General features: G+C 61.6%; 215 protein-coding genes, 2 other RNA genes, 2 pseudogenes and 1 riboswitch (1 of these 220 running past the window's edge). Of the genes and pseudogenes, 77 read left to right on the top strand and 142 right to left on the bottom strand.

The features are described 5' to 3' along the window. Positions 1 to 1551, top strand: the 3' portion of a protein-coding gene (locus HNQ36_RS23645) for a glycine betaine ABC transporter substrate-binding protein (RefSeq protein ID WP_184089749.1). It extends 12 nt beyond the left edge of the window; 1551 of the gene's 1563 nt are visible here — the last part of the coding sequence; the start codon falls outside the window, past its left edge; its stop codon occupies positions 1549 to 1551. Here the strand turns inward: HNQ36_RS23645 and HNQ36_RS23640 are convergent. The 8 genes from HNQ36_RS23640 to miaA all read right to left on the bottom strand — a co-directional run bounded on the left by HNQ36_RS23640 (position 1548) and on the right by miaA (position 11592). After that, positions 1548 to 3284 (bottom strand): LTA synthase family protein, encoded by a 1737-nt coding sequence (locus HNQ36_RS23640; RefSeq protein WP_184089746.1) that lies wholly within the window; start codon positions 3282 to 3284, stop codon positions 1548 to 1550. The two genes, HNQ36_RS23645 and HNQ36_RS23640, sit on opposite strands and share 4 nt — an antisense overlap. Before the next feature lie 18 nt (positions 3285 to 3302). Next, the gene (locus HNQ36_RS23635) at positions 3303 to 5024 is read right to left on the bottom strand and encodes a sulfatase-like hydrolase/transferase (RefSeq protein ID WP_184089743.1); all 1722 of its coding nucleotides are present in this window, start codon (positions 5022 to 5024) and stop codon (positions 3303 to 3305) included. 298 nt (positions 5025 to 5322) lie between these two features. Continuing rightward, a complete protein-coding gene (ilvC, locus tag HNQ36_RS23630) occupies positions 5323 to 6342 on the bottom strand; it encodes a ketol-acid reductoisomerase (protein WP_046827246.1) in 1020 nt (339 codons plus the stop codon). A gap of 141 nt (positions 6343 to 6483) precedes the next feature. Next, complete coding sequence (locus tag HNQ36_RS23625; protein WP_184089740.1) at positions 6484 to 7089, bottom strand: LysE family translocator; 606 nt, start codon at positions 7087 to 7089, stop codon at positions 6484 to 6486. A gap of 4 nt (positions 7090 to 7093) precedes the next feature. Then, entirely contained in the window at positions 7094 to 7966 is an 873-nt protein-coding gene (locus tag HNQ36_RS23620; protein ID WP_184089737.1) for an EamA family transporter, read from the bottom strand. A gap of 19 nt (positions 7967 to 7985) precedes the next feature. Further along, positions 7986 to 8528 (bottom strand): acetolactate synthase small subunit, encoded by a 543-nt coding sequence (ilvN, locus tag HNQ36_RS23615; protein ID WP_046829541.1) that lies wholly within the window; start codon positions 8526 to 8528, stop codon positions 7986 to 7988. A 17-nt stretch (positions 8529 to 8545) separates the two neighbouring features. Further along, entirely contained in the window at positions 8546 to 10324 is a 1779-nt protein-coding gene (locus tag HNQ36_RS23610; RefSeq protein ID WP_184089734.1) for an acetolactate synthase 3 large subunit, read from the bottom strand. 278 nt (positions 10325 to 10602) lie between these two features. Continuing rightward, entirely contained in the window at positions 10603 to 11592 is a 990-nt protein-coding gene (gene miaA / locus HNQ36_RS23605) for a tRNA (adenosine(37)-N6)-dimethylallyltransferase MiaA (RefSeq protein ID WP_184089731.1), read from the bottom strand. A gap of 9 nt (positions 11593 to 11601) precedes the next feature. Between miaA and serB the strand changes: the two genes are divergently transcribed. Continuing rightward, positions 11602 to 12495, top strand: a complete 894-nt coding sequence (gene serB / locus HNQ36_RS23600; RefSeq protein WP_184089728.1) for a phosphoserine phosphatase SerB — start codon at positions 11602 to 11604, stop codon at positions 12493 to 12495. 166 nt (positions 12496 to 12661) lie between these two features. Here serB and HNQ36_RS23595 read toward each other — a convergent pair whose 3' ends face one another. From HNQ36_RS23595 to HNQ36_RS23545, 11 genes and pseudogenes are all read right to left on the bottom strand, one after another. Next, a complete protein-coding gene (locus HNQ36_RS23595) occupies positions 12662 to 14182 on the bottom strand; it encodes a DegQ family serine endoprotease (protein WP_184089725.1) in 1521 nt (506 codons plus the stop codon). Positions 14183 to 14353: 171 nt separating this feature from the next. Further along, entirely contained in the window at positions 14354 to 14554 is a 201-nt protein-coding gene (locus HNQ36_RS23590) for a DUF2065 domain-containing protein (RefSeq protein WP_046827252.1), read from the bottom strand. A 42-nt stretch (positions 14555 to 14596) separates the two neighbouring features. Further along, entirely contained in the window at positions 14597 to 15496 is a 900-nt protein-coding gene (gene hflC / locus HNQ36_RS23585) for a protease modulator HflC (protein ID WP_184089722.1), read from the bottom strand. Further along, positions 15493 to 16629, bottom strand: coding sequence for an FtsH protease activity modulator HflK (gene hflK, locus HNQ36_RS23580; RefSeq protein ID WP_184089719.1), 1137 nt, complete (start codon positions 16627 to 16629; stop codon positions 15493 to 15495). Before hflK ends, hflC begins: the two co-directional genes overlap by 4 nt. Before the next feature lie 182 nt (positions 16630 to 16811). Then, positions 16812 to 17348, bottom strand: a complete 537-nt coding sequence (locus HNQ36_RS23575; RefSeq protein ID WP_184089716.1) for a dihydrofolate reductase — start codon at positions 17346 to 17348, stop codon at positions 16812 to 16814. Next, positions 17345 to 18139 (bottom strand): thymidylate synthase, encoded by a 795-nt coding sequence (locus tag HNQ36_RS23570; RefSeq protein ID WP_184089713.1) that lies wholly within the window; start codon positions 18137 to 18139, stop codon positions 17345 to 17347. The genes HNQ36_RS23575 and HNQ36_RS23570 overlap by 4 nt, the downstream gene beginning before the upstream one ends. Before the next feature lie 200 nt (positions 18140 to 18339). Beyond that, positions 18340 to 19326 carry a tripartite tricarboxylate transporter substrate binding protein BugD gene (locus tag HNQ36_RS23565; protein WP_184089709.1) on the bottom strand — a complete coding sequence of 329 codons (987 nt, stop codon included), beginning with the start codon at positions 19324 to 19326 and terminating at the stop codon, positions 18340 to 18342. Between the two features lie 144 nt (positions 19327 to 19470). Beyond that, positions 19471 to 20985 carry a tripartite tricarboxylate transporter permease gene (locus HNQ36_RS23560; RefSeq protein ID WP_184089706.1) on the bottom strand — a complete coding sequence of 505 codons (1515 nt, stop codon included), beginning with the start codon at positions 20983 to 20985 and terminating at the stop codon, positions 19471 to 19473. Between the two features lie 7 nt (positions 20986 to 20992). Beyond that, the gene (locus HNQ36_RS23555) at positions 20993 to 21487 is read right to left on the bottom strand and encodes a tripartite tricarboxylate transporter TctB family protein (protein ID WP_184089704.1); all 495 of its coding nucleotides are present in this window, start codon (positions 21485 to 21487) and stop codon (positions 20993 to 20995) included. 87 nt (positions 21488 to 21574) lie between these two features. Continuing rightward, positions 21575 to 22068 (bottom strand): annotated as a pseudogene (locus tag HNQ36_RS23550) (chromate transporter). A gap of 26 nt (positions 22069 to 22094) precedes the next feature. Continuing rightward, positions 22095 to 22695 (bottom strand): annotated as a pseudogene (locus HNQ36_RS23545) (chromate transporter). 127 nt (positions 22696 to 22822) lie between these two features. On the opposite strand from HNQ36_RS23545, the gene ssrA reads away from it, so the two are divergent. The 6 genes from ssrA (at position 22823) to HNQ36_RS23515 (ending at position 26819) form a co-directional block, all read left to right on the top strand. After that, positions 22823 to 23199, top strand: a transfer-messenger RNA (tmRNA) gene (ssrA, locus tag HNQ36_RS23540). Positions 23200 to 23392: 193 nt separating this feature from the next. Then, positions 23393 to 23905: an SspB family protein gene (locus HNQ36_RS23535; protein ID WP_184089702.1), complete on the top strand. Its 513-nt coding sequence runs from the start codon at positions 23393 to 23395 to the stop codon at positions 23903 to 23905. A gap of 153 nt (positions 23906 to 24058) precedes the next feature. Next, complete coding sequence (gene fumC, locus HNQ36_RS23530) at positions 24059 to 25462, top strand: class II fumarate hydratase (protein ID WP_184089699.1); 1404 nt, start codon at positions 24059 to 24061, stop codon at positions 25460 to 25462. Positions 25463 to 25780: 318 nt separating this feature from the next. Next, entirely contained in the window at positions 25781 to 25969 is a 189-nt protein-coding gene (locus HNQ36_RS23525; protein WP_184089696.1) for a DUF4169 family protein, read from the top strand. After that, on the top strand, positions 25966 to 26238 hold the full coding sequence (locus HNQ36_RS23520; protein ID WP_046827263.1) for a ribbon-helix-helix domain-containing protein: 273 nt from the start codon (positions 25966 to 25968) through the stop codon (positions 26236 to 26238). Before HNQ36_RS23525 ends, HNQ36_RS23520 begins: the two co-directional genes overlap by 4 nt. A 245-nt stretch (positions 26239 to 26483) precedes the next feature. Continuing rightward, positions 26484 to 26819 carry a ribbon-helix-helix domain-containing protein gene (locus HNQ36_RS23515; protein ID WP_184089693.1) on the top strand — a complete coding sequence of 112 codons (336 nt, stop codon included), beginning with the start codon at positions 26484 to 26486 and terminating at the stop codon, positions 26817 to 26819. Here the strand turns inward: HNQ36_RS23515 and HNQ36_RS23510 are convergent. Then, positions 26816 to 30481 carry an AsmA family protein gene (locus HNQ36_RS23510; RefSeq protein WP_184089690.1) on the bottom strand — a complete coding sequence of 1222 codons (3666 nt, stop codon included), beginning with the start codon at positions 30479 to 30481 and terminating at the stop codon, positions 26816 to 26818. The genes HNQ36_RS23515 and HNQ36_RS23510 overlap by 4 nt on opposite strands. Positions 30482 to 30635: 154 nt before the next feature. Between HNQ36_RS23510 and HNQ36_RS23505 the strand changes: the two genes are divergently transcribed. Further along, positions 30636 to 31496 (top strand): SAM-dependent methyltransferase, encoded by an 861-nt coding sequence (locus HNQ36_RS23505; protein WP_184089687.1) that lies wholly within the window; start codon positions 30636 to 30638, stop codon positions 31494 to 31496. A 9-nt stretch (positions 31497 to 31505) separates the two neighbouring features. Here the strand turns inward: HNQ36_RS23505 and HNQ36_RS23500 are convergent, their stop codons facing one another. Both HNQ36_RS23500 and HNQ36_RS23495 read right to left on the bottom strand, forming a co-directional pair. After that, a complete protein-coding gene (locus tag HNQ36_RS23500) occupies positions 31506 to 32330 on the bottom strand; it encodes a 2-keto-4-pentenoate hydratase (protein WP_184089684.1) in 825 nt (274 codons plus the stop codon). Next, positions 32327 to 33760: an FAD-binding oxidoreductase gene (locus HNQ36_RS23495; protein ID WP_184089681.1), complete on the bottom strand. Its 1434-nt coding sequence runs from the start codon at positions 33758 to 33760 to the stop codon at positions 32327 to 32329. The genes HNQ36_RS23500 and HNQ36_RS23495 overlap by 4 nt, the downstream gene beginning before the upstream one ends. A 73-nt stretch (positions 33761 to 33833) precedes the next feature. Between HNQ36_RS23495 and HNQ36_RS23490 the strand changes: the two genes are divergently transcribed. Continuing rightward, complete coding sequence (locus HNQ36_RS23490; protein ID WP_184089678.1) at positions 33834 to 34352, top strand: thioesterase family protein; 519 nt, start codon at positions 33834 to 33836, stop codon at positions 34350 to 34352. Between the two features lie 29 nt (positions 34353 to 34381). Here HNQ36_RS23490 and HNQ36_RS23485 read toward each other — a convergent pair whose 3' ends face one another. Further along, entirely contained in the window at positions 34382 to 34555 is a 174-nt protein-coding gene (locus HNQ36_RS23485) for a DUF1328 domain-containing protein (protein ID WP_040426347.1), read from the bottom strand. A gap of 290 nt (positions 34556 to 34845) precedes the next feature. On the opposite strand from HNQ36_RS23485, the gene HNQ36_RS23480 reads away from it, so the two are divergent. The 3 genes from HNQ36_RS23480 to HNQ36_RS23470 all read left to right on the top strand — a co-directional run bounded on the left by HNQ36_RS23480 (position 34846) and on the right by HNQ36_RS23470 (position 39163). Further along, positions 34846 to 37341, top strand: a complete 2496-nt coding sequence (locus HNQ36_RS23480) for an ATP-dependent helicase (protein ID WP_184089675.1) — start codon at positions 34846 to 34848, stop codon at positions 37339 to 37341. Between the two features lie 143 nt (positions 37342 to 37484). Next, positions 37485 to 38405 (top strand): ABC transporter ATP-binding protein, encoded by a 921-nt coding sequence (locus HNQ36_RS23475; RefSeq protein ID WP_184089672.1) that lies wholly within the window; start codon positions 37485 to 37487, stop codon positions 38403 to 38405. Then, positions 38402 to 39163 carry an ABC transporter permease gene (locus HNQ36_RS23470; RefSeq protein WP_184089669.1) on the top strand — a complete coding sequence of 254 codons (762 nt, stop codon included), beginning with the start codon at positions 38402 to 38404 and terminating at the stop codon, positions 39161 to 39163. Before HNQ36_RS23475 ends, HNQ36_RS23470 begins: the two co-directional genes overlap by 4 nt. Before the next feature lie 57 nt (positions 39164 to 39220). Here HNQ36_RS23470 and HNQ36_RS23465 read toward each other — a convergent pair whose 3' ends face one another. Next, on the bottom strand, positions 39221 to 39559 hold the full coding sequence (locus tag HNQ36_RS23465; protein WP_184089666.1) for a hypothetical protein: 339 nt from the start codon (positions 39557 to 39559) through the stop codon (positions 39221 to 39223). Between the two features lie 234 nt (positions 39560 to 39793). Then, positions 39794 to 40099, bottom strand: coding sequence for a hypothetical protein (locus tag HNQ36_RS23460; protein ID WP_184089663.1), 306 nt, complete (start codon positions 40097 to 40099; stop codon positions 39794 to 39796). Positions 40100 to 40313: 214 nt separating this feature from the next. On the opposite strand from HNQ36_RS23460, the gene HNQ36_RS23455 reads away from it, so the two are divergent. Further along, entirely contained in the window at positions 40314 to 41072 is a 759-nt protein-coding gene (locus tag HNQ36_RS23455; protein WP_184089660.1) for a L,D-transpeptidase, read from the top strand. A gap of 9 nt (positions 41073 to 41081) precedes the next feature. Here HNQ36_RS23455 and HNQ36_RS23450 read toward each other — a convergent pair whose 3' ends face one another. Further along, positions 41082 to 43358: a fused MFS/spermidine synthase gene (locus tag HNQ36_RS23450; protein ID WP_184089657.1), complete on the bottom strand. Its 2277-nt coding sequence runs from the start codon at positions 43356 to 43358 to the stop codon at positions 41082 to 41084. A 292-nt stretch (positions 43359 to 43650) separates the two neighbouring features. On the opposite strand from HNQ36_RS23450, the gene HNQ36_RS23445 reads away from it, so the two are divergent. Continuing rightward, positions 43651 to 45252, top strand: a complete 1602-nt coding sequence (locus HNQ36_RS23445; RefSeq protein ID WP_184089654.1) for a phytoene desaturase family protein — start codon at positions 43651 to 43653, stop codon at positions 45250 to 45252. A 172-nt stretch (positions 45253 to 45424) separates the two neighbouring features. After that, positions 45425 to 46360: a 50S ribosomal protein L11 methyltransferase gene (locus tag HNQ36_RS23440; protein ID WP_184089651.1), complete on the top strand. Its 936-nt coding sequence runs from the start codon at positions 45425 to 45427 to the stop codon at positions 46358 to 46360. Between the two features lie 20 nt (positions 46361 to 46380). Here HNQ36_RS23440 and HNQ36_RS23435 read toward each other — a convergent pair whose 3' ends face one another. Beyond that, positions 46381 to 46566, bottom strand: coding sequence for a hypothetical protein (locus HNQ36_RS23435; protein WP_046827277.1), 186 nt, complete (start codon positions 46564 to 46566; stop codon positions 46381 to 46383). 319 nt (positions 46567 to 46885) lie between these two features. Here HNQ36_RS23435 and HNQ36_RS23430 point away from each other — a divergent pair, with 319 nt between their 5' ends. Beyond that, the gene (locus tag HNQ36_RS23430; protein WP_184089648.1) at positions 46886 to 48721 is read left to right on the top strand and encodes an aminopeptidase P family protein; all 1836 of its coding nucleotides are present in this window, start codon (positions 46886 to 46888) and stop codon (positions 48719 to 48721) included. A 45-nt stretch (positions 48722 to 48766) separates the two neighbouring features. Beyond that, a complete protein-coding gene (locus HNQ36_RS23425) occupies positions 48767 to 50047 on the top strand; it encodes a Bcr/CflA family efflux MFS transporter (RefSeq protein ID WP_184089644.1) in 1281 nt (426 codons plus the stop codon). 16 nt (positions 50048 to 50063) lie between these two features. Here HNQ36_RS23425 and ligA read toward each other — a convergent pair whose 3' ends face one another. The 8 genes from ligA to HNQ36_RS23385 all read right to left on the bottom strand — a co-directional run bounded on the left by ligA (position 50064) and on the right by HNQ36_RS23385 (position 61438). Continuing rightward, positions 50064 to 52223: an NAD-dependent DNA ligase LigA gene (gene ligA / locus HNQ36_RS23420; protein ID WP_184089641.1), complete on the bottom strand. Its 2160-nt coding sequence runs from the start codon at positions 52221 to 52223 to the stop codon at positions 50064 to 50066. 10 nt (positions 52224 to 52233) lie between these two features. Beyond that, positions 52234 to 53907, bottom strand: coding sequence for a DNA repair protein RecN (recN, locus tag HNQ36_RS23415; RefSeq protein WP_184089638.1), 1674 nt, complete (start codon positions 53905 to 53907; stop codon positions 52234 to 52236). Between the two features lie 27 nt (positions 53908 to 53934). Beyond that, positions 53935 to 54828, bottom strand: coding sequence for an outer membrane protein assembly factor BamD (locus HNQ36_RS23410; RefSeq protein ID WP_184089633.1), 894 nt, complete (start codon positions 54826 to 54828; stop codon positions 53935 to 53937). Positions 54829 to 55079: 251 nt separating this feature from the next. Further along, the gene (lpxC, locus tag HNQ36_RS23405) at positions 55080 to 56036 is read right to left on the bottom strand and encodes a UDP-3-O-acyl-N-acetylglucosamine deacetylase (RefSeq protein WP_184089630.1); all 957 of its coding nucleotides are present in this window, start codon (positions 56034 to 56036) and stop codon (positions 55080 to 55082) included. 361 nt (positions 56037 to 56397) lie between these two features. Further along, a complete protein-coding gene (ftsZ, locus tag HNQ36_RS23400; protein ID WP_184089627.1) occupies positions 56398 to 58158 on the bottom strand; it encodes a cell division protein FtsZ in 1761 nt (586 codons plus the stop codon). A gap of 87 nt (positions 58159 to 58245) precedes the next feature. Continuing rightward, on the bottom strand, positions 58246 to 59568 hold the full coding sequence (gene ftsA / locus HNQ36_RS23395; protein ID WP_184089624.1) for a cell division protein FtsA: 1323 nt from the start codon (positions 59566 to 59568) through the stop codon (positions 58246 to 58248). Continuing rightward, positions 59565 to 60545, bottom strand: coding sequence for a cell division protein FtsQ/DivIB (locus tag HNQ36_RS23390; RefSeq protein WP_184089621.1), 981 nt, complete (start codon positions 60543 to 60545; stop codon positions 59565 to 59567). Before HNQ36_RS23390 ends, ftsA begins: the two co-directional genes overlap by 4 nt. After that, on the bottom strand, positions 60512 to 61438 hold the full coding sequence (locus HNQ36_RS23385) for a D-alanine--D-alanine ligase (protein ID WP_184089800.1): 927 nt from the start codon (positions 61436 to 61438) through the stop codon (positions 60512 to 60514). Before HNQ36_RS23385 ends, HNQ36_RS23390 begins: the two co-directional genes overlap by 34 nt. A gap of 123 nt (positions 61439 to 61561) precedes the next feature. Between HNQ36_RS23385 and HNQ36_RS23380 the strand changes: the two genes are divergently transcribed. Continuing rightward, the gene (locus HNQ36_RS23380; protein ID WP_184089617.1) at positions 61562 to 62335 is read left to right on the top strand and encodes a bestrophin-like domain; all 774 of its coding nucleotides are present in this window, start codon (positions 61562 to 61564) and stop codon (positions 62333 to 62335) included. 4 nt (positions 62336 to 62339) lie between these two features. On the opposite strand, the gene murB is transcribed toward HNQ36_RS23380, so the two are convergent. The 3 genes from murB to HNQ36_RS23365 all read right to left on the bottom strand — a co-directional run bounded on the left by murB (position 62340) and on the right by HNQ36_RS23365 (position 66015). Continuing rightward, positions 62340 to 63263: a UDP-N-acetylmuramate dehydrogenase gene (gene murB / locus HNQ36_RS23375; protein WP_184089613.1), complete on the bottom strand. Its 924-nt coding sequence runs from the start codon at positions 63261 to 63263 to the stop codon at positions 62340 to 62342. Between the two features lies 1 nt (position 63264). Then, the gene (gene murC / locus HNQ36_RS23370; protein WP_184089610.1) at positions 63265 to 64671 is read right to left on the bottom strand and encodes a UDP-N-acetylmuramate--L-alanine ligase; all 1407 of its coding nucleotides are present in this window, start codon (positions 64669 to 64671) and stop codon (positions 63265 to 63267) included. 150 nt (positions 64672 to 64821) lie between these two features. Next, positions 64822 to 66015 carry an MFS transporter gene (locus HNQ36_RS23365; protein WP_184089607.1) on the bottom strand — a complete coding sequence of 398 codons (1194 nt, stop codon included), beginning with the start codon at positions 66013 to 66015 and terminating at the stop codon, positions 64822 to 64824. 112 nt (positions 66016 to 66127) lie between these two features. On the opposite strand from HNQ36_RS23365, the gene HNQ36_RS23360 reads away from it, so the two are divergent. Beyond that, positions 66128 to 67033 carry a LysR family transcriptional regulator gene (locus HNQ36_RS23360; protein ID WP_184089604.1) on the top strand — a complete coding sequence of 302 codons (906 nt, stop codon included), beginning with the start codon at positions 66128 to 66130 and terminating at the stop codon, positions 67031 to 67033. An 11-nt stretch (positions 67034 to 67044) separates the two neighbouring features. Here the strand turns inward: HNQ36_RS23360 and murG are convergent, their stop codons facing one another. The 9 genes from murG to rsmH form a co-directional block, all read right to left on the bottom strand. Beyond that, complete coding sequence (gene murG, locus HNQ36_RS23355) at positions 67045 to 68145, bottom strand: undecaprenyldiphospho-muramoylpentapeptide beta-N-acetylglucosaminyltransferase (RefSeq protein ID WP_184089601.1); 1101 nt, start codon at positions 68143 to 68145, stop codon at positions 67045 to 67047. Between the two features lie 15 nt (positions 68146 to 68160). Then, positions 68161 to 69312 carry a putative lipid II flippase FtsW gene (ftsW, locus tag HNQ36_RS23350; protein ID WP_184089598.1) on the bottom strand — a complete coding sequence of 384 codons (1152 nt, stop codon included), beginning with the start codon at positions 69310 to 69312 and terminating at the stop codon, positions 68161 to 68163. Between the two features lie 132 nt (positions 69313 to 69444). Next, positions 69445 to 70842, bottom strand: coding sequence for a UDP-N-acetylmuramoyl-L-alanine--D-glutamate ligase (gene murD / locus HNQ36_RS23345; protein WP_184089595.1), 1398 nt, complete (start codon positions 70840 to 70842; stop codon positions 69445 to 69447). Between the two features lie 4 nt (positions 70843 to 70846). Continuing rightward, positions 70847 to 71932 carry a phospho-N-acetylmuramoyl-pentapeptide-transferase gene (gene mraY, locus HNQ36_RS23340; RefSeq protein ID WP_184089592.1) on the bottom strand — a complete coding sequence of 362 codons (1086 nt, stop codon included), beginning with the start codon at positions 71930 to 71932 and terminating at the stop codon, positions 70847 to 70849. A gap of 11 nt (positions 71933 to 71943) precedes the next feature. Next, positions 71944 to 73380 (bottom strand): UDP-N-acetylmuramoylalanyl-D-glutamyl-2,6-diaminopimelate--D-alanyl-D-alanine ligase, encoded by a 1437-nt coding sequence (locus HNQ36_RS23335; RefSeq protein ID WP_184089589.1) that lies wholly within the window; start codon positions 73378 to 73380, stop codon positions 71944 to 71946. Then, positions 73377 to 74825 carry a UDP-N-acetylmuramoyl-L-alanyl-D-glutamate--2,6-diaminopimelate ligase gene (locus tag HNQ36_RS23330; RefSeq protein ID WP_184089586.1) on the bottom strand — a complete coding sequence of 483 codons (1449 nt, stop codon included), beginning with the start codon at positions 74823 to 74825 and terminating at the stop codon, positions 73377 to 73379. The genes HNQ36_RS23335 and HNQ36_RS23330 overlap by 4 nt, the downstream gene beginning before the upstream one ends. An 82-nt stretch (positions 74826 to 74907) precedes the next feature. After that, positions 74908 to 76656: a peptidoglycan D,D-transpeptidase FtsI family protein gene (locus HNQ36_RS23325; RefSeq protein WP_184089583.1), complete on the bottom strand. Its 1749-nt coding sequence runs from the start codon at positions 76654 to 76656 to the stop codon at positions 74908 to 74910. Continuing rightward, positions 76653 to 77063, bottom strand: a complete 411-nt coding sequence (gene ftsL, locus HNQ36_RS23320) for a cell division protein FtsL (protein WP_184089580.1) — start codon at positions 77061 to 77063, stop codon at positions 76653 to 76655. Before ftsL ends, HNQ36_RS23325 begins: the two co-directional genes overlap by 4 nt. Before the next feature lies 1 nt (position 77064). Then, entirely contained in the window at positions 77065 to 78066 is a 1002-nt protein-coding gene (gene rsmH / locus HNQ36_RS23315) for a 16S rRNA (cytosine(1402)-N(4))-methyltransferase RsmH (protein WP_184089797.1), read from the bottom strand. A 545-nt stretch (positions 78067 to 78611) separates the two neighbouring features. Between rsmH and HNQ36_RS23310 the strand changes: the two genes are divergently transcribed. The 3 genes from HNQ36_RS23310 (at position 78612) to HNQ36_RS23300 (ending at position 80830) form a co-directional block, all read left to right on the top strand. After that, complete coding sequence (locus tag HNQ36_RS23310; RefSeq protein WP_046827302.1) at positions 78612 to 79388, top strand: N-acetylmuramoyl-L-alanine amidase; 777 nt, start codon at positions 78612 to 78614, stop codon at positions 79386 to 79388. A 32-nt stretch (positions 79389 to 79420) separates the two neighbouring features. Then, an RNA gene (gene rnpB / locus HNQ36_RS23305) (RNase P RNA component class A) lies at positions 79421 to 79839 on the top strand. 154 nt (positions 79840 to 79993) lie between these two features. Then, complete coding sequence (locus HNQ36_RS23300; protein ID WP_184089577.1) at positions 79994 to 80830, top strand: LysM peptidoglycan-binding domain-containing protein; 837 nt, start codon at positions 79994 to 79996, stop codon at positions 80828 to 80830. A gap of 31 nt (positions 80831 to 80861) precedes the next feature. Here HNQ36_RS23300 and HNQ36_RS23295 read toward each other — a convergent pair whose 3' ends face one another. Continuing rightward, positions 80862 to 82766, bottom strand: a complete 1905-nt coding sequence (locus HNQ36_RS23295; RefSeq protein ID WP_184089574.1) for a CHASE2 domain-containing protein — start codon at positions 82764 to 82766, stop codon at positions 80862 to 80864. Positions 82767 to 82772: 6 nt separating this feature from the next. Then, on the bottom strand, positions 82773 to 83312 hold the full coding sequence (locus HNQ36_RS23290) for a FecR domain-containing protein (RefSeq protein ID WP_184089571.1): 540 nt from the start codon (positions 83310 to 83312) through the stop codon (positions 82773 to 82775). Between the two features lie 411 nt (positions 83313 to 83723). Between HNQ36_RS23290 and HNQ36_RS23285 the strand changes: the two genes are divergently transcribed. Beyond that, the gene (locus HNQ36_RS23285) at positions 83724 to 84929 is read left to right on the top strand and encodes a GGDEF domain-containing protein (protein WP_184089568.1); all 1206 of its coding nucleotides are present in this window, start codon (positions 83724 to 83726) and stop codon (positions 84927 to 84929) included. Between the two features lie 24 nt (positions 84930 to 84953). Here HNQ36_RS23285 and HNQ36_RS23280 read toward each other — a convergent pair whose 3' ends face one another. The 5 genes from HNQ36_RS23280 to HNQ36_RS23260 all read right to left on the bottom strand — a co-directional run bounded on the left by HNQ36_RS23280 (position 84954) and on the right by HNQ36_RS23260 (position 91620). Continuing rightward, positions 84954 to 86759 carry an ABC transporter ATP-binding protein gene (locus tag HNQ36_RS23280; protein ID WP_184089566.1) on the bottom strand — a complete coding sequence of 602 codons (1806 nt, stop codon included), beginning with the start codon at positions 86757 to 86759 and terminating at the stop codon, positions 84954 to 84956. A gap of 430 nt (positions 86760 to 87189) precedes the next feature. Next, complete coding sequence (locus HNQ36_RS23275; protein ID WP_184089563.1) at positions 87190 to 87552, bottom strand: Zn-ribbon domain-containing OB-fold protein; 363 nt, start codon at positions 87550 to 87552, stop codon at positions 87190 to 87192. Further along, positions 87549 to 88685, bottom strand: coding sequence for a thiolase family protein (locus HNQ36_RS23270; RefSeq protein ID WP_184089560.1), 1137 nt, complete (start codon positions 88683 to 88685; stop codon positions 87549 to 87551). The genes HNQ36_RS23275 and HNQ36_RS23270 overlap by 4 nt, the downstream gene beginning before the upstream one ends. Before the next feature lie 58 nt (positions 88686 to 88743). Further along, positions 88744 to 90336 carry a DHA2 family efflux MFS transporter permease subunit gene (locus tag HNQ36_RS23265; protein ID WP_184089557.1) on the bottom strand — a complete coding sequence of 531 codons (1593 nt, stop codon included), beginning with the start codon at positions 90334 to 90336 and terminating at the stop codon, positions 88744 to 88746. A 42-nt stretch (positions 90337 to 90378) separates the two neighbouring features. Continuing rightward, positions 90379 to 91620 carry an HlyD family secretion protein gene (locus HNQ36_RS23260; protein ID WP_184089554.1) on the bottom strand — a complete coding sequence of 414 codons (1242 nt, stop codon included), beginning with the start codon at positions 91618 to 91620 and terminating at the stop codon, positions 90379 to 90381. A 266-nt stretch (positions 91621 to 91886) separates the two neighbouring features. Between HNQ36_RS23260 and HNQ36_RS23255 the strand changes: the two genes are divergently transcribed. Beyond that, positions 91887 to 92519, top strand: a complete 633-nt coding sequence (locus HNQ36_RS23255) for a TetR/AcrR family transcriptional regulator (protein ID WP_184089551.1) — start codon at positions 91887 to 91889, stop codon at positions 92517 to 92519. A 174-nt stretch (positions 92520 to 92693) separates the two neighbouring features. Here HNQ36_RS23255 and HNQ36_RS23250 read toward each other — a convergent pair whose 3' ends face one another. Next, positions 92694 to 93911, bottom strand: coding sequence for an extensin-like domain-containing protein (locus HNQ36_RS23250; protein WP_184089548.1), 1218 nt, complete (start codon positions 93909 to 93911; stop codon positions 92694 to 92696). Positions 93912 to 94283: 372 nt separating this feature from the next. Between HNQ36_RS23250 and HNQ36_RS23245 the strand changes: the two genes are divergently transcribed. The 4 genes from HNQ36_RS23245 to HNQ36_RS23230 all read left to right on the top strand — a co-directional run bounded on the left by HNQ36_RS23245 (position 94284) and on the right by HNQ36_RS23230 (position 99646). After that, positions 94284 to 95327: an MBL fold metallo-hydrolase gene (locus HNQ36_RS23245; protein ID WP_184089545.1), complete on the top strand. Its 1044-nt coding sequence runs from the start codon at positions 94284 to 94286 to the stop codon at positions 95325 to 95327. 196 nt (positions 95328 to 95523) lie between these two features. Then, positions 95524 to 97116 (top strand): FecR domain-containing protein, encoded by a 1593-nt coding sequence (locus HNQ36_RS23240; RefSeq protein ID WP_184089542.1) that lies wholly within the window; start codon positions 95524 to 95526, stop codon positions 97114 to 97116. Positions 97117 to 97364: 248 nt separating this feature from the next. Beyond that, positions 97365 to 98918: a DUF4403 family protein gene (locus HNQ36_RS23235; RefSeq protein ID WP_184089539.1), complete on the top strand. Its 1554-nt coding sequence runs from the start codon at positions 97365 to 97367 to the stop codon at positions 98916 to 98918. A 236-nt stretch (positions 98919 to 99154) separates the two neighbouring features. Further along, positions 99155 to 99646 (top strand): transglycosylase SLT domain-containing protein, encoded by a 492-nt coding sequence (locus HNQ36_RS23230; RefSeq protein ID WP_184089536.1) that lies wholly within the window; start codon positions 99155 to 99157, stop codon positions 99644 to 99646. A 94-nt stretch (positions 99647 to 99740) separates the two neighbouring features. Here HNQ36_RS23230 and HNQ36_RS23225 read toward each other — a convergent pair whose 3' ends face one another. From HNQ36_RS23225 to HNQ36_RS23215, 3 genes are read right to left on the bottom strand one after another with little or no spacing between them, the layout of a single operon-like run. Then, complete coding sequence (locus tag HNQ36_RS23225; RefSeq protein WP_184089533.1) at positions 99741 to 101225, bottom strand: hypothetical protein; 1485 nt, start codon at positions 101223 to 101225, stop codon at positions 99741 to 99743. Further along, positions 101222 to 102694 carry a hypothetical protein gene (locus HNQ36_RS23220; RefSeq protein ID WP_184089530.1) on the bottom strand — a complete coding sequence of 491 codons (1473 nt, stop codon included), beginning with the start codon at positions 102692 to 102694 and terminating at the stop codon, positions 101222 to 101224. The genes HNQ36_RS23225 and HNQ36_RS23220 overlap by 4 nt, the downstream gene beginning before the upstream one ends. Further along, complete coding sequence (locus HNQ36_RS23215; RefSeq protein ID WP_184089527.1) at positions 102691 to 104157, bottom strand: hypothetical protein; 1467 nt, start codon at positions 104155 to 104157, stop codon at positions 102691 to 102693. Before HNQ36_RS23215 ends, HNQ36_RS23220 begins: the two co-directional genes overlap by 4 nt. Positions 104158 to 104419: 262 nt before the next feature. Further along, positions 104420 to 104529, top strand: a riboswitch (TPP riboswitch). On the opposite strand from HNQ36_RS23215, the gene HNQ36_RS23210 reads away from it, so the two are divergent. The 5 genes from HNQ36_RS23210 (at position 104518) to thiC (ending at position 109343) form a co-directional block, all read left to right on the top strand. Further along, entirely contained in the window at positions 104518 to 105543 is a 1026-nt protein-coding gene (locus HNQ36_RS23210) for an FAD-dependent oxidoreductase (RefSeq protein WP_184089524.1), read from the top strand. Its footprint overlaps the riboswitch before it by 12 nt. Further along, a complete protein-coding gene (thiS, locus tag HNQ36_RS23205; RefSeq protein WP_019198452.1) occupies positions 105534 to 105731 on the top strand; it encodes a sulfur carrier protein ThiS in 198 nt (65 codons plus the stop codon). Before HNQ36_RS23210 ends, thiS begins: the two co-directional genes overlap by 10 nt. Positions 105732 to 105894: 163 nt before the next feature. Then, complete coding sequence (locus HNQ36_RS23200; RefSeq protein ID WP_184089521.1) at positions 105895 to 106683, top strand: thiazole synthase; 789 nt, start codon at positions 105895 to 105897, stop codon at positions 106681 to 106683. Further along, the gene (locus HNQ36_RS23195) at positions 106670 to 107278 is read left to right on the top strand and encodes a thiamine phosphate synthase (RefSeq protein ID WP_184089518.1); all 609 of its coding nucleotides are present in this window, start codon (positions 106670 to 106672) and stop codon (positions 107276 to 107278) included. The genes HNQ36_RS23200 and HNQ36_RS23195 overlap by 14 nt, the downstream gene beginning before the upstream one ends. A gap of 133 nt (positions 107279 to 107411) precedes the next feature. Beyond that, on the top strand, positions 107412 to 109343 hold the full coding sequence (gene thiC / locus HNQ36_RS23190; RefSeq protein ID WP_184089515.1) for a phosphomethylpyrimidine synthase ThiC: 1932 nt from the start codon (positions 107412 to 107414) through the stop codon (positions 109341 to 109343). A 100-nt stretch (positions 109344 to 109443) separates the two neighbouring features. Here the strand turns inward: thiC and HNQ36_RS23185 are convergent, their stop codons facing one another. Continuing rightward, positions 109444 to 109905: a hypothetical protein gene (locus tag HNQ36_RS23185; protein ID WP_184089512.1), complete on the bottom strand. Its 462-nt coding sequence runs from the start codon at positions 109903 to 109905 to the stop codon at positions 109444 to 109446. Beyond that, positions 109905 to 110582, bottom strand: coding sequence for a hypothetical protein (locus tag HNQ36_RS23180; RefSeq protein ID WP_184089509.1), 678 nt, complete (start codon positions 110580 to 110582; stop codon positions 109905 to 109907). Before HNQ36_RS23180 ends, HNQ36_RS23185 begins: the two co-directional genes overlap by 1 nt. A gap of 190 nt (positions 110583 to 110772) precedes the next feature. Here HNQ36_RS23180 and HNQ36_RS23175 point away from each other — a divergent pair, with 190 nt between their 5' ends. Together HNQ36_RS23175 and HNQ36_RS23170 are read left to right on the top strand one after the other, a co-directional pair. After that, positions 110773 to 111201, top strand: a complete 429-nt coding sequence (locus tag HNQ36_RS23175) for a YeeE/YedE family protein (RefSeq protein WP_184089506.1) — start codon at positions 110773 to 110775, stop codon at positions 111199 to 111201. 4 nt (positions 111202 to 111205) lie between these two features. Then, the gene (locus HNQ36_RS23170) at positions 111206 to 111670 is read left to right on the top strand and encodes a DUF6691 family protein (protein WP_184089503.1); all 465 of its coding nucleotides are present in this window, start codon (positions 111206 to 111208) and stop codon (positions 111668 to 111670) included. Between the two features lie 42 nt (positions 111671 to 111712). Here the strand turns inward: HNQ36_RS23170 and HNQ36_RS23165 are convergent, their stop codons facing one another. After that, the gene (locus HNQ36_RS23165; RefSeq protein WP_184089500.1) at positions 111713 to 112150 is read right to left on the bottom strand and encodes a hypothetical protein; all 438 of its coding nucleotides are present in this window, start codon (positions 112148 to 112150) and stop codon (positions 111713 to 111715) included. A gap of 294 nt (positions 112151 to 112444) precedes the next feature. Here HNQ36_RS23165 and HNQ36_RS23160 point away from each other — a divergent pair, with 294 nt between their 5' ends. Both HNQ36_RS23160 and HNQ36_RS23155 read left to right on the top strand, forming a co-directional pair. After that, positions 112445 to 113080: a nucleoside deaminase gene (locus HNQ36_RS23160; protein ID WP_246395504.1), complete on the top strand. Its 636-nt coding sequence runs from the start codon at positions 112445 to 112447 to the stop codon at positions 113078 to 113080. Positions 113081 to 113169: 89 nt separating this feature from the next. Then, entirely contained in the window at positions 113170 to 113868 is a 699-nt protein-coding gene (locus HNQ36_RS23155) for a methyltransferase domain-containing protein (RefSeq protein ID WP_184089497.1), read from the top strand. 9 nt (positions 113869 to 113877) lie between these two features. Here HNQ36_RS23155 and HNQ36_RS23150 read toward each other — a convergent pair whose 3' ends face one another. Together HNQ36_RS23150 and HNQ36_RS23145 are read right to left on the bottom strand one after the other, a co-directional pair. Continuing rightward, positions 113878 to 114315 carry a hypothetical protein gene (locus HNQ36_RS23150; RefSeq protein WP_184089494.1) on the bottom strand — a complete coding sequence of 146 codons (438 nt, stop codon included), beginning with the start codon at positions 114313 to 114315 and terminating at the stop codon, positions 113878 to 113880. 333 nt (positions 114316 to 114648) lie between these two features. Continuing rightward, entirely contained in the window at positions 114649 to 114915 is a 267-nt protein-coding gene (locus tag HNQ36_RS23145; protein WP_184089490.1) for a DUF2277 domain-containing protein, read from the bottom strand. 277 nt (positions 114916 to 115192) lie between these two features. Here HNQ36_RS23145 and HNQ36_RS23140 point away from each other — a divergent pair, with 277 nt between their 5' ends. The 4 genes from HNQ36_RS23140 to HNQ36_RS23125 all read left to right on the top strand — a co-directional run bounded on the left by HNQ36_RS23140 (position 115193) and on the right by HNQ36_RS23125 (position 117198). After that, positions 115193 to 115447 (top strand): helix-turn-helix domain-containing protein, encoded by a 255-nt coding sequence (locus HNQ36_RS23140; protein ID WP_184089487.1) that lies wholly within the window; start codon positions 115193 to 115195, stop codon positions 115445 to 115447. Positions 115448 to 115522: 75 nt separating this feature from the next. Next, a complete protein-coding gene (locus HNQ36_RS23135; RefSeq protein WP_246395503.1) occupies positions 115523 to 115750 on the top strand; it encodes a hypothetical protein in 228 nt (75 codons plus the stop codon). Between the two features lie 16 nt (positions 115751 to 115766). Further along, positions 115767 to 116705, top strand: coding sequence for a hypothetical protein (locus HNQ36_RS23130; RefSeq protein WP_184089484.1), 939 nt, complete (start codon positions 115767 to 115769; stop codon positions 116703 to 116705). A 139-nt stretch (positions 116706 to 116844) separates the two neighbouring features. Beyond that, the gene (locus HNQ36_RS23125; protein WP_184089481.1) at positions 116845 to 117198 is read left to right on the top strand and encodes a hypothetical protein; all 354 of its coding nucleotides are present in this window, start codon (positions 116845 to 116847) and stop codon (positions 117196 to 117198) included. Positions 117199 to 117356: 158 nt separating this feature from the next. Here HNQ36_RS23125 and HNQ36_RS23120 read toward each other — a convergent pair whose 3' ends face one another. From HNQ36_RS23120 to HNQ36_RS23110, 3 genes are all read right to left on the bottom strand, one after another. Next, positions 117357 to 118127, bottom strand: a complete 771-nt coding sequence (locus tag HNQ36_RS23120; RefSeq protein ID WP_184089478.1) for a DUF169 domain-containing protein — start codon at positions 118125 to 118127, stop codon at positions 117357 to 117359. A gap of 132 nt (positions 118128 to 118259) precedes the next feature. Further along, positions 118260 to 118745, bottom strand: a complete 486-nt coding sequence (bfr, locus tag HNQ36_RS23115; protein ID WP_184089475.1) for a bacterioferritin — start codon at positions 118743 to 118745, stop codon at positions 118260 to 118262. A 143-nt stretch (positions 118746 to 118888) separates the two neighbouring features. Then, positions 118889 to 119200, bottom strand: coding sequence for a (2Fe-2S)-binding protein (locus HNQ36_RS23110; protein WP_184089472.1), 312 nt, complete (start codon positions 119198 to 119200; stop codon positions 118889 to 118891). A gap of 248 nt (positions 119201 to 119448) precedes the next feature. Here HNQ36_RS23110 and HNQ36_RS23105 point away from each other — a divergent pair, with 248 nt between their 5' ends. From HNQ36_RS23105 to HNQ36_RS23085, 5 genes are all read left to right on the top strand, one after another. Further along, entirely contained in the window at positions 119449 to 120054 is a 606-nt protein-coding gene (locus HNQ36_RS23105; RefSeq protein ID WP_184089469.1) for an MSMEG_1061 family FMN-dependent PPOX-type flavoprotein, read from the top strand. 24 nt (positions 120055 to 120078) lie between these two features. Beyond that, complete coding sequence (locus HNQ36_RS23100) at positions 120079 to 120573, top strand: CinA family protein (protein WP_184089466.1); 495 nt, start codon at positions 120079 to 120081, stop codon at positions 120571 to 120573. A 277-nt stretch (positions 120574 to 120850) separates the two neighbouring features. After that, a complete protein-coding gene (locus tag HNQ36_RS23095; RefSeq protein WP_184089463.1) occupies positions 120851 to 121246 on the top strand; it encodes a hypothetical protein in 396 nt (131 codons plus the stop codon). Between the two features lie 231 nt (positions 121247 to 121477). Beyond that, entirely contained in the window at positions 121478 to 121801 is a 324-nt protein-coding gene (locus tag HNQ36_RS23090) for a hypothetical protein (RefSeq protein WP_184089460.1), read from the top strand. 272 nt (positions 121802 to 122073) lie between these two features. Beyond that, on the top strand, positions 122074 to 122364 hold the full coding sequence (locus HNQ36_RS23085; RefSeq protein ID WP_184089457.1) for a hypothetical protein: 291 nt from the start codon (positions 122074 to 122076) through the stop codon (positions 122362 to 122364). A gap of 235 nt (positions 122365 to 122599) precedes the next feature. Here the strand turns inward: HNQ36_RS23085 and HNQ36_RS23080 are convergent, their stop codons facing one another. The 7 genes from HNQ36_RS23080 to HNQ36_RS23050 form a co-directional block, all read right to left on the bottom strand. Then, positions 122600 to 123838: a lytic murein transglycosylase gene (locus HNQ36_RS23080; protein WP_184089454.1), complete on the bottom strand. Its 1239-nt coding sequence runs from the start codon at positions 123836 to 123838 to the stop codon at positions 122600 to 122602. Positions 123839 to 123903: 65 nt separating this feature from the next. Next, positions 123904 to 124512: a TIGR00645 family protein gene (locus HNQ36_RS23075; RefSeq protein WP_184089450.1), complete on the bottom strand. Its 609-nt coding sequence runs from the start codon at positions 124510 to 124512 to the stop codon at positions 123904 to 123906. A gap of 141 nt (positions 124513 to 124653) precedes the next feature. Next, positions 124654 to 125424, bottom strand: a complete 771-nt coding sequence (gene tam, locus HNQ36_RS23070) for a trans-aconitate 2-methyltransferase (protein ID WP_184089447.1) — start codon at positions 125422 to 125424, stop codon at positions 124654 to 124656. Between the two features lie 144 nt (positions 125425 to 125568). After that, complete coding sequence (locus tag HNQ36_RS23065) at positions 125569 to 126075, bottom strand: hypothetical protein (protein WP_184089444.1); 507 nt, start codon at positions 126073 to 126075, stop codon at positions 125569 to 125571. Between the two features lie 154 nt (positions 126076 to 126229). Next, on the bottom strand, positions 126230 to 126757 hold the full coding sequence (locus tag HNQ36_RS23060) for a helix-turn-helix domain-containing protein (RefSeq protein ID WP_184089441.1): 528 nt from the start codon (positions 126755 to 126757) through the stop codon (positions 126230 to 126232). A 122-nt stretch (positions 126758 to 126879) separates the two neighbouring features. Continuing rightward, complete coding sequence (locus tag HNQ36_RS23055) at positions 126880 to 127416, bottom strand: MarR family transcriptional regulator (RefSeq protein ID WP_184089438.1); 537 nt, start codon at positions 127414 to 127416, stop codon at positions 126880 to 126882. A gap of 8 nt (positions 127417 to 127424) precedes the next feature. Further along, positions 127425 to 127874, bottom strand: coding sequence for a MarR family transcriptional regulator (locus HNQ36_RS23050; RefSeq protein ID WP_184089435.1), 450 nt, complete (start codon positions 127872 to 127874; stop codon positions 127425 to 127427). Positions 127875 to 128038: 164 nt separating this feature from the next. Here HNQ36_RS23050 and HNQ36_RS23045 point away from each other — a divergent pair, with 164 nt between their 5' ends. Both HNQ36_RS23045 and brnA read left to right on the top strand, forming a co-directional pair. Then, a complete protein-coding gene (locus HNQ36_RS23045) occupies positions 128039 to 128338 on the top strand; it encodes a BrnT family toxin (protein WP_184089432.1) in 300 nt (99 codons plus the stop codon). Further along, the gene (brnA, locus tag HNQ36_RS23040) at positions 128325 to 128582 is read left to right on the top strand and encodes a type II toxin-antitoxin system BrnA family antitoxin (protein WP_184089429.1); all 258 of its coding nucleotides are present in this window, start codon (positions 128325 to 128327) and stop codon (positions 128580 to 128582) included. The genes HNQ36_RS23045 and brnA overlap by 14 nt, the downstream gene beginning before the upstream one ends. A 115-nt stretch (positions 128583 to 128697) precedes the next feature. Here brnA and ettA read toward each other — a convergent pair whose 3' ends face one another. Then, complete coding sequence (gene ettA, locus HNQ36_RS23035) at positions 128698 to 130347, bottom strand: energy-dependent translational throttle protein EttA (protein ID WP_046827347.1); 1650 nt, start codon at positions 130345 to 130347, stop codon at positions 128698 to 128700. Between the two features lie 279 nt (positions 130348 to 130626). Here ettA and HNQ36_RS23030 point away from each other — a divergent pair, with 279 nt between their 5' ends. The 3 genes from HNQ36_RS23030 to HNQ36_RS23020 all read left to right on the top strand — a co-directional run bounded on the left by HNQ36_RS23030 (position 130627) and on the right by HNQ36_RS23020 (position 133648). Continuing rightward, complete coding sequence (locus HNQ36_RS23030) at positions 130627 to 130836, top strand: hypothetical protein (RefSeq protein ID WP_184089806.1); 210 nt, start codon at positions 130627 to 130629, stop codon at positions 130834 to 130836. Between the two features lie 259 nt (positions 130837 to 131095). Next, entirely contained in the window at positions 131096 to 132439 is a 1344-nt protein-coding gene (gene gdhA / locus HNQ36_RS23025) for an NADP-specific glutamate dehydrogenase (RefSeq protein ID WP_184089426.1), read from the top strand. Between the two features lie 252 nt (positions 132440 to 132691). After that, positions 132692 to 133648, top strand: a complete 957-nt coding sequence (locus HNQ36_RS23020) for a D-2-hydroxyacid dehydrogenase family protein (protein ID WP_184089423.1) — start codon at positions 132692 to 132694, stop codon at positions 133646 to 133648. 190 nt (positions 133649 to 133838) lie between these two features. Here HNQ36_RS23020 and HNQ36_RS23015 read toward each other — a convergent pair whose 3' ends face one another. The 3 genes from HNQ36_RS23015 to HNQ36_RS23005 form a co-directional block, all read right to left on the bottom strand. Then, the gene (locus HNQ36_RS23015; RefSeq protein ID WP_184089420.1) at positions 133839 to 134627 is read right to left on the bottom strand and encodes an outer membrane protein; all 789 of its coding nucleotides are present in this window, start codon (positions 134625 to 134627) and stop codon (positions 133839 to 133841) included. Between the two features lie 303 nt (positions 134628 to 134930). Beyond that, positions 134931 to 135707: an outer membrane protein gene (locus HNQ36_RS23010; protein WP_184089417.1), complete on the bottom strand. Its 777-nt coding sequence runs from the start codon at positions 135705 to 135707 to the stop codon at positions 134931 to 134933. A gap of 240 nt (positions 135708 to 135947) precedes the next feature. Beyond that, positions 135948 to 137153, bottom strand: a complete 1206-nt coding sequence (locus HNQ36_RS23005) for a L,D-transpeptidase (protein ID WP_184089414.1) — start codon at positions 137151 to 137153, stop codon at positions 135948 to 135950. A 342-nt stretch (positions 137154 to 137495) separates the two neighbouring features. Between HNQ36_RS23005 and HNQ36_RS23000 the strand changes: the two genes are divergently transcribed. Further along, positions 137496 to 138365 (top strand): hypothetical protein, encoded by an 870-nt coding sequence (locus tag HNQ36_RS23000; RefSeq protein WP_184089411.1) that lies wholly within the window; start codon positions 137496 to 137498, stop codon positions 138363 to 138365. Positions 138366 to 138374: 9 nt separating this feature from the next. On the opposite strand, the gene sseA is transcribed toward HNQ36_RS23000, so the two are convergent. The 3 genes from sseA to HNQ36_RS22985 form a co-directional block, all read right to left on the bottom strand. Then, positions 138375 to 139229: a 3-mercaptopyruvate sulfurtransferase gene (gene sseA / locus HNQ36_RS22995; protein WP_184089408.1), complete on the bottom strand. Its 855-nt coding sequence runs from the start codon at positions 139227 to 139229 to the stop codon at positions 138375 to 138377. A 106-nt stretch (positions 139230 to 139335) separates the two neighbouring features. Next, positions 139336 to 139764, bottom strand: a complete 429-nt coding sequence (locus HNQ36_RS22990) for a rhodanese-like domain-containing protein (protein WP_184089405.1) — start codon at positions 139762 to 139764, stop codon at positions 139336 to 139338. Between the two features lie 128 nt (positions 139765 to 139892). Next, positions 139893 to 141068, bottom strand: a complete 1176-nt coding sequence (locus HNQ36_RS22985) for a vWA domain-containing protein (protein WP_184089402.1) — start codon at positions 141066 to 141068, stop codon at positions 139893 to 139895. 307 nt (positions 141069 to 141375) lie between these two features. Between HNQ36_RS22985 and HNQ36_RS22975 the strand changes: the two genes are divergently transcribed. The 3 genes from HNQ36_RS22975 to HNQ36_RS22965 all read left to right on the top strand — a co-directional run bounded on the left by HNQ36_RS22975 (position 141376) and on the right by HNQ36_RS22965 (position 144250). After that, positions 141376 to 141630: a GlsB/YeaQ/YmgE family stress response membrane protein gene (locus HNQ36_RS22975; protein WP_184089396.1), complete on the top strand. Its 255-nt coding sequence runs from the start codon at positions 141376 to 141378 to the stop codon at positions 141628 to 141630. 125 nt (positions 141631 to 141755) lie between these two features. Then, positions 141756 to 142598, top strand: coding sequence for an AAA family ATPase (locus HNQ36_RS22970; protein ID WP_046827359.1), 843 nt, complete (start codon positions 141756 to 141758; stop codon positions 142596 to 142598). A 236-nt stretch (positions 142599 to 142834) separates the two neighbouring features. Beyond that, entirely contained in the window at positions 142835 to 144250 is a 1416-nt protein-coding gene (locus HNQ36_RS22965) for an alpha/beta fold hydrolase (RefSeq protein WP_184089393.1), read from the top strand. 23 nt (positions 144251 to 144273) lie between these two features. Here HNQ36_RS22965 and HNQ36_RS26510 read toward each other — a convergent pair whose 3' ends face one another. The 6 genes from HNQ36_RS26510 to HNQ36_RS22940 all read right to left on the bottom strand — a co-directional run bounded on the left by HNQ36_RS26510 (position 144274) and on the right by HNQ36_RS22940 (position 148544). Next, positions 144274 to 144405, bottom strand: coding sequence for a hypothetical protein (locus HNQ36_RS26510; RefSeq protein WP_283814064.1), 132 nt, complete (start codon positions 144403 to 144405; stop codon positions 144274 to 144276). A 300-nt stretch (positions 144406 to 144705) separates the two neighbouring features. Next, positions 144706 to 145299, bottom strand: a complete 594-nt coding sequence (locus HNQ36_RS22960) for a GNAT family N-acetyltransferase (protein WP_184089390.1) — start codon at positions 145297 to 145299, stop codon at positions 144706 to 144708. 10 nt (positions 145300 to 145309) lie between these two features. Further along, complete coding sequence (locus HNQ36_RS22955) at positions 145310 to 146242, bottom strand: SMP-30/gluconolactonase/LRE family protein (protein ID WP_184089387.1); 933 nt, start codon at positions 146240 to 146242, stop codon at positions 145310 to 145312. A gap of 267 nt (positions 146243 to 146509) precedes the next feature. Further along, a complete protein-coding gene (lhpI, locus tag HNQ36_RS22950; RefSeq protein ID WP_184089384.1) occupies positions 146510 to 147469 on the bottom strand; it encodes a bifunctional Delta(1)-pyrroline-2-carboxylate/Delta(1)-piperideine-2-carboxylate reductase in 960 nt (319 codons plus the stop codon). Between the two features lie 124 nt (positions 147470 to 147593). Then, the gene (locus HNQ36_RS22945; protein ID WP_430641400.1) at positions 147594 to 147947 is read right to left on the bottom strand and encodes a GIY-YIG nuclease family protein; all 354 of its coding nucleotides are present in this window, start codon (positions 147945 to 147947) and stop codon (positions 147594 to 147596) included. A 246-nt stretch (positions 147948 to 148193) separates the two neighbouring features. Next, entirely contained in the window at positions 148194 to 148544 is a 351-nt protein-coding gene (locus tag HNQ36_RS22940; RefSeq protein WP_430641398.1) for a hypothetical protein, read from the bottom strand. A 324-nt stretch (positions 148545 to 148868) separates the two neighbouring features. Here HNQ36_RS22940 and HNQ36_RS22935 point away from each other — a divergent pair, with 324 nt between their 5' ends. From HNQ36_RS22935 to HNQ36_RS22925, 4 genes are all read left to right on the top strand, one after another. Further along, entirely contained in the window at positions 148869 to 149768 is a 900-nt protein-coding gene (locus HNQ36_RS22935) for a dihydrodipicolinate synthase family protein (protein WP_184089378.1), read from the top strand. A gap of 191 nt (positions 149769 to 149959) precedes the next feature. After that, positions 149960 to 150211, top strand: coding sequence for a DUF2188 domain-containing protein (locus tag HNQ36_RS22930; RefSeq protein ID WP_046829562.1), 252 nt, complete (start codon positions 149960 to 149962; stop codon positions 150209 to 150211). Positions 150212 to 150270: 59 nt separating this feature from the next. Continuing rightward, positions 150271 to 150399, top strand: a complete 129-nt coding sequence (locus HNQ36_RS26505) for a hypothetical protein (protein WP_283809700.1) — start codon at positions 150271 to 150273, stop codon at positions 150397 to 150399. 90 nt (positions 150400 to 150489) lie between these two features. Beyond that, positions 150490 to 152475 (top strand): O-linked N-acetylglucosamine transferase, SPINDLY family protein, encoded by a 1986-nt coding sequence (locus tag HNQ36_RS22925; protein WP_347339999.1) that lies wholly within the window; start codon positions 150490 to 150492, stop codon positions 152473 to 152475. A gap of 8 nt (positions 152476 to 152483) precedes the next feature. Here the strand turns inward: HNQ36_RS22925 and HNQ36_RS22920 are convergent, their stop codons facing one another. From HNQ36_RS22920 to HNQ36_RS22910, 3 genes are all read right to left on the bottom strand, one after another. Then, entirely contained in the window at positions 152484 to 152732 is a 249-nt protein-coding gene (locus tag HNQ36_RS22920; protein WP_137325186.1) for a DUF3297 family protein, read from the bottom strand. Positions 152733 to 152797: 65 nt separating this feature from the next. Beyond that, positions 152798 to 153274, bottom strand: a complete 477-nt coding sequence (locus HNQ36_RS22915; protein ID WP_184089375.1) for a glutathione peroxidase — start codon at positions 153272 to 153274, stop codon at positions 152798 to 152800. 191 nt (positions 153275 to 153465) lie between these two features. After that, complete coding sequence (locus tag HNQ36_RS22910; protein WP_184089372.1) at positions 153466 to 153723, bottom strand: hypothetical protein; 258 nt, start codon at positions 153721 to 153723, stop codon at positions 153466 to 153468. Between the two features lie 307 nt (positions 153724 to 154030). On the opposite strand from HNQ36_RS22910, the gene HNQ36_RS22905 reads away from it, so the two are divergent. Next, complete coding sequence (locus HNQ36_RS22905) at positions 154031 to 154696, top strand: hypothetical protein (protein ID WP_184089369.1); 666 nt, start codon at positions 154031 to 154033, stop codon at positions 154694 to 154696. Between the two features lie 319 nt (positions 154697 to 155015). Here the strand turns inward: HNQ36_RS22905 and HNQ36_RS22900 are convergent, their stop codons facing one another. The 11 genes from HNQ36_RS22900 to HNQ36_RS22850 all read right to left on the bottom strand — a co-directional run bounded on the left by HNQ36_RS22900 (position 155016) and on the right by HNQ36_RS22850 (position 168256). Next, complete coding sequence (locus HNQ36_RS22900) at positions 155016 to 155789, bottom strand: fumarylacetoacetate hydrolase family protein (RefSeq protein ID WP_184089365.1); 774 nt, start codon at positions 155787 to 155789, stop codon at positions 155016 to 155018. A gap of 128 nt (positions 155790 to 155917) precedes the next feature. Continuing rightward, positions 155918 to 156892, bottom strand: coding sequence for a 2-dehydropantoate 2-reductase (locus HNQ36_RS22895; protein ID WP_184089362.1), 975 nt, complete (start codon positions 156890 to 156892; stop codon positions 155918 to 155920). Between the two features lie 117 nt (positions 156893 to 157009). After that, complete coding sequence (locus HNQ36_RS22890; protein WP_184089359.1) at positions 157010 to 157456, bottom strand: CBS domain-containing protein; 447 nt, start codon at positions 157454 to 157456, stop codon at positions 157010 to 157012. Positions 157457 to 158026: 570 nt separating this feature from the next. Beyond that, positions 158027 to 158911, bottom strand: a complete 885-nt coding sequence (sucD, locus tag HNQ36_RS22885) for a succinate--CoA ligase subunit alpha (RefSeq protein WP_184089356.1) — start codon at positions 158909 to 158911, stop codon at positions 158027 to 158029. Next, positions 158911 to 160113 (bottom strand): ADP-forming succinate--CoA ligase subunit beta, encoded by a 1203-nt coding sequence (sucC, locus tag HNQ36_RS22880; protein ID WP_184089353.1) that lies wholly within the window; start codon positions 160111 to 160113, stop codon positions 158911 to 158913. The genes sucD and sucC overlap by 1 nt, the downstream gene beginning before the upstream one ends. Positions 160114 to 160359: 246 nt before the next feature. Then, positions 160360 to 161871 (bottom strand): tripartite tricarboxylate transporter permease, encoded by a 1512-nt coding sequence (locus tag HNQ36_RS22875; protein WP_184089351.1) that lies wholly within the window; start codon positions 161869 to 161871, stop codon positions 160360 to 160362. 30 nt (positions 161872 to 161901) lie between these two features. Further along, positions 161902 to 162408 carry a tripartite tricarboxylate transporter TctB family protein gene (locus HNQ36_RS22870; RefSeq protein ID WP_184089348.1) on the bottom strand — a complete coding sequence of 169 codons (507 nt, stop codon included), beginning with the start codon at positions 162406 to 162408 and terminating at the stop codon, positions 161902 to 161904. Positions 162409 to 162472: 64 nt separating this feature from the next. Continuing rightward, positions 162473 to 163474, bottom strand: a complete 1002-nt coding sequence (locus HNQ36_RS22865; protein WP_246395507.1) for a Bug family tripartite tricarboxylate transporter substrate binding protein — start codon at positions 163472 to 163474, stop codon at positions 162473 to 162475. 915 nt (positions 163475 to 164389) lie between these two features. Then, positions 164390 to 165670, bottom strand: coding sequence for a formyl-CoA transferase (frc, locus tag HNQ36_RS22860; RefSeq protein WP_184089342.1), 1281 nt, complete (start codon positions 165668 to 165670; stop codon positions 164390 to 164392). Between the two features lie 90 nt (positions 165671 to 165760). Continuing rightward, positions 165761 to 167494 (bottom strand): oxalyl-CoA decarboxylase, encoded by a 1734-nt coding sequence (gene oxc, locus HNQ36_RS22855; protein WP_184089339.1) that lies wholly within the window; start codon positions 167492 to 167494, stop codon positions 165761 to 165763. Between the two features lie 36 nt (positions 167495 to 167530). Then, positions 167531 to 168256 (bottom strand): GntR family transcriptional regulator, encoded by a 726-nt coding sequence (locus HNQ36_RS22850; RefSeq protein ID WP_046827376.1) that lies wholly within the window; start codon positions 168254 to 168256, stop codon positions 167531 to 167533. 293 nt (positions 168257 to 168549) lie between these two features. On the opposite strand from HNQ36_RS22850, the gene HNQ36_RS22845 reads away from it, so the two are divergent. The 6 genes from HNQ36_RS22845 (at position 168550) to HNQ36_RS22820 (ending at position 175831) form a co-directional block, all read left to right on the top strand. Further along, complete coding sequence (locus HNQ36_RS22845; protein WP_184089336.1) at positions 168550 to 170718, top strand: acetate--CoA ligase family protein; 2169 nt, start codon at positions 168550 to 168552, stop codon at positions 170716 to 170718. An 88-nt stretch (positions 170719 to 170806) separates the two neighbouring features. Next, on the top strand, positions 170807 to 171658 hold the full coding sequence (locus HNQ36_RS22840; RefSeq protein WP_184089333.1) for an IclR family transcriptional regulator: 852 nt from the start codon (positions 170807 to 170809) through the stop codon (positions 171656 to 171658). A gap of 176 nt (positions 171659 to 171834) precedes the next feature. Beyond that, complete coding sequence (gcl, locus tag HNQ36_RS22835; protein ID WP_184089330.1) at positions 171835 to 173634, top strand: glyoxylate carboligase; 1800 nt, start codon at positions 171835 to 171837, stop codon at positions 173632 to 173634. Between the two features lie 40 nt (positions 173635 to 173674). Beyond that, entirely contained in the window at positions 173675 to 174460 is a 786-nt protein-coding gene (gene hyi / locus HNQ36_RS22830) for a hydroxypyruvate isomerase (RefSeq protein ID WP_184089327.1), read from the top strand. 37 nt (positions 174461 to 174497) lie between these two features. Continuing rightward, entirely contained in the window at positions 174498 to 175385 is an 888-nt protein-coding gene (locus tag HNQ36_RS22825) for a 2-hydroxy-3-oxopropionate reductase (protein WP_246395502.1), read from the top strand. A gap of 146 nt (positions 175386 to 175531) precedes the next feature. Further along, positions 175532 to 175831: a putative quinol monooxygenase gene (locus tag HNQ36_RS22820; protein WP_184089321.1), complete on the top strand. Its 300-nt coding sequence runs from the start codon at positions 175532 to 175534 to the stop codon at positions 175829 to 175831. 24 nt (positions 175832 to 175855) lie between these two features. On the opposite strand, the gene HNQ36_RS22815 is transcribed toward HNQ36_RS22820, so the two are convergent. From HNQ36_RS22815 to HNQ36_RS22765, 11 genes are all read right to left on the bottom strand, one after another. Next, positions 175856 to 176629 carry an SDR family NAD(P)-dependent oxidoreductase gene (locus HNQ36_RS22815; RefSeq protein ID WP_184089318.1) on the bottom strand — a complete coding sequence of 258 codons (774 nt, stop codon included), beginning with the start codon at positions 176627 to 176629 and terminating at the stop codon, positions 175856 to 175858. Further along, positions 176626 to 177933, bottom strand: coding sequence for a histidinol dehydrogenase (gene hisD / locus HNQ36_RS22810; RefSeq protein WP_184089315.1), 1308 nt, complete (start codon positions 177931 to 177933; stop codon positions 176626 to 176628). The genes HNQ36_RS22815 and hisD overlap by 4 nt, the downstream gene beginning before the upstream one ends. A gap of 15 nt (positions 177934 to 177948) precedes the next feature. Continuing rightward, positions 177949 to 178899 carry a cyclase family protein gene (locus HNQ36_RS22805; RefSeq protein ID WP_184089312.1) on the bottom strand — a complete coding sequence of 317 codons (951 nt, stop codon included), beginning with the start codon at positions 178897 to 178899 and terminating at the stop codon, positions 177949 to 177951. Positions 178900 to 178970: 71 nt separating this feature from the next. Continuing rightward, positions 178971 to 179675 (bottom strand): ABC transporter ATP-binding protein, encoded by a 705-nt coding sequence (locus tag HNQ36_RS22800; protein WP_184089309.1) that lies wholly within the window; start codon positions 179673 to 179675, stop codon positions 178971 to 178973. Positions 179676 to 179679: 4 nt separating this feature from the next. Next, the gene (locus HNQ36_RS22795) at positions 179680 to 180447 is read right to left on the bottom strand and encodes an ABC transporter ATP-binding protein (protein WP_184089306.1); all 768 of its coding nucleotides are present in this window, start codon (positions 180445 to 180447) and stop codon (positions 179680 to 179682) included. Next, entirely contained in the window at positions 180444 to 181430 is a 987-nt protein-coding gene (locus HNQ36_RS22790) for a branched-chain amino acid ABC transporter permease (RefSeq protein ID WP_184089303.1), read from the bottom strand. Before HNQ36_RS22790 ends, HNQ36_RS22795 begins: the two co-directional genes overlap by 4 nt. A gap of 13 nt (positions 181431 to 181443) precedes the next feature. Continuing rightward, on the bottom strand, positions 181444 to 182319 hold the full coding sequence (locus HNQ36_RS22785) for a branched-chain amino acid ABC transporter permease (RefSeq protein ID WP_184089781.1): 876 nt from the start codon (positions 182317 to 182319) through the stop codon (positions 181444 to 181446). A gap of 68 nt (positions 182320 to 182387) precedes the next feature. Continuing rightward, positions 182388 to 183635, bottom strand: a complete 1248-nt coding sequence (locus HNQ36_RS22780; RefSeq protein ID WP_046827390.1) for an ABC transporter substrate-binding protein — start codon at positions 183633 to 183635, stop codon at positions 182388 to 182390. Positions 183636 to 183668: 33 nt separating this feature from the next. After that, positions 183669 to 186062: a xanthine dehydrogenase family protein molybdopterin-binding subunit gene (locus tag HNQ36_RS22775; RefSeq protein WP_184089299.1), complete on the bottom strand. Its 2394-nt coding sequence runs from the start codon at positions 186060 to 186062 to the stop codon at positions 183669 to 183671. Continuing rightward, the gene (locus HNQ36_RS22770) at positions 186059 to 186544 is read right to left on the bottom strand and encodes a 2Fe-2S iron-sulfur cluster-binding protein (RefSeq protein ID WP_184089296.1); all 486 of its coding nucleotides are present in this window, start codon (positions 186542 to 186544) and stop codon (positions 186059 to 186061) included. Before HNQ36_RS22770 ends, HNQ36_RS22775 begins: the two co-directional genes overlap by 4 nt. Beyond that, the gene (locus HNQ36_RS22765) at positions 186541 to 187422 is read right to left on the bottom strand and encodes an FAD binding domain-containing protein (RefSeq protein WP_184089293.1); all 882 of its coding nucleotides are present in this window, start codon (positions 187420 to 187422) and stop codon (positions 186541 to 186543) included. The genes HNQ36_RS22770 and HNQ36_RS22765 overlap by 4 nt, the downstream gene beginning before the upstream one ends. 54 nt (positions 187423 to 187476) lie before the next feature. Here HNQ36_RS22765 and HNQ36_RS22760 point away from each other — a divergent pair, with 54 nt between their 5' ends. Then, complete coding sequence (locus HNQ36_RS22760) at positions 187477 to 187614, top strand: hypothetical protein (protein ID WP_184089290.1); 138 nt, start codon at positions 187477 to 187479, stop codon at positions 187612 to 187614. Between the two features lie 58 nt (positions 187615 to 187672). Here HNQ36_RS22760 and HNQ36_RS22755 read toward each other — a convergent pair whose 3' ends face one another. After that, on the bottom strand, positions 187673 to 188635 hold the full coding sequence (locus HNQ36_RS22755; RefSeq protein ID WP_184089287.1) for a LysR family transcriptional regulator: 963 nt from the start codon (positions 188633 to 188635) through the stop codon (positions 187673 to 187675). Positions 188636 to 188736: 101 nt separating this feature from the next. Between HNQ36_RS22755 and HNQ36_RS22750 the strand changes: the two genes are divergently transcribed. Genes HNQ36_RS22750 through HNQ36_RS22740 form a run of 3 tightly spaced genes read left to right on the top strand, consistent with a single transcriptional unit; the run spans position 188737 to position 191748 of the window. Further along, positions 188737 to 189843 (top strand): LLM class flavin-dependent oxidoreductase, encoded by a 1107-nt coding sequence (locus tag HNQ36_RS22750; RefSeq protein ID WP_184089284.1) that lies wholly within the window; start codon positions 188737 to 188739, stop codon positions 189841 to 189843. Between the two features lie 19 nt (positions 189844 to 189862). Further along, a complete protein-coding gene (locus HNQ36_RS22745) occupies positions 189863 to 190738 on the top strand; it encodes a polysaccharide deacetylase family protein (protein WP_184089281.1) in 876 nt (291 codons plus the stop codon). 20 nt (positions 190739 to 190758) lie between these two features. Beyond that, positions 190759 to 191748, top strand: coding sequence for a Gfo/Idh/MocA family protein (locus HNQ36_RS22740; protein WP_184089278.1), 990 nt, complete (start codon positions 190759 to 190761; stop codon positions 191746 to 191748). Here the strand turns inward: HNQ36_RS22740 and HNQ36_RS22735 are convergent. From HNQ36_RS22735 to HNQ36_RS22720, 4 genes are read right to left on the bottom strand one after another with little or no spacing between them, the layout of a single operon-like run. Further along, the gene (locus tag HNQ36_RS22735) at positions 191716 to 192417 is read right to left on the bottom strand and encodes a TetR/AcrR family transcriptional regulator (RefSeq protein ID WP_184089275.1); all 702 of its coding nucleotides are present in this window, start codon (positions 192415 to 192417) and stop codon (positions 191716 to 191718) included. The genes HNQ36_RS22740 and HNQ36_RS22735 overlap by 33 nt on opposite strands. 14 nt (positions 192418 to 192431) lie before the next feature. Continuing rightward, positions 192432 to 192971: a flavin reductase family protein gene (locus tag HNQ36_RS22730; protein WP_184089272.1), complete on the bottom strand. Its 540-nt coding sequence runs from the start codon at positions 192969 to 192971 to the stop codon at positions 192432 to 192434. An 11-nt stretch (positions 192972 to 192982) separates the two neighbouring features. Further along, positions 192983 to 194203, bottom strand: a complete 1221-nt coding sequence (locus HNQ36_RS22725) for an acyl-CoA dehydrogenase family protein (protein ID WP_184089269.1) — start codon at positions 194201 to 194203, stop codon at positions 192983 to 192985. A gap of 16 nt (positions 194204 to 194219) precedes the next feature. Further along, the gene (locus tag HNQ36_RS22720; protein WP_246395506.1) at positions 194220 to 194684 is read right to left on the bottom strand and encodes a VOC family protein; all 465 of its coding nucleotides are present in this window, start codon (positions 194682 to 194684) and stop codon (positions 194220 to 194222) included. On the opposite strand from HNQ36_RS22720, the gene HNQ36_RS26285 reads away from it, so the two are divergent. Then, positions 194574 to 194879, top strand: coding sequence for a hypothetical protein (locus HNQ36_RS26285; RefSeq protein WP_246395511.1), 306 nt, complete (start codon positions 194574 to 194576; stop codon positions 194877 to 194879). The genes HNQ36_RS22720 and HNQ36_RS26285 overlap by 111 nt on opposite strands. A 33-nt stretch (positions 194880 to 194912) precedes the next feature. Here the strand turns inward: HNQ36_RS26285 and HNQ36_RS22715 are convergent, their stop codons facing one another. Beyond that, positions 194913 to 195746 (bottom strand): beta-keto acid cleavage family enzyme, encoded by an 834-nt coding sequence (locus HNQ36_RS22715; RefSeq protein ID WP_184089263.1) that lies wholly within the window; start codon positions 195744 to 195746, stop codon positions 194913 to 194915. 56 nt (positions 195747 to 195802) lie between these two features. Continuing rightward, a complete protein-coding gene (locus tag HNQ36_RS22710) occupies positions 195803 to 196705 on the bottom strand; it encodes an NAD(P)-dependent oxidoreductase (RefSeq protein WP_184089261.1) in 903 nt (300 codons plus the stop codon). Positions 196706 to 197406: 701 nt separating this feature from the next. On the opposite strand from HNQ36_RS22710, the gene HNQ36_RS22705 reads away from it, so the two are divergent. After that, the gene (locus tag HNQ36_RS22705; protein ID WP_347339998.1) at positions 197407 to 198135 is read left to right on the top strand and encodes a sensor histidine kinase; all 729 of its coding nucleotides are present in this window, start codon (positions 197407 to 197409) and stop codon (positions 198133 to 198135) included. Positions 198136 to 198345: 210 nt separating this feature from the next. On the opposite strand, the gene HNQ36_RS22700 is transcribed toward HNQ36_RS22705, so the two are convergent. From HNQ36_RS22700 to HNQ36_RS22605, 20 genes are all read right to left on the bottom strand, one after another. Beyond that, positions 198346 to 199050 (bottom strand): ATP-binding cassette domain-containing protein, encoded by a 705-nt coding sequence (locus tag HNQ36_RS22700; RefSeq protein ID WP_184089258.1) that lies wholly within the window; start codon positions 199048 to 199050, stop codon positions 198346 to 198348. After that, on the bottom strand, positions 199037 to 199840 hold the full coding sequence (locus HNQ36_RS22695; RefSeq protein ID WP_430641399.1) for an ABC transporter ATP-binding protein: 804 nt from the start codon (positions 199838 to 199840) through the stop codon (positions 199037 to 199039). The genes HNQ36_RS22700 and HNQ36_RS22695 overlap by 14 nt, the downstream gene beginning before the upstream one ends. Further along, positions 199840 to 200874 (bottom strand): branched-chain amino acid ABC transporter permease, encoded by a 1035-nt coding sequence (locus HNQ36_RS22690; RefSeq protein ID WP_184089252.1) that lies wholly within the window; start codon positions 200872 to 200874, stop codon positions 199840 to 199842. Before HNQ36_RS22690 ends, HNQ36_RS22695 begins: the two co-directional genes overlap by 1 nt. Then, on the bottom strand, positions 200871 to 201743 hold the full coding sequence (locus HNQ36_RS22685) for a branched-chain amino acid ABC transporter permease (RefSeq protein WP_184089249.1): 873 nt from the start codon (positions 201741 to 201743) through the stop codon (positions 200871 to 200873). Before HNQ36_RS22685 ends, HNQ36_RS22690 begins: the two co-directional genes overlap by 4 nt. 98 nt (positions 201744 to 201841) lie before the next feature. Next, complete coding sequence (locus HNQ36_RS22680) at positions 201842 to 202996, bottom strand: ABC transporter substrate-binding protein (protein ID WP_184089246.1); 1155 nt, start codon at positions 202994 to 202996, stop codon at positions 201842 to 201844. A 170-nt stretch (positions 202997 to 203166) separates the two neighbouring features. Continuing rightward, complete coding sequence (locus HNQ36_RS22675; protein WP_184089243.1) at positions 203167 to 204534, bottom strand: L-serine ammonia-lyase; 1368 nt, start codon at positions 204532 to 204534, stop codon at positions 203167 to 203169. A 38-nt stretch (positions 204535 to 204572) separates the two neighbouring features. Further along, positions 204573 to 205529 (bottom strand): LLM class flavin-dependent oxidoreductase, encoded by a 957-nt coding sequence (locus tag HNQ36_RS22670; RefSeq protein ID WP_184089240.1) that lies wholly within the window; start codon positions 205527 to 205529, stop codon positions 204573 to 204575. Between the two features lie 17 nt (positions 205530 to 205546). Further along, positions 205547 to 206317, bottom strand: coding sequence for a CoA-transferase subunit beta (locus HNQ36_RS22665; RefSeq protein WP_184089237.1), 771 nt, complete (start codon positions 206315 to 206317; stop codon positions 205547 to 205549). Then, positions 206310 to 207281, bottom strand: coding sequence for a CoA transferase subunit A (locus HNQ36_RS22660; RefSeq protein WP_184089234.1), 972 nt, complete (start codon positions 207279 to 207281; stop codon positions 206310 to 206312). The genes HNQ36_RS22665 and HNQ36_RS22660 overlap by 8 nt, the downstream gene beginning before the upstream one ends. Further along, positions 207278 to 208795, bottom strand: coding sequence for a pyridoxal-phosphate dependent enzyme (locus HNQ36_RS22655; protein WP_184089231.1), 1518 nt, complete (start codon positions 208793 to 208795; stop codon positions 207278 to 207280). The genes HNQ36_RS22660 and HNQ36_RS22655 overlap by 4 nt, the downstream gene beginning before the upstream one ends. Before the next feature lie 83 nt (positions 208796 to 208878). Next, positions 208879 to 211305, bottom strand: coding sequence for a 5-amino-6-(D-ribitylamino)uracil--L-tyrosine 4-hydroxyphenyl transferase CofH (cofH, locus tag HNQ36_RS22650; RefSeq protein ID WP_184089228.1), 2427 nt, complete (start codon positions 211303 to 211305; stop codon positions 208879 to 208881). Further along, positions 211305 to 212003: a 2-phospho-L-lactate guanylyltransferase gene (cofC, locus tag HNQ36_RS22645; RefSeq protein ID WP_184089225.1), complete on the bottom strand. Its 699-nt coding sequence runs from the start codon at positions 212001 to 212003 to the stop codon at positions 211305 to 211307. The genes cofH and cofC overlap by 1 nt, the downstream gene beginning before the upstream one ends. Beyond that, positions 212003 to 212986 (bottom strand): 2-phospho-L-lactate transferase, encoded by a 984-nt coding sequence (gene cofD, locus HNQ36_RS22640; protein WP_184089222.1) that lies wholly within the window; start codon positions 212984 to 212986, stop codon positions 212003 to 212005. Before cofD ends, cofC begins: the two co-directional genes overlap by 1 nt. Next, complete coding sequence (gene cofE / locus HNQ36_RS22635; RefSeq protein WP_184089218.1) at positions 212983 to 213750, bottom strand: coenzyme F420-0:L-glutamate ligase; 768 nt, start codon at positions 213748 to 213750, stop codon at positions 212983 to 212985. The genes cofD and cofE overlap by 4 nt, the downstream gene beginning before the upstream one ends. Before the next feature lie 9 nt (positions 213751 to 213759). After that, positions 213760 to 214419 carry an NADPH-dependent F420 reductase gene (gene npdG, locus HNQ36_RS22630; protein WP_184089215.1) on the bottom strand — a complete coding sequence of 220 codons (660 nt, stop codon included), beginning with the start codon at positions 214417 to 214419 and terminating at the stop codon, positions 213760 to 213762. 41 nt (positions 214420 to 214460) lie between these two features. Beyond that, complete coding sequence (locus HNQ36_RS22625) at positions 214461 to 215237, bottom strand: LamB/YcsF family protein (RefSeq protein WP_184089212.1); 777 nt, start codon at positions 215235 to 215237, stop codon at positions 214461 to 214463. A 111-nt stretch (positions 215238 to 215348) separates the two neighbouring features. Further along, complete coding sequence (locus tag HNQ36_RS22620; protein WP_184089210.1) at positions 215349 to 216548, bottom strand: xanthine dehydrogenase family Fe-S subunit; 1200 nt, start codon at positions 216546 to 216548, stop codon at positions 215349 to 215351. Beyond that, positions 216545 to 217375, bottom strand: a complete 831-nt coding sequence (locus HNQ36_RS22615; protein ID WP_184089206.1) for an FAD binding domain-containing protein — start codon at positions 217373 to 217375, stop codon at positions 216545 to 216547. The genes HNQ36_RS22620 and HNQ36_RS22615 overlap by 4 nt, the downstream gene beginning before the upstream one ends. Next, positions 217372 to 219738 (bottom strand): xanthine dehydrogenase family protein molybdopterin-binding subunit, encoded by a 2367-nt coding sequence (locus HNQ36_RS22610; RefSeq protein ID WP_184089203.1) that lies wholly within the window; start codon positions 219736 to 219738, stop codon positions 217372 to 217374. Before HNQ36_RS22610 ends, HNQ36_RS22615 begins: the two co-directional genes overlap by 4 nt. A 134-nt stretch (positions 219739 to 219872) precedes the next feature. Further along, positions 219873 to 220649 carry a GntR family transcriptional regulator gene (locus HNQ36_RS22605; RefSeq protein ID WP_347339997.1) on the bottom strand — a complete coding sequence of 259 codons (777 nt, stop codon included), beginning with the start codon at positions 220647 to 220649 and terminating at the stop codon, positions 219873 to 219875. A gap of 264 nt (positions 220650 to 220913) precedes the next feature. On the opposite strand from HNQ36_RS22605, the gene pxpB reads away from it, so the two are divergent. Continuing rightward, complete coding sequence (gene pxpB, locus HNQ36_RS22600; RefSeq protein WP_184089197.1) at positions 220914 to 221639, top strand: 5-oxoprolinase subunit PxpB; 726 nt, start codon at positions 220914 to 220916, stop codon at positions 221637 to 221639. Beyond that, the gene (locus HNQ36_RS22595) at positions 221636 to 222670 is read left to right on the top strand and encodes a 5-oxoprolinase subunit C family protein (protein ID WP_184089194.1); all 1035 of its coding nucleotides are present in this window, start codon (positions 221636 to 221638) and stop codon (positions 222668 to 222670) included. Before pxpB ends, HNQ36_RS22595 begins: the two co-directional genes overlap by 4 nt. 40 nt (positions 222671 to 222710) lie before the next feature. On the opposite strand, the gene HNQ36_RS22590 is transcribed toward HNQ36_RS22595, so the two are convergent. Continuing rightward, the gene (locus HNQ36_RS22590; RefSeq protein WP_184089191.1) at positions 222711 to 223901 is read right to left on the bottom strand and encodes a diaminopropionate ammonia-lyase; all 1191 of its coding nucleotides are present in this window, start codon (positions 223899 to 223901) and stop codon (positions 222711 to 222713) included. Between the two features lie 94 nt (positions 223902 to 223995). Here HNQ36_RS22590 and HNQ36_RS22585 point away from each other — a divergent pair, with 94 nt between their 5' ends. Further along, positions 223996 to 224481 (top strand): Lrp/AsnC family transcriptional regulator, encoded by a 486-nt coding sequence (locus HNQ36_RS22585; RefSeq protein ID WP_046827426.1) that lies wholly within the window; start codon positions 223996 to 223998, stop codon positions 224479 to 224481. Between the two features lie 183 nt (positions 224482 to 224664). Further along, positions 224665 to 224916 (top strand): hypothetical protein, encoded by a 252-nt coding sequence (locus HNQ36_RS26280; protein WP_246395501.1) that lies wholly within the window; start codon positions 224665 to 224667, stop codon positions 224914 to 224916. Positions 224917 to 225104: 188 nt separating this feature from the next. Here HNQ36_RS26280 and HNQ36_RS22575 read toward each other — a convergent pair whose 3' ends face one another. The 3 genes from HNQ36_RS22575 to HNQ36_RS22565 form a co-directional block, all read right to left on the bottom strand. Next, positions 225105 to 226109, bottom strand: a complete 1005-nt coding sequence (locus HNQ36_RS22575; protein WP_184089188.1) for a DUF2806 domain-containing protein — start codon at positions 226107 to 226109, stop codon at positions 225105 to 225107. Between the two features lie 97 nt (positions 226110 to 226206). Beyond that, on the bottom strand, positions 226207 to 226758 hold the full coding sequence (locus tag HNQ36_RS22570; protein ID WP_184089186.1) for a hypothetical protein: 552 nt from the start codon (positions 226756 to 226758) through the stop codon (positions 226207 to 226209). A gap of 2 nt (positions 226759 to 226760) precedes the next feature. Then, the coding region (locus tag HNQ36_RS22565; RefSeq protein WP_210312169.1) for a hypothetical protein at positions 226761 to 227348 on the bottom strand (588 nt) is incomplete at its 5' end.

The following is a 227348-nucleotide window of genomic DNA, read 5'->3' as shown; positions in this document are numbered from 1 at the left end:
TCCGATCCGCGCTGGAGCGATGCGCTGACACGGCTGCCGGACTATCTCGGCAGTCATGTTCGCGTCAGCCTCGCTGCTCTGGCGCTCGGCCTCCTCATCAGTTTTCCGCTGGCCCTGATCGTGCGTCGACAACCGGTGCTGCGCGACATCGTGCTAGGGATCGCCAGCATTGTGCAGACCGTGCCCGGCCTTGCATTGCTGGCACTGTTCTATCCGCTGCTGCTGGCGCTGGCAGGCCTCTCGCTGCAATGGTTTGGGCACGGGTTTTCAGCATTCGGATTTCTGCCGTCAGTACTGGCGCTCGCGCTCTACAGCATGCTGCCGGTGTTGCGGAACACCATCACCGGATTGCAGGGCATCGATCCGGCGATCCTTGAGGCAGCGGAAGGCGTCGGCATGACGCAGCGGCAAACGCTAACGATGGTCGAGCTGCCGCTGGCGCTACCGGTGATCATGGCGGGCATCCGGACCGCGGCGGTCTGGGTCATCGGCACCGCAACACTTTCAACGCCGATCGGCCAGACGAGTCTGGGCAATTACATCTTTGCTGGATTGCAAACCCAGAACTGGGTGTTTGTGCTGTTCGGTTGCGTTGCAGCTGCGGCGCTGGCGCTGGCGGTCGATCAGTTGCTGGCGCTGATCGAAGGTGGCGTGCGGATGCACAGTCGCCCGCGGATTGTTCTAGGTTGCCTCGGCCTCGGCGCGCTGATCGCCGCGACCCTGATGCCGTCAATGGCCCGCGCAAAGACAAGCATCATCGTCGGCGCCAAGACCTTCACAGAGCAGTACATCCTCTCGTCACTGATCGCACAGCGGCTGCAGGCGGCGGGGCTGGCGGCCACCCCGCGTGAGGGCCTCGGCTCCAACGTAATCTTCGAAGCGCTCGCATCCGGCGACATCGACGTCTATGTCGACTATTCCGGGACGCTCTGGGCCAATCAGCTCAAGCGCACCGAGATTAAACCGCGCAAGGAACTGCTGAGCGAGCTGACGACAACGCTCAAGGACAAGCATGGCATCTCCCTGCTCGGCGAACTTGGCTTCGATAACGCCTATGCATTGGTGATGCCGCGCAAGCGCGCCGAGGAACTCGGCATCCGCACCATCGCCGATCTCGTGCCCCGTGCGGCATCGCTGTCGATCGCGGGGGACTATGAATTCTTCTCGCGGCCGGAATGGGCCGCCCTGCGCCAGAGTTACAACCTGTCGTTTCGCCAGCAGCGGCAGATGCAACCGGACTTCATGTATGCGGCGGTGGCGTCCGGCGAGGTCGACGTGATCGCGGGCTACACCAGCGACGGGCTGATCGCGAAATACGATCTCGTCGTGCTCGGTGATCCAAAATCCGCGATCCCGCCCTATGACGCCATCGTGCTCATTTCGCCGAAGCGCACCGGAGACCAGGCGCTGCGCGACGCACTGCAGCCGCTGCTCGGGAAGATCGATATCGCCACCATGCGCGAAGCCAACCTGCGCGCGGCGAACGGCGACAGCACCAGCTCGCCAGATGCGGTAGCGCGATGGCTGTGGGGGAAGATCGGGAAGCGCTAGAGGTTCTTCACGAACCCTGCGTCGATCAGCAGGCGGTTAAAGCGCTTGGCCTCAGCGCCTTCCTTGCAGGCGTAGAACAGACCCTTGCAGCGGAGCATGATCTTCTTCTGCTCGGCGAACGTGGAATCGAGCGGAATACCCGCCGCCTCCTGAACCGCAAGCGGCAGATAGGCCGCGTCGAGTGTGTCCAGCGCCGACGACATGTCCGGTTTGTAGTTGAGCGCGTCGATCGCATAGTAGGTTTTGTAGTAGCGCAGGTCGTGCGTCATGATGCGGTTTGCCAGCATCGTCTGTGGCAGGTTCGGCTCCAGCAGCTTCTGGGAGATCGCCGGCTGATGATCGCCGAAGCGCACCAGTAGGAACGGATCATCCGGGTAGTCGGCCTTCAGCCGCGCGACGAAGCTTGCATAGTCCGCCGCCGTCATCGCCTGGCGGCGGATGTACTCGTCCACTTCAGCGGTGTTGCCCGGCGCGGTCCATCCGGCGGGCGTCAGATCCGGCCGGTAGCTCGTCGTCCAGGGGAAGTGATTGGCCGTGAGGTAGACGAGCACAAACATCGGCTGATCGGCCTTCCGCTCGCGCGCAATCAGCTGCAGCGCCTGATCGAAATAGAATCTGTCGGGCTGCATGTCCTCGCTGACGCCCATGTCGGCCATGTCGATGAACTTGTCGATCCCGGCGGATGTCTGGAAGCTCCGCGCGCTGAGGAAATCACCGTAGGTCGGATACAGCGAGAACGTCCGGTAGCCGCAGCGCTGCAAGGCCTGCGGCAACCCGCGCGAAATTTTGCCCGCAGCGATACGCGTGACATAGAACTTGAGCTTGCCGAATGACCGCGCCGACAGGCCGGTCAGAACGTTGAACTCGGTGTACCAGGTCGGCCCACCGGCGGATTCCGCGACGAACGAGCGCTGCCGTCCGTCCGCCGACTTGAAGAAATCGCGGTAATTCTTCGGCACCTTGATGCCCGGCACGGCGCTGATGTCGAAGCTCGACTCGTCCAGCACCATGACAATGTTCGGTCGCTTCGCGCCCGGCGCGCATTCCGTCTCGAGTGGCGAAGCGCGCGCGGACCCGATCATGTTCGGCGGATCGGCCTCAATCCAGCCCGTCGATGTCAGGTGCGACACCGACACGACGCCGGATCGCGCCAGATTTGAGATGTGATTGACGCCCTGGAACGGCTCCCACGGCTGCTCGGGATAGATCACCGACAGCCCCGTGATCAGCGTGACGCAGGCAGCAGCGCCAGCCGCGGACACCGCGCGGCGAATACGGAACGGATCGGCGCGCCAGATCAGCCAGATCACCGGCACGGCGATGGCCGCGAGCAGGAAGGACTGCGACTTCAGTTGCGGGAAGATCGAATGCAGAAACGAAAATGTGTCGCGATCGATAATGAGAAAGTCCAGGAACGTCAGCGTGAGCTGTGTGATCCCGTATTTGAACTGCGACAGCGTAATCAAGATCGCAACCAGCGCCAGTGACAGCGCTGCGGAAATACCCGGTCGGCGCAGCACGATCAGCGACATGAAATTCAGCAGCGCCCATGTCAGCAGCGCCAGCGTCATCGCGAACGGGCCGTATTCGACCGATGCCAGAAGATAGACGGCAGCCAGATGCATCGCGACGATCAGCGCTACGCGCAGGCTCCAGAGCCATCCCTTGCTGCCAGGCCGCTTCATCAGAAGCTGGACTCTGCCGGTCCGGATCGTTGTCGTGACGTTTGACATGATGCAGGTCCGTTAGGGCTAAAGGTTCTTGATGAACCCGGCGTCGATCAGCAGGCGATTGAAGCGCCGCGCCTCCGCACCGTCCTTGCAGGAATAGAACCGCCCCTTGCAGCGGAGCATGATCTTTTTCTGCTCCTCGAAGGACGGATCGAGCGGGATACCGGCAGCGTCCTGAACAACCAGCGGCAGATAGGCCGCGTCGATGGTTTCCATCGCAGTCGGACTGCCGACGGGTTTGAAGTTGACGGAATCGATGGCGTAATAGGTCGCGAAATAACGCGGGTCATAGACCATCAGCCGTTTCGCAATGTCATCCTCGGTCATATTCGGTTCGATGATGAGCGATGAGAATTCCGGCTGGTGATCGCCATAACGCACGATCAAAAATGGTTCAGTGGGAAACTGCTTCTTCAGCTTCGCAACGAACGCGTTGTAATCCTGCGCGCTCATGGTCTGGCGGCGCAGGTATTCATCGATCTTCGGCTCGTTGCCAAGAGTGCGCCATGCCGGCGTCTGCTCCGGCCGGAAGGTGGATACCCACGGGAAGTGATTGGCGCCGAGATAGACATACATGAAGACCGGCGTGCCCTGCTTTTCCTGCGACAGCAGCCGGACTGCGTTGTCATAGAAGAAGGCGTCGGTCTCGATACCTTTCGCGCCGAGATCGCGTGCGTCGTAGAATTTCTGGATGCCGGTGGTGGTCTGGAAACTGCGCGCGCTCATGAACGCGCCATAGGCAGGATAGAGCGATACGGTGCTGTAGCCACAGCGGCGCAACGCCAGCGGCAGCCCACGCTCGACCCGGCCCGATGCGATGCGGGTCACGAAATACGAAAACCTTCCGAATGAGCGCGACGAAAGGCCGGTCAGCACATTGTATTCCGTCAGCCAGCTCGAGCCGCCATTGCTTTCGGCGAGAAACTTTCGCACCTTGCCGTCGCCAGAAACGAAATGCTTTCCATAACCGGCAGGCACCTTGATCTGCGGCGCCGAGCGGATGTCGTAGCTCGACTCGTCGTGGATCATGATGATATGCGGGCGCCGCCCTGCCGGATGGCACGCTTCTTCCAGGGGAAGCTTCAGACGCTCGAGCGCCACCGCGTCGGATTCCATGAACCCGCCATTCGCGAAATCGGACACCGCGATCACGCCGGAGCGCGCGAACTTCGAGATATAATTGTCTGCGTAGTATCCGCGCCAGTCCTCTTGCGGCCACGCCAGCGAACAGCCCGCAAGTCCCGCGATGCAGGCGAGCGCTGTGACCGTCGCCGGTAGCCGCCGAATACGAAACGGATCGAGCCGCCACAGCGCCACCATCAGCGGGACGATCAGCAGCGCTGAAATCACCGCGGACCAGCGCAGGCTCGGGAAGATTGTGAACAGGAACGCGACGCTGTCGCGGTCGATCATCATGAGATCGACGAAGTTCACGGTCATTTGCACGATGTCGTGCTTGAGGCGCGACAGCAGTACGAGCACAACGATCATCGTCAGCGACAGCGCGCCAGACAGCGCAGGTCGCCGCAGCAGCGCAATCCACGAAAAATTCAGCGCGCCCCAGCACAACAGGAAGACCAGACGCGAGCCAAAATCCGTTTCGGTTTGCAGCAGAACGCCGAGGGCCGCGAGATGCGGCATCGCCACCGCGAGAAGCCGCCAGTACCCGACAGGCGCAAGGGCGCCCGTAACCGCGCTTGCGGGAGGCAGCGTAGGCGGCACTGAGGTCGGCGGGGGCAACATTGCCTTTGACGCGAACTACACCCGGCACTGTGCTGACGCCTTTGCTGGCGGCGGCCAGGAGGCAAACCGTGCGGCCGGTAACCGCGACGTGTCACAAAATCGTAGTGTAACCGTCATACGCCTGCAACTTGATCTTTAGCCGCAGGGGTTTACCGGGGCTGTTCAGCGCCTGTTCAGCCCCGGGACCGGTACTGGAGCTGCGATCCGGCCCGGGCGCCCCGCAACGAAAACGGGGCCGCGAAGGCGGCCCCGTTAACGAATGCTTGCTGCCCGTCCCCGTTTGCGGGGAACCGGACGATCAGTTCTTGGTCTTGTCGACCAGAGCGCCCTTCTTGATCCACGGCATCATGTCGCGGAGCTTGGCGCCGACCGCCTCGATGTCATGCTCGTTGGCACGGGCGCGGGTCGCCTTGAACGATGCCTGGTTGACCTTGTTCTCCAGCATCCAGTCGCGGGTGAACTTGCCGGACTGAATGTCGGCCAGCACGCGCTTCATCTCGGCCTTGGTCTCGGCGGTGATGATGCGAGGACCGGTGACGTATTCGCCGTACTCTGCGGTGTTGGAGATCGAGTAGTTCATGTTGGCGATACCGCCTTCATAGATCAGGTCGACGATCAGCTTCAGTTCGTGCAGACACTCGAAGTACGCCATTTCAGGCGCGTAGCCGGCTTCGACCAGCGTCTCGTAGCCGGCGCGGATCAGTTCAACCGTACCGCCGCAAAGAACGGCCTGTTCGCCGAACAGATCGGTCTCACACTCTTCCTTGAAGGTGGTCTCGATGATGCCGGCGCGGCCGCCACCGATGGCGGAGGCGTAGGACAATCCGAGATCGTGGGCATTGCCCGACGAGTCCTTGCTGATCGCGATCAGGCACGGCACGCCGCCGCCGCGCTGATACTCGGAGCGCACGGTGTGGCCCGGACCCTTCGGCGCGACCATCAGAACGTCGAGGTCGGCGCGCGGATCGATCAGGTTGAAATGCACGTTGAGGCCGTGCGCGAACAGCAGCGCCGCGCCCTGCTTCATGTTGTCGTGCAGGTGATCGCGATAGATGTCGCCCTGCAGTTCGTCGGGCGTCAGCATCATCATGACGTCGGCCCACTTCGCGGCCTCGGCGACTTCCATCACCTTGAAGCCGGCGGCTTCGGCCTTCTTGGCGGTGGCGGAACCCTTGCGCAGCGCAATGGCCACTTCCTTGACGCCGGAGTCCTTCAGGTTCAGCGCGTGGGCATGGCCCTGGCTGCCGTAGCCGACGATGACCACCTTCTTGCCCTTGATCAGGTTCAGGTCGGCGTCGCGATCGTAATAAACACGCATTTTCGTTTTCCTTCGATTGGCCAAATCACGCGATTTTCGGATGGGTCGGGCCGGTAAGGCCCGGATGAATTGCCGCCGTTGTGTAGGGCGGCTGGTGCTGCGAGACAAGCCCGCGAGCCCCATTTCTGCAGTGCAACTAAATCAAGGCTCCTTCAGAACGGGGTAGAGCGAGGCCAGCAGAAGCAAGGCCATAACGACGTTGAAAATACGGACCGCCCGGGGTGACTTCACCAGCGCTTGCAGCGAGGTGCCGAGCAGCACCCAGGTCAGCGACGAGCCCAGCCCGATCAGGAACAGCAGGATCGAGAGCGTCGCGATGTTCAGCGGGTAAGCCGCAATGGCGGCGTAGGCGGTAATCGCGCCCACCGCGATCACCCAGCCCTTGACGTTGACCCACTGGAACATCGCAGCTCCAAGGAAGGTCATCGGCTTCCCCTCCCCGGCTCCGCCGGTATCCGCCGGCCCCGACAGCGCAATCATGACCGCGAGGTAAATCAGATACGCAGCACCGGCATATTTCAGGATGGTATGCAGCACCGGATAGGCCGCGAACACAGCGCCGAGGCCGAGCCCGATCACGGCGACCAGAAACGAGAAGCCGATGGTGACGCCGGCGACGTGCGGCAGCGTCCGGCGAAATCCGTAGTTCAGGCCGGATGCCATCAGCATGATGTTGTTCGGCCCCGGGGTGAACAAGGCCGCGGCGGCGAAAGCGATAAACGCGATGGCGAGCTGCTGGGAGATCATGACATCAGGCCACTTCGACAAGGGGTGGCGGACGACGCGAGAGCAACATGACGGCAATACCGAGCACGACGACGATCATGCCGGTCAGGCGCAAGGGGCCGAAGGTCTCGCCGAATACGATACTCGATGCACCGGCGCCGAAGAAAGGCACCAGCAGCGCGAACGGCACCACCTGTGCTGCGGAATACTTCCGCAGCAGACGGCCCCAGATCCAGTAGCCCAGCGTGGTTCCGAGCAGCGCCAGCGCGAGCACGCAGGACGCCGCCAGCAGCGAGATATGCGTCAGCGCCTGCCACGTCGCGGCGGCCCCCTCGACGGTCAGCAAGATCGTCAGCAGCGGCAGCATCGCCAGAAGGCCGATCCATGCGAACAGGTCGAGCATCGACACATCCTGCGCGCGGCGGAGCATCAGATTGGAGACCGCAAAGCTGATCGGTGCGGTCATCAGCACCGCAAAGGCCCACACGCTGAAATCGTAGCCAACCGTGAAACAGATCAACAGAAGTCCGCACATCGAAATCGCGATGCCAATAACCTGAAGCCGCGTCGGCAGTTCGCGGAGGAAGATGGCCGCAAAAGCCACCGTGAACAGCGCCTGGCTCTGTACGATCACTGCGGTCAATCCGGCCGGCACGCCATGGGCCAGGCCATAGGTCTGCGCCAGAAACTGTGCGACCAGCAGCCAGCTGATCGCGATGATCAATCCCCAGGACAGTTTCGGACGCGGCAGGAACAGGCATGGCAGCGCCGTGATGCCGAAGCGCAGCGCCGTCAGCAGCGTCGCCGACATCTCGTCAACCGCGATCCGGGTCGCCACAAAGCCAACTCCCCAGATCACGGCCACGGCGATGGCCAATGCGATATCGATCGGTTTCATCGGTCAGATGTGCGCGCGGTTACGTCCCATCCGGTCCACGCGCGATGGCGGCGACACCGGTCCGCGACACCTCGACGAGACCGAGCGGAATCATCAGGTTGATGAACTGATCGATCTTGGCGGTGCCGCCGGTAATCTCGAACACGAAGCTCTCGGTGGTGGCGTCGATCACGCGGGCACGGAACGCTTCCGACAACCGCAGCGCCTCCATCCGCAGATCGCCCGTGCCCTTGACCTTCACCATCGCCAGTTCGCGCTCGATGGCGCGGCCGGTGAGCGTCATATCGACCACGCGATAGACCGGAATCATGCGGTCGAGCTGGTGCTTGATCTGCTGGATTACCATCGGCGTACCGGTCGTCACGATGGTGATCAGCGACATATGCTTGGCGTGTTCGGTTTCCGACACCGTGAGACTGTCGATGTTGTAACCGCGGCCCGAAAACAGGCCGATCACGCGCGCAAGCACGCCCGGCTCGTTCTGCACGAGCACGGACAACGTATGCGTCTCGTTGGGATCGTGACGATCCTCCATGAAGTAGGCGGATGCGGGCTGTTCCATTGTCTCTGCTTTCATCGTCACACCAGCGCCTTGCCGCCGGCGAACGCCGCGGTCGTTGCTTCCTCGTTTGCTTCGGCAGGAAGCAACATCTCGTTATGGGCCTTGCCCGATGGAATCATCGGGAAGCAGTTTTCCAGCGCGGCGACACGGCAGTCGAACAGCACCGGCTTCTTGACCTTGATCATCTCGTTGATCGCGCCGTCGAGATCGCCAGGCTTGATCACCTGAAGTCCGACGCAACCGAACGCATCCGCGAGCTTGACGAAATCCGGCAGCGCTTCCGAATAGGAATGCGACAACCGGTTTCCGTGCAGCAGCTGCTGCCACTGGCGCACCATGCCCATGTACTGGTTGTTGAGGATGAAAATCTTGATCGGCAGTTCGTACTGAACCGCGCTCGACATCTCCTGCATCGTCATCTGCACCGAGGCATCGCCCGCGATGTCGATCACGAGGCTGTCCGGGTGCGCCACCTGCACGCCCAGCGCCGCCGGCAGGCCGTAGCCCATGGTGCCGAGACCGCCGGAGGTCATCCAGCGGTGCGGCTCCTCAAAGCCGAAGAACTGCGCTGCCCACATCTGATGCTGACCGACTTCCGTCGTGATGTAGGTGTCGTGATTTCTGGTCAGCTCGAACAGCCGCTGGATCGCATACTGCGGCAGGATGATGTCGTCGTTCTTCTTGTAGGCCAGCGAGTTACGCGCGCGCCAGCGTCCGATCTCGAACCACCACGGATCAATCTTCGGCTTTTGCGCCTCGGCCTTGAACACCGTCAGGATGTCGCCCAGCACGTTGGCGACATCACCTATGATCGGCACATCGACGCGGATGTTCTTGTTGATCGACGACGGATCGATGTCGATGTGGATCTTCTTCGAGTTCGGCGAGAACGCGTCGGTGCGGCCGGTGATACGGTCATCGAACCGCGCGCCGACGCACAGCATCACGTCGCAATCGTGCATCGCCATGTTGGCTTCGTAGGTGCCGTGCATGCCCAGCATGCCGAGCCAGTTCTTGCCCGACGCCGGATACGCGCCAAGGCCCATCAGCGTTGAGGTGATCGGAAAGCCCGTGACCTCGACCAGTTCGCGCAGCAGCTTGGAGGCTTCGCGGCCGGAATTGATGACACCGCCGCCGGAATAGATCACCGGACGCCGCGCCGAAGCGAGCAGCGCGACGGCCTTGCGGATCTGCGCGGCATCGCCCTTCACGCGCGGATTGTAGGAAATATGCACGTCCGATTTGCGCGGCGGATGATAGGTGCCGGTCGCGAACTGCACGTCTTTCGGCACGTCGACCACCACCGGACCGGGACGCCCCGTGGTCGCGACGTAGAACGCCTCGTGCAGCACCTGCGGCAGATCCTCGATCCGGCGCACCAGCCAGTTGTGCTTGGTGCAGGGCCGCGTGATGCCCACGGTGTCGCATTCCTGGAACGCGTCGTTGCCGATCAGGTGCGTGGGAACCTGTCCGGTGATGCAGACAAGCGGGATCGAGTCCATCAGCGCGTCGGTCAATGGCGTCACCATGTTGGTGGCGCCAGGACCGGACGTCACCAGTGCAACGCCCGGCAGACCGGTGGAGCGCGCGTAGCCTTCGGCCGCATGGCCTGCGCCCTGCTCGTGCCGGACCAGGATGTGCTCGACGTCGCTCTGCTGGAAGATCTCGTCGTAAATCGGAAGCACTGCGCCGCCGGGATAGCCGAAGATATGCTTGACCCCGTGATCCTTGAGCGCGCGTACGATCATCGCCGCGCCGGTCATCTGGTTGGGATCGTGTGCCTTGCTGTCACTCATGGTTCGCTCCGGGGCGCTCGTCGCGCTGCTTCGTCAGTGTAGTTCTGTTTTGCGCATGACCTGATCTGAAAACCGCTTCACACTTTTCAGGGTCATGCGCGCCAATAAAAAAGGGCCCGAGAGGACCCTTCGCACACCGCCTTGTCGTGGGTAGCCGTCAGCTACCCCCAGCGGTGCGCCAGGGTACGACGATAATAAGGAGGCTGGTAACTTTATTGCGCATTATCGTCTTCGAGTTTCCAAAGGTTGCGCGGGTTATACGATCCAAATACTGAAAGTCAAGCCCGCGCTTGGTCGGTGGAGCTTAGCCGTTTCCTCGCGTTTGGCGAGAGCGAAAGTGCACGGGTAAGCCATTCGCGGGCCGCATCGGGGGCGACCCATTCAAACTCCGGCAGCTGGTGCCTGAACCAGGTGAACTGCCGCTTGGCGTAGTGGCGAGTGTCGGTCTGGCCGATCTCGATGGCCTTCTCGCATGTGAGATCCCCCGCGAGATACCGGATCATGGCCGGCACGCCGTGCGCCTTCATCGCCGGCAGGATCGGATCGAGCTTGCGCGCCGCCAGCGCCGCAACCTCGTCCAGCGCGCCGCCATCGAACATCATTGTGAAGCGATGGTCGATACGGGCGTAGAGTTCGTTACGGTCCGGCGCGAGAAAAACGGCTTTGATCCCTTCGGGCTCAAGCAGCGGCGGAAGTCCCTCATTGTGCCAGTCCGGCAGCGCGCGGCCGGTGGCTTCGATCACTTCCAGCGCCCGCGCGATGCGTGCGCTGTCGCGGGGCTTGAGCTTGTCACCCGAAACCGGATCACGCCGCGCCAGTTCCGCATGCAGCGCCTCGACGCCGTCCCGCTCCATGCGCGCCCGTACATCGTCACGTACCACCTGCGGAATCGGCGGCACCGCGGAGAGTCCGCGGGTCAGCGCCTTGAAGTACAACCCGGTGCCGCCGATGAAGATCGGCAGGCGATTGGCGGCCCTCGCCTCCGCCAGCACCGCCGTGGCATCCGCCACCCATGACCCCGCCGAGCAGTTCACCGCAGCGTCGCAGGTGCCATACAGCCGGTGCGGAACGCGTGCCTCCTCATCCGGTGTTGGCCGCGCCGTGATGATCCGCAAGTCACGATAAACCTGCATGGAATCGGTGTTGATGACGACGCCGCCGGTCACTTCTGCAAGGGCGAGCGCCAGCGCCGACTTGCCGCTGGCCGTCGGCCCTGCGATAAGCACGGCCTTGGTGCCACCCTTCCCGTCTACGTCATCTGTCAACATCGAGCCGTCATGTCTCTCGTCGTCACGCTGATCTGCAATCCCGCCGAGCCCGAACTCGACTCGACCGCAATCGATGCCGCGCGCTCCGCGCTGCCTTCGCCTGAACATGGCGACTGGCTGTTCGAGGGCGTCGCCGCCGATATCCGCTTTAGCAGCACCGACGACATTCGCACAATTTCAGACCGCTTGCGCGAGGCCATGAATGGCATCCGCGCCGATGTCGTGGTGCAGCCGCAGCTCGACCGGCGCAAGAAACTGCTGCTGGCCGACATGGATTCAACCATGATCGGCCAGGAATGTATCGACGAACTCGCCGACTTCGCCGGCCTCAAGGCGCACGTCGCAGCGATCACCGAGCGCGCCATGCGCGGTGAGATCGAGTTCGAGCCGGCGCTGCGAGAGCGCGTGGCGCTGCTGAAGGGTCTTCCAGTCACTGTGGTCGATGAAGTTCTCAAGAGCCGCATCACGCTGACGCCGGGCGCGATCGAACTGGTCCGCACCATGCGCGCGCACGGCGCCTATGCATGCCTCGTCTCGGGCGGCTTCACGCTGTTCACCAAGCGCGTCGCCGAACTGGTCGGATTTCAGGAAAACCGCGCCAACGAGCTGTTGACCGAGAACGGCAAGCTGACCGGACAAGTCGCCGAGCCGATTTTGGGCCGCGAGGCGAAGCTCGCGACGCTGGTGGACCTGCGTGAATCCTTCGACCTCGACAATCTGGACACGCTGGTGGTCGGCGACGGCGCCAACGATCTCGCCATGATCGAACAGGCCGGCGCCGGCGTTGCCTATCACGCCAAGCCAGCAGTTGCCGCCGCTGCCGGCGCACGAATCGATCACGGCGATCTCACCGCGTTGCTCTACATGCAGGGCTACAAGCGCTCAGAATTTGTGGCCGGATAATTCCGCGTCATCCCCGCGAAAGCGGGGACCCATAACCACCGGAGGTTATGTCAATCCGGAGATGAGCAGTCTGTTTTAGGAGTATGGGTCCCCGCTTTCGCGGGGACGACACTTTTGAAATGCGAGATTTCGAGGCGCGTAAGCACGTACGCCCCGGAATGCCGCCTTACTTCACCGCCAGAGCGACGAAGCGCAGTTCGCCGGAGCCGTTCGACACCAGAAGCAGCACGGACTTCTTGCCGTCCTTCTTCAACTGGTCGATGCGCTTCTTCACGTCGGCGGCATTGGTCACAGCTTCCTGCGCGACTTCGACGATCACATCGCCAGCGCTGAGGCGCTTCTCGGCCGCATCGGACCCGCTATCGACGCCAGTGACGATCACGCCCTTGACGTTGTCCTTGATCTTGTAGCGCGTCCGCAGATCCTTGCTAAGACCAGCGAGATCAAGACCGAGCGCCTTCTGCGTCACCGGCTTTTCGGTTTCAACCGGGCTGGTGGTCTTGGCTGAGGCTTCAACCGCCTTTTCGCCGTCATCGAGACGTCCGAGCGTGACCTTCCGGGTTTCTTCCTTGCCCTTGCGGATGATGACGACGTCCACCGCCTTGCCGACCGGCGAGTCGGCAACGGCGCGCGGAAGATCCTTCATTTCCTTGATGTCCTTGCCGTCGAACTTGACGACGACATCGCCGGGCTCGATGCCGGCAGGCTTGGCCGGACCCTTGTCGTCGACGCCGGCGATCAGCGCACCGCGCGCAGGCTTGATGCTGAGGCTTTCGGCGATTTCGTCCGTGACCTGCTGGATCCGGACGCCAAGCCAGCCGCGACGCACTTCCTTGAACTGGCGCAGCTGATCCACCACCGCCATCACGGTCTTCGACGGCACGGCGAAGCCGATGCCGATCGATCCGCCTGACGGCGAGATGATCGCGGTGTTCACGCCGATCACTTCGCCGTCGAGATTGAACAGCGGACCGCCGGAATTGCCGCGATTGATCGAGGCGTCAGTCTGAATGTAGTTGTCGTAGGGACCCGAATTGATGTCGCGATTGCGCGCCGAGACGATGCCGGCGGTCACCGTGCCGCCAAGGCTGAACGGATTGCCGATCGCGATCACCCACTCGCCGAGACGCAGGTTCTCGGAATTGCCGAACTTCACCGCCGTAATCTTCTTCTCCGGCGGCGTGAACTTCAGGACAGCGAGATCGCTCTTCTTGTCCTTGCCGATCACTTCAGCCTTGATCTTCGTGCCGTCGTTGAGAATGACGTTGATCTCGTCGGCGTCGGCAATCACATGGTTGTTGGTGACCACGGTGCCGTCGGCGTCGATGATGAAGCCGGAACCCAGCGAATTCACCTTGCGCGGCGAGTTGCCCTTGGAATCCGGACCGCCGCGGCGGTTCTTGAAGAATTCATCGAAGAATTCGCTGAACGGCGAATCCGGCGGAAGCTGCGGATTGGCGCCGCGCCGGTTGTTGTTACCGCGCTCGTCACCACCCTTGTCATCGTTGTTCTTGGCGTCGACGGTTTGCGACGTGGAAATGTTGACGACCGCGTCGATCACCTTCTCCGCGACGTCGGCGATGCCGTCCGGCCCGCGGGCCAGCGCCGGCGTCGCAACGAGGGCGAAACCGACAGCTGCGGCAAGCGGCAATACGCGGCGGCTCAATGCTTGAAACGCATCGGACATGGTCGAAAAGTCTCCTGAAAAGAGGCGGATCATTTGGCTCCAGATTGCGCCTGAAAGCGATGGGTGCGCAAGCACCGCCGTTGAGCGGAATTCCAGCGATCAACCGATGCGATTGCGGCGAAAAGCCGGCTTTGCGTCTCACAACGCTGTCAGCCGGCTTTTGGGATCAGCCTAATGCCGCACCAGCCAGATCAGCAGCAGGCCGACCACCGCCGAGACGAGCCCGACGGCGCGCAGGATGTTGTCGGGCGAGGATAGCGCGCTTTTCATCGCCGAACGCATCCAGTTCGGGAGCGCCGTGAACAGCAAGCCCTCCAGAACCAACATGATCCCGACCCCGACCAGAAGGTCGCCGTATCCAATTGACCTCATACGGCGACGACTCCTGCCTGATCGCGCGCTTCCAGCCGCATCTTAGCGGGCAGAACCATTGGCGGCGGCGGGCTTGCCCGTCGGGTTGGCGAAATAGCGGAAGAACTCCGAGTCCGGCCGGAGCAGGAAGCGGGTGTCGTTGTTCTTCAAACTGTTTTCATAGGCGGACATCGAGCGGTAGAACGTAAAGAAATCCGCGTCCTGGCCGTAAGCCTCAGCGAACAGCCGGTTGCGTTCGCCGTCGCCCTCGCCCCGAATTTTCTCGGATTGAGAATTGGCCTCGGCGACGATGACCGTTGCTTCACGGTCGGCCTTGGAGCGGATTTCCTGTGCCCGCTGGCCGCCCTGTGCGCGGAACTCCGCTGCCTCCCGCTGGCGCTCGGTCTGCATGCGTTGATAAACCGCCTGACTGTTCTGTTCGGGCAAATCGGCACGGCGGATTCGCACATCGACCACTGCGATGCCATAGCTCGTGGCTTCACGATCAAGCTGGTCGCGAATTCTTGCCATCAGGACATCGCGCTCATCCCGGACAACCTGGATGAAGGGCACCTCGCCAAGCACGCGCCGCAGCGACGAGTTGAGCAGCGTAGTGAGCTGAATGTTGGCCGCCTGGATCGAACCGAGGGTTTGATAGAACCGGAGCGGATCCTTGATCCGATAGCGCGCGAACGCATCGACCACGAGTCGCTTCTGGTCAGACGCGATCACTTCCTGCGAGGGGTTCTCAAGGTCGAGTATCCGCTTGTCGATGCTGATGACGGAATCGATGAACGGAACCTTGAAGTTCAGACCTGGCGTCGTAACCACGCGCACCGGCTCGCCGAGACGCACAAGCAGAACCTGCTGCGTCTCGCTCACAGTGAACAGTGAGCTGTAGCCGACAACGATGGCGACCAGCAGAACGAAAAGAGCAACGATACCTGCGATGCCGTTTTTCATCGGGTGCTCCCGCCCTGTTGTGGCGCAGCCGGCGGCGTGCGACGTCCGATTTCATTCAATGGCAGATAGGGAACCACACCCGATCCGTTCGCGCCCTGGTCGAGCACGAGCTTGTCGGCTCCGCCGAGAATCTTTTCCATCGTTTCAAGATAGATCCGCTCGCGTGTCACGTTAGGCGCCTTCTTGTAGGCTTCATAGACACTGAGAAAGCGCGAGCTTTGGCCCTTGGCTTCGGCGACGACCTGCTCGCGGTAGCCTTCGGCGACCTGGAGAATCTGCGCCGCGCGACCGCGCGCGTCGGGAACGACACGATTGGCATAGGTCTGGGCTTCGTTCTGCAAGCGCTCGAGGTCGGCGCGAGCCGCCTGCACGTCGCGGAACGAGTCGATCACCTGCGACGGCGGATCGACCTTCTGCATCTGCACCTGCTGAATCAGAATACCGGAGCCGTAGCTGTCGAGCGTCTTCTGCATCAGTTCGAGCACAGCCGCTTCGATGGTGGTCCGCGCGCCGGTCAGGATCGGCTGAATGGTGGAGCGGCCGATCAGGTCGCGCATGGCGCTTTCGGCAACCGCCTTCACGGTGCCTTCCGGATTCTGGATGTTGAACAGGAAGTTGCCCACGCCGTCAGGCTTGATACGCCACAGCACGGTGAAATCCACGTCGACGATATTCTCGTCGCCGGTCAGCATCAGGCTTTCTTCGGGAACGTCGCGAATGGTGGTGCCACCGCCGCGGCGCGAGTCATCGACCACACGCATACCGATGCTGAGGGTCGAAACACGCAGCGCCTTCGGAAGCAGCACGGTTTCGATCGGATAAGGCAGATGATAGTTCAGACCCGGCTGCACCGTGCGAACATGCTTGCCGAAACGCAGCACAACACCGAGTTCTTCGGACTGCACGCGGAAGAAGCCCGACAGCCCCCAGATCGCCAGTGCGGCGACCAGAACCAGCGCGATGCCCATGCCGCTGAAGTTTCCTCCCGGCAGCATGGTCTGGAGCCGATCCTGCCCACGGCGCAGGAGATCCTCAAGATCGGGTGGCCTCGGTCCCGGCGATTGCGGTCCGGAGCCCCAGGGACCCTTCGGACCAGAGCCCCATGGGCCTCCGCCTTGATTCTTCCACGGCATCGTTAGTCTCCTCCGCGCGAAAGCTCGCGCTCCGCAAACTCTTGGGGCCTTATAGGGGACGCGCCCTGTCCTTACAACGCAGGACACCAGCTCTGAAGAGCTATGATGCAGGGCAAATTTGTCAATGCGAACATCATGATCGCGGTTAATGGCGCGATCTGCGGCACTATGAGACACGGGCGTTAGCCGCGACGCTTATATGTCACGTAGGAGAAATCGGCCGTATCGCCGTCTGATTTGGCATGCGCCGTACGCGCAACTTGTTCCCATTCCACCGGCTCAAACGGCTGCAAAAGCGTGTCGCCTTCAGGCCTGGCGTGAACTTCGGTGATCTCCAGCCGGTCAGCCTTTTTCAACCATTGCGCAAAAATCTCGGCGCCGCCAATCACCATAATCTCAGTGACGAAACGCCGCAGCGCATCGCCCCGCGCGATGTCGTGCGCGGCATCGAGCGAGTTTGCAACAACAACCCCGGGCGCCTGAAACGATCTGTCACGCGTCACGACAATATTGGTGCGGCCCGGCAGCGGACGGCCGATCGAGGCGAATGTCTTGCGGCCCATGATGACCGGCCGGTTCAGCGTAATTGCCTTGAAGCGCTTGAGATCGGATTTGAGATGCCACGGCATGGCGTTGTCGCGGCCAATGACGCCGTTTTCCGCGACTGCGACGACGAAGACAATCTGCGGATGTGAAGCGGTCGGCACCGGCGCGGTCACACCGCGACCTCAGCCTTGATGTGCGGATGCGGGTCGTAATTCTCGAGCGTGAAGTCTTCGTAGCGGAACGAGAAGATATCCTTCACGTCGGGATTGATCTTCATGGTCGGCAACGGACGCGTGGGACGTGTGAGCTGCAGCCGCGCCTGCTCGAGATGGTTCGAATAGAGGTGCGCGTCGCCAAGCGAATGCACGAAATCGCCGGGCTTCAGTCCGGTGACCTGCGCCACCATCATCGTCAGCAGCGCATAGGACGCGATGTTGAACGGCACGCCGAGGAACACATCCGCCGAGCGCTGATAGAGCTGACACGACAGCTTTCCGTTGGCGACATAAAACTGAAACAGGCAATGGCAAGGCGGCAGCGCCATCTTGTCGACTTCGGCCGGATTCCAGGCGCTCACGATCAGGCGTCGCGAGTCCGGATTTCTGCGGATCATCTCGATCAGATTGGAAATCTGATCGATTGTGCCGCCGTCCTGAGCGGGCCAGGAACGCCACTGCGATCCGTAAACGGGGCCAAGGTTGCCGTTCTCGTCAGCCCACTCGTCCCAGATACGGACGCCATTGTCGTTGAGATATTTGATGTTGGTGTCGCCCGCCAGAAACCACAGCAGTTCGTGGACGATCGATTTCAGATGCAGCTTCTTGGTGGTCAGCATCGGAAAGCCCGACGCCAGATTGAACCGCATCTGATGGCCGAACACGGACAACGTGCCGGTGCCGGTGCGGTCGGTTTTTTCCGCGCCGTCGCTGAGAATTCGCTCGAGCAGATCGTGATACTGGTTCATGGGGCCTGTTTAGCCTGCCGCACGCCGCGATTCGATTTCGGCGAAGCAATTATACCCCGAAAAATGAGGATCGAATCGCCCACGAGCATGATCCGGAAAAGTGGGAACCGGTTTTCCGAAAGATCATGCTCCAACAGCAAAAGACAAGGGGCGGAACTCGCGTCCCGCCCCCGCCAAACTCAGGTTATGTCAGCTGAATCTCAGTTGGAGAGCGGCTTCAGCACCGCCGACCACTTGGTGATTTCACTATCGACCAGCTTCTTCAGCGACTCCGGCGTGCGCTCGGCAGGCTTTGGAATCACGCTGCCGAGGTCGAGCAGCCGCTTGCGGACGCCTTCGTCATCCAGCGCCTTCACCAGCGCGGCGTTCAGCTTGGCCACGATCGGAGCCGGAGTACCCTTCGGCGCGAAGATTGCGTTCCAGGCCTGCGCCTGGAATTCGGGCAGACCTGCCTCCGCGGTGGTGGGAACGTCCGGCAGCGAGGGGTTACGCTCCGGCGTCGCCACGGCGTAAGCCTTGATGGTGCCGCCCTTGACCTGCGGCACGGCGTTGACGATCTGGTCGCACATATAGTCGACCTGGCCGCCGACCAGCGCGTTCATGGCCGGGCCGGTGCCGTTGAACGGAACGCCGGTCGGATTGATCTTGAGCACCGAATTCAACAACTCACACGATGAATAGGATACCGAGCCGACGCCCGCGTGAGCAGCATTCAGCTTGTCGGTGTTCGCCTTCACGTAGGTGACGAACTCCTTGAGATCCTTCGGCGCGAAATCCTTGCGCGCGAGGATCAGGATCGGCGTGCCGGCGATCAGACCAACGGCCTCGAAATCCTTGGAAGGATGATAGGCGAGTTTCGGATACAGCGGCACGGACGCGGCGTGGGTGCCCATGTGGCCGGTGATGAGGGTGTAGCCATCGGGCGCGGCCTTCGAGGCGCGCGTCGATGCCGTGGTGCCGCCGGCGCCGACCACGTTTTCGATGATGATCGACTGGCCGAGCGTCTGCTGCATGTGACCGGTTACAATGCGGGCGATGACGTCGGTTGGTCCGCCGGCCGCGAACGGCACGATCATGGTGATGTTGCGCGTCGGATAGTCTTGCGCCTGAGCCGGCCCGATGGCCGCGCCGACAGCAGCAAGGGCAGCGATCCCGCAGGACGCCAGCATGCGCTTGAGCAGATTCATGACGGTTCTCCCAGATAAAAAACTCTTCAATTCCGAACGGGTTATTCCGTCCAGCAGTGTCAGCATGACCGGGTCAGCCAAGTCTATCCGACTTGCGGCGAGACCCGGGACAGCACGGCGCGGCGCAACGCCGCACCGCGTCTCCTAGTTCTCGGACTCGACGAAGACCTCGTCGCGTTTCTTGCGAAGCGATGGCAACAGCGCAAGGATCAGCAGGATTGCAGCAATTGCCATCAGAGTCGCGGACAGCGGCCGGGTCAGGAAGACCGTCCAGTCGCCGCGCGAGATCAACAACGCGCGGCGGAGGTTTTCTTCCATCAGCGGGCCAAGCACCATGCCGAGCAGCATCGGAGCCGGCTCGAAATCGTGCTTCACCAGCCAGTAGCCGACAAGACCGAAAGCGGCGGTCATGACCACGTCCATCGGCGCATTGTTGACCGAATAGATGCCGATGCAGCAGAAGATGACGATGCAGGGAAACAGCAGCCTGTAAGGCACCCGCAGCAGCCGCACCCAGATGCCGACCATCGGCAGGTTGATGATCAGCAGCATCAGGTTGCCGAGCCACATCGAGGCAATCATGCCCCAGACGAGTTCGGGCTGCTTCTGCATCACCTGCGGGCCAGGAACGATGCCGTGAATGGTCATCGCGCCGACCATCAGCGCCATCACGGCGTTGGGCGGAATGCCGAGCGTGAGCAGCGGAATGAACGAGGTCTGCGCCGCGGCGTTGTTGGCGCTTTCAGGCGCAGCCACGCCTTCTATGGCGCCGCGGCCGAAGCGCTCGGGGTGCTTCGATATCTTTTTCTCGAACGTGTAGGCGGCGAATGACGCGATCACCGCGCCGCCCCCGGGCAGGATGCCGAGGATCGATCCCAGCGTCGTGCCGCGCAGGATGGCAGGAGCGGAGTCCTTCAGATCCTTCTTGGTCGGCATCAGTCCGGAAATCTTCTGCTGCACCAGGCTGCGTTCCATCGACGAGCCAGGATCGAGATTTCGGATAATCTCGGCGAAGCCGAACAGACCCATCGCCACAGTGGCAAAGCCCAGTCCGTCGGCGAGTTCGGGAACGTTGAACGACATGCGCGATGCGCCGGTCTCGATGTCGGAACCGACCATCGAGAGCAGCACGCCGAAGGCGATCATCGCGATCGCCTTGAGCACCGAGCCCTTCGCCAGAACGACTGCGAAGATCAGGCCGAGCACCATCAACGAGAAATATTCGGCAGGGCCGAACGCCAGCGCGAGCTTGGTCAGCGGCGCCCCCAGCAACGCGATCAGGACGGTTGCAACACAGCCCGCGAAGAACGAGCCGATGGCGGCAATCGCCAGCGCCGGACCGGCGCGGCCCTGTTTGGCCATCTGGAAGCCGTCGAGCGCGGTGACCACCGAGCCCGCTTCGCCGGGAATGTTGACCAGGATCGACGTGGTCGAACCGCCGTACTGCGCACCGTAGTAGATGCCGGCCAGCATGATGAGTGCACCGACGGGCGGCAAGCCAAACGTGATTGGCAGCAGCATGGCAACGGTCGCGATGGTGCCGATGCCGGGCAGCACGCCGACCAGCGTGCCTACCAGCGCGCCAACGAGGCAGAGACCGAGATTGACGGGCGAGAACGCGACACTGAAGCCGAGCGCGAGATTTGCAAAAATATCCATGAGGCCCTCAGCGCAGAACGCGTGGGAAAAGATCGAGCGGCAGCCCGAGCGCATAGGGGAACAGGAGCGCGCAACCGATCGTCAGGAATATCCCAACGATGAGGGTCTCCTTCCACTTCGTCTCATCGCTTCCCATCGCGGCAATCATGAAGCATATGAACGACGTCACGATCAGACCGAGCGGGCGTATCGCGACAGAGAAGACCAGGATCGCCGCAGTCACGAAAACTGGACCGCGAATGCCGTAACGTTGCAGCGGCGGTCCCTCGGCAAGAAACCCGGTGAGGGCAACGCCGGCGCCGAGCGCCAGAAGAAGAAATGCAAACATGCGCGGCGCGGTGCCCGGACCGAACGAGAATCCTCGCATGCCTTGAAGATCGCTGGACGCCCACAGAGCGAACAGCGCAATCGCCATCAGGGCCAAGCCGCCGTAAAAATCCTGTGGTCCCTTGATAAGCCCGCGCACGGGTTTTTCCGCAGCGCGATCTGGCGCTTCACTCATCGTCGTCCCCCTCTGTCGTCGCGGGCTTAGCCCGGTCTGCTCTTGTTTGCAGAGGTGCCTCCGCGCCCCATTGCTTAACTATTTTCGTCAGACGACGCCAGCAAAACCGAGAATGCCGCCCACAATCAAAATCCATAGCGGGTTGAGCCGGGTCGCCAGTGCAAGTGCTGCTGCGCCGACAATAAGAACCACTGCGACCCACGTACCGCCGGTCGTTATCGTGAGAATGAAACCACTGGCGGACATCAGCCCGATGGAAATCGGAACCAGCGCCGCCTGCAGGACCTCGGGCCAGATCGACTGGTTCGAGCGGTCAGCACATTGCTGACGAAATAGGCAAGGACGGCCGATGGACCACACATGGCGAATGTCGCCACCAGCGCACCTGCGACGTGATAACCGATCAGTGTCACGATCAGCACGTTTGGTCCCGGCGACAATTGTGCAATAGCGAACATATCCGCGAACTGCGCATCCGACATCCAATGCCGAACCTCGACGGCGCCGCGATGCATTTCAGGAATCGTTGAGTTTGCTCCCCCGATGGCGAGCAGCGACATCAGACCGAAGGTCCACGCCATGGTGAGCAGCGTGCCCGTCGGCGTATTCACAATGCACCCCTTCTTCGTAGAATGAACGCCACCACAACGCTGAGTGGAATCGCAATCAGCAGGACCGGCACCAGCGGCAACCGCAGCAATCCGATCGCGACGAACACCGCGGCTAACAGCGCAAGCGCGACCGGATCTCGCCGTTTCAACAGCGGCATCATCATGCATGCGATGACCGCGAGGAACAGCCCGACGGCGGCGCAGGACACACCCGCCAGCGTCCGCTGCAGTGCAGGAATTTCGCCGTATCGCGCATAGATCGCCGCCAGCACGGTGACGATCACCACTGGAGGCCCGACCAGACCCAGAAAGGCCGCGATGCTTCCCGGGATGCCGCGGAAGCGTGCGCCGAACACCACCGACAGGTTAACGATGTTGGGACCGGGTAAGAAATGACAGAGCGCGAAGGCTTCGTTGAATTCCTCCGGCGTCATCCAGTGATGCTGATCGACGATGGCGCGCCGCCCACACCAGCACGCCGCCGAACCCCGCAAGCGACATCTTGGCGAACGCCACGAACAGTTCAACCAGCCCCGGACGCTCCGGCGCGGCGGTTTCAGGGCGCCGGGGAATCGCTGAAGCGCTGTCAGGAGGCATGACCCGATTTAGAATGGAGCCCGACAGAGACCAACCGATTTTCCAGTGCAGCACGCATGTGCTGGGCGCGAATCGGGACATTCCCCACCGAAAAGCCCGCACAGAGCCCTGCGCGAGGCGGAAAACCGACCTTTTGCCATGAGAATTTACCCCTATATCTAGGGGTGCCGGTTCGCCGGCTATGGAAATAAATGGCCGTCGTAACAAGTCACTCGGACCCGGGGGAGCACCCGGCGCCTCCACCAAAGCCAGGATTTCTGCCACCAGTTGGCGGATTTTGGTGGGGGCGAACAGGATCGACGAGGCGTAAAGGGCTCGCTTTTTCTCGGTATGGTTCCGCCGTTATCGGGCTATCCAATAGTTGCAAGCGACAACTATGCTCCGGTTGCTCAGGCTGCGTAACGCAGTTTGAAAAACCAGGTCTAAAGCCACTAGATCTAAAGCCTGGCGGATTAAGCCCCTCTAGGCGGGGTTCGGAGGCATCTGGCAACAGAAGCCTCCACTTTACTTTCACTGGACTGCATTGAATTTGTCAGTCGCATGCGTTGCGGCCCGAGAGAATATCTGCGATCTGCGCTGTGCGGATGCTGACCTGCGGGCCATGACCGGATAGCATGGATCAAACTGCGAGTCGGAACGTTCGAGTCTGGTCACTTCGCAAACTCGAATTTCGGCTGTCCACCTTTTACAGGACCACATGATGGCGACGACGACCGATCACATACGTTACGATGTCCTCGCGCGCGATGCGCTGCGCGGCGTGCTGAAGCATGTGCTCGCGGATGCCGCCGAGCATGGCCTTCCCGGCGAGCATCATTTTTACATCACGTTCGTGTCCAAGGCCGAAGGCGTGAAAATCTCCCCGCGCCTGCTATCGCAATATCCGCAGGAAATGACCGTCATCCTCCAGCATCAGTTCTGGGATCTGGTCGTCACTGATGACCGCTTCGAGGTCGGACTGTCGTTCAACGGGATTCCCGAACGTCTCGTGATTCCGTTCAGCGCGATCAAGAGCTTCTTTGACCCATCGGTGCAGTTCGGCCTGCAGTTCGAGCCGGTCGATGAACCTGCCGCAGCGGCCGAGACGCCTACGGAAACGCTGCCGGTCGCGGCTGCGCCGGAAGCTCCTCCTGCTGAAGCCAGCGACGAGCCCGTCAAGCAGGGCGAAGGCGCCGAAGTCGTGCGGCTCGATCGCTTCCGCAAGAAGTAATCCGCCGAAGGGCCTCCCCTACCTCTCATCATCATCTCGAAGCTTTCTAAGCTTCAACGCGCGTTTTCTCGCAGCGGGAGAGCGTGCCGCGGTTGCGTGCATCCGCTGTGAAGTCCTAAACTTCGGTGTCCCCACAAAGCACCGGAAATCACCATGGCCGCCTCGAAAACGACAACGCGCACCGAAACCGATACGTTCGGACCGATCGAAGTGCCGGCGGATCGCTACTGGGGCGCGCAGACCGAACGCTCGAAGCACAACTTCAAGATCGGCGTTGAACGCATGCCGACGCCGATCGTTCGCGCGCTGGCCATCGTCAAGCTGGCATCGGCGCAGACCAATCTCGAACTTGGCCTGCTCGATCAGCGCCGCGCCCGCGCCATCGTGCGCGCAGCGCGCGAAGTGATCGACGGCAAGCTCGACGATCATTTCCCGCTGGTGGTCTGGCAGACCGGCTCGGGCACGCAGTCGAACATGAACCTCAACGAGGTGATCGCCAACCGCGCCAGCGAACTGCTCGGCGGCGAGCCCGGCACCAAGAAGCCGGTGCATCCAAACGATCACGTCAACATGAGCCAGTCGTCCAACGACTCGTTTCCGACCGCGATGCATATCGCTGCCGCCGAGCGCATCGCCAACGACCTGCTGCCTGCGCTGACCATTCTGCTGAAGGCGCTGCGGCAGAAAGAGAAGGCGTTCGCGAAAATCGTCAAGATCGGCCGCACCCATACACAGGACGCGACGCCGTTGACGCTCGGCCAGGAATTCTCCGGTTACGCCGCGCAGGTCGAGAGCGGCATCGCGCGGGTGCGTGCTGTCGCGAAGGATCTCTATCCGCTGGCGCAGGGCGGCACCGCGGTCGGCACCGGCCTGAATTCCAAGCCGCGATTTGCCAAGCTGTTCGCCAAACAGGTCGCCTCGCTCACCAAGCTGCCGTTCACCAGCGCGCCGAACAAATTCGAGGCGCTGGCGTCGAACGACGCTTATGTCTTCGTGCATGGCGCGATCAATTCCGTCGCGACCGGACTGTTCAAGATCGCCAATGATATCCGCCTGCTCGGCTCAGGTCCCCGCTCCGGTCTCGGCGAATTGATCCTGCCGGAAAACGAGCCTGGCTCGTCGATCATGCCCGGCAAGGTCAATCCGACCCAGTGCGAAGCGATGACGATGGTGTGCTGCCAGATCTTCGGGAATCACACCGCGATCACCGTCGCCGGTAGCCAGGGCCATTTCGAGCTCAACGTCTACAAGCCGGTGCTGGCGCACTGCATGCTGCAATCAATCCAGTTGATGGCTGACGCTGCGCGTTCGCTTACCGAACACTGCATCGTCGGCATTCGCGCCGACGAAAAACGAATCGACGAGTTGATGCGGCGCTCGCTGATGCTTGTGACGGCGCTGGCACCGAAGATCGGTTACGACAATGCCGCGAAGGTCGCAAAAACTGCTCACGCGCGCGGCACGACATTAAAGGAAGAGGCAGTACGTCTCGGCCTGGTGTCCGCCGCCGAATTCGATCGGCTTGTGAAGCCGGAGAAAATGACTCATCCCGGCTAGAGCAAGTCGTTTGCCGCTTAGAGCAAAGCGTTTGCGCACATTAACTCGTTGTAACGTTCGGACATGAACTCGTTGTAACTTTCGGACATGTCGTCGCACCGCCTAAAGTCCTAGGCCTATTGGCTACCATCCGCGGTGCAACGCATGGTAGCTTTTCACATCTGCCGCGCTGCATCAGCGCATCGAGAACGAATAATATTTTGAAACGGACTCGCATGAGCAACTCGCTCTGACGAGTCCCCAACAGGACAAAACGAAGCCGGCGTTATCGCGTGCCGCATCACTCGTTGAGAATTGTCCTATCAATAAGGAGGGGTCATGGGCGATCTGGTCAACCTGAAGCAGGTCAAGAAACGCATCGCGCGCGAAGACGCGGCGAAGCAGTCAGAGACCAATCGCGCTCGCTTCGGCCGCACCAAGAACGAACGCAGCCGCGACGAACTCCAGGAAAAGCGCGCCAGCGACGTCCTCGATCAGCACCACCTTGATGATCGGACGCCAGCATGAAGTCGCCTGTCGTCAAACGATCGATCGTCGTCGCCGGCCACAAAACCAGCGTCAGCCTCGAGGAAGCCTTCTGGAATGGCATGAAGGAAATCGCATCGGTGAGAAGCCTCACCTTGTCCGAACTGGTGGGCGAGATCGATGGCGGCCGCCAGCAGGGCAATTTGTCCTCCGCGATTCGGCTGTTCGTGCTGGACTACTTCCGCTCCCGCGCGACACCGACGGCCGGAAACGGCAGCAGCCGGCTGCAGGCGGAAGGTCCTCATCCGTAATTTTCCGCATCGGACAGTTACGATCCTGACTCCGTCATAGGTTTTCGCACGAATACCGCCGGGTGCTGATTTCAGTTACTATGTACCCGTGTCTCGAAACGCATACCGTTTCGAGACCGGCTGCGGGGGCGGCTGTATCCTGATCCGTGCAGTCCGATCAGACATCGTGCCAATGTGTCAGCCTCATCATCGGCGAGACCGTGTCTCGCCGCGCGCGGTCGCTTGGCAAAATGGGGGACCCTTCGATGCAGAACGACACCATCGTGCAGAGTATGGACCGGACGGATGGCGGCCTCGTGCGTAGCGTGAAGGAATTCGCAGTGGTCAAGCGGTCCGTTGTCGTCGGCGGTCACAAGACCAGCGTCAGCCTCGAAGACGCCTTCTGGACCAGCCTGAAGGACATTGCGACACGCCGCGGCCTGCCGCTCTCGACCCAGATCGACGCTATCGACCGCACGCGCAAGACCGCCAACCTGTCGTCCGCGATCAGGCTGTTCGTGCTGGATCACTTTCGCACCCGCGCCGTCACGTCGATGTTTATCGGTGAACGGCAGCCATCGCCGAGCATCGTGCCCGGCTAGAACGTTCCTGCCGGCGCGGCGGGCCGCTGCTTCTGCATCCGCATAACGCCGGGCGCCGGCTTGATGTCGATCGGCGGCGGCAACGGCTGCACCACCGTGCTGCCGCTCGGCGGACTTGACGACGGACTTGGCGATGGACTTGGGGGCGGGCTCACCGCAACAGGCGCGCGTGGCGCGACGGCGGCGCCTGCCGGTGCCGCCTTCGCTCCCGAGCTCTTTCGCCGCGGATCACGAATGGGAATCCTCACTTCCGATGACGGAATGGGCTCGGCAGCCGGCAATTCCTCATCCCACAGTTCATCCGTCTCCGATTCCGGCGCAACGCCGCGCTCGAGCTGATCGAGCCGCCGGGTCTCACGATCGATCGCGCGCATTCCGAGCCACGACGACAACGCCGCGACGTCAACCGCACGCGCCATCCCATCGGGCGAGCCGTTCAGGTCGACACGAATTTCGGGACGGCCGTTGATCGGCCGGGTGGTTACGGGCGACATCACGGCACGCAGGTCGGCCTGATCTGCCAGCAGGTCATAACCTCCCGCAATCGCAACGCGCGCGCGCCTGGCGTCGAGCGTCGCCGCCTCCACCCGCAACCGTCCGTCCTTGATACTGAACGGAATCTGCGCCGACGGTACCGTCAGCGTGCCGCTGGCCAGGACAGGCTCAACGATGTCCTTCAGCTTGATATCGTCGGTCGCCTGCCCGCCGTCGCTGGCGCGTAATGCTACTTCGAAGGCCCGCGGATCGAGCCCCGCGATACGTGCCTCCGTCAGCGTCAGCGTACCGGCGCCCGAGAGCGCGCCGGTCAATCCGGCGGCGCTGCGGCCCTGCCCTGCGAGCGTCATTTGCAGCGCAACCTTGCCGCCGGGCATCGTCAGGCTGCGATAGCGAAGCGCCGCGCCATCGACGCCGGAGAGTTGGACACGAGCGTTGAAAGACGTGCCTTGATTAGGCCCTTGCGCGGTTTGCCGCGCATCGAGATCGATCGCCGCTTCGCCGCCGCCAATGCCGGCCTTGAAATTCTCAAGCGTCAGCGACTGGCCGTCGCCCTTGATAGCCCCGCTGACCGGACGCAACTCTGTGCCGCCCGGCAAGACTCCGCTCAGCGCCTGAAACGCCAGCTTGCCGCGCCAGCCGCGCAACCAACCCCGGTCGAGCGGCGACGATGCATCATGACCCGCGGCTCCAAAGGCCAGACCCGTCACAACCGCAAGATCGAGGGTGTCGAGTCCGATCTCACCATCGACGCCGGTCTCATCGCCACGCGTCAGCACCAGCCGTCCGCGCAGCCGCGATCCCCCCACCATTGTGTCGAGATCATCGAAGGTGAAGATGTTGCCCGCCACGCCGAGGCGCGAGGACAGGGCGATCGACGGCATGCTCGCCGGTTTCAGACCGAACAATGCCGCGAGATCGGCGCGGCGCACCGCAACCGTCAGCGCCGCCGTCGGTTGATCCGCCCACGGATTGCCTGTGCCCTGGATATCGCCATCGATCCCGATGCCGGTCAGCTTGGCTTTCAGTTGCAGCGGCGACCCCCAGATGCCGGTTGCCGACGACTCGAATTGCGCGGGGCCGTCACCCGCGGACACGATGCGGTCGAGGCCCACCGCCTGCACGATGCTTGCCGTGTTGTTCGCAGTCAGTTTCGTTTCGATATTGAATTCGCTTCCGCCCAGCGCGGCGAGATCAACCCCGCGCGCGATATCGATGTTCGGCGCCGCCGTCAGCGTGATCGCGCCTTTGACCTGCGGGGCATCGATGTCAAGCACCGCGCGGGCATTGGTGCGGCCGGTGCGATCCTTCGCCCTGGCAAAATCGGCTTTCAGTTGCATGCGCGCAGCACCGGGCAACGATCCCAGCGCAGTCAATCGCTCAGCGGCAATGGGTGCAAACGGCGCAATGAAGCCGCCGATTTGCGCGAGCGACGGCGCTGCGGCATCCAGTGCGAGCTTGCCGTTGCCATCGATGCGGTCGAACGATCCAGCACCGCTGATTGAACGATCGCTGTTGGCGTCACCGATCTGAATCCGGTCAAGTGCGATGGTCCTTGGTCCATAACTCAGAGTGGCGGCAACCGGACGCACCTCCTGTCCTGCGACGAGGGCACGTCCGGCATCAAGCGAGATTTGCGCCTCGTCCGGCCATACAGATTGCGGTCCGGCCAGCATGCCGGCGAGTGACGACATCGCATCGACATCGAGGCTGGCAGCCTTCAGCGCCGCTTCCAGCCGCGTCTTGCCGTCGGCGATCGTCAACAGCGCAAGGCGGCCTTCGATTTCGCCGCCGTTGACCTCGGCTTTCATGCCGTCGATTCCAATGCGATCCGCCGCAACGGTTGCACCGCCGCGCAGCCGCAGCGGCTTCTGATTGCGGTACGTGGCATCGGTGCGTCCCTGCAGCCACGCCGCCAGCACATCCGGATCAGAGGACTCGATATTGACCGGCCCGATGAAGCGGGCCGACGGTCCGGGCTCGGAGATCATGCCGCTTGCCGCAACCCGCGTCGCACCGGGCGCGCGCATCTCGAATTTTCCGATAGTCCAGGACTTGTCGTCCCCGCGCAGTTCAGCGGCGACGTTCTGAAGCGGACGCCCGCCCAGCGCGATCTGGTCCGAACTCAATTCGATCTGAGCCGGAAGTGGTAACGCTGGCAGCGACGTCACCAGCGTGCGCAGTGCAGGGAGCAGCCGCAACGGCTCCATGTTCGTGGTGCCTCTGGCCAGCAGCCGGTCGGCATCGAGCTGCCGCGCCGACAGCGCGAGACGCAGCAATGGCGACGCACCGAAACGGATATCGCCGCCGCCGGTCAGCCGTAGTGCGTTGTCGTCGGGGCCATACGCCGCTTCGACTTGTTCAAACGCCGCGGATGACGGATTGGCCTTCACCCGCGATGACAGCTTCCATGTCTGCCCGGACTCGGTGGATTTTACATCCGCCGGCCGCGCCAACGTCAACGCGCCCTCGAATTTCGGCACTGTATTGTCGAACGTCAGCGTACCGTCGAGATCGGCCAGCAGCGGACGTTCGCCCGGCTCGGCGGTGAAGTGCACGCGCGTCCCCTTGCCGTCATTGCTTTGACCCGACGAGATGCGGAACGGCGTTCGTGCTCCGAGCAGTGTGAACGAGCCCTCTCCGCGCATGCTACTGGCAAGCGCGCGCACGTCGCCGCTGAATTTGAGATCATCAATCCGCAGCGTCGCACCGCTCGACGCATCATGCAGCGCAATCCGTCCCGCGACATTCATGCGGTCGATGGCGAGCGACCCGAGATTGAACCGGCCGGCGGTGGAAGGCCACTGGAAACGGCCCTGACGGTCGAGGCCGAGATCAAGCGCGAAACCGTCCAGCGACAATTCGGTGGCGCGCCATTCGCCCCGCATCAGCGCGCCGAGGTCGAATTCAACGTCCAGCTTACCGGCGCGAATCTTGGCCGGATCGTTGTCGCTGCCCACCGCAACATCACGCAGCCGCAGCGTCGGCGTCGGCAGCAGCAACGCGTCGAGCTTGCCGGTGACCCGCACCGGCGTCCCGATGACGCGGGAGGCCTCCGCCTCGAACTGCGGGCGAAACTGGTTCCAGTCAACGAAATACGGCCCGACCAGCGCTGCGAGCAGCGCAAGGATGAGAGCAATGGCCAGTCCGAGCAGCGTGGTCTGCAAGGTCTTTCCTCTGTGGGATCGGCCGCTCTTGTGACGGCAGCAGCGTCATATCGCACAGCAGCACGATAGGCACCGCACGAATATTGAACCTGTCGGCTGCTTCGAATACTAAATTTAACGCCTCCTGTTCACAACCCTGTAACCGGTAAGCACGATGTCCGAAAAGCCAGTGCGGCCCGCGGAACGAACGGGTGCCTCGCCCGAGGCGATCAGGTCGCATTACGACATGGGCAACGATTTCTTCCGGCTCGTTCTCGATCCAGAGATGATCTACTCGTGCGCCCTGTTCGAGGGCGACGACGATCTCGCGACGGCACAGCGCCGCAAACTCGACCATCACATCCACGCAGCCGGCGCTGCGGACACCGCGCGGGTTCTGGACATCGGCTGCGGCTGGGGCGCGATGCTCCGGCGGCTGGTGGACCATGCTGGCGTCGCCCATGCGGTGGGACTGACGCTCAGCCCGTCACAGGCCCAATGGATTCGCGATAATGGGAGTCCGAAGATCGAGGTGCGCGAGCAGGACTGGCGCGACCACAAGCCGGAACGCCGCTACGATGCGATCATCTCTGTCGGTGCCTTCGAGCATTTCGTTCAGAAGGGCCTCGATCCGACGGCCAAGCTCGACGCCTACCGCGAATTCTTCGCCTATTGCGACAGCGTGCTGGCGATCAACGGAAAAGTGTCGCTGCAGACCATCGCCTATTCCGAACGGACCAAGGTTCAGGCGCTACTGGACAAAACCTTCCCTGAAAGCGATCTCCCGCTGGAATGGGAACCGATCGCCGCCGCCGAAGGCACGTTCAGCCTGATCGCTGCGCGCAACGACGCCGATCACTACTATCGGACGTTAGTGCTGTGGGAACAGAACCTGCTCGCCAACTACGACAAAGCCGTTGCGCTGGTCGGCAAGCCGAACACCGATGAGTTCCGTCGTTATCTGCGAATGTCGGCTACGGGCTTTCGCGGCGGCATGGTCAGCCTGATGCGTTACAGCTTCCGGAAGAAGTACTGATCGCCCCGATCAACTGAAGCGGACGCCGATGCTGGCGAGCGGGATGCCGGACACCGTTGTGGTCCATGTCTCGCCCGGCTTGATCGGCATGGCGCGCGTCAGCGTACCGGTGGTGACGATCTCTCCCGCCGCGAGGCCCGGGTTCAAGTCGTCCTTGGCCAGCACGCCCACGAAATGACGCAGGGCCGACAGCGGGCCACCGAGCACGTTGCGCGCATGGCCGCGATCCACGACAGCGTTATTGCAGGCGAGTTCGACATAGAAACTCGAAAGCTGGTTCAGCCATGTTTCGAAACCACCGGAAACCTGGTGCCGCTCGCCGATCAGCATTTCTCCGTGCAGGCCGAACGCCGCCACCGTATCGGACGCGGCGAATTTCCAGTCGGGATATATCGACTGCACCACCTCGTAACCGAGCGCCAGCCAATCGATGCAGGATAGCAGTTCGCGCTCATCCATCGCCGCATCGGGCGCCGCCGACAGGCCGAATACAATTTCAGGCTCGATCCGCGGATCGGTCAGTTTGGCGAGGGATGCGATTCCGCCGATATCATCCAGATTGCGAACCGTGCGGTCGTACATGTAGCCCCAGATCGGGCCATTGACGTTGTACTGCGCCCAGATCGTGCTGTTGGTAAAGCCGATCTTGCGGCCCAGCACCTTTTCGCCCCGCGCCTCGCGCATCTGCCGGACGATGGGCGTAACCCTGTAGGCCTCATCGAGACTGAAGGCCGGGTCGCGCGATGAGAACGGTGCAATCTGGCGGCCCTGACCGAGCACCGACAGAACCTCGGTGGCGATATCTTTCGCATCCATCATCGTCGTCGCGGTCATGACGGCAGGATCTTGCCGGGATTCAGAATGTTGTGCGGGTCAAGCGCTGCTTTCAACGCGCGCATGGCTGCGACGGCCTCAGGTCCAAGCTCGGCCTCAAGATATTTCTGCTTGCCCTGGCCGATGCCATGCTCGCCCGTGCAAGTGCCATCCATCGCCTGCGCCCGCTCCACCAGCCGATGCAGGAACTCTTCGGCCCGCCGCATCTCGTCGGGATCGTTGACATCGCACAGCAGCGAGCAATGGAAATTGCCGTCACCGACATGGCCCACTATGGGCGAGATCAGTCCAACCGTCGCCAGATCCTTCTCGGTCTCCACCACGCACTCCGCCAGCCGCGAGATCGGCACGCAGACGTCGGTCGCCACCGCCTGTGAGCCGGGGCGAAGTCCGCGCACCGCCCAGTAGGCATCGTGCCGCGCCTGCCACAGCCGCGTGCGGTCTTCCTGCCGCGTGGTCCACTCGAACGATCCGCCGCCGCATTCGGCTGCGATCTCTCCGAACATCCGCGACTGCTCGGCGACATCCGCCTCGGTGCCGTGGAATTCCAGCAGCAGCAGCGGCGTTTCCGGCAGTGACAGTTTTGAGTACGCGTTGCAGGCGGCGACCTGCGCTGCGTTCAGCAGTTCGATGCGCGCCAGCGGAATGCCGGTCTGGATCGCCAGGATGGTCGCGTTGCAGGCGCCCTGCACGCTGGTGAACGAGCATGACCCGGCAGCAATGGACTGCGGAATGCCGCGCAGCTTGATCGTCAGTTCGGAAATGATGCCGAGCGTGCCTTCGGCACCGACAAACAGATGGGTGAGATCGTAGCCGGCCGAGGATTTCTTGGCCCGCGTGCCAGTGGTGATGATCTCGCCGTCGGCGCGCACCACCTTCAGCGCGAGAATGTTATCGCGCATGGTTCCGTAGCGCACCGCATTGGTGCCGGACGCGCGGGTCGAGGCCATGCCGCCGATCGACGCATCGGCGCCGGGATCGATCGGGAAGAACAGACCTTGATCGCGCAGATGTTCGTTAAGCGCCTTGCGGGTTACGCCCGGCTCGATCACGCAGTCGAGATCGTCGGCATGGACTTCGAGAATGCGATTCATCTCGCGTAGGTCGATGCAGATGCCGCCCGCGGGGGCGTTGACCTGCCCTTCCAGCGAGGTGCCGGTGCCGAACGGAATCACAGGCACGCGATGTTTTGCGCAAATCCGCACCACGTCCTGAATGTCCGCCGTGGTGCGCGCCATGATCACCGCATCCGGCGGCTGCATCGGCAGCCAGGTGGTGGTATGAGCATGCTGCTCGCGCACCGCCTGCGAGGTGATGAGATTGTTGCCGAACCGCGCCGCGAGCGCTTCGATGGCGCCCGAAAGCGCGGATGGTGCCGGACGTGTCAGGGCTGCGTTGGAGAGGGCCACGGTCGCTCGTTTCGTTTCCATGCTGGTATGGCGCGAAGCGTGGCAAAGGATGTATAGCGGGTCAAGTGACAGGCTCAGCGAACCGGAATTTGGGATGACATCAAGCACGCTTTCAAAAAACAATGCGGCGCAACATCTGCCTGCGCCGTTCCTCACCACAGTCATGCAGATCGAGCCGCAGTGGATCGACTACAACGGTCATCTCAACATGGCCTATTACAATGTCCTGTTTGATCGCGGCATCGACCAGATGTGGCTCGAGCTCGGGATCGGCCCGCAATACATGAAGGAACGCAGCGGCTCGACCTTCACGGCCGAGGCGCACGTTCGCTATCTGCGCGAGGTGCATCTCGGCGATCCGGTGCAGATATCGGTCTATCTGGTTGCAGCTGACGAAAAGCGCATCCACACGTTCGAGGAACTGCGTCATGCCACCGAGGGATGGATTTCAGCCACCTCGGAGAATATGACGCTCCACGTCGATATGAACGCGCGCAAAACCGCGCCGTTTCCGCCGGATATCGCCACGCGCATTCGCGAGGTCGCCGCAGCTCATGCCGCAGTGCCGCGGCCGGATGGCATCGGCCGGCGCATCGCCATGCCGGTCAAATGACGCCATCACGGCACTGAGCGCATCAGGGCTCACGGCCCGCTGCTGCGGCGCGCCAGACCCACCACCGCGGAAATCAGGAACAGAATAAGGGCGACAAAGAACACGATCTTGGCGATTTCGATCGACGCGCCCGCAATGCCGCCGAAGCCCAGAAGGCCGGCGACCAGCGCGATAATCAGAAATGTAACCACCCAGCTCATCATGGCTCGCTCCTGCGGTTTGATTCAGGGGGAGCGCAGTGCGCTCCTGCTGCAAAACCAATCCTGCACAGGAGCGAAAGTTCCAACCGCCAGAGGTGTCCAAAACCCCGAAAATCGCCCGCCGACCGGAACAATTCCGCCGATCTCCGCAAAATCGTGCCGTTGCGCCTGTTCCTGCCTCCTAGGGATGATGCTGTCAGAAGTGCCTTGGAGTGCCTATATCTCCCCGATCCTGATATGAAGCCTCCCCTTCCCGGCCTCACGGTGTCATCGTGGCCGCAAAGACGAATCGCATGACCGAACCGAACAAGCTGCCGCCACTAGATCCTGTCCGCGACGTACCGAGCCACCAGCCTGCCGCTGGCGGCATTGCGGCGCGCGCCCGTGCCGCTGCGGCTCCCCAATATCTGACCGCGCTCAATCCCGAGCAGCGCGAGGCGGTGGAAACCCTCGACGGGCCGGTTCTGGTTCTGGCCGGCGCGGGCACCGGCAAGACGCGCGTGCTGACCTCGCGCATTGCACATATTCTCTCGACCGGCCGTGCGCGGCCTCATGAGATCCTCTCCGTCACCTTCACCAACAAGGCGGCGCGCGAGATGAAACACCGCCTCGGCCAGATGCTCGGCCAGGCGGTCGAAGGCATGCCGTGGCTCGGCACCTTCCATTCCATCGGCGGGCGGATCCTGCGCCATCACGCCGAACTGGTGCAGCTGAAATCCAATTTCACCGTGCTCGATGTTGACGACCAGATCCGTCTCCTGAAGCAGCTTCTGCAGGCCGAGAACATCGACGACAAGCGCTGGCCGGCGCGGATGCTGGCCGGACTGATCGACGGCTGGAAAAATCGCGGACTGACGCCATCGCAGGTGCCGGCCGGCGAAGCCGCCGTGTTCGGCAACGGCAAGGGCGGCAAGCTCTATGCGACCTATCAGGAGCGGCTGAAGATTCTCAACGCCGCGGACTTCGGAGATCTTCTGCTGGAAGACATCCGGCTGTTTCGCGAGCATCCCGACGTGCTGCGCCAGTATCAGCAGCGCTTCAAATACATTCTGGTCGACGAGTATCAGGACACCAACGTCGCGCAATATCTCTGGCTTCGTTTGCTGGCGCAGGCGCCGTCCAAGCAAATGGCACCCGGTCCGGGCGTTGTGCAGCAGGCCGCTGATGAAGGACTGGACGTTCCAACCCTGACAGTCGCCGCGCCGAAAAACATTTGCTGCGTCGGCGACGACGACCAGTCGATCTACGGCTGGCGTGGCGCGGAGGTCGACAACATCCTGCGCTTCGAGCACGACTTCCCCGGCGCAAAAGTCATTCGCCTCGAGCGCAACTACCGCTCGACCGGCCACATCCTGGCCGCCGCCTCACATCTCATCGCGTACAATGAAGGCCGTCTCGGCAAGACACTGCGCACCGAGGACGAGGACGGAGAGAAAGTCACCGTCACCGGCGCATGGGACTCCGAAGAAGAAGCCCGCGGCATCGGCGAGGAGATCGAGCAGCTCCAGCGCGCTGGCCAGAAGCTCAATGAGATCGCCATTCTGGTGCGTGCGTCGTTTCAGATGCGCGAGTTTGAAGACCGTTTCGTCACCCTCGGCCTGAACTATCGCGTGATCGGCGGACCACGGTTCTACGAGCGTGCGGAAATCCGCGACGCGCTGGCTTACCTTCGTGTCATCAACTCACCGGCTGACGACCTCGCCTTCGAGCGCATCGTCAACACGCCCAAGCGCGGCCTTGGCGATGCCACGGTGCAGATGCTGCATGACATCGCGCGCAAGCGGCGCATTCCGCTGACCGAAGCCGCGCTGTCCGTGATCGAGACCGACGAATTGAAACCCAAGGCGCGCGGCAGCCTGCGGGACGTGATGATGAATTTCGACCGCTGGCGCGCACAGCGCGACATCGTTCCGCACACGCAACTGGCCGAAATCGTGCTCGACGAATCCGGTTACACCGAGATGTGGCAGAAGGACCGCTCCGCCGACGCTGCGGGCCGCCTCGAAAACCTCAAGGAGCTCGTGCGCTCGATGGAGGAATTCGAAAACCTGCAGGGTTTTCTCGAACATATTTCGCTGGTGATGGACCGCGAAGGCAATGCCGACGACGATGCGGTCTCATTGATGACGCTGCATTCCGCAAAGGGGCTTGAATTCGACAACGTGTTCTTGCCCGGCTGGGAGGAAGGCCTGTTTCCGAGCCAACGCACGCTCGACGAGCAAGGCCGTGCCGGGCTTGAGGAAGAACGCCGCCTCGCCCATGTCGGCATCACGCGCGCGCGCAAACGCGCCATGCTCTATTTTGCCACCAACCGGCGCATTCATGGATCGTGGACGACCACCATTCCGTCGCGCTTCCTCGACGAGCTTCCGACGGCCAATGTCGAGATCACCGAGTCCAAGGGCGGCTCAGGATGGGGCGGTTCGGGCGGCTACGGCACATCGCGCTTCGACAACGTGGAATCGTTTGGCTCGACCTACACGACGCCGGGCTGGCAGCGTGCGCAGGCCAATCGCGCCCGCAACGGCGGTAAAGGATTCGATGAAACCGGCGCACGCTACGACTCCAGCTCACGCAGCAGCAGCTTCAGCCGCAAGGCGACGGTGATCGAGGGCGAACTGATCGCCAAATCCACCGGCGCCAATTCCGACTTCTCGCCCGGCGACCGGGTATTTCACCAGAAGTTCGGCTACGGCCGCGTCGCCAAGGTGGACGGCAACAAGCTCACCATCGCCTTTGAAAAGGCCGGGGAAAAGAAAGTGGTCGACAGCTTCGTGACGAAGGCATAGCGGGCGCGCCCGTAGCGCATGACAAATTTGAATTCGTCGCAATAGAATTTTCGATGCGCGGAGCAGCTGCCCGATAGGCATTATGTATTGCGAAGAGGCCCTCGCGCGCCTATGTCATGCTCCCGCCTCGACAGATTGCGCTCATGTCCCCCATCATCTCCGTTTCGAACCTCTCGAAGACCTATCCGTCCGGCCTGACCGCGCTGAAGAATATCAATCTCGATATTCGCCGCGGCGAGATCTTCGCGCTGCTGGGTCCGAACGGCGCCGGCAAGACCACGCTGATCAGCGTGATCTGCGGCCTCGCCGTGCAGACCGCGGGCACAGTGACGGTGGATGGGCATGACATCGTCAAGGACTACCGCGCCGCCCGCTCGATGATCGGATTGGTGCCGCAGGAACTGCACACCGACGCCTGGGAAAGCCCGTGGTCCACCGCCTCGTTCAGCCGCGGCCTGTTCGGCAAGCCGAAGAACCCCGCGCATATCGAGAAGGTCTTGAAAGATCTATCGCTGTGGGACAAGCGCAAGAGCCAGATCATCACCCTCTCCGGCGGCATGAAGCGCCGCGTGATGATCGCCAAGGCGCTGGCGCACGAACCGCAGATTCTGTTTCTCGACGAGCCGACCGCGGGCGTCGACGTCGAATTGCGCAAGGCGATGTGGGAGGTCGTGCGCGGCCTGCGCGACGCCGGCGTCACCATCATTCTGACCACGCACTACATCGAGGAAGCCGAGGAGATGGCCGACCGGGTCGGCGTCATCAACAAGGGCGAAATCGTACTGGTCGAGGAGAAGGCCAAGCTGATGCAGAAGCTCGGCAGGAAGCAGCTCAAGCTGCATCTGCAATCGAAGCTCACTGAAATCCCCGCCTCTCTCGCCGCGCACCATCTCGAACTGTCGCCGGATGGTGAGGAACTGGTTTATACCTACGACACCAAGGGCGACCGCACCGGCATCACCGCCCTGCTGAACGACCTCAATCAGGCCGGTGTCCGCTTCAACGATCTCAATACGACGCAAAGCTCGCTCGAAGAGATTTTCGTCAGTCTGGTGCACCAATGAACTTTCACGCGATCGGCGCCATCTACAAATTCGAAATGGCGCGCACATTCCGCACGTTGCTGCAGAGCGTCGTCTCGCCGGTGATTTCGACGTCCCTGTATTTCGTCGTGTTCGGCGCGGCCATCGGCTCGCGCATTACCGAGATCGACGGCATCAGCTACGGCACCTTCATCGTGCCGGGCCTCATCATGCTGTCGCTGCTGACGCAAAGCATCGCCAACGCGTCGTTCGGCATCTATTTCCCGAAATTCTCCGGCACCATTTACGAACTGCTGTCCGCGCCGGTCTCGTCGTTCGAGGCCGTGGTGGGTTACGTCGGGGCTGCGGCGACCAAGTCGATCATCCTCGGTCTCATCATCCTCGCCACCGCCGGACTGTTCGTGCCGCTGAAGATCGCGCATCCATTCCTGATGCTGACCTTCCTCGTGCTCACGTCGGTGACGTTCAGCCTGTTCGGATTCATTATCGGCATTTGGGCCGACGGCTTCGAGAAACTGCAGGTGATCCCGCTGCTGGTGATCACGCCTCTGACGTTTCTGGGCGGCAGCTTCTACTCGATCCACATGCTGCCGCCGGTCTGGCAGACCGTGACGCTGTTCAATCCGGTGGTCTATCTGGTCAGCGGCTTCCGCTGGAGCTTCTTCGAGATCGCCGACGTCAGCGTCGGCCTCAGCCTCGGCATGACGCTCGGATTTCTCGCGCTGTGCATGATCACCGTGTGGTGGATCTTCAGGACCGGCTACCGGCTGAAGACCTGACACCAAACGCAACACGCCCCGCAAGCGGGGCGCGTCGGACGCCCACGGCTCTGCCGGTCAGTTCGGACGCCAGTTTCCATTGCTGTCGTAATAGCCGCCAGGGCCGCTGCCGGGCGGCGGCGGCACCTGCGCCGGCTGCACGGCTTGGCTAACGCCATTACCGACCACGCCGAGCGTGCCGGCCACTGCACCAACACCTGCACCGAGCGCGCCGCCGACCAATCCGCCAATCGGACCTGCCGCGGTTTTCCCCTGATACGTCCCTTGCGCGGCGCCGCTGATGGCGCCGTTGATGGGATCCTGCTGCTGAGCGGCGGCAGGCATCGCCAGAAAAGCGAGCGCCGCTGCCGTACGCGCGAAGCCTGAAACGGATATGAACGAAGCTGCAATCGTCATGTGAGGAAACCTCCCTGCCCGGCCGAATCCCGGCCATGCCTCGAAGCAAATCAGCAGGCTCGACGTTGCGTCAGGTTCGGGGGAAATACAATGCACGACAGCGACACATCTGGAGCGTTTCTTATTTCAAATTGGTCCTAACGACACGGCCAATCCGCCCGCGCCCAACACCGGCGCATGAGAAATGGCGCATCCGTTTCGAGATGCGCCATTTGGAAAGCTTCCACCGTGTGATTAGCGATGGCGCTTGTTGCGATAATGGCGGTGACGGTAGCTGCGACGATTGTCGATCCCGAGCACGCCGTTCACGCCTCCAACGATGCCACCGACACCTGCACCGACCGCACCGCCTACGGCACCGCCGACCGGGCCAGCCGCACGGTTACCCTTGCGAACACCCTCGTTTGCGCCGCCTTCCATGCCTCTGATGACGCCCTGCGCATGCGCCGCGATCGGCAACGCGAGGATGGCCAAGGCCGCGGCCACGAACGTGAAGCGCCGATGCGCCGAATTGAACATGAACAAGGCTTCCGTCTTCATCCTGAAAATCTCCATGAGCAGGCGAACTTTTTGACCCGGGGGCAACGCAGTCGGTGCCGGAAAGTTGCGTCAAGTTTGGCGAAAACACGCTGCAAACAAGCGCCGTTCACGAAACTGTATGGCCGCCCGCATCAACCTTAAGACGAAGTGGCTGTTAAAAAAGCCACTTTCCATGCTTTATTGCAGGCTGAGGGGCAGAGACGAGGCGAGTGTCATGCGTGCTATTCTGATTTCGATGACCGGCTTGATGCTGCTCTCAGGTGGCGCAGCGCAGGCGGCGGTCTCCATCCTGGTCAACAAGGACACGCAGCAGATGACCGTCTCGGTCGATGGCGCACCGCGCTACACATGGCCCGTCTCCAGCGGCAACCCCTCGCACGAAACACCGAACGGCAGCTTCAAGGCCTTCCGCATGGAAGAGGATCACTACTCGAAGGAATTCGATGAAGCACCGATGCCGAACGCGATCTTCTTCACCAAGCAGGGCCACGCCATCCACGGCACCGACGCCGTCAGTCGTCTCGGCAACCCAGCATCGCATGGCTGCGTGCGGCTATCGCGCGCCAACGCATTGAAGCTGTGGGATCTCGTCAAGTCCGAAGGTCTGCTCAGCACCACGGTGACCCTGACAGGATCGTCGCGGGTTGCACTTGCGCGCAATCCAAGGAACCGCACGACCGTTGCACGTGGCGATGCGGATGCGATCGGCCAGCCAGTCCAGATTGCGCCGCAGAGCGGATACAGCGAGGACCTCAACGCCAACACGCGTTCGCGCCAGCCCTCTCAGGATCGAGCCTACCGCGATCAGGCTTATGCGCAGGACCAGGCTTACTACGGGCGCGCGGACGCTGGCCCGATGCAGCGTCGCATTTATCAGAACAGCTACGGCTATCAGAACGGATATGGCTACGGTTACGAGCCGCGCCCCAGGTATCAGTCACCGCGCGGCGGGTATTACTACTACGCCGACTAAACGCGGTGATTACTCGTCAGGCTTGCTGAGCCGCCGCCAGACCGCGCCAAGCACGTTGGAATAATCGTCGGTCCAGACCCGCTGGCCTTCGGTGGCTTCCGTCAGCAGCCACTTCTCGTCCGACGCGATCTTGCCGACGTCGGCTTCCTCTCGCGCGGAGATCACGACATTCGTCGTGAAGATGTAATCGACGTCGCGGCCGGAATCCTCGTTGAAGACCCAGCTCATCAGGTCGTTCTCTTCGGCGATGCCGACGACGACACTCGCCAGTTCGAGATGGCGGTTGGACACATGCATCACCACCGCGCCCTGGGGCGCGAGCTTGGCCTTGTAGATCGCCATCGCCTCTTCCGTCGCGAGGTGAATCGGAATCGCGTCCGATGAATAGGCATCGACGATGATCAGGTCGTAAGCGCCGTCCTGCTCCTTGGCGAAGGTGAGCCGCGCGTCGCCGATCACCGGCTTCATGTTGGGATCGCACGCGCTGACATAAGTGAAATACTTGGGATCACGCGCCGTATCGACCATGGTCTGGTCGATCTCGAAATATTTCCAGCCCTCTCCCTCCATCGCATGGCAGGCGAGCGTGCCGGTGCCAAGACCGATCACCGCCACGCGGATCGGACCGCCCTTGCGTTCGCGGATCGCAGCGATCGCACGGCCCATGCCGCCGTCCTTGTGATAGTAGCTGATCGGCTCCGGCCTCCCTTTGACCGGCGTCCCGTCGTCGTTCAGAAATTTCTCCGCGCCGTGGATCGTCGTGCCGTGCATCAGCACGTGATACTGGCCGTTCGAGGTCACCACGATCTTGTGGACGCCGAAGAAGCTTCGCACCGTCTCCACACGGCCGTCATCGGCGGGATAGACGCGGATCAAAATCAATCCAAGCACCACCAGTGCAGCCACGCTCCAGCGGTCGATCCTCCACAGCACGGCTAGCAGCATCATGACGGAGGCGAGACCGGCGACAACCCAGATCCGGTTAGTTGCAAGGAACTCGGTGACAGTTCCTGCCCGGTAAGCAAGACCGATAAGGATAAGCGCGGCAACAACGGCGACCAGCCACAATACCAGCCCGCCGCGAACGGTGGATGTTCCGGCCGGGCGGCACAGCGCGGCCAGCGCCAGCAGGATCGGATATTCCGCAATCCAAGAGAACGCGTAAGGCGCGATCAGGCCCGCGAACAATCCGCCGACCATGCCGCCGAAAGACAGCGCCACATAGAAACCGGTGAGATAGTTCGCTGCCGGACGCGTGCGCGCCAGTTCGCCGTGGCAAGCCATGGCGATGAGAAAGAAACAAAGCAGGTGCCCGCCCAGCGTCAACAGCAAATTCTGTTCCCCGCCAACGGCGAGCAAAACCATCACGCCCGCGATGGCGAGCGGTTGCAGCTTGAGCATGAACCAATGCGGCAACAGCGGCCGCGACTGGAACACCAGCACCCATGTCAGCAGGTACAGCGACAGCGGCAGCACCCACAGCAGCGGCGCCGCCGCAACGTCGGTCGAGATGTGCGCCGTCACCGCGATCAGCAGGCCGGACGGCACTGCGGCAAGGAATATCCAGCGCAGCCGCGTCGTCCATGTCGGTGCCGGCGCATCGCCCTCGCTGGCACTGATGGCCTCAACGGTCATCGGCGGTGAGCGCAACAGCAACACGCCGCACGCCGCGATCAGGACGATCAGCAGCGCATAACCGCAGGTCCAGATCAGGTTCTGGGTCCGCAGCGAGAACATCGGCTCCAGCAACACGGGATAGGACAGCAACGCGAGGAAGCTTCCGATGTTCGACGAGGCGTAGAGAAAATACGGGTCGGGTCCGTCGGGATGTCCGGTGCGGACGAACCATGCCTGCAGCATCGGATTGTTGGCGGCGAGCGCGAAGAACGGCAGCCCGATCGAAACCGCGAACAGGCCCAGCAGCCAGAACGCGTAGCCACTCGCCGGCGGTTCGCCCCACCCGCCTGCAATCGACAGCGGCAATGTGAACAGCGCGACCGTCAGCAGCACCAGATGGATCACCACGGGAGCAACGCGGCTCTTCAACGTCATCAGATAATGTGCGTAGGCGTAGCCGCCGAGCAGCAGCGACTGGAAGAACACCATTGCCACCGACCACACCGCGGGCGAGCCGCCGAGCCGCGGCAGCACCATCTTCGTGAACAGCGGCTGGACCGAGAACAGCAGCAGGGCGCTGGTGAAGATCGCGGCGGTGTAAACCACCAGAACGAGCGTGTTCCTCGCGCCGGTGGACTGGCTCGCGGTGTCGGACGGCACTGAAGTCATGGAAGCTCCGGGATAATTCCGGCAAATCACCGGACGCTCATGAAGTGGAGCATAGCCGCCAACGACGGGCAATAACATGCGCGTGACAGAAATCACTCGCGCGTGACGCTAGTGTCCCGAATCCGAAGTTCGCCTCATTTTCCAGCGCGCTCCACAGCGAACTTCGGATTCGAAAGGACACTAGCCAATTATGATTCTAGTGTGGGTTTGGTTCGCAAGTCCGCAAATGGACGTGCTGGGAAAATGTTGCGGACTTGCGAACTCCCGCGCTAGCCAAGATTATGACTGGGCCATGTCTGATTACGATGCACTCATCATTGGAGCGGGCCATAACGGCCTGACCTGCGCGGCCTATCTCGCGATGAACGGGCTGCGCGTGAAGGTGGTTGACCGCCGCAAGGTGGTCGGTGGCGCAGCGGTGACCGAGGAGTTTCATCCCGGGTTTCGCAACTCGGTTGCCGCCTACACGGTGAGCCTGCTCAACCCGAAGGTCATCGCGGATCTCGGCCTGCACCACCACGGCCTGCGGATCGTGGAACGCCGCGCGCAGAACTTCCTGCCCGCACCGGATGGCCGCTACCTGTTGACCGGTGATGGCCGGACGCATCAGTCGATCGCAAAATTCAGCGAACGCGACGCGCTGCGGATCGACGATTTCAACCACGAATTGGAAACCATCGCCGATGTGCTGCGCAAATTCGTGCTGCGTGCGCCGCCGGACCTAGTCGAAGGGTTTGGCCTTCACGCCATGCGTGAGGCGTTCAACGCGCTGACCAGCGCCAATATCCTGCGCGGGCTGACGCTGGAAAACCAGCGCACCCTGCTCGACCTGTTCACGCGGTCCGCCGGCGACATGCTCGACGACGTCTTTGAAAGCGATCTGGTCAAGGCGCTATTCGGGTTCGATGCCGTCGTCGGCAATTACGCCAGCCCCTACGCGGCAGGTTCGGCCTACGTCATGCTGCATCACGCCTTCGGCGAAGTGAACGGCCGGAAGGGGCTGTGGGGCCACGCCATCGGCGGCATGGGTGCGATCACGCAGGCGATGGCGGCATCGGCCCGTGGCCATGGCGCAGAGATCGAGACGGACGCTGGTGTGCGCGAAGTCATTGTCGAGGGTGACCGCGCCGTTGGAGTGGTCCTCGACAATGGCAAGACGGTGCGCGCGCGCTATGTCGCCTCCAGCGTCAATCCGAAGCTTCTGTATACCCGGCTGATCCCGGCGGACGCACTGCCGAAACCCTTCCTCGACCGCATCACGACATGGCGCAACGGGTCCGGCACCTTCCGGATGAACGTCGCGCTGGGCGCGTTGCCGTCATTCAAGGCGCTGCCCGGCGAAGGCGATCATCTCACTGCCGGGATCATCCTTGCGCCGAGCCTCGGCTACATGGACCGCGCCTGGCTCGATGCCCGCCAGCAGGGCTGGAGCCGCGAACCGGTGATCGAGGTCCTGATCCCCTCCACCCTCGACGGCTCGCTGGCGCCGTCGGGCAAGCATGTCGCCAGTCTGTTCTGCCAGCACGTCGCGCCGCAGCTGCCGGACGGCCGATCCTGGGACGATCACCGCGACGAAGTCGCCGACCTGATGATCGCGACCGTGGATCGCTATGCGCCCGGATTTGCCCGCAGCGTCATCGAACGGCAGGTGCTGTCGCCGCTCGATCTCGAACGCGATTTCGGACTGCTCGGCGGCGACATCTTCCATGGTGCGCTGTCGCTCAACCAGCTGTTTTCCGCGCGCCCGATGCTGGGCCATGCGGGGTATCGCGGGCCGCTCAAGGGGCTCTACCACTGCGGGTCCGGCGCGCATCCTGGCGGCGGCGTGACCGGTGCCCCGGGGCACAATGCGGCGCAGGTGATCCTCAAGGACCACCGGGGAATCTTCACCTGAACCGAAAGCAAAACTGCCGCGAACGGCTGTTGAGAAGCTGTGGATAACCCTGTGAATAAGCTGTGAATTTCCGGCCCGTTAAAGTTTCAGTAGGATGTGGAAAACCCCGGTTAACAAACTGTGAAGAACTGCCGCTAACCCGGTCAGTAACCTGTGGACAGGCTGTGGGGAAATGGGCGATGCAGTCAGCGATTTCAGCCATTTGGACCGCCCCGTGAATTCATTGCCCCCCTCGCCCGCGACCCAGGCCACCTTCGCCATCGGCGACGAGCGTACGGCCAGCCGCGTTGTGGATATCATCACCGAGAGCTATCCCAGCCACGACCTGGCGATTGCCGCCTTCGAGGCGGCCGGCGGCCGCTGGGATGTCACCATGCATTTCGCCGAGGCCCCGGACGAGGATGTCATCCGTGCGCTGGTGACCGACACGGCGGGGGAAGCAGCGGCGAAGTCCATCGTCTTCAGCAAGGTCGAAACCAAGGACTGGGTGAAGGCGAGCCTCGCGGATCTGGTCCCGGTCAGCGCCGGACGTTTCGTCGTCCACGGCAGCCACGACCGCGACCGGGTGCCGGTCAATAAACTTGGAATCGAGATCGAGGCCGCGCTGGCATTCGGCACCGGCCACCACGGCACCACCCGCGGCTGCTTGCTGCTGCTCGATCAGGTGCTGCACCAGCGCACGCCCAAACGCATCCTCGACCTCGGCTCAGGGACCGGCGTCCTCGCCATCGCCGCCGCCAAGGCGCTGCGGCGGCGCGTGCTGGCGAGCGACATCGATCCACGCTCAGTGATCGTGGCGCGCGAGAATGCGCATCTCAATGGCGTCGGAAATCTGATCCAGGCTGTCCATGCGACCGGGTTTCAGTCGCCGCATTTTGCCGCCAACGGCCCGTTCGGCCTGGTGCTGGCGAACATCCTCGCCAATCCTCTGCGGCAGCTTGCGCCCGCGCTGGCGGCGCACCTGGCTCCGCAGGGTTTTGTCATCTTGTCGGGATTGCTGCCGCATCAAGCGAGCAGCGTGGTTGCCGCCTATAGCGGCGCGGGGCTGAAGCTGCTCAAGCGAATCCAGATCGAGAACTGGAGCAGCCTCTTGATGCAACGGCGCTAGATCGCGCGCTTCTCTCGGGCTTACTCCCGTTTCATCCGATGGGGTGTGATGTCGGACCTCGCACGCCGCGCTTCACGCTGCAGCCGGCTTTCCGTCAGACGGTCGATCATCTGGACGATGACGCCGCGCGGCTCCTTGATCGTCACCGCCGGGATATTGCCCTGATGCGCCGGCGGCGAGATCTTCTCAAACATAAAAGCTGGCATGCCCTATCCCCTCGTCGTTGAGTTGAAAAACACACCCCTCCGCGTTTCCGCGAGGTCCATTCCGTTCAAGCATCGTTGCTCTCAAATGGTTCCTCAGAATAGCCTTCCAGAGCGCGATCAGCAAAAGTGGCACCCGGTTTTGCGTCCGATCGCGCTCCCTTTTAGAGTGGCGCATGACCTGATCGCCAAACCGCTCACACTTTGGCGGGTCATGCGCAGGCAGTGATTACAAAGCACGGATCGTGCCATTCCGAATTGGCGCGGCCCCATTCCGGCCCCGCCGATTGCCGCCACACCCCCCGCCTCTTAAGGTTGACCGATGTTCGAAGCCCAGTTCCAGACATTCGAAGAACCCGAAGGCGGCGTGGCGCTGACCGCGCGGCTGTCGGCCTTCCGTGAGGAATTGCTGCGCCGGCAGCTCACGGGCTTCGTGATTCCCCGCGCCGACAGTCAGCAAAACGAATATGTGCCGCCTAGCGACGAGCGGCTGGCGTGGCTGACGGGATTTACAGGTTCCGCAGGATTGGCGGTGGTTCTGACCGGGAAAGCGGCCGTGTTCGTGGACGGACGGTACACCCTGCAGGCCGCCAAGCAGGTCGATACGACCGCCTGGAGCGTCGAATCCCTGATCGAACCGCCGCCGGAAACCTGGCTGACCGCGCATCTCGCGCGGGGCGACCGCCTCGGATTTGATCCCTGGCTGCACACTTCGGCGGCAGCGGAGCGCCTCGCCAAAGCCTGCGAAAAGGCCGGCGCGGAGCTGGTCGCGGTGGACAGCAATCCGGTCGATGCGATCTGGACGGATCGCCCGACCCCGCCGCTCGGAGCGGTGAAAGTTCACTCGGCGCAATTCGCTGGCGAGAGTGAGGGCGACAAACTCGCGCGGATCCGTACGGAGATCGCCAGGCTAGCCGTCGATGCGCTGGTGCTGTCCGACTCTCACGCGGTGGCGTGGACCTTCAACATCCGCGGCGCGGATGTCGCGCATACGCCGCTGCCGTTATCCTATGCGCTGGTCCCGAAAGAAGGCCGCGCCACGATCTTCATCGATCACCGCAAGCTCTCGAACAGTGCGCGCGATCATCTCGAAAAGAATGCGAGCGTCGAAGAGCCGGAAGCGCTGATGCCGCGGCTTGCCGAACTGGCGCAGACCAAGGCGGCCATCGGCCTCGACACCGCCACCGCCGCCGATGCGCTCAGCCGGTTAATCAGCGCTGAAGGCGGCAAGCCGGTGCGCGTGTCGGATCCGGTCGCGATGCTCAAGGCGGTCAAGAACCCCGCCGAGATCGCCGGCACCCGCGCGGCGCACAAGCGCGACGGCGCGGCGCTGGCGAAGTTTCTGGCGTGGATCGATCAGGAAGCACCGTCCGGCAAGCTCACCGAGATCGACGCTGTCGAAGCGCTGGAAACCTTCCGCCGCGAGACCGGCGCGCTGAAGGACGTGTCCTTCCCCACCATTTCCGGCACTGGCCCGAACGGCGCCATCGTGCACTATCGGGTCACCCGCAAATCCAACCGCCGCATCGCACCGGGCGACCTGCTGCTGATCGATTCCGGCGCGCAATACGAAGACGGCACCACCGACGTCACACGCACCATTGCCATCGGCGAACCGACGGACGAAATGCGCGACCGCTTCACCCGTGTGCTGCGCGGACACATCGCCATCGCCCGCGCGGTGTTTCCCGACGGCGTCAGCGGCGCGCAGATCGATGCTTTCGCGCGGCAATTCCTCTGGCACGCCGGCATCGACTTCGATCACGGCACCGGCCACGGCGTCGGCAGCTATCTGTCGGTCCATGAAGGCCCTGCGCGAATTTCCAAGCTCGGCACCACGCCGCTGAAACGCGGCATGATCCTGTCCAACGAGCCCGGCTACTACAAGGCCAACGCCTTCGGCATCCGCATCGAGAATCTCGAACTGGTGGTCGAGGCGAAGATCGATGGCGCGGAAAAGCCGATGAACGCGTTTGAGACCCTGACGCTCGCGCCGATCGACCGGCGGCTGATTGACGCCGACCGGATCAGCAAGCAGGAACTGCGCTGGCTCAACGCCTATCACGCGCGGGTGCGCGACGAGATTCGCCCGCTCGTCGATGAAGCGACGAAAGTCTGGCTCGATGCGGCGACGGAGCCGATGACTCACACGAGATGACGACTGGGCTGCGCGCTGACTAATAGAAAAAAGAATCCGGATAACGTGACTGAAGAAAAAATAGAGATCGCAGCCGCGAAAGTTGCGACGCCCGCACCTTGGAAAATCCTGCTGCTGCTCGTGGCGATGAACGGCATCGCGCCGATCTCGCTCTACATTCTGGTCCCGGCTCTTCCGATCCTTGCGACGACGTTTGCTAGCGATGTCTCCGCCGTGCAGCTCAACGTCTCGCTGTTCATGGTCGGGTTGGCAATGTCACAGCTGGTGACAGGCCCATTATCCGATCGTTTCGGGCGGCGCCCCGTGCTGCTTGCGGGACTGGGCCTGATGGTGGCAGCGACCATCGTCTGCATTTTCGCGCAGACACTGCCGCAACTGATCGCCGGGCGCTTTCTGCAAGCCGTCGGCGGCGCGACGGGCATGGTGATGAGCCGCGCCGTCATCCGCGACCTCTACCCGCGCGAACGCGTCGGCGGCATGATCAGCCTCGTGATCGGCGTGATGATGATCGCGCAATTGATCAGCCCCCTGATCGGCGGCCTTCTGGAAACCAGTTTCGGCTGGCGCTCGATCTTCTACGCCATGGCGGGAGCATCGATCTTCGTCACGGTGATCATCGCGTTCGGGCTTCCGGAAACCCGCCGCCTTGCCGCGGACGGCGATAGCGTCGGTTTCATCAAGGACTCACGCAGCCTGCTCACGAGCAGGGCGTATATCGGATACGCGCTGTGCCAAGTGCTTGCCTCGTCGATCATCTTCACGTTCGCGGGCGGCGGTCCCTATCTCGTCGTCAGCCAGATGGGCCGGACCACCGCAGAATATGGCGCGTGGTTCGCAGTCACCGGATTCGCATTCCTGATCGGAAACCTGAGCAGCGCCCGCGTATCTCAACGTTACGCGCTCGACCAGTTGATCTGGTTCGGCCTCGCCATCCAGATCGGCGGCGCATTGCTGAACGTGCTCTGGGCTGCGATGGGATTCGATCAAACGCCGGTCTGGCTGTTCGGAACGCAGATGCTGGTGATGTTCGCCAACGCGTTCGTGATGTCCCATTCGGCCGCGGGCGCCATCAGTGTGAGGCCGCTGGCGGCGGGTACGGCGTCCGGGCTGATGGGCTTCGTTCAGATGGGTTTCGGCTCACTGTGCTCACAGTTCGGCGCGTATCTGGGCGGCAACTTCCGGAGCACGCTCCCGCTCACGATCTGCATCGTCGCGCTGTCGCTCGCCTGCGCGGCGACGATGATCTTTCTGACCCCCCGGCAGCGCAAGGTCCTGACTGCTGACGTGAAACGCAAGGCCGACGAAGAAGACACGGGATTGCTTTGAGGACGCCGCGCGGCGATTACGCTCCGCTGACCAGCGCCAGCCACTCGTCCTCGGTCAGCACCTTGACGCCGAGCTTGTTCGCCTCGGCGAGCTTCGAGCCCGCGCCCGGCCCCGCGACCACATAGTCGGTTTTCTTCGACACCGATCCCGACGCCTTCGCGCCGAGACGTTCGGCGGTGGCCTTGGCCTCGTCGCGGGTGAATTTTTCCAGCGAGCCGGTGAAGACCACGATCTTGCCGGCGATCGGCGAGTCGGTCTTGGCCTTTTCCGCGGGCTGGACCTCGATCTCGCCGAGCAGATCGTCCACCGCCTTGACGCTGTGCGGTTCGGCGAAGAACTCGACAAGCGCGTTGGCGACAACCGTGCCGACACCTTCGATCCCATTGAGATCCTGATAGGCCTCGGACTGCGGCCCCTCGCCCGCCGCGATCATCGCCGCGCGGAAGGCTTCCACCGTTCCGTAGTGCCGCGCCAGCAGCTTGGCGTTACCCTCGCCGACATGGCGGATGCCGAGCCCAAAAACAAGCCGATGCAGAGCGATAGTCCGCCGGGCATCGATGGCCGCGAACAGGTTGCGCACCGACGTCGCGCCAAAACCCTCGCGATCCGCGAGCTTCTTCTGCGACCGCCCATCGCGCTTCTGCAGTGTGAAGATATCGGCGGGCGACATAATCAGACTGTCGGTAAAGAACTCCTCGATCTGCTTGTCGCCGAGCCCGTCGATGTCGAACGCGTTGCGCGCGACGAAATGCTTCAGCCGTTCCTTCGCCTGCGCCGGACAGGCCAGCGAGTTGGTGCAGCGGCGGACAGAATCCGGCCTGCCGGTTTTGGGATCTTCCTCCCGCACCGCATGGCTGCCGCAGGCCGGGCATACCGTTGGAAATTGATACGGCTTCGCGGTCTTCGGGCGCTTATCGAGGACGACACTCACAATCTGTGGGATGACGTCGCCCGCGCGCTGGATCACCACCGTGTCGCCGATGCGAATATCGACGCCGTCGCGGATCGGCTGGCCGTCGTTGCCGATGCCCTTGATGTAGTCCTCGTTGTGCAGCGTCGCGTTCTGCACCACGACGCCGCCCACCGTAACGGGCGCAAGCTTCGCCACGGGCGTCAGCGCCCCGGTGCGGCCGACCTGGATCTCGATATCGTTGAGAACCGTGGTCGCCTGCTCGGCGGCGAACTTGTGCGCGATGGCCCAGCGCGGCGTGCGGGTGATGAAGCCGAGCCGCTCCTGCCAATCGAGCCGGTCGACTTTGTAGACCACGCCGTCGATGTCGTATCCGAGTGAGGCTCGCTTGGTTTCGATCTTACGATAGAACTTCAACAGCCCTTCCACGTCTTCGCACAGCGTGACCAACGGATTGGTGACGAAACCCGCCTTGCCGATCCATTCGATCATCTCGTGCTGGGTCTTCGCCGGCATCGCGCTCATTTCGCCCCAGGCATAGGCAAAGAACTTCAGCGGCCGCGAGGCCGTGATCGACGCATCTTTCTGGCGCAGGGAGCCGGCCGCGGAATTGCGCGGATTGGCGAACACGGTGTCTTCGGCTTCCGCTTGTCGCTTGTTAAGCGCAAGGAAATCCTTCTTCAGCATGTAGACTTCGCCGCGGATTTCGCAGACGGCCGGAATGTTGCGGCCTTTCAGCTTGTGCGGGATGTCCGACATGGTCCGCACGTTCGCGGTCACGTCCTCGCCGGTAAATCCATCGCCGCGCGTCGCGCCGCGCACCAGTTCACCGTCCTCGTAGCGCAGCGACAGCGAAAGCCCGTCGATCTTCGGCTCGGCGACGATCGCCGGAATCTCATCTTCACCGAGCTTGAGGAAACGCCGCACGCGATCGACGAAATCGGTGATGTCCTCGTCGCTGAACGCATTTCCCAGCGACAACATCGGAACGCTATGCGGCACCTTGGCGAAACGGCCCGACGGCGCAGCGCCCACTTTCTGCGACGGCGAGTCCCGCGTGACGAGACCCGGAAACCGCACCTCGATGGCGTCACTGCGCTGGCGCAAGGCATCGTAATCGGCGTCCGAAATGGTCGGCGCGTCGTTCTGGTAATAGCGCTCGTTATGACGCTCGATCTCAAGCGCAAGACGCACCAGTTCGACCTTGGCCTGCGTCTCGGTCAGCTTGTCGACGGCAACGGGGGCTTTTTTTGCTTTCACGGCCATGACAGCGAACTCACGCGGTCGCAGCTTTGAGCAGTCGTTCCGCCGCCGCGCGCGCCTCGGCGGTGATCTCCGCGCCGGCCAGCATCCGCGCGATTTCTTCGCGGCGGTGATCCTTGGCCAGCGTCGCCACGCTTGTGGCCACGCGCTTGCCCTTGTCGAGTGCGTCCTTGGAAATCAGCAAGTGCTGGTCCGCGCGCGCCGCCACCTGCGGCGCATGGGTCACGGCCATCACCTGAACCTTCTCGGCCAACCGCGCCAGCCGCGCGCCGATGGCGTCGGCCACAGCACCGCCCACACCGGTGTCGATTTCATCGAACACCAGCGTCGGCGCAGAGCCGCGATCCGACAGCACGACCTTCAGCGCCAGCAGGAACCGTGACAGTTCGCCGCCGGACGCGACTTTCATCAGCGGGCCTGGCTTGGTGCCTGGATTTGTCTGCACCCAGAATTCGACGCGGTCGAAGCCCTGCGGCCCCGGCGATGCGGGATCGGATTCAATCTGCGTGGAGAACTTCGCGCGGTCCAGCTTGAGCGGACCAAGCTCGGCGTTGACCGCCTTGTTGAGCTTCTCGGCCGACTTGTTGCGCGCAGCGGAAAGCTTCTGCGCGGCAGCGTCGTAAGCCTGGTCGGCAGCGGCGGCCGCCTTTTCCAGAACCTTCAGCTGGTTCGCACCCGCGTCGATCAGCGCGACGTCCGAGGCATAGCGCTGCGCCAGCGCCGCCAGTGCATCGACCGGCGTCGAGTATTTCCGCGCCGCACCTCGGAGCGCAAACAGCCGTTCCTCGATGCGCTCGAGTTCGAGCGGATCGAAGTCGGCGGCAATGAGCGCTGCATTGAGGTGCTGGTCGGCCTCTTCGAGCGCGTTGATCGCGGCGTCCATCGCCTTCACCGCAGGCTCGATCAGCGACGGCGCGCTGCCCGCGCGGCGCTCCAGCCGGCGTACGGCGGCGGCGAGTGCGGACACCGGCGACTGCGGGCCGCCGACCGCGGCCTGCGCCTCGCGCAGATCCTCCGCGACCTTCTCGCCCTGCATCATCACGGTGCGGCGTTCCGCCAGCGAGGTCTCCTCGCCTTCCTGCGGATTGAGCTTCTTCAATTCCTCGGAGGCGTGGCGCAGATAGTCGGCCTCGCGCGCGGCACGCTCCATCCCGGCGCGATGCTCATCGAGTGCGGCGCGGGCGGTGCGGCGCGCATCCCACAGGGCCTCGACCGCGCTGACGTCCTTCTCAAGCGAAGCGAATGCATCGAGTAGCCGCCGGTGCGTAGCGGTGTCCACCAGCGCGCGCTCGTCGTGCTGGCCGTGGATTTCCACCAGCGTCGTGCCGACCGCTTTCAGGGTCTGCACGCTGATCGCCTGATCGTTGAGGAATGCGCGGGTGCGCCCGTCGGCAAGCTGCACGCGGCGCAGAATCATCTCGCCGGTATCGTCGAGGCCATTCTCGCGCAGAATGGCGCTGGCGGGATGCTTCTTCGGCACATCGAACACGGCCGTGACCTGCCCCTGTTCCGCACCATGGCGAACCAGACTTGCATCGCCGCGTCCGCCGAGAGCGAGCGCGAACGCGTCCAGCAGGATGGATTTGCCCGCACCGGTTTCGCCGGTGAGGACAGCAAGGCCTTTGAGGAAATCGATATCGAGCCGCTCGATCAGGACGATGTCGCGGATCGAAAGCCGGGCCAGCATGCGGGGTTAGTCCTGAGGCGTTCGAAGTTAGCCGAGGCCGACCTTCTTGAACGCCCGGGTCATCCAGGAATCCTTGTTGGCGGTCGGCTCGAGTCCGCCGGACTTTACAAGACTGTAGGCGTCTTTGTACCAGCGACTGTCAGGAAAGTTGTGGCCAAGCACAGCGGCGGCGGTCTGGGCCTCGCCGACGATGCCGATCGCCATATAGGCCTCGGTGAGACGGGCCAGCGCTTCTTCGACGTGGCGCGTGGTCTGGTACTGCGTCACCACCACCTTGAAGCGGTTGATGGCGGCCGTGTAGTCCTTCTTGTCCATGTACCAGCGGCCGACGGTCATCTCCTTGCCGGCGAGCTGGTCGCGGGCGGCCTCGATCTTCCGCTTGGCGCTGGTGGCGTATTCCGAGGTCGGATACTTGCGGATCACTTCCTCAAGCGCGGCAATGGACTTTTCGGTGCGGCCCTGGTCGCGCGACACGTCGGGAATCTGGTCGAAATTCGAGGCCGCGATCAGATACTGCGCATAGGCGGCGTCCGGGCTGCCGGGATGCAACGCGACGTAGCGGTTGGCGGAGGAAATGCACTCGTCGTAATCGCCATTCTCGTAAGCCGCATAGGCCGACATCAGCAGCGATTTGCGCGCCCATTCGGAATATGGATGCTGGCGATCCACTTCCTCGAACTTCTTCATCGCCGACTTGCGGTCGCCCTTCTTGTTCATCAGGTACAAGCCCTCGTTGTAGAGCTTGTCCGCCGGCTCATCGACGAAGGTTTCTTCCTTGGCGAAATACTTGTCCCAGATCGCGCCGGTGCCGCAACCGCTGAGCGGCACAGTCAGGACGATCAGCCCGAACGCAAGGCGCGCCTGACGGCCGATGCGGCTCATGAGGGACGGGTCGGAAGTGTTGCGCAGTTCGAGCGTCATACGTTTAAGCCGACCTGAGTGTGAAATCCCGACACGGGTTGGGTTGCTGACACGCCTGCTGCCGTCATCGCGGCACGAACAATCCCGAGGCTCGTCCAGCGCGCCTATGTAACTGAAAAACGGACCTTAACCAACCGGATAGGCGGACAATTCGCCGGGATTAAGGCGGATTGCCGCGGTCCAACAATGCCTTGGTTTCGCGACGAATTGGTTAAACCGGGAGTTCCGGAAAGCCCGCGAGCGGCGAGCGCTCAGGATACGTCCGGCGCGAAGGCCGCGGCGACCATGCCGCCAGCGACATCGGCGTGGCCGCGTGCGCGGCGGGCTACAACCGGGCGTTCGAGCACCGGTTCGGTGGCTTCCACCACCCGCCAGGCATGGCGGTCGGCCATCAGGGCGGTGAGCACGGCATGGTTGAGCTTGTGGCCGCCCCGCACCGAACGATAGAGACCGATCAGCGGCAGACCGGCCAGCGCCAGATCGCCCACCACGTCGAGCACCTTGTGGCGGACGCATTCGTCGGCGTAGCGCAGGCCTTCGGTGTTCAGGACGCGGGTTTCGTCGAACACCACGGAATTCTCAAGCGATGCGCCGAGCGCGTAACCGGCGCTCCAGAGCTTGGTGACATCGCCCATGCAGCCGAAGGTGCGGGCGCGGGAGATGTCGCGGCGGAAGCTGTCGGCGTCGAGGTCGAACGCGTAAGCCTGACGGCCGATCGGCGAATTGGCGAAATCGATTTCGAGTTCAGCGCGGAAACCGCCGGCATACGGGCGAAGTTCGCCGAACGATTCGCCGAGTTCGACCTGCACCGGCTTCAGAACTTCAATGAAACGGCGGGCGGCGTTCTGCTGCACGATACCGGCGCGATCGATCGCATCCACGAAGGGAGCGGCGCTGCCGTCCATGATCGGCACTTCGGGTCCATCGACTTCGATGGTGGCGTTATCGACGCCCATGCCGCGCAGCGCGGCCAGAACGTGTTCCGCGGTGGAAACGAACGCACCCTGATGGTCGCCCAGGACGGTTGCAAAATCGGTGGCGATGACGGAGGCCGCGATGGCGGCAACTTCACGATCGGCGCGGGTGAAGACAAAGCCCGAATTGATGTCGGCTGGTCCGATCGTGACGCTGACCGGAGTTCCAGAATGAACGCCGATGCCCGTCACGGTGACTTGCGACCGGAGCGTTGTCTGCCGACTCGATTTCATTCCCGATTGCCCAAAGTTTTAGTCATCCCAAGTCGCTGTAACCGAACTGGTTTCGCCTGTTGAGCCGGCGGTGCGACCAAGGATCATCCCCAAAGTGCGAGAACCTTAACCCCTGCACGCGGGAGCGCTACTCACGGTTGTTTACAGATTGTTACCCCAAACTCGCCGCATTCGCGCCGCCGGTCTGGCCCATTTAGTCGGCCGCCGGCACCTTCCAGACGGTCTGAGGGCCACCGCAACTTGCAGATTTTACCAGCAAAAACAAATATTTAATTTACGAACTCCGTCAGGACGCTGGTTGTCAGCAAAATGCCCCGGCTTTTGGCCGGGGCATTGGAGCATTCAGGGATTGTAACAAACCTCAGGTGGCCTGACGTCGCAAAAAGGCGGGGATATCCAGATGGTCCTCGCCACCGTTCTGGGGCGCGACCGGAGCCGGACGGCCGTGCGAATCAAGACCCTGAGGCGCCGGACGGCGGGCGTACTCGGATACCGGGCCACCAGCACCACCGAACTCGGCGGGAACCGGTCGTTGCGGCTTGCGCTCAGGCAGCGGTGGCATCGTCGGCATCGCCGGACCGGAGGCGCGCGCTGCAATCGGCGGTTCGCTTTCCTCGTCGCGGCGGCCGAGGCCGACATTGGCCAGACGCTGCAACAGCGAGGCGCGCTTCTGCGGTGGATGCTCCTCGGCGGTTTCGCCGCGGGCCTGCCGGATCTGATTCTGGGCAGGCACCGGCAATTCCTCGAACTGCGGCATGCGCGGCGCACGAAGCGGCATGCGTTCGGCAGGCTGTGGAATGAAGGATGCCGGCGGAGCGGCTTCCTGCAGGTTCATCGGCTCCTCGTGATCCGGGAACAGCGACGGCTTCGGCGGGATCGGACGCACGCTGACGTCGCCATAGGCGGCGGGCTGCATCGGAACCGGGGTCGACGGCGACACGGCTTCGGCGATCGCCGCAAGCGCGGCGCGATCGATCTGGTCGGCGGTGGCGCGCACAGGCGCCGGCGCGGCAGTGGTCGCAGCCTGCTTCTGCTGCTGTGCCCGCTCTGCCATGCGCTGGTTGTCAGCGCGCAGACGTGCGGTCAGTTCGGCGAGGCGGCTTTCCGGCGCTCCGCCGCTGGTGACCTGCGGAGGAGTCGTCGCGCGGCTGGCGGCCACGGTATCGATGCCGGTGGCGACCACCGACACGCGGATAACGCCATCGAGACTCTCGTCGAACGTTGCGCCGACGATGATGTTGGCGTCGTTGTCGACCTCTTCACGAATACGGGTGGCGGCTTCGTCAACTTCGAACAACGTGAGGTCCTTGCCGCCGGTGATCGAGATCAGCAGGCCGCGTGCACCGCGCATCGACGAATCGTCGATCAGCGGGTTGGCGATCGCAGCTTCCGCCGCGGTCAGTGCACGCTTCTCGCCGGTGGCTTCACCGGTACCCATCATCGCCTTGCCCATTTCGCGCATCACGGCGCGGACGTCGGCGAAGTCGAGGTTGATGAGACCTTCCTTGACCATCAGGTCGGTGATGCAGGCAACGCCCGAGTAGAGCACCTGGTCGGCCATCGCGAAGGCGTCTGCGAACGTGGTCTTCTCGTTGGCGACGCGGAACAGGTTCTGGTTCGGGATGATCAGCAGCGTGTCGACCACCTTCTGGAGCTCGGCAATGCCGGCCTCCGCGGTGCGCATGCGGCGCTGGCCTTCGAAGTGGAACGGCTTGGTGACGACGCCGACGGTGAGGATGCCCATCTCACGCGCGGTCGCGGCGATCACGGGGCCTGCGCCGGTGCCGGTGCCGCCGCCCATGCCCGCGGTGACGAACACCATGTTCGCGCCGGAGAGATGGTCCTTGATCTCATCGATCACTTCCTGGGCAGCTGCGGCGCCCACGTCCGGCTGCGAACCGGCGCCGAGACCCTGGGTGACCTGGGTGCCCATCTGCACGATGCGTTCGGCCTTGGACATGGTCAGGGCCTGCGCGTCGGTGTTGGCGACGACGAAATCGACGCCCTGCAAACCGGCGGTGATCATGTTGTTGACGGCATTGCCGCCCGCGCCGCCGACGCCGAACACTGTGATACGGGGCCTCAGCTCGCGAACATCCGGGGGTGTGAGATTGATGGTCATGGTTGCCTCTCGATTATGCGCGCGCGTGGGGGCTTAGGCTGCACGCCAAAGCGGTTGATGGAATGGTCCGATCCGGTGTTGAGATCATCAGAAGCCCTCTCGAAGCCATCTGCCGACCTTTCCGAAATAGCCGTTGGTCCCTGTCATGACCTGCCGCGTGTGCCGCGGTTCGACGTGTTCTAGGTGTGCGAATTGCGGATAGACCAGGAGGCCGGTCGGCACCGCGAAGGATGCGCTCTTGGCCTCGTTGGGCAGCCGGGCGAAACCGAGCGGACGCCCGATGCGCACCTCGCGGCTCAGAATGCGGCTGGCAAGTTCGGGAATGCCGGTGAGCTGCGACGCGCCGCCGGTCAATACCACTCGCGCCCGCGGCTCTGCCGCAAAGGGGGAATCCGCGAGCCGGTCCCTGACCATTTCAAAAATCTCCTCGACCCGCGGCTTCACGATGTTGGCAATCGTGGCGCGGGAAACAATCTGCGGCTCGTCCCGGTCGTGATCTCCGGCCGTTGGCACACTCATGACTTCGCGCGAGTCAGAACCACCGGTGAGCACGGTGCCATATAACGTCTTGATTCGCTCGGCATCCGCAATGCACGCGCCTAAACCGCGCGCCAAATCCATCGTGACGTGTTGTCCGCCAACCGCAAAACCGCTGGCGTGAACGCACTGCCCCGCCGAATAGGTCGCGATCGTCGTGGTGCCCGCGCCCATCTCGACCACAGCCGCGCCGAGATCGGCTTCATCGTCGGTCAGAACCGATAATCCGGACGCATAAGGCCCGGCAGCCATCGCTTCGACGTTGAGATGGCAGCGCTCGACCACCAGCATCAGGTTCTTCGCCGCCGTTGCGTCGGTGGTGATGACGTTCATGTCGATTCCGAAATGGCGTGCGACCATTCCGCTCGGGTCACGGACACCTTTCACGCCGTCCAGCGAGTAGCTGGCGGGCAGGACATGGAGCACGGTGCGTCCGCGCGGCGTCGCATGATGCATGCCGGCGCTGATGACGCGGCTCATGTCGGCGGGAGTCACCCCTCCGCCGCGCAATTCCGAAGAAGCCTCGACCATATCGCCCTGCAGGCGGCCGGCCGATACCGACAGCAAGACCGATTCGACGCGGACCTTGGCCATCCGCTCCGCCAGCGCCACCGCCTGGCGCACGGCCTGCTCGCATTCGTTGAGATCGACCACCGCGCCAGCCTTGACGCCGCGCGACTGGATATGGCTCAGCCCGATCAGTTCGACCGCATGGGTCCGGCCGCGCAGCGCATCGCTCGGCGGGCACGGCTTCAGCCGCGCGATGAGGCAGGCGATCTTGCTGGTGCCGATGTCGAGCGCGGCGACGAGCGCCGTCTTGTTCGGCGGCATCTGCCGGGTCTTCGGGGTCTGGACGCGATCAAGACTGGTCATGCGTTTCCAGCCTTCTTCGGTTTCTTGTCCTTGAGCAGGTCGTTGCGCGCCTTTGCCGCATCCTCCGACAGGCGCACGGTCAGCCGATCCGGCAGCCGCATGTCGATGGCGGTGATATCGCGCGAGAACAGGCCGGTCTCCTTGTCCATCTTCGACAGGGTCGCCAGCGCCTTCTCGACCTCGAACTCCGGCAGCCGCACGTCGATGCCGTCCGCCAAACGCAAATTCCAGCGGCGTTCGCCGACGAACACGATGGCCTTCACCTGGGAACGGACCTGCGGGTATTGCCCCAGCAGGTTCAGGAAATCCCTGGCGCGGGTTTCAGCGCCCTTGCCCACCACCAGCGGCAGCGACACGAAGCGCCGCGCGACATATGGCTCAAGCACGGTGCCGTCCGCCGAGATCACGGACACGCGGCCGTTTTCCTGCCACAGCGCGAACGGCAAACGCTCGGTGATGTCGATCTGCAGCCGGCCCGGATAAAGCTTCTGAACCGTGGCATCGGAGATCCACGGATCGGCCTTCAGCTTGTCGCGCGCAGAGGCAGCGTCGAGAAACAGCAGCGACGAGCGGCCGTTGACGCCGCCGACCGCGAGAATTTCATCCTGCGTCAACTGCTTGCGGCCGGTGATCGCAACGCTGGTGATCCGGAAACCGATCGCATTGGCCGCAGCGTTGCGGGTATCGCTCAGAGCGCCGAGAACGTCGTCGGTATGTCCGCCCTTTGTCACGCCCATCACGATGGCGCCAATCAGCACCAAGGCGGTCGCAGCGAGCCCGAAGCCGCGCGGACGCCGGCGTTCCAGCACGGCGATCCAGTGCGGCTCTTCATAGCGGGAAATGGAGGTGTTGGTGCGGCGTGCAGAGGCCTGCCCGCGGGCGCGCGGGCGCTGGGTCGCGGAAGCGACCCTTGTCTGAGGATTAGACTGGGACCTCGTCCGGCTTAACGACCGAGAGAGGCGTCCTCCACCATCCATTGCACCAACTCGTCAAATGTTACGCCTGCATGCGCAGCAAGCTCTGGAACAAGTGACGTCTCGGTCATGCCGGGTTGGGTGTTCACCTCGAGGCAGGACAATCCCCCAATACCCTCGATGCGGTCGTCGTAACGGAAATCCGCACGGCTTACGCCCCGGCAGCCAAGCGCCACATGCGCCGCCAGCGTTAACCTTCGGACTTCCTGGTAAACAAAAGGTAAAATAGGTGCAGGCAGGATGTGTTTTGATGCGCCCGGAGAGTACTTTGCCTCATAATCGTAGAATTTGATTAAAGGTACGATCTCGATCACCCCGGTCGGCTCGCCGTTGATGACCGCGCAGGTCAGTTCCTTCCCGGCGACGTATTTTTCGACCAGAAGCTGGTCGCCGTGGGGCCAGTCGTCGCGGAACAGTTCCTGCGGCGGATGGGCGTGGGCCTCGGTGACGATAAAAACCCCGACACTGGAGCCGTCCGCCACCGGTTTGATGACATAAGGCGGCGCCATGACATGCCCCTTCGCCACCTCAGTGCGAGTCAGCGTCAGCCCTTCCGGCACCGGCACCCCCGCCGTCGCCATCACCGTCTTCGCGAGATCCTTCTGCATCGCCAGCGACGACGCCAGCACGCCCGAATGCGAATAGGGAATCCCGAGCGTTTCGAGCACGCCCTGAATGGTACCGTCCTCGCCCGGCCGGCCATGCAGCATCACCAGCGCGGCATCGGGCTTCAACTGATCGAGCACGGTCGCTATGTCCCGCTGCACATCGATGCGTGTGACCCGGTAGCCCTTGCGCTCCAGGGCATCGGCGCAGGCCTTGCCCGAACGCAGCGAGACTTCGCGTTCGGACGACCATCCGCCCATCAGTACCGCGACGTGTTTGAATTGACTCATGATCTCTCCCAATTCGCCCTACCTACGCTGATTTGAGCCGATGACCAAGCTGCCGCGATTCAGATAGTGTCCGCCCGCGCCGAATCCGGAATCAGCAACGGCGTCAAAAAGAAGGTTATTTTCATGATCAGAGCGTGGCTCGACATGTCCCCCGCCGGAGTTTTCCTCGTCCTGATCGGGCTGTATTTCGGCATGACCCTGCTGCTGGCGTGGATCACTTTTTGCCGCCCGTTTGCCCGTCCCGTGCAATCGTTGACCGGCGTTGTCGCGCCCTTCTTCAGCGGGCCCGCGATCCTGTTCGCGCTGCTGACCGGCTTCCTCGCCGCCGATGTGGCCGAGCGCGGACGACAGGCTTACCGCGTGGTCCATGCCGAGGCCGGCGAGCTGCGCAATATCCATACACTCAGCGTCGCGTCCGTCTCGGACATGCGCACCATCCGCACCGCGCTGAAGACCTACGTGACCTCGGTGGTCGCGGACGAATGGCCGGCGATGGACGCGATGCGTCTCTCGCCCTCCACCGCCGCCGCCTATGACAACCTTCTGCGCGAGGTCAGTATTCCGTCGATCGCAAAAGAGTCCGGACCGGCCGTCCAGTCCGCGCTGCTCACCGCAGCGCTTCGCGTCGGCACAGCGCGCAACGATCGTCTCGCGCTTTCGTCGGATCATACCAACGATCTGAAATGGCTCGTGGTGATTGCGCTCGGCCTGATCACGCAGGTTGCGATCGCCCTCGTTCATCTCGAGAAGCCGCGCGCCTTTTTCGCATCGCTGATGGTGTTCTCGACCGCCGCCGTCGTAACCCTCGGCATTCTTGCGCTTCAGGAATATCCGTTCGATGGCGCGTTCCAGGTATCGCCGGAACCGATCAAGGCGCTGCAGTCCTTGAGCGAGTGAGCGCTTACGCGCGCTCCAGTCCGATCCGCTTGATCTCCCAATGCAGATCGATGCCGGAATTTTCCTTCACCCGCGCACGCACGGTCTCGCCGAGCGTTTCGATGTCGTGCCCGGTCGCGTCGCCGGTGTTGATCAGAAAATTGCAGTGCATCTCCGATACCTGCGCACCGCCGACGCGAAAGCCGCGCATCCCCGCCGCATCGATCAATTTCCACGCGCTGTGACCCGGCGGATTCTTGAATGTCGATCCGCCGGTCTTCTCGCGGATCGGTTGCGCGGTCTCGCGGTGGTTCTGAACCTCGGCCATACGGGCGCGGATCGTCTCTGGATCGGTGACGCGTCCCCGGTACAAGGCAGAGGTGAAAATCACCGACATGTCGACGCCTGAATTGCGATAGACGAATTTCATGTCGGCATTCGAGAACGTCACCTTCTCGCCCGCACGCGTGACGCCCCTCGCCTCAACCAAAACGTCCTTGGTTTCGCCGCCGTTGGCGCCGGCGTTCATGCGCAGCGCACCGCCGATCGAACCGGGAATCCCGAAATAGAATTCCAGCCCGCCGATGTTGGCGGCCGCCGCGGCTTCCGCGACGCGCTTGTCGAGCGCAGCGGTCCCCGCGCGGAGTGTGTCGCCATCGGCTTTGACTTCGCCGAAACCTCTGGGAGACAGGCGAATGACGACGCCGCTCACGCCGCCGTCGCGCACGATCAGGTTGGAGCCGACGCCGACGGTATAAACCGGAATCTCTTGCGGCAGCTTCGACAGGAAGTAAGCGAGATCGTCTTCGTCCGCGGGCGTGAACAGGATCTGCGCCGGGCCGCCGACGCGAAACCACGTCAGGGGGCTAAGCGATTCATTCGCCAGCAATCGTCCGCGCAGATCGGGCATCGCGGATTTCAGATCGGCGCTGATGTCGGGGAAACTCACGCTATTTTTCCAACGCCTTCAACTCGCCCGGCAGCGCGTAGGCCCACTGCGTGATATTGCCCGCGCCGAGCAGAACAACGAAATCGTCCGGCTTGGCAATATCGCGCACCAGCGGCGCTAGCTTCGCAGGTCCTTCGAGCGGAATCACCTCGCGGTGGCCGTGCGCGCGCAGGCCAAGCACGAATGAATCGCGATCGATGCCCGGGATCGGGTCCTCGCCGGCCGCATAGATGTCCGCGACGACCACCGTATCCGCATCGTTGAAGCAGGTGCAGAATTCCTCGAACAGCGACTGCAGGCGCGTATAGCGATGCGGCTGCACCACGGCGATCACCTTGCCCTTGGTCGAGTCGCGCGCGGCCTTGAGCACGGCGGCGATTTCCACCGGATGATGACCGTAATCGTCGATGACGGTGACGCCGTTCCATTCTCCCGTTTTGGTGAAGCGCCGCTTCACGCCGCCAAATCCGGCAAGCGCCTTGCGGATCGCCTCATCGGAAATGCCGATCTCGTGCGCGACGGCGATCGCCGCCGTCGCGTTCAGCGCGTTGTGCCGTCCCGGCATCGGCAGCACCAGATCGGAAATCTCGTAGGCGACGTCGGTTTTGCGGTGGCGGAACGCAACCTTGAACTTCGAGCCGCCGCTATACGGCACGAGATCGATCAGCCGCGCGTCGGCCTGCGGGTTTTCGCCGTACGTGATGATGCGGCGATCCTCGATCTTGCCGACCAGCGCCTGCACCACCGGATGATCGATGCACATCACCGCGAAGCCGTAAAACGGCACGCCTTCGACGAAATCCTTGAATGCTTCCTGCACGGCGTCGAAGGTCTTGAAGTGATCGAGATGCTCGGGATCGACATTGGTGACGATGGCGACATCAACGGGCAGCTTGAGAAACGTGCCGTCGCTCTCGTCGGCTTCCACCACCATCCAGTCGCCCGCGCCGAGACGCGCATTGGTGCCGTAGGCGTTGATGATGCCGCCGTTGATCACGGTGGGGTCCATATTACCCGCATCCAGCAGGGTCGCGACCATCGAGGTCGTCGTGGTCTTGCCATGAGTGCCGGCGATAGCGATGCAGCTTTTCAGCCGCATCAGTTCGGCCAGCATTTCGGCACGACGCACCACCGGAATGCGCAAGCCCCGCGCGGCGATCAGCTCCGGATTGTCGCGCTTGATCGCGGTCGAGACCACCATCACGTCCGCGCCGTTCACGTTCTCTGCCTTGTGGCCGATGCTGATCTTGATGCCCTTGTCGCGCAGCCGGGTGACGTTGGCGTTTTCCGAGGCGTCCGAGCCCTGCACCGTGTAGCCGAGGTTGCACAGCACCTCGGCGATGCCGCTCATGCCGATGCCGCCGATACCGACGAAGTGAATGGGTCCGATCTCGCGCGGCAGTCTCATAAAAATTCTTCCGATCATCGGGATGCGCGGCCCGGCCCGGGCATCCAAGGCGTCCTTCAAACAGACGAAGCTGGCCGGGACAAGCCCGGCCAGCGCAGAAAAATAGCACGATTCTTTTCAAATCAGGCCCGAAGGAGCCGAATCCACCGGTTACTCGGCGGCTTCCGGACAAGCCGCCACGGGAACCAGCCGGGCCTGCCGCGAATCGAGCCACTGGTTGAACAGCACGAGCGCCAGCGCCGCCAGCGGCACCAGCCCCGCGATCCAGGGAATGGCACCCAGCCCCGGACCGTGATCGATCACCGCGCCGCCGAGCCACGCGCCGATGGCGTTGCCCAGATTGAATGCTGCGATGTTGAAACTGGACGCCAGCGACTGTCCAGCGCCGGATGCTTTCTCCAGCACCCACATCTGCAACGGCGGCACGGTAGCGAAACCGGCCGCACCGAGCAGGCCAACGAACACCACCATGGCGACCTGATTATGCGTTGCGAAGGTCATCAGCACGAGCACGACAGCGAGAAGCAACAGCGTGCCGAACAATGACGGGATCAGCCATTTGTCCGCGAGCTTTCCGCCGAGGAGATTGCCCCCGACAAGCCCCGCGCCGAACACCAGAAGAATCGGCGAGACGGCGGCGTCCGGGAAGCCCGCGAGTTTGGTCAGCATCGGCGCGACATAGGTGAACACCGCGAACACGCCGACCCAGCTCAGCACCGTGGTCAACAAGCCGACCAACACCGAGCGCCGGCCCAGCACGGCAAGATCGTCGCGCAGCGTCGATGGTTCCGGCGCGGCCTTATCTTTCGGCACGAATGCAGCAATGATCGCGAACGCGACGACGCCCACCGCCGTCACCGCCCAGAATGTCGAACGCCAGCCGAAGCCCTGCCCCGGCCACGTTCCGAACGGAACGCCGAGAATATTCGCAACCGTGAGGCCTGTGAACATCACAGCGATCGCCGAGGCCTTCTTGTTGGGCGCGACCAGCGTTGTCGCAACCACCGAGCCGACACCGAAGAACGTGCCGTGCGCGAACGCGGTCAGCACGCGGGCCGCCATCAGCGTCCAGTAGTCGGGCGCGAGGGCGCACGCGGCATTGCCGATGGTGAAGACGGCCATCAGCGCGAGCAGAACGGTTTTGCGCGGCCAGCGCGCGGTCGCGATGGTCATGACCGGAGCGCCGACCACGACGCCAAGGGCGTAACCGGAAATCAGCAGGCCTGCGGACGGGATGGACACGCCCAGATCAGCTCCGACCTGGATCAGCAGGCCCATGATCACGAATTCAGTGACGCCGATTCCGAAAGCGCCGGCGGTGAGCGCATAGAGTGCGAGTGGCATGGTGAGTCCTCAGGGCGAATCCGGCCGACCGCCGGTATTCACGACAAGTGGACGCAAAGCCATTCGTGAACTAGACTTGCCTAAGTAACAATATTTGTGAATTGAAATCACAATGTCACGACAGGACGTCAACCGATCCGGCGAGATGGAAGTGTTCGCCCGCGTGGTGGAGCTGGGCGGATTTTCCGCGGCGGCGCGCGCCTTCCGCATGAGCCCCTCGGCGGTGAGCAAGCTGGTGGCTCGGCTGGAAGCGCGACTCGGTGTGCGCCTCATCAACCGCTCGACCCGCAAGCTGCAACTGACGCCGGAAGGCACCGCCTATTACGACCGCAGCGTCCGCATCCTCGACGACATCAACGCGGCGGAACACGAAGCTGCCATCGGCGCGATTCCGCGCGGCCGGGTGCGGGTCAACACCAGCGTGCCGTTCGGGCTGCACTGGCTGCTGCCGCTGCTGCCCGGATTCCTCAAGCTTCATCCCGGCGTCAGCGTCGACGTGTCGCTGACCGACACGGTGGTGGACCTGATGGAAGAGCGCGCGGATATCGCCATTCGCGTCGGCCCCTTGCGCGAATCCCGTTTGCTCGCGCGTAAACTCGGCGAGAGCCGGATGGTTGTGGTCGCCGCACCCGCCTATCTCGCGGAGCACGGAACGCCGCGCACGCCAGACGATCTTGCCAAGCACAACATGCTCGGCTTCTGCTTTGCAAAACAGATCGACGGCTGGCCGTTTCGTGACAGCAGCGGCGGCATCGTCTCCATCCCGCCGGTCGGCAATGCACTGGTCTCTGACGGCGAAGCCATGCAGCGGCTAACGATTGCGGGCGCTGGGCTCGCTCGCCTCGCCCGCTTTCACGTCGATGCGGATATCAAGGCGGGACGACTGATGACGGTGCTGGAAGACTTCAATCCCGGCGATCTCGAACCGATCCACGCCGTGTTCGTCGGCCATGGTGGACAGCTGCCCGCACGCGTGCGGGCGTTTCTGGATTATCTCGTGGAGAATGTGCGGCTTTAGGAAGCGAAGACCTAGATCCCCGCGACCTTGACCATCAGATCGGCGAGCCGCTCCGCGGCATCGAGCTTGCCGACCGTGCGCGCACCGGTGGCCATCGCGGTCAGCCGCGCCGGATCGGCGGCGAGTGCGGAAATCTCCGCAGCAAGGCGGTCAGGCGTGAACTCGGTCTGGGGAATGCGGATCGCGCCGCCGGCTGTCTCCAGCACGCCCGCATTGGCGTGCTGGTCCTGATCGATCGCGCCGGGCAGCGGCACCAGAATCGAGGGACGTCCGATCGCACCAAGCTCGGCCACAGTCCCCGCCCCCGAACGCGACACCACGAGATGCGTGGCCGCGAACCGCGCCGGCAAGTCCGTAAAGAACGGCGCCAGTTCGGCCTCGATCTTGAGCCGGTCATACACCGCGCGCACGCGCGCCATGTCCTCGTCGCGCACCTGCTGAACCAGACTGATCCTGCGCCACAGCGCCGGCTCCAGCCGCTCGATCGCCGCCGGCACGATGTCGGCCATCACACGGGCGCCCTGACTGCCGCCGACCACCAGCAACCGCAGCGGCCCCTCGGCATCCGGTGCAACATACGGCACGGCCGCGGCGGCGAGAATCGCAGGCCGCATCGGTGTGCCGGTGACGGTCGTCTTGCCGGCGAGCGCCGGATCGCGGTCCAGCACACCCGGCAGCGACGTCGCGATCGCGCTGACTCGCGTCGACAGCAAACGGTTGGCGCGGCCAAGCACGGCATTGGAATCGTGAATGACTGTCGGAATGCCCAGCAGCTTCGCTGCGATCAGGGGCGGCAGCGTCGGATAGCCGCCGAAACCGACCATGGCCTTCGGCTTCCGCCGCAACAGCACGGCAAGCGACATCGCGCCACCGGCGGCGAGCAGCGTGCCGGTCCGCGCCAGCGCCCACGGCGTGCGTCCGCGCACGGTTTCGCTCGGCACCACATCCATCATGTCGCGCGTGAACATCCCGCCATAACGCAGCGCGCGGGAATCCGTCATCAAGCGCACGCGTACGCCGCGCTTCATCAGCGCGACGCCCAGCGCCTCGGCGGGAAACAGGTGACCGCCCGTTCCGCCCGCCGCCAGCATGATGAGAGGCCTGTCAGACATCGAAATACTCGCGGGTTACGCGAAGCTGTTCGCGGCGTTGGCGGCGCTGATGGATTCCATTTCGACGCGCGGGCGCTGCCGCGTCAAGGCCAGCAGCATGCCGACGCCGTAAGCCAGCGAGATCATCGACGATCCGCCATACGAGATGAACGGCAGCGTCATGCCCTTCGCCGGCATCAGATGCAGGTTCACGGCCATGTTGATCGCAGCCTGGATGCCGAACATGATCGCAAGACCTGCGGCCGCGAAGCGCGCGAACAGATCCTCGCTGGCATAGGCGCGCGACAGCGCGCGGATGACAACGAAGGCGAACAGCGCGAGCAGCGCGAGACACAAGATGATTCCGAATTCCTCGGCCGCCACTGCGAACACGAAGTCGGTATGGCTGTCGGGCAAAATGCGCTTCACGGTGCCCTCGCCCGGTCCCTGACCAAACCAGCCGCCATGGGTGAACGCCTCCATCGCGGTATCAACCTGGAAGGTGTCACCTGATGATGGGTCCATGAAGCGCCTGATGCGGCCCGCGACATGCGGCACAGTCAGGTAAGCGCCGAACAATCCGACCGCGCCCGCGCCCATCAGGCCGAACACCCAGATCATCCGCATGCCGGCGATGAAGAACAGTGCGCCCCATACCATCAGCAGCAGCATGGTCTGGCCGAAATCCGGCTCCAGCACCAGCAGCGTGACAGTCATTAGCAGCAGCCCGAGCGCCATCGACGTCGCAGGCATTTCAGGCCGCTTGGCGGATTCCGCGAACAGCCACGCCACCAGCACCACGAACGCAGGCTTGAGGGATTCGGAGGCCTGAATGTTAAGGCCGAGAATGGTAATCCAGCGCTTGGCGCCCTTGACCTCGGGCCCGAACAGCAGCGTCGCCACCACCAGCACGATGCTGATCGTAAACACGATCAGCGCGCTGCGGCGCACCTGCCGCGGCGACAGGAACGACACGCCCAGCATCACGATGAGCGACGGCATCAGAAAGAAAACATGCCGGTTGAAGAAGTGAAACGGATCGAGGCCGATGCGCGCCGCCACCGGCGGACTCGCAGCCAGCGACAGGATGACGCCGCCCAGCATCAATGTGATGAACGCCGCCAGCAGCAGCCGATCCACCGTCCACCACCATTCGCTCAGGGGCGTGCGTTGCTCACGGGAGATCATGTGCGTGTCCTGCGCAAAAGATTAACGGGGTATTACTCCCGCATCATGGTTTCAGGACGGTTAATATCGGGAAAAAGATGGACAGATACGCGCAAATATCTCGTCAAAATGTCGAGAGGTGGGGCGTAGCAATCAAGGCGGCGTCAGGCCACCCGGCAGCGCGTTGGCGACGTCGCGGAAGCGGTCGCCGCGCTTCTCGAAATTCGGAAACTGGTCGAACGACGCGCAGGCCGGCGACAACAGCACCACCGGTTCGCTCAGGCCGGACGCCTCGGCGTCGCACGTGGCGTGCGGCACGGCGTCTTCCAGTGTCTTGCTGATTTCATGCGGCACGTCGCCGAGCGTCTTCGCAAACTCTTCCGCAGCCTCGCCGATCAGATAGGCCTTGCGGATGCGCGGGAAGAATTCGCGCAGGGATTCGATGCCGCCGGTCTTGGGCTTGCCGCCCGCGATCCAGAAAATATCCTTGAACGAGGACAGCGCGCGCGCCGCGGCGTCGGCGTTGGTGCCCTTCGAGTCGTTGATGAACAGCACGCGGCCATGTCGGCCGATCTGCTCCATGCGGTGTGCAAGACCCGGAAAGCTGCGCAATCCCTGCTGCAGCACGTCCGCGCCTACGCCGAGCGCCAGCACCGCAGTCGACGCACACGCCGCATTCTGCGCATTGTGCAGGCCGCGCAGAGAACCGATCTCCACCACGCTGGAAATTCGTGTTCGCGCCCCGCCATCGACGCGAACGATGGTGTCGCCTTCGAGACAGATGCCGTCGGCTACGGGATGCTTCACCGAAACGCGAACCACGTTCTTGCCCGCCTGCGCCACACGGTCAGCGATCGCCGCGCACCAGTGATCATCGACGCCAATAATGGCGGTGCCGTTCTGCTGCACGCCGGCGACCAGACGCTCCTTCACCGCCGCATAGTGTTCGATGGTGCCGTGGCGGTCGATATGATCTTCCGTGACGTTGAGCAGGATGCCGACGGACGGATCGAGCGAGGGCGTGAGATCGATCTGGTACGACGACATCTCGATCACATGGATGCGGCCTTTCGTCGGCGGCTCCAGCGAGAGGATCGCGGTGCCGATGTTGCCGCCCATCTGCGTATCGTAACCGGCCTCGCGCATCAGATGCGCCACCAGCGCCGTGGTGGTGGACTTGCCGTTGGTGCCGGTGATGGCAACGAACGGTGCATCCGGCGCATGACGTTTGCGCTCGCGGCAGAACAGTTCGATGTCGCCGATCACCTCGACGCCCGCGTCCTTCGCGGCCAGCACGGTCCAGTGCGGCTGCGGATGGGTCAGCGGCACGCCGGGCGTCAGAACGAGTGCTGCGAAATTCGCCCACGAGACGCTGCGCAGATCGGCGGTGATGAAACCAGCCCTTGCCGCTTCCGCGAGCTTTGCCGGTGTATCGTCGCTAGCGATGACTTCCGCGCCGCCGGCCTTGAGCGCATGACAGCTCGCCAGCCCCGATCCGCCGAGACCGAACACCGCAACCGTCTTGCCCGCGAAGGAAGTAACAGGCGTCACGCGCTCACCGCAGCTTCAGCGTGGAAAGACCAGCCAGTGCCAGCATCACTGAAACGATCCAGAACCGGATCACGATCTGCGGTTCGGTCCAGCCCTTCTGTTCGTAGTGATGATGGATCGGCGCCATGCGGAAGAACCGCTTGCCGGTGAGCTTGAACGATGCGACCTGCACGATCACGGACAACGCCTCGACCACGAACAGGCCACCGATCACGGCCAGTACGATCTCGTGCTTGGTAGCAACCGCGATTGCGCCGAGCATGCCGCCGAGCGCGAGCGATCCGGTGTCGCCCATGAAGATCGAGGCCGGCGGCGCGTTGAACCAGAGAAATCCCAGACCAGCGCCGAGCACCGCGCCGCACAGCACCGCGAGTTCACCGGTGCCGGGGACGTAGCGGATTTGCAGATATTCCGAGAACACCGCGTTGCCGACAAGATACGCAATCATGCCGAAGCTCGCCGCGGCGATCATCACCGGCACGATGGCGAGGCCGTCGAGGCCGTCTGTGAGGTTCACCGCGTTACCGGCGCCGACGATGATGAACATGCCGAACATCACGTAGAACCAACCGATGTTGAGCATGAAGTCCTTGACGAAGGGGATCGACACCGCCGTGACCGACGCGCTGCGGCCGAACCAGACGATGCAGGCGCAGGCGATCAACGCGATCAGCGCTTCGACCGCGAGGCGCGAACGCCCGGAGAATCCCTTGTCGGTCTGCTTGGAAACTTTCAGGTAGTCATCATAGAAGCCGACGAAGCCGAAGCCGAGCGTCACCAGCAGCACGATCCAGACATAGGCGTTGCGCAGGTTGGCCCACAGCAGCGTGGCGACGATCAGACCCGAGAGGATCATCAGGCCGCCCATGGTGGGCGTGCCCTTCTTGGTCACCAGATGCGTCGGCGGACCGTCGGCGCGGATCGGCTGGCCCTTGCCCTGCGCCAGCCGAAGATGATCGATGATCCACGGCCCGAACAGGAAAACGAACAACGCGCTGGTGACCATCGCGCCGCCGGTGCGGAACGTGATGTAGCGGAATACATTGATGCCGGGGATGGTGCCGGCGAATTCAGTCAGCCAATAAAACATTTCCAATTGCCTTATAGTGCGACGCCGTCGAGCGTGGCTTTTTCCGGAAAGCGCTTTTGCAGTGCCGTCACAATCAATTTCATACGCGAACCAAGCGAACCCTTGACCATAATGGCGTCGCCGGCGCCGATAGCAGAAATGACCTGCGGCTCAAGTGCAGCCGAGTTATCGGCATAGCCGCCCTTCTTCGTCGAAGGAAGGGCTTCCCACAGGTTGTGCATCAATGGACCACAGCAAAAAACCGCGTCGATCCCGTTCGCTTTAATAGCTTCGGCAAGGCCGCGATGCAGATCGGAACCGGTTGCGCCGAGTTCCAGCATGTCGCCCAGCACTGCAATGCGCCGCCCGCGCGGACCGACAGTCGCCTGACCGAGCACCGTGATAGCTGCCGCCATTGACGCCGGATTGGCGTTGTAGCTTTCATCGATCAGCGTTGCTGTGCCTTCGCTCAAAACCAGTTGCTGCCGCACGCCGCGCCCCGTCGCGGGCTGAAGCTGCGCCAGCGCCAGCGCCGCCAGCGCGAGATCCGCGCCGGCCAGCGAAGCCGCAGCCAGTACCCCGAGCGAGTTCATCACCATGTGGCGCCCGGGCATCCCGATCTTGTAGGTGATGTCCTGATCGAGAATGCTTGCGCGCACCGCCGAACATGCCGCATGCAGTGACATGTCGATCAGCCGTGCATCGGCTTTTTCGTCACTGCCGAACGAGACGATGCGCTCGATCTTCTGTGCTTTGGCGCTCTTGCTCAGGCGGGCAAACTGCGCGTTGTCGCGGTTGAGCACCACCGCGCCGCCGGGTTCGACGCCGGCAAAAATCTCCGCCTTGGCGTCGGCAATCGCCTCGATGCCGGAGAAGAACTCCAGATGCACCGGCTCGACCGTGGTGATGATCGCCACATGCGGCCGCACCATTTTCACCAGCGGCTCAATCTCGCCCGCATGGTTCATGCCGATCTCGAAGATCGCGAATCTGACAGTCGCCGGGCAACGCGCGAGCGTCAGCGGCACGCCCCAGTGATTGTTGAACGAGGCGACCGACGCATGGGTCTCGCCCTGACCGCCGAGCACCGCGCGCAGCGCTTCCTTGGTCGACGTCTTGCCGACCGACCCTGTCACCGCGATCACCTTTGCGCCGAGACGCGCCCGCGACGCCCGCCCGAGATCGACAAGACCTGCGAGCACATCATCGACCACCAGCAGCCGCGCGTCGGACGCGAATTTGTCCGCGTGGGTTTTCGCGACAACGGCGAGCGCGGCGCCGTTGTTCAGCGCGGCCTCGACGAAATCGTGGCCGTCGTGAACGTCGCCCTTGATCGCGAAATAGGCCTCGCCCGGCGTTAGGGTGCGGCTGTCAATGGAAATGCCGATGACATCGTCCGGCAGCGTGCCGCGCCTTGCGGCACGCATCGCCTCCGCCATCGCCGCACTGGTCCACAATGCCGTGCTCATGCCGCATGCTCCGCTAGGGCCGCAACGGCGGCTTCGTGATCGCTGAACGGCAACACTTTATCTCCCACAATCTGTCCGGTTTCGTGGCCCTTGCCTGCGATCAGCAGCGCATCGCCTTTCTGCAAACCCGCAATGGCGGCACGAATCGCTTCGGCACGATCCGCGATATCTGTGGCGCCCTTTGCAGCCGCCATGATGGCGGCGCGGATTGACGCCGGGTTTTCCGACCGCGGGTTGTCGTCGGTCACAATAACCGTGTCCGCGTTCTCCGCGGCAATCGCGCCCATCAGCGGACGCTTGCCGGCATCGCGGTCACCGCCCGCGCCGAACACCACGACGAGTTTGCGCTTGGTGTAAGGCCGCAGCGCTTCCAGCGCCTTCGCCAGCGCATCGGGCTTGTGCGCGTAGTCCACGAACACCGGTGCGCCATTTCGCTCGCCGACCAGTTCGAGCCGGCCCGGCGCGCCTTCGAGATGTTCGAGCGCGGCGAAGGCACGCGCCACATCGCCGCCTGTGGAAATTACAAGTCCAGCTGCGACCAGCGCATTTTCGATCTGGAATTCGCCCACCAGCGGCAGCCGCACCTGATAGCGCTTGCCCTCATATTCAAGAGTCAACTTCTGCGCGAACCCGTCCACGGCAGCATCGACGAGCGCGATGCCTTCGCCGTTGCGGCCGACCGTCACAATCCGCAGCTTGCGGATGCGCGCGGCTTCGATCACCGCCTGCGAGTGTTCGTGATCGGCGGCGATCACCGCAGCGCCGCCATCGACGATCAAGTCAGTGAACAGCCGCAGCTTGGCCGCGAGATAGTGCTCGACCGTCGGATGGTAATCCATGTGGTCGCGCGACAGGTTGGTGAACCCACCGGCGCTGACGCGCACGCCATCGAGCCGATGCTGATCGAGGCCATGCGACGACGCCTCGAATGCCAGATGTGTCACGCCCTCGCCCGCGATCTCGTCGAGCGAGCGATGCAGCGCAATCGGATCGGGCGTGGTCAGCGAGCCGTAGACGGTGCGCCTCGGCGAAACCAGTCCGATGGTGCCGATGCTCGCGGCCGCATAACCAAGGCGCTGCCAGATCTGCCGCGTGAACACCGCAACCGAAGTCTTGCCGCTGGTGCCGGTGACGGCGGCGATGGTGGCGGGCTGGCGTGAATAAAACCGCGCGGCAGCGAGCGCCAGCGCGCGGCGCGGGTTCGGCACCGCGATGAACGGAACGCGATTGTCGTTTTCGGGAATGCGGTCGCTGACGACCGCAGCGGCGCCGGAGGCAATCGCCTGATCGATGAAGCGCGCGCCGTCGGTCTTGACCCCGGCCAGCGCGAAAAACACGTCGCCCGGCTTCACCACACGGCTGTCCACGGCGAGGCCAGCGACCGCAACATCGGCATGTTGCGCGCCGATCACGGCGTCCCCGCTGAAAAGGTCGCGTAGTTTCATTTCACCCCGGTACATCTAAGCATGCGCGTGTTCTAGCCGCAAAACCGGTGCCCACTTTTGCGGAATACGCGCAGCCGTGCGGTTACCGGCTTTCCTTCGATGCCGCAAGAATAAGGCGCTCGGACGGCGGCAAATCGAACCGCGGCGTCATCCCCAGCAGCGGGGCGATCCGCTCGATCACCTTGCCGCCGGTCGGCACGGCGTTCCAGCCCGAAGTAATAAAGCCGTGGGTTTCCGGCAGTCCCTTCGGCTCATCCAGCATGATCAGGAGCTGATACTGCGGATTATCGGCAGGCATGATCGCGGTGAAGGAATTCAGCACCTGCTTCTTGGAATACCGGCCGTTGACGACCTTTTCCGAGGTGCCGGTCTTGCCGCCGACATAGTAACCCTTGACGTCGGCCTTGCGCGCCGTGCCTTTTTCCGCGTTCAGCCGCATCAGGTAGCGCATGCTGTTACTGGTCTCAGGCTTGACCACCTGCTTGGCGACCTGCATCGCATCCTCGCGCGACCGCTTCAGGAATGTCGGCGGAATGAGATGGCCGCCATTGATCAGCGCATTGATGCCCATCACCGCCTGCAGCGGTGCGACCGCCATACCGTGACCGAACGCAATGGTAATGGTGTTCAGTTCGCTCCAGCGCTTCGGCACCAGCGGCTCGGCGCTCTCCGGCAATTCGGTGCGCAGCCGCGAGAGCTGGCCAAGTTTGCGCAGAAACGCCTTATGCGCTTCGACCCCCATCGACAGCGCGATGCGTGCGGAGGCGACGTTGGAGGATTCGGTGAACACCTCCCACATCGGAACCGAGCGCCCGAGATTGTGGGTGTCGTTGATCCTGAACTTGCCGTACACCAGCGGTGCGCGCGCATCGTAGAGTGTGTTGATGGTGGCGCGGCCGGAATCAAGCGCCATGGCGAGCGTCAGCGATTTGAACGTCGATCCCATTTCAAACACGCCGGTGGTCAGGCGATTGATGCGGGTCGGGTCGTTGGCTTCGCGCGGGTTGTTCGGATCGTAGTCGGGCACCGAGACCATGGCGATGATCTCACCGGTGTTCACGTTCGAGACCAGACCCGCGGCCGCCTTCGCCGAGTACTTGTCCTTGGCCTTCAGCAGTTCATCGCGCAGCGCATGTTCGACGCGCAGATCGACCGCAAGCTGAACCGGCTCCTGCTGCCGGTCGGTCGCGAATCCGGCGCGATGCAGATCGGCAAGCCCGTTCGAATCGAGCCACTTCTCGATGCCCGCGATGCCCTGGTTGTCGATGTTCACGTGGCCGATCAGATGCGACACGATGGGGCCGCTCGGATAGACGCGCTTGTTCTCGCGCAGGAAACCGATGCCGGGAATGCCGAGGCGATAGATGTCTTTCTGCTGCTGCGCCGTGATTTCGCGCTTCAGCCAGACGAAGCCCTTGCGCGACGACAGCCGGTCGCGCACCTCGCCCGCATCGACATCCGGGAGTGTCGCGGTCAGCAGCTCGATAGCCTCGTCCTTGTCGATGATGCGGCGAGGCTCGCCGAACAGCGACGGCGTCTTGACGTCGGTGGCCAGGATCATTCCGTTGCGGTCCAGAATGTCGGGCCGGGCGGTGGCGATGGCATCCTGCGACGCCGTGCGCCGCGTGCCGTGGCCGTCGCCGCCGACCGCAAACATCACGAGGCGGCCAGCGATCACGGCATAGACCAACGAGAACGCGATAATCGCAAGGCCGACGCGCGCGCGTGCCTTGGCCGAGCGATCGACATTGCGCCCATAGAGTAGCGTGCGGATCAGCCGCTGGCGCCAGGGTTCTGCAGGTCGCTTGGTGTTAGGCGCTTGATCTGTCATTGCGCGCCCTCCGGCTGGGGAATCGAGCCGGTGAGCGTTTCATCCTGCGACGCGGCGGCGGCAAGCGCCTCCAGATCGACGCTTTCGATGATCGTGCCGATCGGGTCGGGATCCCCCGGCTTGACGAAGCTCGGCGGACGCGGCGGCAGATTCTTCAGCGAATCGTATTGGATCGCTTCGATCGGGCGCAGCGAAAGGTGGCGCGAAGCCAGTTCCTGCAACCGCTTCGGCGATTCCAGCTTGGCCCATTCCGCCTTCAGGCTCGCAATCGAATCGCGCTGCTGGCGGATATCGGCGCGCAGTTTCAGAACGCGTTCGGTCCGCACGGTCGATTCCATCTTAATCCGGTAGACATAGGCCGCGGCGAAGACCAGCGCGCAGATGACGAAGAGGTGGACAAAGCGCATGTCAGCCTCCCCTCATCACGTCGGCCAGTTGCGGCCAGTCGAACGATGCAGTTTCGGACTGCGCAGGCGCATCGGTGCGCGCCGCGGCCCGCAGTTTCGCCGAACGCGCGCGCGGATTGGCCGCGACCTCGTCGTCACCGGCCACGACGGGGCGCTTGGTGAGAATCTCGAAGCTCGGCAGCGCCTGCTTGACGTCCGGCAGATGCCGCGACCCGCCGCCGCGCTTGCCGCGCTCGTTGAGGAAATTCTTGACGATGCGGTCCTCGAGCGAGTGGAACGACACCACCGCGAGGCGTCCGCCGGGTTTCAATGTCTTTTCGGCCACCACAAGCGCTGCATGCAGTTCGTCCAGCTCTTCGTTGACGAAGATCCGCAGCGCCTGGAACGTGCGGGTGGCCGGATGAATTTCGTTCGGCTTGGAGCGCACCACGCGCGAGACGATATCAGCCAGCGCACGCGTCGTGGTGATCGGCGCTTCCTTCCTTGCCGCGACGATGGCGCGGGCGACACCGCGGGAATGACGCTCTTCGCCGAAGATGTAGATGATGTTGGCGAGATCGGTTTCGGATGCCTTCGCCACAACATCGGCCACGGTCGGTCCGTCGTGGCCCATCCGCATGTCGAGCGGGCCGTTGAAGCGGAACGAGAAGCCGCGCTCGGACTGATCGAGTTGCATCGACGAGACGCCCACATCCATCACGATGCCGTCGACCGCGCTGAAGCCTTGCCCCGCGCAGACGTCGGCCAGATTGGAAAAGCGATCCTCGACCAGCGTCAGCCGCCCAGCGGACGACTCCACAAGCTCGAAGCCACCCGCAATGGCGGTGCGGTCGCGGTCGATGCCGATCACGCGCGTGCCGGGAACTTTCAGGATCGCGCGGCTGTAGCCGCCGGCGCCGAAGGTGGCATCGACGTAGACGCCGCCGTCATGCGGCGCGAGCGCCTCGACGGCTTCGCGGCCGAGAACCGGAACATGGCGAACAGGTGCATCGTCGGGCGACATTTCAAACGCCTGCCGGTGAAAGACGGCCGCATGGCGGCCTGAATATCCGGGCCGATCCGCGAGATCCCGCCCGAACAACCCGAGATTGGCCCGTTCCGGCGCCCAGATCGACCTGAACGCGGAGGCGCTGGCGATGACGCGCCGCAAATTCGAGGTTCCGCATGGGATTTTCTGGCCAGCCATCGAGCTTTTCGCGGGGCTTTTTGCGCATCTAAAGACCACAGTCGCCCCCATTCGGCGCGACTCCACATCCTTCAGTAGCGGCAGTTATCGTTAAGGAATGGTTGACGCGGAAGATCGCCTTTAAAGAAGGTGTCTTCAGCGTCGCCGGTCAGCAACCCGGCCATGCGCAATGTTCTGGGGGCAAGGACCGGCGATGGAACCCGCCCGGATTGCACCGATGGTGCACTACTCTATCACTAGCTGGCTACCGCCCTTCTCTCGCCCTGTTTCGAGTACCTGTATGCCGCGAGGATCATTTGAGTCTGCTGGATTTGGTTCGAAGCGTCAGCGTCCCAATTTTCCACCTGGGGGATACTGCTGAAATGCCGAACTTCGTGCCGGATTCGTCCGTCGTCTCGAACGTCACGCCGTCGCCGAACTATGGCGACCGCAAGGGCGTGCTGTCGCCGAACATGATCGTGCTGCACTACACCGGGATGGCCGATCCGGCGAGCGCGATCGTTCGGCTGTGCACAACGGGCACCGAGGTCTCCGCGCATTATGTCGTGCTCGAGGACGGCAACATCGTGCAGTGCGTGCGCGAAGCGGATCGCGCGTGGCATGCAGGCGCGTCCTCCTGGGGCAACGAGACCGACATCAACTCCGTTTCCATTGGCATCGAGGTGGTCAACCCCGGCCATGATCTCGGCTACACTGATTTCCCGCTGCGCCAGACCGCGGCCGTGATCGCGCTGTGCAAGGGCATCATGATCCGCCGCGAGATTCCAAAGCATCGCATTCTCGGACATTCGGATGTCGCGCCCGGCCGCAAGAAAGACCCCGGCGAGAAATTCCCGTGGCGGCTGCTGGCGGATTCCGGCGTCGGCCTGTGGGTCGAACCGGCGCCGATCGTTCGCGGCGTGAAGACCATGCTCGGCGCATCCGGCGACGATGTCCTTGCCCTGCAAAAGCTGCTGGCGAGCTTCGGTTACGGCGTGCCGCTGAACGGACTCTACGACGCCAACACCATGGATGTGGTCGCCGCCTTCCAGCGGCACTTCCGGCCCGAGCGCGTAGACGGCATTGCCGACACCTCGACATTGACCACGTTGAACGATCTGCTCGCGCTGATGCCGAAAGAAGCACTCCTCACCTCTTGACCTCCTGCGCCCGCACGCCCATCACTGCGGCGTCAGTCGGCCGGACGGCCGCTCCGGCAACGATCGAAAGGTCGCCGGGGAGGAAAGTCCGGGCTCCATCGACATACGGTGCCGGATAACAACCGGCGGGGGCGACCCCAGGGAAAGTGCCACAGAGAACGAACCGCCTGATCTTCGGATCAGGTAAGGGTGAAAAGGTGCGGTAAGAGCGCACCGCATCTCCGGCAACGGAGATGGCATGGCAAACCCCACCGGGAGCAAAACCGAATAGGGACGGCATAGCGGACAGTTCGCTCTCGAGCGATAACTCCGCGGGGCGATGTCAGGCCCGCTGTCCGGGTAGGTTGCTTGAGGCGCAAGGCAACTTGCGTCCCAGAGGAATGGCCGTCACGTCTGCGTGGTGCAAACCATTCAGGCCCTACAGAACCCGGCTTACAGGCTGGCTGATCGAGAATGAGGGGTTCGGCGCTAACACGCCGGACCCCTCGCCATTTCGTGACAGTTCGCGCCGCTGACCGAATAGCTGCGGACTTGATGACCGGAATAAATCGGCGCAAGCTTGCCGAGGGGCCGACGAGTCACGATCTGGCAAAGGGGCGCGTACCATGACAGCCACATCGATGGGCCGGGTGATTTTTCTGTCTCTGGCGCTTGTTGCAGTATGCGGTGCCGCGCTTGTCGTCGGCATCAGACACACACAGCGCGAGCCGCCGGTTGAAGCCAAAGTTGAAACCAGAAATGTCATCGCCGCGCCGGCGATTGCGCCACCCGCACCGGTCGCGCGAGATGAGGGTTCGGCGGCGCTCGCAACGGCACAAGCTGAAGCAAACGCCGTGACGGGCGCGCTCGCCGAACCGCCCCGCCCGCCGGACGCAGATAAATCCGCGCCCGCCTTCGACATTGCCCGCATTGCGCGAACGGGGGACGCGGTCATCGCCGGCAGGGCCGCTCCCGGCGCGATCGTGGAACTGTTGCGCAACGGCGAGCCCCATGATCGGGTGGTTGCAGATCAATCCGGACAGTTCGTCATGGCCCCTCCTCCGCTTCCCGGCGGGAGTTACGAGTTGACGTTGAGGTCCAGACAACCGGACGGCAAGCAGGCGACATCACAGCAGAGCGTGGCGGTCGTGATAGACGCGGCGGAGTCGAGTTTCGGAGCCGCGGCTCAATCGCGCGCCGGAGCACCGACGAATGTTCCGGAGACGGCAATGGCGAACCGTTCCGTGCCGGATCAAGCCGCCGGGTCTTCTCAAGCGTCCGTTCCGTCAGACAGAGGCCCACGCTCCGCCGTCGTCGTATCGCGCGGCGACAGCCTCTGGCGCATCAGCCGCGCCACCTACGGCACGGGCATGCGATACCCGCTCGTTTTAAAAGCGAACCGGGACCAGATCCGAGATCCAGATCTCATTTATCCGGGCCAGACCTTTGTCCTTCCCAAGTAGGCGCGTTGAAGCGCGCGCCCTGCAATCCTGCTTAGAGACTGGCCGATTGCGTTATCTGCGCGTCATCCGGCAAAGAATGCGCGGCACTTTTCCAGAGCCAGATCGTCAGCGAGCCTGATCGCCCTCTGATCCTGGTGTCCACAGGTCCACTGAGAACACCCGACGCCGACAGCGCGTTGTCGGCACCGGCCGCACGGAACATTTCCGCGCTCATTGCAAGCTCGGCGCCTTGCCGCGCCGCGACTTCCATCAAGCGGCTCGCGACATTGACGGTGTCGCCGGTCGCCGTGATGTGCTGATAGCTTCTGCCGCCCAATCGGGACGCAACGATCATCCCGAAATGCGCGCCAATCTTGAATCCAAGCCGCGCCGCGATCGGCGGCGGCAGCGACGCTAGCCATGTTTGAGTGCCGGTGCACAGATTGACGCAGCAACGCACTGCATTGGCGGAATCGCCCGGCCCGGGCTCGGGCAGACCGAACAGGATCATCGCGCCGTCGCCCATGAAACTCGTGATCACGCCGCCGGCTGTGACGACTTCCTTGTCGATCAAGGCATGAAACGACTTCAGCAGTTCGCGGATCTCGTCCGCGTCCATGGTCTCGCTCAGCGCCGTGAAGCCGGACAAATCGATGAACACGATCGCTGCATTCTGGTGGACGGGCTCCGAGAGAAAATCGGGATGACGGGTCAGCCAATCTCGCACCACCGGGGCCTGAAATTGCTGAAGGAGGCTGTTCCTCATCGCAAAGTACTGCGCACGCCGTCGTCCTTGCAGAAGTTGCAAAGCGCCGAACAGCATGACTGGCGGAATTGCTGCAACCATCGGCAGCGCGGCGCTCAGCCAGACCCCGTACGAAAACGCGGCGACGTTCAATCCAAGCCAGGCCAGAAAAACGACCACGATCAAGATCAGCGCGACGACGCTGCGACGCCACGCCAGAAGGCCGACCAGAACCATGGGCAGCACGACTGCAAAGCCGACATCGGCAAGCCGCACGTTCCGGTCACGGACTATTCCGTCGCCGGCGATCAAATGCGTAATGGCGGTGGCAATGACTTCGACGCCCGGCAGCACGGAATCGAAGGGAGTCGGGAAAACGTCGCCGCCGCCGGTGACGGTTGCACCGATCACCACAACCCGGTCGCGGATCGTCTTGCTGTCGATCTGTCCGTTCAGCACAGAAGCGGCGCTGAACGTCGGGATGGTGCCGCGAGGACCATAGAAGCTCAGCGGAAGACCGTGGCTGATGTCTGTCGGGATCGACTTGCCCGCAAGCGTCAGGCGGTCCGGCTCCACACCGGGATTCTCCGCAGCGGCGACAGCCGCGACGCGCAACGGCAGCGACGCTTCAATGCGATTGCCCTGCCTGAAAAGCATGGGAAAGAAACGCGGCGTTCCACCCTGATCCGTCGCGACATTGACCACGCCGACCGCCGCGCGATCCGCGAACCGCTGCAGCGGCAACAGGAACCGGTCGGCGCTCGGCACACCTGCAAGCGGGCTGTCATCCCCGGATGCAATCCACTGCTTGCCCTGTGCAAAGACCGCGGCGGCTGCGATCACGCTCGGGCTTTGCTCGAGCGCCTGCTCCAGCGCCTGATCGCCGTTCTCGGGTCCCGGATCGACAAGAAGCAGATCGATTACGATGACCTTGGGTTTGAAGCGCGCAAGCCCATCGACGATTCTCGCCAAGGCGGCGCGCGGGAGAGGATAGCCGCCCTCGTTCCGCACCACGTCATCGTCGATGGCCACGATCTTCACCAGATCGGGCGGGTTGATCTTTCCACGAACCAGCGTTCGAAGATCGGTCATCGTCGCTTCGAAACGATCAAGGAACCATGCGTCGCCGCGCAAATGAACAAGACCAAGTCCGAGTCCCCACAGCCCCGCGAGAGCGAGTGCCGCCAAGGTCGGGAGCCGCAGTCGCTTCATCGGCGTTTATTGTCCGAAGCGCGCCATGAGTGCCTGAACACGCGCGGGCGCCCAGCGCTTGACGGTCAGCACACCTGTGCCGGCTTCTACATCGACTCCGTCACCGGCGCCGAGCGTGACGCCGCGCCCGGACTCCGGCCGCCGCACCGAGACGCGCCCCTGCGCGACGAATACGGATGTCTTGCTTCCGTCTGCATCCACCGCCCATTTCGTGCCGCGCACCGCCGCGATGGCTTGCGGCGTCAGGACCTGAAAACCGGCCTTGCCGAGACTGCCCTTGGGCGCATCAATCAGCAACGCGCGGCTGCTCAGGCGGGCCGCATCAGCTTTTCCGTTCCCGTCGCGATCGAGGAGTGAGTACTGAGCACCGCTCTCCGCGGTAATGGTCAGGCCTCCGGCGCAGCGCAGAACCTGTCGCCCGGCAAAGGCCGCCTGGTCCAGCACGCAGCCCGCGCCCGCCGGCTGCGCCGCAACGCTCCCCACACACATCGCGCTGATGAAAATAGCGCTCGCCAAACAGCGAAGCGCCTTGCTCACCTTGTTCATGACAATGCCTCCTTGCACCTGATCTGAGAACACCAGGAAACGGCAATTCCAATTTCGAGATTGAATGCAGCAAGTGGCCTTATGCGGGAACCTAAGCACGAATCTCCTGTTGCGGAGACAGAAATTGCGCCGTCGGGCTCGTGTTGAATGCAATCACAACCCCAAGGTGACCCTGAGACCGCATCCGCGGTGTGAAGCGGTTCACACCCGGCGTTGCTCCCGAAGCGGACCTCATAGTGCAGGATGCATGGCTCCGCCGCGGTGAGTTGCGGGATTCCCTTCCCATCCCGCCGCAGGCAGGTTCCAGTTCCCTCAACTTTGAACCTTCCGTGGACCCTTCATTTTACCTGACACCGTTAGGAACCGACGATCAGCCCATGAACGCTGGGCACTTGATGAATCGCGGATCGAATGAATTTTTCACCGCTGCAGTTGTTCCGCGAGCGCCGCCTCCCGGAGAGCATCTATGTCGAACTGATCGGCAACCTGTTCAGCGCCACGCCGCTGATTATCGTCTTTGCTATCAGCCAGTGCGTGGTCGGCTGGGCCATCGTGGCGCAGACCGGCGATCCGTATGTACTGTCGCTGACCATCATCGGCCTGCTAATCTCGGCCGAACGAATTCTGATGATCCGCCGCTATCGCCGCGAGTTGACGGCAGAACCTCTCACACGTGCAACCGCCATCGTGTGGGAAACGCGGTTTGCAGTACGAAGCATCGCAACGGCCATGGTCGTCAGCGCGCTCGGCGTGCGCTGCTATATGCTGCCGGACCCGACGGTCCACATGCTGATCGTCGGCGTATTGTCCACTTACGCGGCCGGCACCATCACGCGTGTCGCCTATCGGCCCCGCCTTGCGTTTACAAGTGTCCTGATTGTTTCCATTCCGCCGGCGATCGCCTGCATCATCCACGGTGGAGTGATCTACATCTGTCTAGCACTGGCAACGATCATCTTTCTGTTCGGTGCGATGGACGTTATCCAGCACGCCTACGAGACCATCGTCAGCCAGCTCACGCTCAAACGCAGGTTCGCGGGCCTTGCACAACGCGACGCGCTGACCGGCCTGTCGAACCGGCTCGGGCTCAACGAAAATCTGGAGACCATCATCGCCGATGCACAGCGCAACGGCTACGGCCTCGCGGTGCACAGCCTCGATCTCGATCATTTCAAGGCGGCGAACGATCTTTACGGCCATCCGGCCGGCGACGCGATCCTGAAGGAGGTGGCACGGCGGCTGACGTGCCTCACGAGGGCAAGCGATTTGCTGGTGCGGTTGGGCGGCGACGAGTTCATTCTGGTGCAGACCGGCGTGGCGGAGCGCGAACAGGCGACCGGGCTGGCATCCCGCATCGTGGAAGACGTCAGCAGCTATTACAACATCAACGGCTACACCATCGAGATCGGCACCAGCGTCGGCATCGCGATTCTGACCGACGAACAACTGACGCCGGATGATCTGCTCATCCGCGCCGACGAGGCGCTCTATCAGGCAAAACGATCGAGAAGCGGCTACGCCGTTTACACGGTCGCGCCGCATCTCGTTCCGTTGATTGACGGCGGCGACTTTCAGGACACCCGCGCGGTCAACCGCAAGACGGTCAACCTGCGCTGATCCCGAAGATCGCCGCCGTATCGCTTACTCAGCCGCCGACATGCGGTCGAGTTCAAGCACCTGCCGTTCGAACAACGAGCGGTAGATACCGCCGGGACGCTTGGCGAGCGAGGCATGCGTCCCCTCCTCGGCGATCCGGCCCCGGTCGAACACGATGATCCGGTCGAGGCTGCGCACCGTGGAGAGCCGGTGCGCGATCACGATCGCGGTGCGGCCCTGGATCAGGCGGTCCATCGCCTCCTGAATCAAGGCCTCCGATTCCGAGTCGAGGCTTGAGGTGGCCTCGTCCAGAATCAGGATCGGCGCGTCGGCAAGGAAGGCACGCGCCAGCGCCACGCGCTGACGTTCGCCCCCCGACAGTTTCACGCCGCGCTCGCCCACCAGCGTTTCGTAACGCTTCGGCAGCCGCATGATGAAGTCATGCGCGTTGGCAAGCCGCGCCGCTTCCTCGATCTGCGCCATGGTCGCGCCCGGCCGTGCGTAGCCGATGTTCTCGGCCAGCGAACGGTGAAACAGGGTCGGCTCCTGCTGCACGATGGCGATCTGGCTCCGCAGCGATTGCTGCGTCGCCTTCGCGACATCCTGACCGTCGATCAGCACGCGTCCGCCGGTCGCGTCATACAGCCGCTGCACCAGCTTGACGAACGTCGTCTTGCCGGAGCCCGAGCGGCCGACCAGACCGACGCGCTCGCCGGGCTTGATGTTGACCGCAAGCCGGTCGTACAGCGGCGTGTCGTGCCCGCGATAGTGGAACGTCACATCGTCGAACACGATGCCGCCGCCCGTGACCTTCATCGGCACAGCATCCGGCGCATCGGCAATGCCGATGGCCTCGTCGTGGATCGCGACCAGTTCCTCCATGTCGTTCACCGAACGCTGCAGGTGGCTGATGTGCTGGCCGATGTCGCCGAGATAACCGTGGATGACGAAATAGGTCGTCACCACGTAGGTCACCTCGCCCGGCGTTGCACGGCCCGCCATCCACAGCAGAAGCACGCCGCCGATCACGCAGGCGCTCATCACGACCAGCACCGCGTTCTGCGCGATGCCGACATAGGTGTAACGCAGCCAGGTGCGGCCCGCGCGCCGGCGCCACTTGCTGACCACGCCGGCAAGCCGCGCATCTTCACGGTTCTCCGCGCCGAACGACTTCACCACCGCGTTGCACGTCAAGGCATCGGCCAGCGTACCGCCCACTTTGGTGTCGAGCGCGTTCGACAGTTGTGCGGCAGGCGCGATGTAGTTCGCCGTCAGCGCGACGGTCATGCCGACATAGACGACCGTGATGACCGCGATCACCGCACCGAGCACCGGCCAGTGCCAGCCGACCAGAATGGTCGAGCCGACTAACACCACCAGCGACGGTATCAGCGCCATCAGGATGGTATCGTTCATCAGGTCGAGCGCCCACATGCCGCGCGTGATCTTGCGCACGGTCGAGCCCGCGAAACTGTTGGCGTGCCAGTCCGTGGAGAAGCGCTGGATTCGCACGAAGGCGTTCTGCGCCACATCCGACATGATGCGCAGCGTGAACGGCAGAATGGCTTTCAGTCCGATCAGACGCAGCACCAGCGCCAAAACGCCGAGCGCAACGATCGCGCCAAACGCAATCGTGGCGCCGCGCTGCGCGGCGGCCGGATCGGTCGCCGCAAGTGTTACGGCGTCCACCAGCCGTCCGGCGAACAGCGGCATGAACACGTCCGCCGCCGCCACGCCGATCAGGCCGCCGGCGACCACGAAAAGCCGCACCGGCTGATTGCGCCAGTGACGGAAGACAAACGGAAGCACCGCACGAAGGGCGGATGGTTTTTTGTTACAAGAGTGAGTCATGACATGTTTCGGCTGCGCAGGCGCAAGCCGACTCCAGGAATAATGGACGATGCAGCGGCAACGCCGCGCACAATCGTCACGTGTAAAGAATCAGGTTGTGGAATTTGGTCAGCAGGGTCCGCGACAACGCAAACCGGACGACCTCGGACTGGCCATCGGAGAACCGATGGCAGCCGGCAACCTTACGCGGAGGACCGCGGGGTTAACCGAGGGGGTATCCGGATGCCGAGGCGCGTACGCGCAGGACTCGCGGGGTCGCGATAAACGCAAACTTCAAATCCATGCGATCCTCCCGCGTTCGAGCAATGCGGACTCAGGGGCGAAATCCGCTGATGATGTTTTGGGCAATAATTGCGGCAAATTTTCGGACCGTGAGAATGAAAATCCGGCAATGTCCACGCGGCGACACGCCGCACGCTCACAATTTCGTTCACGCCTTGACGAAATACGGCGTGCGCAGCCCAGTAAACGGCCTGAATTCCGCAGCGACACTGTCTCCGATGCGCAAATCGCTGTCGCCATGCGCCATCATGCGAAAGCCCTCCGCCATATCGACCAGCAGGATCGCATACGGCACATGCGCCTTGGCCTCGGGCGTCGCCGCGCGGCGCACCACTGTCGCGGAATACACCACTCCGTTACCGCTCGCCTTGTGAGTCTGCGGCGAAGCATCGCCGCAGGATGGACAAAACGCGCGACGGAAGTACCAGAGATGACGGCACGCCCCGCATGACTGATACAGAATCGCGTCGGCGCCGTCGGTCCAGCCTTTCAGGTCGGTCGCTTCGCTCATCGCACCCGCTCCAGAAACATGCTGACATGGGACGACATCACACCGCCGTCGCCGTGCAGCAGCGCCAGTGACGCGTCGCGCACCTGCCGCGGCCCTGCCCGGCCCGTCATCTGCAATTGCGTCTCGACCAGATGCGCCATCGCGCCGCCACAGCCGCAATGGCCGTAGCTCAACAGCCCGCCATGGGTGTTGAGCGGAAGCGCACCGCCGATGCCGAAATCGCCGTTGCGCACACGGGCTGCAGCCTCTCCGCGCGCGGCGAGGCCAAGCTCCTCGATCAGGATCGCGAGCGTAATGGTGAAGCTGTCATAGATTCCGGCGTACTTGATGCTGCGCGGATCGATGCCTGCCTTCTCCCGCGCGCGTGACATTGCAACCGCCGCGCCGACGTCGGAGAGACTGCGCGCCGCCGTCACATGTTGATGCAGATGCGCCTGCCCGCAACCCATCACGCGCACATGATGGTCGCTGGTCGGCTCGCGGCTGATGATAAAGGCCGCGCCGCCGTCCGACACCGGGCAGCAATCCAGCAGCTTCAGCGGCGACGAAATCTCGCGCGACGCCATCACGTCGGCGACCGTAATCGGATCGCGGAATTGCGCGCCGGGATGCAGCATGGCGTGATTGCGCATCAAGACCGCGAACTCCGCCATGTCCTCCTGCGTCAGGCCGTAATCGTGCATGTAACGCGACGCGAGCAGTCCGTAGTAGGCCGGAATGGTCGGGCCGAGCGGCACTTCGTAGTCGGGGTGGCCGACCTGCGCCAGCGTGCTCATCGCCGAGTCGCGCGCCTGCCCGGTGAGGCGGTTCTCGCCCGCGACCACGAGAATGGCTTTCGCGACCCCGGCCTCGACCAGTTCATGCGCCAGCATCACCATCGCAAGTCCCGTCGCGCCGCCGACCTGAATGGCGTGGGCATAAGACGGCCGCACGCCGAAATGTTCGGCGAACACGGTCGCCAGCATCAGGTGCGGCATGGTGGTGGAATAACCGGTCAGCAGACCGTCGATGTCGCCCCGCCTGAGGCCCGCATCCGACAGCGCGCTCTCAGCCGCCTGGCTCATGAGATCGAGTGTCGAACGGCCCTCATGCTTGCCGAAAGCCGTCAGTCCGACGCCGCTGATGAAACTCATGTGCCCGCGCTTGCCGTTGCCGTGTCCGTGACTGATGTGCCACGGGCGCGGCTCGACTTCAATGCGCGTCCGGCGGCGGGCCCATCATGTTGGGCTTGTTGACGAAGAGCACCAGCACGGTCAGTGCAAGATAGAAGCACGCCAGGATGAAGAAGGCATCGCCGAAGCTCATCACCACCGCCTGCCGGTGCACGATCTGCGACAGTTGCTTCAGCGCCATCAGCGAGGCGTTGCCCGCGCCCTGGAATTTCTGGGTCAGCATGTTGAGCGTCTCGACCGCCACCGCATTGCCCCAGGTAACCTTGTCATGCAGTCGCGAGATATGCTGGTCGGTCCGGCTGTCGAGGATGGTATTGATGAGCGCAAGCCCCACCGCGCCGCCGAGGTTGCGCGTCAGGTTGAACAGCCCTGCCGCATTCTTCAGGCGCGAGGGCGCCAGCGTGCCGAGCGCGATGTTGTTGACCGGCACCATCGCCATCATGATGCCGACGCCGCGCAGGATCTGCGGCACCAGCAATTCATAGAAATCCCAATCGCGCGTGATCCCGGTCATCATCCATGAACTGAGCGCGAAAATGAGCAACCCCGCCGCGATCATCAGACGCAAATCGACTTTGGTCATCATGCGGCCGATGATAGGTGCGCTGACGAACATCGCCGCACCGGACACGAACACGGTCTCGCCGATCATCAGCGCGCTGTAGCCGCGCACTTCCGCGAGATAACGCGGATAGACGTAGGTCAGGCCATAGAGGCCGATGCCGACGCAGAACGAGAACATGCAGCCGAGCGCGAAGTTGCGGTCGGTGAAGGCGCGGATATCGACGATCGGCTCCTTCTGCGTCAGCGCGCGATAGAAGAAAGCCACGGCAGACAAGACACAGACCACCGCGAAGAAGAAGATGGATTCGTCCTGCAGCCAGTCGTTACGCGGGCCTTCCTCCAGCACGTATTCGAGCGAGCCGAGGAAGCCGGCCATCGCAGCCAGCCCCCACCAGTCGAAATGCTGGAGCAGTTCGAAATTCGGCTCATCGAAATCGACCAATGCCAGCACGCCGATGGTGATGGCGATCCCGGGGATGATATTGATGAAGAACAGCCAGTGCCACGACATCAGGTCGGTGATGTAGCCGCCCACCGTCGGGCCGATGGTCGGCGCCAGCGTGGCGACGAGGCCGATGATCGGGCCGACGATGTGGAATTTGTTGCGCGGGAACACCGTATAGGCCGACGCGAACACGGTCGGAATCATGCCCGCGCCGACGAAGCCCTGGATCGCGCGCCACAGGATCATCTGTTCGATGGTCGAGGTCATGCCACACATGAAGCTCGCCACGGTAAATCCGGAAGCGGAGATCGCAAACAGCAGCCGCGTGCCGAGCGCACGGGATAGAAAACCCGACAGCGGAATCGCGATCACTTCGGCGATCAGATACGAGGTCTGCACCCATGCGACTTCGCTGGTGCTGGCCGACAGACCGGCCTGGATTTCAGCCAGCGATGCCGAGACGATCTGGATGTCCAGGATCGACATGAACATCCCGAACACCATGATCAGGAACGCTATCAGCCGCCGCGTGCTGATCGTTTCTTCCGGCGCCGGTGCGGCCGGGGCGCCGTCCATGGTCGGCGATGCGGTATTTGACGCCATCACATTGTCCCTGCGATCGGCGATGCGCGATCCCGCACGCGGCTACCGGGCGACGATCGGATCGACCCCGTCCGGCGAGGGTTTCGTGTTGACCGAGGTCACCACCGACATGCCTGGGCGCAGCAGGTTTTCCCGCGCGACGGAGGCTGGAACGCGAATACGAACCGGGACGCGCTGCACCACCTTGGTGAAGTTTCCGGTGGCGTTGTCCGGCGGCAACAGGGTGAAGATTGAGCCCGACGCAGGCGCGATGCTGTCGACGATGCCGTTGATGGTGCGGCCGCTCACGGCATCGACCGTGATCTTGACTCGCTGGCCCGGCTTGAGCCGCCCGAGCTGCGTCTCCTTGTAGTTGGCGTCGATATAGACGTTGTCGAGTTGCACCATATTGGCAAGCCGCTGGCCGGGCTGCACGTAGTCGCCGACGTTGACGATGCGGTTGGCGAATGTGCCGTCCACGGGGGCAAGCACGCTGGTAAACGACAGGTCGCGCACCGCCTTGGCGAGCGCTGTGCGCAATTCCTGCAACTGCCCTTCGGCTTCCGCCTTCTGCGCCTTGACGACATCGACCTGGGCCTGCGCGGCTTCGAGCGCCGCCTGCGCGGCCTGAACCGATGCCAGGGCCTGATCGCGGCCGGCTTGCGACACGTCGAACGTCGCCTTCGACGCGAATCCCTTGGTGTTCAATGTCTCCTGCCGCGCGAAGTCCGCTTCCGCGCGCTTGGTCGCTGCATCGGCGGAGGCAAGCTGCGCCTTCGCCTGATCCACTGCGCTCTCCTGCGCCGTGACCTGGCGGCCAATCCGGTCGATGGTCGCTTCCTGCGTGGCAATTTTCGCGCGCACGTTGTCGGCGGCGATGCGGTAGTCACCGTCGTCGATGCGAAGGATGACGCTGCCCGCGCCGACCCGCGCGTTGTCCTCGACGGCGATCGCGGCGATATGTCCGGAGACCCGCGCCCCGAGCGTGGTGTTGTAGCCGCGGACATAGGCGTCATCCGTCGTGACCATGTAACGGCCGACGACCATATAGTGATAGCCGAAGTAGATGCCGGCGAGGATCGCAACCGCACCGACGCCGACAAGGACGCGCTTGCGGGTGGGGGATTTCGGTTTCGCGGATTCGTCCTTCGCCTCAGCAGGTGGCGCTGCCTCGGGTGCATCGTTTGCAGGCTGCTCGACCGGACGCGCACGCTGCTCGATGTCCGCGCGCGATGCGTCGGTTTCGGATGAATCAGGCTCCGGGTGAACAACCCTTGCAACCTGGTCTCGGGCAGGCACGGCCATCACGGCCTCCAATCAAGTATCAAAACAGCGAAATCCGGAGAGGCGCTTGCGCGCCGGCAATTCATCAGCATCTGCGCGTGGCTTTTTCGTTCTTTTTTCCGAAGCCGTTTCCGGCTCCGGGATCATGCCCAGCGTGCGACAAAATTACCATTGACCGAACGGTTCGGTCAATGGTAATTTTGACAGATATCTCGATATCGTAATCCGCGTCCCGCAGCCCTTCCGGCGGCGCGCTCCACAGCGAAACGGAAAAACAACCTAAACAAATGGTTGCACAGACCCACCTCACCGTCGCCTCCGGCGACGAAGACAGCGCGAAACGCCACCAGATCATGGATGGCGCGCGGCGGGTCTTTATGGATCTGGGTTTCGACGGCGCCAGCATGAACGAGATCGCGCGGGCCGCGGGTGTCTCCAAGGGGACGCTGTACGTCTACTTCACCGACAAGAACCGGCTGTTCGAGGCCATTGTCGAGCAGGAAACCCTTGAGCACGGCAAGACGGCGTTCAATTTCGACCCCGCGCTGGACGCCGAAAGCAGCCTGCGCGCTTTCGGCCGCGCCTATATCGAAATCCTGTGCCGACCGGACGGCGGCTCGGCGGTCAGAACCGTGATGGCCATCGCGGAACGGATGCCCGACGTCGGCCGCCGGTTCTACGACCGTGTCATCGCCCACACCATGCGCCTGCTCGCGACCTACCTCGCGGCGCGGGTCAGCGCCAAAGAACTCGCGATCGACGACTGCGAACTCGCCGCGGCTCAATTCATGAGAATGTGTCAGGCGACACTGTTCGAGCCCTACGTCTTTCAGGCCAAGCCCGCGCCGACGAAGGAGCAGATCGCAACGGTGGTCGACAGCGCGGCGCGGCTTTTCCTCGCCGGCTATCGCATTCGCTAGTGGAGTGGATTTGACATTCGCTACCTGACGTAGCGGCAAGTCCGTGAAGCGAATGTCAAATCCAAACTCCACTAGAAACTTATATTTGCTAGTGGTCCGTCGATTCTAACATTCGCAAGGATACCGCTGCACTGAGAGGCGAATGTTAGAATCGGACCACTAGAACAGCTGAAATCAGCGTTCCCTGACGCGGGATTCGTCTTCGATCGACTCGCGGTCTTCCTTCGACAGCGGACCGCGCGCGAAGACGCTCTTGACCCTCTTCCCGATCGAGCCGGTGATGCCATTGTCGCGTGCCGCATATCCGCCGCGCGGCGCCGCACGTGCCGCGATCTCCTCGCCGGAAACGGCGGCGGGCTGACAGATCACGCGGCCGCTTGCGCGCCGCATCAGGTCGACGTGAATGTGATCGTAGTGATAGACGTTCGAGCCCGGCGCCAGCACCGTGTTGAACTGCTGGCACGCAGCGCCCTGAATATCGCGCAGGAAGCCCTGCTCTTCCGGCAAGCCCTTCCAGCCGTCCTTGACCGAAATACGCCGTCCGTCGGCGAGCGTGAACGAGGCGATGTCGAGCGCGTTGCCGAAGGCGTGTTCTGAAATACGCGAGCGCGAATTGCCGTTCATGCCGCGGCACGAATAGGCCGATATCTGCTTGATCTCCGCGACCGGCGAACCGAACCAGCGCTGCGCGGCGGGCTGAACCGAGTCCGCCAGCCAACGGTCGAGTGCGGACACGATCGGACAGGCCAGCGTCGCGGCGGGTTTGAGCGTGACCGAACCGAATCTGTTGACCGGAGATCCCTGCGACGGACCGAGACGCGGCGGCGTGTAGGGCTGGCTCGCGGGAGGATAAGGCTGCGCGGCGTAGGGCGCGCGCGGCGCGCGGCCCGGCGCGGGCGACGGTGCATCGGACGCGGCCTCAAGATCTTCCTCGTCAGGCGGCTCGGTCCCGGGCGCGTTCAATCGCATCGGCGGGCCGGACTGCGGTGGATATGGACGCTGCGCCTGATACGGCTGCTGCGACGGATACGACGACGGCTGCGACGCATATGATGGCTGCTGATAGGACGGAGGCTGTTGCGACACCGGCCAGCGCGGCTGGTTGCCGATGCTTCCGGGCGGACGCAGATCGCCGGCATAACCGAGGCTGCTCATCGACTCACCGAGCGCGACCACTTTCAACGGAAATTCAGCACCGCAGGCGCCCGGTCCGGAAATCGGATCGATGCGGACAAGGTCTGCGGTCTCCTTGACTGCACCGGATTTCAGGCATGCCTTTTCCGCCTCGGCCCGCCAGGGTTCACGTTCCGCGGTCATGAAACCGCGGCCGCAACCCGCCAGCGCAACGAGGACAAGGGAGCCGACTACGAACCAACTAACTCCACGCGTCATCCGCGCAAGTTCACCGAAGATAATTAAAGCTTCTTCAACGTATTGTTATTCAATGTTTTTTAACCATGATCGCGCGACGCCGCGGTGATGCGACAGCAAGTCTGCCTTTTTCGCACCGGGAACGTCTTGGTAGCGTCCGCGTTACTTGCCCAGCGTTGAGCCAAGGGAGACACCCATGACCATCGTCGGACCTCTGAGCGTCGTCGCCGCTTATGCGTCGCTCATCCTCGTCGGCGCGATCGTGCTGGGCATGTTCTAGGCAAGATATCAGTCCCGATCTTTACGCATTACACGTCGCACTGATCGGGTTACCGGATTGAGTGAGGCGGTCAGCCCTTGATCGCGCGCGCGGAAATCTGCAATCATGTTTCCATGATTTTCCGCCAGCTCTTCGACAGCGTTTCCAGCACTTACACCTATCTCCTTGCAAGCCGGCAGGGCGGCGAGGCGTTGATCATCGATCCCGTGCTGGAGAAGGTCGATCGCTATATCCAGCTTCTGCAGGACCTTGATCTCAAGCTGATCAAGGCGGTCGATACGCACATCCATGCCGACCACATCACCGGCCTCGGCGCGCTGCGCGACAAGACCCATTGCATCACCGTGATGGGCGAACAGAGCGGCGTCGATGTGGTGTCGATGCGCGTGTCCGACGGCGACAAGATCGACATCGAAGGCCTCAGCCTCGATGTACTCTACACGCCGGGCCACACCGACGATTCCTACAGCTTCATCCTGCCCGACCGGGTGTTCACCGGCGACACTCTGCTCATTCGCGGCACCGGCCGCACCGATTTCCAGAACGGCGACCCGCGCGCGCAGTACGAGTCGATTTTCGGTCGCCTACTGAAGCTGCCCGACCAGACGCTGATCTTTCCCGCGCACGACTACAAGGGCGACACCGTCTCGACCATCGGCGAGGAGAAGGCCTGCAATCCACGCCTTCAGGTCAAATCGGTCGATCAGTACGTCGATCTCATGAACAGCCTGCACCTGCCGAATCCGAAAATGATGGACGTCGCCGTTCCGGCAAACCTTCACATGGGTCTGGCGCAGGACGAAGTCGCGCGGCGCGGCTGGGCGGTGTCGGCAACGCAAGCCAAGGACATCGTCGGGCGGCCGGACGTTGTGCTGATCGATTTGCGCGAGCGCCGCGAGCGCGAAAAGCACGGCGTCATTCCGGGCTCGCTGCATGCGCCCTATCCCGCTCTCGAAGATAATGTGAAGCCCGGCGGCGTCCTTCACCAGCTCGGCACGACAACCAGCAATCAATTGCTGTTCTATTGCGCGTTCGGCGAACGCTCCGCGATGGCGGTGCAGGCCGCGCAGAACGCCGGGCTCACCCGCGTCCGCCATATCCAGGGCGGCATCGAAGCCTGGCGCGTTGCAGGCGGCCTGATCTCGCGCGACGGCTGACGCGATTTTTTGAACCTTTCGCGCTCCTGCGTACACATAAGGCGTACGCATGCCGGGAAACGCCGACCTATTCCACCCATAATTGCAATGGAAAGCCTCCGCCTACGGCGCGCACAGCGTTGCATCGCCATGCGAGGACTGTCAGAAATACTGACATTACCCGGCTACCCGATTGGTCCTTGAGCAGGTGATTGCTTTGATCCGTTCCGGCCTGCTCGTTGCATCGATCCTGTGCGGCCTCGCCCTTGCGCCCGCGCATGCCGAACAAGCCCTCCGGCTCGCCCAGGCGGCGCCCGCACAACCGGCAAGCCCCGCGCCGGCGGCGCAACCGTCCGCACCGACAACGCAGCCCGATCAGCCGGCAGCCGATACATCGCAGCCCGCCGCCGACGAGCCCGCCGGCAACGTCGCGATCCTGAAAGGCACCGCAACGGTGACGCGCAACGGCATGACCGGCCCGCTGAAACTGCAGGACGAGATCTTCAAGGGCGACATTCTTCAGACCGGCAAGAGTTCGACACTCGGCGTCACGTTCAGCGACGACACCACGCTCAATCTCTCCGCAAGTTCGCGCGTCGTCGTGGACAATTTCATCTATCAGGAAGGGGCTAAGGACAACGCTGCGCTGATCAATGTCACGCGCGGCACCATGGCTTTCGTCGCTGCCGCCGTTGCCAAGACTGGCGACATGAAGATCGAAACGCCAACCGCAACGCTCGGCATTCGCGGCACGACAGGAGTCGTCGAAGTGCCTGAGGGCGCCGCGGCCAGCGCCGCCAATGCCCGCAATGTCGGGGTCAAGCTTTATCCCGACGCCGACGGCAGGGTCGGCCGCATCGAAGTCAGGGCCCGCGACGGCGCGCCGCTCGGCATGCTGACGCAAGCCGCGAGCGGTTTCACCGTGCGCGGCGTCATGGTGCAAGGGTTCGGCATGCGCATGTCCGCGATGCCGATGTCCGCGCAGATGGTCGCGCGCGATCGCGGATTCATGCAACGCGTTCACAACATGCAGGACATCGGACGGCGCGTTGTGATGCAGCAACGTAATTTCCGCATGCAGAATCCGAATCGTCCGCCGGCCTTCGGACGGCCAGGCTTCAATCAAGGCGCTCCACAGCGCGGCGGACTCAATCAGCCCGGACAACGGCCCGGATTGAATCAACCGGGACAGCAGCGGCAGCCCGGCCTGAACCAGCCCGGACAACGGCAACAACCGGGATTGAATCAACCCGGTCAGCGGCAGCAGCCGGGAGTGAACCGTCCGGGTCAGCAGAATCAACCCGGTCAGCCCAATCAACCCGGTCAGCTAAATCGTCCGGGCCTGAATCAACCCGGCCAGCCGGGACGTCCGGGCCTGCAAAACCAGCCGGGACAGCGCGGCAATTTGCAGCCGGGTATGCAGCGACAACCCGGCGGTCTGCCAAATCAGCCCGGACTCCAGCGCGCGCCAGGAGCACCGCCGCCCGGCGGATTCCAGCGCACGCCCGGTGCACCGGGTCAATTTGGTTCGCGGCCACCTCTTCCAAACCAGCCGGGGCTAGCGAACCAACCTGCAATCGCGCGGCAGCCCGGCATGCTGGGCGGATTGCAGCGGCCATCGGCTGTGCCCAGCGCACCGTCGATGCAAGGTCCGGCGGGAATTCTCAACCGGCTCGGTGTGCCCAACCGGCTCGGCGCTCCGCAGGTGCCGTCCGCCGTGCCGCGCCCGGGCCAGCCGGCAGTCCCGGCGTTGCAGAAAAAGCCGCCGCAGGTTTCGAAGGACAAGCTGCTTCCGAGAGATCTGCGGTAAGTCGATCCGGGCTACCGCTAGTGGTCCGATTCTAACATTCGCCCCCATTTCAGCAGGCCTTCTTGCGAATGTTAGAATCGATGGACCACTAGCAAGTATAAGTTTCTAGTGGAGTTTTGGATTTGACATTCGCTTCATGGGCTCGTTGCGCTTTGGTAGCGAATGTCAAATCCACTCCATTAGCGCGCGGGGTGGCGTGCGTCGGACGCGGGTTGTAGCATCGCTGTTGTGATGCGGCCGGAGTCGTTATGCGCCTGAAATTCATTTTGCTCGGACTGGCGGTGCTTGCCGCATCGTTCGCCGTCAGCCTTTATGCGATGAACCGGTTCTGGCCGGCCGTTGTCGAGAAGCCGGTGCTGACGAAACTGCCGCCGCTGCCGCCGGTGGCGCGCAATTCCGAAATCCTGACGCCGATTTCCATCTCAATCGCCGCACTGCGCGACGGACTTGATCGCGCCGCGCCGCGCAACCTCGGCGGCAAGGCGGAAAATCCCGTCAGCCAGATTCTCCAGAACGCCGATATCAACTGGACCGTCGCTCGCGGACCGATTGCCGCCTCCGGCGTGCAGAACGCACTATCGCTGTCGACGCCGCTCGACGGCAAGCTGACGGTGCTCGGATCATTATCGGCGGCAAGCGGCACTGCGCTCGGCAACGTGCTGGGAAATGTGCTCGGCAACAACGCCGCTAAACAACTCGGCAGCGTGAATATCAAACAGTTGAATGCCAATGCCGCGATCCACGGCAACGTCGCGATCACCTCAAAGCCTGAAGTTCTGCGCGAGTGGCGCATCGATCCCAAGCTCACCGCGCAGGTCACGCTCGGCGACAGCAGTCTCACGATCGCGGGCGCGAAAGTCGCGGTGCCGGCGCAGGTCAAGCCGCTGATCGACAAAACCGTCAACGAGCAAATGGCGCTGTTGCAGGCGCGGCTGCGCAACGACCGCTCGCTCGAGCAGAATGCGCGGCGCGAATGGGCCAAGCTTTGCCGCTCGATCCCGCTACCTCCGGCGGCAAAGGGAATGCCGACGCTGTGGCTGGAGATGCGGCCGGTGCGGGCCATGGCGGCACAGCCGCGCATCGATGCCAACTCGGTCAACTTCACGCTCGGTCTGCAGGCGGAAACGCGCGTGCTGCCCACAGAGACCAAGCCGGATTGTCCGTTCCCCGCGACTCTCGACATCATGCCGCCGCCCGAGCGCGGCCGCATCGCCATCGGTGTGCCGATCGATCTGCCGTTCACCGAAGTGAACAAGATCGTCGAAACGCAACTGAAAGGCCGCAAGTTTCCCGAAGACGGCAGCGGTTCGGTGGATGTGACAGTGAAAAGCGCGAACGTCGCTGCCGCCGGTCAGCGGCTGCTGATCTCCCTGCTCGTCAACGCCAAGGAAAAAACAAGCTGGTTCGGTTTCGGCGGCGAAGCGACGATTCACATCTGGGGCCGCCCGGTGCTCGATCAGAAGCAGCAGATCCTGCGGCTGACCGATCTCGAACTCGCGGTGGAATCCAATTCGGCATTCGGCCTGTTAGGAGCCGCCGCGCGCCCCGCTATCCCCTATCTTCAGAGCGCGCTGGAGCAACGCGCGACCATCGACCTGAAAACTTTCGCCGCCAACGCCCAGCAAAAAATTTCAGCGATCGTTGCAGATTTCCGCAAGAACGATGAAGGCATTCGCGTCGATGCATCGGTGTCGAGCGTGCGGCTCGGCAGCATCGCTTTCGATTCAAATACGCTGCGCATCATCACCGAAGCCGAAGGCTCGATCAGCGTCGCGGTGACGTCGTTGCCGAACTTGCAGTGAATGTGAGCGCAAACGAGCGCGCATAGCTAACCCGCGCGTTCGCATAGCTCCAAGCCACTCATATCAGTGCGTTAATTACGTCGCATCAGCGCGCGGAATCTATCGACACTTTCTCTCCACATTTGCTCCGCATTGGAACTCTTAGCGCCCGCTGCCGTTGAGCCGGGCCGTTCGTCGCGTCGGCATTGCGTTCCACGCTGAACCCATTTTCAAATATCTCGCTGAGGACAGACATCATGAAACGAATTTTGCTCGCCGCGGCAGCGGCGATGATGCTGATTCATCCCGCCAGCGCACAACGCGCCAACTACGAGTCCATGGTTGCAAGTCACGCCGCTGCGAACGGTGTTCCCGTTGAACTCGTGCATCGCGTGATCGTCCGCGAAAGCCGCTACAATCCGCGCGCCGTCAGCAAGGGCAATTACGGCATGATGCAGATCAAGCTCGCGACCGCGCGCGGCGTCGGCTACACCGGCAGCGCGCAGGGCCTGCTCGATCCCGACACCAACCTGACCTACGCCGTGAAATATCTCGCGGGCGCCTATCGCGCCGCGGGCGGCAATCACAACCGCGCCGTCGCCTACTATGCGGGTGGCTATTATTACGCGGCCAAGCGCCAGGGATTGCTGCCGCGTCAGCAGGTTCAGGCGCAGGCCGAGCCCTCGATCACGCTGTTCGACGCCAATGCCCAGGAACTTCCGCGCCGCGCGCGGCGGCATCGTCAATAAACGTCATTGCGAGCGAAGCGAAGCAATCCAGCCTTGAACAAACGAGATGGATTGCTTCGTCGCAGAGCTCCTCGCAATGACGACTGAGCCGGCTTCAGTTTGAAGCCGGCTTTATTTTTGGTTCGGCTGTGTGACGCGCCGACGGGTCACGGACATGAACCGCCACCTGATCGTCGCTGAAGACCTTCCGCCAGCCATCGACCTGATCGAGGATAAGCGCTGCCGGCGTGGTCCGGTTCAGCAACGTCGCATCGATTCCGTACCGCTCCAGCAGTTCGAAAAATCCAACAGGATTCAGCAGCCTGCTTGCATCTTTGTGCTCGAGGACGAACTTCTCGCCATAGAGTTCGGTGCGGCCGTCGATATAGGGCGCGACACCCTGCGCGATCATATAGCCGCCGAACTCGTAATCGTTGAACACGCGCTTCGCGCCGCGCTCCTTGAGAAATTTGACCGCCGCCACAGGCGTTACATTTTCGGCCGGACGATACCGGTTCACCGCGAACGCGCCGGCCGTCAGCGCGACCATCAAGGCGACGGCGACCGACACCGCAAGTCCATGCGGCTGCGGAAACGCCAAGCCAACGTCGTTGCCGCGGCCGCCGAACTGAGCGGCGAGCGGCGCCGCGACCACCATCGGCCCCAGCAGCGCGAACACGTCGGCATTCCGGATGTGCGCCAGCGCCATGTAAAGCAAGCCGACGAACAGCACGTTGCGCATCAGCGGCAGCTTCATGCCCCGCATGAACGCCAGTGCGACGATCAGAAGAACACCTGCCTCAATTGGCCCGAGAAAACTGAAATCGGCGGGCGCCCATTCACGGATCAGCTTCAGCGCCTCGCCGAGATTGAGAATGGCCCGCGCCGCCAGCAGCGAATTCCATCCGTAGGGCGTGGCGCAACTCGCCGCGAGCGCGACAAGGCCGAAGACGAACCAGCGCAGCATCAGCCGCATCCGCGCCGGCGCTTCGGCATTCAGAACGGCGTCGAGCGCAATCGGCCCGATCAGCATCAGACCCAGCACGAAGCCGCCGTGCAGATTGGCCCAGAGCGTGATCAACAGGACGAGCACGAACGGCGGCGCCTCGCGGCGTTCTGCTGCCGTCAACAGCGCGCCCACCCATGCGACCATCACCGGCAGCGCCAGCACATGAGGGCGCGCGTACAGATGCGGCAGCGCCATCAGGAAAGACACCGGGAGAAGGATCATCACCGGCACATCGGCCAGATAACGAACCAGAAACCGGGTCAGCAGCGCATACGTCGTCGCGATCGCGAGTGCCGCCAGCGCGACGGGGCCGGCCCAGCCGAACCATGCATAGAACTGGCTGTAGATCACCTGCGCCAGCCATTGGGTCGATAGCCACGGCTGCCCCTGCATCGTGAATGAGAATGTGTCGGTCCACGGCACGGCGCGATGATCGACCATCCATTGGCCGACTGCGATCTGCCAATACGTATCCGGATCGTGCAGCAGGCGATTGCCCGCAGCCAGCATCACCGCATAGACGATCAGGCCGACCCATAGGGGAAACGTATTGCGTTCCGCCTGTGCAGCTTCGATCGCCTGTACGCTCATCGCTGCACGCTTTCGGCTGACTTGATTCTGTGGCCCACAGGAGCGTCAGGCTTGCGCACGTGAACAACGGCGGCATTGTCGGTGTAAATCCGCTCCCAGCCTTCAAGACGGTCGAGCAGACTCACGGCCGGTGTCGCGGGCATCAGCAGCGTGGCATCGATACGGTATCGATCCATCACGTCGAACAGCGTCGCGGGGCTCTTCAATGTCATTGCGCGGTCAAACTCGATCATGAAACGCTCGCCGTACAGTTCGGTTCGTCCATCGATGGCGACAGGAATGCCCGCCGCGATCAGATAGCCGCCGAAATCATAGTCGTTCAGCACCCGCGAGACGCCTCGCGCTTTCAGCGCGGCGACTGCAGGTCCAACGCCCGCCGGCGGCGCATATCGGCCTATCGTGATAGCGACAGCCGTTAGCGCGACGAGCACCACGGCTGCAGATGCGGCCACGACGCGCGGACGCACACCCGACAGCCACGCGCGATCCGAACGCGGAAACCATATCGCCAGCGGTGCGGCGAGAACGACCGGTGCGAGCAGCGCCAGCACTGTCACGTTGCGGACATGCGCAAGCGCCATGTGAACGAGCCCGAGCAGGAGCAGGATGCGGACCGGCGGCAGGGTCAGGCCTTTGAACAGCACGATACCGACGCCCAGCAGCAGGCACGCCTCGACGGTATTGAAACGCGAGAAATCGACCGGCCGCCATTCGGTGATGATCAGCAAGGCGTCGCCGAGATTGAGAATGTTGCGTGCGGCGAGCAGCGCATTCCAGCCATAGGGCGTCAGGCAACTCGCCGCGAGCGCCAGAATCCCGAACGCAGCCCAACGAAGCATCAGACGCACGCGCGACGGGCGCGGGGCGTTCAGGATTGCGTCGAGCGCAATCGGTCCGATCAGCGCAAGACCGAACACGAAACTGCCGTGCAGGTTGGCCCACAAGATCATGAGCGCCAGCCACCAAAGCCGTGGCGCCTGGCCGCGATCCGCCGCGGCGATCAGCGCCGCGATCCACGCCACCATCACCGGCATCGCAAGCGCATGGGGCCTGACAAGAAAATGCGGCGACGCCAGAGCGAATGCCATCATGGAAAGAACGAGCACAGCCGTGCCATCGAGATGCCGCTCGAGGACACGGACGACAAGCGCGAATGCGAGCGCGATCGATGCTGCAGTGAGCGCCACAGGTCCGGCCCAGCCCGCGAGCGAAAAGGCCAGCGCGAAACACACCTGCGCCAGCCATTGGGTGGAAATCCATGGCTGGCCCTGCATGGTGAAGGAGAACACATCCCGCTGCGGCACCGCCCCGCTCTCGAGGATCCGCTTCCCGATCTCGATCTGCCAGAAGGTGTCGGGATCGGCCAGCATGCGGTTGCCCAGCAGGAGCAATCCGGCAAAAACGGCGATGCCGGCCAGCACAGGCATGACAGAGCGCGAAGCGACTCCGTTCAGGTTTTGCGTCGTCATCGCGGCGTACCCGCTTTGCGGACGTGAACCACGGCCACATCGTCTGCGTAAATGCGCTGCCAGCCATCGAGACGATCGAGCAGACCGGCGGCGGGCGTGGCGGGCGTCAGGAGCGTGGCGCCGATCTTGTAGGTCTCGAGCAGGCCAAGGAACGAGCCGACGTCCTTGAGCGCGAGCGCATCGAATGTCCTGACGAGGAAGTCATCGCCGTACAGTTCGCCGCGGCCATCGAAGAACACCGGGATGCCTCGCGTGATGAGATAGCCGCCGAAACCCGCATTGTGCAGTATCCGCTCCGCCTTGCGCGCCTTCAGCACATCGACCGCCGCAGCGGGTGTCTGAATAACCATCGGCGTGAACGTATGACGTGCGGTAAAGGCCCAGATCGCGAGCGACGTCGCGAGCAAGACTGCAACGCTACCCGGGATGCCGCGCGAGCCGTGCGCGACATCGCTGCGGCCGAACCGCACGGACAGCGGCTTCGCCAGCACCAGCGGCGCCAGCAGCGCGAACACCTCAATATTGCGGTTGTGCGACAGCGCCATGTGCAGCAGCCCGAGCACCAGCAGGATGCGCGGCGGCGACAGCACGATGCCGCGCCAGAGCGCTAAACCGAGCGCCGCAAGCAGACAGACCTCGAACGGACCGATGCTGCTGAAATCCACCGGCTGCCATTCAGGAATCTGCGCCATGGCGTTGCCGAGATCGAGAATCCTGCGCGCAGCCAGCAGCGAATTCCAGCCATAGGGCGTGATCCAGCTTGCGATCACGGCGCACAGGCCGAACGCCGCCCAGCGCAGCGCCAGCGAAATTCGTTGCGTCGCGTTCGCGTTCCACACCGCGTCGAGCGCGAACGGCGCAACCAGCGCAAACCCCAGCACGAAGCCGCCATGCAGATTGGTCCACAGCACAATCAGCGGCAGCAGCCAGAACGACGGCGCCCTGCGCTCGTCGCTGGCGTTCACCAGACCGGAAACCCACGCCACCATCACCGGCAGCGCCAGCAGATGCGGACGCGCCACAAAATGTTGTGCGGACAGCACGGCGGCGGCCATCGCGACGATGACCGCATGCGTCGGCGCAAATCGCCGGGATAAAATCTGCGCCAGCAGCGCGGACGCCGCCGCTGTTCCGAGCCCTGCGAGGATCACCGGCCCGGCCCAGCCGAACGCGGAATACGACGCGGCATAAAGCACCTGCGCCAGCCAAGACGACGAGATCCATGGCTCGCCGGCCCTGGTGAACGAATAGACGTCGATGGTGGGCAAGGCGCGATGATCGATGATCCATTGCCCGACCACGATCTGCCAGTACGTGTCGGCGTCCTGCAGCGCGCGGTTGCCGCCGATCACGAACAGCAACAGGAGGCCGGCACCGAACCACAGCCACGCGGGCACCTGGCCGAGAATCTGCTCGACCGCGCCGCGCTTGTGTCCGGTGTCGTCGAGACCGGCGATGCTCATATTCAGTCCTGGATCGTGGAAACGAGTTCCCGACCTAACCACCGGCGGCATAATTCCGGGTAAACTCGACGGCTGATCTCTTCCTGAAAACTGGCGCGAAATGGCGTCAATCGCGGCGCGGCAAGGTCAACGAACCCTTACCCGCGTCGTTTTGTGCCGCCCTCGCAATGCGAGATGCGAAAACGCGTTCCCACGATGCGGAAAAGCCATGCAGCATCGCGGGGCCGGCCATTGAAACCCCGGAGCATCGGGTCTATCGTATGTGTGTTCCGAGGGGGGCTCCGGCGTGGAGCTGAGATACCGCAGGTTGCGCGGTGACCCTTTGAACCTGATCCGGGTCATGCCGGCGAAGGGACAGGGATGCTACAGAAAGCCAAATCTCCGCGAGGGGAATCTTCCATCAATATTATCGGTGCGGGCATTGCCGGCTCATGGCAGGCATTGCTGTTCGCGCGCGCGGGCTATGACGTGACGCTGCATGAGCGCGGCGACGCCGCGATGATGCAGGCGACCAGCCACTGGGCCGGTGGCATGCTGGCGCCGTGGTGCGAGCGTGAAGGCTCCGAGCCGGTGATCACGCGGCTCGGCATCCGCTCGCTCGATCTGTGGCGCGAATACGTGCCGGACACGCCGTTCAACGGCTCGCTGGTGGTGGCGCATCCGCGCGACCGCGCCGACTTCGACCGCTTCGCCAGGCTGACGACCGATCACACACGCCTCGATGCCGATGGCATCGCCGGACTCGAACCGTCCCTCGACGGACGTTTCCGCGAAGCGCTGTTCTTTGCCGGCGAGGGCCATGTCGAGCCGCGCAGCGTGCTGCCCGAACTTCATGCGAAACTCGCCGCTGCCGGCGGCACGATCAAATTCGGCAGCGACTGCGAGCCTGACGATCTTGCCGGCGAGAACGGCATCGTGATCGATTGCCGGGGGCTTGGTGCGCGCGACCGGCATCCCGATCTGCGCGGCGTCAAGGGCGAGATGATCGTGATTGAGACCCCCGACGTGCAGCTGTCGCGTCCGGTTCGCTTCCTCCATCCACGCTGGACGCTCTATGTGATCCCGCGCGACGGCAATCGCTTCATGCTCGGCGCAACCTCGATCGAGAGCGAGGACACCGGCGTCAGCGTGCGCTCCGCGCTCGAATTGCTCAGCGCCGCCTACGCGGTGCACCCGGCTTTCGGCGAGGCCCGCATTCTCGAGTTCGGCGCGGGCCTGCGCCCGGCCTTCCCCGACAACCTGCCGCGCATCGCCGTTGAGGCCACGCGCATCTCCGTCAACGGGCTCTATCGCCACGGCTTCCTGCTGGCGCCGGCCCTTGCGGAACTGACGCTGGCCTATGTCGAGCGCGGCGCCATCGACAACGAGGTGATGCAATGTTCCTGATCGTCAACGGCGAACGCGTCGAGACCAAAGCCACGCGCGTCGATGCGCTGCTGGCCGAACTTGACTACGAAGGCACGCATCTGGCCGTCGCTGTGAATTACGACGTGGTGCCGCGCGCGCGCTGGGCCGAAACGCCGCTCAACGACAACGACGCGGTGGAAATCCTCACGCCCCGGCAGGGAGGGTGAGGATGAACATCAATATCACGAACGCTTCCTCCCCCTCCCCAACCCTCCCCCGCAAGCGGGAGAGGGAGTGCGCCTTGCTCTTTCTTCCCCTCTCCCGCTTGCGGGGGAGGGAGTCGCGCGAAGCGCGGCGGTTGGGGGCATCGACCTTTCGCGAGGATCGGAAATGAGCAAAGTCAACTTCTACGGCAAGGAATTCTCCTCGCGCCTGCTGATCGGCAGCGCGCTGTATCCCTCGCCGAAGATCATGCAGGACGCGATCCGCGCCGCCGGCAGCCAGATCGTTACCGTGTCGGTGCGCCGCGAAACCGCGGGCGGCAAGACCGGCGACCAGTTCTGGTCGCTGATCCGCGAACTGAAAGTCACCGTGCTGCCGAACACCGCGGGCTGCAAGAGCGTGCGCGAGGCCGTGACCACCGCGAAGCTGGCACGCGAACTGTTCAACACGCCGTGGATCAAGCTGGAAGTCATCGCCGACGACGAAACGCTGCAACCCGACGTGGTCGGTCTTGTCGAAGCGGCACAAATCCTGATCAGGGACGGCTTCGAGGTATTCCCCTATTGCACCGAGGATCTCAGCGTCGCAATGAGGCTGGTCGATGCCGGCTGCAAGGTGGTGATGCCGTGGGCCTCACCGATCGGCAGTGCGCGCGGGATCACCAACCGCGATGCGTTGAAGCTGCTGCGCGCCCGCCTGCCCGACATCACGCTGGTGGTCGATGCCGGTATCGGCGCGCCGTCGCACGCGGCCGAGGCGTTCGAGCTTGGCTTTGATGCCGTGCTGCTCAACACCGCCATCGCCAAGGCCGACGATCCGGTCGCCATGGGCAACGCGTTCCGTCTGGCTGCCGAAGCCGGCCGCGCCGGATATGAAGCCGGCCTGATGGGCGCGCGCGATTTCGCTTCTCCTTCAACTCCTGTCGTAGGGACACCGTTCTGGCATGCCGTATCCTGATTGTTTCTATCCCGTGGTCGACAGCGTCGCATGGGTTGCGCGGCTGACCAAGCTCGGCGTCGGCACCGTGCAGCTGCGCGCCAAGGATCTCGATGACGCGGCGGCGCTCGCCATCGTCCGCGAAGCGCTCGCCGTCACCAAGGGCACGCCGACCAGGCTCGTGGTCAATGATTACTGGCGCGCGGCCATCGAGGCCGGCGCGCAGCATCTGCATCTCGGCCAGGAAGATCTCGACACCGCCGATGTTCATGCGATCCGCCGCGCGGGGCTGACGCTCGGCCTCTCGACCCACGACGAGACCGAGCTCGACAACGCGCTCGCCTACAAGCCCGACTACATCGCGCTCGGCCCGATCTACGAGACGACACTGAAAAAGATGCGCTTCGCGCCGCAGGGCATCGAGCGCATCACCGCCTGGAAGCTTCTGATCGGCGACATTCCGCTGGTCGCCATCGGCGGCATCAAGCTCGAACAGGCCGAAATGATTTTCGCAGCCGGCGCGAATTCCATCGCCGTCGTCAGCGACGTCACCCAGAACGCCGACCCGGACGCGCGCGTGCGCGCCTGGCTCACCGATTATTCGGAGGTGGCGTGATGAGCAACGAGATCAGCCGCAATTTTCCCCACCCGCTCGTCCCCGCAAAGGCGGGGACCCAGCCGCACTGGATTCCCGCTTGCGCGGGAATGAGCGGAGCAAAGCCAATGCACAGAATTCAAAGGAGGACGCCATGAACAAACAAATCAACACGGCCGACCTGAAGCCAGCCGTCACCACCGGCAACCTGCCGTCGTCGCGCAAGATCTACGTGACGCCGGATGAAGCGGCGGACGTCCGCGTGCCGCTGCGCGAGATCATTCTCAGCGAAGGCGCTGGCGAGCCGAACCTCCCGGTTTACGACACCTCGGGCCCTTACACCGATCCGAACGTCATCATCGACGTCAACGCCGGCCTCTCCCGCGCGCGCATCGAGTGGGTGAAGGAGCGTGGCGGCGTCGAGGAATACGAAGGCCGCGAGATCAAGGCTGAAGACAACGGCAATGTCGGTGCGAAGCACGCCGCAGCAGCTTTCAAGGCGCACCACAAGCCGATCCGTGGCGTCGGCGATGCACCGATCACACAGCTCGAATTCGCGCGCAAGGGCATCATCACCAAGGAAATGATCTACGTCGCAACCCGCGAGAACATCGGCCGCAAGCAGCAACTCGAGCGCGCGGAAGCCGCCCTCGCGGACGGCGAAAGCTTCGGCGCGGACATCCCGGCGTTCATCACGCCGGAATTCGTGCGCAGCGAGATCGCGCGCGGCCGCGCGATCATCCCCTGCAACATCAACCATGCCGAACTGGAGCCGATGATCATCGGCCGCAACTTCCTGACCAAGATCAACGCCAACATCGGCAACTCCGCGGTGACGTCGTCGGTCGAAGAAGAAGTCGACAAGATGGTGTGGGCGATCCGCTGGGGCGCCGACACCGTGATGGACCTCTCCACCGGCCGCAACATCCACACCACGCGCGAATGGATTATGCGCAACGCACCGATCCCGATCGGCACCGTTCCTATTTATCAGGCGCTGGAGAAATGCGACGGCGATCCGGTCAAGCTGACGTGGGAGCTGTACAAGGACACGCTGATCGAGCAGTGCGAACAGGGCGTGGACTATTTCACCATCCATGCTGGCGTGCGGCTTCCTTATATCCACCTCACCGCCAACCGCGTCACCGGCATCGTGTCGCGCGGCGGCTCGATCATGGCGAAGTGGTGCCTCGCGCATCACAAGGAAAGCTTCCTCTACACCCACTTCGACGAGATCTGCGACCTGATGCGCAAGTATGACGTGTCGTTCTCGCTGGGCGACGGCCTGCGTCCCGGCTCGATCGCCGACGCCAACGACCGCGCGCAGTTCGCCGAACTCGAAACGCTCGGCGAACTCACCAAGATCGCGTGGGCGAAGGGCTGCCAGGTGATGATCGAGGGCCCCGGCCATGTGCCGATGCACAAGATCAAGATCAACATGGACAAGCAGCTCAAGGAATGCGGCGAAGCGCCGTTCTACACGCTTGGACCGCTGACCACCGACATCGCACCGGGCTACGATCACATCACGTCGGGCATTGGTGCTGCGATGATCGGCTGGTTCGGCTGCGCGATGCTCTGCTACGTGACGCCGAAGGAGCATCTCGGCCTGCCGAACCGCGACGACGTCAAGGTCGGCGTCATCACATACAAGATCGCGGCGCATGCCTCAGACTTGGCGAAGGGCCATCCGGCGGCGCAGTTGCGCGACGATGCGCTGTCGCGCGCGCGCTTCGACTTCCGCTGGGAGGACCAGTTCAACCTTGGCCTCGATCCGGATACCGCGCGCAGCTATCACGACGAGACGCTGCCGAAGGAAGCGCACAAGGTCGCGCATTTCTGCTCGATGTGCGGGCCGAAGTTCTGCTCGATGAAGATCACGCAGGACGTACGCGACTATGCTGCCACCCTCGGCGACAACGAGAAGGCCGCGCTGAACCTCGACGGCAAGTTGCCCGGCGTCGGCATGACGATCTCCGGCGTGATCGAGGACGGCATGGCTCAGATGAGCGAGAAGTTCGTCAAGATGGGCGGACAGGTCTATGTCGAGGCGGAAGCAGTGAAAGAGAGCAACAAGGCTTTCTAGTCCGCAACAACCTCAACGTCATGCCCGGACTTGACCCGGGCATCCGTAAGACACAAAGGCCGGGCGGGAGCCCGGCTTTTCCTTTCTCAGCACACTCCCTTCACTTCTGAAATTTTTCACTGACCCGCCTCACCATATCTTCGATCATCGGAATATCTCGCTCAATCTCTCTTGCGATTTCGCCTGCGCGCTCCGGCGAGATGATCTTTCCTTCCTCGCAATCGAACACGATACCACCGGTCGCCTTGGCATAAGCGCTGCCCGCCATGTACGCCGCTATTCCCTCGTAAGAATTTCCAGTCCAGCGAAACGCGAGAACGTATTTCCAGCGGAGACCGAAATCGATGTCCGAAAGTTCAGCCATCAATTCGGCCGCATTCCAATGAACGCACTCGAATGCTGCGCGCCTATTGCCTAGTTGAATAGGCAGCACACCGTTCAATCTCGCGAACGGTATTGCCGTCGACAGTTGCAACGGGAAATTGCACGCGTCTATTGCAGCTTGCCACGCATCTATTGATTCAAGTCGACGGTCGGAAAGGACATAAAGCTCCATTGACATTAAGCTCTCCCATCGCTTGTTGAAGTACAAATTCGCGCAACACGTGCTGAACGCCCTCGAATGATCCGTCGATACTTTCGGGAGGGGCCACGCACAATGTTCAACTCGAATACAGGTGTATTCGGCGCTGCACGCGTCTTCTCACGAAGTTCATTCGCCCTCGATCGCGGCATTTGCGTATCGCCAGTCTTGACGTCGTAAATCGCGATAATGTCCCCTTGAATGTTGCGCAGAGTAACGTCCGTTCGAATACTGTCAGCAAGACCGTACCGAGGGTCGCTATCGATCAAGCTGAAGGTTCGCTCAATGTCACCTATGCCTGGGAGGTTTTGCAATTTCACCGCAACAGCAAATGCTTCATGGACTATTCTGCCGTATGTTTGAGGACTCATTTCCGGCAGGAATTCCAGGACCTCCATAACACTTACAAGCGTATCGCTAAGCGCCTGCGACGTGTCATCAATTGTCGGAATCCCGGTGAGAAAGCCGGATGAAGTCGTGACTTGAACACCTCCCGCACTCGTCCACCTGCCCAACTCATCGCGCGGCTGCTCTTCTTTGAAACCCGCCTTGACAGCAGCACGCAGAAATCGCGCAAACTTCAACTCGACCTTAATGTTGAGGAGTTCGCCCTTCAGTCGCAGCAACTCTTTTCGAGTTTCAATCAGCAATTCCATCCAATGCTGCTCCAAATTCAAAGACAAAACCTGTATCGGATTTTATTCCTATTGTCAATCCATCAAATTAGGCTCAGTTCTGTTTCCAGGGGCGCGTCTGCGATGAAAACGAGATCGGACATAGGCCCTACTGGCGTAGCCGCCCCTTCGAGCGATGACGCAACACACCTGAGAAACAGGACCGCTCCCCATGCATAATCTCACACCCCTCTCCGGACTCCTCGGCGGCGCGCTGATCGGGCTTGCCGCCGCGATGCTGATGCTGCTGACCGGACGCATCGCCGGCATCAGCGGCATCTTCGGCGGGCTTCTGTCTCCCGCGGCGGGTGATCGCGGCTGGCGGATCGCCTTCATTGCGGGCCTGATCGCCGCGCCGCTGCTCGACTCGTTCTTCACCGGCGCGGCACTGCCCTCGCCTGCGATGCCCGCGAGCCTGATCGTGATCGTCGTTGCCGGTCTGCTCGTGGGCTTCGGCAGCCGGATGGGCGGCGGCTGCACCTCGGGTCACGGCGTATGCGGGACTGCGCGACTGTCAACGCGCTCGCTGGTGGCCACCGCGATCTTCATGGCGGCGGCGATCATCACCGTCGCCATCGCGCGTCACATTATCGGAGGCTGAGACCATGCCGCTCGTTCTCGTGAGCTTTGCCTGCGGACTCGTCTTCGGCGCAGGCCTCTTGATCTCCGGCATGACACAGACAGGGAAAGTGCTCGGCTTCCTCGACATCTTCGGCGCGTGGGATGCGACGCTGGCGTTCGTGATGGCCGGCGCCGTCGCGGTCACCAGCATCGGCTTCGCGCTGGCAAAGCGGCGCGGCGCGCCTGTCTTCACCGCGCAGTCTCTCTGGCCGACGCGCAAGGACATTGATGCGCCGCTGGTTACAGGCGCAGTCCTGTTCGGGATCGGCTGGGGTCTGGTCGGGCTTTGCCCCGGCCCCGCACTGGTCAATCTCGCCGGGCTCGGTCTGCCGGTGATCGTGTTCGTCGCCGCGATGGCTGCGGGAATGATCGCTCAGGATATGTGGAGCAAGCAAAAGGCGGCCACGCCCACGAGCGAGACCGCCATCGCAACATCCAACGACGGTTGACTATTGGCGCGCTTATGCGCGCACCAACAGTATTGCCGCGTTTTACCTCATCGTAATCGCGAGTCCGCTCAGATCAGCATTGGCCATCAGTCCGGTTTGCTGGCCGGAGAGTTCGAGCACTGCGCCCTTCTGGTTGGTCAGCACGATCGCGCGCGCCCCGCGCCCGACCGCGATGCCTGCGCCCGCCGCCCCATAAACACCGGCGACATCCGATGGGCGGTTGATGTTGCTGACGCGGCCGCGCAGCACGGTCTTCGATCCGCCGAACACCAGGCCGTAGTCGATACCGCCGGTGGACAGCGCGTAGCTCCTGCCCCGGAAGTTGAGCGTGCCGCTGCCGCCCGAGCCGCCGATAAACCAACCCGCCTTGTAGATGACGAGCGACACGGTGCCGCTGTCGGCATGGGCGGACGACAGACCGGCTCCGACAAGGGCCGTCACCGCGATCAGCGCGGCGCGAATGGCAGATGACAGACGCATGATGGAATCTCCGGATGGGTGTGAAAGGTGGCGCGGACAGCGGAAGCTGCGAGGCGGATCGGCAAAGCCGAATCAAGTAGCTGATTCTAGCATTCGCATCCCGTTTCCGCAGGCGTTTTGCGAATGGGCGCTAGCCGCGGCTGATACCATTTCGCAGTGCAGTTGGAGGAACTCCAGCAACACAACTGAAAGGAACCTGCCGCTAAGACATCCTCGAACCCGCGTTTCCGGCCAGCGATGAGCGCAAGCCGGATTTTTTGTCCGGCGCTGTGCCGGAGATCGAGGTCATGCACGATGGACTCCCGTACCGAAGACAACGAGACACCGCTCGATACCCTGTTCGCCTCCGCGCGCATCGTTCATCGCCGGAATTTCCTGACCACCGGCGCCGCCGCGCTGATGGCCGCCGCCGGATCGGATGTCGCCTTCGCGAAGGAAGCGCCGAAGCAGGCCGCGAACGATCAGGAGCGCAAGTTCATGAGCCACGCCGTCGAGCTGATGCGCAAGGCCGGCGTCGTCGAGAAGACCGGCGGGCCGTTCGGCGCGGTCGTGGTGATGAACAACGAGATCCTGTCGTCGTCGGGCAACAGCGTGCTGCGCGACAACGATCCCTCCGCGCATGCCGAAGTGAATGCCATCCGCATGGCCTGCAAGAAGGTCGGCTCGCCGCACATCAAGGGCGCGACGCTGTTCTCGAGCTGCGAGCCCTGCCCGATGTGCTACTCGACGGCGTACTGGGCGCGCGTCGACAAGATCTACTACGCGGCATCGTGGAGCGATTACGCCGACCTGTTCGACGACTCGAATATCAATCAGGATATGAAGCAGTCATACGCCAAGCGAACTGTTCGCGTGGCGCAATTGATGCGCGGCGACGCGCAGAAGGTCTGGCTCGAGTACCGGAACCTGCCGAACAAGACGCGCTATTGATCAACAGATTAGGCGCCGCGGTGCGTATCGCCGCGGCCGTTTCTGTTGTTTAATCGATTCGGCTTCACAATAACCAACGGGAGGTTTCTGTGAATCGAGTTGAATGGGATCTGCACGCCGCCAAGTTCGAGTCGCTGGTCTGCGATATCGTCACCGATGAAACCAACGGCCAGATGCCGCGCTTCGTTGCCGCCGCTTGCCGTTCACGGAAAAATCTCGAGCTGGTGGATCTCGGCTGCGGGGTCGGCAGCTTCGTCAAGAAATTCGGACATCGCTTCGAGCGGATCACCGGCATCGACTTCGCGCCGCGCATCGTCGCGCGCGCGAAGAAACGCTGCGCGGAGATGACGAACGCCAAATGGATGGCGATGGATGTCTGCAAGTCCGCGGACGTCCTCGGAACCGTTGCGGACCTCACCGTCTGCCTGAACGTCATCACGTCGCCGCGCGAAGCCAAGCGCGATGCGCTGTGGGCGACCCTCGCCGCTGTGACCAAGCCGTCGGCGCATGCGCTGGTGGTGGTGCCGTCGATGGAATCCCAGCTGATGGTCAACAAGCTCGGCGCATCGGCGGACAAGATCAAGGCGGGCGGCCTCGTCAGCCGCGACGGTGTCTGGCAGAAATTCTACGAGCGCGAGGAATTGATCTCCACCGTGTCCGAAAAAGGATTCGAGATCGCGCGCATTGCGCGGGTGTATTATCCCTGGTCGGTGGACGGTCTGCGAAAGCCGCGCGGCTCAAAGCAGCTGCCGTGGGACTGGGGCTTCCTGGCGCAACGCGCCGCCTGAGGCGCGGTCTCACCCGCCGCGCGGACATTCCTTGTAGCCGAACTCGTCGATGATCCGCGCGCCGGAGATGGAGCTGAACTCCAGCTTCGCAAGATAGCCGTTCGCGGTCACATACCGCCGCAGCCTGGCGTTGTAGGCGTTCAGCATCCGCTGCGTCGAACCCGCATTGATGACGTACCTGTTGGGTCCGCGGCCGTGGCCGGCGTGAAACAGCAGGGTCGCGCTGCGCTCGACGCAGACATTGCGCACACCCAGAAACAGCGTGCAGTTCGACTGGCAATGGCCGCGAATGCGAAACAGCTCGCCGCTGGCATTAGCCTGATCGATGGCAGGCTGGAATTTCTCGATCCACCCGCCCATGGCGAAGCGGTCCGATGTGTCGGCCCGGGCGGCGGCCGGAAATATGACAGCCGGCAACACGACGAGCAGCGCGGCGACAGCTTTCATCGAATGCCTCCTGGTGTGGGCGTCACGTTAACTTCTTGTCCGCCGGCGGCAAGGTCATTGCGAACGCGGACTCTCAGGCATACGTTTGAATCAGACATTGAACGCCGCCGTTCGAGTCGGCGTCCAACTGCCAGAGAGTCAAGAAGTGGATTATGACAATGTTGGCGGAAATCTTTTTATTGAAGCTTGAAGCCCTGATGCGGGTGGCTGCGATCGATCGGCGGGCTGCGTCGAGCGATCCGCGCTTTGTGCCGGTCGTTCTGCCGCAACACTGAGAGCCTGCGGCTTCGCAACGGCAACGTAACGGCGCTTTGCCGGGACCGGTGGCGGCGCTCAGCCGAAACGTGCCTTGCTTCGCTCCCGCGCCTTTTCCGCTTCGATCTCCCGGTCGCGTGCAGGTGCATGGGTGTGCAGCGATGTCAGCAACTTTCGCGCGCTGGCGGAAACTTCGGCGACCGCGAGTTCGAATGCGGCTTCGTTGGCCTTTGACGGCGCGTTGAAGCCGGAAAGCTTGCGCACGAACTGCAACGCCGACGCGTGAATTTCATCTTCGGTCGCAGGCGGCTCGAAATTGAACAGCGTCTTGATGTTGCGGCACATGATGCGCTCCTTCCACGAGAGCCCAATGCGGGCCCATCTCACTTAATTCTCGGCCGGGAGGCGCGCAAATTTTAGGCGTCCGCTCAAAGCTGGTCCGATTTCTCCAGCGATCCCCGGCGGTTCCATCGGGTTCCAATTCGTGAGTTCCATGAACGGGTTATCCCGAAAATTAAGGTCCTGTTAACCATATCGGCCCACCCTTTACCTGGGCTGAGATCGGAGAACCTTGGAGATAGTCTGCGTCCCTGACAGGTGCAGCATTGGTCAGGAGGTCTCAATGACCCAGGAAACACACGTACGCGCATCGGAGCCATTGCCGGACGCGCCCGCCATGGCGCCGAACCAGGTGGTTCCGCTGCTGATCGGGGCCACGGTCGGAGAAATCGAACGCGAGCTTGTCCTGCAAACGCTCGCCCGCTGCGATGGCAACCGCACCCGCGCCGCGCGCGTGCTTGGCGTGTCGGTCCGCACACTGCGCAACAAGATCCGGCAATATTCTGCAGAAGGCGCCGAAGTCCCGGCGCATCACTAGAAACCGCGCGGTACGGTTTACCGTTTGATGGGCATTGACGATCAGGTTACGGTTCCATGATCAAGGAACCAGAACATGACCCCACCAATGATCAAGGCGCGCATCGTCTGCACAGCGATCGCGCTTCTCGCCGCGGCTCCGTCCGCCGCCGATGCCGCAGGAACGCCGGAGCAGCGCCGTGCGTGCCGCCAGGACGCCATGAGACTCTGCCGCGAATTCGTCCCCGACGTGAAACGCATCACGGCCTGCATGCAAAAGAACGTCAGGAAGCTCAGTCCGCTCTGCCGCAGGCAGTTCAGATAGGATCGCGGCACGGCTCATGCACATTCCCGCAACGCTGGATCAGGCCCGCAGCACGCTCGCCGTGATGCTCGGCATTGCAGCGACCGAAGGACTGCCGGACACGATCGACCACGAGACCATCGCCGCCGCGACCCGCTACGTCTTTCATCTCGAGCCGCAGTTCGGCCTCGCAGGGCTGACGCCGCTCAGTCCCTACCGGCAGGCTGAACTGACCGCCGATCCTGCGCTCGCCACACAGGCGGTGAGCTTCGCCGCCCTCATGGCGTTTGTCGGCGGCACGCTGGACCCCGCCAAGCTGAGTGCCGTGGTGAAGCTCGCGGATCAACTCGGCGTCCGCGACGACTTCGTCAACGATCTGGCGCGGCTGGCGCTGGGCGACATGAACGACGCCAAGGCCCACATGATCCACGCCAACCTTGAGAGCGTGACGGGCCGCGCATGGGCCACTGCGGAGATGGGCCCGTGGCTGCAGCCTTACGATGCGCAGCCCGATCCCGCGCTGGCGACGCGCTTTCATGCGCTGGCGCGGCTGCCGGCGGACACCTTCGGCCATGCTTTCGCGATGTTCTATCAGGCCAACGGCTACGCCTATCCCGGCGAGGCGACCGCGCTGAATTTCGAGTTCGCCGTTCCGCACGATTCAACCCACGTGCTCGCCGGCTACGATACGTCGCCGCGCGGCGAACTCCTGACGTCAACGCTGACGGCGACGATGCATCGCAGCCACGCCATGTCCGGCCATGTGCTGCCGGTGATCCTGAGCTGGCATCTCGGCATTCCGCTCAACGATGTCGCCGGTGCCGCGACAGGCGCGTTCGAGCCGGAGGAATTCTTCTACGCCTGGGCGCGGGGCGAAGACACCAAGGCCGACCTGTTCGGCCCGGAGTGGAATTTCTGGTCGGCCGCGATCCAGCCGATCACGGCGGTGCGCGAAGCGGTCGGGCTGACCGGCTGAGCTTCTCGCCGTCGGCAGTGCTGCGCTGCGTCGTGCCTCAACAATGCGCGGGAGGAACCCGACGCCTCGCGCGGGTTTGTCTGGACGCCCTCAAGCGACCGTCCGAAGCTTCGTATGATTCTTGAGCGCGGAGGATCGCATGAGGTGGCCAGTTCGCCTTGCCCTGATGATTCCGCTGATATTGTCCGCCGCGACGGCGCTCGCGGTCGATCGCGGACAGTTCGGCGATGTCCCCGAGCACATTCGAAAATGGTTCAAGGATGCGCGCAGCCCGGCCGGTGTGCCGTGCTGTGATGTCTCCGACGGACACCGCACCGACTACGATGTGCGGCAGGGCGCGTACTGGGTGCCGATCCAAGGCACGTGGTGGCTGGTGCCGGAGAAGGCGGTGATCCGCACCGGCGGCAATCCGACCGGCGGCGCGGTGGTGTGGTACGTGACGCTTCGCGGCAACATCGAGATCACGTGCTTCGTGCCGGCGGACGGGTCGTAACCGCAACGCAAGAATTATCAACTCGTCATCACCGGGCATAGCCGTCTGAAGGACGGCGTCGCTTCGCTCGCCTATGTCCCGGTGATCCACGTCTTTGGATTCGTAAGTAAGACGTGGATGGCCGGAACAAGTCCGGCCATGACGAAGTAGAGATTTCCCTACGCCCGGCCCGGATAACTCACCGCCATGCCGGCGCGCACATCCTGCTGCACGCCGTATTGCGCGAACGGATAACGGAAGCCGTTCTTCGACAGCGCCTTCATACCGGCGATGGCGCTGACGAGATATTCCGGCGGCGTCGCCATCAGCATTTCCTCGTCGAGCACGCCGCCATAACGGCGCTCGGCGAAACACGGAATCGACAGGCTCGGCAATCGCGTCGTCAGCGCGCGGCCCCATGAATCCGCGCAGGCGGATTCGCCGACCACACTCCAGTCGAACCGCTTGTAGCCGGACCACTGCAATCCATTGATGAAATAGATCATCGCGCCGGGCGTCGCATAGAACAGCGCGATGTCGGGCGGATCGAGCTTGCCGGACGACAGTGGCCCGACGGCCAGCGCGTCGTATTGTCCGTCCGGCACGCAGTGCATCGCCTCCTGATGCGCCTGCGCATCCTGCTGCGTCGAGAACCACACGCCGGTCATGTGCTGTCCGGATTGCCAGGCATCGGTCTTGGCGCCGCCGAGGCCGACCACGGCACGGCACTGCGCGCCGACCAGATCGTCGCTGGTGATGCCGACCGTCCAGCCGATCCGCGCCGCCTGCGCCACGATCTGATCCAGCGTGTGAACCGACTGCGGCCTGCGGATTTTCGGGATCGCCTCCATGTCCTCGCGGCGCGTGAACATCTTCATGCCGAACGGGATCGAGCGCAGCTTCAGCAGCGAGTCCAGATCGCCAACGATCGCAGGCCAGTCATAGGTCATCATGTTTCTCCCTTATGTTTTTTGTTGTCGGTGAGGCTAGAGCATTTTCGTCGGAAGTAACAAAAGAAAACCCGGAGCCGCAGTAAGCGGTCCGGGTTGTTCTCGTGATCAGTGTATCAGCGATGCGAGGCGTTAGTGCCCGTCGTCCAGTCCACCCATGTGCTTCTGCGAATATAACTCGACGCCGATCCTCTTGACGAGGTCGATCTGGGTTTCGAGGAAGTCGATGTGCCCTTCCTCGTCCTTCATCAGGCTCTCGAACAGGTCGCGCGAGACATAGTCCTTCGCGCTATGGCAGTGGGTCGCGGCCTTCTCGTAAAGCTCGCGCGCCGAATACTCGGCCTTGAGGTCGCAATCCAGAACTTCCTTCACGTTCTGGCCGATATGCAGCGGATCGAGCACCTGCAGGTTCGGGAAACCGTCAAGGAAGATGATCCGGTCGATCAGCTTGTCGGCGTGCTCCATTTCCTCGATGGATTCCTTGCGCCACTTCTTGGCGAGATCCTTCAGGCCCCAGTTCTCCAGCATCCGGTAATGAAGCCAGAACTGGCTGACGGCGGTCAGTTCGCTGCGCAGCGCCTTGTTCAGGAACTCGATGACCTTCGGATCGCCCTTCATCTTACACTCCATCGTGGAACCGTCGTTTGACGGGCCAAATTCAATTTAGAAACGTTCTAAATCAGATTTACGGCGAGTACAAGCCCTCGCCGCGGCGACGTCCACATCGGAGAAAGGCGAGAAAGGTAAGCCGGTAAAGCGGCTTAGGCGGCCGCTTGGGCGGTCAGGATCACCGGATGGTGATGTTCGCCGTCGGTGTGACCGGCGTGCGAGTGATCGGCGTGGGAGTGATCAGCATGCTGCTGGCTGTGGGGGCATCCCGCGCAGCAGGCCTTGGCGCAGGCGCCGAGGGCTTCATCCATGATCTTCTTGATGGTTCGCGCGCAGCGGCCGCATTCGGCGCTGCAGCCCAGACAGCCATAGACTTGCCCAGCGGTGCGCGGGAAGTCCTTGGCTTGGGTCACAACGTTACGCACGTCGTGGTCAGTCAGGACGTTGCAGGAACAAACAATCATGGGTGTCTGGAGAACCTGTAAGGACTGTTGACCCACAGGTATTGAAGCGAAGGCTCCGATGCAAAAGGAAAACAGCCACTTTTAAGCTATTCCAAACTGGCGGAAGCACTTCGCGCGCAATCTGGAATCGATCTAAATTCGCGCGTTAAACGGGCAGAACAGCGATTTCGAACTGACGGCAAAACCCGCAAATGCAGGACGCTGCGGATTGGGTTAAACGTCAGCATCGCGAGCAACGGGAGCACGGCGTGACGCATATCGGACCTGACGACCTCGGCACCATTTACGCACCACCCACCGACCGCGTGATCGCAAAACAACTGCCGCGCATCGACCGCCACGCCGCACACTTCATCGGGATGTCGCCGTTCTGTGTGCTGGCGACCTCAGGGCCGGACGGCACCGTCGATGCCTCGCCGCGCGGCGGCAATCCGGGCTTCGTCCATATCGAAGGCGAGACGCGCCTCTTGATGCCGGATCGCCCCGGCAACAACCGCATCGACAGCTTCCGCAACCTCGTGACTGGCTCGGGCTACGTGCAACTGATCTTCTTCGTGCCGGGCCTTGATGAAACCCTGCGCGTGGGCGGCGAAGCAAAACTGTCGGCGGATGCGGACCTGCTGGCCACCATGATCGAGTTCGGCAAGCCGCCCCGCGCCGTGCTCGATATCGCCGTGCGCGAAGCCTATTTCCACTGCGGCAAGGCGCTGATGCGCTCGAAGTTGTGGTCGCCCGACTCCCGCGTTGCGCGCTCCGCGCAGCCGAGCATCAGTGAAGTCATTCACGAACAGACAGGCCAGGGCACGCCCGAAAGCCAGGAAGCCGTCGAAGCGCGTTACAAGACGCAGCTCTGACCTCAAACAGAAGAAAGTCCCGTCATGGAAAAGTTGCTGCCGCTCGCGGAGAAAGTCGCCGCGTCCCTGATCGCGCGCAAGGAAACCATCGCGGTAGCGGAGTCTTCCACCGGAGGACTCATCTCCGCAGCGCTGCTCGCAGTGCCCGGCGCATCGGCCTACTACCGCGGCGGCGGCGTGATCTACACGCCGCGTGCGCGCGCGGCGTTGGTGAACATCACGAAAGAAGAAATGGAAGCGATCGGCAACCGCGGCGCGACCGAGCCCTACGCGACCTTGCTCGCGAACCGTGCGCGGGAACTGCTCAACACCACATGGGGCCTGAGCGAGACCGGCGCGACCGGCCCGTCCGGCAACCGCTACGGCGACGCCGCCGGACATTCATGCATGGCCATTGCGGGACCGCGAATGCGCGTGATCACGCTCGAGACCGGCGACAGCGACCGCGTCGCCAACATGCGGGCGTTCGCGCTTCACGCGCTCGAATTGCTATCGCAGACGCTCGAATCCGAGCGCTGAACTAAACTGCATCGCCCCGCGCCGACGTGAATTATCCAGCATTTACCAACAGATTCAGCGTTTCGGCTCCGGACATTAACCACGGAACCCGCTTCACCTTTGGTGAGCGAATATTACACGCGGAAAAAAGGCACTGATTTCGCGGAACAAATCCGCCCCCTAAACCTTAACAAGGCGTTGCCCCGCAGTTTCTGCAATTGTTAACCCAATGGATCGCATTTTGGTCACATATGGCACGTACCCCGCGCCCATCATTCCACGCACAGAAGTGAGAAAAATGCGAAAGTTGCCAATCGCGATTGCGTCTGTTGTTGCCACGTTGGCAATTTCCGTGAGTGCACCGGTTTCCGCTCAGGACTTTACCGCGTCCGTCGGCACCGAAGTCGCCGCTCCCCAGAAGAAGATTTCGATGTATCAGTCGGCGATGAGCGAAGTCGCCATCATGCGCTATCGCGCAGCGCTGAAGCTGAAGGCCGAGCAGGCGAAGTACTGGCCCGCCGTCGCCAGCGCGCTGCGCGCGCTCGCACGCGAGCCGCAGGTCAACGAAGCCGCCGTGCGCCGCTTCGCACCGGCCGCATCCGCCCTGTTCGCCCGCCTCGATGAGGACCAGAAGCGCACCGCGATGGGCCTCGTTCAGCAGGCCGGCCTGCAGCAGTACGCTTCGCTGTTCTGATATCGTCCACGCGGGTTTCCGCGCGGCTCAAAAAATTTCAACGGCGCTTCGCACTTCGCGAGCGCCGTTTTTCGTTGCGCTGATTGACGGCGATTAAACCCAATCATGGCGGGAATCCGGCTATCCCGTTCAGTTCCCGTTCAATGCAGCCGTGCAACTTTCACCGGCGAGACCCGTTATCTCATGGGTCACAACGACATTTCACAGGTCACAACGACGAAAGGTGAAGCCATGAAGAAGGTAGTTTCGGCGTTCCTCGCGGTCGCTACGATCGCTGGCTCGCTCGCAGCCACGATGCCTGCCGCAGAGGCGCAATATCGTCGTCATTATCACGGTCACCATCACGGTCATGGTGGCGGTGCAGCCATCGGCCTCGGCCTTCTTGGCGGCGCCATCGCCGGTGCGGCGATTGCCAACAGCGGGGGCTACTACGGCCCCGGTTACGGCTATTACGGCGCAGGCCCGGCCTATTACGGCGGCGGCTGCTACCTGCAGCGCGAACGCTTCTGGGACGGCTACGGCTGGCGCGTCCGCCGCGTTCAGGTTTGTAACTGACACAACTGATCACCGAGCGGCCTTCTTTTAGCCGCCCCGGCTTGGAAAAAAGTAACGCTCCCTAGGGTAAAGTGCCCCTTGGGGGCGTTTTTTGTGAAGGCTGTGCGCCAGAATCCGCTATATTGGCGCCGGGACATCATCTGAATCGCCGGTGCGGGATGGCGCCGACCTTTCAAACAGGGGCCAAATCGGGCTATCTTGAGTTCCGTCATTGGATCCTTGCAGACCAATCGCCTTGCGCCAGGCTCTGGCGTGATCTGAGGAGAGACAACATGAAGAAGGTTCTTTCGGCGTTCCTCGCGGTCGCAACGATCGCTGGTTCGCTCGCAACCGCGATGCCCGCAGCCAAGGCTGACGGCGGCCGTGTGGCTGCCGGCGTGGGCCTTGGCCTTCTGGGCGGCGCGATCATCGGCGGCGCCATCGCCAACAGCAGCCGCCCGGCATATGGCTACGGCTACGCACCCGGCCCGGTGTACATTGAAGAGCCAGCCTGCCGCCTGGTGCGCGAGCGCTTCTGGGACGGTTACGGCTGGCGCGTCCGCCGCGTTCAGGTTTGCGATTGATCTGAACATTCTCACGATTACTTCGTGAGACATGAGTTTCAAAACCCGGCCTCACGGCCGGGTTTTGTTTTTGGGCGACGGGTTTTCTCACGTCGCGAATAAAACCCTCGACCGTCATCCTGAGGTGCGAGCGCTTGCGAGCCTCGAAGGATGACGGATCGAACTGACTGCGCTGCCGTCGCCCTTCGAGGCCTCCGCTTCGCTACGGCACCTCAGGGTGACGGCACAGCCGCGCCTACCGTCCCGCGCTCATCGCGCGCAGCACATCACCGCTCGGCCAGCAATCGACTTTCAGTCCCGCCTTCTTCTGGTAGGCGCCAAGCGCCGCGCGGGTCTGCATCCCCGCCTTGCCGTCAAGTTTCGAGCTGTAGAGGCCGAGGCGCGTGAGATGCTTCTGCATCTCTTCCACATCGGCGCTGCGCATCTGGGTCGACGCCGACCACGGCGTCGCGAACGGCTGGCCGTTCATCATGCGGTCGGCGAGATGGCCGACGAACAGCACATAGAGATCGGAGAAATTGTATTCCTTGATGACGAAGTAATTCTTCGTGGTCAGGAACGACGGGCCGTAGGTGCCTTCCGGCTGCAACAGCGACGCGCCCTGCGCCTGCTCGGCGGCGCTGAGTTGCTCGCCGCGCACCGGTACGTAGCCTTCGCGCAGCCATTGCGAGATCGGCTTGGTCACTTCCGGCACGCCTTGCGTACAATCGGCGATGCGCGGTGCGCGCACCTCATAGGCCCAGCGCACGCCCGGCTGCCAGCCCTTGTTCTTCAACTGCTGGGCGGCGGACGCCAGCGCATCCGGCACCGAGGTCCAGATGTTGATGTGGCCGTCGCCGTCGAAATCGACGCCGTGCTTGTGAAGCTCCGAGGGCAGGAACTGCGTCAGCCCCGTCGCGCCGCCCCATGAGGTGCGCAGGTTCTTGCGCGTCACGTCGCCGTTCTGGATCAGCTTCAGCGCCTCGATGAACTCGCCGCGGTATTGATCCTTGCGCCGGCCGACATAGGCCTGCGTCGCCAGCACGCGCAAGCCATCATAGGGCAGCGCATGACGGCCGTAGTCGGTCTCGCGGCCCCAGATCGCCAGGATGATGTTGCCCGGCACGCCGAAGCGCTGCTCGATGGCGCGCAGCGTATCGCGATGCTGGATCGACAATCGCTGCCCGTGCGACGCGAGCCGCGCGATGCTCGCCTCCTTCACATAGTCCGCCGGCACCTGCACGAACTCCGCCTGCGATGGCGCGCCGGTCGATGGACGCCCGGGCAACAGCAGATCCGGCAGCTTGTAGTCCGGCTCCAGCGCGTTGGTTTCGCGATCGAAGACCGCCCGCGAAACGCCCGCCTGCTGCGCTTCCGGCCACAGCGAGGCGACGAACTGCGTGAACGCCGCATCGGCGGCGAGGGCTGGCGCGCTTGCCAGCAACATGAACGTCGTTGCGAGGAGCACTTGCGACGAAGCAATCCAGCGGTTCATCCGGATGGTCTCCAAAACTGGATTGCTTCGCTCCGCTCGCAATGACGTTGTCTCCCGCTACGGCATCAATGCTTGCCGTGCCCGGTCTTGACGGCATTGGCGCGAGCAACGTCGGCATCGCTCGACAGCTTGTCGACATAGGCGATGCCGATCGCCGACACGATAAACATGCCGTGGATGATGGTCTGCCACATCACGCCGGCCTCTGTGTAGTTCGTGGTGCGGCCCGCGACGCCGAGGTTGCCGGCCTCGATGAAGGTGCGCAGCAGATGGATCGAGGAGATGCCGATAATGGCCATGGCCAGCTTGATCTTCAGCACGCTGGCATTGACGTGGCTGAGCCATTCCGGCTCGTCGGGGTGACCCTTCAGGTTAAGCCGCGAGACGAAGGTCTCGTAGCCGCCGACGATGACCATCACCAGAAGGTTCGAGATCATCACCACGTCGATCAGCCCGAGCACGACAAGCATGATCTGCTGCTCGGTGAAGGAGAACGAATGCGAAATGAGATGCCAGAGTTCTTTCAGGAACAGGATAACATAGACAGCCTGCGCGACGATCAGGCCGACATAGAGCGGCACCTGCAGCCAGCGCGATCCGAAGATCAGCATCGGGATCGGACGCAGCGCCAAGTCGGCGCGCGTCGGCAGGGGCGTTTCGGGGGTCATACTCATCTCAAATGGCTCCGGTGGAACAGAAACTGATGGCGGACCATGGCAGATTCGGCGCAGGCGCGCGCGGCATCCATCGGTCGCAGCAACAGCCCTTGTCCCGTCACAATGGCGACAATTTGCCCGGCAAGCCCGGATTTCCGGCTATTTCACCGCGACGATGAAAATCCGCGGGAAGCGCAGCAGCACCTTGCCATCGGCCTGCGGCGGGTAGCTGGCAGCAATCCGCGCCCTGTAGGCCTCGAGGAATTCCTTGCGTTCGGGAATCTCGAGCGGATCGAGGAACGGGCGCAGCCCTGTGCCCTTCACCCATTCGACGATGGCCGGTGCATCGTCCAGCACGTGATTGTAGACCGTGTGCCAGATGTCGATACGGCTGCACAGCGGCTGCAGCGCGTCGTAATAGGTGCCCGGCTTCGGCAGATTGTCCCGCGCCTCCAATGCGTGCGCGAGCTGGGTGTGGAACTGCGGCAGGCGCGCGACCTCGCGCATCAGGACGTGCGACGGCTCGTCCATGTTATCGGGCATCTGCACCGCGAGCGCGCCGCCGTCGGGCAGCGCCATCAGAAGTCGCATCATTTGCTTGAGATGTTTCGGCACCCACTGGAAGATCGCATTGGCGAACAGCACATCGGTTCCGGCGGGCGGCGACCAGTGCGAAATATTCGCTTCGATGAAGGTGTGCTGCGGCAGCCGCTCGCGCGCCTGACGCAGCATGTCCGCCGAGGTATCGATCCCGGTGATCTTCGCCTGCGGCCAGCGTCTGGCCAGCAACTCGGTCGAGTTGCCCGGGCCACAGCCGATGTCCACCACGCCCCGCGCATCCTGGATCGGAATCTGCGCCAGCAGGTCGCGCGCCCCGCGCGTCCGCTCGTCCTCGAATTTCAGGTATTGCTGCGCATCCCAGTCGGACATCGTGAAACTCCAACGCCCCGCGCGTATTCCGCAAAAGTGGATACCGGTTTTGCGGAAAGAATACGCGCCAGATCTGTATCGGACGACCCTTCTACGTCAACCGATCGGCGATGGCCAGATTTCACGAGCCGTATCAATGATGTCTCAGCAATTTCCCTGAACCGCAGCCGCAGCCTTCTGGCGCGTGATTTCGCCGCCGACCGTCGCGCCCATCCCTGCCGCGGCACCTGCCACGCCGGACGCGGTGCCGCCGAACGGCAGGAACCCGACGGCGCTCGACAGCACGGACGTTCCCACCGCCGTGTTCTGCGCGTCGTTGATCGCATCCTGGCAGCGCTTGGCCTGCTGCATCGCCTGCTGCTCTTGCTGTTGCCGTCGCTGTTGCTGTTTCTGCGCCCGCGGCGGCTGCTGTCCCATGCTGTGCTGCTTCTGCGCCTGCGGCGGCTGCTGTCCCATGCGGTGATATTTCATGGCGCGCACGTCGCGGGACGTATCCGTCGCCTGCCCCTGCGCCTTGCGTGCCTCAGAGGCCTTGATGTTCTTCGCCCTCTCCGCCGCCGACAGGCCCACATCGTCGGCCATCACTGAAAGCACAGAACCTGGCGTCAGCAGCAGAAGCGTGAGTGCGAACGCAATGAAACGTAAAACCATGATCTTCTCCGATGGCTAAAAGGCCACCGGGATCACGCACCGAAAAGGTGCGCTTGCGCGCCACGTGTACAACAGGTGAGCGCTTCAATCCCGGTGGCGGAGAATGGTGATCCACTCTCTCGGCCGAGGCCTATAGCGACACCGCACGCTGGGATCACGCAGGATCGATTGCAGTTTTCGGGTCGATCGCGGTGCTGCCTGCCCACACAAAACCGTGATCGCGCATGGTGCGGACTCGCGCCTGCAGGAATTCGCGGCCGATGACTTCAAGCCGCTCCGTCGGCATCAGGAAGAAGCGGCGTCGGTCATTGGCGTCCACGTCACGCGCCAGCATGCCAGCCTCCTCCATATCGTCGATATGACGGGAGACCGTTGCCGCTGTAGCGAACTGTTCGAAATAGGTCGCGAGTTCTTTGAGTGTGATCGGCCGCCCGGTCAGCCAGCGATGCGAGACGATACTAAAGATCAGGTCGGCCTCGAACGCGCTGCGCCACGGACGACGCAGGATGCCGGAGGCGACAACGGTGCGCCGGAAATCCGCGCGCCACTGCACCCATGCCATATCGAAAGCGAGAACAGCCCGTTCCGGCGCATCGAGAATGCTGTCGGGACATTCGATCAAAGACGCCGACGATGCCGCCCCGATTGTCTCGGGTGATAGTTTCTTGGGCCCCGACGTCATGCGTTACCTGGCCTGCCGATTCGTTATGACAATAGCCGTAGCCGGATTCCAGCGATTGCACCATGGTTGCAATGCATCGTCGTTGCTACCTTCTGACGCGTTGCCCTGTCCTCACGAGACGATCAGTCCGGCTTCCTTGCCGAATCGGTTGCCCTCGTCCCGTTCGCCCCGGCATCGCCGGTCCACACAAAACCATGCTCACGCATGATTCGGATTCGCGCTTGCGCATATCCGTGACCAATGATTTCCAGCCGCCGTGTCGGCAGCAGGAAGATGCGGCGGCGGTCGTCCGGATCGGTCTGACGCACGATCATGCCGCTTTCTTCCATGTCATCGAGATGGCGAGAGACGGTCGCTTCGGTCGCAAACAATTCGAAATAGGTCGCAAGCTCCTTGTGCGTGATCGCGCGCCCGGCGAGCCAGCGATGCGCGACGATGCTGAACATCATGTCGGCCTCGAACACGCTGCGCCATGGCCTGTTCAGCACGCCGGAGGCGACCACCGTGCGGCGGAAGTCCGCGCGCCACTGAACGTAAGCGATATCGATGGCGAGCACGGCACGCTCCTGCGCATCCATCGTGCATTCGTCGAGATTGAAAGTGACCGGCGCGGACGCGCTGATTTCCCCGGCCGTCAGTGTCTTCTCGTCACCCGCCATGAGATCGCTTACTCCGTGCTCTTGCCGCCATTCCAGACAAAGCCGTGCTCGCGCATGATGCGCAGCCGCGCCTGCTCGAACTGATGACCGATGCCTTCGAGCCGCCGCGTCGGAATCAAAAACATGCGGCGGCGGTCTTTCCCGTCGAGGCGGCGCTCGACCAGACTGTTCTTTACCATGTCGTCGATATGCCGGGAGATCGTCGCCTCGGTGGCGATCGATCCGAAGTAGGTCGCAAGCTCCTTGAGCGTGACCGGCCGCCCCTTCAGCGCGTGGTGCGCGACGATGGCGAAGATCATGTCGGCTTCAAAAATGCTTCGCACCGGCTTGTCGCCGCCGGCGACAATCTTCTGCCGGAATTCCGACCGCCACTGGACCCAGGCGACATCCATGGCCAGGAGCGCCCGCTCCTGCTCATCGAGATCGCTGACCAGTGGAGCAATCACCGCGTCAGCCATTCGGTTGAATGAGGGAAACGACCGCCTGCCCCGGCCTCGAATTTCAGGTCTCGCTCAGTGTTCCAGTCGGCCATTTGGCTGTCTTCGTCCCTTCCGCAGCACTTTACCCATAACGGAAGGGGTGGCGGATTGCAAATACGTGTATATTATTGCAATATACACATATGATCGATTTCGACCGGATCGAAGGATTTGAGTGGGACGACGGCAACCGCAGGAAAAACGCGGACAAGCATGATGTCAGCTCGGCGGAAGCTGAAAGCATCTTTTTCAACGACCCGCTGATCGTGGTCGAAGATGAAAAGCATAGCGAGAATGAGCCGCGCCTCAATGCCTTGGGAAGGACGATTGAAAACCGTTTGCTGCACATCACCTTCACGCTCAGGCAGGATGGAACGAGAATCCGGGTGATTTCGGCGCGGGACATGAATCGAAAGGAGCGGAAGATCTATGAGCAAACTTAAGCCCATTCCCGCCTTCAAGAGCGAAGCGGAAGAACGAAAATTCTGGGAGACTCACGACTCCACCGATTACCTCGACTGGAGCAAGGCTCAGCGCGTGCGCTTGCCGAACCTAAAGCCATCGACCACAGCTATCTCATTGCGGCTGCCGGTGAGCCTCCTTGAGCAGATCAAGATCGCCGCCAACAAGCGTGACGTGCCGTATCAGTCGCTGATCAAGATGTGGCTGAGTGAGAAGGTGGGGTGAGGTCCGACGTGACGCAGCTATCTCACAGATTTTCGCTTCGCGAAGCGATCTGGGCTCTTCCTGGCGTAAGCGATGTCACTGACCAACTGAGATCCGTAACACATCCCTGATCGCCTCACCGCGTCAGCTTCTTGTACTTCACGCGATGCGGGATCACCGAGTCCTGGCCGAGACGGCGCATCTTGTCCTTCTCGTAGTCCTGGAAGTTGCCCTCGAACCATTCGACATGGCTGTCGCCTTCGAAAGCGAGCATGTGGGTCGCGATGCGGTCGAGGAACCAGCGGTCATGGCTGATGATGACGGCGCAGCCGGCGAAATCCTCCAGCGCCTCTTCCAGCGCCCGCAGCGTATCGACGTCGAGATCGTTGGTCGGTTCGTCGAGCAGCAGGACGTTGGCGCCGGACTTCAGCATCTTGGCGAGATGGACGCGGTTGCGTTCACCGCCCGACAGCGCGCCGACCTTCTTCTGCTGGTCCGCGCCCTTGAAGTTGAACGACGAGCAATAGCCGCGCGAGTTGACTTCGCGCTTGCCGAGCAGGATCTGGTCGTTGCCGCCGGAGATTTCCTCCCACACGGTCTTCTTGCCGTCGAGCGCGTCGCGCGACTGGTCGACGTAGCCGAGATGCACGGACTCGCCCACCGTGATGGTGCCCGCGTCCGGCGTCTCCTGCTTGGTGATCATCTTGAACAGCGTGGTCTTGCCCGCGCCGTTGGCGCCGATGACGCCGACGATGCCGCCCGGCGGCAGCTTGAAGGTCAGGTCGTCGATCAGCAGGCGATCGTTGAACCCCTTCGAGAGGCCTTCGAAGTCCACCACGTTCTGGCCGAGGCGCTCGGCGACAGGAATGGTGATCTGCGCGGTCTGGGTCTGCTTCTCGCTGGCCTGCTTGAGCAGGTCCTCGTAGCGCTGGTAACGCGCCTTGGATTTGGCCTGACGTGCTTTCGGCGAGGATGCGATCCACTCCTGCTCGCGTTCCAGCGTCTTCTGGTGCGCGACGTCCTCGCGGCCTTCCTGCGCGAGACGCTTCTGCTTCTGCACCAGCCACGACGAGTAGTTGCCCTCGTAGGGGATGCCCTTGCCGCGGTCGAGTTCGAGGATCCAGCTCGTCACGTTGTCGAGGAAGTAGCGGTCATGGGTCACGATCAGGATCGCGCCGGGATAGTTGCGCAGGTGGCCTTCCAGCCACGACACGGATTCCGCGTCGAGATGGTTGGTCGGTTCGTCCAGCAGCAGCAGGTCCGGCTGGTCGAGCAGCAATTTGCACAGCGCGACGCGGCGCTTTTCGCCGCCCGACAGTTTGGAGATGTCGGCATCGTCCGGCGGACAGCGCAGCGCGTCCATCGCCTGATCGACCTTGCTGTCGAGATCCCACAGGCCCGCGGCCTCGATCTCGTCCTGCAATTTGGTCATCTCATCGGCGGTCTCTTCGGAATAGTTCATCGCCAGTTCGTTGTAGCGATCGAGGATCGCCTTCTGCTTGGCGACGCCGAGCATCACGTTCTCGCGCACGGTCAATGCGGGGTCGAGCTGCGGCTCCTGCTCGAGGTAGCCGACGCGCGCGCCCTCGGCGACCCAGGCCTCGCCGTTATAATCCTTGTCGAGGCCGGCCATGATCCGCAACAGCGTCGATTTGCCCGAGCCGTTGACGCCGAGCACGCCGATCTTGGCATCCGGATAGAACGAGAGATGGACGTTATCGAGCACCTTACGGGTCGGGTAGGCCTTGGTCAGACCCTGCATGAAGTAGACGAACTGGCGAGCCATCGTGATCCTTGGAACCGTCAGATTTGAGCGGGAATACGCGGGAAATTTGCTGTTGCTGATGTAACTGCGGGAACCGCAAAGGGCAACCGGCGAGCCTCCCAAAGGTAGCAATTTGGAAAGCCTAACGAGCGGAATTTCCAGCGCCTTCAGGCCGTTGTTCCGGCGAAAACGGCTTTTTAATCGAATCCTCCCAAGCTGCCGTTTCGAACCGCGGACAGGCGCGCCGCGACAGATGTTCAGGCGTCAGGAATCAAGACTACAGATCGTCGAGCAGAAGCCATGACGACGCACAGCACACCGATCACAACCCGCATCGCGGACATGTCCGCGCCCCGCCCGGCCCCCTCCTCAAGGGGATGGCTGGCCGAGATCGGCGAGTTCTGGCGCACCTTCATCAAGGCGGCCTTCCACCCCTATCATCCGGAGCAGCATTACATGCGCGGCCCGGGTCCGGCCTGCGCCAGCAAGCAGAAGCGGCAAGGCGTCTGACGGACGCCGTTCGGTCGCAAAAACTGCGACAATTTGCTCGTTTTGATCGCTGACAACGAAGTTCCGCGCGCCGCGAGCTATGCCGGGACGGGGGGAAAATCCTTGTCTGGCGCATAGATTGACGCTGCCCCGCATGGTTCGTAGGACATCAGCGCGCGCCGGGCGCAAACGACAACTTTCTGACCGCAGGCGAAGAGGAGACCCCTCTTCGCCTGCGGTTGCGCGTTGTCGTACCTAAAAACCACAGGTGTAAGATTAAATGCTCGATGAAAAGCTTCAGCCGATTTTCGCTGATGTTCTACGCCGCAATCCAGGCGAAGAGGAATTCCACCAGGCCGTGCGTGAAGTGCTCGACAGCCTCGGAGCCGTCGTCGCCAAGCATCCGCACTACGCAGAGGACGCGCTGATCGAGCGCATCTGCGAACCCGAGCGGCAGATCATTTTCCGCGTGCCATGGGTCGACGACAAAGGCCAGGTCCAGATCAACCGCGGCTTCCGCGTCCAGTTCAATTCGGCGCTCGGCCCGTTCAAGGGCGGCATCCGTTTTCATCCGACCGTCTATCTCGGCACCATCAAGTTTCTCGGCTTCGAGCAGACGTTCAAGAACGCACTGACCGGCATGCCGATCGGCGGCGGCAAGGGCGGCTCGGACTTCGATCCGAAGGGCCGCTCGGCGGGCGAGATCATGCGTTTCTGCCAGTCGTTCGTGACCGAGCTCTATCGCCATCTCGGTGAATACACCGACGTGCCCGCCGGCGACATCGGCGTCGGCCAGCGCGAAATCGGCTACATGTTCGGCCAGTACAAGCGCATCACCAATCGCTACGAATCCGGCGTGCTCACCGGCAAGGGCCTCACATGGGGCGGCTCGCAGGTACGCACCGAGGCCACCGGCTACGGCGCGGTCTATTTCGTCGAGCGCATGCTGCGCACGCGCGGCCAGAGCTTCGACGGCAAGAAGGTGATCGCGTCGGGCGCCGGCAACGTCTCCATCTACACCATGGAGAAGGTGTCCGAACTCGGCGGCCGCGTCATCGCGTGCTCGGATTCCGACGGTTATGTCGTCGATCAGGCCGGCATCGACCTCGATCTTCTCAAGGAGATCAAGGAAATCAAGCGCGGCCGCGTGGCCGATTACGCCAAGGCGCGCGGCAACGGCGCGACCTTCGTTCCCGAAGGCCGCATCTGGGATGTGCCTGCCGATGTGGCAATGCCCTCGGCGACCCAGAACGAACTCAACGGCCAGGACGCGCGCACGCTGGTGAAGAACGGCGTGATCGCGGTCGGCGAAGGCGCCAACATGCCCTCCACGCCGGAAGCGGTGCGGACGTTCCTCGACGCCGGCATTCTGTTTGCACCGGGCAAGGCCGCCAACGCCGGCGGCGTCGCCACCAGCGCACTCGAGATGCAGCAGAACGCATCGCGGGATTCCTGGACGTTCGAGGCGACCGAAGCGCGTCTGGCCACCATCATGCACGGCATCCACGACCGCTGCGCCGAGATGGCCGACACCTACGGCTCGCCGGGCAACTACGTGCTGGGCGCCAACGTGGCGGGCTTCATCCGCGTTGCCGAATCCATGCGCGCGCTGGGCATCGTCTGACGGTCGCTTTCCGAACGGCGCGTCCGGCAAATAAAAAACATGGTCGTCCCGGCGAAAGCCGGGATCCATACTCCCTGTCGTCGATATTGGAGCGACAGGCCCACATCTGTTTTCATAAACAACGCACGGTGGTTATGGATCCCGGCTTTCGCCGGGACGACCTGCGTTGAATAAGGTGCGCTTGCATCAAGCGCGATTGCGCGCAACCATCGATTCCGCTCTCACTCCCGCCCGGACATCGACAAGGCAAAAATGCCCATGCGCTGCGCGATACTCGACGACTATCAGAACGTCGCACTGACATTCGCGGACTGGTCACCGCTCAAGGACCAAGTTGACATCACCGTATTCGACAAGCCGTTCGCCTCATCAGACGAAGCCGTGCGCGCCTTGCAGGATTTCGAGATCGTCTGCGCCATGCGCGAGCGCACGGCTTTTAGCCGCGAGATGCTGACCGCGCTGCCGAAGCTGAAACTGCTTCTGACATCCGGCATGCGCAACGCCGCGTTCGATCTGGAGACCGCGAAAGAGCGCGGCATCGTGGTGTGCGGCACCGGCGGCGTCGGCAACGCCACCGCAGGGCTGACCATCGGCCTGATGCTGGAGCTGACCCGCAAAATCGGTTTCGAGAACGCGCGCATGCACGCGGGCGAGCCGTGGCAGACCACCATGGGGCAGGATGTCGAAGGCATGACGCTCGGTATCGTCGGCCTCGGCAAGCTCGGCACCAAGGTGGCGACGACTGCGAAGGCGCTCGGCATGAAGGTCATTGCCTGGAGCCAGAATCTGACGCCGGAGGCCTGCGCCGCCGCCGGCGTGAGCTACGCCAGCAAGGACGAACTGTTCACGACCGCAGACATCGTCAGCATTCACGTCATCCTCAGCAAGCGTTCGCGCGGGCTCATCACGCGAGAAGATCTCGAACGCATGAAGCCGACCAGCTATCTCGTCAACGCCGCGCGTGGGCCGATCGTGGATGAGGCCGCACTGCTCGATGTGCTTCAACGCAACAAGATCGCGGGCGCGGGCCTCGACACCTTTTCGGTGGAGCCGCTGCCGGTCGATCATCCGCTGCGCAAGCTCGACAACGTGGTGCTGACGCCGCACATCGGTTACGTCACCGAAAACAATTACCGCCGCTACTACGGCGACATGGTCGAGGACATCACGGCGTGGCTCAAGGGCGCGCCGGTACGGGTGATGGGATAACACCAAACCGTCGCATTATCATTCGAGGAACATTCCACATCGTCATTGCGAGCGAAGCGAAGCAATCCAGCCTTAGACAGTACGAACTGGATTGCTTCGTCGCTACGCTCCTCGCAATGACGAACACAACATGTAAAGCCCGGCGCGATGGCCGGGCTTTAGTCTGTTGATGGCAGTCGAGGACGCTAGGTCAGTACTTCGCGACCACCGGGCCACCCCAGTTGAACTTGTAGTTCACACCGACAAGAGCAGTCTGCAGCGTCAGTCGTGTCGCGTTTAGAGTCGGCGTGCCGATATTGCCGGGCGGGTTCACGAACGCAATGTCCGTTCGGCCAAAGTCCATATAGTTGTATTCAACGAACACCGACCAGTTCGGAGCGAACATCCATTCCAGACCGCCGCCAACAGTCCACCCGGCACGATTGCTATGCGCGGTCTCCGACAGGAAGAGAGATGGGATCGTGCCGAAAACCTCGGTGCCGACGCGCGTCCATGCACCGCCGCCCTTGACGTAACCGAGAACCTGCGGCGTGAGCAGGTAGCCCAGGCGAGCGGTAGCGGTATAGACGTCTCTCGTGGTCGTCTGCTGAAACGCCCCAATCGCAGTCACTCGCGGATCAGGGAGAGTATTTTTGCTGTTGATGTCTCCGAAGTCGAACATGCCTTGCACGCCGATGACCCAGTTTCCAGCGAACTGATAGTCGCAGCCGACCTGAACACCGCCAATGACAGCGCTGCCTTCGGAACTGCCGAACGCGAGCGGCGGTACGAACGGAGCGCCCGCAACATTGCTATTGGCTTGTTGTTCAACCCGGTGCCAGCCGCCGCCGACGTTGCCACCGACATAGCAGCCGCTCCAGTTGTAGCTCACGACCGGAGCGACGGGAGCCTTGATGTAGGGCCGGGCCGCAATATCGGCAGCCTGCGTGCCGGTCGCACCGAAAGCGACAACCGCAGCGGCGATCAAAAGCGCCTTCATCAAATCCTCCGAGAAAAACGGCACAAAATATGGCTGGATTTTAGGAAGAGTCGAAAGGCAATGATGTAGCGCGCGGGCCACATCAGGAGTCTTTAGCGGATTGCGACCGGCGCGGGCAGCGGTGGCACAGCCGTCGATCCCCGACCGCCCATCACTGCGGGGGTGGGCGGCGTGATGATGTAATGCCGCGCAAACAAAAAGCTCGGCGGCGCAGACAAGTTTACGCAGTCTGCACAAGGCAGACTGCTATGGCCGGGCTTAAGTTTGAAGAATGGAGAGACAAAAAATGAAGAGATAAAGCGATCAGTACTTGGCGACCACCGGGCCGCCAAATCTGTAGTTGATCCGGCCTGTGATGGTTGAGATGCTCAGATTGTCGCTGAAGTTCTCGGCGCCGAACGGCGCGCCAATCCCTGTCAGATTCCTCCCGGTGAACGATTTGCTGCCGAAGTCCAGGTAGTTGTATTCGACACCGATGCTCCAGTTCCCGGCGAAGCCGTATTCGAGGCCCGCACCCACCACGTAGCCGCTGCGCCAGGTGCTGTTGTCGAGGTGGTTGCCGAAAATGTCGAAGTTCGTGGTCTTCAGGTTGGCGCCGGCATAACCACCCTTGATGTACGGCAGCCAGTTGTTGAAGGCATAGCCGACGCGGCCGGTGACAGTCGCGAACGAGTCGATCTTTGCGCTCAGCCGGTCGGTGACCGGGAAAAAGATGCTGGTGTCGGTGCGCTTGAGGTCGGCGCCGTTGAACTGGCCTTCGAGACCGAACACCCAGTTCGCGCTCTGCCAGTTGTAGCCGAACTGGCCGCCATACACGGCGCCCTCGGGCTCGATGGTCTGGGTCGGACCGAGAGGACTCACCGTACCGGAGGTCCAGAAGCCGCCGAAGCCCGGCACCAAGTCCTGATGCTCCACGCGGCTCCAGCCGTAACCGACGTTGCCGCCAATGTAGAAGCCGGTCCAGTTGTAGACCTGCGCAATCGGAGGCGCCTTGGTGTATGGCCGGGCAGCGATGTCTGCGGCCGAGGCCGAACCTGCGACCAGAATAGACGCCGCAATTGTCAGCAAAACTTTTCGCATAATGCCCCCAGAAAAATTGAGTACGCATCAGGAGAGTAATTGCTCTCCGCCGTCAGATATCAGCACAGCGGGTGAAATATGGCTGTAGCCCGATTACAACATTTGACAGCTTTCCCGTGTCAGGGGTCAGTTTACCCGCACAGGTAGCGAAAAGGACAAGTCCCTGTTCTGAGGTGAATTCCGGCCAACAAAAAGCCCGGCGCGAGGCCGGGCTTGATGCATTCCATCTGAAATCCTGATTTATCGGATCGTGACCGGCGCGGGGAGCGGCGGCACTGCCGTCGGTCCCTGATTGGGCACGCCGATCGGCGCGGGGTTACCCGCCATCGACTGCCCCGCCATGGATTGTCCCGGCTGTCCAGGCGCCGGCTGTGCAGCCGCCGTGACCGGAGGCGCAGGCGGCTTGCCGCCCGGCAACACCACCACGCGGGCGCCGACCTTGGTGCGCTCGAACAGATCGGTGACATCCTCGTTCAGCATGCCGATGCAGCCGGACGAGACGAACTGGCCGATGGTCGACGGCTGGTTGGTGCCGTGGATGCGATAAATGGTCGAACCGAGATACATCGCGCGCGCGCCCATCGGGTTGCCGTCGCCGCCGGCCATGAAGCGCGGCAGGTAAGGCTGGCGCTCGATCATTTCCGTCGGCGGATGCCAATCCGGCCATTCCGCCTTGCGGGTGATCTTCTGCACGCCGGTCCAGGTGAAGCCGTCGCGCCCGACGCGGACGCCGTAGCGGATCGCGCGGCCATTGCCGAGAACGTAATAGAGATGCGTGTTCGGCGTATCGACGATGATGGTGCCGGCAGGCTCCTTGGTCGGATAGTTCACTTCCTGCTTGCGCAGGTTCGGCGGCAATTCCTTGCGCGGGCCGGTTTCGGGCTGTTCTTCCGGCGGCAGCGCCGACAGAACCAACGGCTGTCCGTTCGGACCGACATTGCCCTGCTGGACCGCGCCGGTCGGGCCGCTATCGACTGCGCCCGGCGGACGCGGACGGTCGGCAAAATCGGCGCCCTGCGGCGGACCGCGTTCGGTGTAGATCGGCGCGGGGCCGCGATCGGAAGAGGCTGGCGCAGGCGCCGAATAAACATTCGGCCGGCCATAACGCGGATCGTCCGGCGACATCACCGGGCCGCGCGGGTCCAGTCCGGGCTGCTGATAGCTTTGCTGCTGCGGAGCGGACTGCTGGTAATTCGGCTGCTGCTGATAGCCCGGAGGCGACAGCGCGGTGCCACGGTCATCGCCGTCAAGCCGGTCGAAATCCGGAACCCCGCGGCGGTCATCCTGATAGCCACCCGGCGCGCCGTAGGGCGCGGGCTGGACCGGCTGCGAATAGCCAGGAGGCGGCGGATAGGATTGCGCCAGAGCGACAGGCGCACCCGCCAGACCGGCTACCGCGGAAACCGCAAAAGCCGTTGTGAAAGATTTGGAAAGCCGATTGAACATCATGCCCCTTACTATAGCGCGAACCCGCCACCGTACCGTTAACGGCAGTTCGCGCAGGATAGCGGCGCATTCAAGACAATAATCGAAAAAACGCCTTGGAATGGCTGACTTTTTCGCGAGCTTGCAAGCGGGCAACAGGTTCCGGGCAAAGTCACGGCACACCCCGCTCCGGCCGAACTTTTTTCAGGCAATTTCGTGGCGTGCGGTATCCTTTCTCCAGGCCCTGATTCGAGGCCTTCACTGACGCATCGCGCTCCTGTTTCCGACCCGGTTTCCAGCGTTCGCAAGCGTTCCGTTTTGGCCCGATCACCTTCGCCGTCGCCGAAGGCAGGACACGACAACATGCTTCCCGGCTTTCGAATCCTGTTCGCGACGACCATCCTGGCGATTTCCATCCTGGTGTTCGGCCTCGGCGCCGCTGCGCTGCTGCGCGCCGCACACGAGGAATTCGCCAGCCTGCCGTCGTGGCGGCTGGCGCAACAGCCACCGCTGACGCCGCAGGTGCCGCGGCCTGAAATCACGCCGGTGCTGGCGATGTTGCGGATCGAGGCGCCGGGAACGAAACCGCTTCCCGAAACGCTTCCCCGCGAGGTCGCCCTGCCCCAACTGGCTCCGCAACAACCGGCCGCCAGTCAGTTCATGCCCGTCGAGGCGCAGGACACAAAACCTGCCGAAACGGCGACACCGGACAACGGCAGCGCCGTCAAGGAAGCCGACGAGGCGACGGCCAGCGCGCCTGTGACCGGACAGGTCGCATCCCTGAACGCGCAGGTCACCATCGATGCCCCGGCAAAGCCCGACGCTCCCGTCGAGGAAGCCAATGGTCCTGACGTCAACACGCCTGACATCAAGGTATCCGGCAGCAAGATCCTCGAGCCGGCGCAGCCCGCATTCGCGGAGTTGAAGTCATCCGAGTTGAAGTCTTCGGAGTTGAAGTCTGCGGAGTTGAAGTCTTCGGACCTCAAGCCGTCTCCATCGAAAGCGCCGGTGACTGAAGCCTCGGAGCCTCTTTCGACCGTCGCATCGATAGAACGCTCAACAGAGGCGACCGCCTTCGCCACAGAGCCGAAGCCGGTCGTGAAAAAAGCCCGGCGTCCCAGCGCCCGCGCCATCGCGCAGCGGCGTGAGGCTGCCCGCGCCCTCGCCGAAGAGCGCGCGAAGGCTGAGCAACTGCGGCGGCAACAAAGTGCGTTCCCGCTGTTCGGCGGCTAGCTAGCGCAGCTACGCCGGCCCGGTCGCCACCGGCGGTCCGCCCTGCTCGCCCCACTCCGCCCATGAGCCGTCGTAGAGCGCGGTGTCGGCAATGCCGAGCCGGTACAGCGTCAGCGTCAGCACGCCTGCCGACACGCCCGAGCCGCAACTCGTGACGATGGGTTTGTTGAGATCGACACCCGCGCCGGAAAACGCCGCGCGCAATTCCTCAAGCGGCTTCATCGCGCCGGTGCTGGCATCGAACAGGCCCGCGTAAGGCACGCTTCTCGCGCCCGGAATATGCCCGCCCCGCAGACCCGGACGCGGCTCGGGCACACTTCCCTCGAAACGCGCGCTTGGGCGCGCATCGATCACCTGCTCGGCCTTGCTCTCAAGATTTCCGATCAACTGCTGCATGCCGCGGACACGCTTGGCATCGAACGTCGCCTTGAATGTCGCGGGCTTCGGCTTGACGTCGCCGCTTTCGACCGCACGGCCCTCCGCAAGCCATTTCTTCAGGCCGCCGTCGAGCACGCGGACGTTCGCGTGCCCGAACGACAGGAACATCCACCAGGCGCGCGGGGCCGCGACCCATCCGCCGGCATCGTACAGCACCACGGTGTCATCGTTACCGACGCCGAGCGCGCCGATATCGCGGCCGAATTGTTCGGCGGTCGGAAACATATGCGGCAGCGAGCTTGAGTGATCCGACACCGCATCGACATCGAAAAACACCGCGCCCGGAATGTGCTGCGCCAGATAGTCGTCCTTCGGCAGCGGCAGGATACCGGGAAGCTTGAACGTCGCATCGAGAACCTTCACGCGCGGATCGTTCAGATGCGCGGCAAGCCATTCGGTCGAGACGAGAGGATCGGTTGTGGGCATGTCCATATCCTTGCGGGTGCGCCGTCATTGCGAGGAGCGAAGCGACGAAGCAATCCAGTTCTTCTTGTTGCTTCTGGATTGCTTCGCTTCGCTCGCAATGACGAATTTAATCTTTCTTCTTCGGCTCGACCTTCTCGACCGGGCCGCCGGCGGCCTTCCATGCAGTGAAGCCGCCGCCGAGATGAGCCACGGGAGCAAGTCCCATATCCTGCGCGGTCTTGGCGGCCAGCGCCGAACGCCAGCCCGATGCGCACTGGAATACGAACTTCTTGTTTTCCTGAAACACCGGCTTGGCGTAGGGGCTTTCCGGGTCGATCCAGAATTCCAGCATGCCGCGCGGACAGGAAAATGCACCGGGAATGCGGCCCTCGCGCTCGATCTCGCGCGGATCGCGCAGATCGACGATCACCACTTCGCTCTGCCCGACGCCGCCTTGCGGAAAACGTTCGACGGCTTCAGCCGCATTGATGGTCTCGATCTGGGCGTTGGCCTCGTCGAGGAGTTTCTTGTAGCCGCGGGTAATGGTGGATGGCATTGAGTTCTTCCGTTTCTTCTCGTCATGGCCGGGCTTGTCCCGGCCATCTACGTCTTGCTGGGCCAACCTTAAAGACGTGGATGCCCGGGACAAGCCCGGGCATGACAGAAAATCCAGAAGCCGACGCGTTACCGCGTCAATTCCTTCATCGCGCCTTCCAGTCCCTCAAGGGTCAGCGGGAACATGCGCTCCGAGAACAGACGGCGGATCACGGTGGTGGATTCCGAATAATCCCAGTGCTTGCGCGCGACGGGATTGAGCCAGACCGCGTGCGGATAGGTGCGCGTCACGCGCTCCAGCCACACCGAGCCGGGCTCCTCGTTGACGTGCTCGACCGATCCACCCGGCACCATGATCTCGTACGGCGACATCGACGCGTCGCCGACGAACACAACCTTATAGTCGTGCGGATACTTGTGCAGGATGTCCCAGGTCGGGGTGCGGTCGGTGAAGCGGCGCTTATTGCTCTTCCACACGCCTTCATAGAGGCAGTTGTGGAAGTAGAAATACTCCATGTGCTTGAACTCGGCCTTCGCCGCCGAGAACAGTTCCTCGACCTGCGCGATGTGACCGTCCATCGATCCGCCGATATCGAAAAAGATCAGAACCTTCACCGCATTGCGCCGCTCGGGGCGCATGTGCACGTCGAGATAGCCGTGGTTGGCGGTTTCCCGGATGGTGGTGTCGAGATCGAGTTCGTCAGGCGCACCGGTGCGCGCAAATTTTCGGAGGCGGCGCATCGCCACCTTGATGTTGCGGATGCCGAGTTCGACGTTGCCGTCGAGATCCTTGAACTCGCGCTTGTCCCAGACCTTCACCGCCGAGAAGTTGCGGTTCTTCTCCTGGCCGATGCGGATGCCTTCGGGATTGTAGCCATTCGCGCCGAACGGTGACGTGCCGCCGGTGCCGATCCATTTGCTGCCGCCCTCGTGGCGCTTCTTCTGTTCCTCGAGGCGCTTCTTCAGCGTCTCCATGAGCTTGTCCCAGCCCATAGCCTCGATCTGCTTTTTCTCTTCCTCGGTGAGATATTTCTCGGCGGCCTTGCGCAGCCACTCCGCCGGAATGTCGGCTTTGTCCATGGCGTCGAGCAGGCTTTCCAGCCCCTTGAACACCGTGCCGAACACGCGGTCGAACTTGTCGAGATTGCGCTCGTCCTTCACCAGCGAGGCGCGGGACAGATAATAGAAATGCTCCACGCTCTGATCCGCGAGGTTGGCGTCGAGCGCCTCCATCAGCGTCAGATATTCGCGGAGCGTGACCGGCACCTGCGCGTCGCGCAGCGATGTGAAAAATTGCAGGAACATAGGACTTAGATCGCCTCCGGAGCCGCTTCCGTCAAGTGCGGGCTGTCGCCCTCGCGACGGAACAGAGAGATAAAACTACAGGGTTGCCGGTCAGCCGTCTGCCCGCGCGGGTGAGGAAAACCGCCCTGCAAGGCAGGCCTGCGTTCAAAAACAGCACTGGCGCGGTTTGGATTGATGTGCAAATTCATTTAAACTGTTGTTTGACGCCTCCCGGACCACTCCAGCCGGAGACGGTTCGCGGCGTTCACCGGGACGCGAAACTCTCAGGGATGAGAGTCACTGGCGTTTTAAACAGGGGGTTTGGCTGATGGGCATTGATTCCGTTATCGTCTGGCTGATCGTCGGCGCGATTGCCGGCTGGCTTGCGGGTCTTATCGTCAAGGGTGGCGGCTTCGGCCTGCTCGGCAACATCGTCATCGGCATCATCGGCGCGGTTGTCGCCGGCTGGCTGCTCCCGCAACTCGGCATTCGGCTGGGAACCGGCATCGTCGCCGCGATCATCAATTCCGCAATCGGCGGCGTGATCGTGCTGGTCATCCTCTCATTGATCCGGCGTGCGTGACGATCTAAAGGGCTTTTGGAAGCGACCGCCCATAAAGCGGTCGCTTCTTGTTTGAAACGAAACGGCGGCGGCACTCTCTTTCACAGAACAAACGAACCCAGATAAACTGACCAAGGCAAACTTCGATGAAATTTACCGGCACCAAGAACTATGTCGCCACCGATGACCTCAAGGTCGCGGTCAACGCCTCGATCGTGCTTGAGCGCCCGCTGCTGGTGAAGGGCGAGCCCGGCACCGGCAAGACCGTGCTGGCCGAAGAAGTCGCCAAGGCGCTCGATGCGCCGCTGCTGACCTGGCACATCAAGTCGACCACCAAGGCGCAGCAGGGCCTTTACGAATACGACGCGGTGTCGCGTCTGCGCGACAGCCAGCTCGGCGATCCGCGCGTCTCCGACATTTCGAACTACATCAAGCGCGGCAAGCTGTGGGACGCCTTCACCAGCGAGAAGCGCCCTGTCCTCTTGATCGACGAAATCGACAAGGCCGACATCGAATTCCCGAACGATCTCCTGCTCGAACTCGACCGCATGGAATTCCATGTCTACGAGACCGGCGAGACCATCCGGGCAGCGCAGCGTCCGATCATCATGATCACCTCGAACAACGAGAAGGAACTGCCGGACGCGTTCCTGCGCCGCTGTTTCTTCCACTACATCAAGTTCCCCGACATCGACACCATGAACGCTATCGTGGAAGTCCACTTCCCCGACATCAAGAAGCGGCTGGTGCAGGAAGCCATGAAGATCTTCTTCGAGGTGCGCGACGTGCCGGGCCTGAAGAAGAAGCCTTCGACCTCCGAACTGCTCGACTGGCTCAAGCTGCTGCTCAACGAGGAGATGACGGTGGAGCAGTTGCGCGAACGCGATCCGCGCAAGCTGATCCCGCCGCTGCACGGCGCGCTGCTCAAGAACGAGCAGGACGTACACCTGTTCGAGCGCCTCGCGTTCCTCAGCCGCCGGGAAGTTTAAGTACCATCTCTCAACTGGTCGTCCCGGCGCAGGCCGGGACCCATACTCCCTAAACCATCGTTCAAGATGGACCGCTGAAGCAGCGGACACAGGCATCGCGTCTCAACGCCAACTCAGTGGTTATGGATCCCGGCCTTCGCCGGGACGACCAAGACTCTTCGGAACGCACGCCTTGCCACGCTGGCAACTGCCCCCGAGCCCGCGCTAGACTGGCCGCCTCGGATGCGAGGTGCCGCGTGACCAGAAAGCACGTCGATCGCCGCCTGACAGCCATTCTCGCCGCGGACGTCGCCGGCTACAGCCGGTTGATGGGCGCGGACGAAGAAGGCACCCATGCCCAGTTGAAGGCGCACCGCCACGACCTGATCGACCGGCGGATCAAGAAACATCGCGGGCGCATCATCAATACCGCCGGCGACGGGTTGCTGTCCGAGTTCGCCAGTGCGGTCGAGGCCGTGCGGTGTTCGGTCGAAATCCAGCGCGCGATGGTCGAACGAAACGCAAGCGTTCCAACTGAGAGCCGGCTCGAATTCCGCATCGGCATCAATGTCGGCGATGTGATCGATGACGGCAGCGAAATATTCGGCGACGGCGTCAACGTCGCGGCGCGGCTCGAAAGCATCGCGCCGCGCGGCGGCATCTGTATTTCCCGGCAGGTGCTCGACCAGATCGAGGGCAAGATCAAGCTTCAGTTCCGTGAAATGGGCCGCCAGAACCTGAAGAACATCGCACGGCCGATCGAGGTCTACGCGGTCACCCTCGACGGAGCCGCATCGAAAGCATCGCGCATCCTGACGGATGCGAACCTCAAGCAGGAGATCCGCTACTGCAGGGCAGACGACGGTGTCCGGCTGGCATTCGCAAAGGTCGGCGACGGCCCGCCGTTGCTGCGGACCGCGCACTGGCTGGGACATCTCGAATACGACTGGGAATTGCCGATCTTCCGCCACTTCCTGCTCGAACTGGCATCGACATTCTCGCTTGTGCGCTTCGATGCGCGCGGCAACGGGCTGTCGGATTGGGACGTCGGCAATCTCACGCTCGATACATGGGTCAGCGATATGGAGTGCGTGGCCGACGCGGCCGGGCTTGAGCGGTTTCCGATCCTTGCATTGTCGCAAGGATGCGCCGTGGCCATCGCGTTCGCACTCCAGCATCCGGAACGGGTTTCGCATCTGATCCTGTACGGAGGCTTTGCCGCAGGTGCCTACAAGAGCCCGGACGTGACACCCGCCGCGCTCGAACAGTTCGACGCGATGAAGACACTGATGAAACTCGGTTGGGGCGCGAACGAGCCGACTTTCCGGCAGCTCTTCACGGCGTCGATGATGCCCGAAGCAACACATGAGCAGATCGACGCCTTCAACGAAGCCCAGCGCATCAGCGCTTCAGCGGAATGCGCGGTGCGATACCTCGACACTGTTGCCAACTTTGACGTCCGGCACCTGCTGCCGCAGATCAAGGTGCCCACTCTCGTCATGCATGTCCGCAACGACCGCAGGGTGCCGATTGCGTCAAGCCGCGAGCTTGCAGCGGGCATCCCCGGAGCACGTTTCGTCACGCTGCCGGGCAAGAACCATATCCCGCTCGAGCAGGATCCCGGCACGCCGATCTTTCTCGACGAGATCCGCCGGTTTCTCGGCAAGGCCTAGCGCCCTCGCCGGTTGTATTCGCGTCACGGCCCCGTGCGCGTTATGCCGCGGCGGGCCCGTGCCCTGCGCATGATCGATATCTGGGACCGTACACCGTAGCCGATGCCGAAACCGGCGACGAACACCAAGGCGAGAACGAAGAAAGCTTCGGACATGGTTGCCTCATATGAGAGGATCGCCGAGCGCAGTATGCCGCCCGACGATCCCGTCTGCTATCGACGGACATGGGCAATTGTCCGCGATCAGACGTTAGCCCGCCTGTTCTCGCGCGCAACGACAGCCGCGTTTAAACCTTAATAGGCGCTGCGCGGGTTAATTCTGGAACCAAAGTCAAGGAACGTCATCCTGAGGTGCGCGCTCTTGCGCGCCGCGAAGGATGACGCGTGTGGGATGAAGGTCATCCTTCGAGGCTCGCCAAAGATGGCTCGCACCTCAGGATGACGCATCTCGCCTGACTATCGCGCCTTCTCGTGCAACTGATAGGTCAGATGCGCCTTCACCGTCGGCCATTCCGACCCGATGATGCTGTAGACAACCGTGTCGCGCAGCGTGCCGTTCGGCGCGACCTGATGGTTGCGCAGGATGCCGTCGAGCTTGGCGCCCAGCCGCTCGATCCCGCGCCGCGACTGGTGATTGAAGAAATGCGTGCGGAACTCCACCGCGATGCAGTTCAGCTTTTCGAACGCATGGGTGAGCAGCAGCAGCTTGCACTGGGTGTTGAGCGGCGTGCGCTGGACGCGCTGCGCGTACCAGGTCGAGCCGATCTCGACGCGCCGGTTGGCCGCATCGACATTCATATAGGTGGTCATGCCGGCGATCTTGCCGGCGGTATCCTTCACCGTGAACGGCAGCATCGCGCCGGACGTCTGCAAACCAAGACGCCGGGCGATCTCCGCGTCCATGGTCTCCGGCGCAGGAATGGACGTGTACCAGAGCTTCCACAGTTCGCCGTCCTTCACCGCCTCGACGAGACCATCCTTGTGATCCCGCGACAGCGGCTCCAGCCGCGCATGCGGCCCCTCAAGGGTCGTCGGCTCAAGCCACGTCATCGAGATGCCCTTACTTGTTCAGGAAGTTCAGCGGCAGGCCGCCGCGCGGCCAGTCCATCGCCACCAGTTCGCCCTTGCCGGACAGCGTGATGTAGGCGGTCTTCAGTTCAGACCCGCCGAACGCGATGTTGGTGGTGACGTTGTCGCCGGTCGGCACCTGCTCGACCAGCTTGCCGTCCGGCGCGATCACCGAGATGCAGCCCGAGATCAGCGTCGCGACGCAGACATTGCCCGAGGCTTCGACGCCGAGGGAGTCGAACATCTGGTAACCACCGAGACCCGCGATGGGCTTGCCCATTTCGCCGCGGTAGATCACCGGACCCTGCTTGATCTCGCCGGGATTGCCGATGTCGAACGCCCACAGCCGCGCGGTCGGCGTTTCGGCGACATAGACAGTCTTCTCGTCCGGCGACAGACCGACGCCGTTGGCCGGCAGCAGCGGATGCACCGCCTCGATCAGTTCGGTGCCATTCGGCTTCATGTAGTAAAGCGCGCCGACATCCATGTCGCGGGCGCGGCGTTTGCCGAGATCCGTGAACCAGAGCCCGCCCTGCCTGTCGAACACCAGATCGTTCGGCCCCTTCAGGGGATGCTCGCCGCAATGGGTGAACAGCGTCTCGATTGTGCCGTTTGAGAGATCGACACGCTGCAACGAGCCGCCGATATATTCCGACGGCCGTGGCGCGCCGGGCATCATCGCGCCACGCGGACCGGGCGCCCATGAGAAGCCGCCGTTGTTGCAGAGGTACATCTTGCCGTCCGGACCCAGCGCCGCGCCATTCGGCCCGCCGGGGATCTTCGCGATGATCTCCTTGCGCCCGTCGGGATAAACGCGGGTCAATGTCTGGCGGCGGATTTCCACCAGCACCACCGAGCCATCGGGCATCACCACCGGCCCTTCGGGAAATTCGAGACCGGTTGCGATGACACGGACGTTTGACATGAAGATCTCCCAACAAGTGTTTTTGATTTTTGACGCGCGAAACCTATCGTGCGGTTTTGCGAATGACCAGTGCGGGGGCGCAGAGCTGGCTTGCTGTCGTCGTGTGATGGAAAGCGCACTCCATCAGCACGTCGTCCCGGCGAAGGCCGGGACCCATAACCACCGGCTTGCCGTTGGAGCTGGTACGCCGGACACGCCTTTGCAAAATACTCCGACAGGGGTGATGGGTCCCGGCCTTCGCCGGGACGACCTGTGGAGAGATCGTGGCTAGTCTTTCTTCTCGAAATCCCTCCACACCAGCCCGGCTGCGGCGATGTCGGACAGCGCGTTGCCCACCGCCTTGAACACCGTGATCTCGCGGTCGCTTCCGCGGCCCTTCCGCTCTCCGCGGCACAGTTCGGCCAGCGAACCGGCAAGATCGTCCGGCGCAATGACGTCGTTGCGAATGGGATCGAGCAGTTCGCCGGATTCCTTCAGCGCATCGTAGGTGTCCACGTAGATGCGGCCCCTGCGGAATACCTCGTCGTCGGCCTCGCGCATGAACGGTGTGAAGCTGCCGATCAGATCGAGATGCGTGCCCGGCTTCAGCCACGCGCCCTTGATGATCGGCCTCTCCGCAAGCGTGGCGCAACTGACGATATCCGCCTCGCCCACCGCGTGCTCCAGATCGGGCGCAACATGGGCGTCGATGCCCTTGGCGCGCAGATCGAATACCAGCCGCGCCGCGCCTGCCTCTTTGACATTCCACACCGCGACCTTGTCGATCGGCCGCACCGCGCGGAACGCATCCGCCAGAAGGCTTGCGATCCGGCCCGAGCCCACCACCAGCAATTTGGTCGCGTCCTCGCGCGCGAGGAACGCCCCGCCGAGCGCCGCGATGCCCGCCGTACGCCGCGAGGTGATCTCGTTGCCGTCGATCAGCGCGACGTGCTGGCCGGTGTCGCCGTCGCACAGCAGGTAACTGGAAAACAGTCCCGGCAGCGCCTTCTTGCCGTTTTCAGGAAAGATCGTGACGATCTTGATGCCGACAAACGCACGCTGCCACGCCGGCATGATCAGAATGGTTGCGGTCGAGCCGTCCGGCTGCGGCATGAAATGATGATGCCGCAGCGGCACATCCGCGCCCGCCGTGAACGCCTCGCGCAGCGCCGGGATCAGCCGGTCGAACGGCAGGCTGGCGCGGGTGCGCGCGGCGTCGATGACGATGGGGGATGGCGTCGTATTCAAACTAAAATCTCTCCACGTCGTCCCGGCGAAGGCCGGGACCCATACTCCCTACACTATCGTTCAAAACCGAAAGCGAGCCACTGGCAAAACTTCTGACATCGTGGATTGGCATTGAGTTCGGTGGTTATGGGTCCCGGCCTTCGCCGGGACGACCCAGTTTTAAGCCGCGCATCGCTGCCGCCCGCACGCCATCCATCAGCTTCTTGCGAAACGCACGGTCGCGCTTGAGGTGCCATTCGCGGCTCATGGCTTCGTTCCTTGTCGTGAACGGCTCGGTGTGCAGCAGCGTCCAGGCCCGTCCGCGGGTCGAGCGCGCGCCGGTGCCGGCATTATGTTTTTCCAGCCGCAGCGTCACGTCGTTGGTCCAGCCGACATAGGAAATGTAGCGGCCCTTGTGAAAACTGCCCAGCACATAGACGAACGCGACGGGCTTGGATTTTGGCTTTGTGGCGCGTGGTTTCGACGCTGTTGCACGAATTTTGGATTTTGCCACGCGAGGTTTCGATAGCGACGTGATTGTGCTCATCGCAATGATCTCTCACCCCGTCGTCCCCGCGAAAGCGGGGACCCATACTCCCTGTCGCAGCGTTTATTCAGGTTCGTTGGCAATCCGGCTTGGACAGAACCGCTAGGGGTTATGGATCCCCGCTTTCGCGGGGATGACATCGAATGTTCGGAAGCCTCACTGATCATCACCACATCCATCAGCCACTTGCGAACGACGTCACTTCGCGGCGGGCGCCTTTGGCGCTTCCTTCGGCGCATCTTTGGCCGCCCCGTTCGGCTTGCCCAGTGCCTGCACCTGACCCTGCAACTGCGCGACGGTGTTCTGCAGGCCGATCACGGTGGCCTTCAAGGCGTCGATCTGCCGGTTGGCGGCGTCGATCTTCTGCTGGCTTTCCAGCGACGCCTTGGTCAGCGACGACTTCAGAAAGTTGACGTTGCTCTGCAGACAGCCGGTGCGCCGCTCCATGGTCTTCTCGGCGGTGCAGATCTCGATGCCGGGCACGTCCTGCGCGAGCGCGCCGCCCGCCGTGAACAACAGCAGTCCCGCAACCATCATCCGCTTCATCATGCCCGACCTCTTGTCTGTTTCGCCGCCATCCTGCATGTCCAGCACCGCTCGGCGCAAACTGTCTCAGAACGTAACGGACATCATGACGCAGATGTTGCCGGATCTTAACATTTGGAACGCGGGTGGAACGAAACGCGCCCGAATCAGCGATTCATACCATGCTCGCCAGATGGCTGACCGACATCTTGTGCCGCATGCGCCCGGTGCGTCCACATCATGCTTTGCGAGGGTTGCGCCGATCGATCGAAACGTCGAAAACAGGCGTCAATCGTTAACGCCGCCACCCGCCAAAAAAACCATCCAAGAACCAAGAGCAAAGCCGCAATGAGCGACCTGCCCACAGACCTGCCAAAAAACTTGCACGGTGTGTTTCCGTATCTCGTCTCGCCGACCACGGCCGATGGCCGCATCAAGACCGATGTGCTGGGCAAGCTCTGCGACGACATGATCAAGGCTGGTGTTCACGGGGTGACGCCGCTCGGCTCGACCGGCGAGTTCGCCTATCTCAGCCGCGAGCAGCGCACCGCCGTGGTCACGGCGACGGTGGAAGCCACCGCCAAGCGCGTGCCGGTGATCGCGGGCGTGGCGTCGACATCGACTACGGATGCGGTGGCGCAGGCCAAGGCCTATCAGGCGCTCGGCGCCGACGGCATCCTGGCGATTCTCGAAGCCTATTTCCCGGTAAAGGACGCGCAGGTCGAAGCGTATTTCCGCGCCATCGCGGACGCGGTCGATATTCCCGTGGTGATCTACACCAACCCGAACTTCCAGCGCTCGGATCTCACCCTCGACGTGATCGCACGCCTCGCCGAGCATCCGCGCATCCAGTACATCAAGGATGCCTCGAACAACACCGGCCGCCTGCTGTCGATCATCAACCGCTGCGGCGACAAGATGCGCGTGTTCGCGGCGTCGGCACATATCCCGGCGGCGGTGATGCTGATCGGCGGCGTCGGCTGGATGGCGGGACCGGCCTGCATCGTGCCGCGCGAAAGCGTGAAACTGTATGATCTGTGCAAGGCGGGGCGCTGGGACGAAGCCGTCGCGCTGCAGCGCAAGCTGTGGCGGGTCAACGAGGTGTTCGCCCGGTTCAATCTCGCGGCCTGCATCAAGGCCGGACTGGACATGCAGGGCTATGACGTGGGCGACCCGATCGCGCCGCAGACGCCGCTGACCGCCGAGGAACGCAAGATCGTCGAGGGCGTGCTGGCCGGATTGGCCTGAGCCCGGCTCTACTCCCTTGGGTCAGGTCTACTGACTCCCTTGCCCCGCCCTTGCGGGGAGAGGTGAGTTGCCGCACTGACGAAACTTCGTGAAGCCGGTCGCCTGCCGGTTCCTGCCCATCGGGCGTTGAAATCGGCCGCCGCAGGCAACACGTATTGGACCTATCGCGCCGTGAACCGAAGGGTGCCCGCATGGTCAAGGTCGTTTACGAAGTGGTCGAGCACGATGGTGGCTGGGCTTACAAGTTCAACAACGTGTTTTCGGAGACCTTCCGGACCCATGAGGCCGCCCACGCCGCCGCAGCCCGCGCGGCGGCGGAACAGCGCGTGCCGGGCCGGACCGAGGTCATCCAGTTCGAGGACGGCCAGGGCAACTGGCGCGAGGAAACCGTCCGGGGCAGCGACCGCCCCTCCACCGAGGTGGTGGACCGGAGCAAACGCTGACGGCAGCGGTTCCGGCACGGGCGATTGCAAGGCGGAACGGCCCGGGCTAGAAAACCCGCATGGTCAAAGCATTGCGTAACTGGCTCGAAACCCATGAACTGCCGGCGATCATCGCCGGGGTGCTTGGCGTCCTCACCCTGCTCTCAGTCATTATTGTGGTCGGCGGATACCTGATCGTCACGCCATAGTCTCCGGCATCTCGCAGGTCCGCCGGCGGACCTGACGATGCGCGGACGGCGCGAACTCTGGATCAACGATCCCGCTTAGCGAGTTCGATCGTGGCCGCCTCGACCGACGACATCTTCAGAGAGGCGATGTGGTCGTTCCAGTCCGGGAAACTGAACGACGCCGAGAAATCCCTTCGCAAGCTGCTACGCAAGCAGCCCGCACACCCGCTGGGCTTGAGCGTGCTGGGGACGATCCTCACCGGCCTTGGAAAATATGCCGAAGCCGAGCGGCTGCTGCAGTCGGCGCTGAAGCTCAATCCGAACGCGCCGGCGGCCCTCTACAATCACGGGATAGCGCTCAAGGCGCTGGGCCGCGCGGACGAAGCGCTGGCGCAGTTCACGCAGGCGCTTGCGATCAGCCCGAACGACGCGGAAGCCTGGAGCAACCGCGGCACGGTCTATAACGACCTCAAGGACTATCAGGCCGCGATTGCCGATTTCGACAAGGCGATCGCGCTGCAGCCGACCTATGCGCTGGCTCATCACAACAAGGGCAACGCGCTGTTCGGCCTCGCCCGTTATGACGAAGCGTTGGCCGCGTACCGGCAAGCGCTGGTATTGCAGTCGAACCTCTTGGAGAGCTGGACCGGCGCCGGCCTGACCCTCCACAAGCTCAAGCGACATGACGAATCCGCAACTGCGTACGAGACGGCGCGGCAGCTCAATCCGTCGTATCCCTTTCTCAAGGGGATCCTGCTGCACCAGCGGATGCTTGCCTGCGACTGGCGCGACATCGGCAACCTGATCGCGGAGATCGAAGGCGACATCGCCGCGGGCAAGTTGTCGGCCGAACCGTTCGGCTGGCAGGGCGTCGCCACTTCGGACCAGAGTTTGCAAAAGTGCGCCGAGCTTTACAACGCGGCGAAGTTTCCAGCGGACCGCACCGCGCCAGTGGCAAGGCCAGACAACGGCGACAGGATCAGGATCGGCTATTTATCAGGCGAGTTCCGCGCACAGGCGACGTCGATCCTGATGACCGGTGTGCTGGAACAGCACGACACCTCGCAGTTCGAGATCACTGCGTTCGACAACGGCTGGGACGACGGCAGCGACATCCGCAAGCGCATCAAAGCCGCGGTTCATCGCATCGTCGATCTCCGCAGCCTGAACGACGCACAGGCCGCCCGCGCGATCCGCGACAGCGGCATCGATATTCTGGTCAACCTCAACGGCTATTTCGGCGACGACCGCACCCGCGTGTTCGCGCAGCGCCCGGCGCCGGTGCAGGTCAACTATCTCGGATTTCCCGGCACCCTCGGCGCGGCCTACATGGATTACGTCCTCGCCGACGCCACCGTGATCCCGGACTCGCAGCGGCCGTTCTTCACCGAAAACGTGGTCCATCTGCCGGACAGCTATCAGGCCAATGACCGCACGCGCGCGATCGCAGATCGCGTTTTCACCCGCGACGAACTCGGCCTGCCGCCGGACGGCGTCGTGTTCTGCTGCTTCAACAACAACTACAAGATCACACCGCAGACTTTCGACGGCTGGATGCGGATTCTGGAGCGCGTGCCCGGCAGCGTGCTGTGGCTGCTTGAGGACAACGCGACCGCCAGCGCCAATCTCCGGAAGGAAGCTGCCGCGCGAAGCATTGACCCGAAGCGGCTGGTGTTCGCGCCGCGCATGCCGCCGGACGAACATCTGGCGCGGCATCGCTGCGCCGATCTGTTTCTCGACACCCTGCCCTACAACGCGCACACCACCGCGAGCGACGCACTGTGGGCCGGACTGCCGCTACTGACATGCCGGGGAGACACATTCGCGGGGCGTGTCGCGGCAAGCCTGCTCAAGACTATCGACCTGCCTGAGCTCGTCACGTCATCGCAGGCGGACTACGAGCAACGCGCCATCGAGCTTGCGACACAGCCGGACAGACTCAAGGCGCTCCGGCAGAAACTCGCGGACAACCGCCTGACCACGCCGCTGTTTGACACCGTGCGCTTCACGCGGCATCTGGAACAGGCGTATACGGCCATGCACGCGCGCAGCAAGGCACGGCAGAAGCCGGAGCATATCGTCGTACCGGCCATGTAGCCGCGGCGCTACTTCTCGTCCCGGAAATACGGCTCGACCGCGCCGGTCAGCTTGATGGTCAGCGGATTGCCGAAGCGGTCCTTGGACGAACCCGCCGTGACGCGCACCCAGCCCTCGCTGACGCAGTATTCCTCGACGTTATTCTTCTCGACGCCCTTGAAGCGGATGCCGACATCGCGCGACAGCACGTCCGCGTTGTAATACGGGCTGCGGGGGTCGGTGGAGAGGCGGTCGGGAAGCTGGTCGCTCATCGTCATATCCTGATTCATGTGGGTCTTGAGTCTTGTTCGTAACTCTTGGTCTTGAAGTCGGTGTCCTGATCTTACAGGAGCTTTTCAATATCGCTGGTCAGCGCGCCGGGCGCCGTGGTCGAGCTGTAGCGCGCAACGACCTTGCCGGCGCGATCGACCAGGAACTTGGTGAAGTTCCATTTGATCGATGAGCCGAGCAGCCCGGGCTTCTCGCGCTTGAGATGATCGAACAGCGGCAGCGCATTGCCGCCGTTGACGTCGATCTTGGCGAACATCGGAAACGTCACGTCGTACTTCTGCGAGCAGAACGCGGCGATCTCCTGCGCACTGCCCGGCTCCTGGCCGCCGAACTGGTTGCACGGAAAGCCGAGCACCGAAAAGCCGCGGGGGCCGAGCGCGCGCTGCAATTCCTCGAGTTGCGCATATTGGGGCGTGAAGCCGCAGGCGCTCGCGGTGTTGACGATCAGCAGCACCTGCCCCTCATAGGCCTTGAGCGGACGCTCTTCGCCGTCCAGCGTCGCTGCCGAGAAATCGTAGACCGTGGTCATGCGCGTCCCTGATCGTTTGTCATCAATGCATGTCGCTCATCATACACGTCGTCGTCCCGGCGAAGGCCGGGACCCATCACCCCTGTCACCATTCTTAAGACAGAAAATCGGATATTCACCTTCAGCAACAAATTCAGTGATTGTGGGTCCCGGCCTTCGCCGGGACGACCTCGGGGTGGGATGCCATGCCCTCAGGTCCGGAAGCCGCCCTTTTGCTGATTGGCGAGCCACTCGGAGAGCTTCGCCGGGGCCTCTTTCTTGGCAGGCTTTGCCGCCCCTTTCCTGGCTTTGGCCTTGGCCGGCGGCGCAGCAGCCGCTTCGGCGGCCTCCCTGGCAAGACGCAGCGCGCGCAGCTTTTCCATGTTGGCGCGCACCGCGCGGCCTTCCGCCTCGTACTGCGTCAACGACTTGTTGCCGTCGCTCTTCTGCCCGTGCGGCTTTTCGCTCATTGTTGTTCTCCGGATTGGGGCATGGTCGGCAGCATGCCCCTGGATCGATCCAGGGACGGGAACCGGCGGCCGGACGAGACCATGCCCAAACATCGCCCGCAACGCCGCAGTGGTCCCTTTAGCCGATCCGCGATGCCATGTCTTGCATCGCGAAAGCCGCTGATTTACCCGATGTTGGCAACTCCGCGCTAAGGCCTGTGAGCCCTCCCGAGAGGTTTTGGAGCCTCGGAAAGCCACAATTGTTCAACAATTTGGGCGAGACTTGACCGGTTTCAGCGACAGCGGGAATCTGCGACAGAGAAACGTTTTGGCGATCCGGACGACATACATCGTGCTGATGTGCGGCGCGGGCCTTCTGGCCGGCGTCGGCGGCTGGCTGATCGGCGACCAGTTGTTCTTCCAGAGCGCATCCGCATCGCTGACCAGGGACGATCCCGCGGACGACTTTGACGCACGCTATCCGGTCTCCAACACGATGACGAAACAGGACCGTGTCATCGCCTCTCCGGTTCCGGCAGAAAGCACCGAATCCACCGTTCCGAACGACATGTATGAAACCGCGCGCGCCTGGATGACGGCGCCGGTGACGCTGCCGCGCAGGCTCGCTGCGAAATCGGAGAAGCCCTCGCGGCTGTTCCTCAACGACAGCCAGATCGCCGGCATCAAGAAGCGGCTGAACCTCACCGCCTCGCAGCAGAAATACTGGCCGCCGGTGGAAAACGCGATGCGCGAGGTCACGCTGCAGATCGAGGACTACCAGAAGCGGCTGAAGAAAAATCACGACGACAGCTTCGACACGGAGAGCGAGGCTATTACGCGGCTGAAAACCGCGACGCGCGCACTTTACGCACAGCTCAGCGGCGCGCAAAAGAACGACATCGCGGTTCTGGTGCGCATGACGGGGCTCGGTCCGGCGTTCGCCGAACTCACCGGCACCAAGGCAGCCAAGAATGAGCCGGAAAATTCGCGGTGAGGCGTGCGCGGCGTCATTGCGAGCGCAGCGAAGCAATCCAAATTTAAAGAGAAAGACTGGATTGCTTCGTCGCAAGTGCTCCTCGCAATGACGACAACATAACGATCGTCGTCCTGGCGCAGGCCGGACCCATACCCGCTCGCGGACAATCCCGTCATCCTGAGGTGCGAGCACTTGCGAGCCTCGAAGGATGACGGTGACGCGCGGCTGCGCATCCTTCGAGGCTCGCCGCAAGCGCGGCGCGCTCCTCAGGATGACGCACCATCGTTACATTTCGCGAAGGTCAATGGTCCCGGCCTTCGCCAGGACGACCAAAACCTCAATTCCTGAACTCGTTGGTCAGTTCGCCGACGCCGTCGATGGCGATGATGACCTTGTTGACCGGCTCCTTCATCACGCCGACGCCCAGTGACGTGCCGCAGGCGATGATGTCGCCCGGCAGCAACGTCATGTCGTGCGAGATTTTGCTGACCAGTTCCTGCGCCGAGAAGATCATGTCCGAGATTCTGTAGGACTGCCGCTCCGCGCCGTTGAGGATGGTTCGCACAGTCAGCTTTGCCGGATCGATATCCGTGACGATGGCGGGGCCGAACGGGCAGAAGTCGTCGAAGCCTTTGGCGCGCGCCCACTGCGGAAACGTCGGGTCCTTGTTGAGAATGTCCGCTGCGGTGATGTCGTTGACGCAGGTATAGCCGAGGATGAAATCGTCGGCCTCTGTCACCGACACCGCGCGACAGGTCTTTCCGATCACAATGGCAAGTTCACCTTCATAGGCGACCTTCCCGTCATACCATGCAGGCTTCTGCACCACCGCGTTCGGCGACGTCACGGTCGTCGGCGCTTTCAGCAGATAAAGCGGCTCGGCCGGTTCGGCGACGTTGAGCTTCGCCGCCAGCGCGTGAAAGTTGTTCCACAGCGCGACGACCTTCGACGGCGTAGTAGGCGCGAGCAGTTCAACATCGGACAGCGACAAGGTCTTGCCGTTCGCCTTGGGACTATCGAACATGTCGCCGTGATGCACGGTGATATTCTGGCCCGACAGCGTGCCGAAGCCTGTCTGATCCTGATGGCGAAAGCGAACCCACTGCGTCACGGAAACCTCCAAAACATTGCTTCCCGTCACTGCGAGGAGCGTAGCGACGAAGCAATCCAGTCCTTATGCAAGAAAACTGGATTGCTTCGCTTCGCTCGCAATGACGATTGAGGCGACAGGATAGGAATTCAATAAAGCTCCGCAATCTTGGCGCGCTGCGCCACCAGCGCCAGCACGACGTCGATCGACGGCGTCGGGATTTTTGACAGCGCACCCATCTCCTGCACCACGGTGACAAGCGGATCGATTTCCATCGGCCGGCCGCGCTCGAGGTCCTGCAGCATCGATGTCTTGTGCGCGCCGACCTTGCGCGCGCCCTCGATCCGGCGCTCGACATCGACGCGGAACCTGATGCCGAACTTCTCGGCGATGGTCTGTGCCTCCACCATCATGGACCTGGCCACCGCGCGCGTGCCCGGATCGCTGCCGATCACATCGAGCGTGGCGTGAGTCAGCGCGCTGATCGGATTGAAGCAGACGTTGCCCCACAGCTTGAGCCAGATTTCGTCGCGGATGTTCTCCAGCACCGGCGCCTGCAGGCCCGCCTTCACGAACAGCGCCGCCAGCGCCTCGACATCGGCGCTCTTCTCGCCGGACGGCTCACCAAGCGGAAAGCGGTCGCCGTAGACATGGCGGATCACGCCGGGCGCTTCGATCTCGGTCGCCGGATAGACCACGCAGCCGATGGCGCGCTCCGGCCCAAGCTCCTTCCACTGGCGGCCGCCGGGATCGATGCTTTCCAGTGTCGAACCTTCGCAGGCGTTGCCGTGCTTGTAGAAGTACCAGTAGGGAATGCCGTTCACCGCGGTGACGATGCGCGTCTTCGGCCCGAGCAGCGGCTGCATCGCCTCGATCACGCCGGTGATCGAGTGTGCCTTGAGGCAGATGATAACGACATCCTGCACGCCAAGCTCGGCGGGATTGTCAGTGCAACGCGGATGCACCACGCGCTCTTCGTCGCCGATCAGGAGTTTCAGGCCGTTGGCCTTCATCGCCGCCAGATGCGCGCCGCGCGCCACCAGGCTGACATCGGCGCCCGCCTGCGCGAGCTGCACGCCGAGATAGCCGCCAATCGCACCCGCACCGTAAATACAGATCTTCATCGCGTTTCCCAAAATGATTGCAGCAATGGAGGTGCGGAATGGATTCTGAAGAAAAAAGCAGGGTGCGATCACACGACCGGAGAGTGCATGTGATCGCGCCCTGCAGGGAGATACCCCTCAGACAAACGCGAGTTCGGCTGGCCTTGGGCCGGGGCGCGCCATCGCATCGAAGCCGGTGGTGGCGTTGATGTCGCGCATGCTGATCACGCCGATCAGGGTGTGATCGTCGATCACCGGCAGATGCCGGATGTGATTGTCGTTCATCAGATCGCGCACGTACTCCAGCGAATCCGTGGAATGGCACGACACCATTTTTTGCACTGAAATGAGCGCGGACACCTTCATGTTGATTCCGGCCGGCCCGTGCTCGGCGACGGCGCGCACCACGTCGCGCTCGGAGAACATGCCGACAGCGACATTGCCTTCGGTGCGGCACACGTCCTTCACGACGAGCGCGCTGATGTTCTCGTTGCGAAGCAGCCGCGCGGCGGTCGCGACGGTCTCGTTCATGCGGACGGTGGCGATACGGGTGCTCTTCCTGTTCAGGATGTCTCCGACTCTCATCACAACCTCCCTGGTCCGTGGGCGGGGATGTCTCTCCCCAGCGGGCGCTCGTGTCCGAGGATGGATATCCTCGTTGACGCCCCGATACTGGTATACATTATGCCACGAGTCAATCGGAACAGATTCCTATTTCGTGGTGGTATGCCTGAGCCTCGGAACGACAACGGGATGTCCGTGCAGACTACGTGCAGCCGCCGCGATGCCGTCACCATCCGGCCTTTTGCGCTGGAGTTCGTCACCGTTTGGCCATTTGCAGCGACGTACCCGGCGAATGCCGTGCAAGGCGTTGAAAGCGCATTGGGTTTGGGTTCAGATCAATTGCGAATGTCAGTCGTCGTCCCGGCGAAGGCCGGGCCCATAACCACTCCACTATCAATAAAAAATTGCCTCATCGCGCGCAGCATCAGGCATCTGGGAGTATGGGTCCCGGCCTTCGCCGGGACGACGCTGTAGAAATAACATGGACTCAAACGCAGGATGCCCGGGACAAGCCCGGGCATGACAACGTGGTTATCGAAGCATCGCCGTTGAAGAAAATCTCAACGCAGAATCTTCGCGCAGAAACTTTGATCAGCCCTTCAGCACATCGACCAGCGTTTTGCCGAGACGCGCAGGTGACGGCGAGACGCGAATGCCGGCGGCTTCCATCGCCGCGATCTTGGATTCGGCATCGCCCTTCCCGCCCGAGATGATCGCACCGGCGTGGCCCATGCGACGGCCGGGAGGCGCGGTGCGGCCGGCGATGAAACCAACCATCGGCTTCTTGCGTCCGCGCTTTGCTTCGTCCTTGATGAACTGCGCCGCGTCCTCTTCCGACGAACCACCGATCTCGCCGATCATCACGATCGACTTGGTGTCGGGATCGGCGAGAAACAGCTCGAGCATCGCGATGAAGTCAGTGCCCTTCACCGGATCGCCGCCGATGCCGACCGCCGTGGTCTGGCCGAGACCTTCGGCGGACGTCTGGTACACCGCCTCATAGGTCAGCGTGCCCGAGCGCGACACGATTCCCACGTTGCCCTTCTTGAAAATATTGCCGGGCATGATCCCGATTTTGCATTCGCCCGCCGTCATCACGCCGGGACAATTGGGACCGATCAGCCGCGAGCTTGAGCCTTCAAGCGCGCGCTTGACGCGCACCATGTCCGCCACCGGAATTCCCTCCGTGATGCAGACGATCAGCGGCACTTCGGCGTCGATCGCTTCGCAGATCGCATCCGCGGCACCCGGCGGCGGGACATAGATCACGCTGGCATCGGCGCCGGTCTTCTCGCGCGCTTCCGCTACCGTGTCGAACACCGGCAGGCCGAGATGCGAGGAGCCGCCCTTGCCGGGCGAGGTGCCGCCAACCATCTGCGTGCCGTAAAGCGCCGCCTGCTCGGAATGAAAAGTGCCGTTTTTTCCGGTAAAACCCTGGCAAATCACCTTCGTGGTGCTGTCGATGAGAATGGACATTACGCGGCTTCCTTGCGTGTGGCGCGAACGATTTTCTGCGCGGCATCGTCGAGATCGTCGGCGGCGACGACATTCAATCCGGACTCGGCGATGACCTTCTTGCCGAGTTCGACATTGGTCCCTTCGAGGCGAACCACCAGCGGCACACTCAAGCCGACTTCGCGAACCGCGGCGACGACGCCTTCCGCGACGACATCGCAGCGCATGATGCCGCCGAAGATGTTGACCAGGATTCCTTTCACGTTGGGATCGGAGGTGATGATCTTGAAAGCGGCTGCAACCTTTTCCTTGGTCGCACCGCCGCCGACATCGAGGAAATTGGCCGGCGTCGCGCCATAGAGCTTGATGATATCCATGGTCGCCATCGCCAGTCCCGCGCCGTTGACCATGCAGCCGATGGTGCCTTCGAGCGCGATGTAGTTGAGGTCGTATTTCGACGCCTCGATTTCCTTTTCATCTTCTTCGGTCAGGTCGCGCAGCTTCACCAACTCGTGGTGACGATACAGCGCGTTGGAATCGAAATTGATCTTGGCGTCGAGACAGCGGAGCTCGCCCTGCTTCGTTACCACCAGCGGATTGATTTCCAGCATCGCCATGTCGGTGGAGAGGAAGGCGCTGTAAAGCTGCGCCGTCAGTTTCTCAGCCTGCTTGGCGAGATCGCCGGTCAACCCGAGCACCTGCGCGACCTTGCGGCCGTGATGCGCCATCACGCCGGTGGCGGGATCGACGGAGAACGTCACGATCTTCTCCGGCGTGTCGTGTGCGACCTTCTCGATGTCCATGCCGCCTTCGGTCGAAACCACGAAGGCGACGCGCGATGTTTCGCGATCGACCAGCATCGAGAGATAGAATTCCTTTTCGATCTCGGAGCCGTCTTCGATGTACAGCCGGTTGACCTGCTTGCCTGCCGGCCCGGTCTGTTCGGTAACGAGCGTGCGTCCGAGCATTTCCCTGGCGAAGCTTGCGACTTCATCGACTGACTTCGCCAACCGCACGCCGCCCTTCGCGTCGGCCGGCAATCCCTTGAACTTGCCCTTGCCGCGACCGCCGGCATGGATCTGCGATTTCACAACGTAGACCGGACCCGGCAACGCATTTGCCGCGGCGACCGCTTCGTCGACAGTGAAAGCCGGCGCACCTGCCGACACCGTCACTCCAAAATTTTTCAGGACGGCTTTGCCCTGATACTCGTGAATATTCATGGCTTCCTCCAATCGTGGTCCGGATCGAGAAACGCCCTGTTTCAGGGCTTAAGTGCACTCGCCCGCCATCTTGTATTATGTATACCAGAAATTGCCCGTGCTCCCGGCGCGAGTCAACCGGTTTCGCAGGCCCAAGCGAGAAAAGAAAAAGCGCGCCCATCCAAGGGATGAGCGCGCTTCGGTTGGGCTGTTTCTTGCTCAGCGAGTCTCAGTCAAGCCTGCAACAAGCAGACTTCACTTTTTCTCTCACATCGCCGCCTTCGGTGTGCGTGACTGCAACCAGGTCCAGCCGTTCGAGATCAAAGGCCAGAACAGCGCAATCAATCCCAGCATCATGATCGTTCCGACCAGACCGTTGGAGAAGAACACGCCAAGGCTTCCCTGCGATCCCAGCAGCGATTGCCGGAACGCCTCTTCCGCCTTGTCACCGAGCACGATCGCAAGCACCAGCGGCGCCATCGGATAGTTGCACTTCTTCATCACGTATCCGACCACACCGAACACCATCATCATCACGACGTCGAAGGTGTTGTTGTGCACGGTGTAAGCGCCGATGGCACACAGCACCAGGATCACCGGCGCGATGATGCTGAACGGAATGCGCAGGATTGCTGCGAACAGCGGCACGCAGGTCAGCACGATAATCAGGCCGACGAAGTTTCCGAGATACATGCTGGCAATCAGACCCCAGACGAATTCCTTCTGTTCGACGAACAGCAGCGGTCCTGGCTGCAGTCCCCAGATCAGCAAGCCACCGAGTAGCACCGCAGCGGTCGGCGAACCCGGAACGCCGAGCGACAGCATGGGCAACAACGCCGCGGTACCGGCCGCATGCGCAGCTGTTTCGGGCGCAACCACGCCTTCAATCTCACCCTTGCCGAAGTTCTTGCCGTTCTTCGACATGCGCTTGGCGATGCCATAGCTCATGAAAGATGCAGGCGTTGCGCCGGCCGGCGAAATTCCCATCCACACGCCGATGAAACACGAGCGCAGCGACGTCGCCCAGTAGCGCGGAAGCTCCTTCCAGGTTTCCCACACCACTCTTGCATTGATCTTGGCGGCCTTACCTCGGAAGTTCAGCCCCTCCTCCATGGTGAGAAGGATCTCGCCGATTCCGAACAATCCGATCACCGCGATCAGGAAGTCGAATCCACTCAGCAGGTGGGTGAATCCGAAGGTCATGCGCAACTGTCCCGTGACGCTGTCGAGGCCGACAGACGCCAGCGCAAAGCCGATCATCATCGCGACAATTGTTTTGAATGGCGGCTCCTTGCCCATGCCGATGAAACTGCAGAACGCTATGAAGAACACCGCGAATTTTTCCGCCGGCCCGAACTGAAGCGCAAACTTCGCAACCAACGGTGCAACCAGCGTAATCATGATGACGGCGAACAGCGCGCCGACGAAGGACGACGTGAACGCGGCGGTGAGCGCCTCGCCGGCCTTGCCCTTCTGTGCCATGGGATGGCCATCAAATGTCGTGGCCACGGACCACGGCTCGCCGGGGATATTGAACAGCACCGACGTGATGGCGCCGCCAAACAGTGCCCCCCAGTAGATGCAAGACAGCATGATGATGGCCGACGTCGGCGTCATGCTGAATGTGAGCGGCAGCAGGATCGCCACACCGTTCGCACCGCCGAGACCGGGCAGCACGCCGATGATGACGCCGAGCAAGATCCCGATGACCATGACCATGATGTTGAACGGCTGCAGCACCGTCGCGAAGCCGTGAAACAGATTTACGATTTCTTCCATATCGATGTCCTCAACCGCAGCTTTGAATTTTCAGAGACCGAGCAAGTCTTCCAACGGTCCTTTTGGCAACGGAATGAGGAACCATTTTTCGAAGAACAGGTAGATCGCGAAAGGTGTGCCGAGTGCCACGGCAGCCGCCTTGGTCCACGGGTATTTACCGAGCCATTTCATGAACAGCGCAATCAGGATGACCGACGCAACATAGATGCCGAGATACGGAATGCTCAGAGTGTAAATCGTGGTCGGAACAACGACGCACATCACCTGGCGAAGCTGCCCCCAATCCGCGAAAAGCTGACCGTCATCGGACTGCATCAAAATCTCGATGCAGTTCACGACGCTCGCCAGCACAATGATGACGCCGATGTAGAAGGGAAAGAATCCGGCTTTCGGACCTTCAGGACCCCACCCCGATCCCGCCTTGACGCTGCCGATGATCGTGATCGCGCCGAACAGGATACAGAATACTGCCACCCCGAATTCCGTCCATCGATGCGACGGACCACGCTGACCTACTCCAGAAGAATGCTCGCTCATGTTTTTTTCCCGCGCTGAAGCCCTGCCGGCGGAGATAATCCGCCGGCAGTATTGACCCTTGATGTTATTGCGGCGCCGCCAGGAAGCCGGCGTCCTTCATGAGTGCCTGGTGCCGCTTCTCTTCGTTCTCGACCCAGGCGCTGTATTCGGAACCGACCATGAGAGTCTGATTGAAGGCGCCATCCTTCATCAGGGTCTGCCATTCCGGAGTTTCACGAACCTTCTTGAGCAGGTTGACGTAGAATTCGACCTGATCCTTGGTCGCCTTGGGCGACGTGAAGAATCCGCGCAGCATCAGATATTCGACGTCGAGCCCCTGTGACTTGCACGTCGGAATGTCGCTCCACGATTTACCATCAGCCATGACGTCCTTGTATGGCAGCGGCTTCGCATCGAACACGCAGAGCGGACGTACGGCGCCGCCCCGCCACTGAGCCACGGCCTCGATCGGATTGTTCACCGTGGAATCGACGTGTTTGCCGACGAGTTGGACCGCGACTTCACCGCCGCCGCGATAGGGGATGTAGGTGAACTTGGTGCCGGAAGCCTTTTCGATGGCGACCGTAATGATCTGGTCTTCCTGCTTCGATCCGGTGCCGCCCATCTTGAACTCGCCGGGCTTTGCCTTCACCGCTGCGATGTAGTCCTTCACCGTCTTGTGGGGACTTTCCGCGTTGACCCAGAGAATGAATTCGTCGAGCGCCATCATGGCGACCGGCGTCAGATCCTTGTGACTGAACGGAATGCCCGTCCCCAGCGGCGTGGTGAAAAGATTGGACAGAGTGATCACCAGCTTGTGCGGATTACCCGCCGAGCCTTTGACGTCGAGGAAGCCTTCGCCACCTGCACCGCCCGCCTTGTTCACAACCACCAGCGGCTGTTTCATCAGCTGGTGCTTGGTAACGATACCCTGGATGGTCCGCGCCATCTGGTCGGCGCCGCCGCCGGTGCCCGCGGGCACGACGATTTCAACGGGACGGGTCGGCTCCCAGGCCGCCGCAGCAGGCCCGGAAGCCAATACTGCCGCCAACGAGATTCCGAGTATTGTATGGATCGACAATCGCATCATCGCACTTCTCCCCAAACATTGTTTCATGCCGCTCAACGGCGGCTTGGTTCCGAAGTCCGCACTGCGCAGCTCCGGTTTCTCTTGTCGTTATCGCGTCGCGTGCATGCACCTCACCAAACAGAGTTGCGATACACATGACGCAAAATGCTCGCTTGCGCGGCACGCAGCCCGCAGCGGTCATCGCAATCATTGTGAGGAAGTTCGTGCTGATAGCTAGGGCGACATCCGTCGGCCCTGTGCTCAGCATCGGCTGCAATCGTCAGAACGATATTGGCCAGTTTCCCCTCCCAAGGCGCGTTGTTCTGTTTCGTTTTCGACAAACGCTGCCTGAGCACATCCTTGTATGCGATATACCAGAGTACAAGTTAAATCTGACGCCACGCCTTTGGGCAGTGCGACATTGCCAGCACCTGGAACCAGAATACGGCCCCAACAATCGAGACGTTTCCGGCAAGCATTTGATGTTTTTCGGCTAACCAGCCATGCGCAGATAGGACTTTGGGATTCAAAGACTGGGCCACGGCAGGCCGTTGCCGCAGGCTTAAGTGGGGGCGTGTCCCAGTAGGAAAATGTCAGGAAAAGCAAGCCATTGACGAAATCACCCAGCAATAGAACGAACGTCCGTAGGATTGTTCCTTTGCGTTGCGAAGGTCTTCTAAAAATCGATTTGTTCAGCGCTGGTCACTGCGCGGCGCAATGTGGTCTGCATCTCAGGTATACCAGATACCAGAACCCACGAAGCGCTTTGCATAGCAGCATTGGTGAATATTGCGCCGCAACAGACATCTGAATTGCGACAAAATGTCGCATATGAGGGTGCGTGCCATCACGAGCTCCACCAATTTCGACGCAAGAAAAAAGCCGGCGGAAACCGCCGGCCTCAACATGAATGAATGATACGACCGCTCGTCGTTATTCTGCGGCTTCAACCTTTCGGGGCGGAGCAAGCGCACCCGAATTATGCGTTTCGGCAACCTGATTGTCGTTGAAGCCCAGCACCTGCTTCAGGATCTCGTCAGTGTGCTCACCCAGCAACGGCGAACGCGTCACTACGGTTGGGCTGTCCGACAGCTTGATCGGGTTACCGACAGAAATGTATTTGCCGCGTGTCGGATGATCGACCTCAACAAGCGTCCCGGTGGCGTAGAGAGATTTGTCCTCGGAGATTTCCTTCATCGACAGGATCGGGCCGCATGGAATGTCGTCCTTGTTGAGGATTTCCATCGCCTCGAACTTGGTCTTGGTCATGGTCCACTGTTCGATGCGCGCGAAAATCTCGTTCAGGCGCGGCAAACGCACTGCCGGCTTGGCGTAATCTGGATGCGTCTTCCAGCCCGGCTCGCCGATCACATCGCAGATCTTCTCCCAGACAGGAGCCTGCGTGATGAAATAGAGGTAAGCGTTCGGATCCGTCTCCCAGCCCTTGCACTTCAGGATGCGGCCCGGCTGGCCACCGCCGGAATCGTTGCCGGCGCGCGGCACAGCGTCACCGAACGGAATGCCTTCGCCGAACTGGCTGTATTCCTTGAGCGGGCCATGTGCGAGACGCTGCTGGTCGCGCATCTTGACGCGCGCCAGATTGAGCACGCCGTCCTGCATCGCCGCGGTGACCTTCTGTCCCTTGCCAGTGACCGTGCGCTGATAAAGCGCGGTCACGATGCCGAGCGCCAGATGCAAACCGGTACCGCTGTCGCCGATCTGCGCACCAGTGACCAGTGGCAGCCCGTCGCGGAAACCGGTTGTCGATGCAGCGCCGCCGGTGCACTGAGCGACGTTCTCATACACCTTGCAGTCTTCGTAAGGACCAGGGCCGAAACCCTTGATCGACGCCACGATCAATTTCGGATTGATCTTCTGGATGGTCTCCCAGGGAAAGCCCATGCGATCCAGCACGCCAGGGCCGAAATTCTCCACCAGCACGTCGCACTTCTTCATCAGCTCGGTGAGGACTTCCTTGCCCTTCGGGTTCTTGGTGTCGAGCGTGATCGAGCGCTTGTTGTGGTTGAGCATCGTGAAATAAAGGCTGTCCGCGTTCGGGACATCCATAAGCTGGCCGCGGGTGATGTCACCGACGCCGGGACGCTCCACCTTGATCACATCGGCGCCGAACCATGCCAGCAACTGCGTACATGTCGGTCCCGACTGAACGTGGGTGAAATCAAGAATGCGAACGCCCTTCAGCGCCTGTGTCATTATCTTCTACTCCATATCAACCGACGCCTTCTGACGCCGAGCTTGAGGACTGAAATTGATTGGGCGCAACATGCACCCAACGGTGTGGCTTTATTTCTTCTTCAGAACGCTTTGCGGATTGAGATTACCGATGCGGCCGCTTTCGCTGCCGGCAGCGGGGTCGATCACCGCATTGATAAGCGTCGGCTTACCTGAATCCATCGCCGCGTTGACTGCGCGCTTCAACTCATCGGGGGTCGTCGCATTGACGCCGACTCCGCCGAAAGCCTCCATCATCTTGTCGTAACGAGCGCCCTTCACGAATACGGTCGGCGCCACGTCTGAGCCGCCCGAGGGGTTGACGTCGGTACCGCGATAAATGCCGTCATTGTTAAAGATTACCACGCAGACCGGCAGCTTGTAGCGGCAGATCGTCTCCACTTCCATGCCGGAGAAGCCAAATGCGCTGTCACCCTCGATCGCGAGCACCGGCTTGCCGGTCTCGATGGCCGCGGCGATCGAATAGCCCATGCCGATACCCATGATGCCCCAGGTGCCGACATCGATACGCTTGCGCGGCTGATACATGTCGATGATGCCGCGCGCGAGATCGAGCGTATTGGCGCCTTCATTGACAAGGATCGCATCCGGACGCTCCTTGATGATGGTGCGCAGAACACCGAGTGCGCCGTGGTAATCCATCGGCGAGTTGTTGTTCATCAGGCGTGGCGCCATTTTGGCGACGTTGTCGTCACGCTTGCTCTGAACGGATTTGGTCCAATCCGCAGGCGGCGCAGGCCAGTTGCCGCCCATGCCCTGCAGAAGGGCCGTGACGCAGGAGCCGATGTCGCCGACCACCGGCGCCACGATCTCGACGTTCGAGTCCATTTCCTTCGGCTCGATGTCGATCTGGATGAACTTCTTCGGAGCGTCACCCCATGACTTGCCCTTGCCGTGCGACAGCAGCCAGTTCAGCCGCGCGCCGATCAGCATGACAACATCGGAATCCTTCAACACCGTCGAGCGCGCCGCACCGGCGCACTGCGGATGTGTATCCGGCAGCAGGCCCTTGGCCATGCTCATCGGCAGGAACGGAATGCCGCTCGTCTCAATCAGAGCGCGGATCGCGTCGTCGGCCTGGGCGTAGGATGCGCCCTTGCCAAGGATAATGAGTGGCTTCTTCGCCGACTTGAGCACGTCGAGCGCACGCTTGACGGAATCAGGAGCCGGAATCTGTGCCGGGGCCGCGTCGATGACCTTCACCAGCGACTTCTTGCCGGCTTCCGCGTCCATCACCTGCCCAAACAGCTTGGCCGGAAGATCGAGATAGACACCGCCTGGACGACCGGAGACCGCAGCGCGGATCGCGCGCGCAACACCAATACCGATGTCCTGCGCATGCAGCACGCGGAACGCCGCCTTGCACAGCGGCTTCGCGATCGCGAGCTGGTCCATCTCTTCGTAGTCGCCCTGCTGCAGGTCGACGATCTCGCGCTCCGATGAGCCCGAAATGAGGATCATCGGGAAGCAATTGGTCGTGGCATGAGCGAGCGCGGTCAGACCGTTGAGAAAGCCGGGCGCTGAAACAGTGAGACAGACACCGGGCTTCTTCGTCAGGAAGCCCGCGATCGAAGCGGCATAGCCAGCATTTTGTTCGTGGCGAAACGACAGAACGCGAATGCCTTCGGCCTGCGCCATGCGGCCGAAGTCGGTGATCGGAATGCCCGGGACGCCGTAGATCGTATTGAGGCCGTTAAGTTTCAGCGCGTCGATGATCAGATGAAAGCCATCCGTCAGGTCCTGCTCTGTGTCACTTGCAGCCGTCGTCTTCGCCGTCGTAAGCATCGGTGGACTCCCTAGTCTCTTTTTTTGATCGTTGGTCTACGTGAATATTTCCTGTCCGTGGGTTTCGACATAAGTCGCAAGCCCAAGCGTGTGATCGCGCGCGCGCTTCTCGGCCAGTTCTGTATCGCGCTCTTCGAGCGCCTCGATGATCGCGAGATGTTCAGGCAGAGACACCGCGGTGCGGTCGGTCCGGCCAATCGTCAATTGGCGGTAGCCACGCACGTGCAGCAGGATATCGTTGGTCATATCGACCAGAACCGGGGATTCGCTTAGCGAGATCAGCGCCTGATGGAATGCGATGTTCGCCTTCGAATACTCGGCGATGTGATCCTGCGGCAGACGATCCTTGTTGAAATCTTTGAAGAAGTTACGCAGCGCGGAGATGTCCTTCTTGCGCGCTGTCGTAGTAATGAGCCGCGCAGCCATGCTCTCGAGCGCAGCCCACGCCCGGATCATGTCGACGATTTCGGCCTTGGTCTTGCGCACAACGACGATGCCGCGGCGTGGAACCGTTTTGACGAAACCATCCTGCTCCAGCATCGCGATTGCTTCGCGGATTGGCGTGCGGCTGACACCGAGATGTTCCGACAGCGCGCGCTCGTCGAGCATGACGGGCTCCGGACTCGCATAGATGTCCATCTTGAGGATGGCTTCCTTCAGCGCGTCGTAAGCCTTGTTTTTGAAACTGGCTTCGGGCGCGATGCGGACGATCGCGATATCCTTTTCGGTCAGCGGCACCTTTGAAATTTTCTGAGTAACCATGAATCATCTCCCTCTCCGGTTGAGGGCTGTATACCACGGGAGCATTTCGTTGTGTTCTTGGCATACCAGATGCCAAAGTGTCAAGCTGCGGTCACACATCGTCAAAGCCCCGCGAACAGGCTTGACAAACATGGTTCTTGGCATGCCAAATGCCACTTATAGGCTTTTCTCTGCACGTTCTGAAAGATGTGCAGTTCAATGCCCAACCGTGGTGCTCAAGCGTTCGGGAAACGCCGTCCGACAACCCGTGCGCAATCCGGTTTCCCAAAAAATGGACGTGACAGGAGGAAGTAATGGCTCATTCGCAGGACGCAGCGCGAAAGATCGACGTCGGACAACAGGCAAAGGCCGACGTTCGGAAAATTCTCGACGCCGTCAAAGCAGATAAACGCACCAGCCTGACCGCACCGGAAGGCAAACTAGTCTGTGATGCTTACGGAATTCCGGTTCCGAAGGAAGGCGTCGCCAAGTCCGCCGCGGATGCCGCCAAGATCGCGACCGGCATGGGCTTTCCCGTGGTCATGAAAATCGTCTCCCCCGACATCCTCCACAAGACCGAGGCCGGCGGCGTGATCGTCGGTGTGAAGACCGCTGCGGACGCTGAAAAGGCCTATGAGACCATTCTCGCGAACGCCAAGAAGTACAAGGCTGACGCCAAGATCGAAGGCATCCAGGTTCAGCAGATGCTGCTGGGCGGCACGGAAGTCATCGTCGGCTCGATTACAGACGGCTCGTTCGGCAAGCTCGTGGCGTTCGGCCTCGGCGGCGTGCTGGTCGAGGTGCTGAAGGACGTCACCTTCCGCCTTGCGCCCGCAACCAATGCCGATGCGCTGTCCATGCTCGACGGCATCCAGGCCCACGAAATGCTGCAAGGTGTCCGCGGCGGCGATCCGGTGAACCGTGAAGCGCTCGCCGAAATCATCGTCAACGTTTCCCAACTCGTCAGCGATTTCCCGGAAATCATCGAGCTCGACCTCAATCCGGTATTCGCGACCAAGAAGGACGCCATTGCCGCCGACGTGCGCATCGTCGTCGACTTCGACTACAAGCCGCGCCCTGCTCCGCGCTCGAACGAAGAAATCGTGACTGCGATGAACCGTATCATGATGCCGAAATCCGTTGCTGTGATCGGTGCCTCGGCCGAAGACGGCAAGATCGGCAACTCGGTGATGAAGAACCTCATCAACGGCGGCTACAAGGGCGATATCTATCCGATCCATCCCAAGGCTGATGAGATCATGGGCCGCAAGGCCTACAAGAGCGTCAAGGATGTGCCCGGCGTTATCGACACCGCCGTGTTCGCGATTCCTGCCAAGTTCGTGGCCGGCGCGCTGATCGAGTGCGGCGAGAAGAAAATTCCCGGCGCAATCCTGATCCCGTCCGGTTTTGCCGAAGCGCACGAGCCTGCCTTGCAGGAAGAAATCGTCGCGATCGGAAACAAATACAACGTGCGCCTGATGGGGCCGAACATTTACGGCTTCTACTACACCCCGGCCAACCTCTGCGCGACGTTCTGCACGGCTTATGACGTGAAGGGTTCGACAGCGTTGTCGTCGCAATCGGGCGGCATCGGCATGGCTATCATCGGCTTCTCGCGATCCGCCAAGATGGGCGTGTCCGCGATCGTCGGTCTCGGCAACAAATCCGACATCGATGAAGACGATCTGCTCGCCTTCTTCGAGCAGGACAAGAACACCAACATCATCGCGATGCACTGCGAAGACCTGAAAGATGGCCGCGCTTTCGCGGAAGCCGCCAAGCGCGTCTCCAAGAAGAAGCCGGTCGTCGTCCTGAAAGCAGGCCGCACCTCGGCGGGCGCCAAGGCGGCAGCGTCGCATACCGGCGCACTCGCCGGCAACGACAAGATCTATGAGGATGTCTTGAAGCAATCGGGCGTGATCCGCGCGCGCTCGCTGCGTCAGCTCCTCGAATTTGCGCGCGGCATTCCCGCGTTGCCGACTCCGAAGGGCGAAAACGTCCTCATCATCACCGGCGCCGGTGGCTCCGGCGTGCTGCTGTCCGACTCGGTGGTCGATAACGGCCTGTCGCTGATGAAGATGCCGGACGATCTCGACACGGCGTTCCGCAAGTTCATCCCGCCGTTCGGCGCAGCCGGCAACCCGGTGGACATCACCGGCGGCGAACCGCCGATCACTTACGTCAACACAGTAAAACTCGGTTTGTCGGATGAGCGCATTCACTCGCTGATTCTCGGCTACTGGCACACCATCGTCACGCCGCCGATGGTGTTCGCCCGCAACATGGTCGAGGTGAAGAAGGAGATGGAAGCGAAAGGCATCAGCAAGCCGATGGTAGCCTCCCTCGCCGGCGACATCGAAGTCGAGGAAGCCGCTGAGTATCTCTACCAGAACGGCATCCCGGCTTACGCATACTCCACTGAACTCCCCGTCGAAGTTCTCGGCGCGAAGTACAAGTGGGCACGCGGCGCGGGCCTGCTGTAAGTTCTGACAATTGGGTGCCGCCTCAATAGGGCGGCACCCTTTCTCTTCTCAGCACGACCTTCACTTCTATCGACGACCGTAGGTAGCAATGAAGAAAAGTGTGATCAGGCGAAAGCTCGCCGAGCCGCGCAGCGGCGTTGAGACGGAAGCCGAAGGCAAAGATGGCGGCGTGCAGTCCGTCAACCGCGCTCTAACGCTGATCGAAACCCTTGCCGAAGACGATGAAGGCTACCGGCTCACCGACCTGGCGGTGCGCACCGGCCTGTCTACCTCGACCGTCCATCGTCTGCTGACGACGCTTGAGAAGCGACGCTTCGTGCAATTCGACCGCAGCGAGGCGAAGTGGCATATCGGCGCGCGGAGCTTCGCCGTCGGATCGACGTTCGCACGACGGCGGAACTTCGTCGCGCACGCCATGCCGTATCTGCGCAAGCTGCGCGATCAGACGCGGGAAACAGCCAATCTAGCCGTCGTCGACGACGAAACCATCATCGTTCTGACCCGTATGGAAAGCCGCGAGATCATGCGCTCGCTCACCAAGGTGGGCGGCCGCGTGGCCATGGTGGCCTCCGGCGTCGGCAAGGCGGTGCTGGCGACCTATTCCGACGAGGACGTGAATGCCATCATCCACCGTCAAGGCATGCCACGTTTGACGGAGAAATCGATCGTACGGCCCGGCGAGCTGTTTAAGGCGCTGCAGATCGCCCGGCAGCGTGGCTACGCGGTCGATGACGAGGAAGCCCGCATGGGACTTCGGTGCATTGCTGCGGTGGTTTACAACGATTGCAGCGAGCCACTTGCAGCAATTTCGGTATCGGGAATGACATCGCGCGTCACGGACGAGCGCATACCGATTATCGGCAATATCGTACGCGATGTCGCCGCCGAACTGACTGTTGCACTCGGCGGCGTCATGCCCGTTGTTCAAGCCAAGAACTGAGCGCAACCGCCGCATTTTTGTGTGTACAAATTTTCACTTTTACTTCTCCCTAGTCATTTGATCGCGCGAGAGAATTTCACGCGTGCGTCGCATCGCGGGAAACAAATTCAAGACCATTGAGACGATCTGCCATCATCGTGATGATTGCATCCGAACTTAACCAGTCGAGGTGTGACATGGCAAAGATGCGGGCAATCGATGCGGCAGTGCGTATCCTTGAGAAGGAAGGTGTCGTCTGTGCGTTCGGCGTTCCGGGCGCCGCGATCAATCCACTGTACTCGGCACTCAAGAAGCGCGGATCGATCAATCACATCCTCGCGCGCCACGTCGAAGGCGCATCTCACATGGCCGAGGGCTACACCCGCGCCAAGGCAGGCAATATCGGCGTCTGCATCGGCACATCCGGCCCCGCCGGAACCGACATGATCACCGGGCTCTATTCGGCGATCGCCGATTCAATCCCGATCTTGTGCATCACCGGACAGGCGCCACGGGCACGCATGTATAAGGAAGACTTTCAGGCAGTTGACATCGAGTCGATCGCAAAGCCCGTCACCAAGTGGGCCGTCACCGTGCGCGAGCCAGCGCTGGTGCCGCGTGTCTTCAGTCAGGCGTTCCACATCATGCGCTCCGGCCGCCCCGGTCCGGTGCTGATCGACCTGCCGCTCGATGTGCAGCTCGCCGAAATCGAATTCGACGACGAGACCTACGAGCCTTTGCCGGTCTATAAGCCCGCCGCGACGCGCAGGCAGGTCGAGAAGGCACTCGATATGCTCAATGCTGCCGAGCGCCCGCTGATCGTGGCGGGCGGTGGTGTCATCAATGCCGATGCGTCCGACCTTCTCGTGGCGTTCGCCGAGATCGTCAATGTTCCCGTGGTGCCGACGCTGATGGGCTGGGGCGCAATCCCGGACGATCATGTCCTGATGGCTGGAATGGTCGGCCTTCAGACCAGCCACCGCTACGGCAATGCAACCATGCTGGAGTCGGATTTCGTACTCGGCATCGGCAATCGCTGGGCCAATCGCCACACCGGATCGGTCGAAACCTACACCAAGGGCCGCACCTTCGTGCATGTCGACATCGAGCCAACCCAGATTGGCCGCGTATTCAATCCGGATTTCGGCATCGTCTCCGATGCCAAAGCAGCACTTGAACTGTTTGTCGCAGTCGCGAAGGAATGGCGCAAAGCTGGCAAGCTGAAGGAGCGTCAGGCGTGGCCCGCTGCAGTTCAGGATCGCAAGCGCACCATGCTGCGCAAGAGTCACTTCGACAATGTCCCGATCAAGCCGCAGCGCGTTTACGAGGAGATGAGCAAAGCCTTCGGCCGCGACACCTGTTACGTCAGCGTGATCGGTTTGTCACAGATTGCCGGCGCGCAATTCCTGGGCGTCTACAAGCCGCGCAACTGGATCAATGCCGGTCAGGCCGGCCCACTTGGCTGGACCCTGCCGGCCGCGCTTGGCGTCCGCGCCGCCGATCCGACGCGCGAGATCGTCGCACTTTCAGGCGATTATGATTTCCAGTTCCTGATCGAAGAACTGGCCGTCGGCGCGCAGTTCAAGCTGCCCTACATCCACGTCGTCGTGAACAATTCCTATCTGGGCCTCATCCGGCAGGCACAGCGTGGCTTCGAGATGGATTATCACGTGCAATTGTCGTTCGAAAATATCAACGCGCCGGAACTCGGTGTCTACGGCGTCGATCACGTCGCTGTCGCCGAGGGTCTCGGCTGCAAGGCGATCCGCGTCACGCACCCGGAAGATGCACAGGCCGCGTTTGCGACTGCGCGTGAGATGATGGCGGAATATCGCGTCCCGGTGGTGGTCGAATTCATTCTCGAACGGGTCACCAACATCGCAATGGGGACCGAGATCGACAATATCGTCGAATTCGAAGACGTGCTCGATCTGCCGCTCGACGACACACCGACGAATCCGGAGAAGACTTCTCGCGGCAAGCTGCTGCCCGTTTGACGGCAGCCACCACAAGACAAACAAGAAAAGGACATTCTCCGTGCCAAAATTCGCAGCCAATCTCACGATGCTCTTCAACGAACTGCCGTTTCTTGACCGTTTCGCAGCGGCCAAGGCAGCAGGATTCACCGGCGTGGAATACCTGTTTCCCTACGACTTCGAGAAAGCCGTGCTGGGCGAACAGTTGCAGCAACATGGACTAACACAGGTGCTGCACAACCTGCCTGCCGGAAACTGGGGTGCCGGCGAACGCGGCATCGCTATCCTTCCCGATCGCGTCGCGGAATTCCGCGACGGCGTCAAACGCGCGATTGAATACGCCAAGGCGCTGGGTTGCCGGCAGGTGAACTGCCTCGCAGGGATAGCGCCGGTGGACGCCGATCCGGCGGAGCTTCACGCCACGTTCGTGGAGAATCTGCGTTACGCCACCTCGGCGCTTGCAAAGCAGCAAATCAAGCTGCTGATCGAGCCGATCAACACACGCGATATTCCGGGGTTCTTCCTCAACGGAACGGAGCAGGCAATCCAGATCATTTCAGAGGTCGGCTCGGAGAACCTGTTCGTCCAGTATGACATCTATCATATGCAAATCATGGAGGGGGATCTCGCACCGACTATGAAGAAGCATTTGGACCGCATCGCGCATATCCAACTCGCCGATAATCCCGGCCGGAACGAACCGGGTACCGGTGAAATCAACTATCCCTTCCTCTTTCGCTATCTCGACGAGATCGGATATCGTGGCTGGATCGGCTGCGAATACAAGCCGAAGACCACCACCATGGGAGGTCTTGGGTGGTACGAACCGCATACGGTCGATGCGTAATCAAGAAGACTTGGAAGATCAGATTGGGGAGATCAAAATGACCGATATCGGTTTCATCGGCCTCGGCATCATGGGACGGCCGATGGCGGGCCACCTCCAGGCCGCCGGGCATCGCTTGTTTGTGCTGGAAAAATCTGCGGCGTCGAAAGACCTCGTTGCCGCTGGCGCTATCGCCTGCAAGTCCGGCAAGGAGATCGCGGAGAAAGCCAGCGTCGTGGTCATCATGGTGCCGGACACGCCGGACGTTGAGTCCGTTCTCTTTAACGCGGGTGGCGTAGCGGAAGGTCTTTCGAAAGGCAAGATTGTTGTCGACATGAGCTCGATCTCGCCGATCGCGACGAAGGAGTTTGCAAAGAAGGTCAATGCAAAGGGCGCTGACTATCTGGACGCACCGGTCTCCGGCGGCGAGGTCGGCGCAAAAGCCGCGTCGCTGACCATCATGGTAGGCGGACCGCAAAGTGCATTCGATACCGTCAAGCCATTGTTCGACAAGATGGGCAAGAACGTCACCCTCATCGGCGGCAACGGCGACGGCCAGACCACCAAGGTCGCCAATCAGATCATCGTCGCGCTCACCATCGAGGCTGTCGCCGAAGGCCTGCTGTTCGCATCGAAGGCAGGCGCTGATCCGACATTGGTGCGGCAGGCGCTGATGGGCGGACTTGCCACCTCGCGCATCCTCGAATTGCATGGCGAGCGAATGATCAAACGCACATTCAATCCAGGCTTTCGCATCGAACTGCACCAGAAGGACCTCAACCTTGCACTCGACGGCGCGCGAGCGCTCGGCTTGTCGTTGCCGAACACGTCGATGGCCCAGCAGCTCTTCAATTCCTGTGTGGCCCAAGGCGGCAAAGCCTGGGACCATTCCGCGATGGTGAAAGCGCTGGAGACAATGGCGAGCCACGAGGTCGCCAAGGCCTAAGATCTTACGACACCTTGAGTTGAATTAGCGGCGCGGTGAAATCAACACCGCGCCGCTCTTCTATGAGCGTCCCGATGGGGTAGTCTGCCCGCGCGATCTATCAGCTGGCAAAGCCGCCTTGGTGAGGACAGCTTGGGGAGAGACACATGATTGTCGTGACCGGAGACGCCGTGGCCAAATCCGAAACATTCGACGAGGTTCGTAGGCTCAGCCTGGAACACGTTTACCGCTCACGCACCGAACCCGGCTGCATTTCGCATGCCGTACACATCGACTGCGAAAATCCGCTTCGCTTCGTATTCGTCGAGCAATGGGCGGACAGGCAGGCGCTAATAGCTCATTTTCAGGTGCCGGCGTCGCGCGAATTTGTGAAGGCGCTGCGGAGTATGCTGTCCGAACCATCGACGATCCAGATATGCGACGCAACGCGGCTACAACTGCCTTAGCTCACAGCGCTGACGGGCGAGGCATCAGTCCGCCGTCCATCCGCCGTCCATCATAAGCGAGGAGCCTGTCATCAGCGCGGACGCATCGCTGGCGAGGAAGACGATCGCGCCCATCAAATCCTCGACCGTGCCGAGACGTCCGAGCTTGATCTTCGAGAGTACGCTCTCCTTGAAAGCAGCGTTCTCGAAGAAAGGCCTTGTCATCGGCGTCTCGATGAAGGTGGGACATAACGTGTTCACGCGAATGCCTTGCAGAGCAAGGTCAATCGCCATCGCCTTGGAGAAGCCTTCCATCGCCCATTTCGACGCGCAATAGAGCGAACGGTTGGCGCCGCCGACATGCCCCATCTGCGAAGACATGTTGATGATCGAGCCACGCACGCCGGCCGCGACCATTCGCCTGGCAACAGACTGTGCCGCGAAGTAGGCAGCGCGCACGTTCAGGTTCATCACGACGTCGAAATCTTCAACCGGCACATCAGTGAAGGGATTTGGCCGGTTGGTCCCCGCATTATTGACGAAAGCATGAAACGGCTCCCGCGCGTCAATCGCCGCGCGGAAGGCCGCCACCTCCGTCACATCGAGCGCGAGTGTATCTGCCGAAAAGCCCTTCTTGCGCAGAGCCGCTGCCGCTTCGTCGATCTCGCTCGCGGTACGTGCGCACAGCGTGACATGTGCACCCGCTTCCGCCAGCGCCGTGACCGCGGCCAGGCCGATGCCACGGCCTGCGCCGGTGACCAACGCACGCCGGCCATCCAGCTGGAAGGTCGGCGTTGTCGGCAGCGACAGGCCGCTCATTCGGCGGCGCTCGCATACGGCACGTTGCGCCCGCCATAACGCCGGACGCGAACATTGGCCTGCTCCGCATGACCGGCAAAACCTTCCAGCATGCAGAGGCGCGAGCAATATTCGCCGATCATGGCAGATGCTTCGTCCGTCAAGACACGCTGGTACGTCACGGTCTTGAGGAACTTACCGACCCACAGACCACCGGTGTAACGTGCCGCCTTGTTGGTCGGCAGGGTGTGGTTGGTGCCGATCACCTTGTCGCCGTAGGCCACGTTAGTGCGCGCTCCCAAGAACAACGCGCCATAGTTGGTCATGTTCTTCAGGAAGTAATCCGGATCCCGGGTCATCACTTGCACGTGCTCGGAGGCGATGCGATCTGCTTCCTTCACCATTTCCTCTTCGGAATCGCAGACGATCACTTCGCCATAATCTTCCCACGCCTTGGCTGCGACAGCTCCGGTCGGCAGGATCTTCAGGAGGCGCTCGATTTCCGCCATGGTCTCGCGTGCGAGTTTCTCGGAGTTAGTGAGCAGGATCGCGGGGGAATTTGGTCCGTGCTCAGCCTGCCCAAGCAAATCGGTCGCGCAGATCTCGCCGTCCACGGTGTCGTCGGCGATCACCAGCGTTTCGGTCGGGCCCGCGAACAAGTCGATGCCGACACGCCCATAAAGCTGACGCTTCGCTTCCGCGACGAACGCATTGCCCGGACCGACCAACATGTCGACCGGTGCGATCGACGCCGTCCCAATCGCCATTGCGCCGACAGCCTGAATGCCGCCGAGGCAATAGATGACATCCGCACCTGCAAGATGCTGCGCGGCGACAATGGCCGGAGCCGGCTTGCCCTGGAACGGCGGCGCACAGGTGATGATGCGTGAAACGCCGGCAACCTTTGCAGTGATCACAGACATGTGGGCAGACGCCAGCAGCGGATACTTTCCACCGGGGACATAGCAGCCCACGGAATTGACCGGAATGTTCTTGTGACCGAGGACGACGCCCGGCAGCGTCTCGACCTCGACGTCTTTCATCGAGTCGCGCTGGTGCTGGGCGAAATTGCGCACTTGCTCCTGCGCGAACTTGATGTCGTCGATGTTCCGCTTGGAAAGCTGCCCGACGCAATCCTTGATCTCGGCATCGGTCAGCCGGTAGTCCTTGCGGTCCCACTGGTCGAACTTCACTGACAGTTCGCGAACCGCATCATCGCCGCGCTTCTCGATGTCCGCAAGAATCCCTTCGACGGCGGTACGAACCTTTGAATCGTCTTCAGCCCGCTGGGCAGCATCCCGGCTGCGCTTGAGATACTTTGCCATCAGATTTCTCCGCGATTACTTGATTGCCTGAGGATTGATCGGCGATCCGGCCGCGCCCGGCAAATGCATCGGCGGCGCGGCGAAGAAGAATTCATACACCTTATCCTGCGCACAATCTTCTGCCAGTTCCTTCAGATAGAAGATTTCGCCCATGGAAATCCCGATGGCAGGGATCACCACCCAATGCCAAGGCTGATTGGCCTCGTTGGTCTCGTTCGGGCGGACCTCGCATCCCCAAGTATCGGTGCAGATCGCAGCGATGTCCTTTTCGCGAATCCAGTAGCAGGTCTCAAACGCCATGCCCGGTGCATCGCCGCCCGCGTATCCAGACCAATCTTTTTTCTTCAGGCAACGCTCCTGATGGCCGGTGCGGACAATCACGAAGTCGCCCTTGCGAATTTCGACGCCCTGCTTTTTCGCGCACGCATCGAGATCCGCGTTGGTGATCGCATAGCCGTCGTCGAGCGATTCAACACCCTTGAAACGGGCCATATCGAGCAAGACCCCGCGACCTGCCATCTTGTCGCGCGTATGCTCGATACCGAGCTTCTTGGCGCCGCGCGCATCGACGAGCTTGGCGTCATAGCCGTTGTACATCTTGTCATCGAGAAAGATGTGACAGAGAGCGTCCCACTGCGTCGAAGCCTGACATGGCATATTGATCGCGTCGTCGGCATAGCGCAGATAGGGTGACGGGATGTCCTGATTGCCCGCAGCAGCGTCGGTGCCCGTCGCCAGCATGGTGTGGATCGGATTCCAGCGGCCACCGAACAATCCGGACTGAATCGGCTCCTTCAGCGACAGGCCGAGCGCGAAGACCTTCCCCTTCTTGATCAGTTTGCCTGCGTTGATAACGTCTTCCGGAGTGACGTTGTTGAGCGTTCCGATCTGATCGTCCGCGCCCCAGCGGCCCCAGTTCGAGAGTTTCTTGGCAGCTTCATAGATAGCGGCTCTGTCGACTTTCATGATGGTGCTTCCTTATTTTATTTATCGATCGATAATTTAATGGACGAGCGAATGCGTCGGCTAGCCCTTGGCTAGACCGAGCAGTAACGCTCCTTGATTTCATCGTCGGCCAGCAGCGCGACTGCGGTCGCGTGATGCACAACAGAACCCTGATCCAGCACGTAGGCACGATCGGCGATATCGAGCGCCAGTTCCACGTTCTGCTCGACAAGCAGAATGGTCGTCCCTTCCGACTTCATCTTCCGGAACAGTTCGAACATCTCATCGACGAGCACCGGCATGATGCCCTCTGAAGGCTCATCGAGCATAATGAGGTCCGGCCGGGCGATCATGGCGCGCGCGATCGCAAGCATCTGCTGCTCGCCGCCGGACATCGTGACGGCTTCCTGATCCAACCGCTCCGCAAGGCGCGGGAAAATCTCGGCGATCTGAGCGATGCGCCTAACCTCGTCTTTCTTGTCGGGCGACGCAACGAGGCCGAGCCGCAGGTTTTCCCGTACACTCAGTCCCTGCACGATCCGGCGTTCCTCGGGGACATAGGCCAGTCCCAGGCCGAAGCGGACATGCGCCGGCTGGCCCAGCACTTCCTTGCCCTTGAACGTCACCGACCCGCGGGTCTTGTCCAAAAGGCCGATGATTGACTTCAAGGTCGTGGTTTTGCCTGCGCCGTTACGGCCGATCAGGCAGACGATCTCGCCCTTGTTCACCTCAAGGCCGATGTCCTGCAACACGTGGCTTGCGCCGTACCAGGAGTTGAGATTTTCGACACGCAACATCGTTTCAGTGCTCCCGCTGGCCAAGATAGACCCGCTTGACCTGTTCGTTCTGGCGGACGTCCGTCGGCGTTCCCTGCGCGAGCAGTTCGCCATGATGAAGCACGAGCACCCGGTCGCTGATACCCATCACCAGTTTCATCTTGTGCTCGACCAGAATGACGGTGCGCTCCTTGGCCAGTTTGACAATGAGGTCCATCATCACCCGGGTCTCTTCCGGGCTCATGCCTGCCGTCGGTTCGTCCAGCAGCAACAGCCGCGGACTGGCGGCCAGCGCCATTCCGATTTCGAGCGCGCGCTGTTCGCCATGCGCGAGTTCTTTCGCCAGCCGTTCGCGTCTGTCCCAAAGTCCTACCTGCGCAAGCAGCGCATCGGCTTTTTCGACAAGTCCGGGGAGCTTGGCCCGCGGTCGCCAAATATTGTAACGCGAGACGAACGCCTGCAGCCCAACGCGAACATTTTCACGCGTCGTCAGCAGCGGGAAAACGTTGGTAATCTGGAAGGACTTGGCGATGCCCATATGCGCAAACTCGTGCTGCGCAATATTAGTGACGTCACGTCCCTCGAACTCGACCTTGCCAGCAGACGGAGGAAAAGCACCCGACAAAAGATTGAAATAGGTGCTCTTCCCGGCGCCGTTCGGCCCGATAATGGACGTGATCGCATTCCGCGAGAACTCGGCAGAGATATTGTTCAGGGCTACGAACTTCCCGAACGATTTGCTCACACCAGTGGTGCGCAGAATAACCTGCGAGGATGTGTCTGCCGACGTCATTTATTGACCCACTTCAAGATCGTTCCCCAGATTCCGGCCGGGAAGAACAGCACGCAAACCACGAACACCGCACCGACAATCAATTGCCAATGGACCGTCCAGATTGAGACCAGATTCTCGAGCAACAGGAAAACAGCCGCGCCGACGAACGGGCCGAAGAATGTGCCCATTCCTCCCAGCAGTGACATCATCACCACCATGCCGGACGTCTCGATATGCAGAATCTCGATCGGAACGATCGACAGATGCAGCGCCATCAGCGCGCCGGCCAAGCCGCAGAATGCACCGGACAGAATGAAGGTGATCAACCGCGTCCGCGTCACATCATATCCGGAGGCCCGCGCCCGCGCTTCGTTCTCACGGATGGCTTCGATGACGGCACCAAACGGCGACGCCAGAATCCGCGACAGCACAAACAACGCCATGATGACGAACGCAGCGACGACATAGTAGCGGGTCAACGGATTGATGAAGTCGAACTTCAACCCAAGTACATCGATGGTCCGGACATTGATTCCGCGCAGGCCGTTCTCGCCGCCGGTCCAATCGACTGCCTGATAGAAAAGATAGAAGACACATTGCGACAACGCCATCGTCACCATGGCGAAATAGATGCCGCGAGTGCGGATCGCCAGTGCGCCGATCGCCGCCGCCATGACGGCACCGCCGATAATTCCGACCACGATGGCGAGATACCACGGCAACCCGAAATGCACGATTGCGATGCCGCAGAGATAGGATCCGGTTCCGAAAAGCGCTGCGTGCCCGAACGACAGCAGCCCGAGATATCCGAACAACAGGTTGAACCCGAGCGCGTAGAGTCCGTAAATCAGGATGTTCACGGCCAATGCCGTGAACGGCATCACCAGGGGAAACACCAGCACGAAAATGCTGGCAAGGATAGCCCGATGACGCTTGGCGAAATCGAACCAGCTTGCCGAAGCAACGCCCGGCTGGTTCAGAGTCTGTGAAAGTTCATTCATTGTTTTGCTCGCCTCAGCTCATGAGCCCGGCACGGCCGAAGAAGCCTTGCGGACGGACGAGAAGAACTACTGCCATCAAGGCAAAGATCGAAACCTTGGCCATTTCGGGCGCGAACAGCGACGTCATGCTGACGACCACGCCAACGAGAAGACCGGCGATGACCGCGCCCCCGATCGAGCCCATGCCGCCGACGACTGTCACGACAAACGCCTCGGCAAGTATCGTCGCCCCCATTTCAGGGATAACACCTTGCAGCGGCGCCGCGAGAAGCCCGGCCAATGCCGCGATCCCGGAGCCGATGCCGAAAACAAACAGCCAGACCTGCGAGACGTTGACGCCGAGCACGCGGACAATCTGGGGATCTCGCGCACCTGCGCGGATGATCAGGCCGAAGCTCGTGCGCTCGAGGAAGAGCCAGAGACCCAGAAGAACTGCCGCCGCGATACCGATAACGAACAGGCGATAGAGCGGAAAATATCCGACGCCGATATTGACCGCGCCCTGCAGGATCTCAGGCGTGTCGAACGGATAGCCGCTCTTGCCGAACGCAATACGGATGAGTTCGACCATCACATAGCTGAGGCCGAATGTCAGAAGCAGTGGATAGTCGATGCCGCGGCCATACAGTGGCCGGATCAGGAACCGCTCAACAACGAGACCGATGGTGCCGACGATCAAGGGAACCGCAATGAGGCAAAGCCAGAAGTTTCCTCCCAGCGAGAGGAGGAACAGCCCGACATATGCGCCGACCATATAGAAGGCACCGTGTGCGAAGTTCACAACGGTCAACATGCCGAAGATCAGCGACAGCCCAATGGCGAACAGCACGTAAATCGCGCCGAGCGCCAGACCGGTGAACAATTGCAACGCGATCAGATCGAAACTCATACCGGCCATGGATATCTCCAGAGAAGACGCGCGCCCATGATGGACGCGCGTCCGTTAGTTCAAATGGTTCAGGACTTGTGGCCGAGCGCTTCGCAGGTGCGCAGGTTCTTTTCGCTCGGCTCCTCAGTGGCGAGGACGTTGAAGACGTCGGCATCGCCCTTCTCAGGCTTTGATTTGGATTCGATGATGAGAACCGACTGCACAGCCTGGTGGTCGCACTTGCGATAGTACTCAGGGCCCTTATAGTAGTCGTACTTGAGCGCTTCGACGGCCTCAATGACCTTATCGGTATCAGTGGTGCCGGCAGCCTTGGCTCCCATCAGCAATGTCTTTACGCCAGCGTAGCCCAGCGCGCCGTAATCCGACGGCACCTTGCCACCGTGCATCTTTCGGAAACGATCGTTGAACGCCTTCGCGGACGCAACCTTGTCCTCGATGCCCCAATAGTACGAGGTTCCACCGATGACGCCCTCGAATGCCTGCGCACCGGCAGCAATTCGGCCGGTGTAAAGCAGGATCGGCGCAACGATCTTCATACTCTTCTTCATGCCGAAGTCGGTGGCCTGCTTAAGCGCGATTTGCTGATCGCGGCCGAAGTTGCTGATGACGAGGATATCCGGCTTCAGCGCCTGGATGCGCGGCAGCAGCGCCGAGAAGTCGGTAGTGCCGAGCGGATGCCGAATATCGACGAGGCTTTCGACCCCAAATGCCTTACCGGCTTCCTGGAAGCCGCGCACCATTTCATGACCATAGGCATAGTCCGCCGTAAGGAACGCAACCTTCTTGCCAAACTTCGGGAACGCATAACGTCCGACGGCACCCGCAGTCAGGTGCGGCGTGAGAGCTTCGTGGAACGTATATTTGCTGAAATCCTTGACCTCGTTGATTTCATCGGACTGGCTGATCGAGTTGTAGATGATCTTCCGTTCCTTGGTGACGTTGTTCACCGCGAGCTGCACCGACGCAGACAGACTGCCAACGATGAAGTTGACCTTTTCCTTCTCGATCAGTTCCAGCGTGCGGGTCGCCGCCTCGCCCGGATTGAGCTTGTCGTCGCGCACGAGCAACTCGGCCTTCCGGCCATTGAGGCCGCCTGCCTCATTGAACTCAGCGATAGCGACTTCCGCTGCACGCACCTGATCCTGCGCTTCGGTGCCATACGGACCGGTCAGCGGGACTGGAAATCCGACCTTGATGGTCGCTTCCTGTGCCTGGAGCAGATTGATGCGAAACGGCGAGGCTGCCAGAACAGCACCAGCGCTGGCGGTCGTCAGCAAGCGGCGGCGAGAGATGGATCCTGTCGTTTTCTTGGCCATGTATTCCTCCGAGGTTGATATTCTTGTTGTCGATCAGATTCGCCCAAGCGCAGCGAGAATAACTCGTGGCGTCAGCGGAATTTCAGTAATTGTGACATTAAAAGGCGAGAGCGCGTCGTTGACGGCGTTGGAGACTACAGCAGCCGCAGCAGCCGTCCCCGCTTCGCCCGCTCCCTTGGCGCCCAGTTCACTCTCAAGCGTGGGAGAGACAACGTGCCCGACGTCGATATCCGGCATCTCACCCGACATCGGCACGAGATAGTCCGCCATGTTGGCATTGGTGAGCTGTCCGCGCTCATCGTAGATGCAGTGTTCGTAAAGCGCGGCACCCAGCCCTTGGACCACGCCGCCGCGGATTTGCTCATCCACCAGTTGAGGATTGATGATGGTGCCACAGTCCTCGACCACCCAATGCCTGAGCAGCTTGATAAAGCCTGTTTGAGGATCAACCTCCAGCAACGAGGCCTGAACACCGTTAGTGAACGCGAAAGGATACTCGCGTGGCACGAAATGCCGGGTCGCCATCAACTCGGGCTGGAATCCCGGCGGCAAGGTATCTGGCCGGAAGTAGACGATGCGCGCCAGCTCATGCAGTTCGATGCGTTGCTGTCCACCGTCGGCATCAACTACGGCGTTATCGACGATATCGAGATCACCTGGCTTGGCTTGAAGAATGGCCGCTGCGACATCCAGAATGTTCTTGCGTAACACCTTCGCTGCCTGCAGCGCGGCCTCACCACCGATGCCCGCTCCGCGCGACGCCCAAGTGCCGCCACCATAGGGCGTGTTGTCGGTATCACCCAGAATCACGCGTACGCGTTCCATCGATACACCGAGCACACTGCCGACGATCTGCGCGGTCAGCGATTCAGATCCCTGCCCCTGTTCGGTGATGCTGGTCTGGCAAATCACCCGGCCGGTGGCGTCCAGACGTACGGCAACACCGTCCTGCGACGAAATCCGCGCACCGCCCACGCCGTAGAATGCCGCGCTGGGATTGGTGACCTCGATAAAGCTTCCGATGCCGATGCCGCGGTAGATTCCCTGCTTGCGCAGTTCGATCTGCTCGGCGCGCAACGCGTCGTAGTCCATCATTGCGACGAGCTTATCGAGCGACGCGTGATGCGACAGAGCCTCAAATTTGAGTCCTGACGGCGAACCGCAAGGATAGGCATCATCGCGAATAAGATTGCGGCGGCGGATTTCAATCGGATCCATCCCGATCCGCTGCGCGGCCAGATCGACCATCCCTTCGGTGATCGAGCAGGCAATAGGATGCCCTACGCCGCGATACTGGCAGGTGACATTCTTGTTCTGGAAAACCACGCGGGTTCGTGCGCGGTAATTTCGCGTCGTGTAGGGACCACCGACCAGATTGACGACCTGGTTGGCCTCGATCGCGCTGGTGCGCGGATACATCGAGTAGGGGCCGATGCCGGTGACATCATCGATCTCGAAGGCGTTGATGGTCCCGTCCTTGCTGACGCCGATGCGCGCCTTGCAGACGTGATCGCGCGCATGAATATCGGTGTTGAAACTCTCGACCCGGTCGGCGACGAATTTGATCGGCCGACGCAGCAACTTCGACAACGCAAGAGTCGCCATTTCGTCGGCATAGATGTGAACCTTGATGCCGAACGAGCCACCGACATCCTTGCACACTACGCGAACCTGCGCCTCATCGAGACCCAGATGCAGAGCGGCGATGTTCTGCACCATGTGGGGCGCCTGCGTACCCAGATAAACGGTCAGGCGCTCCTCGCCGGAATTCCAGTCCGCCAGAACTGCGCGGGGCTCCAGCGTCACGCCAGTGTGGCGGCCGAAGACGAACTCAGTCTCCACTACTTCATCAGAATCCTTGAAGGCCTGATCCACGGCTCCGGCATCGAGATTGCGCTCGAAGGCCAGATTGTCCCCGAGATCCGCATGAATCACCGGCGTATCGGAATCGAGCGCGGTGCGCATATCCGTCACCGGAACAAGCTCTTCGTAATCCACCAACACGGCCTCGGCGGCATCTTCGGCGAGCGCACGGCTGGTCGCGATGACCGCCGCCACTGCCTCACCTTGCCAACAAGCGCGATCAATCGCGATCGCGTGCTGCGGAGCAGATTTGAGACCTTTGAGATGAGACAGGACGCCAACCCAAGGCGTAATGACCTTCGCCAGTTCCGCACCGGTGACGACCGCAATAACGCCGGGCATTGCCTTTGCCGCAGTCGCATCGATGTTCATGATTTTCGCATGCGCATAGGGTGACCGCAGGAATACCGCATGCGCCATGCGCGGCAGCACCATGTCGCTGACATACTGCCCACGCCCCTGCATCAGCCGATCGAGATTCGGGCGCGGCACCGTCTTGCCGATGTACGAATTCGGGCGGTCCAGGACCGACAGGCCGGCTTGCTTCTCGGAGCCGTCGTTCATCGCGCCTGCTCCGAACGTGCACGGGCCGTCGCTTCCACGGCGTCGATGATCGCATGATACCCCGTGCAGCGGCAGTAGTTGCCGGAGAGATGCTCGCGAATTTGCTCGCGATCCGCCTGCGGCTCATGGATCAGGATATCCTGCGCGGCCATCAACATACCGGGCGTGCAGTATCCGCATTGAAGGGCATTGCGGTCGCGGAACGCCGCCTGCAAATCGGAGACTTCCCCACTGTCCGACAGCCCCTCGATCGTCTGCACGGACGCGTTTTCCACCTGTACCGCAAGCAGTAAGCACGCACGCACGATGTCGCCATTGACGCGAACCGTGCACGCTCCACACACGCCATGCTCGCATCCGACATGAGTCCCCGTGAGACCCAGATGATCCCGCAGAAAGTCAGCCAGGTTCAATCGTGGCAGCACCTGCGCGGAAATGCGCTCACCATTAACGGTCAGGGAAATTGATGCGAGATCCGTCACGCCAGCGCTTTCGTTTCGAGATCCGGACGCTCGAGCAGCACCGACACGCATCGCGCCATCAACTGGCGCGCGAGATAACGGCGCATTCCGGCAGAAGCCTGCTGATCTTCCTGCGGATCAAGCTCCGCGTCGAGCGCAGCCTGAGCGTCAGCCAGCATCGATGCTGTGACCGGCCGTCCTGTCAGATGCTCCGCCGCCGTTGCAAGCATTGGCTTATCGCCCACCGCAAAGTAGCCGAGCCGGAGATCCGTCAACACGTCACCGTCGAGAATTCCAGACGCCGCCAGTCCGACGATGGCGTAATCGCCCTTCCGACGGGCGTACTCATGGAAGAAATGAACCGCATTCGGCTTTGCGACGGGGATTTCAACGGCAACGAGCAGTTCGTCCGGAGCCAGCAAGGTCTCATAGATGCCCGTGAAAAAGTCGGCGGCCTGAATACGACGCTCGCTATCCTTGCTGCGGACAAGAATGACAGCATCAAGCGCGAGAACACACGCCGGGAGCTCCGATGCAGGATCAGCATGCGCGAGACTGCCGCCGAATGTGCCCTTGTTGCGGATCGCGGGATGCGCGACATGCGCGATGGCTTCGGTCAGAAGCGGCGCATGCTTTGCGATCTCAGCGGACCTCAGGACATCGACGTGACGGGTCAGTGCGCCGATCCTAAGGACGCCGTTCGCAACGCTGATTCCGCGCAACTCATCGATGGCGCCGATGTCGACGAGCAATTCCGGAGCCGACAACCTCAGATTCAATGCAGGCATAAGGCTTTGACCACCGGAAAGGATCTTGGCCTGATCGCCATGCCGGGCAAGCAGCTCCAATGCGTCAACGACGCTCGAAGCACGCGCATAACTGAAAGCCGAAGCTTTCATTCCGGCAACCTCCCCTCGCCACATTTTATGATGGGCTTCGAGAATGATTAGACGGTGCCGAAGATCAAACGTCAAGCGTTGTTTATCGAACGATTATTTCGCTTCGGTAAGTCCGGCATTGCACCAACCGCTGGAAATAAAGGCTTCCCGGTTCACCCACGCGACGAACCCAAGCGCGACAAAGCGAAGTGAGAGTTAAGGAATTATGGCTTGCGGGGTCGCCATACGAAAATGTCGCGCCGCACAAATCCTACCGCGACCGCCCGGACCGCACTGCGCACCGGCGCGTCAGTTGTTGCTGTCTGCCAGCACGTTCCTCAAACACCAGCCGCGATTTCTCGGCCTCCATTCTAAGAATATCAGCGAACAACGCGGCCGCAGGAGACATCACCTTGCGCGCCGGCTCGATCAAAACGAACTCGGAATAGAAAGGCGGATCTTCGAGCGGCCTCACATCGAAGCGCCCACCGTCGATATCCGAGGCCATCATCACGAACGGCAGAATGGCGACCCAATCGCTCACTGCGACAAATTGCAGCGTGCCCATCATGGCGTCCAGCTCCAGCCGTTGCGCCACAGCGACCCCGTTGACACTGAAGTAAGTCTCGATGTTGCGACGACGCGTATTCTGATGCCCAGGTAGAACAACCTTCAACGGACCAAGCTCAGACAGCTTGACCGGCTTGAGAGTGTTTTTGCCTCGCTTCGCACTCACCAGCATCTCCCGGTCGCGGGCGAGGAGCCGATGCGAGATGCCGGTTATCCCTTCGAAGGCCGGGACAACCGCAAAATCCAGTTCACCTTTAAGGATCATCTCGGTCAGCACGCCCGAATAGGCCTCGATCACGCTGATTTCAGAGCCCGGCGCCGAGATGAGGAACTTGTCCAATGCAGGAGCAAGCACCGATCTGGTGAAGGTCGGCATCAGGCCAACACGGATTGCACCACGAATGTGATTCACGGCAACGCTTTGCTGTGCCGCCTCCAGTTTCCTCAGAACACCGACACACTCGCGATAGTAGAGTTTCCCAGCCAGAGTCGGCTCAACATCCCGGCCGTTGCGTTCAAGCAATGCCGCACCGAGTTCGGATTCGAGTTGCTTGAGGTGCTGCGAAATGCCGGATTGGGTCGCACCTTCCCGTTTTGCAGCCGATGTGAACGAACCCTCTTCATAAACGGCGACGAACGATCTGATCTGCCGAAGGGAAATCATCCATCAATTTTCCTAATGTGAGATAGTAAGAATAATCATTTTTCTAATATGCCACAATCGCTACTCTTCGCTCCAATCACAAGCGATCAAGGAAACATGCAATGAACCTCGGCTTTTTCACGATGCCGATCCACCCGTTGGACAAGGACTGGCGGCAGTCGCTGTCCGAAGACCGCGAGGCTTTCCTTCTCGCCGACGAACTGGGATTCACGGAGGCTTATGTCGGCGAGCACGTCACCGACAAGGCCGAGAACATCACCTCATGCGTGACGTTTCTGGCCTGGATTGCCGCCGCGACGAAGCAGATCAGGCTCGGCACCGGCACCGTGAACATGCCCAACACACATCCCGCAACAGTCGCTGCTACCATCGCCATGCTGGATCACATGCTCGACGGCCGGTTTATTTTCGGCATCAGCCCGGGCGGTCTTCTGTCGGATGCGGAGTTGTTTGGCAATCTCGACTTCAACCGCAACGAGATGTTCCTCGAAGCGATCAATCAGGTACTCGGCATCTGGTCCGGCGAACCGCCTTACAATCTTCAAGGCAAGTACTGGACGGTGTCTACGCAGCGAACGCAGATCAAGGAAATCGGCCAGGGCTATATCCCCCGTCCGCTGCAACGACCGCATCCGCCGATCGTCGTCACCGCAGTCGCACCGTTTTCGAAGGGCGTGACCGAAGCCGCGGTCCGGGGATGGGATCCGATCTCGGCAAACTTCTTGATGCCGGCGTGGGTGAAAAGCCATTGGCCGAAGTATGTTGAGGGCTGCGAGCGTGGTGGCCGCGCCGTAGACCCCGCCAACTGGCGCGTCGCGAAGAGCGTCTTCGTCGCCGACGACGCAGCAACAGCGAAGGCCTATGCGACCGATCCGAATGGTCCGTATGTGAATTACTACCGGTCGCTGTTCACCAAGCTGAAGAAGAACGGCCGAATCGAGTTGTTCAAGACCCACCGCGATCAGCCCGACGATGAAGTGACACTCGACATGATCTGCGACAAGCTGATCATCTACGGTACGCCGGACAGCGTCGCCGACCAGATCCTTGCATTCCAGAACGAAGTCGGCACATTCGGGACACTGCTCTATGCTGGCAAGGATTGGAAAGATCGTGAGCTTGGACGGAAATCCATGATCTTGACGGCGGAGAAAGTGCTGCCTCTGGTGAACGCCGGTTCGTCAAGGTTGGCTAAAGCTGCGGAATAACAAGAAGCAGGAATCCCAATTGGCTCTCTCCGATCGCATTCCCTATCAGGCTCTCATCGACCGTCCCAAACTGGTGCTTCCAGGCGGCAAGAAGCTCGCCGTCTGGATCATCCTCAATGTCGAGGAATGGCGCATCGAGAATGCGATGCCGCGCACGGTTCTCAGCCCGCCGATGGGGCAGCCGCTGCTTCCCGACGTGCCTAACTGGGCTTGGCATGAATACGGAATGCGGGCGGGCTTCTGGCGTCAGTTCAAGGCCCTGACGGACAGAAATATTCCGACAACGCTCGCCATTAACGGGAACGTCTGTACGTCATATCCGCGCGTAGCATCGGCGGCGCGCGAGGCCGGATTCGAGTTCATGGGGCACGGCTTTCTGCAAGGCCCAATGCACAAGGTCGAAAATCAAGGCGACGCGATCAAACGCGCTGTCGATACGATTGCAAAGTTCACGGGCAAGGCGCCCCGGTCATGGGAGAGTCCCGGCCTCACTGAAACAAATGAAACTCTCGATCTTCTCCGCCTGAACGGGATCGAATATGTCGCCGACTGGGTGATCGATGACCTTCCGCAGGATATCGAAACACCTCATGGGACGATTACGACGATCCCCTACACTGTCGAGACCAACGATATCGTTGTTCATGCACTGCATCACATGGCGTCGGATCAATTCCTGCGCCGGAGCATCGATCAGTTCGACCGGCTCTATCTCGAGGGCGAAGAGAACGCCCGTGTGATGGCGATCTCGATCCACCCCTACATCACCGGCGTTCCGCACCGGATCAAGTATCTGGAACAACTGCTCGATTACGTCATCGGCCACGACGGCGTTGCGCTGATGACCGCGAGCGGGATCGGTGACTGGTATCGCGGCCAGATGACCAAGAGCTAATCCCGATTGGAGCGCAAAATATGATCCGGGCCGCCGTTGTCGGGCTGGGATGGTGGGGACAGACCATCGCCAGCAATCTCGCGACCAGCGATATCGTTAAACCGCTGCTGGGCATCGATCCGCTTGAGCCAATGCGCGCGAAAGGCGCTGCATTGGGCCTTGAAACATCCGCACGCTTTGAAGACGCCCTGGCGCGCTCCGATATCGATGCGGTCATTCTCTGCACCCCGCAAGATCATCACGCCAGCCAGATCGAAGCCGCTGCCCGATCGGGACGTCACGTGTTCTGCGAAAAGCCGCTCTGCACGACAGCCGCCGATGCTGAGCGCGCCATCGCTGCGGTCAAAACAGCAAAAGTGCAATTGGGCATCGGCCATGAGCGACGCTTCGAGCCCGCCGTGATCGAAATGCGCCGGCGGCTGGCGGATGGTGAATTCGGCAACGCACTCGTGCTTGAGGGTAATTTCAGCCAGGATAAGTTTCTCAACTTGCTGCCAGATAACTGGCGCCTGTCAAACACGGTCAATCCCGTCGGCCCCTTGTCGGCAACCGGCATTCATCTGGTCGATCTGTCGATTGCGATCCTCGGGAAGCCCACCCATGTTTGGGCCCGTCTGGCGACTCTCGGAAGCCACTTCGCAAACGGCGATACGCTCTCGGTCACCATCGGTTTTGAAAGCGGTACGACGGCGACGCTAAACGCGGTTCTTGCCACGCCCTTCATGGGTCGCCTGGCGCTGCTTGGATCAAAGGGGTGGATGGAGATCCGCGACCGGACCCACCCCGAGAACCCGACCGGCTGGGAGGTTACCCGCGTCCTCCGCGATCAGTCGCCAGAAACGGCCTATTATCAGCCGCATCCGGCGGTGCGAGACAATCTGGAAGCATTCGGGCGAGCAGCGCTCGGCGGCCCTTCCTATCCCGTAACCCACGATGAGATGCTCATGAACGTCCAGACGTTCGAGGCCATTCAGCGCTCAGCGAAGAGCGGCGGCATTGAGCCTGTTTGATTTCACCGCAGGCCGCTTGGCATCTTGACTCGATATCCGCGCAAATCCCGCAAGGTAGCCGTCAATCGCGTTGGCGATCATCTCTTCCTTTTCCTGAAGAGGAGCCATCTCGTAGATGTATCGTCGGACGCCGTAGTAGAAAATACCGCCGTGGAAAACCCACGCCATTTCGATTTCGGCCGCAGTCGGTTTGGCCTGCGTCGGCAAGCCGGCTTCAAATCTGCATTCCTTGATGATGCGCGTCAGGATCTTGTCGCGCACCACGCCCACGTACCAGCGGTTGATATCGAGGCCTTTGAGACCTGAGAACAGATAGATCCTCAGCCATTTTCGCGTGAAGATCACGTTGGTGTAGGCCTCATAGAACTGCACGAGGCGCTCACGGATCGGACGCGACCGATTGGTGAGAAGCTTCTCCCAACCGGTATCGAGCGGTTCGAGGTACACCTTGCGGTAGACCTCCTTGATGAGCTCTTCCTTGCTTGGGAAATAGCGATAGAGCAGCGGCTGGGTCACGCCCAACCGGCGCGCCAGCTCGCGGGTGCCGCCGTTGAATCCCTCTTCGGAAAAAAACTCTGTTGCCTTGCGGACGAACTCCTGACGCCGATCCTCAGGAGACAGGCGCTTCTGCTTGACGCGGGTAACCGGTGGGGACGACTTCTTTGCCATGAAAACCTGCGGGATCACGCCCCGGGAACGAAGTGACCAAAATTCCCGCGTGCAAAGAGCAGCGGCTCAGCACGGTTGTACGCATAAGCCTCCACCGCACCAAGGAAAATTACATGGTCGCCGCCGTAATAGCGGTCGGCGCTACGGCACTGGAATGTGGCAACGGCATCGGCAAGGACAGGCGCGTTGCCCAGACCTGGCTGCCACGATACCCCTGCAAACTTATCGTCGGCGCGCATGGCAAATTGCGTTGCCAGCGCTTGCTGTGAGGCGCCGAGCACATTGACTGCAAAATGACTCGCGTTCTGAAAAATGCTCATGCTCGGCGAATAACTTACCAGGCTCCAGAGCACCAGCGGTGGATTGAGAGAAACCGATGCGAACGAATTGCAGGTCAGCCCTGCTTGCTGGCCATCCGGCGTCGCCGCCGTGATTACCGTGACGCCGGTGGCATACGAGCCAAGCGCATTGCGGAAATCACGCGGATCGATCGAAGAGCTGTCACTCGACAGCTCATTTCCGAATTCGGTGGGGTTCTGCGAAACGGCGACCATGGCTCGCCCTCTTAAAGGGTCAGATTTTCAGACGGCAGATCGAGCGCGACGCGGCCGTAGTTCGTCCCGGCTGCGTCGAAGCTGAACGCAATATGCGCGTTGATCGCATGCGCGTCCCGAAACTGCCGTTGAAGTGCGCCGGTGGTGTAAAGACCGCGCGCGCCGCTTGCTGAAAACAGCAACGAAACGGCTTCCGTACACAGGTTGACGGCGTAGGCCCCATCCCGCCGGTACTTCGTCTTTTCCGCAAGCATCGGGACATCTCCACGCCAGGCATCGGCCATCGCGTCGATACAGGTCCGCCGCATGATCAGGCGCGCCGCATCGATCTTGGCCGAGGCTTCGGCAATCTTGATTTGAGTCGTCTGCAAATCGCCAAGCTTGGCGCGGTTGTAGGTCGAGGCCCGATGCCGGGCGATATCGATGTAGTCGTCCAGACACGCCTGCGCGTTACCAAGCGCAGCGCCTGAGAGGACAAACGGAAACAACGCGAATACAGGCAGCGCGTAAAGCGGGCCGGGATTTACGGTACTTCCCGGCGTTGGACCGCCGGCCACGTCCCTGACCGCGAGCGTCATATGTTCGGGGACAAATACATCCTTGGCCTCGACGTCGTTCGATCCCGTCCCCTTCAGGCCGGTCGAATTCCACGTATCGAGGATCTTGTAGTCGTCCTGCTTGAGCAGAAACACCCGATACTCGACGCCATCCGCGTCGTCGTCGGACGACACAATACCTGCGAGCATATTCCAGGTGCTGGAATCCACCCCCGACGAGAACGGCCAACGGCCAGACAGTTTATATCCCCCCGCCACCTTGGTGGCGCGACCGGCTGGAAATACAAATGACGATGCAATGAGAGCGTCAGCGTTGTCTTTCCAGATCAGATCCTGTGCCCGTTCGTCGAACATGCCGAGCATCCAGTGATGGCTGGCCAGGTTTGCGAGATTCCATGCAACCGAAGCATCGGCCAGTGCCACAACGTCGGCGAAGTCGACTAGCGCGACGTAATCCAGCTCCGAGCCTCCGACCCGCTTGGGCTGAAGAATCCTGAACAAGCCAGCCTCGTGAAGATCCTTTTCGGTCTCTGGAGGAAGGCGCCGCATCTCCTCGGTCTTAGCGGCCCGCTCGCGCAGCTTTGGAACAAGCGCATGGGCACGCTGCAACATCTCGGAATACGCGTCGCCCTCGCCGCTCGAACGCCGGTCTAGTTTGTGAACGGTGCCTGACATGACTGCCTCCCTGACTTTATCGCGCCGCTGCTTTTCTGGGAGCGTTCGGCTTGATGTGCGGCCGATCGAGATAGAGCGAAGCTTTCAATCCCTCGTCGTCCTGGTTTGCGAATTCAGACAACAGCTTCATTTCCGGAATTCGCGAGCGATCCAGCGTGTTCACATCCGGCCAGTCGATTTCGACCAGATTTCCGGCGGGGTCGCGCAGATACATCTGCACGCAGCCGTCCGGCAACTCGTTGACAGGATTGCGGAAGGCCTTGGAATCCAGCGCGCCGATCGCTTTCGCTTTCTCATACGCTGCGTGAAAATCGTCCACGTCGAGCGCGAAGTGCTGATAAACCGGAATGCTATCTTCAAGTTCAAACAAATGAAGCTGAAGATCTCCGCACCGCAAGTATTTGGTCTTGAAACCAAAATTGTAAGTCGGGATGAGCTCCATGCCAAGGACGGTTTGATAGAAGCGAGCCGACTCTTCCAAATCCTTCGCACCGATGGAAAGATGATTGAAACCGAGAACCTTCATGTTGCACTCCCGAGATTTGACCGCGTCTTTTTGATTTATCACCCGATAAATAATGCTGCATCCATAGAAATGCAAGCGGCTTGGCGGTGGATGCGCTGCACAAAAGGTGCTGCAACGCCATTCGCACTAGGCGGCAGCTTTAACTATTGAGATGATTCAGTCTGTTAGTGGTTCCGCCGAGGCTTAGTCGGGCCTGCCCAACGCTCTCAGAATCTCGGCTCGCGATGAGCGCGGGCGACGAATTCCGCTCAATGCCGCACGCAGATCGGAAACGCGCTCGGCATTGCTCCCGGCGCGTGTTCCGTCGGCGTTGAAGAAACTGTTTTCGAATCCGATCCTGCAGTGCCCGCCCATCGCCGCAGCCGCGACCAGTGACGCAGTCTCGGACGCGCCGAAAGCGCAAACCCACCAATCGAACCGCGCCGCGCCTCCGCTGTCCCGAACCTTCGCAACGAACGGAGCAAGTTCTGCAGGATCGCTCTCCTGGTCCGCTGCATAGCGGCCGAGCGGAAAAATGACCGAATGACGTTTACCTGGGATGATCCCGCGTTCGATGAGATCGAGCAGATGATCGAGTTCAGTCGCGGCATAGACGATGTGCTGAACCGCAATCCGCTGCTCGTGAGCCCAGCGATACAGTTCTGCCGCGTCAGCCTCCGCCGCTGCGTCCGGGATCAACTCCTTCGTTGCAATGCTGACCGCTTCGGGTCGCACTGCCCGGACCACCGCAATCTGCTCGTGCGGCTTGAACATGCCGACCGCTTCCGTCGTGATCTGGATCACGAATTCTGGTCCTGTCGCCCGCCGCACAGCTTCGGTCGCAGCCAGATAACGCGACGCATTGAGCGTATGCCGGCCACCGTCGTCGCGGACATGCATGTGAATGGCCTGCGCACCGGCGGCCTGACATGCGTGCGCATCGGCTGCGAGCGCATCGGCCGTGAGGGGCAGATTGGGATGTTCGGCGTGGCCTTTACGCGCGCCGTTCGGCGCGACCATGATTGTCAGATCGGCCATGCCAGCCCTACCCTTTTGACGAAGATGTTCAGTGAAAACGTGCGCGAGAAACTGACCTACGACGTCAACTTCTTCCGGTCAATTCCGTGCATGGTTTCAAGCACGGCGCACACGGCCGCAGTATCCTGTTCTCTGCGACCAAGTGCAGCGCCCGCCTGATAGATCTTCGATGCTGCCGCGTAGACCGGCAGCGCGCAATCAAGGCTGTCCGCGAAGGCGTCGATAATCGCGATGTCCTTGAGCTGCATCCGGATCGTGGCGGTCGGCGCGTCATAATTCTCATCGCGCATCAAGGGACCGCGCATCTGGAACATGCGCGACGTACCAGCGCTGTCTGCAAGCGTATCGTAGACCAGCGCCGGATCAATCCCGGCCTTGATTCCGAGGACCATGGCTTCCGCCGCCGCCACGTTATGGATCGTGACGAGATGATTGGCGATGTACTTCATCACGCTGCCTCGCCCGAATGGCCCGAGGTAATGCTGGACGCGTGACATCCCGGTGAAGACCGCCGCGCAACGCTCGAAAGCGTCCTTGTCGCCACTGCCCAGAATGACGAGGTCTTTGTTGACGGCCTGCGCGCCGGTGCCGCTGATCGGGCAATCGAGCAGAATCTTGCCGTGCCTTTCCATTTCATCGAAGGCTGCCTGCTTGATGTCCATCGGCAGCGTCGAACATTCAACGACGATCTGACCGGTTCCTGCAGCCTGAGCGATCCCTTCGGCTCCACCGATCGCATTCGACAAAGCTTCGGCTTTGGGCAGTGACATGATGATGATGGGTGCGACCTCGGCCACCGCGCGCGGAGAGGCCAGTACCCGGCCACCTGAATCTTCCAGGCGCGCACAGGCTGCTGGGACGGGATCATAACCGACGACGTTAAAGCCAGCCTGACACAGGTTGCGCGCCATGGCGGTGCCCATGATGCCAATGCCAATGATGCCAACGCTCTTGTCCATTCAGCACGCCTTGCGATTGTGGGGTAATGGCCTCGGGGAGATTGATTGCTCGCGAATTGGTGGCCCGGCAGGACTCGTTATGAGCGAGCCTATCAACCAATCCGCCTGTGATAAATCAACAATTTAAAGGCTATTTGATCACGTTCGCCTCAATCCATTAGCGGTCGTTTCATTGGCGAAACGTTGGCCAAGAACGTGCCGGTTCGAATCCCGCCACCCTGGCGACACAGTCGCTGATCGCGACGGTCTCCAACAAAACTCGCTGCACAGGGAATTTTACAGGGAATATCGCGATTTCGGGACTTCAACGCTCTATTGAAACCAGAAGCCGCTGAGCTGCTGCGGATTCTTGCGCCGGCCCCTGCTCAAAACTCACAGGAAAAATATTTAAGAAACAGGGAAAACAGGCAACTATTACCTGCGCGCAAGGCCCACGGACGCAACTGAGGCATCAGCTATCTGGCGAACAACAAGCAAGCTATTTGATCGAGCCTATTATCAGGCACTGAAATCATTCGCGAGCATCACCGCCCTGCAAGGGCGAAGTATCTTAATTCAACGCGCTTCTCTCGTTGTGTTGACACTATCCCTGTTCCACCATCCGCCTGCTCCGCGCTTCCGATCGCGCCGAACATATCAATCCGACACAGATCGATGTGAGGCTGCCCACCAAGGATATTCCGAGAGAAATCCGTCCGCTGGTGACTGCGGTCAACCAGGCATTTGACCGTCTCGAACAGGGGTTCCGGCGGCAGCGCGAATTCACTGCCGATGCCGCGCATGAACTGCGCACACCGCTCGCGGTCCTGCGCGCGCGGATCGAAACTCTGCCCGATCAGAGCGACGCCAAGGCTCTGCATCATGACATCGAAGGCATGAGCCGCGTCGTCGGCCAGTTGCTCGATGCCGCCGAACTCGAGACCCTCGTGATCGATCCGGACGACAGGGCTGATCCACACGAGGTTTGCGCGGATCTGGCCGGGTACATAGCGCCGTTAGCACTGGCGCAGCAAAGGACCATTGCCTTGACCGGCGCGGAGGGACCGGTCTGGGTCAAGGGCAATGCGGAAATGCTACGGCGTGCGATCCGCAATCTCGTCGAGAACGCGCTCAAACACGCTCCCGTGGAGACCGAAGTCGAGATCGTGGTGGGAGAACAGGGAACGGTCAGCGTTCTCGATGAAGGTCAAGGCGTCGCGAGCATTGACCACGACCTGATCTTCCAGCGCTTTTGGCGCCGCGATCGTCAGAACTCCGGCGGCGCCGGCCTTGGCCTCTCCATCGTGAAGCGCATTGTGGAAGCGCACTGCGGCACCGTCACGGTCGAAAACCGCCCCACCGGAGGTGCAAATTTCTCAATGCGTTTTCCCCTCGCCGAGCAACAGCAAAATCCGCCAGTCGAAGCTCCAGAAGAGCGGCTCATCTCTTGATTGGCGATGACCGGGGTAGCGTCATTGCTGCGAGGGGCGTGATTCTATAGCTCGCAGCTGCAGGCCAACAAGAACGGATGACAATTCGCGATTGCTCTGGTTCAGCTTTCGACGGTGGAGGGTGGGGCATCGTCACGATGATCAAAGCGACTGTTTCTCCGACTGATAGGCCGAGGAAATTCTGAAGCGAAGGTCTTTCGTCGTGGGCCTTCACCCACCCAGATAGGCCTTGCGGATATGCTCGTTGTCGATGAGCTCTTCGCCGCGTCCAGACAGCACGATAGACCCCGCCTCCATCAGATATGCGTAGTCGCACATATCCAGCGCGGAATAGGCATTCTGCTCAACCATCAGAATGGTGGTGCCTGACTTGCGGATGCCGTCGATGATCTCGAACACTTGTTCCACAATATTGGGCGCGAGCCCAAGCGATGGCTCATCGAACATCATGAGTTTCGGCTTGGACATAATCGCGCGACCGATCGCAAGCATCTGCTGTTCACCGCCAGACAGTGTTCCTGCAACTTGATTCCGGCGTTCCGCGAGCCGCGGAAACTGCGTGAAGACACGGTCGCAGTCTTCGGCAACACCATCGGCGTCGCGCCTCAGGTACGCGCCCATGTCGAGATTCTCCTCGACCGTCATGTCCGGAAACACCCGCCGTCCCTCGGGACAATGGGCAATACCTCGTGCAAGAATTTCCCGCGCCGAGCAGCGCGTGATGTCTTCTCCCTCAAACATCATGCGGCCGGACGCCGAAGGCAAAATTCCGGAAATTGAGCGCAACGTCGTGCTCTTCCCGGCGCCGTTCGCGCCGATCAGCGCGACAAGCTGCCCCTGCTTGATCGACAGGGAGATACCCTTGATGGCTTCAACTTTGCCATAGCGGCAAACGAGATCGCTAATCTCTAGCACGTTTCTTGGCTCCTTGCCCGAGATAAGCACGAATGACTTCTGGATTGCCCTGAATCGCCGAAGGTGGGCCCTCGGCGATGATCCGGCCGTAGTTCAAGACGACAATGCGATCCGACACGCCCATTACCATGGGCATGTCGTGCTCCACGAGCAGGATCGTGACACCGAGGCCGCGCAACCGATCGAGGAGTTGCATAAACCGCGCCGTCTCCGTCGCATTCATGCCGGAGACCGGCTCATCCAGCAGCAGCATCGAAGGATCTGCGGCCAGCGCCAACGCGACACCCAGAAGCCGCTGATCACCATAAGCGAGCGAACCTGCCATTTCGCGCGAGCGGCGTTCAATACCGACCAGCGCAAGGATTTCGGCAGCCCTTGTCCGCAATTCCTTTTCGGACTCTCGCTCCCGCGGCAACGCCAGCAGAGTGTCCCACAGCCGCGAGCGGCCGCGGCGATGCAAGCCGATCATGACGTTTTCAAACACGCTGACGCTCTGAAACACGCTGGTTCGCTGAAAGGTCCGCACCAGACCCAACGACGTGACCTCATGCGGCTTCAGATTGTTCAAGGACGCTCCGCGATAACGGACCTCGCCTTTGGTCGGCCGGAGAAACCCCGTGATGACGTTGAAAGCCGTCGTCTTGCCGGCACCGTTCGGGCCGATCAGGCTGACAACTTCGCCTTCATTGACGACGAAGTTCAGGTCCGAGATCGCAACGAGCCCGCCGAAATGAACGGCGATATGCTCGATCGAAAGCGCCGGTGGCGCCTTAGCTGCCTGAACCTGCATCATGGCACATCCTGCGTCTTGGCTTTCGGCGCGCCGACAGACTCCTTCGTTTCATCGACGCCGAACCATTTCTCAATGGCCGGGACAATGCCCTGCGGCAACACGAACACGATCAGGATCATGAACAACCCATAGAGTATCCACTGGATTTCCGGAGCCGCGAACGACCGCGCCACGACCGGGATGAAACCGAAAATTAATCCACCGACGAGAGGACCGGCCAGCGTGCCCTTACCCCCGGTAATCACCATGATCACCATGGTGACGGTGTAGAGGAAGAGGAAGACATCGGGATCGATGATCTTCAGATAGTGCGCGTACAGACTTCCCGCTGCGCCGGCTATACCAGCTGAAACAACTGCCGCCAGCACCAGATAGCGCGTCACGTCGATGCCGACGGAAACCGCCAGCGACTCGTTCTCCTTCAACGCGACCATCGCGCGCCCGATCCTTGAATTCACCAGGCGGCTAATGATGATGTAGGAGATAACAACGACGCCGAGGACCAGATAGTAATTCGATTGCTTGCTGAAGAAATCAAAGTAGCCGAGCCCTGGAAGCCCGAGCGTCAAGGGCGGAATGGAGGTCAATGCCAGCGGACCTTGGGTCAGTTCCACCCAGTTCAGCGCCACCAGCCGCACGACCTCAGCGAAGCTGATCGTCACGATGACGAAGTAGGCGCCGCGGACTCGAAACGAGAGCTTCCCGACAACATAACCACAAAGGCCAGTGAACAGAATTGCGATGATAAAGCCGAGCCAGACCGGCCAGGGCTCATGAACGATGCGGATGCCGCCGATCAGTTCGATATCGAAGCCAAGTGCCGTCAACGCGCTTGTATAGGCACCGATTCCGAAAAAGGCGACGTGACCGAGACTCAACTGCCCGGTGTAGCCAAGCAGCAGATTGAGACTCATCGCCGCGATGATGAATATGCCCGTCGTGACGAAGGCGTTCAGGAGATAAGGATCCTTGAGCCACAACGGAACTGATGCGAACGCGACCAGCGCGATCCAGGGGAGAAGCCGCTTCATCCAATTCGCTCCGATCGCGCAAAGAGGCCGGTCGGTTTGAATAGCAAGACCGCGATGATGATTATGAAGCCCATAGCGTCGCGGTAACCCGACGAGATGTACCCCGCGCCCATTTCCTCGGCGAATGCCAGGATGAAGCCGCCGATGGTGGCGCCGCCGATGCTGCCAAGACCGCCGAGGATCACGATCGCAAACGCCTTGAGCGATGCGATGTTGCCCATCTGCGGCGAGATCACATAGACCGGCCCGAGCAGCGCACCTGCCGCGGCGGCCAGCGCCGAGCCAATGGCGAACGTCGCCATGTAGATCGCTTGAATGTTGACACCCATCAGCGATGCTGTGTCGGTATCCTGGAATGTCGCGCGCATCGCCTTGCCGAGCTTGGTGCGGTTGATCAGGAAATACGAAACCCCAATCAACGCCAGCGCCGCGAAGAATACGAAAAGCCGCAGCCACGAGACCGAGAATGGGCCGATCTCCAATGGGGTTTCGGGGAACGGCGTCGAAACCGATTTGGCGACGCCTCCCCAGATAAACTGTTCCAGATTCTGCATCACAATCATTGCGCCGATCATGATGAGCATCGTGGTGTCGATATCGGCGCCGCGCATGGGGCGCAAAAGGATAAACTCAATCAATGCGCCGAGAAGACATCCGGCTACAATTGCAAAGAGCAGCGCGAGAAAGAAATTGAACCCAAGCATCACGGCGACGAAATAGACGAAGTACGCGCCGAATGCGTAAAGCTCGCCGTGCGCAAAGTTCACCACGCGCATGATGCCAAAGATCAGGGTCAGGCCTATCCCGAGCAGCGCATAAGTGCTGCCGAGGATCAGCATGTTGATCATATGTTGCAGAAATTCAGTCATCGAGCATTATCCAGATCAATACTCATCGTTCGGCGAGGACCGCCGTAGCTTGGGAGTGGAAAGGTGCGGACATCGGTCAATGCCCGCACCATGCCTACTTACAGCTTGGGAAGAACGACCTTCGCGTTGTCGATCTTGATCAGGTAGACGTTGGGCATGCTCTGCCCGCTCTCCTTGCCGGAGGGCCCCTGTTTCTCGAACTTGATCTTGCCATTCAGACCGAGCAATTCGGTCTGCCACAATGCAGCGGCAATCGCCTCGGGTTCTGCTTTGCCCGCCTTTTCGATGGCAGCCGCGATGGTGCGAATGCCGTCATATCCGCGGAAGCTCTCGGTCGCACCTGCAAAGTTGAAGCCACGCTTCTTCCACTCGCCAAGGAAGTACTTCGTTACTGGGGGATTCGGCGTCTCATCCGGGTACCATGGCGCGAACGTGGTCAGGTGGTATGTCCCGTTAGCAGCAAGACCGGCTTGTTCGATCAGCTGATCGGGATTCTGCGAGCCGCCTGTCGTCACGATCTGCTTTTTGATGCCAAGCGCTGTTGCTTGCTTCAGCACCAGAGTGAGTTGCTCGACAGCGGTCGTCACCATGATCGTGTCTGAGTCTGTTGCCTTAATTTTCGACAGCTGGGCGCTCATATCTTGAGCGGCCTGATCCATCGTCTCGATGAGGCCGACCTGAATGTTCTCAGCCTTCAAAACTTTTCCGAAATCTTCAGCGGCGCCGCGACCCCAGTCATTGTTGATGACAAGGAAATCCGCCTTCTTCATCGACAGCTTGGGGAGAATTGGCTTGAACGCCGCTGCTTCGACTGACGACGGCGGCGAGATGCGGAAAATGTAGGGGTTGCCGGTCGTCGTGATCTTGCCCGACGACGACGTCTCAACCAACATCGGAACCTTGTATTCCATCAGCTTCGGCATCACAGCCAGCGTCAGGCTCGATCCCCAGGCACCCATGATAACCGGCACCTTGTCGGCGGTGATCAGCTTTTCAGCCACTGCTGCAGCCTCGGTCGGGTTGCTCTTGTTGTCCTCAATGACAAGTTCAATTTTCTTGCCAAGAAGACCGCCCTTGGAATTGATCTCGTCAGCGGCAATTTTAGCACCATTGACGACGTAGGTCCCAGAGGCTGCAAACGGCCCCGTCAGCGGCTCGTTGACACCGATCTTGATCGTTTGGGCGAAGGCTTGCCCGGCTAGACCCGTGGAAAGCAACGCGATTGTTGCAAGCAATTTAGTATGTTTCGCCATCTTCCATTTCCTCCGTTTGAGTGCGGAAACCCGGTCTTTTTCAAGCAAGGCTTGTGCCAGTTTCGTCCGCTTTACTTCTATGGTCTGGTTAAATGCTCGTCCTTAACTCCACTTGTCCTATTTATGGTATGTTAGTATCATCTGTATTGGCCGCACGCCGTCAAGTTTTTTCAGCAATCGGGCACGTTCACGGCAAGGCCGCCCCGCGACGTTTCCTTGTATTTCGTCTGCATATCGGCCCCGGTATCCCGCATTGTACGGATAACCTGATCCAAAGTGACGTGGTGCGACCCATCGCCGCTTAGCGCCAGCGAAGCCGCGTTGATGGCTTTGATCGCGCCAAAAGCGTTGCGCTCGATGCAGGGGATTTGGACTAGTCCGCCGATCGGATCGCACGTCATCCCGAGATGGTGCTCCATTCCGATCTCCGCGGCATTTTCGATCTGCCGACTGCTGCCGCCCAGCGCCGCAGCAAGGCCGGCCGCTGCCATAGAGCATGCCACACCTACCTCCCCCTGACACCCGACTTCAGCACCCGAGATGGAAGCATTCATCTTGCACAACGCACCGACTGCCGCGCTGGTCAGGAGAAAAATCCTGACTCCGTCCTTGGAAGCTCCCTCGCAATGATCGGTGTAGTATCGCAACACGGCAGGAATCACGCCTGCCGCACCGTTGGTCGGCGCGGTGACAACACGCCCACCTGCCGCGTTTTCCTCGTTCACAGCAATCGCATACAGGCTCGCGTAATCCATTGCTGCGATCGAATGCCGCACGTTGCGAGTCTCCGACATCAGCAACCTGGCATGCAGGGAGGGCGCACGGCGCTTGACCTTCAAGCCCCCCGGTAATTCGCCCTCGGTCCGCATTCCCCGGTCGATACAATCGAACATCACCGCCACGAGACGATCAAGCCGGTCGTGGACCGACGCTTCATCCGCAAACACAGCTTCGTTCGCGAGCACCGCCTGCGCGATCGAAAGACCGGAGCGGTCGCACATCTCGATCAATTCAGCCGCGCTGCGATAGTCGAATGGAACCTCGGAGGAGAATTCTGCCGCAGAACTCACCTCGCCTTCCCGCTGAACGAATCCGCCGCCGAGCGAGTACCAGGTTTCCGCCTTCAGTTCGTGACTATCCTGATCAAACGCCGCAAACCTGATGGTGTTCGGATGAACCGGCGTCGGTTCGTCAAACTTGAAAATGATATCCTGCACTGGGTCGAAATGTATCGTCATTCCATCCTTCAGTATCAGCTTGCTTGTCGCCGCGATGACAGCCACATGGCGATCAGCATCATCAGGAACTACAGATTCCGGACAGAAACCGGAAAGCCCGAGCATAACCGCCTTGTCCGTCCCGTGACCGCGCCCGGTCCACGCAAGGGATCCGAGCAAGGTGACTTGCAATCGCTTCAGGCGTGAGCGCTGAGACTCATCGAGAGCCGTTACAAAGGCCTCAGCGGCCTTCATCGGACCCACCGTATGCGACGATGACGGACCGATCCCGATCTTGAACAAATCAAAAATACTGATCATGACGGGTAATCGGGCATCGTCCGCTCCAGCTTTGACCGTTACTTCGCCCTCAGCCTTGGAATGATCTCTTTCGCGATCGTCTCAACCTGATCCATTCTGTACTTGTATGGCACGAAGATGATCTTCTGGACGCCGACGGCCTGGTGCGCCTTCAATTGCTCGACGCATTCATCCACAGAACCCATGATCGCGCTGTCGCGCGAGCAATCGCTGTGCTCGGGGAAATCCCATTCCTTGTTCAGCCAGTCCATCATCTCATCTTGCACAGCGGCTTTCGACGGACCGATCATGATCGGCAGCTGAGATGCATTGAGAAGCTTGTCAGGGTCTTTGCCACCCTCCTTCGCGAAGTTGCGAAGCTTGGCCCACGACTTCGCGAACGCCTCCGGCGAATAGAAGTAAGTCAGCCAGCCATCACCCACGGTCGCTGCACGCTGAAGAACCCTATCGACATAACCACCGATGAGGATCGGCAGAGTGGGCTGTTGTGCCGGCTTCGGATACATGACGGCAGCCGAGATATTTTGCGCCATATACTTTCCATCGACCATCGGTTCCGACCACAGACGGCGCATGATCTCCAGATTCTCATCCATCAGCTTGCCGCGCTTTTCGAACGGAATGCCCATGGCATCGAACTCGCGCTTGTACCAGCCCGACGCCATGCCCATCAGCAAGCGACCGCCGGAGAACTGATCCATGCTGGACAGTTGCTTGGCCAGGGAGACCGGATTGCGCAACGGCAACACGAGAATGCCGGTGCCGAGCTTGATCTTGCTGGTGCGCGCAGCAATCGCGGTCAGCGTCGTCAGCGAATCCAGGATCGGGAAGTGCGGATCCACACCGAGAAGGATGTGATCCCAGACCCAGAGAGAATCGTAACCCAGTTCTTCGACGCGCACGCCGTAATCGACCAACGCTTTCGCATCCGGCAATTCGGGATAAGCGGTAAAGTTGCGCGCGGCGATACCGAACGTGTTCGACAGTAAGGTCATGATGCTTCCTCGTTTTCTTACGCGATGAAGAGACGATCGGGATCGAGCATTCGCAGGGTGGTCAGTTCGTGCTCGGTCGGTGGCTCGGTGATGCTGATCTGATCCTCGAAGATCAGATCGAAGCCGGTATTATCCTGAACCTGCTCCCGCGTGATGCCAGGATTGAGGGCAAGCACCTTCATCCGGCGCGAGGTCTCGTCAAAACCGAATACCGCAAGCTCGGTGATCACGCGGAACATACCGCCTTCCGGCAATCCGCTTTCAGCGCGGGACTTTCCACCACGGATGAAGCCAGGGCTGGTGATGAAATCCACCTGATCGACGAAGCGGCGCTTTTCATGCTTCATCGCAACGATCATGTTGGTCAGGCTGGAGATATCGTTGCCGCCGCCGGTTCCGGGAAGCCGCGTCTTCGGCTTCTCCGGATCTCCGATGAAGGACGAATTCAGATTTCCATACTTGTCGATCTGCGCGCCGCCCATGAAACCGACGTCAACGTATCCGCGCTGCAACAGCAGCAGGACTTCGGCGCTGCCTAGCACCATATTGGCGCGCTTGGTGCAGCGCTGGTCATTGGTCGATGGCGGCAATTTGCCGGGCTCGACGAAAGCGCCGATCACGCCGCCTTCAAAAAGGATTGTCAGGCCGGGGCAACGCAGACGTTGCGCCAGTGTCGCTGCCAGCAAGGGAACGCCGATGCCGGCGAACACAACCTGCCCTTCCTTAAGCTGGCGCGCGCTGAGGATGGCAAGCATTTCAGAAGCAGTGTGGCGGGACGGTTCAGTCATCGAAAATGCTCCTGCCCTTGCGGCTCGCCGTCACGATTTCGTCCACGCCGATCATCGAGAGGAACTCATTCCAGTTCTTCGGTCCGTAGACATACTCATCGAGATACTTCTTCATCCCGCCAACGGGATCGCCGTTCACCTGCGCCACATAGGCGTTGAGGTGGTTCATCATTGGCTCGTAAGTGCCGTAGCATTCGTGCGGGGCCGAGCCGTAGGGCACCTCGACCACCGCATCGACGCAAAAGAATGGAATCTTGGTCTGATCCGGCGCGCGCCGGATCTGATCGTTGGAAACGATCCGCTCCGTCGTCAGAATTACCCGATTGGCAGCCATGGCAAGATCGATGTCCATGAACTGCAGGCCGTCGATCTGGGCGTTGCCGTAAGCGTCGCAGCGCTGCACATGGATCACTGCAACGTCAGGATTCAATGCAGGAACAAGCAGCACCTTCTCGCCAGTAAAAGGACAATCGAACTCCTTGGCTTCCGGCCGGATCCGGGCCACATCGGAGCCAAGCATCGAACGCATCGGCATGAAGGGAACGCCCATCGCACCGGCGCGGAAGCGCATGCCGACACCCATGTGGCTCCATTCGTCGTAACGCGCCGTTCCGCCCTCGACGTGATGACGCATCACCTTCGAAAGACCCCACAGGATGCCCTGCGCGAACCAGCTCGAAATGATATGATTGGCTGCGCCCGATCCAAGCAGCAGGTCGCCGTCCGTCGAAATAATGCAACGAGAACACGAAAGTTCTTTCTTCCGCGCGCGAATCAATTGCCAGATCATAGCCATCGGCGTGCGGGATATGGTCGATCCGCCGATCCCGACCGACGCGCCGTCATTGACGAAGGACGCCGCTTCTTCGAGCGTCACCACCTTCTCGCGAAGACTCCGGTCACGGCGCGACAGGTTCTCCCGCAGCTTCTGATATGGCTGGACTATATCCTGACCTACGCTCATGACTTTGCCTTGCCTGCCATTTCGGCCTTGTGCTGCGACCCGAAGGCCTCGACGTTGAAGTCCTCGATTAGCCGATCCCATTCCGGAAGGCTCGACGCGAGATCATTCCAGAACGACTGGTGCCTGCGACGCTCGAAGTCCTCGACGCTGACTCCCTGCTGCTCCACCCAGGTGTAGTACCCGAGATTGAAAACCTGCCGCCGCAATTGATCGGTCAGCTCCACGACATTATCGGTCGCGACCGACGCGAGACAGGAGCCAAAAATCTCGCCCGCATTCACTTCGTCAAACGATGCAAAATGCTTCGCGCGATAACTGTCGCGTTCGCTGTCGTAAAGCGACGCACTGTCAGTCGCTACCGTGACGATGACATCTTCGGGCCCATAGTGAAGCTGCTTTGCCAGCTTGATCGACGCAACAATGTTAGCGAAGCCGGAAATACCGACATCCGCGAACGCCGCAATCAGACCGGCATCGAGTTTCTGCCGCTTCTGAAGATATTTGCGACCGACATCCGAACCGAACAGCAAGTTGAGGCTGTCGCTGACGCGATCCGAAACGCCGATCACGACGTCGGTGTTCATCACGTTATGGATGAAAGGGATATGCTTGTCGCCGATGCCTTGGATGTTGTGCTCGCCGTAGCCGTTGTTCAGCATCGTCGGGCATTCGAGCGCCTCGACCGCAGCAATTTTCGTCCCATGCCGCGCCTTCAGGTAGTCGCCTGCAGCGATGGTGCCCGCCGAACCCGTGGCCGAAACAAACGCAGAGAGACGGCGCCGGCCGCCACCGTTAAATGTGAGAAACGCCTTCTCTGCCGCGCCGCCGGTGCAGGCATAATGAATGATGTAATTCGAGAACGCCGAGAACTGATTAAGAATGACGTTCTGCGGATCGCGCTCGAGTTCGGCGCACTTGTCGTAGATTTCCTTGACATTGCTCTCGGTGCCGGGCGTACGCACGATATCTTCCGGATGCGCAACCCACTTTTCGAGCCACTCGAACCGCTCGCGGCTCATGCCCTCGGGAAGTACGGCCACGCCGCGGCAGCCGAGCACACGCGATACCGACACGCCGCCGCGACAATAGTTACCGGTTGAAGGCCAGATCGCCTTTTGATGCTCCGGATCGAAACGTCCAGTCACAAGCTGCGCCGCCAGCGCCGAATAGGCTGGCAGCACCTTATGCGCGCCGATCATCGGAAAGCGGCGGCCAAGTAGAACGACGATCGGCGCCTTCACACCCGTGAGCGATTCCGGAAGCACAAGATAGCCCGGCACGTCGACAAGGCTTTTGCGATCAGCCCCGTTGTACCAATGGACGCGCCAGAGATTTCCGGCATGCGGCTCGTCCGGCGCAGCATCCGCGAGTGCCTTCGACGCAGCCGCAGGAATGCTGGACGGATTGGCAAGCTGAGAGAACGTCGGCATCACCACGCCGCGTTCGCGGACTCGCGCAATGGCCCGGGCGCGCTGCTTGCTATCGACTATTTCGGGATTGATGACCGAAGACATCGCCAAACTTCTTTCAGGCTCACACCGATTTGAATGATACTAACGTTAGTAAAATAGGATGTCCAGACCGACACTATGCCATCCTATGAAATACTTGCGGCATGCAGGTTTTTGTCGCTATTGCCCGCCATTCGCGCAGCGGCCGCGTCAAACGAACGCAACCGGACACCCTCTTCCGCATTGCGATAAAGTGTCGTCCGCTGCCGTGGAATGCGCCCGGCCGAGAGGATGATCGCCTCCATGTCTTGCGGCGTCATTTCCTGACCATGGGACGCCCCCGCCGAGCGCGAAATGCTTTCATCCATCAAGGTGCCGCCGAGATCGTTGACGCCGGCCACCAAGCATTGACGAACGCCTTCCGCACCAAGCTTCACCCATGACGCCTGAATGTTGGGAATATGCGGATTGAGCACCAAGCGCGCGACCGCATGCATCAGGATCGCTTCGCGGAACGTGGGACCCGGCCGCGCGCGGCCCTTGAGATAGATCGGTGCCTCCATGTGAACAAATGGAAGCGGCACGAACTCCGTGAAGCCGCCGGTATCGATCTGCAGATTGCGGATGCGCAGCAAATGACGCGCCCAGTGCCGATAACCTTCGATGTGGCCGAACATGATGGTCGCGGTCGAGCGGAAGCCCACCGTGTGCGCAGCGCGCATCACATCGAGCCACTGCTGCGTGTTGATCTTGTCAGCACACAACACAGCGCGGACCTCGTCGTCGAGAATCTCAGCGGCAGTGCCCGGCAGCGTACCGAGGCCCGCCGCCTTCAACTCGCGAAGAAATTCGATCACCGGAATTCCCAAAGTCTGGGCGCCTTGATGAATCTCTAACGGCGAGAACGCGTGCATGTGCATCTGCGGCACAGCCTCTTTCACCGTCCGACAGATATCGAGATACTTCTGTCCGGTATAGGATGGATGAATACCGCCTTGCATACAGACTTCGGACGCGCCGCGTTCCCACGCTTCGACCACACGCCCCGCGACTTCACTCATCTCGAGATCATAAGGCCGTCCACGCAGGTTCTCGCTCATCTTGCCTTTCGAGAAGGCACAAAACTGACACTTGAACGAGCAGATGTTGGTATAGTTGATGTTCCGCGTTACGACGTAGCTCACCGTGTCGCCGTTCCTCTCACGACGCAATTCATCGGCTGCGCGGCATATGGCTGCAAAGTCATCACCACGGGCGCGGAATAGATCCACAATCTCCGCTTCACCGAGCGCGTCGCCTCGCTGCGCTTTCGCCAGCACCTGAGCAAGGTTCGCGGACGGCTTGACTGATGGCGCTCTTTGAATCCATCGGAGTTCGCGCGTCGGCAGTTGACCAACGTGCCCCGGACACCAATCGTCCACGCGAGGAGCTCCATCGCCGTCGATATGATTGAGAACCGATGTCCGCAATCCGGCGTCAATCCACCGCGCTGTATCGCGCGCGAATGCCGGATAGATTGCAAGGCGCTCGACGAGGTCCTTGCCCACCGCCTTGGTTGCGGCTTCCAGAAGTCGCAGATGCGGCCATGGCGCTTCAGGATTGACATGATCCGGCGTCACCGGCGACACGCCACCCCAGTCATTGATACCCGCAGCCACGAGTCTACCGAGCGCCCCAGGGCTCAGATTGGGTGGCGCCTGAATGTTCATCTCCGGTTCGAAAATCAGGCGCGCGAGTGCTATTGTCCAGAGATGATCCTCGACATCCGGTGACGCGGCATTCTCCATACGCGTGCCGGGCTTCGGGCGGAAATTCTGGACGATGATTTCCTGGATGTGCCCGTAGGCATCGTTTAGATCGCGCAGCGCGAACAATGAGTCGATGCGCTCCTGCCGGGTCTCGCCGATGCCGATGAGAATACCGGACGTGAACGGCACACGGCGCTCTCCGGCCAATCGCATTGTCTCGAGACGCGCGGCCGGCACCTTGTCCGGCGAACCATGATGGGCACCGCCCTTCTCGGCAAGACGATCCGAGATGCTCTCCAGCATGATGCCCTGCGATACCGAAACCTTACGCAGGGCGTCGATGTCTTCTCCGCTCATCAAGCCGGGATTGATGTGCGGCAGCAGTCCCGTTTCGCGATACACAGCAGCCGCAGCTTCCATGACATATGACAACGTGGTGGGATGGCCCAGTCTGTCGAGTTCTTCGCGGGCGACGCGATAGCGCAACTCCGGTTTATCCCCCAGCGTGAATAACGCCTCCCTGCATCCCGCCTTCTTGCCAGCCTGCGCAATGACAACCATCTGCTCGATCGAAAGGTAAGGCCTTTCATCAGATCGCGGCGCATGCGCGAACGTGCAGTAGTGGCAAACGTCCCGGCAAAGCTGGGTCAGCGGAATGAAAACCTTGCGCGAATACGACACCTGTTGTCCGTGAGCGGCGTCACGCCGCGCGGCAGCGGCGGCAAGAATCTGATCCAGATCGCGGGTGTGAATGAGCTCAGAGGCCTCTTCGCGGGTCAGGCGGTGGTCCAGTGGAAATTGCTGCAGCAAAGAAGCGACCGTCATCACATATGCCTCACACAGAGCGGCAGCGCACCGACACCCAAGCGGGTTGAAATGTTCAATTCCAAGAGTAGCGCCGCAGTCAGCGAATATTTCCTGGTCATCATCGGCGCGACCAGGTCTTGCGGGCGATCAATATCGCGTCCGATGCCGTCCGAGCTGACAACGCCGCAGGCAAAGCCCTTCGCGCGAGACTGCATCTGGTGGCGCAAATAGCTGTCCTCGCCGAATTTCGGCACGATCATATCGGGCGCTTGCATGGCGAGAGCGTTGGTACCGCCATCGGACAAGGCTGGCGCCAAAACTACAGGATACTGTTGAAGTTCATCGATGATCGCCCGTAGATCGCCTGCGGTCGCGAACGGCACATCGGCCGGAATAACCAACGCGCTAGCAGTTGGACCGAGAGCCGTCAGACCCTGCTGAACCGCCGCGTTGACGCCAGTTTCCATGGCGTCAGGGACAACGCGCGCATCGAACAGCGAGGCAAGATTCGCCACCATTGGATCGCTGGTGACGACCATGATGCCAGCAAGGTCGGAGGCACACAGCGTCGTCAAAACTTCATGCAACATGGTACGCGCGAGTTTGACCCGCTCATTGCGCGACAAAACCGGCGCAAGCCGCTGTTTGGCGTGGCTCAGCCGCTTGACGGGAACAATGGCCCAGATGTTTGAAGGGTTGTCAGCGAACGTTTCCATCACATCACTTTCCTTCTCTCACCGCTCGCCAGCTGCGCGGCAAAATCCAGGCAATCGGCCGCCAGCCGATCACGATCCTCTAAGCTCCGCATCCATGTGGACGTCACCTGCACGGGCAGCTCGATCTTGTCCGCATCTGCTCGGTCAGTCTCGTCAATGATCAACCCGTCGATGAAACGATAATGTCGGGAGATCGCAGCGGAATCCGCCGGCACGCCGAGTTCCGCCATGATCTTTGCCGTCGGACCCTTCACCGCCTGCCCGCCGATCAAGGGAGAGACCGCGACAACGGGCGCGGTCACGTCATCAAGGGCCTTGCGAATATCCGAGACGGCCAGAATGGGATCGACGCTGAGATACGGATTCGATGGACAAACAATAACGGCGGCAAGGTTTGGATTTCCGAGCGCCGCCAGAACCTGACTAGAAGCCGCGGCACGTTCTGCATTCCTGAATTCAAGTCGCTTTACCACCGGCGCGCATTGCAGCCCGACGAAATAGCGCTGGAACGGCAGAGGCCCATCAGCCGTAATCACCATGGTCTCGACGCGATCGTCCGACATTGGGAGGATGCTTGCCGCAATCCCTAACTGGCGCGCGATCGCCGTTGTGAAATCCGTGAGAGATACCCCTGCTCGCAGCGCGCGCGTACGTTCGACGTGCATGGCGAGATCGCGGTCGCCGAGTCGAAACCATGTTTCGCCGCCGAGGCCCCCGAGCGCTTCCATGAAATTCCAGGTCTCATCCGCCCTGCCCCAGCCGCGTTCGATATCGCTGAGCCCGCCGAGTGTATAAAGAACGGTATCGATATCGGGGGAGACGTACAGGCCAAGATGCTCGAAATCGTCGCCGGCGTTGACGATCACGGTCAGATCCGCGCCGATCAGGCGCTCCAATCCCAGCGCCAGCTTGGCACCCCCGACGCCGCCGCACAGCGCAACCACGGGCCGTCCGCGCAGAGGTAATGTTGATTGGACATTCATCGGAACATGTCCCGTTCACGCGGGCGCACCAGCGCCGATGCGGGACGTGAGGCCGCGTCGAATTCCAGTCCGCGAACGACTACCACCGGCAGCCCCTCCGCCGCCTGACCCATCAGCAGCGACGCGCCGGCCGCGATTTCATCGGCAATCGCGATTTCGGTCATCTGCATCTTCCGGCCAAACATGTCCGGCTCACCAACCAGATCAAGCAACGACGGCAGACCGGCTGCACCAAGCGCAACGCCCACGACGCCATTGCGCCAGGGGCGCCCGAAACTGTCATTGATGATGACGCCAACCTTGGCCCCAAAGGCTGCGTCAAACTCGGCCTTCAGTTGCGCCGCGGCGCCATCAGGATCACGCGGCAACAACAGCACGCACTCTTCGCCGTTAACGTGCTCGATGTTCGATTGATCGATCCCCGCATTGGCCATCACGAATCCAAGCCGATGCACGACGATCATGACGTTGGGCCGATGGCGCACGACCTCGTCGGATTCCGACAGAACGACTTCGATGTAACGGGCGTCCTTGCCGATCTGATCGGCAAGCATTCGCGCCTTGTCCGAAGGAACCACGTCCTTCAACACGACGTAGCGGTTCTCTGCCTTTGAGACGATCTTCTGGGCGATAACGACGATGTCGCCGGATAGCAGCGGAAGTTGCGCCTTGTTCAGAGACTCGGCAATGAGCACAGCAAGATCATCGCCCGGAACGATGAGCGGGATACCGGGTACAGCATGATATGTGACGCTCTTCGCCATCGCGCACGATCATTGTGGAACGGGCGGAGAAAGCCCAGTGATGCGGATGCCCGCGCCGGGAACCTTGTAGCGGCGGTTGATCCCGATCAGAACCGATGTCAACGCCTCCGCCGCGGCCGAATTGGCCAGCACGCCGCCGTCGATACCGCAACTGGCAACCTCGTTCGCCAGTCCGATCACGATGTCGCGCGATTCCTTGTCGTTGCCGAACACCAGAACGTCGCAATCCGCGCGACCGCCTGCGTGCAGCTTGGTCGCGCCGACGTTGTGAAACGCGGAAACCACTTTAACACCCTCGCCGAGCAAGGTCTGTGCAATCTGCGCCGCCGAACCCTCGGGGGGAAGCTGCACGACCGAGACCTTTGGCGGCACCAGCGGCACAGCGGCATCAACCACGATCTTGCCCTGCACCGCGTCCTTTACCTCGCGCAACGTCGCCTCATGGCTGCCAAACGGCACCGCAAGCACCACGATGTCGGCAGATTTCGCCGCGCCGACATTGTCGTCACCGCGCGCACCGCCGCCAAGCTCCGTTGCAAAAGCCTGGGCCTTCTCGGCCGAGCGTGAACCGATGACCACGGCATAACCCGCAGCAAGCCAGCGTTTTGCGAGGCCTGAACCGAGGTCGCCGGTGCCTCCCAGAATAGCAATGCTTGGCTTAGCGCTCATGTCACAGGCCTTCCTTCAGATGCGATGTCAGCGACGAATATTCAGTCGATTGCCATTTCGGGCAGCGTCACCATTTTGACGCCAGCATTCTCGAGCCCTTCGCGCACCTGCTTGGCGAGAGCCACCGCAGTCGGCTCATCGCCGTGAACGCAGAGCGAGTGCACTTTGCAGGGAATCTGCTTGCCGCTGCGGGTGGTGATGAAGTTGTGAACCACCATATCGACGACCTGCTTGGTCGCAACCGCCGGATCCTTGAAAACCGAGCCCGGAATCTTGCGCGACGTCAGGTTGCCGTCGTCCTCGTACTGGCGATCGCAGAAACCTTCGAGCGCTACCCTGAGGCCGAGGCTGCGTCCGGCCTTCTCCATCTCGGAGCCCGACAGCGCGAGATAGATAATGTCCGGATCGACGGTTTTGATCGCTCGACCGATCGCCATCGCGTATTCCTTGTTTTCCGCGGCCATGTTGTTCAACGCGCCGTGCGGCTTGAGATGCGTGACCTTGACGTTGGAATACGACGCCATCGCCTGCAACGCCCCGATCTGATAGGCAATCATGGACTCAAGGTCGTCTGGACGCATGTCGATGCGGCGACGACCAAAGCCCCAGAGATCGTTGAAGCCGGGATGAACACCGACGGTGACGCCCTCACGCTTGGCGTTTTCGACAACGCGACGCATCGTCAGCGGATCGCCGGCGTGAAAGCCGCAGGCGATATTGGCCGAGCCGATAATTTTCAGAATGCCATTATCGTCGCCGATATCGTAAGCGCCGAAACCTTCCGCCATGTCAGCATTGAGATTGATCTTGATGGTCATTACTCACTCCGAATTTAGCACGAATAGCGGAAGTGTCGGCATTTTAGGCTACGGAAGCATAAGGTACTATTGTTAGGAAGACAATATCTTTCCTCCGGCAACGCCCCCTTATCAAGCCCCAAAAAGCCGCCGGAACAGATCTTTGAGCCGGCCGGCGATCACTGAGAACACCAGCGATCCTGCGTCGAGCCCGGCATCGGCCGCGGGCAAATCTGCTGCTGTCTTGCCTCCCAGCCGAGCCTCCAGGTTCGTAACGAAAGCCGCCGTCAGACGCGCAGCCACGTCCTGGACGATGCCTGCGCGGCCGAACTGCGCCAGCATTCCGGTCAGCGTGTAGCCTACGTTCACCGCCACTTCAGTGGACCGACCGTCACTCGTCGGCACCAGACGGTAGGTTATCATTCCGCGGGTCGAGGAGCTGCTGCGGGCGTCACTTCCCGCGCCAATAATTTTCCCGGAATAGGAACCTTCGTCGCGCTCGATCTCGGCCTGGCCACGGAACTCGGCTGTGATCGGCCCCACCTTGACGCGGATCTGCCCGTTGACATGATCGGCTTTTGGCTCACCGATCAGGCTGGCGCCCGGCAAACACGACGCAACGTCCTGCACGCGGCCGAACATCTCCCACACCTGCTCGCGCGGATAGTGGACAACGAAGTTCTGGTCGAATGAGTTTTGCGGCGTCCAGTCACGGTCGATCAGCGCTTTCGAAGCCGCAGATACCATCTGTGGCGCTGACGATGCAGCGCGAGCAGGTACAGCCCCCGCGGTCAAAACGCAGGCATGACCGGAGCCAGCAGGACCTACTGCGGAACGCCCTCCCCCAACAATCGGCGCGATCTCACGCGCGAGTCGCGCTGTGATCACGCTCTTGATGGCGCGAATGATGCCAACGTAACCGGTGCAGCGGCAAAGATTGCCACTCATCGCGACACGAATGGCTTGTTCATCGGGCGAAGGGCTTCGCGCGACCAGATCGCGCGCCGAGACCAGCATGCCGGGTGTGCAGTAGCCGCATTGCAACGCGTGTTCGCGCTTGAACGCCTCACGCAGCTCGCGCGTGATATCATCTTCATCGAGGCCCTCAATGGTGACAACATCGGCGCCGTCGCACGCGACCGCAAAGGTAATGCACGAGCGAACCGGCACGCCATCGACCAGAATGGTGCATGCGCCGCAGACGCCATGCTCGCATCCGAGATGCGTACCGGTAAGGTCGCGGCTTTCGCGCAGGAAGTCCGCGAGATGGGTGCGCGGCTCGACCGTGCCCGAGACCGGCTTGCCGTTGACGTTGAGCGAAATCTGATTCATGAGCCGGCTGCCTGTCGAACAGCGCGCGAAAGCGCGACCGTATGAATTTGCCTGTCGAGTGTGTCCGTCATTCCGAGCGATTGCAGCATCGCGTCGGCGGCATTCTGGTCAAAGTCCGTAAGGTTGTAGGTTCCGCCGAATAACGCCCGCGCATCGGACAGCACCAGCGGCTTGCGTTCGGTCGCGCCGATGACGGCGCGGAACACGTTTCGCGAACGATCGAGCAGGACGGCGCCGATGGCATGCGCGTATTCGCCGGTCTTGCGGCAAACCTTGTAGTAGCCCCATTGTGCCGACGAGGAGAGTATCGGCACCCGGATGGCTTCCAGCAGCTCTCCGGCCTCCAGCGCGGTTTCCAGCGCGCCAGTCACGTAGGACTCGACCGCCATGGTCCGCGCGCCGTTCGCGCCGCGCACGATGGCTTCCGCGCCCAGCGCAGCCAGCGCCGACACCCAGTCCGCCGACGGGTCCGCATTGGTGAGGCTGCCGCCGATGGTGCCGCGATTGCGCACGGCGCGATAGGCGATGCCGGCGGCGACGCCGCGCATGGCCCCGTTGGTGGCATCCGGCACCCGGCCGTCCTCGATATCAGCATGCGTGACGCAAGCTCCGAGAACGAGATGGTCTTTCTGCTTCTCCACGCGTTTCAATTCGGCAAGTGCGGTGATGTCCACGATGACGTCAGGCTGCACCAGCCGCATGTTGAGCATCGGACCAAGCGACTGGCCGCCGGCCATCACTTTGGAATGAACGCTCTCATCCGCAAGCAAGCTGACCGCATCTGCAACTTGCTTCGGACGCTCATATGCGAAATTGACCGGCTTCACGATTTCGCTCCGTTAGACACGGCGTTACCCGCTCCTCTCGCCTTAGCTGCAGCGATGGATTCGAGTACGCGGCGCGGCGTGATCGGCGAGCAGAGCAGTTCCGCGCCCAATCCCTTCAGCGCATCGTTGACCGCGTTGGCGATAGCTGCCGGCGGCGCGATCGCTCCACCCTCGCCGAGTCCCTTCACGCCAAATTCGGTATAGGGCGCAAGAGTTTCCATGTGATCGAGGCGCGGCTCCGGCACCTCGGTCGGCCCCGGCAGTAGATAGTCCGCGAACGTGGATGCCAACGGCTGCCCGTTGGTGTCGAACGGCATCTCCTCATACAGCGCAGTGCCGATGCCTTGTGCCAGGCCGCCGTAGATCTGGCCGTCGACGACCATCGGATTGACCAGCTTGCCGCCGTCCTCGACAATCACGTAATCGAGGATTTCGACATCGCCCAGATCGGGATCGACCGCGACGGTCACAGCGTGGGCAGCGTAGCTGAACGTGCCGCTGTCGCGCTCTGGCTTGTAGCCGACGGTGGCTTCGAGACCTCCGCGATGAACGTCGGACGGCAAATCCTGTGGGCGCAGATACCACGCCCGCGCGATGTCCTGCATGCTGACTTCGCTCGCCGTCGAAATCACGCTACCATCGATGAATTTAACGTCCTCGACCCTAACCTGTAGCAAGCTGGCACCAATCCGCTTGGCACGATCTTCGATCTCGCGGCAAGCGCTTGCCACCGCGCCGCCCGCCATCACCATACAGCGAGAACCCCAGGTACCGGTCGAATACGGAGTGATAGCGGTGTCACCGAGAACCACTTTGATCTTCGACGTATCGATACCGAGAATTTCAAAAGCCACTTGGGCAAGCGTGGTTTCCAGACTTTGACCGTGCGAATGAACGCCGACACGCAGTTCGAGCCCGCCGTCCGGTGTGACGCGCGCAGTCGCCTGCTCGTGACCGGGCACCATGGGAATTCCCCAGCCCGCATAGACCGAGGTCCCGTGCGCGCCCTGCTCGCAATAGATTGAAAGTCCGAATCCCAGCAGCCGCCCGTCCGGTTCGCCTTTCACCTGCCGCGCGCGCAATGCCGGCAGATCGAAATGCGCCAGAGCGCGCTTTAAGGCTTCAGGGTAGTCGCCGCTGTCGAAGTGCTTCTTGGTGATGTTGTCGAACGGCATCTGCTCCGGCCGCACGAGATTCTTGAAGCGAACTTCGTGCGGCTCAAGCCCTGCTTCCCTCGCTATCGCATCGAGCACGAGTTCGATGGCGAAGCAGACACCCGTGCGGGCGACGCCGCGGTAGGGCAGGATAGGGCATTTGTTGGTCGCAGCCGACCACGTCTTGCAGCGATATGATTCAAAATCATATGGCCCCGGCAGAATGCTCGCGACCTGCGCTGCTTCAAGGCACGCAGAAAACGGATAGGAAGAGTAAGCTCCCGAATCCACCGTCGCTTCGCAATCAATACCGCGCAGCCGCCCATCCCGGTCGGCGTAGCCCGTAATAAGATAATGATGCTCGCGGCAGTTGGCGCCAGCCGTGAGATGTTCGCGGCGATCCTCGATCCAGCGAACGGGATGTCCGCGCTGCATCGTCAGCCACGACAGGCACACTTCCTCGGGCAGCAGAATTCCCTTGTAACCAAAGCCCCCGCCGACATCCGGCGAGATGACGCGGATGTTGCCGTGATCGATCCCAAGACAGCCGGATAGTCCGGTGCGATTGATGTGCGGCATCTGGGCCGCGCTGTAGACGGTGAGCTGCTCGAGGCGGCTGCTCCATGACGCCACCACGCCGCGCCCTTCCAGCGGGGCCATCGACTGGCGCGCGGTGCGGATTTCGCGGGTTACCTTGATCGGGGCGTCGAACGCTTTCTCGATATTCACGTCAACGAAGGCCTCGAGAAAAACGTTGTCGCCCCAGTGCTCGTGAAGCAGCGGCGCACCCGGTTCTCGCGCCTGCAACATATCGTAAACCGCAGGCAGCTCTTCCAGATCGAGCTCAACCGAAGCAGCAATGTCTTCTGCTTCCGCCCGCGTGCGTCCCAGACACATCGCGATAAGCTCGCCAACCTGCCGCACCTTATCGACAGCAAGTACCGGCTGTTCCGAGACCTTAAATCCCGGCAAACCTGAGACCGCACGAATAGGCTTCACGCCAACCAGATCGGCAGCGATGAAGACGCTGTCTTTATGTTGCGGTGGTATGAATATCCCGCGAATGCGCGCATGGGCGAGCGGACTGCGGACGAACGCCACATCCTGCATGCCGGCGAGGCGAATATCGGCGACAAATTCGCCGCGCCCCCGCATCAGGCGGTCGTCTTCCTTGCGCAAGAGCCGCGCGCCTACCCCTTGCTCAACCATGCCAAATTCCTTCGACGCCGATGAGAGATTACCCTGCCAAATTCATCCTATTTTTAGAACAATAGCAAGACACGGTTCATGGGGCTCGAAGAACAAAAGTAAGCTGCTGAAAAAAGTTGCTTACTGCGCCGGAACTAGGCTTTTCCCGATTTTCGCCGCGCCAGATCGACGGCCTTGTGCCCGTTCCGGGCTTTCTTGTCGCGCAGCGGCTTGGTACCCAGAAGGTCCATTTGCAACTTGATGCTTTCGCTGCGGTAAATGATATCGCCGACATAGATCGCGATTCCGCCGTCATCGATGACCACGCAGTGGGCTTCGACAGTCGGCGCGCCGATCGAAATCTTCAGAAGATCGGCGATTTCGGGATCGGCGCTGCCGATGGTCAGCGTCTGATGCGCTTCCGACAGCGTAATTTCATCCATGGCGTCGATGGTGACCAGCGCGGCTGCGTTCTTGAACCGCACAGGGCTTAGATCGAAAACCTCCCGCGCCAGAAGAAGATTGACGACAGAATACGGATCCTCGTTGCGATACTGGACGCTGCGCAGCTTGACGTAGCTGGAGGCAAGATCGCCGTCGGAATCGCCCAGAACAGGTGGCGCCACGCCTTCATCGATCGCCAGACGCCGCGGCACGTTGTCCTTCAGCGATTCGATCAACGTATTCCAACTGGTCGCGAGCTTCACCCAGTGCCGGTCCTGGGTCTTTTTCGAGACAAAGGTACCAAGTCCTTGGCGTGCCTGAAGCAGGCCTTCTTCGCGCAGAATATCCACGGCTTGCCTCACCGTGACGCGCGCCACCTCAAACTCGCGTTCGAGCTCCTCTAGAGTGGAAATTTTTTCCCCGGCGCTCCACTGTCCGGACTGAATCCGCGTCCTCAATACCGAGGCGACCTGGATATACAGGGGCACTCTGCTCCGGTCGTATGCCTTTAACAGTCTGGACACATTATCACTTCTTCTGGAATCTGGGACTCGCAGCGAAGATCATAACTGACCCCGACACCAAAGCAATGCGCCAGCTGAAATCGCCCCTCGCAACACAAATGCAAGCATCCACCCGCCAGCCTTGCAGGAGCATAACAAGTTTACGGCGCCATGCGCGAATTCTCGCAGGCAGATTTGACCTAATGGTACTATCTTTAGTACTATAATATCAATACACGGGTGGGATGGATGGCTGATTTCCGGATTTTGAGGGCCGCGGACAGCGCTTTCGTGGTGGAGTTTGGATCGACGATCGACCGCAAGACCAGCGATCGGGTGCTGGCGCTGGCCGAGGTTTTGGAACAAGCCAGATTGCCGGGCGTGACCGAGGTAGTCGCAACATTTCGCTCGCTGAGCGTAAATTATGACTCACTGACGACCACTGGCAGCGAGCTCGAGCAGGCGATTGCGGCATTCGTGGATGAGCCACCCCAATCGTCCCACAGCAAGCGGCTATGGGATATCCCCGTTTGCTACGATCCGACGTTCGCGCCCGATATCGAGGACGTAGCGAAGTCGATTGGCCTCTCGGTGGCGGAAGTCGCAGCACTCCATGCCGGCACGCAATACCATGTCTACATGATCGGCTTCGTCCCGGGTTATCCATATATGGGGGACTTACCGGCAAAATTGCAATTGCCGCGCAGATCCGACCCGCGCACGCGCGTCCCACCCGGCTCGCTCGCTATCGCGACCAGCATGACTGCGGTCTATCCATATGAAAGTCCCGGTGGCTGGCACCTGATCGGAACCTCGCCTGTCCGCTTCTTTGACGCGGCGTCGGCAAAAGGCGCCCTTCTCGGACCCGGCGACGGCGTAAAGTTCAGGCCGGTCACGCCTGACGAGTTCGCTCGCATCCGCACGGCCGTGGAACGCAACGATTACGTTCCGAGCAGCATGGAGCTCGCGGCTTGATCCCCATTCTCAAAGTCATCACCCCGGGTTTTCACACCACCGTGCAGGACGAAGGGCGGCGCGGCTTCCAGCATGTTGGGGTGCCGGTGTCAGGCGCGCTCGACCGCAATGGCTTCATGCTGGCCAACGCGCTGGCCGGAAATACGCAAAACGCTGCATGTCTGGAAATCATCGGCTCCGGTCCCGAACTCGAAGTCGTCGGCGCGTCCGTACGCCTCGCACTGGTCGGCAGCGGGGGCGGCCTTGAGATCAGCGGACGTGAAAACCCATTCGTCCGTTCGGGACAAACGACGCGTCTGACCAAGGGCGAAACCGTACGCGTGCGTCTCGGCGGCGATGTGTTCTGTTCTTATCTGGCCGTCGAAGGCGGCTTCGATGTGCCGCAGTGCCTCAACAGCAGATCGACCTATACCCGCGCGGGCTTTGGCGGACTGTCGGGCCGGCAGCTCCGAAGCGGCGACGCGCTGCACGGATCGATTGACGACGTAACGGCGCGTGATGAAATCACGTTGAGCGAACAGCGCGATCTTCGTTTCGATCAACCGATCCGCGTCGTCCTCGGGCCACAGGACAACTACTTCACTGAAGACGCTATCCGGGAATTCCTGTCCGGCATCTACACCATCACGCCGGCATCTGACCGGATGGGCTTTCGTCTCGCAGGCCCCGTTCTCGCGCACAAAAGCGATTACAACATCGTATCGGATGGCATCGTCGCCGGATCGATTCAGGTACCTGGCTCAAAACTTCCCATCGTTCTGATGGCCGATGCGCAGACGACGGGCGGCTATCCGAAGATCGCCACCGTTATTTCCGCGGATTTGCCGCAACTTGGCGTCCGCGGGGCCGGACGCACGGTGAAATTCCAAGCCGTGTCACGCGAGGAAGCTGAAGCGATCCATCGGGCCGAGCATCAGAAAATCCTGAACATCATTCAGGACATCAAGCCTTTGAGCGAAACGCACGGCATCAACCTCAAGGCGTTGTACACGTGTAACCTGATCGACGGCGTCGTCGATGCAAAAGCGTGATGATTGAGCTTCGGATATTAACCGTGCTCGACGTTTCGCACTACGCCGGCACCAGAACGCCCGGATCGATGCCGGTTAAATTCTTGTAGATCGTTGGATCGGTTGCGCCTTCCGTATTGAACAGCAGCACACGCGAATGAGCGTCGAGTCCGATTAGTTCCCGGCCGTGTGGATCGGCAGCGGCAGCCAGCAGACCCGCAAGGCCGGCGCCACCGCTTTCGCCTGCAATGACGCGGCTGGCTCCATTTTCCGCGGCCGCCAATTGTTGCATTGCTGCGATCGCGTCGGCATCGCACACCGTCATATAGACATCGGCGAGACGCGACAGGATTCCCCATGCCAACATCGAGGGCTCATAGCATTCGAGCATCGCCATAACGGTCGGCTCGACCGGCGCGATCTTGACTGGCGCGTCGACTTTGTTGCTCGCAAAAAGGCACGCCGCGCGATCAGGCTCGACGATAATGAACTTGGGCCGTGCCGCGCCAATATCCAGCGTCAGACTGGCGGCCATCGCTGCAGCGAAACCTCCCACGCCCGCCTGCAGAAAGACATGTGTCGGTGGCCGCTCCAGCTCGGCCAAAATCTCGGACACCATCACGGTATAACCCTGCATCACGAGGCGCGGGATGCGCTCGTAACCCGGCCACGACGTGTCGGACACAATGATCCAGCCATTGGCGTGACAGACGCGCTCCGCCTCCGCGACCGCGTCGTCATAATTGCCGGCAACTTCAACGACATTGGCGCCGAAGCGCGCAATCGCCGCGATGCGCTCCGGACTGACACCCTCATGCACGAAAATATTCGCGCGGCATCCCGCAAGATTGGCGCCGGCGGCAACCGAGCGGCCATGATTGCCATCCGTCGCGCAGCCGACATTGAGGTTGCGCACCACTGCTCTGACATCGGGATCAAGCAGTTCACTCGCGTTCACCACACGGCCAAGCACTCGGCTCGCTTCTTCAAGAGCGAGACAGACGACCGCGTAGGCGCCGCCCAGTGACTTGAAACTTCCAAGCCCGAACCGGCCGCTTTCATCCTTGATGTGGACCGATTGAATACCGACGGACGCGGCCAAGCCGTGGAGTTCGCGCAACGGCGTTGCACGATAGCTCGGATGCAGGCGCAGCATCTCTAAAGCTTTCGCAGTGGCGTCGGGCCCAAACATCTGCCGGTCTACCGGCAGCAGAGGCCTGTTGTAGTAATCGCTGTTATTGCGTTGAATCATGTCCGCACCTCTTCTGGGTGCAAAATTAACTCACTTGACCCGATATTTCTGGGCTGATTTGATGCACTTTACGCAACAATTTTGCAGAACTGGCATGCCTCCCAAAAAATCCATTCAACTGGACGATTTCGACCTCGCAATCCTCGATCAGTTGCAGATCAACAATCGCACGTCGCTCCAGGAGATCGGCCAATCAGTCAATCTTTCAGCCGCCGCAGTCCAACGGCGTGTGCGGCGGATGGAGGATGCACGTGTCATTCAATCGAACGCCGCGATCGTCGATCCGGCCAGCGTCGGTCGCCCCATTACCATTATCGTGGAAGTGCAGGTCGACAGCGAACACGCCGACCTGATGGACTCGGCGCGCAGTGAGTTCGCGGCTGCCCCCGAGGTGCAGCAGTGCTATTACGTCACCGGTGCCGCCGATTTCATTCTCGTTCTCACGGTATCGACGATGGAGGAGTATGAGCAGCTCAGTCGCCGTTTGTTTCTCGAGAACAAGAACGTGAGGCACTTTAATACGTTCGTGGCAATGAACCGGGTGAAAGCCGGTCTCAGAGTGCCATTGAGCCGTACGTGACTTGTTCTGCCGGTGCTTTTTCTGACCCGGATTTCTGTTCAACTTCGCTCCTTGCGGCTATGATGAACCAGAAATCCTCCCTTCGTGAAGTCCCTCAATTTGTCTCATGGACGCCGACGGCGAACACCGCTCAATGGCAGCGTGACACCGCACACTCTGCGACACACCGCTGCGACCTGGCTCATGCAGGCTGGCGTCGACAAATGGGAAGCGGCAGGTTTTCTTGGCATGACGGTAGATCTGCTTGATCGCGTGTACGGTCACCATCACCCGCTGCACCTTCAACGCGCGGCGCGTGCTATCGGTTATCGGCCCCGAAATGAATCATTGGGCGAAACATTGGCCGAGACCGGAGACCTCGCACACCATCACGTCAAGCTGTTGAAAACATTGGTGGGCCCGGCAGGACTCGAACCTGCAACCAGACCGTTATGAGCGGAACAACTCTCCACTAAGCCACTGATTTATCGTGTATTTTTGTTCGTTTTCACCCGCGATTATCGCGTTTTGTTCACGGTATATCGGTGGGTGAATGGTGGGGTGATGTTATCGCAACACTGCGACACAACGCGAAGTTTCCCAACGTTACGCAGCGAAACTGCAATGCGCATCGATTGTGATGGTTATCCTATTGGACGGAATTCCCCGTTCGCCCCCGCCTGATAAAGAGTTACTACCGCTTCCGGAAGCGCGTCCCGAAGGCATGCAGCACAGCGGGAGAATGACAACGTAGTATTGCTAGGGAAAATTTCAGCTATGGACGCGCCTGCGTCCGTTAGGAGGTACACCGGAATCGCCGGAAGTTTATCGCTCAACTTGATTACTTTGTTCGTCTGACCATCGGGTATCGCTGTGCCCTTTGGGATTGAGATCGCGTATTCCTTATTACTGATCAACCACACATCTTCGCCAAGCGAATTTATTGCACTGTGAAATTGATAAAGATGGCCAGTCAGCCCAGGGTCAAGCAGTAGTCCTGACATGGTCAAACGGGAAATTTCAGCAAACGAAAGATCTCCAACTAAACACCTCGGCAACCCATTTATGAATCTCGAGGCGCAAAGCCTCTCAAAAAGAATAGCCGTTTCAGGGTCGATCTCATCGACGATGCGGAGCACCTTTAAAGTGAACGTGCCAGGCTTTCTAACTTCCGCCGAAAGGACCCGTCCCCATTTTTGGCGTAGCTTGTCGGTCGTAGCTTCTTCAGAAAAACGCTCCAAACGGCCCAAAAATTGCTCATCTAACTGGGCCTCTCCGGCCTCCATCTCCGCGTCAGAAGGTGGATCGTGCCTGAGATCTTCCAGAGCTTCGAATAGCACCGCGTTTTTATTGTCTTGTTTTATGAAGACGCCTTCGAAGAACTTCTCCGCGACTTGCTCAGCGAACTCCGGCTCCCGCTTTAATTTATCAATCCCGAACTTGGTGACTGCCTCAACCAATTTTACCTCACCCGCTGAGATCGCTCGCTGGCGCGAAATTCTCCGCTCCATCGGACTATTAACAAGCTCCATCAGGTTTCCGCCAAATCGATCGATCGCCGCTACGAGCCTGCTTTTCGCTTTTGCTTTAATTCCCGTGTCCGTCAGAGCAACGGAAACCGAGGTCTCTCTATCTAAATGATCGCCCATTTCCCTCCCCAATACCCGCCGGCCGACTCGCTATGCGAGACTGGGATAAACACTGCAAACTCACAAGCCCACACGGACTTAGGTGCTGCTCGTCCTGCTATGTAATGTTTGCGTCGTCCACCTTCCTTAGGCCCGCGCAATATGTCCCATACAAATCAGCCAACTCGTAGACTCCGACTGTTGTTACAAAAAACTGGAAACAAGAATAGAACTGAACCCAAAGAACGAAGAACATAAAAATTTGAAACTTACTGATCCCACTCCCAGGCACTAGAACGGCAGCATCCCCGATGAAAATAATAGGAATAAACAAAAAGAACGCCAAGATATGAACCACTCCATTCCAAGCTAAGATGAACAGAAAATCTTTGAACGGCGTGGTTCCATCCTTTATCTGACTCAGAAATTTTATGAACCGCTCGCTTGGCAGCGCGATCGACAATGCAACTGCGGTCGCAGTGAATCCAAAGACGACCGCATCATAAGGGATAAAAAAACCAGCCAGCACAAACGGCTTTAGAGTGAGATCTGACCATCCAACAATCCAGATCGCCAAAACTCCGCTGAGGTATGGATGCGTTGTGGCTATAATTCTGGTTGAATGCTTGCAAACATTCTTTTTCCAAAATATCCAAGCCGTGTCGATCATAGCTAACCTATGATGCTTGAGAGGAATTGGCTGAGTTTCGACCTGATATCGTTGACAATTGGAACGCCGGCGTCATCAGCTTCTACGATCGCTTTCGTATGCTGAATATGTTTTTTGGCGTGAACGGTTGTTTCGGCGGTTTCATTTTGCCGCGTTCCCTTGACCGTCGCATCGTCGAGGTAAGGCTCGCCATCAGAAACAACTTCTTTTATCACTTTTACGATTCCGGCATTTTTCTTCAAGGCGGCGCCTCGAGCCGCCTTGATTTCCACCGCAACTTTATCGCCGCCAGAGTCTTCGGCTAGTTTAGACAAATCTGTATAATGATCGGTCCAACTCGCGTTAGGACGGGTCACTCGGATGCTCGCTTCACGAATGCGTTCAAACGCATTAATTTCAGTGATGAAATTCTTTCGGATCACAGGTGCAAAACTAAACCCAACATTGCTTAGTTCAGGGTAGCTTGATCTAAGAACTCCCTCGATAGCTACAGCAAGTGACCTGCACCCCTGATTGCCCTCGTTTATAAGTAGACTCTGTTCTGGTTTTCGTCCCTGTTTGAACGGTTGGCAAACTCGCTTGGTGTGAGC

This window comes from Afipia massiliensis (assembly GCF_014203115.1).
GTDB classification, from domain to species: domain Bacteria; phylum Pseudomonadota; class Alphaproteobacteria; order Rhizobiales; family Xanthobacteraceae; genus Afipia; species Afipia massiliensis.
The sequence above is the reverse complement of the archived record's forward strand: the minus strand, read 5'-3'. Positions and strand labels throughout refer to the sequence as shown.

Excerpts from the sequence above, each read along its gene's own strand:
- HNQ36_RS23640 (WP_184089746.1), bottom strand. The coding sequence starts at position 3,284 with ATGTCAAACGTCACGACAACGATCCGGACCGGCAGAGTCCAGCTTCTG.
- HNQ36_RS23635 (WP_184089743.1), bottom strand. The coding sequence starts at position 5,024 with ATGTTGCCCCCGCCGACCTCAGTGCCGCCTACGCTGCCTCCCGCAAGC.
- ilvC (WP_046827246.1), bottom strand. The coding sequence starts at position 6,342 with ATGCGTGTTTATTACGATCGCGACGCCGACCTGAACCTGATCAAGGGC.
- HNQ36_RS23625 (WP_184089740.1), bottom strand. The coding sequence starts at position 7,089 with ATGATCTCCCAGCAGCTCGCCATCGCGTTTATCGCTTTCGCCGCCGCG.
- HNQ36_RS23620 (WP_184089737.1), bottom strand. The coding sequence starts at position 7,966 with ATGAAACCGATCGATATCGCATTGGCCATCGCCGTGGCCGTGATCTGG.
- ilvN (WP_046829541.1), bottom strand. The coding sequence starts at position 8,528 with ATGGAACAGCCCGCATCCGCCTACTTCATGGAGGATCGTCACGATCCC.
- HNQ36_RS23610 (WP_184089734.1), bottom strand. The coding sequence starts at position 10,324 with ATGAGTGACAGCAAGGCACACGATCCCAACCAGATGACCGGCGCGGCG.
- miaA (WP_184089731.1), bottom strand. The coding sequence starts at position 11,592 with ATGTTGACAGATGACGTAGACGGGAAGGGTGGCACCAAGGCCGTGCTT.
- serB (WP_184089728.1), top strand. The coding sequence starts at position 11,602 with ATGTCTCTCGTCGTCACGCTGATCTGCAATCCCGCCGAGCCCGAACTC.
- HNQ36_RS23595 (WP_184089725.1), bottom strand. The coding sequence starts at position 14,182 with ATGTCCGATGCGTTTCAAGCATTGAGCCGCCGCGTATTGCCGCTTGCC.
- HNQ36_RS23590 (WP_046827252.1), bottom strand. The coding sequence starts at position 14,554 with ATGAGGTCAATTGGATACGGCGACCTTCTGGTCGGGGTCGGGATCATG.
- hflC (WP_184089722.1), bottom strand. The coding sequence starts at position 15,496 with ATGAAAAACGGCATCGCAGGTATCGTTGCTCTTTTCGTTCTGCTGGTC.
- hflK (WP_184089719.1), bottom strand. The coding sequence starts at position 16,629 with ATGCCGTGGAAGAATCAAGGCGGAGGCCCATGGGGCTCTGGTCCGAAG.
- HNQ36_RS23570 (WP_184089713.1), bottom strand. The coding sequence starts at position 18,139 with ATGAACCAGTATCACGATCTGCTCGAGCGAATTCTCAGCGACGGCGCG.
- HNQ36_RS23565 (WP_184089709.1), bottom strand. The coding sequence starts at position 19,326 with ATGAATCTGCTCAAGCGCATGCTGGCGTCCTGCGGGATCGCTGCCCTT.
- HNQ36_RS23560 (WP_184089706.1), bottom strand. The coding sequence starts at position 20,985 with ATGGATATTTTTGCAAATCTCGCGCTCGGCTTCAGTGTCGCGTTCTCG.
- HNQ36_RS23555 (WP_184089704.1), bottom strand. The coding sequence starts at position 21,487 with ATGAGTGAAGCGCCAGATCGCGCTGCGGAAAAACCCGTGCGCGGGCTT.
- HNQ36_RS23535 (WP_184089702.1), top strand. The coding sequence starts at position 23,393 with ATGATGGCGACGACGACCGATCACATACGTTACGATGTCCTCGCGCGC.
- fumC (WP_184089699.1), top strand. The coding sequence starts at position 24,059 with ATGGCCGCCTCGAAAACGACAACGCGCACCGAAACCGATACGTTCGGA.
- HNQ36_RS23525 (WP_184089696.1), top strand. The coding sequence starts at position 25,781 with ATGGGCGATCTGGTCAACCTGAAGCAGGTCAAGAAACGCATCGCGCGC.
- HNQ36_RS23520 (WP_046827263.1), top strand. The coding sequence starts at position 25,966 with ATGAAGTCGCCTGTCGTCAAACGATCGATCGTCGTCGCCGGCCACAAA.
- HNQ36_RS23515 (WP_184089693.1), top strand. The coding sequence starts at position 26,484 with ATGCAGAACGACACCATCGTGCAGAGTATGGACCGGACGGATGGCGGC.
- HNQ36_RS23505 (WP_184089687.1), top strand. The coding sequence starts at position 30,636 with ATGTCCGAAAAGCCAGTGCGGCCCGCGGAACGAACGGGTGCCTCGCCC.
- HNQ36_RS23500 (WP_184089684.1), bottom strand. The coding sequence starts at position 32,330 with ATGACCGCGACGACGATGATGGATGCGAAAGATATCGCCACCGAGGTT.
- HNQ36_RS23495 (WP_184089681.1), bottom strand. The coding sequence starts at position 33,760 with ATGGAAACGAAACGAGCGACCGTGGCCCTCTCCAACGCAGCCCTGACA.
- HNQ36_RS23490 (WP_184089678.1), top strand. The coding sequence starts at position 33,834 with ATGACATCAAGCACGCTTTCAAAAAACAATGCGGCGCAACATCTGCCT.
- HNQ36_RS23485 (WP_040426347.1), bottom strand. The coding sequence starts at position 34,555 with ATGATGAGCTGGGTGGTTACATTTCTGATTATCGCGCTGGTCGCCGGC.
- HNQ36_RS23480 (WP_184089675.1), top strand. The coding sequence starts at position 34,846 with ATGACCGAACCGAACAAGCTGCCGCCACTAGATCCTGTCCGCGACGTA.
- HNQ36_RS23475 (WP_184089672.1), top strand. The coding sequence starts at position 37,485 with ATGTCCCCCATCATCTCCGTTTCGAACCTCTCGAAGACCTATCCGTCC.
- HNQ36_RS23470 (WP_184089669.1), top strand. The coding sequence starts at position 38,402 with ATGAACTTTCACGCGATCGGCGCCATCTACAAATTCGAAATGGCGCGC.
- HNQ36_RS23465 (WP_184089666.1), bottom strand. The coding sequence starts at position 39,559 with ATGACGATTGCAGCTTCGTTCATATCCGTTTCAGGCTTCGCGCGTACG.
- HNQ36_RS23460 (WP_184089663.1), bottom strand. The coding sequence starts at position 40,099 with ATGAAGACGGAAGCCTTGTTCATGTTCAATTCGGCGCATCGGCGCTTC.
- HNQ36_RS23455 (WP_184089660.1), top strand. The coding sequence starts at position 40,314 with ATGCGTGCTATTCTGATTTCGATGACCGGCTTGATGCTGCTCTCAGGT.
- HNQ36_RS23450 (WP_184089657.1), bottom strand. The coding sequence starts at position 43,358 with ATGACTTCAGTGCCGTCCGACACCGCGAGCCAGTCCACCGGCGCGAGG.
- HNQ36_RS23445 (WP_184089654.1), top strand. The coding sequence starts at position 43,651 with ATGTCTGATTACGATGCACTCATCATTGGAGCGGGCCATAACGGCCTG.
- HNQ36_RS23440 (WP_184089651.1), top strand. The coding sequence starts at position 45,425 with ATGGGCGATGCAGTCAGCGATTTCAGCCATTTGGACCGCCCCGTGAAT.
- HNQ36_RS23435 (WP_046827277.1), bottom strand. The coding sequence starts at position 46,566 with ATGCCAGCTTTTATGTTTGAGAAGATCTCGCCGCCGGCGCATCAGGGC.
- HNQ36_RS23430 (WP_184089648.1), top strand. The coding sequence starts at position 46,886 with ATGTTCGAAGCCCAGTTCCAGACATTCGAAGAACCCGAAGGCGGCGTG.
- ligA (WP_184089641.1), bottom strand. The coding sequence starts at position 52,223 with ATGGCCGTGAAAGCAAAAAAAGCCCCCGTTGCCGTCGACAAGCTGACC.
- recN (WP_184089638.1), bottom strand. The coding sequence starts at position 53,907 with ATGCTGGCCCGGCTTTCGATCCGCGACATCGTCCTGATCGAGCGGCTC.
- HNQ36_RS23410 (WP_184089633.1), bottom strand. The coding sequence starts at position 54,828 with ATGACGCTCGAACTGCGCAACACTTCCGACCCGTCCCTCATGAGCCGC.
- lpxC (WP_184089630.1), bottom strand. The coding sequence starts at position 56,036 with ATGAAATCGAGTCGGCAGACAACGCTCCGGTCGCAAGTCACCGTGACG.
- ftsZ (WP_184089627.1), bottom strand. The coding sequence starts at position 58,158 with ATGACCATCAATCTCACACCCCCGGATGTTCGCGAGCTGAGGCCCCGT.
- ftsA (WP_184089624.1), bottom strand. The coding sequence starts at position 59,568 with ATGACCAGTCTTGATCGCGTCCAGACCCCGAAGACCCGGCAGATGCCG.
- HNQ36_RS23390 (WP_184089621.1), bottom strand. The coding sequence starts at position 60,545 with ATGGATGGTGGAGGACGCCTCTCTCGGTCGTTAAGCCGGACGAGGTCC.
- HNQ36_RS23385 (WP_184089800.1), bottom strand. The coding sequence starts at position 61,438 with ATGAGTCAATTCAAACACGTCGCGGTACTGATGGGCGGATGGTCGTCC.
- HNQ36_RS23380 (WP_184089617.1), top strand. The coding sequence starts at position 61,562 with ATGATCAGAGCGTGGCTCGACATGTCCCCCGCCGGAGTTTTCCTCGTC.
- murC (WP_184089610.1), bottom strand. The coding sequence starts at position 64,671 with ATGAGACTGCCGCGCGAGATCGGACCCATTCACTTCGTCGGTATCGGC.
- HNQ36_RS23365 (WP_184089607.1), bottom strand. The coding sequence starts at position 66,015 with ATGCCACTCGCACTCTATGCGCTCACCGCCGGCGCTTTCGGAATCGGC.
- HNQ36_RS23360 (WP_184089604.1), top strand. The coding sequence starts at position 66,128 with ATGTCACGACAGGACGTCAACCGATCCGGCGAGATGGAAGTGTTCGCC.
- murG (WP_184089601.1), bottom strand. The coding sequence starts at position 68,145 with ATGTCTGACAGGCCTCTCATCATGCTGGCGGCGGGCGGAACGGGCGGT.
- ftsW (WP_184089598.1), bottom strand. The coding sequence starts at position 69,312 with ATGATCTCCCGTGAGCAACGCACGCCCCTGAGCGAATGGTGGTGGACG.
- mraY (WP_184089592.1), bottom strand. The coding sequence starts at position 71,932 with ATGTTTTATTGGCTGACTGAATTCGCCGGCACCATCCCCGGCATCAAT.
- HNQ36_RS23335 (WP_184089589.1), bottom strand. The coding sequence starts at position 73,380 with ATGAGCACGGCATTGTGGACCAGTGCGGCGATGGCGGAGGCGATGCGT.
- HNQ36_RS23330 (WP_184089586.1), bottom strand. The coding sequence starts at position 74,825 with ATGAAACTACGCGACCTTTTCAGCGGGGACGCCGTGATCGGCGCGCAA.
- HNQ36_RS23325 (WP_184089583.1), bottom strand. The coding sequence starts at position 76,656 with ATGACAGATCAAGCGCCTAACACCAAGCGACCTGCAGAACCCTGGCGC.
- ftsL (WP_184089580.1), bottom strand. The coding sequence starts at position 77,063 with ATGCGCTTTGTCCACCTCTTCGTCATCTGCGCGCTGGTCTTCGCCGCG.
- rsmH (WP_184089797.1), bottom strand. The coding sequence starts at position 78,066 with ATGTCGCCCGACGATGCACCTGTTCGCCATGTTCCGGTTCTCGGCCGC.
- HNQ36_RS23310 (WP_046827302.1), top strand. The coding sequence starts at position 78,612 with ATGCCGAACTTCGTGCCGGATTCGTCCGTCGTCTCGAACGTCACGCCG.
- HNQ36_RS23300 (WP_184089577.1), top strand. The coding sequence starts at position 79,994 with ATGACAGCCACATCGATGGGCCGGGTGATTTTTCTGTCTCTGGCGCTT.
- HNQ36_RS23295 (WP_184089574.1), bottom strand. The coding sequence starts at position 82,766 with ATGAAGCGACTGCGGCTCCCGACCTTGGCGGCACTCGCTCTCGCGGGG.
- HNQ36_RS23290 (WP_184089571.1), bottom strand. The coding sequence starts at position 83,312 with ATGAACAAGGTGAGCAAGGCGCTTCGCTGTTTGGCGAGCGCTATTTTC.
- HNQ36_RS23285 (WP_184089568.1), top strand. The coding sequence starts at position 83,724 with ATGAATTTTTCACCGCTGCAGTTGTTCCGCGAGCGCCGCCTCCCGGAG.
- HNQ36_RS23280 (WP_184089566.1), bottom strand. The coding sequence starts at position 86,759 with ATGACTCACTCTTGTAACAAAAAACCATCCGCCCTTCGTGCGGTGCTT.
- HNQ36_RS23275 (WP_184089563.1), bottom strand. The coding sequence starts at position 87,552 with ATGAGCGAAGCGACCGACCTGAAAGGCTGGACCGACGGCGCCGACGCG.
- HNQ36_RS23270 (WP_184089560.1), bottom strand. The coding sequence starts at position 88,685 with ATGAGTTTCATCAGCGGCGTCGGACTGACGGCTTTCGGCAAGCATGAG.
- HNQ36_RS23265 (WP_184089557.1), bottom strand. The coding sequence starts at position 90,336 with ATGGCGTCAAATACCGCATCGCCGACCATGGACGGCGCCCCGGCCGCA.
- HNQ36_RS23260 (WP_184089554.1), bottom strand. The coding sequence starts at position 91,620 with ATGGCCGTGCCTGCCCGAGACCAGGTTGCAAGGGTTGTTCACCCGGAG.
- HNQ36_RS23255 (WP_184089551.1), top strand. The coding sequence starts at position 91,887 with ATGGTTGCACAGACCCACCTCACCGTCGCCTCCGGCGACGAAGACAGC.
- HNQ36_RS23250 (WP_184089548.1), bottom strand. The coding sequence starts at position 93,911 with ATGACGCGTGGAGTTAGTTGGTTCGTAGTCGGCTCCCTTGTCCTCGTT.
- HNQ36_RS23245 (WP_184089545.1), top strand. The coding sequence starts at position 94,284 with ATGATTTTCCGCCAGCTCTTCGACAGCGTTTCCAGCACTTACACCTAT.
- HNQ36_RS23235 (WP_184089539.1), top strand. The coding sequence starts at position 97,365 with ATGCGCCTGAAATTCATTTTGCTCGGACTGGCGGTGCTTGCCGCATCG.
- HNQ36_RS23230 (WP_184089536.1), top strand. The coding sequence starts at position 99,155 with ATGAAACGAATTTTGCTCGCCGCGGCAGCGGCGATGATGCTGATTCAT.
- HNQ36_RS23225 (WP_184089533.1), bottom strand. The coding sequence starts at position 101,225 with ATGAGCGTACAGGCGATCGAAGCTGCACAGGCGGAACGCAATACGTTT.
- HNQ36_RS23220 (WP_184089530.1), bottom strand. The coding sequence starts at position 102,694 with ATGACGACGCAAAACCTGAACGGAGTCGCTTCGCGCTCTGTCATGCCT.
- HNQ36_RS23215 (WP_184089527.1), bottom strand. The coding sequence starts at position 104,157 with ATGAGCATCGCCGGTCTCGACGACACCGGACACAAGCGCGGCGCGGTC.
- HNQ36_RS23210 (WP_184089524.1), top strand. The coding sequence starts at position 104,518 with ATGCTACAGAAAGCCAAATCTCCGCGAGGGGAATCTTCCATCAATATT.
- thiS (WP_019198452.1), top strand. The coding sequence starts at position 105,534 with ATGTTCCTGATCGTCAACGGCGAACGCGTCGAGACCAAAGCCACGCGC.
- HNQ36_RS23200 (WP_184089521.1), top strand. The coding sequence starts at position 105,895 with ATGAGCAAAGTCAACTTCTACGGCAAGGAATTCTCCTCGCGCCTGCTG.
- HNQ36_RS23195 (WP_184089518.1), top strand. The coding sequence starts at position 106,670 with ATGCCGTATCCTGATTGTTTCTATCCCGTGGTCGACAGCGTCGCATGG.
- thiC (WP_184089515.1), top strand. The coding sequence starts at position 107,412 with ATGAACAAACAAATCAACACGGCCGACCTGAAGCCAGCCGTCACCACC.
- HNQ36_RS23185 (WP_184089512.1), bottom strand. The coding sequence starts at position 109,905 with ATGTCAATGGAGCTTTATGTCCTTTCCGACCGTCGACTTGAATCAATA.
- HNQ36_RS23180 (WP_184089509.1), bottom strand. The coding sequence starts at position 110,582 with ATGGAATTGCTGATTGAAACTCGAAAAGAGTTGCTGCGACTGAAGGGC.
- HNQ36_RS23175 (WP_184089506.1), top strand. The coding sequence starts at position 110,773 with ATGCATAATCTCACACCCCTCTCCGGACTCCTCGGCGGCGCGCTGATC.
- HNQ36_RS23170 (WP_184089503.1), top strand. The coding sequence starts at position 111,206 with ATGCCGCTCGTTCTCGTGAGCTTTGCCTGCGGACTCGTCTTCGGCGCA.
- HNQ36_RS23165 (WP_184089500.1), bottom strand. The coding sequence starts at position 112,150 with ATGCGTCTGTCATCTGCCATTCGCGCCGCGCTGATCGCGGTGACGGCC.
- HNQ36_RS23160 (WP_246395504.1), top strand. The coding sequence starts at position 112,445 with ATGGACTCCCGTACCGAAGACAACGAGACACCGCTCGATACCCTGTTC.
- HNQ36_RS23150 (WP_184089494.1), bottom strand. The coding sequence starts at position 114,315 with ATGAAAGCTGTCGCCGCGCTGCTCGTCGTGTTGCCGGCTGTCATATTT.
- HNQ36_RS23145 (WP_184089490.1), bottom strand. The coding sequence starts at position 114,915 with ATGTGCCGCAACATCAAGACGCTGTTCAATTTCGAGCCGCCTGCGACC.
- HNQ36_RS23140 (WP_184089487.1), top strand. The coding sequence starts at position 115,193 with ATGACCCAGGAAACACACGTACGCGCATCGGAGCCATTGCCGGACGCG.
- HNQ36_RS23135 (WP_246395503.1), top strand. The coding sequence starts at position 115,523 with ATGACCCCACCAATGATCAAGGCGCGCATCGTCTGCACAGCGATCGCG.
- HNQ36_RS23130 (WP_184089484.1), top strand. The coding sequence starts at position 115,767 with ATGCACATTCCCGCAACGCTGGATCAGGCCCGCAGCACGCTCGCCGTG.
- HNQ36_RS23125 (WP_184089481.1), top strand. The coding sequence starts at position 116,845 with ATGAGGTGGCCAGTTCGCCTTGCCCTGATGATTCCGCTGATATTGTCC.
- HNQ36_RS23120 (WP_184089478.1), bottom strand. The coding sequence starts at position 118,127 with ATGACCTATGACTGGCCTGCGATCGTTGGCGATCTGGACTCGCTGCTG.
- bfr (WP_184089475.1), bottom strand. The coding sequence starts at position 118,745 with ATGAAGGGCGATCCGAAGGTCATCGAGTTCCTGAACAAGGCGCTGCGC.
- HNQ36_RS23110 (WP_184089472.1), bottom strand. The coding sequence starts at position 119,200 with ATGATTGTTTGTTCCTGCAACGTCCTGACTGACCACGACGTGCGTAAC.
- HNQ36_RS23100 (WP_184089466.1), top strand. The coding sequence starts at position 120,079 with ATGGAAAAGTTGCTGCCGCTCGCGGAGAAAGTCGCCGCGTCCCTGATC.
- HNQ36_RS23095 (WP_184089463.1), top strand. The coding sequence starts at position 120,851 with ATGCGAAAGTTGCCAATCGCGATTGCGTCTGTTGTTGCCACGTTGGCA.
- HNQ36_RS23090 (WP_184089460.1), top strand. The coding sequence starts at position 121,478 with ATGAAGAAGGTAGTTTCGGCGTTCCTCGCGGTCGCTACGATCGCTGGC.
- HNQ36_RS23085 (WP_184089457.1), top strand. The coding sequence starts at position 122,074 with ATGAAGAAGGTTCTTTCGGCGTTCCTCGCGGTCGCAACGATCGCTGGT.
- HNQ36_RS23080 (WP_184089454.1), bottom strand. The coding sequence starts at position 123,838 with ATGAACCGCTGGATTGCTTCGTCGCAAGTGCTCCTCGCAACGACGTTC.
- HNQ36_RS23075 (WP_184089450.1), bottom strand. The coding sequence starts at position 124,512 with ATGAGTATGACCCCCGAAACGCCCCTGCCGACGCGCGCCGACTTGGCG.
- tam (WP_184089447.1), bottom strand. The coding sequence starts at position 125,424 with ATGTCCGACTGGGATGCGCAGCAATACCTGAAATTCGAGGACGAGCGG.
- HNQ36_RS23065 (WP_184089444.1), bottom strand. The coding sequence starts at position 126,075 with ATGGTTTTACGTTTCATTGCGTTCGCACTCACGCTTCTGCTGCTGACG.
- HNQ36_RS23060 (WP_184089441.1), bottom strand. The coding sequence starts at position 126,757 with ATGACGTCGGGGCCCAAGAAACTATCACCCGAGACAATCGGGGCGGCA.
- HNQ36_RS23055 (WP_184089438.1), bottom strand. The coding sequence starts at position 127,416 with ATGGCGGGTGACGAGAAGACACTGACGGCCGGGGAAATCAGCGCGTCC.
- HNQ36_RS23050 (WP_184089435.1), bottom strand. The coding sequence starts at position 127,874 with ATGGCTGACGCGGTGATTGCTCCACTGGTCAGCGATCTCGATGAGCAG.
- HNQ36_RS23045 (WP_184089432.1), top strand. The coding sequence starts at position 128,039 with ATGATCGATTTCGACCGGATCGAAGGATTTGAGTGGGACGACGGCAAC.
- brnA (WP_184089429.1), top strand. The coding sequence starts at position 128,325 with ATGAGCAAACTTAAGCCCATTCCCGCCTTCAAGAGCGAAGCGGAAGAA.
- ettA (WP_046827347.1), bottom strand. The coding sequence starts at position 130,347 with ATGGCTCGCCAGTTCGTCTACTTCATGCAGGGTCTGACCAAGGCCTAC.
- HNQ36_RS23030 (WP_184089806.1), top strand. The coding sequence starts at position 130,627 with ATGACGACGCACAGCACACCGATCACAACCCGCATCGCGGACATGTCC.
- gdhA (WP_184089426.1), top strand. The coding sequence starts at position 131,096 with ATGCTCGATGAAAAGCTTCAGCCGATTTTCGCTGATGTTCTACGCCGC.
- HNQ36_RS23020 (WP_184089423.1), top strand. The coding sequence starts at position 132,692 with ATGCCCATGCGCTGCGCGATACTCGACGACTATCAGAACGTCGCACTG.
- HNQ36_RS23015 (WP_184089420.1), bottom strand. The coding sequence starts at position 134,627 with ATGAAGGCGCTTTTGATCGCCGCTGCGGTTGTCGCTTTCGGTGCGACC.
- HNQ36_RS23010 (WP_184089417.1), bottom strand. The coding sequence starts at position 135,707 with ATGCGAAAAGTTTTGCTGACAATTGCGGCGTCTATTCTGGTCGCAGGT.
- HNQ36_RS23005 (WP_184089414.1), bottom strand. The coding sequence starts at position 137,153 with ATGTTCAATCGGCTTTCCAAATCTTTCACAACGGCTTTTGCGGTTTCC.
- HNQ36_RS23000 (WP_184089411.1), top strand. The coding sequence starts at position 137,496 with ATGCTTCCCGGCTTTCGAATCCTGTTCGCGACGACCATCCTGGCGATT.
- sseA (WP_184089408.1), bottom strand. The coding sequence starts at position 139,229 with ATGCCCACAACCGATCCTCTCGTCTCGACCGAATGGCTTGCCGCGCAT.
- HNQ36_RS22990 (WP_184089405.1), bottom strand. The coding sequence starts at position 139,764 with ATGCCATCCACCATTACCCGCGGCTACAAGAAACTCCTCGACGAGGCC.
- HNQ36_RS22985 (WP_184089402.1), bottom strand. The coding sequence starts at position 141,068 with ATGTTCCTGCAATTTTTCACATCGCTGCGCGACGCGCAGGTGCCGGTC.
- HNQ36_RS22975 (WP_184089396.1), top strand. The coding sequence starts at position 141,376 with ATGGGCATTGATTCCGTTATCGTCTGGCTGATCGTCGGCGCGATTGCC.
- HNQ36_RS22970 (WP_046827359.1), top strand. The coding sequence starts at position 141,756 with ATGAAATTTACCGGCACCAAGAACTATGTCGCCACCGATGACCTCAAG.
- HNQ36_RS26510 (WP_283814064.1), bottom strand. The coding sequence starts at position 144,405 with ATGTCCGAAGCTTTCTTCGTTCTCGCCTTGGTGTTCGTCGCCGGTTTC.
- HNQ36_RS22960 (WP_184089390.1), bottom strand. The coding sequence starts at position 145,299 with ATGACGTGGCTTGAGCCGACGACCCTTGAGGGGCCGCATGCGCGGCTG.
- HNQ36_RS22955 (WP_184089387.1), bottom strand. The coding sequence starts at position 146,242 with ATGTCAAACGTCCGTGTCATCGCAACCGGTCTCGAATTTCCCGAAGGG.
- HNQ36_RS22940 (WP_430641398.1), bottom strand. The coding sequence starts at position 148,544 with ATGATGAAGCGGATGATGGTTGCGGGACTGCTGTTGTTCACGGCGGGC.
- HNQ36_RS22935 (WP_184089378.1), top strand. The coding sequence starts at position 148,869 with ATGAGCGACCTGCCCACAGACCTGCCAAAAAACTTGCACGGTGTGTTT.
- HNQ36_RS22930 (WP_046829562.1), top strand. The coding sequence starts at position 149,960 with ATGGTCAAGGTCGTTTACGAAGTGGTCGAGCACGATGGTGGCTGGGCT.
- HNQ36_RS26505 (WP_283809700.1), top strand. The coding sequence starts at position 150,271 with ATGGTCAAAGCATTGCGTAACTGGCTCGAAACCCATGAACTGCCGGCG.
- HNQ36_RS22920 (WP_137325186.1), bottom strand. The coding sequence starts at position 152,732 with ATGACGATGAGCGACCAGCTTCCCGACCGCCTCTCCACCGACCCCCGC.
- HNQ36_RS22915 (WP_184089375.1), bottom strand. The coding sequence starts at position 153,274 with ATGACCACGGTCTACGATTTCTCGGCAGCGACGCTGGACGGCGAAGAG.
- HNQ36_RS22910 (WP_184089372.1), bottom strand. The coding sequence starts at position 153,723 with ATGAGCGAAAAGCCGCACGGGCAGAAGAGCGACGGCAACAAGTCGTTG.
- HNQ36_RS22895 (WP_184089362.1), bottom strand. The coding sequence starts at position 156,892 with ATGAAGATCTGTATTTACGGTGCGGGTGCGATTGGCGGCTATCTCGGC.
- HNQ36_RS22890 (WP_184089359.1), bottom strand. The coding sequence starts at position 157,456 with ATGAGAGTCGGAGACATCCTGAACAGGAAGAGCACCCGTATCGCCACC.
- sucD (WP_184089356.1), bottom strand. The coding sequence starts at position 158,911 with ATGTCCATTCTCATCGACAGCACCACGAAGGTGATTTGCCAGGGTTTT.
- sucC (WP_184089353.1), bottom strand. The coding sequence starts at position 160,113 with ATGAATATTCACGAGTATCAGGGCAAAGCCGTCCTGAAAAATTTTGGA.
- HNQ36_RS22875 (WP_184089351.1), bottom strand. The coding sequence starts at position 161,871 with ATGGAAGAAATCGTAAATCTGTTTCACGGCTTCGCGACGGTGCTGCAG.
- HNQ36_RS22870 (WP_184089348.1), bottom strand. The coding sequence starts at position 162,408 with ATGAGCGAGCATTCTTCTGGAGTAGGTCAGCGTGGTCCGTCGCATCGA.
- HNQ36_RS22865 (WP_246395507.1), bottom strand. The coding sequence starts at position 163,474 with ATGCGATTGTCGATCCATACAATACTCGGAATCTCGTTGGCGGCAGTA.
- frc (WP_184089342.1), bottom strand. The coding sequence starts at position 165,670 with ATGACACAGGCGCTGAAGGGCGTTCGCATTCTTGATTTCACCCACGTT.
- oxc (WP_184089339.1), bottom strand. The coding sequence starts at position 167,494 with ATGCTTACGACGGCGAAGACGACGGCTGCAAGTGACACAGAGCAGGAC.
- HNQ36_RS22850 (WP_046827376.1), bottom strand. The coding sequence starts at position 168,256 with ATGGTTACTCAGAAAATTTCAAAGGTGCCGCTGACCGAAAAGGATATC.
- HNQ36_RS22845 (WP_184089336.1), top strand. The coding sequence starts at position 168,550 with ATGGCTCATTCGCAGGACGCAGCGCGAAAGATCGACGTCGGACAACAG.
- HNQ36_RS22840 (WP_184089333.1), top strand. The coding sequence starts at position 170,807 with ATGAAGAAAAGTGTGATCAGGCGAAAGCTCGCCGAGCCGCGCAGCGGC.
- gcl (WP_184089330.1), top strand. The coding sequence starts at position 171,835 with ATGGCAAAGATGCGGGCAATCGATGCGGCAGTGCGTATCCTTGAGAAG.
- HNQ36_RS22825 (WP_246395502.1), top strand. The coding sequence starts at position 174,498 with ATGACCGATATCGGTTTCATCGGCCTCGGCATCATGGGACGGCCGATG.
- HNQ36_RS22820 (WP_184089321.1), top strand. The coding sequence starts at position 175,532 with ATGATTGTCGTGACCGGAGACGCCGTGGCCAAATCCGAAACATTCGAC.
- HNQ36_RS22815 (WP_184089318.1), bottom strand. The coding sequence starts at position 176,629 with ATGAGCGGCCTGTCGCTGCCGACAACGCCGACCTTCCAGCTGGATGGC.
- hisD (WP_184089315.1), bottom strand. The coding sequence starts at position 177,933 with ATGGCAAAGTATCTCAAGCGCAGCCGGGATGCTGCCCAGCGGGCTGAA.
- HNQ36_RS22805 (WP_184089312.1), bottom strand. The coding sequence starts at position 178,899 with ATGAAAGTCGACAGAGCCGCTATCTATGAAGCTGCCAAGAAACTCTCG.
- HNQ36_RS22800 (WP_184089309.1), bottom strand. The coding sequence starts at position 179,675 with ATGTTGCGTGTCGAAAATCTCAACTCCTGGTACGGCGCAAGCCACGTG.
- HNQ36_RS22795 (WP_184089306.1), bottom strand. The coding sequence starts at position 180,447 with ATGACGTCGGCAGACACATCCTCGCAGGTTATTCTGCGCACCACTGGT.
- HNQ36_RS22790 (WP_184089303.1), bottom strand. The coding sequence starts at position 181,430 with ATGAATGAACTTTCACAGACTCTGAACCAGCCGGGCGTTGCTTCGGCA.
- HNQ36_RS22785 (WP_184089781.1), bottom strand. The coding sequence starts at position 182,319 with ATGAGTTTCGATCTGATCGCGTTGCAATTGTTCACCGGTCTGGCGCTC.
- HNQ36_RS22780 (WP_046827390.1), bottom strand. The coding sequence starts at position 183,635 with ATGGCCAAGAAAACGACAGGATCCATCTCTCGCCGCCGCTTGCTGACG.
- HNQ36_RS22775 (WP_184089299.1), bottom strand. The coding sequence starts at position 186,062 with ATGAACGACGGCTCCGAGAAGCAAGCCGGCCTGTCGGTCCTGGACCGC.
- HNQ36_RS22765 (WP_184089293.1), bottom strand. The coding sequence starts at position 187,422 with ATGAAAGCTTCGGCTTTCAGTTATGCGCGTGCTTCGAGCGTCGTTGAC.
- HNQ36_RS22755 (WP_184089287.1), bottom strand. The coding sequence starts at position 188,635 with ATGATTTCCCTTCGGCAGATCAGATCGTTCGTCGCCGTTTATGAAGAG.
- HNQ36_RS22750 (WP_184089284.1), top strand. The coding sequence starts at position 188,737 with ATGAACCTCGGCTTTTTCACGATGCCGATCCACCCGTTGGACAAGGAC.
- HNQ36_RS22740 (WP_184089278.1), top strand. The coding sequence starts at position 190,759 with ATGATCCGGGCCGCCGTTGTCGGGCTGGGATGGTGGGGACAGACCATC.
- HNQ36_RS22735 (WP_184089275.1), bottom strand. The coding sequence starts at position 192,417 with ATGGCAAAGAAGTCGTCCCCACCGGTTACCCGCGTCAAGCAGAAGCGC.
- HNQ36_RS22730 (WP_184089272.1), bottom strand. The coding sequence starts at position 192,971 with ATGGTCGCCGTTTCGCAGAACCCCACCGAATTCGGAAATGAGCTGTCG.
- HNQ36_RS22725 (WP_184089269.1), bottom strand. The coding sequence starts at position 194,203 with ATGTCAGGCACCGTTCACAAACTAGACCGGCGTTCGAGCGGCGAGGGC.
- HNQ36_RS26285 (WP_246395511.1), top strand. The coding sequence starts at position 194,574 with ATGAAGCTGAAGATCTCCGCACCGCAAGTATTTGGTCTTGAAACCAAA.
- HNQ36_RS22715 (WP_184089263.1), bottom strand. The coding sequence starts at position 195,746 with ATGGCCGATCTGACAATCATGGTCGCGCCGAACGGCGCGCGTAAAGGC.
- HNQ36_RS22710 (WP_184089261.1), bottom strand. The coding sequence starts at position 196,705 with ATGGACAAGAGCGTTGGCATCATTGGCATTGGCATCATGGGCACCGCC.
- HNQ36_RS22695 (WP_430641399.1), bottom strand. The coding sequence starts at position 199,840 with ATGCAGGTTCAGGCAGCTAAGGCGCCACCGGCGCTTTCGATCGAGCAT.
- HNQ36_RS22690 (WP_184089252.1), bottom strand. The coding sequence starts at position 200,874 with ATGAAGCGGCTTCTCCCCTGGATCGCGCTGGTCGCGTTCGCATCAGTT.
- HNQ36_RS22685 (WP_184089249.1), bottom strand. The coding sequence starts at position 201,743 with ATGACTGAATTTCTGCAACATATGATCAACATGCTGATCCTCGGCAGC.
- HNQ36_RS22680 (WP_184089246.1), bottom strand. The coding sequence starts at position 202,996 with ATGGCGAAACATACTAAATTGCTTGCAACAATCGCGTTGCTTTCCACG.
- HNQ36_RS22675 (WP_184089243.1), bottom strand. The coding sequence starts at position 204,534 with ATGATCAGTATTTTTGATTTGTTCAAGATCGGGATCGGTCCGTCATCG.
- HNQ36_RS22670 (WP_184089240.1), bottom strand. The coding sequence starts at position 205,529 with ATGACCTTACTGTCGAACACGTTCGGTATCGCCGCGCGCAACTTTACC.
- HNQ36_RS22665 (WP_184089237.1), bottom strand. The coding sequence starts at position 206,317 with ATGACTGAACCGTCCCGCCACACTGCTTCTGAAATGCTTGCCATCCTC.
- HNQ36_RS22660 (WP_184089234.1), bottom strand. The coding sequence starts at position 207,281 with ATGAGCGTAGGTCAGGATATAGTCCAGCCATATCAGAAGCTGCGGGAG.
- HNQ36_RS22655 (WP_184089231.1), bottom strand. The coding sequence starts at position 208,795 with ATGTCTTCGGTCATCAATCCCGAAATAGTCGATAGCAAGCAGCGCGCC.
- cofH (WP_184089228.1), bottom strand. The coding sequence starts at position 211,305 with ATGACGGTCGCTTCTTTGCTGCAGCAATTTCCACTGGACCACCGCCTG.
- cofC (WP_184089225.1), bottom strand. The coding sequence starts at position 212,003 with ATGGAAACGTTCGCTGACAACCCTTCAAACATCTGGGCCATTGTTCCC.
- cofD (WP_184089222.1), bottom strand. The coding sequence starts at position 212,986 with ATGAATGTCCAATCAACATTACCTCTGCGCGGACGGCCCGTGGTTGCG.
- cofE (WP_184089218.1), bottom strand. The coding sequence starts at position 213,750 with ATGGCGAAGAGCGTCACATATCATGCTGTACCCGGTATCCCGCTCATC.
- npdG (WP_184089215.1), bottom strand. The coding sequence starts at position 214,419 with ATGAGCGCTAAGCCAAGCATTGCTATTCTGGGAGGCACCGGCGACCTC.
- HNQ36_RS22625 (WP_184089212.1), bottom strand. The coding sequence starts at position 215,237 with ATGACCATCAAGATCAATCTCAATGCTGACATGGCGGAAGGTTTCGGC.
- HNQ36_RS22620 (WP_184089210.1), bottom strand. The coding sequence starts at position 216,548 with ATGAATCAGATTTCGCTCAACGTCAACGGCAAGCCGGTCTCGGGCACG.
- HNQ36_RS22610 (WP_184089203.1), bottom strand. The coding sequence starts at position 219,738 with ATGGTTGAGCAAGGGGTAGGCGCGCGGCTCTTGCGCAAGGAAGACGAC.
- pxpB (WP_184089197.1), top strand. The coding sequence starts at position 220,914 with ATGGCTGATTTCCGGATTTTGAGGGCCGCGGACAGCGCTTTCGTGGTG.
- HNQ36_RS22590 (WP_184089191.1), bottom strand. The coding sequence starts at position 223,901 with ATGATTCAACGCAATAACAGCGATTACTACAACAGGCCTCTGCTGCCG.
- HNQ36_RS22585 (WP_046827426.1), top strand. The coding sequence starts at position 223,996 with ATGCCTCCCAAAAAATCCATTCAACTGGACGATTTCGACCTCGCAATC.
- HNQ36_RS26280 (WP_246395501.1), top strand. The coding sequence starts at position 224,665 with ATGCAGGCTGGCGTCGACAAATGGGAAGCGGCAGGTTTTCTTGGCATG.
- HNQ36_RS22575 (WP_184089188.1), bottom strand. The coding sequence starts at position 226,109 with ATGGGCGATCATTTAGATAGAGAGACCTCGGTTTCCGTTGCTCTGACG.
- HNQ36_RS22570 (WP_184089186.1), bottom strand. The coding sequence starts at position 226,758 with ATGATCGACACGGCTTGGATATTTTGGAAAAAGAATGTTTGCAAGCAT.